Origin of the sequence: Paractinoplanes abujensis (genome assembly GCF_014204895.1) — a bacterium.
Lineage (GTDB): Bacteria > Actinomycetota > Actinomycetes > Mycobacteriales > Micromonosporaceae > Actinoplanes > Actinoplanes abujensis.
Genome location: NZ_JACHMF010000001.1, coordinates 1719031 through 1946590, shown reverse-complemented (window position 1 = coordinate 1946590; position 227560 = coordinate 1719031). Strand labels below are relative to the sequence as shown.

Sequence of the window (227560 nt, the reverse complement as noted above, 5' to 3'; positions counted from 1 at the left end):
GATCGACGAATCCCCCGCCGCCGCGGACATCGACCGCGACGTGCTCGACCGGGTGGCCGGCGAGGCCATCCGGTGGGAGACGGCCAAGGTCAGCGGACTGTCGGCGGCGGCCGGGGTGCCCGGGCTGCTGTTTCTGCCGGCTACGGTGCCGGCCGACATGGCGCAGTATGTCGGGCACATGCTGCGGATCGCCCAGAAGCTCGCCTATTTGTACAGCTGGCCCGATCTGCTGGCCGACGACGGCGAGGAACTCGACGACGCCACCAAGGGCGTGCTGACCCTTTTCGTCGGTGTCATGTTCGGGACGCAGTCGGCGAACGCCGCGATCGGTAAGGTCGCGACCGAGGTCTCCAAGACCGTGGCCAAGAAGCTGCCGCAGAAGGCGCTCACCAAGGGTGTCGTCTATCCGGTGGTGAAGAAGGTCGCCGCCCATGTCGGCGTGAAGATGACCAAGCAGACCTTCGCCAAGACCGTCTCCAAGGCCGTCCCGCTCGTCGGCGCGGTCGTGTCGGGCGGGTTCACCCTGGCCACGTTCCTGCCGATGGCCAACCGGCTCCGCAGGCACCTGGCCGGCCTCGACCTGACCAAGCCGAAGCTCCCGTTCGACGCCGCCGAAGTGATCGAGGGCGACATCGTCTGACGACTCGCCGCCTCCACGCCCGCGCCCGCTGAGCCTCACTGGCCCGGCGTGATCAGCTCGACCTCGGCCGCTTCCAGGGCGTCGCGCAGGGCGGGCGGGGGCACCGCGTCGGTCACCAGGTAGTCGGCCGCCGACAGCTCGGAGACCTGGGCGAACAGGCGGCGGCCGAACTTGGACGAGTCGGCCAGGATGGCGACCCGGTCGGCGCGCGAGATCATTTCCTGCATCATGGCCGCCTCGGCCAGGTTGCTCGTCGTGTAGCCGGCGTCGGCCGCGATCGCGCCCACGCCGATCAGGGCCAGGTCGCAGCGGATGTCGAGCTCGGCCCCGCCGTTGGCCCGGAAGCTGACCGGGCCGATCGTGGCCAGGGTGAGCGCGCGGACGGCCCCGCCGAAGACGTAGATGTCGCGGATCGCGCTCGCGGGCAGCGCGGCCGGCACCAGCAGGTTGTTGGTGGCCACGGTGAGCTCGCGATGCTGACTGAGACCGCGGGCCAGCGCGAGCGTCGTCGTGCCACCGTTGATCATGATGGTCGAGCCGTCGTCGACCAGGGCCGCGGCCAGCTGGGCGATCTGTTCCTTCTCGCCCTCCTGAATGCTCAGGCGCTGGTCGACGGCGCGGTCGGTGCGCTGCAGGGTGGACCGGCTGACCGCTCCCCCGTACGTGCGCACGAGCACCCCGTCCGCGCTGAGCTGGTCGAGATCGCGCCGCACGGTGTCGATGGAGACGCCGAACCGTTCGGCCAGCGCGCTGACTGTGACCTGTCCGGCCTCCGCCACGTACGCCGCCAGCTGCGCCTTGCGCCCGGCCGGCAGGTGGCGTTGCCGCTCGTCCTTATCGACGCTCACCGCTCCCCCTCGGTTTTGTGCGGCAGTATGCCACAACCTCGCGTTAACAACGCGCACCGCCGCGAAGAGCAGCGAAGAGCCGCAGAGTCACGCAACCAGGTGGCACATATTGCACCACCAGGCAAACTCCGAGCAAGAGGCAGGGCTGCTCCTCATCAAACCTTGCCGCATCCTGCAAGACTTCGCAGGATTCTGCTGTTCTTGCCCTTGTTAACTGCCGTAACACGTTGCTAACGTGGCGCTCACCTCGCAGAGAACAGAAGGACCTCTCTATAGAAGGAGCTCCACATGGCCATTCGGAAGGCGTCTCGGACGCGGCTGATAGGCGCCCTCACGGCCGCCACGGTCGCGCTCGCACTGGGTGCCTGCGGTGGTGGTGACTCGGACGACGTCGCGTCGGACGGGACGGTAACCCTCGAGTTCGCCCAGTGGTGGGCCCCGGAACTTCCCGACGGGTCGTTCGACAAGATCATCAACGAGTTCCAGACGGCCAACCCGACCATCAAGGTCAAGCTGCTCAGCGGCCCCTACGCGTCGACCAAGCAGCAGCTGGTGACCGGCGCGGCCTCCAAGACGCTGCCCGACGTGGTCGGCCTCGACGGCGCCTGGGTCAACGACTTCGCCAAGCAGGGCGCGATCGCCGACCTGACCGAACTGATGGGCGACGCCGGCTACGACGCGAGCCAGCTGGCCAGCCAGATCCAGCTCGAGGGCAAGACCTACATGATCCCCGTGGTCAACTTCGTCTACCCGCTCTTCGTCAACCAGGACCTGCTGACCAAGGCCGGCGTGACCAAGGTGCCCAGCACGCGCACCGAGTTCGCCGACGCGGCCAAGAAGATCACCGCGACCGGCGGCAACGTCAAGGGCTGGGCCCTCCCGCTCGACACCGCCGTGCCCAACGGCATCCAGAACGACGTCATGTCGTGGCTGTGGGCCTCCGGCGGCAGCATGCTGGCCGACGGCAAGCCCGCGCTGACCACCCCGCAGGTCAAGAGCGTGGTCGAGTACGTCAAGAGCCTCAACGACGCCGGCGTGATCGCCGAGGGCTCGCTGACCATGAAGGAACAGGACAAGGTCGAGAAGTTCACGACCGGCCAGGTCGGCATGATGATCGACTCGCTGGCGCACATCAACCTGGTCAAGGAGAACGCGCCGGACCTCAAGTTCGCCATCGCGCCGGTGCCGGCCGAGGACGGTTTCACCGGCAAGCGCGGCATCCCGTACGCGTCCTGGGGCATCGGCGTCGCCAACTCCTCCAAGCACAAGGCCGAGGCGTTCAAGCTCGTGCAGTTCCTGATGGACGCCAAGGCCAACGCCGAGCTGGCCACGCTGGCCAACGGCTTCCCCGGCAACAAGACCGCCAAGCCCGATTTCAGCAAGAGCGACCCGATGTTCGAGGAGGCCTTCAAGATCTATCAGGAGGGCTTCCCGGCCAACGAGTTCGTCGGCCTGCCCAAGTCGGAGGACCTGATGCGCAGCTTCGACGAGCAGCTCCAGCTCGTGCTGACCGGTAAGAGCAGCGTCGACGACGCGCTCAGCAAGTCGCAGGACTCCTGGTCCTCGGTTATCGAATAGCCCGCCCGGGCGCCGCGTCCCACCGGCGCGGCGCCCGACCAAGGAGACAGCGATGACTTCCCTGACCGTGGAAAAGCCGCCGCCGGCCGAGCCCGAGGCGCCCACGCGCACCAAGAACACCCTGGCCAAGCGGCTCGTCCCGTGGGGCTACCTGTCCCCGACCGTCGTGCTGATCGTGCTGCTGATGGTGGTTCCCATCGTCATGGTGATCAGCTATTCGTTCCGGGACAACGTGATCGTCCAGGAGAACTCGGTCTTCGCCGGGTTCGCCAACTACACCGAGGTGCTCACCGACCCGGACTTCCTGGCCGCGCTGAAGAACACGTTCATCTTCATCACGGTCAGCATGGTGGCCCACCTGCTCCTCGGCCTGGGCTTCGCGATGATGCTCAACTCCGGCATGCTCGGCGGCGTCACCAAGGCGATCTTCCGGGTCGTCTACGTGCTGCCCTGGCTGTTCACGATCGCGGTCATCGCCGTCATCTGGCGCCTGCTGCTCGACCCCTCCGGCGTCGTCAACTACGTGCTGCAGACCCTCGGCGTCATCTCCGACGGGGTGAACTGGCTGGGCGACCCCGGCTCGGCGCTCTGGGTCGTGACGTTCGTGAACATCTGGTCGGGCTACCCGTTCTTCATGATCAGCCTGCTGGCGGGCCTGCAGGGCATCCCCGGCGAGCTGTACGAGGCGGCGTCGGTCGACGGGGCCAACCCGTGGCAGAAGTTCTGGAACGTGACGATCCCCCAGCTGCGCCCGGTGATCATCAGCATGGCCGTGCTCGACCTGATCTGGACGTCCCAGCAGTTCGCACTGATCTGGATGATGACCGGCGGCGGCCCGCTGAACTCGACCGAGATGCTCAGCACCTTCACCTACAAGCTGGCGTTCAGCGAGTACGAGTTCGCCACCGCCTCCGCCAGCGCCGTGATCGTGCTGCTGCTGACGATGATCCTGGCCTTCTTCTACGTCCGTCAGCAAAGGGAGCGGTGATGACAGCCACCACGCTCAAGGGCGGCCGCCGCACCCTGGCCAAGGCCGGCCTGATCGCCGGGCTCACGCTCGGCGGCCTGTTCGCCGGCCTGCCGGTGCTGTGGATGCTCTCCACCTCGTTCAAGCCCAACGGCGAGGTGTTCGCCAACCCGCCCAAGCTGATCTCGGAGAACTTCTCGTTCGACGCCTACACCGCGATCCTCGGCAACGGCGCCCAGCTGCGGTTCTTCCTCAACAGCTACATCGTGGCGATCGCGGTCACGATCCTGACCCTGCTCGTGGCGGTGCTGGCCTCGTACGCGTTCAGCCGCTTCACGTTCCCGTTCTCCAAGACCATCAACGCGGTGATCGTCAGCGTGCAGGCGGTGCCGCCGATCACGCTGGTCATTCCGTACTTCGGGCTCGTCGTCGCGCTCGGCCTCTACAACACCTATCCGGGCCTGATCCTCACCCACATGGTGTTCACGCTGCCCTACGCGATCATCATGATGACCGCCTACTTCAACACGTTGCCGAAAGAGCTGGACGAATCCGTCAAGGTCGACGGCGGCAACAGCTGGACCGCGCTGTGGCGCATCCTCGTGCCGATCTCGGTGCCCGGTCTGATCGCGGTCGGCGTCTACACGTTCATGATCTCGTGGAACGAATACCTGTTCGCGCTCGCCCTCACGCGCACCGACGACATGCGGACGGTCCCGATCGGCATCCAGCTGCTGATGGGCCAGCACTCGTACGAGTGGAACCAGATGATGGCCATGAGCATCCTCGGCTCCGTCCCCGTTCTCGTCCTCTTCCTCATCTTCCAGCGGCGGTTCATCGGGGGCCTCACCTCCGGCGCCGTCAAGGCCTGACCCACCCCCCTCTTTAGGAGACACAAGCAATGCTGACGACCGGCAAGGCGATCCTCGACGTCGCTAACGAGCACAGCTTCGCCGTGCCCGCCTTCAACATCAGCGACTGGGCGATGTTCAAGGGCATCGTGGAGATCAGCGAGGAGACGAACGCCCCGCTCATCGTGGCCATCCACCCCGACGAGGTGGCGCACATCGGCCGCGACATGGTGGCCGGCATCATCGAGCGCGCGCACCGCTCGAGCGTGCCGATCGCGATCCACTGGGACCACGGCGCCACGTACCAGCAGGCGCTGCAGGCGATCCAGTTCGGCTTCACGTCGGTGATGATCGACGCGTCGATGAAGCCGTTCGACGAGAACCTCGCGATCACCAAGAAGGTCACCGAGTCCGCGCACATCCTCGGCGTCTCGGTCGAGGGCGAGCTGGGCACGATCGGCGGCAACGACACCTACGCCGAGGGCGGCTCGGACACCATCATCTACACCGACCCCGACGACGCGGTCACCTACGTCGAGCAGACCGGCGTGGACAGCCTGGCCATCGCGATCGGCACGTTCCACGGCATGTACCCGGCCGACATGTTGCCCGAACTCAAGCTCGACCTGCTCAAGGAGATCAAGGGCCGGGTCGGCATCCCGCTGGTCCTGCACGGCGGCTCGGGCAACCCGGACGACGAGATCCGGGAGGCCGCGCGGATCGGCATCAACAAGATCAACATCTCGACGGACATCAAGGTCGCCTATCACAACAAGATGCGCGAGGTGCTCGGCAACGACCCCAAGACCCGCGAGCCCAACGCCATCCAGCCCGCCTGCGTCGCGGCCATGAACGAGGTCGCCGCGCAGAAGATCGAGCTGTTCGGCGCCGCCGGCAAGGCCTCGCTGTACTGACATGAGCGACGCGTCCCGTGTACTCCTGGGCCTCGGCGGCTGCGTGGACTACGAGATCGAGCTCACCGCCGTCGTCCTGGAAGAGCTGATTACCTCGTACGGCATCCGCAGCGCGGAGCTCACGAAGCCGCCGGCCGTCGTGGGCAGCGAACGGGACCTGGTCGTGTCGATCCTGGGTTACGTGGCCCGGGGCGGGGGCGGCGAGCACTTCGTCGCCTCGGCCCCGGCCCTGTCCACCTTCGCCGGCCGTTTCTCCCCCCGCACGACCCTGGGCGGCACGTCGGTGCGGGCCGGGCTGCTGCTGGACCGGCTCGGCATCGCCTCCACCCTGCACCTGGTCACCGTCAACGACGACTTCCGGCGCCTGCTGCCGACCGGCGGCGACTGGTTCACCTCGGGCACCGAGGACACGTTCTACCCGCACCTGATCGTCCAGTTCAGCCAGGGCCTGCACGTCGCGGCGGGCGACATCGCGATCACGTCGCCGTTCCCGAACCGGCTGATCTACGTCAACGACCCGGCCAACGACACCATGCTGCTCGACGACGAGCTCGGCCCGCGGCTGGCCAAGGCCGAGGTCTTCCTGATCTCCGGGTTCAACGCCATGCGCGACGCCGCGCTGCTCGACGAGCGGCTGCGCGTTCTCCGTACGCACATGGAACAGCTCCCGCCCTCGGCCGTGACGTACTTCGAGGACGCGGCGTACCACGAGCCGGCGTTCAGCGCGCGGGTCCGGGCGGCGCTGCTCGACCGGATCGACGTCTACGGGCTCAACGAGGACGAACTGCAGTCCTACCTGGGCCGTACGGTCGACCTGCTCGACCCGGCCGACGTGGCCGCGGCCGTCACCGAGCTGTTCACGCTGATCCCGGCCCCGGCCGTCGTGCTGCACACCAAATACTGGGCGGCCGTGTTCGGCGCGCGGGCCGGCGACTACGCCGAGGCGGTCGACGCCGGCATCGTCACGGCCGCGACCCGCTACGTGCACGGCGACGCCATGACCGTCGAGGACGTCGAGGCGACACGGCGACGTCCCCGGCGCCCGGCCGCCTTCGCCGACGCGCTCGAGCAGCAGTTCGACGGCCCGGCGCGGGTCGTCGGAGGATTCGTGCTCGACGTGGACAACCCGACCACCGTCGGTCTCGGCGACACTTTTGTCGGCGGCTTTCTCTCTGCGATCGCTGGAGCTCACCGATGACCGTAATGTCCCTGCCCGCGAACCAGCCGGAGACGTTCTACCGGGGCGCCGGCCGGATCGCCGCGTTCCGCACCGGGCCCGCGCTCGACGACCGTCCCGAGGACTGGGTGGGCTCGACGACCGACCGTTTCGGCCTCGGGCCTTCCGGCCAGTCCGCGCTGCCCGGCGGCGGGCTGCTGGCCGACGCGATCGCGGCCGACCCCCGCTTCTGGCTCGGTCCCGGCCGGGCCGACACGGGGGTGCTGGTCAAACTGCTCGACGCGGGCCAGCGCCTGCCCCTGCACGTGCACCCCGACCGCCGCTACGCGACTCAGCACCTTGCGTCCCCGTACGGGAAGACGGAGGCCTGGGTGATCGTCGAGGCGCGCCCGGACGCGTTCGTCCACCTCGGTTTCGCCCGCGACGTCGAGGCCGGCGAGCTGGCGGCGTGGGTCGGTGAGCAGAAGATCGACGACATGCTGGCCGCCACCAACCGCGTGCCGGTGGCCGCCGGGGACGCCATCCTGTGCCCGGCCGGGCTGCCCCACGCCATCGGCGACGGCATCCTGCTGGTCGAGGTGCAGGAACCGACCGACTTCTCGGTGCTGCTGGAATACGAGGGCTTCGGCCTGGCCGACGGCCACCTCGGGCTCGGCTACGACCTGGCCCTGCAGTGCGTCGACCGCAGCGCCTGGTCCCCGGCCCGCATCGAGGAACTGCGGGGCTCCGACCGGCTGCTGCCGGCGGCGGCCGACGAGTTCTTCTCGGCCACCCGGCGCCACGGCGGCGACCGGCTGCCGCAGGGCTTCAGCATCCTGGTCACCGTGGCCGGGTCGGGCGCGGTCGCGGGCGAACACGACCAGGTGCCCACCCGCCGCGGCGACACGCTGCTGGTCCCGTACGCGGCCGGGCCGCTCTACCTCGAGGGCGACCTCGAGATAATTCGCCTGTCCGCCTAGATCGTGTTGCCCTCCTGTCGTAAGTTGCGTGAGGTTCCGGTATAACAAGGAGCCTTTACCGACGGGGGTTCGACGATGACGAGTGCGCCGGTGCCCGGCGACGGCGCACTGATCGAGTGCGAAAGCCTCGTCCGCATCTATCAGACCGGCCCGATCGAGGTCCAGGCGTTGCAGGGCCTCGACCTGGTCGTCGAGCGCGGCGAGATGGTGGCCGTCGTGGGCGCGTCCGGCTCCGGCAAGTCGACCCTGCTGTCGATCCTGGCCGGCACCGACGCGCCGACCGCGGGCCGGGCCCGGGTCGGCCGGTGGGACCTGCTGGCCATGTCGCGGGCCGACCGGGTGCGCTACCGCCGCCACACCGTCGGCTTCGTGCGGCAGCAGACGGCCAGCAACCTGATCCCCTACCTGACCGCCCAGCAGATGGTCGACCTGCCGATGACCGTGGCCGGCGTGCCCGCCCGGGAACGTCGCGAACGCAGCGGCGAACTGCTCGACGCGCTGGGCGTCGGCGGCTTGGCCCAGCGGCGGCCGGGCCAGCTCTCCGGCGGCCAGCAGATGCGGGTCGCCATCGCGGTCGCCCTGGCCAACCGGCCGCACGTGCTGCTGGCCGACGAGCCGACCGGTGAGCTCGACACCGCCACCTCGGCCGAGGTCTTCGCCGGGCTGCGCGACGTCAACCGCGACCTCGGCGTCACCGTCGTGGTGGTCACGCACGACCCCGCGGTGAGCGGCCAGGTCGAGCGTACGGTGGCCATCCGCGACGGGCGCACCAGCAGCGAGGTGCTGCGCCGCACGACCACCGCCGACGACGGCGGCACCCACGTCATCGCCGAGGAGTACGCCGTGATGGACCGGGCCGGGCGCATCCAGGTGCCCCGCGACTACCGCGAAGCGCTCGCGCTGACCCGCCGGGTCCGGCTGGCCCTGGAACCCGACCACATCACGATCCGGCCCGACGCATGAGCGAGGCCCTGCTCACGGTGGCCGGGGTCAACCGCACGTTCGGGGCCGGCCCGGCCGCCGTGCACGCCCTGCGCGACGTGTCGTTCACCGTCGAGCCGGGCACGATGGTGGCCCTGGTCGGGCGGTCCGGGTCGGGCAAGACCACCCTGCTCAACGTGATCGGCGGGCTCGATCGGCCGGACAGCGGCACGGTCGTCGTCGACGGGCTCGACCTGGGCGGCCTCGACGAGGACGGCCTCTCCCAGCTGCGGCGCGAACGGGTCTCGTACATCTTCCAGACCTTCGGCCTCATCCCGGTGCTCTCGGCGGCCGAGAACGTCGGCGTGCCGCTGCGGCTGGCCCGGGCCGACCCGGCCGAACGCGAGAAGCGGGTGGCCCTCCTGCTCGACCTGGTCGGGCTGGCCGGGCACGCCCAGCAACGGCCGGGCGAACTCTCCGGCGGCCAGCAGCAGCGGGTGGCCATCGCGCGGGCCCTGGCCGCCTCGCCCCGGCTGCTCGTGGCCGACGAACCCACCGGCCAGCTCGACGCCGAGACCGGCCTGTCGGTGATGGCCCTGCTGCGAGGCGTGGTCGAGTCCGAAGGCGTGACAGCAGTGGTGGCCACGCACGACCCGGTGATGATGGCGCTGGCCGACCGGGTCATCCACATCGCCGACGGGCACGTGACCCCGTAGTGCTGAGCCTCGTCGCACGCCGGGCCCGGGCTCAGTGGCCGCTGCTGCTGTCGCTGCTGGCCACCCTCGTGGTCGGCACGACCCTGCTCGGCACGAGCACCCTGGTCATCACTCGTACCTCCGAACGGTCGGTGGAGGTCTCGGCGGCCCGCGCCGACCCCGACGACGTCGCCGTCACCGCGTACGTGGTCGGTGTCTCGGCGACCAACGCCCGGTCGGTCGCGGCCGACACCCGGACCGTGCTGACCACCTCCGTCGAGCCGTTCCGGGCGACCACCCTGACCCGCGCGTCGTCGGTGATGCGCGAGCTGCCCCTGGGCGGGGTGGACGGTGGCGGCTACCTGGCCGCGATCGAGGACCTGCCCGCGCGGGCCACGCTGGTGACCGGACGCTGGCCGCGGGCCGGGGCGGCGGTCCCGGAGGCGGCTGTGCTGCAGAGCACCGCTCGCCTGCTGGGGCTCAAAGCGGGCGACCGGGTCCAGCTCGGCACCGAGTTCGGCCGGTCACCCAACGGGCCGACCGCCGTGCGGGTGGTCGGGGTCGTCCGCCCGTTGCAGGACGCGGGCTGGGAACGAGACCCGCTCGGCGGCACCGGATTCGACGCCGATCCGCCCGAGAGCACGTCGGCCCGTCCGGTCAACGCGTACGGGCCGTTCCTGGTCGACCTGGACGAGCTGCTGGCCGGCGGGTCGGCGCTGGGCCGGCTCGAGGTGTCGGCCCGTCCCGACCTGTCCGACCCCACCCGCCGCGACCTCGACCGGGTCACCACGGCGTTGCTGCAGGCCGACCGGCGGCTCAGCGGCACGCTGGGCGACCGCATCGAGATCGAACGGGTCGCCTCCCCCCTGCCCCAGGTCCTGATCGACGCCCGCAACCAGCGGCAGCTCACCTCGGGCTCGGTCCTCGCCCTGGCCCTGATCGGGCTGCTGCTCACGGCGATCGCGCTCGCCCTGGCCGGCCGTCTGACGACCGCCCTGCGGAGCGGGGAGACGGACCTGCTCGGCGCCCTGGGCACCAGCCGCCGCCAGCTCGTCGCGGTCGCCTCCGTGGAGGCGGGCGGCATCGCCGCGGTCGCCTTCGGACTGGCGGTGCCCGCCTCGGCGCTGCTGTTCGCCGGCTTGACCCACCTGCCCCCGCTGTCCGGGGCCGGGCTGGCCGCACCCGTCACCGTGACCGGCACCCAGGTGCTCGTGGTGGCCTGCGCGGCCGCGACCCTGGCCACGCTGCACATCCTGCTGGCCGCGGCTCGCCCCGCGAACGGCCCCCGGGACCGCCGCGAACTGATCGCCCGCTCCGGCCTCGACCTGCTGCTGCTGGCCCTGGCCGTGGTCGGGTGGTGGCAGCTGCGGGCCCAGCCGGCCGGGGCGGGCTACCGCGCGGACACCGTCCGGGTGCTGGCCCCCGCCCTGATTCTGGCGGCCGGGGCCGCGCTCGCCCTGCGCCTGCTCCCGCCGCTGCTGCGGGTGGCCGAACGCTATGCCGGCCGGTCCCGCGGGCTCACCTGGTCGCTGGCCGCCTCCGGGGCCGCGCGCCGCTCCCAGGCGATGGCCGCCGGGCTGCTGATCTGCCTCGGGTGTGCCGCCGCCACGTTCGGGACGGCGTTCGGCTCGACCTGGCACGCCTCGCAGCGCGACCAGGCCGACCTGTCCGTCGGCGCCGACTTCGCCCTGACCCTCGACGGCGCGCCCGCGACCGGGCAGAGCGCAGTCGTCGGGGCAGCCACCGGCGGCCCGGTCAGTCCCGTGGCCCGGCAGAACATCGTGGTCGGCCAGTGGCTGGGCGGACCCGACACCAGGCCGCAGATGGTCGCGGTCGACACCCGTACGGGCGGGGACCTGCTGCGTGGGCGCGGCGACTGGGCCGAGACGATCCGGCCGTTGCGGCCCACCGCGCCGGTCGCCGGGCCGGACCTGCCCCGCAACACCACGGTGACGGTGACCGGGACGGCCACCGGGGGCCGGCCGGTTCTGGTCACACCCCAGCTGCTGCTGCAGGACGAAAGCGGGCTCCGGACGAGCTGCGCCGGTGACCCGGCCGTCCTCGACGGCCGCCCGCACACGGTCACCGGCTGCGCGCCGGTCGACGGTCTGCGTCTGATCGGGGTCGCGCTGCCGATCAGCGGCCCGGCCGGGACGCAGCAGGTGAGCGCGATCGACGCCACGCTGAGCCTGCCCGCCGACGGGCCGGCCGGCCGGCCCTGGACGGTCCGGTCCGCCTCACCGCAATCGAGCCAGCTGACCGCCGAGAACGTCACGTTCGACGGCCGCCGGCTGCGCCTGACCGCCACGGTGAGCTTCGCCGACCCCACCCCGTCGAGCCGGGTGCCGGTGGCCACCTCCTTCGGCGACCCCGGCCCGATGCCGGTCGTGGTCTCGGCCGAACTGGCCGCCAAGGTGGGCGCGACCCGCGGGTCCGAACTGACGTTCGCGGTCGACCAGACCGCGGTGCCCGCCGTCGTCAGCGCCGTCGTGCCACAGGTGCCGTCGGCGCCCGGCGCCCCGGCCGTGCTGGCCGACCTCGACTGGCTGACCCGGATCCTGGCCGTGAAAGGCAACGTGAACTCCCCCGTGACCGCGTGGTGGGCCGCCGACCCGGCCGCCTCGGCCGCGGCCACGCTCGCCGACAAGCGGCTGGGCACCGTCGTCACCCGCGACTCGGAGGCCGAACGGCTGATCGGCAGCCCGCTGCGGGCCTCCTACCCGGCCTTCCTGCGGGTGCTGGTCGCCGCCGCGGTCCTGCTGCTGCTGGGCGGGGTGCTGCTGCACGTCGTCACCGACATGCAGGCCCGCGCGGTCGAGGTGGCCCGCCTGCGAGGACTCGGCGTGTCCCGCCGCGGCATCCGCACCGCCCTGATCGGCGAACAGGCCCTGGTGGTGCTGCCCCTGCTCGCGGCCGGAACCGGCGTCGGCGCGTTCACCTCCGCCCTGGTCGCCCCGCTGCTGATCCGCTCCGAGACGGGCGCGGCGGCGGTCCCGCCCGCGACCGCGTACTGGCCCTGGGGCGCCGAGGTGCTGCTGCTGGGGGCGCTGATCGCCGTCTGCGGGCTGACCGTCGGCGCCGCCGTCCTCGTCCAGGCCCGCCGGGCCGACGCCGCCCACCTGCGAGTCGCCTCATGAGCCGTCTGATCCGGCGCTTCCTGCTGACGCTGCACTGGCCGAGCGTGCACGGGCGGGCCCGGGCCGACGCCGGGCCGCTGGCGCTGGTCGCCCTGGTCGTGGCCGTGGTCGTGCTGCTCGCCGGGGCCACGCCGCCGCTGATCCGCTCCACCTCCGACGACGCCACCCGCGACGCGGTCCGCCGGGCCGCCGACGACGCCGCCGTACGGATCGCAGCCGAATGGCCCGACGACTACGGCCCGACCGGGGGCCGGTTACGGGCCCCGGGACTGGCCGCCGACATCGCCGACCTCAGCGAACGGGCGCAGGACGAGCTCGACGAAAGCCTGCGCTCCGCGCTGCGGCCGCCGGTCACGTCCGTCTCGAGCATCTCGCTGGCGATCACCGACGGCAGCGTCCAGCGACGGCTGCGACTCGAATACCTGCGCAGCGCCACCGGCGAGCCCCCGGTCACCTGGATTGCCGGGCGTGCGCCGGGCGCCTCGACCACCGACGAGACCATCGAGATCCCGCTCAACGGCGACCCCTGGCCGGTCCAGGTCGGGTTGTCCGAGACCGATGCGACCGCGCTGAACGTCAAGCCCGGCGACCGCATCCCGGTTCAGGACGAACAACGCAACCCCTACGACGTCCGGGTGACCGGCATCTTCCGGCCCACCGACGCCGCCGATCCCGTGTGGGGCCCGGCCCCCTGGCTGCTGCGCCCGGCGGCCAACCGGGACGGTTTCGGCAGCACCCGGTTCGGCGCCCTGCTCACGGCCGGCTCCGTGCCCGACGCCCGGCTCGCGTTCCGCCCCGACCAATTGAGCCGCGTGGTCCGCTTCGACGTGGACCCGGCCACCCTGACCTGGGAGTCCGCCCAGGCCTTGGCCGCGTCGGTGGCCGAGCTCAAAGGCAGCTCGGCCGTCTCGGCGGAACGCGACTCGTCGCTGAAATGGTCGACTCAGCTCGACAGCGTGCTGAGCGACCTGCGCGACCAGATCGCCACCGCCACCGCTCAGGCGTCGGTGCTGCTGCTCGGGGTGCTGGCCGCGGCCCTGCTGGTGATCGCGCTGACCGCCGACCTGCTGACCCGCCGACGCACCGCTGCCCTGACCACGGCCCGCCACCGGGGCGCGGGGCTGCCCACCCTCGCCACCGAGCTGACCGTCGAGTCGCTCGCCGTCACCGTCCCGGCTGCTCTGCTCGGACTCGTCCTGGCCGTCGTGCTGACCGGCAGCGCCGGGCTGACCTGGGTCGTGCCGTTCACGCTGATCGCCGCGGCCGCCGCCCCCGCCTTCGGCACCCTGGCCGCCGCCCGGGCCACCCGCGACCGCCGGGCGCCGGCCAACCGCAGCGCCCGGCGCTGGATCCGCCGCACCGCGATGATCCGTCGCATCGCTGCGGACGCCACCGTGGTCGCCCTCGCGGCCGCCGCGCTCGTCGCGCTGCACCAGCGCGGCATCGGCTCCGTGATCGACCTGCCCGCAGCCGCGCCCACGCTGTGCGCCCTGGCCGTGACCCTGCTGCTCGTGCGGCTGCTGCCGCGCGCCACCGGCCTGGTGCTGCGGCTCACCCTGCGCTCGCGCCGCCCCCTGGCCCTGTTCGGCGCGGCCCGGGCCGCCGCCACCTCGTCCCGCGTCCTGCCCGCGCTGACGCTGACCACCGCTCTCGCCCTCGGCTCGTTGGCCCTGACCCTGTACGCCACCACCGACCGCGGCCTGGCCCAGGGTGCCTGGCAGAGCACCGGCGCCGACGCCCGCCTCAGCCTGAGCGCCGACTCCGCGAACGCGGCCGACGACATCGCGGCCCGGATCGCCACCGCCCCCGGTGTCCGCCACGCGGTCGCGGCTCAGATCAACGACAACGCCAACTTCATCGCCGACAACACGACCGTGCCGGCCCGACTGGTCATCGTGGACACCGCCGCCTTCCGGCAGCTGCTGGCCGACACCCCGCTGCCCGGGCTGCCGCCGCTGGGCCCCGGCGCGACCGCCGGCACAGTGCCGGCCCTGGTCCGTACGGCCGACGGCAGCCTCACGCCCGGCGTCCGGTTCAGCCTGCCCGTGGTCACGAACAGCGCGATCGCCCTGACCGCGGTCGGCACCGCGCCCGCCCTGGGCGCCGGCGACGACGTGGTCGTGGTCGACGCCGGCGCGCCCGGCCTGGACTACGAACCCAACACCGTCTGGGCCACGGGCCCCGGTGCGGCCGAAGCGCTGCGCCAGGCCGCGACCGGCGGACGGGTGGTCCTGCGTACCGACCTGCTGCAGGAGCGCCGCACGGCCCCGCTCACCGCCGGCCTGGCCCACCTGTGCCTGCTGGCGTCGGGCATCCTGCTCGTCCTGGGCCTGCTCGGGTTCGCGCTGGCCGCCGCGGCGAGCGCCCCGCTGCGCTGGGAAACCCTGGCCCGGCTGCGCACCCTGGGGCTACGTCCCCGCGACACACGCCTGGTCGCCGTGGGCGAACTGCTGCCGCCGGTGGTGGTTGCGGCCCTCGTCGCCCCGGCGCTGGGGGCTCTGCTGGGATGGCTGACCCTCGGCCCCCTGGCGTTGCGCCGGTTGACCGCCCAGGCCACCGACCCGTCCCCGGTCACACCGTGGTGGCCGATCGTCGCCGTCACCGTCGTCGCGCTGCTCGTGACCCTGCTGGCGATCGTCACGGTCGAGGCGTCCACCCGGCGCCGGCGCCGGCTGAGCGACGTGCTGCGGGTCGGCGGATGACCACCGGCCGGTCCCGGCTTCCGGCTCGGGTCACCGCACCACCGCCCACCGGCGCGGGCTGACCCAGGGCGGGCGGGCCCGAGGCTCCGCTCGGCTGGAAGCGGCTCGGGCAACTCGCCACCGGCCCGGCCGGTGGCGTCGCACGCCCGGCCGGGCCGCGGTCCGTGCGGCCATGACAGCCGTCTCGCTGCACTCCGTGGTCGTCAGCGCCGGGCCGGCCGCCCTGATCCTGATCGCAGCAACGCGAGGAACCCCGGGCACGGCGCCACCGGAGGGGCTGCGCCCGCCATGACCGGCGTCGCCCGTCCGGGCCTTCGAGCATGAAACCCGGGGTCCGGTTCAGACGGCGTCGACAGTGAACAAGGCCGCCTGCTGCGGGGTCAGCAGGCCGGGCGGCAGGCCGGCCTCGATCAGCAGCCGGCCCGGCAGGGTGGCCTCCCCGGCGGCCAGCCACGGGGGCGGCGCGTCCTGCAGCGTGCGCGGCGGGCCGCCCAGCACGAGCGGGCGCACGACATAACGCCGACCCGGGTCGAGGCCCGGGAACCGTACGGGGGAAGGGACGGCGGAATGCGGAGCGCGCACCGACACCAGGGCGAACAGGGCCGTGCGCTGGTCCGGCGAAACGACACCGTGGACGAAGCGGGTGGGGTCGTCGCCGTCGGAGCGGACGACCGTGCCGCTGTGGAGCAGGGAGCGACGGTGCTTGTACTCCTTGACCCAGGCGGCGATCTGCGCCCGCTCGTCGGGCTCGGCCGTGGTCAGGTCCCACTCGATGCCGGCGTGGCCGAAGAGCGACGTGGCCAGGCGGAAGCCGAGCGCGCCGGCGCGGCCGGTGATGTGGGCCGTGGGCGCGCCCACGTGTGAGCCGAGCAGTTCGGGTGGCATCAGCACGCTCGTCCAGCGCTGGATCTGCTGGCGTTCCAGCGCGTCGTTGGTGTCGGAGGTCCAGAAGCGGTCGACGTGGTCGAGGATGCCCAGGTCGATGCGGGCCCCACCGGAGGCGCAGCTTTCGATCTCGACCGCCGGGAAACGCCGCCGCAGTTCGGCCAGCAGGCGATACAGCGCGGTCGTCTGCCGGTGGGCCGAACCCTCCTGCAGCAGGTCGCGGTTGTGGTCCCATTTCACGAAGGCGATCTCGTACGTGGTGAGCAGCGCGCTGATGCTCGTCAGCAGATGGTCGTAGGCGGCCGGCACGGCCAGGTCGAGCACGAGCTGATGCCGCCAGGTCGCCGCGCCGGGTTCGCCGAGGATCCAGTCGGGGTGGGCCCGGGCCAGCTCGGAGTCGGGCGAGACCATTTCGGGTTCGAGCCACAGGCCGAACTCCATGCCGCGTTCGTGCACGGCTTCGATCAGCGGGCCGAGGCCGTCGGGCCAGCGGTCGGGGTCGACGGTCCAGTCGCCGAGGGCGCGTTTGTCGTCGGTGCGGCCCCGGAACCAGCCGTCGTCGAGCACGAACCGTTCCACACCCACCGCCGCGGCCGCGTCGGCCAGGGCGGTCAGGCGGTCCAGCGAGTGGTCGAAGTAGACGGCCTCCCAGGTGTTGAGCACGACCGGGCGGGGTTTGAGCGGTGCGCGGCGGGAGCGGATCCAGTCGTGCAGCCGGCGCGACAGCCCGTCGATGCCCGCGGCCGAGTACACGGCTACGGTCCACGGCGTCGTGTAGTCGTCGCCGGGGGCCAGCCGCACCTCGCCCGGGGCCAGCAGTTCGCCCGCGCCGAGCACTGTCGCGCCGAGGGTCTGCCGTTCGGCCCAGAGCTGCTTGTCGCCGCTCCACGCCAGGTGCACGGCCCAGACCTCGCCCGAGCCGAACGTGAAGCCGGGAGTGCCCAGCATCATCAGGTACGGGTCGTCGTGCCCGGGCCGGCCGTGCCGGGTCTCGCGGGTCCAGGCCCCGTGCCGCAGCGGGGCGCGTTGCGGCTGCCGTTCGTAGGCCCACAGCCCCGCGAAGTCGAGCACCTCGGCCGCCCGCTCGGGCACGGGCAGCAGCACGCCGAGCGAACCCAGGTCGAAGTCGTCCGCGCCGGTGTTGGCCAGGGTGTGCCGCAGCCGCAGCACTCCCTGCGGGCTCAGCTCGACCTCGGTCGTGACGGTCAGCGCGCCGGCCGCCGAGATCAGCACGGCCGAGCCCGGCGCCGGCTGCGCGGCCTCCGTCAACTCCCAGCGGGGGCGGCCGGGTGCGCCGGAGAAGGCGGGCCGCCCGCTCCACCCGTCGCCCAAGGTGGGCAGCAAGGACAGCCGTGGTGGCGTGTCGAGCGAGCTCGGGGGGACGGCGGGCACGGCCGCCTCGGCGTACGCGGAAAGGTCGTCCGCGGTGAGGTCGCCGAGGGCGGCGCCCCAGTGCAGGACGGCCGGCAGCCGCGGGCCGCGGGCGTCCAGCACGAGGCTGGTGCCCGCGGCCTGCAGGTGGATCAACAACGCGTCTTACTCCTTGACGGGAATGGCCTGCGACTTGAGCGTGTCGATGGTCGACGTCTGGGCCTTGCTCAGTGCCTCCTCCAGGGTGCCCTGGCCCGACACCGCGGCCTTGAAGCCGTCCGAGGCGCTGGTGTAGGTCGAGGTCATCGTGGGTCCCCAGGTGAAGTCGGGCGTCACCTGGGTGGCGGCCTCGGCGAAGGTCTCGTAGATCTTCTGGCCACCATAGAACTCGACCGGGTTGGCCAGGTACGAATACTTGGTTCCGGCGGTGGTGGCCGGGTAGAGCTGGGCCTCCTTGTTCAGCAGGCCGAGCGCCTCCTCGCTGGTGTTCAGCCACAGGGCGAACTGCGCGGCCTCGTACGGGTGCTTGGAGTTCTTGAAGATCGCGGTGGCCGAGCCGCCCCAGTTGCCCGCGACGTTCTCGCCGGCGCTCCACTGCGGCATCGGCGCGACCCGCCACTTGCCCGCCGTCTTCGGCGCGCCGCTCATGATCGAGTTGGCCCCCCACACCGCGGAGACCCAGGTCCAGGCCGAGCTGGAGTTGTAGGCGTTGTCCCACTCGGTGGTCCACGGCGGGACGGTCGAGACCAGCTTCTTGCTGATCAGGTCCTGCCAGTAGCCGGCCACCTTCTTGGTCTTGTCGTCGGTCAGGTCGACGGTCCACTGCTGGCCGTCGTTGGCGAACCAGCGGCCCCCGGCCTGCCAGGCGAAGCCCGCGAACTGGTTGATGTCGCTCTGCGAGAAGTTGGTGATGTAGCCGCCGGCCGCCTTCACCTTGGCGGCCGCCGCGGCGTACTCCTCCCAGGTCTTCGGGATGGCGATGTTGTTCTTCTCGAACAGGTCGGCCCGGTAGAACAGCGCCATCGGGCCGGAGTCCTGCGGGATGCCCCAGGCCGTCTTCTCGTCGCCGAAGCTGACCTGGTTCCACGTCCACGGGATGAACTGGTCCTTGGCCTTGGCCACGATGTCGCAGGAGGCGACGTCGAACAGGCCGTCCTGCACCCGGAAGCTGGGCAGCGCGTCGTATTCGATGTGCCCGAGGTCGGGGGTGTTGCCCGCCTTGAGCTGGTTGAAGAAGTTCTGGTAGGTGCCGCCGTTGCCGTTGGGGCCGGTCTGCACCTTGACCTGGATGTTCGGGTTCTTGTCGTTCCAGACCTTGACCACGTTCTCGATCCCGGGGATCCAGGTCGTGTAGGTCAGCGAAACCGGCCCGGACGAGGGGGCGCAGGAGGCGGCCGGCGCGCCGTCGGAGCTGGAGTCGTCGCCGGACCCGCAGGCGGACAGGGTCAGCGCGGATATCGCTATCGCGCTGAGAAGGGCTTTGCGCATCTTGTGTGTCCTTTACTTGACGGCGCCGGCACCCAGACCGTTGCGCCAGAACCGTTGGAGAAGCAGGAACGCGATCACGAGGGGCGTGATCGAGAGCAGGGCACCGATGATCACCAGTCCGCGCAGTTCGGGGATCTGGTTGACCTGGGTGTTCCAGGTGTAGAGGCCGAGGGTGACCGGGAACAGCCGCTCGTCGCTGAGCATGATCAGCGGGAGCAGGAAGTTGTTCCAGACGGCGACGAAGTGGAACAGGAAGATGGTGACCAGGGCCGGGAACATGAGCCGGGTGGCGACCTTGAAGAACGTCCGGATCTCGCCCGAGCCGTCGATGCGAGCCGCCTCCAGCAGTTCGTCGGGCACGCCGGCGGTGGCGTAGATCCGGGCCAGGTAGACGCCGAACGGGTTGACCAGGCTGGGCAGGAAGACAGCCCAGAAGGTGTTGGTCGCGTCGACCTTGCTGAACATGAGGAACAGCGGGAGGGCGAGCGCGGTGGCCGGCACGAGCACGCCGCTGAGCACGACGTTGAAGAGCAGCTCGCGGCCGCGGAAGCGGTACTTGGCCAGCGCGTAACCGCACATCGCGGCGAGCACGGTGCCGAGCAGGGCGGCCCCGCCGGTGTAGAGGATGCTGTTGAGCATCCAGCGGAGGAAGACCCCGTCCCGGTACGCGAAAAGGTCACCGATGTTGGCGAACAGCTCGAAGTCGGCGAACCACAGCGGGTTCGTGCTGGTGAACTGGTCGGAGTTCTTGCTGGCCCCGACGAACAGCCACCAGATCGGCGTCAGGAAGTACAGCGTGCAGACGGCCATCACGAGCGTGGGCAGCGCGCGCTGCTTGATCAGAACCGGCGCGTTCATGCGTCACCCCTGCGCTGTGTGATCCGGAGGAAGACGAAGGAGAGGACGAACGTCGTCAGCGCCAGCACGACCGAGAAGGCCGCGGCGAGGTTGAAGTTGGGGATCGAGGACGTGGAGTACACGGTGAGGTTCGGCGTGTACGTGCTCGACACCGCCGACGAGAAGCTGCGGAACACCTGCGGCTCGGCCAGCAGCTGCAGCGTGCCGATGATGGAGAAGACAGTGGTCAGCACGATCGCCGGCATCACCAGCGGGATCTTGATCGACCAGGCGATCCGCCACGCCCCGGCCCCGTCGAGCCGCGCCGCCTCGTACACCTCGGCCGGGACGGCCAGCAGGGCCGAATAGATGATCAGCATGTTGTAGCCGACGTAGACCCAGGTCACGACGTTGGCCATGGCCCACAGCACGAGGTCGGCCGAGAGGAAGTCGATCGCGCTGGTCACCGGCTTGAGCGGCGACAGGTTGGGCGAGTAGAGGAAGCCCCACATGATCGCGGCGATGACGCCCGGCACGGCGTACGGTACGAAGAAGGCCAGCCGGAAGAAGCGGCGCCCCTTGACCAGGCCCGAGTCGAGCAGCAGGGCCAGCAGCAGGGCCAGCCCGAGCATCACCGGCACCTGCACGACCCCGAAGGCCAGCACCCGCCCGATCGACGTCCAGAACGCGCCGTCGGAGAAGACCCGCTCGTACTGGGTGAAGCCGCCGAAGACCTCGCGGGCCGGCCCGAAGGTGCCGGTGCGCTCGACGGTGTAGAGCGACTGCACGATCGCGTAGCCGATCGGCAGCAGATAGAACAGGACGAACAGAATGCCGAACGGAACCACGAAGAACGGAACGGCCCGCCCGTGCCGCACGGCCCGGCCCGGCTTCGCCCCGGATGGCGGGGCCGGCTTGGCCGGAGCCGCGGTGAGTATCTGTGTCATGGTCATGCCTCCCTGACAACCCGGACCGCGCCCGCCGGCACGAGCACTGACGCGGTGACGGATTGACCGGTCACCAGCTCGGTGCCGGTGATCGGGTGCTCGATGTCCTTGCCGCCGTGGTTGACGACGAAGACGTAGTCGCGCCCGTCGCCGCGGCGGCGGACGATCTCGATGTCGCTGGTGCCGCCGGTGCGGTCGCCGACCGCCTGCCGGAGCACGTTCTGCAGGCCGGCCGGCTCGAGCACGGTGGCGACGTACCAGGCGAGCCCGGCCCCGTACTGGTTGCGCGTCACGGCCGGCTTGCCGTCCGCGTACGCCTCGACCACCTCGGCGGTCGTGGTGCGCAGCCGCTCGGTCCAGACCGTGGCCTGCCCACCGCTCGCCAGCGCGACCGACTGTCCCGGCAGCAGCGGGGCGAACTCCTCGCTGACCACGCCCAGCAGGTCGCGGAAGGCGCCGGGGTAGCCGCCGAGGCGTACGCGGTCGTCGGGGTCGACGATGCCGCTGTAGAACGTGATCACCGCCCGGCCGCCGCCCTCGACGTAGCCGGCGATCGCTGCCGCCGACGCGTCCGAGACCATGTGCAGGCAGGGCACGACCACCGCCCGGTAGCGCGTCAGATCGCTGCCGGGGGCGACGATGTCGACGGTCACGCCCAGCTCGCGCAGCGCCCGGTAGGCCGCGTGCACCTGCTCGAGGTAGCGCACGTCCTGCGACGGCCGGGCCTCGGTGTCGGTGGCCCACCACGACTCCCAGCTGAAGACGAGCGCCGTGTCCGCCTGCACCGTGGTGCCCGCGACCTCGCCCAGCGAGTCGAGCACGGCCGACAGGTCGAGCACCTCGCGCCAGGTCGCGGAGTCGACCCCGGCATGCGGCAGCATCGCCGAGTGGAACTTCTCGGCGCCCTGGGCCGAGGCCCGCCACTGGAAGAAGCAGATCGTGTCGGCCCCACGAGCCACGTGGGTCAGCGTGTTGCGCAGCAGCTGCCCGGGCTCCTTGGCCAGGTTGTACGGCTGCCAGTTGACCGCGCCGGTGGCCGACTCCATCAGCATCCACGGCTTGCCGCCGGCCAGCCCGCGGGTCAGGTCGGCCGCGAACGCCAGTTCGGCCACGGGGTCGGGCAGGCGGTGGTCGAGGTAGTGGTCGTTGGCCACGACGTCCATGTCCGCGGCCCACGACCAGTAGTCCTGGTTGCGGATGTGCGCGGTGACCATGAAGTTCGTCGTGATCGGCGCGGCGGAGAAGCGGCGCAGCACCGCGGCCTCGGCCCGGTAGTGGTCGAGCAGCGCGTCCGAGGAGAACCGCTGGAAGTCGACCAGGTGGGCCGGGTTGCGCACCGACAGGGCCAGGCGGGGCGGCTGGATCTCGTCGAAGCTGTCGTAGCGCTGACTCCAGAACGCCGTCCCCCAGGCCTTGTTCAGCGCCTCGGTGGTGCCGTACCGGGCGGCCAGCCAGACCCGGAACGCCTCCGCGCTGGCCTCGCAGTAGCAGAGCGCGTTGTGGCAGCCGAGCTCGTTGGAGACGTGCCACAGGGCCAGCGCCGGGTGCCGGCCGTACCGCTGCGCGACCTGCTCGACCAGGCGCAGCGCGTGCTCGCGGAAGATCGGCGAGCTGGGGCAGAACGCCTGGCGGCCGCCCGGGTAGCGGGTGGTGCCGTCGGCGGTCACCGGCAGCACCGACGGGTGCCGGCTGGTCAGCCAGGGCGGGGGCGACGCGGTGCCGGTGCCGAGGTTGAGCCGGATGCCGTTGTCGTGGAGCAGGCCGACGATCTCGTCGAGCGCGGCGAAGTCGTACTCGCCGGGCCGCGGCTCGACGGCCGACCAGCCGAAGACGTTGACGGCGACGAGGTCCACGCCGGCCTCGCGCATGAGGGCCATGTCCTCACGCCAGACAGCAGGCGGCCACTGTTCGTAGTTGTAGTCGCAGCCCAGTTGCAGCATCGCTTACCTCTCGTGTGTGCACGTGCACACATTTCGCCGCGCGAACCCGCCGATGACGAATGTGTGAACGGGCACACACTAGGCACGGCCTGGTCAGCGGGTCAATAGGGAACTTCGATCACGGCCCGTACGATGTGTGCCGTGACCGGGCCCAGGAAAGCGCGCCGCGCCACCGTGCATGATGTGGCCGCGGCGGCCGGCGTGTCCCGGGGCACGGTCAACCGCGTCCTCAACGGGGGCTACGTCTCCAGCGACGCCCGGACGGCCATCGAGGCGGCCATCGCCCAGGTCGGTTACGTGCCCAACCGGGCCGCCAGCCAGCTCGCCCGCCAGCGCTCCCAGGCCGTCGGCTTCCTCGCCCTCGAGCCGCATTCGCTGCTGCTGGAAGACCCGAACATCGGCGCCATCATGCTGGGCGCCAACGCGGTGCTGTCGCTGGCCGACCACCAGATGGTCAGCCTCGTCATCGACTCCGACCGCGACATGCAGCGGGTCGGGCGCTACCTCAGCGGCGGCTTCGTCGACGGCGCGATCATCGTCTCGGCCCGCTCGCACGACCCGATCACCCGGCTCATCGCCGAGATCCGGCTGCCCGCGACGTTCGTCGGCCACCCGCCCGATCTCGACCGCAGCATCCCGTTCGTCGGTATCGACAACACCGGCTCCGCCCGCGCCGTCACCCAGCGCCTGCTCGACACCGGCCGCAAACGGATCGGCATGATCGCGGCCGCGCTCGACCGGGATTCCGGCGCCGACCGGCTCACCGGCTTCAAACAGGCCATGGGCGACCGATTCGACCCCCAGCTGGTGGCCGACGTGCCGCTGTACGACTACACGTACGGGGTCAAGGGCATGCGCGCGCTGCTCGATCGGGAACCGTTGCTGGACGGCGTGTTCGCCGCGTCCGACGCGGTGGCCGCGGGCGCGCTCGAGGCGCTGCGCGAGGCCGGCCGGCGCGTCCCCGAGGACGTCGGCCTGGTCGGTTTTGACGACAGTTCGTGGGCGCAGCGCACCCAGCCCGCCCTGTCGACGGTGCACCAGCCGGCCCGCGAAATAGGGCGTCACGCCGCGGAATCGGTGCTGCGTCAGATCGCCGGGCACCCGGTGGAGCCGAGCGTGCTGCTCGACTCCCCCGTGGTCTGGCGCCAGTCGGCCTAAACGGTGGGCAATTTCGTCAGGGCCGCCTCGACCGCCTCGGACGACAACGAGTGGTCCGTCATCTCACCCGACAAGAATTTCCCGTACGCGGGCAGGTCGAGATGCCCGTGCCCGCAGAGCGCAGTGAGAATGACCTTCTCCTCCCCCGTCTCCTTGCAGCGCAACGCCTCCTCGATGCAGGCGGCGAGCGCGTGCGTCGGCTCCGGGGCCGGGATGATGCCTTCCGAACGGGCGAACGCGACCCCCGCCTCGAAACATTCACGCTGCGTCTTGGCGACCGCCTCCACCAGACCCAATTCGTAGACGTGCGAAATGAGCGGGGCCATGCCGTGATAACGCAGGCCACCCGCGTGAATGGGGTCCGGGATGAAGTCGTGGCCGAGCGTGTGCATCTTCATCAGCGGTGTCATGCCCGCCGTGTCCCCGAAGTCGTAGGCGTAAACGCCTTTCGTCAGTGACGGGCAGGAGGCGGGCTCGACGGCCCGGATGACCGGCGCCATCCGCCCGGCCATTTTCTCGCGCAGGAACGGGAAGGCGAGCCCGGCGAAATTGGAGCCGCCGCCGGTGCAGCCGACGATCACGTCCGGCACCGCCCCGACCTTGGCCAGCTGCAGCAAGGCCTCCTCACCGATCACGGTCTGGTGCAGCAGAACGTGGTTGAGCACGCTGCCCAGCGCGTAATTGGTGTCCGGATGCTGCGCCGCGACCTCGACGGCCTCACTGATCGCGATGCCCAGCGAGCCGGGCGAATCCGGGTCGTCGGCCAGCACCTTGCGCCCGGCCTCGGTCAGCTCCGACGGCGACGGGTGAATGGTGCCACCGAAGGTCTCGATCATCATTTTCCGGTACGGTTTCTGGTCGTACGAGGCCCGCACCTGCCAGATCTCGCACTCGATGCCGAATTGCGCGGCCGCGAACGCGAGAGCCGTTCCCCACTGCCCGGCGCCGGTCTCCGTGGTCAGCCGCCGAATGCCCGCCGACGCGTTGTAATAGGCCTGCGGCACCGCGGTGTTGGGCTTGTGCGACCCGGCCGGCGAGACACCCTCGTACTTGTAATAGATTTTGGCCGGGGTGCCGAGCGCCTTCTCCAGGCGGTGCGCGCGAAACAGCGGCGACGGGCGCCACAGGCGATAGACCTCAAGCACCTCGGAGGGAATGGTCACGAACCGCTCGGTCGTCACCTCCTGCTCGATCAGCGCCATCGGGAAGAGCGGCGCGAGATCGTCCGGCCCGACCGGCTCGTGCGTGCCCGGGTGCAGCACGGGCGGCGGCGGGCTGGGCAGATCCGGCACGATGTTGTACCAGCTGCGCGGCATTTCCTCTTCGGACAGCAGGATCTTGGTCGCGGCGTCATCGCTCATGGTCCCGATCCTGACCCATCCGCTCCGCGTTGTCGCCGGTCAACGCGCGTTTAATCCCCGCTACGCTGATCGGGTGACCACGGGAGTGAAGCGCCGGGACGCGAACCGCACGCGCCAGCTGTTGCTCGACGCCGCCGGCAACCGTTTCGCCAGTGACGGCTACGCGGCCACGACCGTGCGCGACATCGCCGACGACGCCGGGGTCAACGTCGCCCTGATCAGCCGCTACTTCACCTCGAAAGAGGGCCTGTTCGAGGCCTGCCTGACCAGCGCCGTCGAACAGATGCGGCACACCGCCGGCGGGGCCCGCCTGGACGAGGTCGCCGGGCGCATCGTCGAGCAGCTCACCGGCATCGGCTCCGACACGTTCCCGCGTCACCTCGTGCTCCTGCTGCGCTCCTCCGGCGACGCCCGCGCCGACGAGATCCGCGTCGGCATGCTGCGCACCTTCGCCGAACGCCTGGCCACCCTGGCCGGCTGGGAGGAGGGCGACGACGAGCTGCTGCTGCGGGCCCAGGTGACGATCGCCGCCTCCCTCGGCATCGCGTTGCTGCGCGCCAACACCAGACTCGAGCCGCTCGCCTCGGCCGGCCCGGACGCCCTGCTCAGCCCGATCACCGACCTGATCAACGGCATCCTCGGGACACCCGCACCGTGATCCGCCCTCTCGTGGTCGCGCCCATGGCGGGCGGCCCCTCCACCCCGGCCCTGGTCAACGCGGCGACCGAGGCGGGCGCGACCGGCTTCTTGGCCGCCGGTTACAAGACGCCGCACCAGGTCGAGGAGGAGCTGCGCGCCGTCCACGGGGCGTACGGGCTCAACATCTTCGTGCCCGGCCCGCCACCGCCCTCGATCGACGCGCTCACCGAGTACCGCGCCCTGTTGCAGCCCGAGGCCGACCGCTACGGCATCGACCTGCCACCGTTGCGGCTCGCCGACGACGATCACTTCGCGGCCAAGGTTGAGCTGGCCGTCGCCTACCGCGTTCCGTTCGTCAGCTTCACTTTCGGCGTGCCGCCCCGCGCCGCCGTGGCCGCGCTCCGGACCGGCGGTTCCCAGGTGCTGATCACCGTCACGTCACCGGCGGAGGCGGCCGCCGCGCTCGCCGTCGAGCCGGACGCGCTGATCGTCCAGGGCGGCTCGGCGGGCGGTCACTCCGCCACCTCCGACCCCGCGTCCTTCCGGGGCGACACCCCCACCGCTTCCCTGGTGCGCCGCCTCAGAGCCGACAAACCACTCGTCGCCGCCGGTGGGGTAGCGGACGTCGAGGACGTCGAACAGTTGCTCCGAGCGGGCGCGACGGCAGTCCAGTGCGGCACCGCCTTCCTCCTCGCCGACGAGGCCGGCACCCGCCCCGCCCAGCGCTCCTTCATGCTTTCCGAGCGAGCCCCGGACACCGTCGTGACCAGAGCTTTCACCGGCCAACCGGCCCGAGCCCTGCGTAACCGCTTCACCGACCTCTACTCGTCGGCCGCCCCCATCGGCTACCCAGCGGTGCACCACCTGACCGCCCCGCTGCGGGCCGCCGCCGCCCGGCACAACGACGCCGACGGCCTCAACCTGTGGGCCGGCACCGGTTTCCGCTCCGCCCGCCCCGCCCCGGCGGCCGACCTGATCGCCCGGCTGACACCCGAAAATGTCGCACCCCGCTGATAGACACACCGCCATGGAGATACGCGAGGCGGCACGACGATGGGCGCAGACGTGGCGGACAGGGTGGCCGGCTCAGGACGTCGAGGCCATAGCCCGCCTCCATGCGCCCGACGGCGACTACTACGCCTCGATGTTCCGCCCCTACGCCGGGCGGCACGGCCTGCGGGACTATCTCACCGAGTGCTTCGGCGTGGAGAGCCGACCGGCCGAGGTCTGGTTCGACGAGCCACGTGTCGACGGTGACACGGCGGCCGTGGAGTATTGGGCGGTCACCTATCCCCACGGCGAGCCGCTCACTGTCTCGGGGTGCACTGTCCTCCGGTTCGACGACGCCGGCCTGGTCACCGAGGCCCGCGATTATTCGCACGTCAGGGAAGGCCGATTCAGTAGACGTACGGCCAAGCCGACGACGACCAGCCCAGCAGGTTGATGCCCAGGCGGGCCGCGTCCGAGTCGGTGTAGTAGTGGTAGACCAGCACGTCGGCGTCGGTGTCGCCGAGGACGGCCGGGTGGCCCGGGCCGTGGATGCTGTCGTGACCGGCCAGGATCTCCGTGCCGCCACCGGCCGTCATGGCCACCCCGGCCTGATCCACGTACGGGCCCGTGATGGTCTTCGACCGGCCCACCATGATCCGGTAGGTGCTGGTGGCGCCACGGCAGCAGAAGTCGAACGCGACGAACAGGTAGTAGTAGCCGCCGTGGGCGTAGATGAACGGCGCCTCGACCGACTTGCTGTTGACGAACCGCTCGGCCAGGTTGATCAGGCTGCTGTCGGCGCGCTTGCCGGTGCCCGGGTTCAGCTTGATCAGCTTGATGCCGCTCCAGAACGACCCGAGGCTCAGCCACCACTCGCCGGACGCGGTGACCGTCAGGTTCGGGTCGATGGCGTTCCAGTTGCTCGACGCCGTGCTCTCGATGACCAGGCCCTGGTTGGTCCACGAGCCGGCCGCGCCGGTGGTGCTGGTGGCCAGGAAGATCGCCGACTTGCTGGAGCCGAACGACGAGGCCGAGTAGTACATGACGTAGCGGCCGTTGCGGTACGAGATGTCGGGCGCCCACAGGTTGGCGTCGCCGTTGGTGTACGGGTCGGCCCACGACGTGCCGTTCGGGAAGGCCCGCCCGGCGTCGGCGAACGCGGTCCGGTCGTTCGACGTCTTGAGCGTGATCCCGGCACCGGTCGTGGCCATCAGGTAGCCACCGGTGGGGCGTTTCACGATCGCCGGGTCGTGGGCCCCGGTCGAGCCGGTGACGGTGCCCGGGTTGGGATAGGTGGCGGCGTTCGCCGCGGACATGCCGTGAACGGCGGCGGTGGCGGCCAGCAGCACGGTCGCCCCGGCGAGGAGGAATTTACGCATACCTTTCAGTGGGCCGCGGTGCGGCAGAAGTTGCCCGGCTGATGAAATCTCCGGCATGAACAACGGTGCGGTGTCGGCCGGCCCGGTGCTCGCGGTGGTCCTGGCCGGGCTCGTGGTGGTGGCGGTCACGGTGGCCTGGGCCGGTGGGCTGGGGCTGCGGCGCGACCTGGTGACGGCGTCGCTGCGGGCGGTCGTGCAACTGGCCGCGGTGTCGCTGATCATCACCGCCGTGCTGCGGTCGTGGTGGACGACCGCCGCCTTCATCACGGTCATGCTGGCGGTGGCGGTGTTCACCTCGGCCCGGCGGATCACGACGGTGCGGCTGGGCTGGACGGCGGCGCTGCCGATCGCGGCGGGCGCGGTGCCGCTGGGCGTGGCGGTGGTCGCGGCGGGAACGACACCGCTGGCCCCGGTGGCCGTGCTGCCGCTGGCCGGGATCCTGATCGGCGGGGCCATGACGGCGACGTCCCTGTCGGGGCGGCGGGCGCTCGACGAGCTGCGCGACCGGCACGGCGAGTACGAGGCGGCGCTGGCCCTGGGCTTCCTGCCCCGCGAGGCGGCGCTCGAGGTGTGCCGGCCGACCGCGGCCACGGCGCTGATGCCGGCGCTCGACCAGACCCGTACGGTCGGATTGGTGACGCTGCCGGGGGCGTTCGTCGGGGTGCTGCTGGGCGGCGGCTCCGCTCTGCAGGCCGGGGCCACCCAGCTGCTGGTGCTGATCGCGCTGCTCGCGGTGGAGGCGGTGGCCGTCGCGGTCACGGTCGAGCTGGTCGCCGCCGGCGTGCTGCGGCGCGCCGCTTCCTGGACGTACGGGCCGGCTTCTTGAGCACGGGGTGGCGAAAAGACGGAAACAGGTTCACGATGTGCGGCAACTACTTTCCCCCTGACCCCGTGGGCCGCCTCGATCCCCCGTAGAGGCGGCCCACGGTGGCTTAACGGACTGCTCGCCGCCCCGTAGGTTGATCACGTGAACCTCGAAACCGCCGCCGACGCCGCCGCGCGGGCCTGGCTGGACGCCCTCCGGATGCTGGCCGGCACCCAGCCCGACGGCTACTTCCACGAGACGGCCGCCGGCACCGCCGAATACATGACCGGCGCGCCCTTCGCGACCCTCAACGGCATCACCGCGTTTTCCCGTACGCCGTCGGCCGCCGAGATCTCCGAATGCTCCGACTCGGCCCGGCTGCACCAGGTGCCCTGGACGATCCAGGTGCGCGGTGACGCCGTGGACCCCGAGATCGTGGCCGTCGCGGGCGATCACGGGCTGGCCAAGCGCGAGGCCCGGCCGCTGCTGGTGCGTCCGCTGACTCCGGCCGACGCCGCCGACGTCCCGGCCGCCCGCCGCGTCACCGCCGCCGACAGCCTGCCCTACCGGCGCACGATGGCCGCCGGTTTCGAGGCCCCGGAGCCACTGTTCGCGGTCTTCGCCGACCCGGCCGTCTTCGCCCTGCCGGCCGCGCGCGCCTATCTCGTCGAGGTCGACGGTGTGCCGGTGGCCAGCGCGTTCGGCATCGTCACGGGCGGCCTGGCGGGGGTCTCCAACATCGCGGTACCGCCGCCGTTCCGCCGCAAGGGCTACGGCCGGCTGGCCACCGCGGCCGTGCTGCGCGAGGCCCAGCTGTCCGGCGCCCGGACCGCCTACCTGCACTCGACGCCGGCGGGGATGCCGCTCTATCTCGACATGGGGTTCACGCTGGCCGAGAACTGGTCGGTCTTCGCGGCCAACGACTAGCTGTCCTCGACGGCTGGCGCCTGCTCGGCGCGCGTTGTGGTTGAGGGACGCCGTTGCGCGGGGGTCGACCCGTTACTTGACCAGCGTCAGGCCGGGGCGGCGGGAATCGGGACGGCCGGGGTCGTCACCGGAGCGGCCGCCGGGCGACGCCCCACCCCGGCGGCGGACCAGGCGCACCACGAGAACCCCGAGCAGCACGGCCACGCCGTCCCGCAGCAGCACGTAGCCGGCCTCGGAGAACCCGAGCTCCGTGTCGACGACCTTGTGCAGCACCGCCCCCGACAGCGCCGCCAGCGCCGCGGCCGCGGCCAGCCGGGTCAGGGTCGGGCCGGGCCGGCGGAATCGGTCACCGTGCCCGAGCCAGTAGCCGGGCAGCCACCGGTCGAACAACCACGCGAACAGCACCGCCGGCACCACCTGGGGCACTGCGTGCACGAACGAGGACAGCAGGCCGCCGTCGTGGCCCGGGGCCAGCACGGCCAGCACGGAGAGCGCGATGACGTCGAGGTTGCGGTGGCCGTGGCGTCCCTGCGCGACCAGCCACAGGGCGGCCACCACGGCGGCGGGCCAGACCACGCGTACACCCGCACCGGAGGACGCTGTGGCCAGCCCGGCCACGGTGGCCAGCAGGTAGAGCGCGCCGAAGCCGGCGGTGCGCAGCGCGTATCGGGACAGGCTCATGACGGCACCTCCGGCAGGGGCCTGTCTGATCGGCGCCCGCACGGCCGGCTTGAGCAATCGGCCGCGCCCGCCCGATCAGTCCCGGACGCCCGAACCGCTGTTGACCGGCTCCCGCAGCGGCATCGCGGGCTTGGCCCGGGCCGCGGTCTCGCACTCCTGGCCGACGATGGCGAGGAAGCGGCGCTCCTTGCGGGTGCCCTTGGACGACCACGCGCTGCCGACCCGGCGCCACCAGGAGCGGGCCTCGGGGTTGGCGAACAGGTCCTCGAGGTTGAACCGCAGGGCCTTTTCGTCGAGTTTGCCGATGTGCCAGAGCGTGTTCCAGTGGGCCATCCACAGGCTCATGCCGATGGCGGTCTTGCGCTCGTCGGAGGGCGGCCGGTCGGTGGCGTTGTAGTCGAGCTCCGGATGGTCGAGCATCAGCTTGATCAGCTCGAAGTGGCGCTCGCGGACGTCGACGGCCTGAGCGGTGCGTGCCTGCTGCCACTGCACGACGAGGGCGATCGCGACGGCGAGCAGTGCGGCAATCGACACGACTGTTGGTAGATCGGTCATCATCACTCTCTGTTCCTTGTGCGCCGCTCCGGCCTGGGTCAGGGGGCCGCGTGCGGGAGGGCGCTGACGATCAGGGCGCGTGGTTTCCCGGTAGCTCTCACGTGGACGAATGCGTCGACAACGCAGTCTTCCACCGGCAGTACGTGAGCAGTTGCGATGTATTCCGTACCGGACAGCGTCGTGTTCCAGTCGCTCGCTCGGAGTATTGTCATGGCCGCTGGGATGTGCATGCGCAGGTCACGATGCTTAGGCCTCCGTGCGTAGGACCGATTGTCCATGCGGAAACGATTGCCCATCGGGCCGGGGAACGTACCTTCTGTCGCCGTGACCGCCGATAACGGCGAACACGAAGAACGCCACAATACGGACCGAAGCCGGGCATAAAGGGTGGCTCAACCGCCCGCTCCGAAGCCCCGCCGAGCCCGGCCGTCGTCGTGCCCGCGGTCACCCGGCCGAGCCGCTGCCTCCCTGGCCGGGCCACTCCTGCCGCCGGCTGCCGACCAGTAACACAAAGATCGAAAACCACGCTCCGGACACAGCAGCCCGGACGAAGCCAAGTCCGATTGCCGACAGCGGCGCGGCGGCCACGATGAGCGCGCTCACCGCCACCGGGGTGCGCAGCAATGCGCGCCCCCGGACCGCATCGTGCCGGAAGCCGCCCGAACATTCGCATGTGTACGAGAGTTCCGGGTTTGGCAAGGGCTCCGGACCGGAATGTGCGGCCTGGACCGATCTCCGCACATGGATGTAACAAGGACGTAACGGAGGCTTGACCGAGCCTGACCGCACCAAGCATGTTTGCGTTCACCAATGACTCGTGGGACCTCTCCGCAAAGGACGAACAGCATGCAGACACGTCCTGCGCCGCCCAGTTCCCGCGGCCGCGACCACCGCTCCCCCGTTGTCGGCGTGGTCGCGCAGAACACCACGCTCTACGGTCCGGCCAGCATGGTGCAGGCCATCGGCGACGCCAGCCTCGACGCCGACCTGCCGGTCACGATCGGCCACGTCTCCGGTGACGACGCGGCCGGGGCCTCGCGCCGGCTCGTGCGCCGGCTGACCGGCCAGGGCGTCGCCGGGCTGATCGTGATCGCGCCGGTCGACGCGGCCGCCGACATGCTCCAGGCCGTGCCGGCGGGCCTGCCCGTGGTGACGGTGGACGGCCCACCCGGCTGTCCCGCCCCCGACGTCTCGGTCGACCAGCACGCGGGCGGGGTGCTGGCCACGCGTCACCTGCTGGCCAACGGCCACCGTACGGTCTGGCACGTCGCCGGCCCCGAGCAGTGGCACGGCAGCCGTGCGCGCGAGGCGGGCTGGCGGGCGGCCCTGGCCGAGGCCGGAGTGTCCGCCCCGCCCACCGTGCGCGCCGACTGGTCGGCCGCCTCGGGTTACCGCTGCGGCCGACTGCTGGCCGAGAACCCGGCGTGCACTGCCGTGTTCGCCGCCAACGACGACATCGCGCTCGGTGTGATGCGGGCGATGACCGAGCGCGGCCGCCGCATCCCGGAGGACGTGAGCGTGGTCGGCTTCGACGACGTGCCCGAGGCCGGTTACACGTTCCCCGGCCTCACCACCGTGCGTCAGGAGTTCGCCGACGTAGGGCGGGAGGCGCTGCGCCTGCTCCTCGACCAGCTCGGCTCGGGGCGGCACACCACCGAGTCCGTACGGCTGAAACCGGTCCTCATGCCCCGCGGGACGGTGACGTCCAGGACCACCGCTCCGCGCGATCGACACTGATCACCCCCGTCCGTCAGTTCCCGGCATGGGACCCTTTCTCTTTCCGGTGCTCGCCTTCGTGCTCTGGGAGTTCCCGAGCATGGTGGTCATGTCCGTGCACAAGTTCATCTGCGCCCGCACCGGCGGCAGCTTCGAGGAGCAGTTCGCCGGCGTCTGGCCCTACCGCCTGATCGGCATGTTCACGTTCTGGCCGTTCCTCTTCGTCACCGGCGCCCTCGCCGCCGCGGTGAGCGCCCAGGTGGCCACCGCCGTGATCGCCCTGGAGGCGGTAGCGGTCATCACCCTGCTCATCTGGGCCCGCACCAGCGACAGTGGAGCGTGAGGCCGTCATGCCCACCGACCGGGAACGACGCGAGCAGTTCGCCGCCTGGAACCGCGAGGGGCGCCCCTCCCCCTTCGACAACGTCGGCTGCGGAGGCTGCCTCTGGATTCTGGCCGCCCTGTTCGCCTTCGGCATGCTCATCATCGTCTGCAGCAGCGGCGGCCTCGCCGGCCGCTAGCAGCTCGCCGCCGGCGGCCGATCGGCGGGCGGGAGGACGTCCCGGCCAGGATGGTGCAGCGCAGCGGGCGGAAGAACGTCCGGGTGTCCTCGACCAGCAACTCCGGGACCTCGATGGCCGCGAAGTGGCCGCCGGTGTCGAATTCGGACCGATGCGGGCCGATCACGGCGAGGAACTCCACGACCGACCCGGGCCACCCGGGCAGCAGCACCAGGGGCAAGGCGCCCGGCGCCCCGACCGCAGGAGGCCTTCAGGCCACTTCCCGACCTGAAGGCCCCCGGCTCTCAGAAACCGCGTGCGAGGCGGTAGTACGCCTGGTTCCAGCGCACCTCCTTGGCGAACTCGCGGATGCGCGTGCCGGCGTCGATGACGAGCAGTTCGGTGGCCAGCATCTCGGCCAGGTCGTTCAGTTCCTCCGTGCCCACCGCCGACGACAGGACGGTGTGGTGCGGGCCGCCCGCGGTCAGCCAGGCCTCGGTGGACGTGGAGAAGTCGGGGGCGGGCTTCCACACGGCCCGCGCCACCGGCAGAGCCGGCAGCGGCGACGACGGGGGCACGACCTCGATCTCGTTGGCGACCAGGCGGAACCGTTCGCCCATGTCGGTCAGGCCGACCACCACGGCCGGGCCCGGGGCGGCGTCGAAGACCATCCGTACGGGGTCCTCGCGGCCGCCGATGCCCAGCGGGTGGATCTCCAGGCGGGGCGTGCCGGCGGCGATCGACGGGCACACCTCGAGCATGTGCGCGCCCAGGATGCGCTCGTCGCCCGGGGTCAGGTCGTACGTGTAGTCCTCCATGAACGACGTGCCGCCGGGGGTCATCGCCTTGAGGGTGTGCAGCAGCACCGACGTCTTCCAGTCGCCCTCGCCGCCGAAGCCGTAGCCGTCGGCCATCAGGCGCTGCACCGCGAGCCCGGGCAGTTGCCGCAGCCCGCCCAGGTCCTCGAAGTTGGTGGTGAACGCCTTGAAGCCGCCCGCCTCGAGGAAGGCGCGCAGGCCGAGTTCGATGCGCGCCGCGTACCGCAGCGAGTCGTGCCGTTCGTCCCGCAGCACGTCGGCGATCTCGTACAGGTCGGAGTACTCCCCGACCAGCTTGTCGATCTCGGCGTCGCCGATCTGGTCGACCACCGCCACCAGGTCATTGACCCCGTACGTGTTGACGGACACCCCGAAGCGGAGCTGGGCCTCGACCTTGTCGCCCTCGGTGACCGCGACGTCGCGCATGTTGTCACCGAAGCGGGCCAGCCGCAGCGACCGCATGGCCGCGTAGCCGCGTGCGGCCCGCACCCAGGTGTTGATGCGCGCCGTGACCCGCGGGTCGGTGACGTGCCCGGCCACGGTCTTGCGGGCGACGCCGAGCCGGGCCTCGATGTAACCGAACTCGCGGTCGCCGTGGGCGGCCTGGTTCAGGTTCATGAAGTCCATGTCGATCGTGGCCCAGGGCAGGTCGACGTTGGCCTGGGTGTGCAGGTGCAGCAGGGGGGTGCGCAGCGCGTCGAGCCCGGTGATCCACATCTTGGCCGGCGAGAACGTGTGCATCCAGGCGATGACACCGATGACGCGGTCGTCGTCGTTGGCCTGCCGCACCGTCGTCAGGATGTCGGCCGACGACGTGAGCACCGGCTTCCAGACGAGCTTGACGTCGCTGAGCGCCTGCTGCAATTTGCCCGAGATATCACGCGACTGGGCGGCAACCTGATCAAGGGTTTCGGGTCCGTACAGCCCCTGACTACCGGTCAGGAACCAGACCTCGTGCTCGCTCATTGCTGTCCCTCCATCAGGGGTTGGCCGTAGACGTTCTGGTACCGGTCGAACAAGCGGTCCACGGCGGTTGCGGGCAGCCGGTCCACGGGACCGAGCTGTCGGGCCAGGTGCAGGGTGCGCGCCACGTCCTCGCACATGACCGCGGCCTTGACGGCGGCCTTGGCCGTCGGGCCGATCGTGAAGGGGCCGTGCTGGCGCATCAGCACCGCCGGTGAGCGGGACCCCCGCAGCGTCTCGACGATGCCACGGCCGATGTCGTCCGAGCCGATCAGCGCGAACGGCCCGATCGGGATGTCCCCGCCGAACTCGTCGGCCATCGCGGTGATCGAGCACGGGATCGGCTCGCCCCGCGCGGCCCAGGCGGTGGCGTACGGGCTGTGGGTGTGCACGACACCGTTGACCTCGGGCATGTGCCGGTAGACGTACGCGTGCGAGGCGGTGTCGCTGGACGGGCTGTGCTCGCCCTCGACCAGGTTGCCGTCGAGGTCGCAGACCACCATCGACTTGGGTGTCAGCGCGTCGTACTCGACCCCCGACGGCTTGATGACCAGCAGTTCTTCCCCCGGTACGCGGGCCGAGACGTTGCCGGCCGTCCAGGTGACCAGCCCCCACCGGGTCAGGTGACGGTGCAGGTCGCAGACCTCGGCGCGAATGTCGTCGATGCTCACAGGGCCTCGTTCCGGATGGCGCGCAGCCGGTGCAGGGATTCCGACGTACGTCCGAAGTAGTCGTGCAGTTCGGAGTATTCGGCGTAGAGCTGGTCGTAGACGTCGGCGTCGGCGTCGCGCGGCTGGAAGACAGCGCGCTCGACCTTGCCCATCGCCTCGGCGGCGGTCGCCACGTCCGGGTAGGCCCCGGCCGCCACCGCCGCGTGGATGGCCGAACCCAGCGCGGGCGCCTGTTCCGACGAGGCCACGCTGAACGGCCGCCGCAGCACGTCGGCGTAGATCTGCATCACGAGCGGGTTGCGTTTGAGGCCACCGGCCGCGATCAGTTCGGTCACCGCCACGCCTGACGCCTCGAACGTTTCAACGATCTTCCGGGTCCCGTACGCGGTCGCCTCGACCAGGGCCTTGTAGATCTCGTACGGCCGGGTCGCCAGCGTGAGGCCCGCGATCACGCCGGACAGGTGGTGGTCGACCAGGATCGAGCGGTTGCCGCTCTGCCAGTCCAGCGCGACCAGTCCGTGCGCCCCGGTCGGCTGCTCCGCGGCCAGGCGGGACAGCTCGTCGTGACTCTGCCCGACGCTCTCGGCGTACCACCCGAAGATGTCGCCGACCCCGCTCTGCCCGGCCTCGTAACCGTAGAGCCCGGCCAGGATGCCGCCGTCGACCACGCCGCAGATGCCCGGCACCGCTTTGAGCTCGGCGGCGTTCATGACGTGGCACGTCGAGGTGCCCATGACCAGCAGCATCTGCCCGGGCTGAACCGCACGCGCGGCCGGCGAGGTCACGTGGGCGTCCACGTTGCCGACCGCCACCGCGATGCCTTCGGGCAGGCCCGTCCAGGAGGCCGCCTCCGCGGTCAGGCCGCCGGCCCGCTCCCCCAGCGCCGAGATCGGGTGGGCCAGCCGGGTGTCCGCGAAGTCGGCGAACTCCGGGTTGAGCTCGGCCAGGTAGTCCTTGCTCGGATACTGGCCGTCCTGGTGGATCCCTTTGTAGCCCGCCGTGCAGGCGTTGCGAGTCTCGCGGCCGCCGAGCTGCCAGATGATCCAGTCGGCCGCCTCGATCCAGCGCTCGGTCCGCGCGTAGACCTCCGGGTCCTCCTCGAGCAGCTGCAACGCCTTGGCGAACTGCCACTCCGACGAGATCTTGCCGCCGTACCGGTCGATCCACGGCTCGCCCCGGCGGTGAGCCAGCTCAGTGATCCGGTCCGCCTGCGGTTGCGCCGCATGGTGCTTCCAAAGTTTCACGTACGCGTGCGGTCTGTGCTCGAACTCCGCCGTCTTGCACAGCGGCGTTCCGTCGCTCAGCACGGGCAGCACGGTGCACGCCGTGAAGTCGGTGCCGATCCCGATGACCTCCGACGGGTCGACGCCGGCGGCCGCAACTGCCTCGGGCACCGCCGTACGCAGCACGTCCAGGTAGTCCTGCGGATCCTGCAGGGCCCAGTCGGGCTTGAGTCGCTCGCCGGTGGCGGGCAGGGTCCGCTCGATCACGCCGTGCCGGTATTCGTGCACGGCCGCGCCGACCTCTTCGCCGTCGCTGACCCGGACGACCACGGCCCGGCCGGACAGCGTTCCGTAGTCGACCCCGATGACGTACTGGGGCATCATTTCGCCTTTCTCGTGACGAGCCGCTGCAGGACGATGAAGGCGAACAGCAGGATGCCGACCACGATCCGGGTCCACCACGAGTTCAGGTCGCCCTGGAACGTGATGATCGTCTGGATCAGGCCGAGCACCAGCACGCCGAGCACCGTGCCCAGCACGTATCCGGAGCCACCGGTCAGCAGCACACCGCCGATGACCACCGCCGCGATCGCGTCGAGTTCGAGCCCCTGCCCGTGCAGGCTGTAGCCGGACGAGGTGTAGAAGCTGTAGAGCACGCCGCCCAGCGAGGCGCAGAACCCGCTGAAGGTGTACACGGCGATCCTCGTACGGCCGACGGGAAGTCCCATCAGCAGCGCGGAGTCGGCGTTGCCACCGATGGCGTAGATGTTGCGGCCGAACCGGGTCCAGGCCAGCACGAGCGCCGCGATCACCACGACGATCACGGCGATCACCACGTTGAGCGAGATGAAGACGCCGTCGTCGAACCGGAACCGCTTCTGGGCCATCTGCGTCCAGAAGTCGTTGGTGATCGGGATCGAGTTGCGGTTGATCAGCAGGGACAGGCCGCGGGCCAGGAACATCCCGGCCAGCGTGGCGATGAACGGCTCCACCTTGAAGAAGTGGATGACGCAGCCCATGCCCAGGCCCATCACCGTGCCGATGAGCAGCGCCACCGGCAGCACCACGGCCGCGGACCAGCCGGCCTCGAGCAGCGTCGCGGCGACCGTCGTGGTCAGCGCGATCACCGCGCCCACCGAGAGGTCGATGCCGCCGGTCAGGATCACGTACGTCATGCCGACCGCGACCACCAGCAGGAACGCGTTGTCGACGAAGACGTTGAGGAGGACCTGGGTGTCGCCGAAGCCGTCGTAGTTGTACACGCCGACCGAGTACATGACGATCAGGAGCACAAGCGTGGCCAGGACGGGAATGTGTTTGGTGTTGGCCTTGTAGACCCGCTTGGCCCCGAGCAGCGGCCGGTTGCGCTGCGGCGCCGGCGGGGTGGAGACGTCGATCATGCCGGGACCGTCCTTTTCGCCGAGAACCGCCCGAACACCTTGGCCCGGAACGTCGCCGACTGGGCCAGGCAGAGGATGATCACGACGATCGCCTTGAACAGCAGCGTCGTCTCGACCGGGACGCCCACGCTGACCGCGGTGATGTCGAGCGTGGTGATGATGACCGCGCCGAGCACGCTGCCCGCGATCGAGAACCGTCCGCCGGTCAGCGCCGTGCCGCCGAGGACGACGGCCAGGATCGCGTTGAGCTCGATCAGGTTGCCCGCCGCGTTGCTGTCCGCGCTTGACACGTCCGAGCTGTAGATCAGCCCGGCCACACCGGCGAACGCGGCCGCGAAGACGTACACCATGATGGTGATGCGCCGGGCCCGGATGCCGGCCAGACGGCTCGCGGTGGGGCTGCCCCCGACCGACTCCAGGAGCAGACCCAATGCCGTACGGCGGGTCAGGGCCACGGTGAGCGCGACCGCGGCCGCGGCGATCAGGAAGCTGACCGGCACCGCCAGGAAGTAGCCGGCCCCGATCACCCGGTACGGCTCCGAGCGCACGTTGAGGATCTGCCCGTCGGTGATCAGCTGGGCCACGCCGCGCCCGGCGACCATGAGGATCAGCGTCGCGATGATCGGCTGGATCCCCAGCACGGCGACCAGGAAACCGTTCCACAGCCCGAAGACCAGGCACAGCGCGATCGCCAGCCCGACCACCAGCAGCACCGGGCCCACCGCGTCGGGGTTGCTCAGGTCGCCGATCAGCAGGCAGGCCAGGGCGCCCGAGATCGCCATCACCGAGCCCACCGACAGGTCGATGCCGCCGGTCGAGATGACCAGCGTCATCCCCAGCGCCACCAGCACCAGCGGGGCACTGCGGCGCAGGATGTCGATCAGCGAGCCGTAGAGGTGGCCGTCCTGCAGGGTGATCGTGAAGAAGTTGTTGGAGAAGACCAGGTTGCTGGCCAGCAGCACCACCAGGACGGCGATGGGCCAGAACAGCCGGTGTCTGAGCAGGTTCGTCATGGTGTGGCTCCGCTGGTTCCCGACGCGACCGCTCCGCTCGCGATCGTCTGCATGATCCGGTCCGCGTCGACGTCGTCCGTGTTCGCCAGTTCCTCGACCAGGCGCCGGTCGCGCAACACCTCGATCTTGTGACTGAGCCGGAGCACCTCCTCCAGCTCGGCGCTGACGAACAGCACGGCCATGCCGCCGTCGGCCAGCTGGGCCACCAGCCGCTGGATCTCGGCCTTGGCCCCCACGTCGATGCCGCGGGTGGGCTCGTCGATGATCAGCAGCCGGGGCTCGGTGATCAGCCACCGGGCCAGCAGCACCTTCTGCTGGTTGCCGCCGCTGAGGTTGCGCACCTGGCGCTCGGGGTCGGCCGGGCGGATCTGCAACGCCTTGATGTACTTGTCGACCAGCTCGTCCTGACGGCGGCGCGGGATCGGCCGGGTCCAGCCGCGGGCCGCCTGCAGGGCCAGGATGATGTTCTCCCGTACGGTCAGTTCGCCGATGATGCCCTCGGTGCGCCGGTTCTCGCTGGAGAACGCGATGCCCTTGGTCATGGCGTCACGCGGGCTGTTGAACTTCACGGGCACGCCGTCCACATCGAGCTCGCCGCTGTCGGGGCGGTCGGCGCCGAACAGCAGCCGGGCCAGCTCCGTGCGGCCCGAACCCAGCAGCCCGGCCAGCCCGACGACCTCACCCGCGTGGATCGTCAGGTCGAAAGGCGCGATCGAGCCCGTACGGCCCAGGCCCTTCGCTTCGAGGATCTTCTGCTCGTGGCGGGGCGCCTCCCGGGCCTCCTCCTCGATCTGCTCGAGCGCCTCCAGCTCCTTGCCGATCATCTTGCTGACCAGCTGCATCTGGGGCAGCTCGGCCGTGCGGTACTCACCGATCAGGCGGCCGTTGCGCAGCACCGTCATGCGGTCCGCGATCTCGTAGACCTGATCGAGGAAGTGGCTGACGAAGAGGATGGCGACGTTCTCGTCGCGCAGGCGGCGCATGATCGCGAAAAGCTGCTCGACCTCGCCCGCGTCCAGGCTGGAGGTCGGCTCGTCCAGGATGAGGATCTTCGATCTGGTGTCGACCGCCCGCGCGATCGCCACCATCTGCTGGATCGCCAGGGAGAAGCTGTCGAGCTGGGCGGACACGTCGAGATCGAGGTCGAGCCGGCCCAGCAGTGCGGTTGCCCGCTTGCGCATCTCGGACCAGTGGATGCGGCCGAACGTGCGGGGCTCGCGGCCGATGAAGATGTTCTCCGCCACCGACAGGTTGGGGCAGAGGTTGACCTCCTGGTAGACCGTGCTGATGCCGGCCTGCTGGGCCTGGAGCGGGCCGGTGAACCGGACCTGCTCGCCGGCCAGCTCGATCTCCCCCCCGTCGATGTCGTAGACGCCGGTCAGGACCTTGATCAGCGTGGACTTGCCGGCGCCGTTCTCGCCCATGAGGGCATGGATCTCGCCCGGTAACAGCCGGAAGTCGACGCCGTTCAACGCGACGACGCCGGGGAAGACCTTTCTGATGCCGGTCATCTGCAGGACCATGTGTGCTCCGTTCGATGGTGGGCCGCCGCGTCGCGACGGCCCACCGGGCGGGACTCAGTACTTGCGGTCGGCCAGAACTTCCTTGGCCTGCTCGGGCGTGAAGGTGGTCTCCTCGGTGAGCACCCGCTGCGGGATGGTCTCGCCGTTGTTGACCTTCTTGACCAGGTCCATCAGCTGTGGGCCGAGCAGCGGGCTGCACTCGACGATGAAGTTGATCTTGCCTTCGGACAGGGCGGTCATGCCGTCCTTGACCGCGTCGACCGTGATGATCTTGATGTCGGTGCCGGGCTTCTTGCCGGCCGCCTCGATCGCCTCGATCGCACCCAGACCCATGTCGTCGTTGTGCGCGTAGAGCACATCGATCTTGGGCTGCGACTTGAGGAAGGTCTCCATCACGGCCTTGCCGTCGGTCCGCGTGAACTGGCCGGTCTGCGAGGCCACGATCTTGAACTTGGGGTCGGCCTTGATGACTTCGGCGAAGCCCGACTTGCGGTCGTTGGCCGGCGCGGCGCCCGGCGAGCCCTGCAGCTCGACGATGTTCACCGGGTCGGACTTGCCGTTGTACTCCTTGACCAGCCAGTCGCCGGCCTTCTTGCCCTCCTCGACGAAGTCGGAGCCGATGAAGGACTTGTAGAGCGAGGTGTCCGGGTCGTCGATCGCGCGGTCGGTCAGGATCACCGGGATGCCGGCGTCCTTGGCCTCCTTGAGCACGGTGCTCCAGCCCGACTCGACCACCGGCGAGAAGGCGATGACGTCGACCCGCTGCGTGATGAAGTTGCGGATCGCCTTGATCTGGTTCTCCTGCTTGCCCTGCGCGTCGGAGAACTTCAGGTCGATGCCGGCACTCGCGGCCGACTCCTGGATCGACTTGGTGTTCGCCGTGCGCCAGCCGCTCTCCGCGCCGACCTGCGAGAAGCCGAGGGTGATCTTGTCGTTCCCGCCGCCGCCACTGTTGCCCGAGCCGGCGTCGTCGCCACCGCCGCAACCGGCCACGGCGGACGCGAGCAGCAGCCCGCCGGCCACCGCGATCGAAAGTCTTCTGAGCACTGGATCCTCCACGTCTTCGTGTTAACGTTCACAGGCGCGTAAGCCGGCGCATCGGGGGGTGTCGAGCAGCCGGATCGCGGGTGTCTCATGGGGCTCGTCGTTGCGGCGAGTCGCTGTGACCTCACTCTCAGGACCCGCGTTCCGGAAGTGTTACCGTTCTCAACATCCGAGTCAAGGCCTCGCTGCCGGTTTGTTACCGACTGATTGCCGTTTCCCACAACGCGCAGGAAGACCTGGCCGGGATTGATGGACAAGGCCCGCCGGAACCGTAAACTGTGCGCGCTCACATCGGAGGTCGTCTTTGCCATCGAGAAAGCCCGCCGCCGACGGAGTCGACCGGCCCCGTCTCACCGTCATGCGCGACGTCGCGAAGCTGGCCGGAGTCTCCCACCAGACCGTGTCCCGGGTGCTCAACGACCACCCCAACGTACGGGCGGAAACCCGGGCCCGCGTCCTCGACGCGATGCGCTCGCTCAACTACCGCCGCAACCTGGCCGCCCGCACCCTGGTCACCCGGCAGTCCGACACGCTGGGCATCATCGGTTTCGAGACCACCCTGTTCGGGCCCGCATCCATGCTGCACGGCATCGAGAGCGCGGCCCGCGACGCCGGCTACATGGTCAGCATCGCCTCGGTCCGCGACCTGGAACGCCGCCAAGTGCTCGACGCGGTCGACCGGCTCACCCAGCACTCGGTCGACGGGGTCATCGCGATCGCGCCCAAACAGTCCGTGACCCACGCCCTGGCCCAGGCCCCGCCGTCGCTGCAGTGCGTGGCCGTGGGCGGCGCCGGCGAGTCCGATGCCGCGCCCACCGTGTCGATCGACAACGCGCTGGGCGCCCGCCTCGCCACCCAGCACCTGCTCGACCTGGGCCACGCCACCGTCCACCACGCGGCCGGCCCACCCGACTGGCCCGAATCAGCCGAACGCATCGAAGGCTGGCGCCGCACCCTCTACGCCGCCGGCGCCGTCGTCCCTGCGGTCGGACACGGCTGGTGGGACGCCGAATCAGGTTACGAACAGGGCCACGCCTTGGCCCGCGACCCCGCGGTGACGGCGATCTTCTGCGCCAACGACCGGATCGCCCTGGGCGTGCTGCGCGCACTGCACGAGGCCGGCAAACGCGTGCCCGCCGACGTCAGCGTGGTCGGCTTCGACGACATGCCCGACTCGGGCTTCTTCGTCCCCCCGCTGACCACAGTCCACCAGGACTTCGGCGAACTGGGCCGGCGCAGCCTGGCCCTGCTGCTGGAACACATGACCCACTCCCCCGCAGCCGAGACCTCACCGCCCGACCACGTGCGCGTCGCTCCACAGTTGGTGGTCCGGGCCAGCAGCGGTCCCCGGCCCGGCCGGTAGACCACCCGAAAGCCTGATCGCTTCCGCGTCCGCGACGGCTAGCTTTCATGACATGCCGGTCAGCATCACGTCCTCCGACGACGCCAGCCTCGACAGCCTCGCCCGGTGGCTGGAGGAGGACAGCTACGACATCGTGTGGCGGTCCTCCGGCACGAGGTCCGGGGCGCAGGGCGCCCTCGACATCGTCGATGTCGTCCTCAGCAACTCGACGGCCATCGCCTCGCTGCTCGTCTCGTTCGCCGCCTGGCGCGGCGCCAAGCACCACGAGCAGGAACCCCGGTTCACGTTCCGCCGCGGCGACGTGGAGCTGAGCATCGACAACCCGACCGACGAGGAGATCAAGCGGGTGATCGCGGCGCTGTCCGGCGAGGAGTCGTGAACCTGCCCGACCCGGCACGTTCCCGGGCCGTCCTGATCGGAGCCGCACACTATCGGGCCCTGGAGGACCTGCCCGCGGTGGCGGCCAACCTGACCCGGCTGGCCGCGCTGCTGCGCGATCCCGAGGTGTGGGGACTTCCCGAGGCCAACGTGGCGGTGGTGGCCGAGCCGGACTCGCCCGCCGCGGCCCTGGACGAGATCCGGCGGGCCGCCGCCGGGGCCGACGACACGCTGCTGGTGTACTACGCCGGGCACGGGTTGCTCGACGGAAACGACGACCTGCTGCTGGCCCTGCCGGAGACCGACGTCAGACGGCCGTACACGGCCATCCGCTTCGACGACCTGCGCGTGCAGGTGCGCGGTGCCCACCGGCACTCGGCGAAGGTCATCATCCTCGACTGCTGCTACAGCGCCCGGGCCATCGCCGGCGGCATGGGCCCGGCCGGGACGGACGCCGACGATCTGAAACGACACGCGGCGGTCGACGGCACGTACCTGATGGCCGCGGCCGCCGAGACCAAGGTCGCGGTGGCGCCACCCGGGGAGACCTACACTGCCTTCACCGGTGAACTGATCACCGTGCTGGAGAACGGCATCGAGGGCTCCCCCGACCTGATCAGCGTCGACCAGATCTTCTGGCAGATCCGCGGGGAGCTCGAGGCCAAGGGCCGGCCCCGGCCGGAACAGGGCACTCGCAACGAGGGCGCCACCATCGTGCTCAGCCGCAACCGCGCTCGGCGGCGCCGCGGGCCGGCGGCCGTTCCCGCGCCGGTGGCACCCGTCGGCCTCCCGGCGTCGAACGCCGCGCTGATCGCCGAGGTGCGGCGGCGGCGGAGTGACACCCGCGGCGGCCCTCCCATCGGGGCGCCACAGCGCGGCGACTCCGCGGACGATTTGCTGCGCATGGCCGGAGCGTTCAAGCCCGACCAGGAGGTGGCCGGGCTCGTGGTGCGGCTGGACGACGGCGAGGCGGCGACGGTGCTGGACGGCGCCGCATCCCGCCCGCTGCCCGAGATCCAGGGCATCCTCGACCTGCTGCTGACCATCGAAGCCGACACCAAGGTCGACCTTCTGCTCCGGCGCGTCGCGGCCGGTTCCCCGCAACGCACGGTCGAGCTCGCGGCGGCGCTGGCCGAGACGGACGCGGTCCGCAGCGCCGCGCTGCTGAACTACGCGGTCGCGGTGGCCGCCGGCGGCCGCCCGCACTGGGTGATCGACCTGGTGGCGGGCCTGTCCCGGCGCGGGATGAAGGACGCCGCGGACACCGTCGTGGCCGAGGCGGTGGCACGCCTGCGGGGCGCCGACGCGGCCGAGGTCGCCGACGCGCTGCGCGAGGCGGGCCGCGAGGCAGAGTCGGCCCGGCTCTACGCGGCCGCCCTGCCCGAGATCGCCCGCCGGACCCCGCAGCAGGTCGCCCTCGTCGCCGCCGACTTGATGGACCACCGTTTCACCGACGCCGCGCTGGAGCTGGTGGACCGAGCCGCCCGGGAGAGCAGCACGGCCGCCGCCCGCGCTCAGCTGCTGGGGGCACTGATCGGCGGTCCTGCTCTCGCCACGCTGAGATGGAGTCTGGTTGCGACGCTCGGCGGCAGCCTGGATCGGGCGAGTCTGCTCGAGCTGGCCGATCTGCTCGGCGAACACGGCAGCGACCCGGTCGAGATCTACATCGCGGCCGCCGTCCCCGCGCCGATCACCGCGTTTCTCGACCTGCTGGAGGACATCCTCGACAAGGGCCGGCTGCGCGACGCGTTCCGGCTCGTCGACTGGGCCGCCACCGCCCGCCCGGGCGAGGACCTGGCGGACGTCGCGCTGTGGTTCCCCGCGCCCTACCGGGCGGGTCTGCTGCGGCGGCTGCTGGCCGGCGCGGCGACCGTCCCACCGGCCACGATGGTCACCTTCTATTTGGGGGTACGGGTGACCGACCACGATCTGGCCGAGGCCATCGAGCGTGAATGGGCCGGCCGCTCCCCCGCCGAGCTGCTGGGTCTGGCCGCCGAGCTGGCCCGGCACGGCGAGATCCGCCGGGCCGGGCTGCTGCTACGGGATTCGTTCGACGCCGGCGCGTTCGCCGAGCTGGCCGGAGTGGACGGAGCCACCCTCATCACCGGGTTGCAGGGCGAGCCGGCCCTGGACGGCCTGGTCACCACCCTCGCCGTGCACCAGCTCAAAGCGGGCGGCTCGGCCGACTGGGCCTTGGCCGACCTACCACCGGAGGTGATCGACGGCGTGGCCGGTGCCGTCGACAACCAGGTACTCGCGACGTATCTGATCGCCCGCCCGGCATCGGAGATCGTCACCGTACTGGAGGCCGTGGCCAGGACGGGCAGCACCGCCAAGCTGTCGCGGCTCCTGGGCCGGCTCGCCGGCGGCGGCGTCGACCTCGTGGCCGCGCTCCTGATCGAGATGCACCGCGCCGGCCGGCCCGACCTGCGCCTCGAGTTCGTCGACCGGTTCCGGTCGGTGGCCTCGAAGGCTGACGCCGCCGCGGTTGCCTCCCGCATCCGCCTTGCGGACGTAGAGGACAGCAGCTCAAGCCTCCTGCTCGGCTCGCTGTGGCTGCCTGCGCGGGAGTCGGCCGACCCGGTCGCCATGGCGGTCGCCGACTTCCTGCACGGCGTGAGGCTCCGCGGCGAGGCGTGGCGCTATCCGATCGACGCCGCGGTGCTGCGCGCCGTCGCCGAGGAGGGCCTGCTGGCGCCGGACGAGACCTGCCTGCTGGTCTGGCAGTGGGCGATTCTGCCCCGCCGTGAGCGCATCGTGTTCACCACGACCGAGGCCCGGCCCTGGCGGGGCTCCGCTGTTGCCTACCGGGACATCCGCAACGCGTCGGTGGACCGGGGTGACCTGCGGGTGCTCTCGTCATGGGGACCCGTGACGTGGACCTTGAACTCGGCGTTCCTGGCTCCTGAACTACGCGATGTGCTGCTCGCGCTCCGTGACGTGGTCCGCAAGACCGGCGTCTGACACCCGCTCCTCCAGACTTGCATCGGACCCGCCTCCGGGTGTTATCGTTCACATCGCTTCGGCAATGAAGCTCGTCGATTCACCTGCCTGGAGGTCCGGTGCCCGCGCTCAGCCGCCGCCTGCTGCAGGCCACCGGAGTCACGGCCGCAGCCTCCGCAACCGGGGCCGCCGGGGCCACCCCCACGGCCGGCGGCCGGCGTCCGGGAGCTACCGAGTCCCGAGTTCCGCAGTCACTGCCAGGGCCCTTCCTGACCGCGTGGGCGCAGGCCCGGGCCGTGCCCGGCGACACCGTCCGCCGGGACGAGGCCACCGACATGGTCGCCGAGCTCACCACAGGCCAAGCCGCCAACGGGCCGCCGAACCTCAGGCCGGTGAACGTGACCGGCGCAATGGTAAGCGACATCCCGGACATGTCGACCGCAGACGCGGTCGCCCTGCAGTGGGGCGGCACCGGGACGGCCGACCATTCGTGGGCCGCGCTGGACGCCTTCGAAGGCTATTTCCAACCGCGCAAGACCAACAGCGGAAAGGTGCTCGGCGCGGCAAAGGTGAGCCGCGTTCGAATCGCGCAGGGCGACGACAACGGAACGGCCGGCCACTGGTGGCGACTGCCATGCGGCAACAACGGCTCTTCCGGACCCGATGCGGCAACGGCGGCGGCGTGAGCGGCGACCGGCGCACAGGTCCTGCCCTGGGACGACAACGGCACGAACGATCATCCCCGGCGTTTCTGTAGGGCGGCGGGCGTTCCCCCGGGCGCCCGTCACCCGCGGTGTTCCGGCGATCCCCCTGTCGCCGGAGGATTGCCGGAACACCGCGCTTTTCTCAATGGGAACGCTCCCGCGGGGATTGCTCACCGGAAAGGCGCTGTGATTTCGGCGGCGCGACCCACCCGCACCTCAACAGACAAGGATGTGAAGAGATATCCTGCCCGCAACCAGTGGATGCGGGGTACGGGTGAGCGTGAAACGCGGACGGCCGCCGGGCATGATGGACGTCGCCCGGCTGGCGGGGGTGTCGCATCAGACCGTGTCGCGGGTGCTCAACGAGCACAAGAACGTCAGCGAGCAGACCCGCCTGAAGGTCAGGGCGGCCATCGCCGAGCTGGGCTACCGGCCCAACCGGACGGCTCGGGCTCTGGTCACCGGCACGTCCAAGGTGATCGGTGTCGTCGCGCCCAACACCGCGCTGTACGGTCCGTCGTCGATGCTGACGGCGTTCGAGCAGGCCGCGCAGGAGAGCGGGTTCGCGGTAAACGTCGGCAGTGTACGCAGCCTCAACGAGCGCTCGATCGCCGACGCCGTCGAACGCCACCTCGACCAGCGCGTGGCCGGCCTGGTGGTGATCGCCCCCGTGGCCAGTGCCGGCCCGGCCCTGGCCCGCCTGCCCGAGGACGTCCCGCTGGTCACCATCGACGGCGACCCGCAGCGCGCAAGCACCCTGGTCACCGTGGACCAGGTGGCCGGCGCCCGGGCCGCCACCGAGCACCTGCTGGCCGCGGGTCATTCCACGGTCTGGCACATTTCGGGCCCGGCCGATTGGTACGACGCCGCGGGCCGCGTGCAGGGCTGGGGGGAGGCCTTGACGGCGGCCGGGGCCGAACAGCCGCCGCTGCTCACCGGGGACTGGAGCGCCGAGTCGGGTTATCGCAACGGCAAGCTGCTGGCCCGCCTGCCCGAGGTGACGGCGGTCTTCACCGCGAACGATCACATCGCCCTGGGCCTGCTGCGTGCCTTGAGCGAACACGGCCGCCGCGTGCCGGAGGAGATCAGCATCGTCGGCTTCGACGACGTACCCCAGTCGGCCTATTACACGCCGCCGCTGACCACGGTCCGCCCCGATTTCGACGCGGTGGCCACGGCCAGCGTCGAGCTGCTGCTGGAGCAGATCGAATCGGGCACCCCGGATGCCAGCACCCGTCGCACGATCGCTCCCACCCTGGTTTCCCGCGACAGCGTCGCCCCACCCGCCACGAACTGACCGCCCCGGCGCCCGCACCGTGTGCGGTCGTGCCCGATGTTCTGCTCACCAATTTCCGCGATTGCCTGGCTTTCCGCCGCCCGTCTCTGTTAGCGTTAACAGGTCTCACTACGGGTATTCCTAGGCCTGTGGCGCTGACATCGGAAGAGAGGACCCGGTCGGGGCCATCAAGGGGAGGATGGCCCCACTGGGTGCACCTTGGGCACGTTCTCGTGCATGTTCACTCCCCTGATGCCGACAGACCGGCCGCCTGGGCCGGCAACCCGGCCTGCGTCCGATTCGCGCACCCCAACTTCTCGAACACATGCGACACGTACCCCTTGACGGTCGTCTCCGAGAGCCCCAGCCGCCGCGCGACTTCCGCGTTGGTCAGCCCGTCCCCGATCGCGGCCAGCACGTCCCGTCCCCGCTCCGTCAGCCCGTCCCCGATCGCGGCCAGCACGTCCCGTTCCCGCTCCGTCAGCCCGGACAGCCGGGCCCGGGCCGCCGCCCGCTCCTCGTGCACGGTCCCGAGACCGCCACCAGCCCGTCCTTGGCCACCGGGGACAACACCGTATGGCCCTGCGCCGCCACCCGGATCAGGTCGAGCAACTCCGCCGGCGGCGTCGACTTCACCAGACAGCCCGCCGCACCCGCCTGCAGCGCCCGGATCACCACGAGTCCGTCGAGGTTCCCATGGCCGACGCGCGGGGCCACGCCGACACGTGGGGCACGGTCCCGCGCACCTACATCCGTCACACGCGCGACCGCATCATCCCGCTCGCCCTGCAGGACCGCATGATCGCCGAGGCCGACCGGGCCACCCCGCACACCACGTTCGAGGTCCGCTCGGTGGCGACGTCCCACGCGCCCGACCAGCACGGCTGGGCCGCGACTGTCGACATCGTCGACGAACCGGCCCGGCGCCGGTGAGCGGCTCGGGCCGCAACGGCTCGACCGGCAGGCGCAGGCGGGGGCGCTGACCGGCGTTGCGTGGCGGCCACGGCGTTGGCCAGCACGACGAAGGCGATGCCGGTCCACTGCTCCACACCGAGCACCTGGCCCAGCAGGAGCAGCCCGGCCACCGCGGCCAGCACGGGGTGGATGCTCATGAACAGGCCGAAGAAGTGCGTGGGCACGTGACGCAGGATGAGCAGGTCGGCGGCGTACGGGATGACTGAACTGAGCAGTCCCGCGCCCACGGCGAAGGCGACGGCGGCCCCGTCGAGCCGTCCGGTCCCGACCAGACCGCCGGCGACCGGCACGTAGAGAAGGGCGGACACGCTGGTGGCGGCCGCGGGGGCCTGCAGACCCGGCAGCCGCGCGCCGACCAGGCGGTTGAGCACGATGTAGGAGGCCCAGCAGCATGCGGCGAGCAGACCCAGACCGACGCCGAGGAAGTCGCTGGAGGGCCCGGGCTGGACCAGGACGTACACACCGGCGCCCGCGCCCACCGCGCAAAGCAGGTCGATTCGCGTACGCGAGCCGGCCAGCGCGACGGCGAGCGGGCCGAGGAACTCGAGCGTGACGGCCAGGCCCAGGCCGATGCGGTCGATCGCCGTGTAAAGGCTGAGGTTCATGGTGGCGAACACGAGCCCGAGCAGCAGGGTCGGCCACCACTGCCGCCACGTGAAGCGCCGCACGTCGGGCCGGGCGATCGGCAGCAGCACGGCCGCTGCGACGAACTGGCGCACCGCGACGACCCCGGCCGGCCCGATCGCGCCGAACGCATGCGCGCCGAGCGCGGCACCGGCCTGGTTGCTCGCCCCGCTCACGATCATCGCCATGATCCCCTTCATGGCCCCAGTCTCGGCACGCGCAACTGATGCGGGAAATGCATGACCTGTCCCAGCTATACGCTTGACGTATGGATCTGCAGCTCCGTCAGCTCCAGATGCTCGTCGCGGTGACCGACGCGGGCACGTTCACCGACGCGGCGACGGCCCTGGGCGTCTCCCAGGCGTCGGTGTCGCGCTCGATCGCCGCCCTCGAGACCGCTTTGGGCGTACGGCTTCTGCAGCGCACCACCCGCCACGTGGCGCTTACCGCGGCGGGGGCCCGGGTGCTGCCCGCCGCCCGCCGGGTGCTCGACGAGGTGGCCCACCTGCGCCGCACGATCACCGAGCCCACGGGGGAGCTGCGGGTCGGCTACAACTGGGCCGCCCTGGGCCGGCACACCCGCCGCCTGCAGAAGACGTGGGCCGCCGCCCACCCGTCCGTCCCGCTCGTGTTCGTGCAGTCCAGCACGGTCACCGCGGGTCTGAGCGAGGGCATCGCGGACGTGGCCGTGGTCCGCCGCTCGCTGGATGACGATCCGCGCTTCACGACAGCCCTGATCGGGGCCGAACGCCGGTTCGCCGCGATCGCCACCGACAACGCGCTCGCCCGGCGCCGTCAGGTGCGCATGGCCGACCTGCGGCGCTATCCCGTGGCCATCGACGCGCGCACCGGCACGACCACGCCCGCGTTGTGGCATCCGGGGCCGCCGCCCGCCACGATCCGCCACACCCACGGCGTGGACGAGTGGCTGACACTGATCGCCGCCGGTCAGGCAGTGGGCGTCACCTCTGAGGCGACAGCCCATCAGAACCCGCGGCCGGGTGTGGCCTACCGTGCCGTACGGGATGCTCCGCCGATCCCCGTCTGGCTGGTGTGGTGGTCCGACGCACCGCCGGCCGTCCTGCCCGAACTGCTCGCGCTGACCCGCGAGACCTACGCCCCACCCGGGAGGCTGCATGAGTAGCGTGACGATCCGCCCGATGCGCGCCGAGGACGCCGTGGCGGTGCTCGCGCTCTACCAGGCCGGGCTGGACGGTGGGAACGCCAGTTTCGAGACCACCGCGCCCGCGTGGGAGGCCTTCGACGCGGGCCGGCTGGCCGAGCACCGGTTCGTGGCGGCCGACGAACGGGACAACGTGCTGGGCTGGATCGCGATCACGCCGGTGTCGAGCCGTCCCGTGTACGCGGGAGTGGTCGAGCACTCGGTCTACGTCTCCCCCGCCGCGCAGGGCCGGGGCGTGGGGCGCGCGCTGCTGCAGGCGCTGATCGACTCGACCGAGAGGGCGGGCATCTGGACGATCCAGTCCGGCATCTTTCCCGAGAACACGCCCAGTCTCGCTCTGCATCGCGCTTGCGGATTCCGTACGGTCGGCGTCCGCTCACGCATGGGCCGGCACGGCGACCGCTGGCGCGACGTGGTGCTGCTGGAGCGCCGCAGCCCCGACCGGGACTCACCGATCGCCCGGTTCTGGGCCACCGCCGGTGCGCTGAGTGCCGGCGAGGTGGTCACCACTATGGACGGGCTGGCCGGTGACGACGCGGCCGGATTGTTCGAGCGCGCGTCGGCACGTGACTTCGCGGGCCGGGAGGCCGAGGCCGAGCCGCTCTACCGGGCCGCGCTGGCCGCCGGTCTCGACGACGAGCGTCGCCCGCAGGCCGTGATCCAGCTGGCCAGCACGCTACGCAACCTCGGCCGCGCCGGCGAGGCGGTCGCGCTGCTGACCGAGGCGGGTGACCTGGGGGCGTACGAGGATGAGCGCGTCGCCTTCCTCGCGCTGGCCCTGGTCGACGCGGGCGACGAGAAACGCGCAGCGGCCCTGGCCGTTCGCGCACTCGCCGCGCACGTTGCGCACTACGGTCGCGCACTCACCGCGTACGCGGATCAGAACGCCTCGTCGTAGAGTTCGCGCAGCCCCGGCGCGGAGGCCTCACCGCTGTAGCCGCAGACCAGGATGCCGCCCTCGCTCGCGGCGACCAGGTAGGTCAGCCCCTGCTCGAAACGGCCGCTGCCCAGCAGCGTCTCCGACGAGTAGCCCTCCTGCGCGACCCGCACCTCGTCGACCGGCCGGCCCAGGTAGACGTGGGTGACCGCGAGCGTGACGGCACCCCGGTTGATCCCGGTCACCGTGCCCGCGAACGCGAAGTCGGCGTACTCCTTGAGCTTGGCGGCGGACGGCTCGACGCACTTGGCGTTCGCCCCGGGCGGCGCGGCCAGGTCGGTCACGGTCGGCGCGGCGACCGGGCGGCCCGGCCCGCTCGGCTCGTCCGGCGCGCCTGTGCCCCGCGTGATCAAGAATCCTCCGACGGCGGCGATCAGGACGAGTGCGGCCGCGGCCATCGTGAGCAGGCGGGTGTCGAAACGCGGCCGGACAGTGGCGGTGGTCATGGTCTTCTCCAGGAGCTGCGCAATGTGTTCGGGCGCCGCCGGCGTCATCCGGGCGGCCGGGTCGGTGCGGCGCAGGCGCGAACGCAGATCGTCGTCGTCCGTCATGGCCGTCTCCCCTCGGTCAACTCCTCATGTCCGCCCGGGTGGCGCAGCTTTCGTATTTCGTCGCGCAGTTTCTGCTTGGCCCGGTGCAGCCGGATGCTCGCCGCGTTGCCGCTGATCCCGAGCACAGCCGCGATCTCCGCCGGCGCCAGGTCCTCCCACGCCCACAGCCGCAGCAGCTCCGCGTCCTCCGCCCGCAGCCGCGCCATCGCCTCGGCCAGCTCCGCGTCGTTCTGCCCGTCCGTCGCCGCCGCACTCGTGGGCGGATCGAGGCGCAGAATCCGGGCGAACAGCCGGTGCTGCCGACGCCGCGACCGTTCGGCATTGGCCAGGCAGAGCCGAGCGATCCCGTACGCCCAGGGCAACACCACCGCCGGCATCTCGTCCAGCCGCCGCCAGCACACGAGCAACGTCTCCTGGAGCACGTCATCGGCGGTGGCCGCATCGGTACGCCGAGCGAGATAGCGCCCCACGGCATCGATCACGGCGGGCGCCACGTGCTCGAACAGCCGCCGCCGCTCATCCGGTTCCACAGGTCCCACCCTCACCTATGTCCGGCTCGCCCACTCACCTTTCACCGCCGCGTCGCCCACATCCGCACGCTCAGCCGGTCCGGCCCAGGGTCACGGTGCGGGATCCGGGTGTGAAGTCGCTGAAGGACTGCGGCCAGGACTCACCGGGCCAGTAGTACGTCACCCGGCCCTCGACGGGCCGGTAGTGGGCTGTGTAGAGCGTTCTCGACCCCTGCTCGTCGACGGATCGGTACAGCGGCGGCTTCAGCATCGCCGCCACGTCCGTGCCCGCGGCACGGATGGCGCGCAGCCGCTCCTGGGTCCGCAGCGTCCGTTCCTGCTCCTCGGTCACCGGCAGATGCTGATGATTGGCGGCGCAGGCATCCGGCGCAGGTGTCGGTGACATGTCCGGGCCCACGAACACCGTCACCGCCTGGGCCGGATCGACCAGCGTGAGGTTCTGGGGGACGGCGATCGGAAGAGATCGCAGCCGGCCCACCGCCTCATCGACGGTGTCACACGTCTCCAGCAGGTAGCGCACCACGATCAGGATGGCGAAGCCGCGTCCGTGAACGGAACGTCCGCCCCAGGTCAGCGAGACCGCGAGACCGGCGTCGTTCATCCCGTCCAGCAAACCCCACAGCATGTCCTGCATCCCGAGCACGGGACGCAGGAAGCAGGAGGAGACGATGGTCCCCTCGCACTGATCGGGCCGTAGGTCGTAGTTGCGCAGCAGGGTGCCGTTGCGGCCGATCTGGGTGCACGCCGCGGAGAACGGCCGCAGCGCCGCGTGGGTCAGGAAGGCTTCCGCCCCGGGACGGTCGAGTTGGCCGGTCAGGCGGCCCAGAACCGGGACCAGCTCCGGCATGTGCGCCCGGAACAGCGCCCGGACACGCTCCGCGCCCCGCGCCGTCCGGCCCTCCTCGGTCAGCAGACCCTCCATCCCGGGCCACAGAACCCGGGCGTGGGCGGCCCATCGCCCGTCGCCGCCGTCGCCGACCTCGATCGCCTGGAAGGTCTTGTGCTCCTGCCGCACGGCTGCCACTCCCCCTGTGAAATCGGCCGAGGTGAACTCGCGCACCGAACGCGCCCATCGATAGAAGCACGCACCGGGCGGCGGTGGAGCGCTCAAGCCGGGTGGCGGTCACGCGGCCAGGGTGGCGTAGCGCCCGCCCACCTCGACCAGACCGGCGTGCGTGCCGTTCTCCAGGATGCGGCCGTGGTCGACGACCGCGATCTGGTCGGCGTTGCGGATGGTGGACAAGCGGTGCGCGATGGTGACCGTGGTGCGGCCGACGGCCAGATCGTCGAAGGCGCGCTGCACGGCCCGTTCGGTTTCGTTGTCGAGGGCGCTGGTCGCCTCGTCCAGCACGAGGATGCGCGGGTCGCGCAGCAGCGTGCGGGCGATCGCGATGCGCTGTTTCTCGCCACCGGAGAAGCGGTGGCCGCGGGAGCCGACCATCGTGTCGTAGCCGTCGGGCAGGGCGGCGATCACCTCGTGGATCTGCGCGGCCCGGGCGGCCGCTTCGAGCTCGGCGTCGGTGGCGCCGGGCTTGGCGTACCGCAGGTTCTCCCGCACGGTGGTGTGCAGCAGGTAGGTCTCCTGCGACACCACCCCGACGATCGACGACAGCGTCTCGAGCGACATGTCCCGCAGGTCGACACCGTCGATGGTGATGCGGCCCGCGGTGGGGTCGTACAGCCGCGCGATCAGGGCCGCGAGCGTGCTCTTGCCCGAGCCGGTCTCACCGACCAGGGCCAGCGACGTCCCGGCGGGCACATCGAGTGTCACACCGGCCACGGCGGCCGCGGCGCTCCCGTCGTACGAGAAACTGACGTCGTCGAAGCGCAGGTGGCCCAGCGGCGCCGGCACCGGGATCGGGCGAGCGGGCTCTTCGATGTCGATCGGCAGGTCCAGATACTCGAAGATGCGCGCGAAGAGCGCCAGTGACGTGGTGACCGTGACGCCCACATTGAGCAGCCCCATGAGCGGCCGGAACAGTCCGGACTGCAGGGCGGTGAACGCGACCAGCGTCCCGATGCTCATCGACCCGGACGTGATCGGCAGCCCGGCGGCGAGGTAGATGATCGCGGGGATGGCGGCGAACACGATGCTCATCGACGCCATCCGCCAGCGGCCGGCCAGTTCGGAGCGCAGTTCGAGGTCGATCAGCCGGTTCGACGATTCCGTGAACCGCGCGACCTGGGCCGGGCCGGTGCCCATCGTCTTGCTCAGCTGCACGCCCCCGATGGACAGGCCTTCCTCGATGATGACGTTGAGGTCGGCCAGTTCGCGCTGGCGCTGCGCGGTGATGGCCCGGCGCATGCTCGCGACCCGGCGGGTGAGCCAGATCGACGGCGGCAGCACGAGCAGCGACACCAGGGACAGCTGCCAGGAGAGGGCGGCCATGGCGACCGCGGTGGCGACGACGGTGGTGAGGTTCGAGGCGATCGAGGTGGCGGTGGAGGTGACCACCGACTCCATGCCGCCGATGTCGTTGGTGATGCGTGATTGCACCTCGCCGGTGCGGGTGCGGGTGAAGAACGCGATCGACTGGCGCTGCAGGTGCCGGAAGACGTCCGTCCGCAGGCGATGCATGACACGCTGGCCGACGGTGGTCGAGATCCAGGTCTGCACGACGCCGAGCGCGGAGGTGACGGCGGCCACGGCCACCATGCCGATCACGAGCTGGACCAGCAGGTCGACGTTCTTTTCGGGCAGCGCGGAGTCGATCACTTCGCGCAGCAGGAACGGGCTGGCCATGCCGACGATCGACGAGACCACGATGGTGAGGACCACGACGGCCAGGGGGCCGCGGTGGTCGGTGAACAGGGAGCCGATGCGGCGCAGGGAGACGTTCTTCGCCTGCGCGATCTCGGCGGCGGTGGGCTTCTTCTTGCCGCGACCGCGGCCTTCGGTGGGGTTTTCCAAGAGCGGACCTTCCGTACGGGAACGACTTTTACTGAGGTTACCTCAACATGAGGGAACAACAGAAGACGCTGGTACGGTATTCCCGTGCACGAGGTCGACGACGAAGGCCTGGCCGAGGCGTTCTTCTCGGTGTCCCGCCGGTTGCGCCACCGCACGCGGGAGGCCCTGCAACCGTGGGAGCTCTCCCCGTCGCTCGGGCGGGCGATCAGCGCGCTGACCCGGCACGGCGACATGCGGCCGGGCGCGCTGGCCGAGCACCTGCGGATCGCGCCCCGCACGGCCACCGAGGTCGCCGACGACCTGCAACGACTCGGCCTGGCCGAACGTCACCCCGACCCGGCCGACCGGCGCGCGGTGATCGTCACGCTCACCGAGGAGGGGCGGCGGGTCAGCCGGGAGATCAACGCGGCCCGGCGCGACGCGGGTGAGCGCTTCTTCGCCACCCTCTCCCCCGCCGACCGGGCCGAACTGAGCCGCTTGCTGCGCGAACTGCGCGAAGGCAACGACTAGCGACGCATCTGGGTGTAGCCGGTCAGGCAGGCGGCCGCCCCGGTGATCGAGAACATCGCCACGAGCAGCGCCATCGGCACCTCGACGCCGGCCACCCGGATCAGGACGGCCAGCACCAGCAGCACCGCCAGGCAGATCCCGAACGCGACGGTCGCGACATGGCCCAGCGCCGACGTCTCCGAGGTCTTCCGTACGCCACCGGCCGGCACACGCAGCGACTCGGCGAATTCGTCGGCCACCCGCACCAGCGAGTCCGCGTCCCGGATGTGCTGCTCGGCCGCGCTCAACCGGCGCAGCTCGGCGAGGGCGCGAACGTGACCGGGCTCCAGGCGCACCGCGCGCGAGTACGCCTCCCGGGCGCTCAGCGGGCGACCGGCCGCGAAGAGCGCCATCCCCCACGCCACCTGCACGTCCGCGTCGTAGTGGGCGATCTCGGCCGCGGCCTCCAGCACGAGCGACGCCTCCGCTGTGCGGCCCGCGGCCAGCAACGCGCGACCGTGCCGCTCGGCCAGGCGCGGGTTGCCCGGGTCCTCGTCGGAGGCGGCGGCCGCGGCGGTGACGGCGAGGTCGTGCCGGCCCAGCGCGGTGTACGCGGCACTCACCCAGAACAGCTCCTCGATGCCCCGGGGCTGCAGGTTCAACGCCGTACGGGCGGCTTCGAGCGCCTCCGCGTGCGCGCCCAGCGCCATCCGGGCGCGGGCCAGCAGCAGCCACGCCACGCCGTTGCCGGGTTCGGCGCCGACGACGGGGGCCAACAGGGTCGCGGCCTGGCCGGCGTGGCCGCTCGAAAGCAGGTCGCCGGCACGGTCGAGGAGGTTTTCGCTCTGCACGCAGGGGTGATCGGCGCCGCCGGGGGCGAACAGCGGTTCGCCGCGGGTGCGTTCGGGTTGCCGGAAATCCTCAACCGGGCCGGTGGCGATGCCGATCGAGAGCGGTTGCCAACGAGGAGCAACCCCCCACCCCGGAAGCAGAAGGGAAAGACCATGACGATCGGGTCGAGCCACTGGATGTCGCACATCAGCCTCGTCCACCTGCACACGGATGTGCAGCGACTGCGAACGGATTTCGTCTCCGGCGCCGATCAGCAGACCATCGCGGCCGACCGGGCCGCCGTGCAGGACAGCCGCCGCGTGGTCAACAACCACCGGGTCGCGCTCATCGACGTCACCGTCTGAGCGTCTGAGCGGCACCTCGCGTACCGAAGGATCGGCTCCGGCCGCCCGGACGATCAGGTCCGGCGGGGAGGAGTTCGGGTGCGGAGCTCCTGGTGGTGCTCCGTGATCGCACCGAGCATTCCGCTCAGGAAACGCCGTACGGTCTCCAGCTCGGCCGGGCTGAACTCGTCCATGACCGCTTGGCTGCGCCGGCCGAGCGGGCCGAAGAAGGCCACGGCGAGCTCCATGCCGGGCTCGCCGTAGCGCAGGTGCACGACACGCCGGTCGGCACTTTCCCGCGTACGGCGCAGGTGCCCCACCCGCTCGAGCCGGTCGATCACCGCCGTGGTCGCCCCCGAGGACAGGCCGAGCGTCTCGCCGAGCCGGCCCGGGGTGAGCGGATCGCCCCGCCGCTCCGCGTGCATCACCGCGATCAGGGCCTGCAGGTCGGTGAAGTGCAGACCCTCCTGATGGGCGAACGAATGGGCGACGTGTTGCGCCTCGATGCTGTAGAGCCGCAGCAGGTCCACCACATCCGCGCGCAGGTCGTCCCGTTCTTTCACAGCGCCAGTGTTGCAGACCGGAGCCGACTGGGTAAGAATCTCGATTGTCGAGATACTTAATCATGGAGGCATCATGCGGCGCGCCTGGCTCACGCTTGTCATAGCGGTCCTGATCGGCGGTGGTGTGCTGGCCTTCGCGGGACCGCTGGAGACGACCAACGACCCGACCGCCTCGCTGCCCGGCAACGCGGAGTCGACGCGCGTGGCCGAACTCGAACGGCAGCTGCCGTCGGGCCAGGTCAACCCGGCCCTGATCGTCTTCGCCAAGGACGACGGCAGCCCGCTCACGCCCGGCGAGCTGCAGAAGATCGAGACGTTCGGGCAGCCGATCCTGGCCCCCGGCAAGGACGCGGCGATCGTCGCCAAGCCGTACCCCGCCGGCTACTCGGCCGAGCAGATCGTCGACGCCGTCACACAACTGCGCGAGCAAGTACGCGCGGAAACCCCCACCGGCATCACCGCGCAGGTCACCGGGGGCGCCGGCTTCACTGCCGACCTGGCCGACAGCTTCTCCGGCGCCAACACCCGGCTGCTGATCGTCACCGTCGTGGTCGTGGCGTTGCTGCTGCTCGTCACGTACCGCAGCCCGCTGCTGTGGCTGGTGCCGCTCGCGGTCGTGGGGCTGGCCGACCGGCTCAGCGGCTCGGTCGTGGCCATCCTGTCGCGGCACACCGATCTGGCCATCGACGCGTCCACCAACGGCATCATCACGGTGCTCGTCTTCGGCGCCGGCACCAACTACGCCCTGCTGATCATTTCCCGCTACCGCGAAGAACTGCACAAGTACGAAGACCGGTTCGAGGCGATGCGGGTGGCGCTCAAGGGCGCCGGCCCGGCCGTGCTGGCCAGTTCGGGCACGGTGGTGCTCAGCCTGCTCACGTTGCTGCTGGCCAGCCTGGGCGGCAACCTGGCGCTGGGCGTGGCCGGAGCGGCAGGCATCGCCATCGCCGCCGTGTTCGCGTTGTTCGTGCTGCCGCCCGCACTGCTCGTTTGCGGCCGCGGGCTGTTCTGGCCGTTCGTGCCGCGCGTGGGCCAGGCCGGCGTCGAGGCGGGCAAGGGCGTCTGGGCGCGCATCGGACGCGCGGTCTCCCGCCGCCCGGTCGTGGTGACCGCGGCCGCCGTGGCCGTCCTGGCCGTACTGGGCAGCGGCCTGATCGGCACCAAGCTGGGCCTGTCGCAGGCCGACCAGTTCCGCGTCGAGGCCGAGGCGGTCGACGGCCTGGAGACGGTGAGCAAATACTTCCCGGCCGGCGCGACCGACCCGGCCACGGTGATGACCACGCCCGCGCGCGCCGAGGAGGTGCTCGCGATCGTCACCAAGACGCCGGGCGTCGCCAGCGCGCGCATCGGCGAGCAGGCCGGAGAGCTGGCCAGCATCAGCGCGGTGTTCACGGCCGCGCCCGACACACCCGAGGCCTACGACACCGTACGGGCGTTGCGCGACCGCGTGCACGGCGAGGACGCGCTGGTGGGTGGCAGTGTGGCGGCGAGCCTGGACGACCGCGACGCCGCCCGCCGGGACCTGACCGTCATCGTCCCGGCCGTCCTGATGGTGGTGCTGCTCGTTCTGATCGGTTTGTTGCGCGCCCTGGTCGCCCCGGTGTTGCTGCTGGTGACGGTCATCGCCAGTTTCGGGGCGGCGCTGGGCGCGGGCAGCTGGCTGTTCCGGCACGTCCTCGACTACCCGGCGCTGGACACCGGCGTACCGCTGCTGGCGTTCCTGTTCCTCGTGGCGCTCGGCGTCGACTACAACATCTTCCTGGTCACCCGGGCCCGCGAGGAGACGCTGGAGCGCGGCACCCGCGACGGGATGGTGCACGCCCTGGCCGTGACGGGCGGCGTCATCACCAGCGCGGGCATCCTGCTGGCGGCCGTGTTCGCGGTGCTCGGCGTGCTGCCGGTGATCACGCTGACCCAGATCGGCGTGATCGTCGGCATCGGCGTCCTGCTGGACACGCTCCTGGTCCGTACGGTGCTGGTGCCCGCGCTGGCCACGATGTGCGGCGACCGGTTCTGGTGGCCGTCCCGCCTTCAGCGCGCGGCGATCGGCACCCCCGCGAAGGGCACCGCCGACGTCGCCTGAACACCGTCCCCCGCGGGGTGCCGCCACACCCCGCGGCGGGCCAGCTCGGGCAGCACGCCCTCGCCGAACCAGTACGCCTCCTCCAGGTGCGGGTAGCCGGACAGGATGAACTCCTCGATGCCGAGCGCCGCGTACTCCTCGATCCGGTCGGCCACCTCCTGATGGCTGCCGACCAGGGCCGTGCCCGCGCCGCCGCGCACCAGGCCCACACCAGCCCACAGGTTGGGCGCGACGACCAGCCCGTCGCGGTTACCGCCGTGCAGGTCGAGCATGCGGCGCTGGCCCTCGGACTCGCTGCGGGCCAGCCCGGCCTGCACCGCGGCGATCGCCTCCTCGGAGACGCCGCGCAGCAACCGGTCGGCCTCGGCCCAGGCCTGCTCGGCGGTGTCGCGGGTGATCACGTGCAACCGGATGCCGAAGCGCATGTCCGGCCGCAGCGACCGGATCCAGTCGAGTTTCTGGGCGACCTGCGCGGGCGGCTCGCCCCAGGTCAGATAGACGTCGGCGTGGTCGGCGGCGACCGGGCCGGCCGCCTTGGAGGAGCCGCCGAAATAGATGGCCGGCGCCACGTCGGGCACCTTGCTCAACTGGGCACCTTCGACATGCAGATGCGCACCCTCGAACGTCACCGTCTCGCCGCGCAGAAGCGACCGGACGATGCCGAGAAATTCCCCCGTACGGGCATAGCGGTCGTCCTTGGGCAGGAAATCGCCGTACTGCCGCTGCTCGTGCGACTCGCCGCCGGTGACCACGTTGAGCAGCAGCCGGCCACCGGACAGGCGCTGGAACGTCGACGCCATCTGCGCGGCCAGCGTCGGGGAGGTCAGACCCGGACGGAAGGCAACAAGGAACTTGAGTCGCTCGGTGACCGAGGCGAGCATCGCCGTCGTCAGCCACGCGTCCTCGCACCAGGCGCCGGTCGGCGTCAGGGCGCCGACGAACCCGAGCTGCTCGGCCGCACGCACGATCTGGCTGAGGTAGGCGACGGTCGGCTGACGCACGCCGCCGGCCGACCCGACCGGCGTGCCGTGGCCGCCGCCCACGATGTCGCGGCTGTCGCCGTTGGTGGGCAGAAACCAGTGAAAGTCCATGCCCGCACCCTACCCAGTATTCCTATAAAGTCGATAGGCTCGCTCGCATGGATGAGCTTGCATACGACGAGCGGCGGCTGCACCAGTGGCGGTCCGGCCACGCTCGCGGTTTCTCCCGCCGTGACCTGCTGAAACTGACCGCCGCGGCCGGTGTGGCGGGCGCCCTCGTCGAGGCTGCCCCGGCCGCCGCGGCCGCCGCGCCCATCGTCAAGCCGCTGCCACCCGAGCTGTTCAAGCCGCTCGGCACCAACGCGGAGACGCTCTGGTCGTCGCTCAAGGACGTCGGCTACCACGTGCCGATCGACCGTTTCTTCGTCCGCAACCACACGAGCACCCCGATCATCGACAGCGCGTCGTGGCGGCTGACCGTGTTCGGCGCGGGCCTGCGCGGCGGCCCGGTCGAGTTCTCGTTGCGCGACCTCCGGCGCCTGCCGTCGGTGACCCGGTCGGTGACCGTCGAGTGCGCGGGCAACGGCCGCAGCTACTTCACCACCCAGCAAGGCCAAACCGTTTCCGGTACGGCGTGGGGCCTGGGCGGGATCGGTGTCGCCCGCTGGCGCGGCGTCAAGCTGTCGACCGTGCTGCGCCGGTCCGGGCTCTCCTCGCGGGCCGTCGACGTGCAGGCGGCCGGCCTCGACCCGAACTACGTGACCGGCGGCGTCGACCTGGGCCCCGTGCGGCGTCCCTTGCCCGTGCGCAAGGCCCTCGACGACGTGCTGCTCGCGTACGAGATGAACGGCTCGCCGCTGCCCGCCGACCACGGCCATCCCGTACGCCTGGTCGTGCCCTCGTGGATCGGCATCTCCTCGATCAAATGGGTCGGCAGCATCGAAGTCTCCGACGAGCCCCTGTTCTCACCGTGGAACACCCAGTTCTACCGGCTCTTCGGCCCCGAGTTCCCGGCCGGCGGGCAGCCGTTCGACCGCCAGTCGATCAAGAGCGCGTTCGAGCTCGACCCCGGCGCGACGTTCCCGGCCGGCCGCAACGCACGCCTGACCGGCCGCTCGTGGTCAGCCGCCGGCCGCATCAAACACGTCGAAGTCAGCACCGACGGCGGCACCCGGTGGCGGCGGGCCCGCCCGGTCGGCCCGTCGATCGACAACGCCTGGCAGCGCTGGGAGATCGACTGGCGCCCGGCCGCGGGTGCCCACGTACTGCAGGCCCGCGCCACCGATGTGCGCGGAAACGTGCAGCCGGACGTCGCGCGTTTCAACACGCTCGGCTACCTCTTCGACGCCGTGGTCGAAGTACCGGTGACCGCCACCTAGTTCTTCACGGGGACGGGCTGCCCTTGCTGCACCTCGAGGACGGCCCGTCCGCCCAGCGGTTCCGACAAGGTGACCGCGGCCGTGCGGAGGTAACCGATCGCCAGGCAGGCGTGCGTGGTGCCGGCCGCAACGCTGGGTGGCGGCCCGCTGTACGGACGTTCCTGAATGAGAACGGCGACGGCCCGCTCGGACTCGACGGCCTCGGCGGTGTAGTCCGCGCCGCAGGGCTCGCCGGCCCCCTCCCGCGAGCCGGTGAACTTCACCGTGAGCCGAAGGCCATCGGCACGAGCCGCCTCGGCCACGGCCCCGTTCGGGATGTCGTCCGGGTTCCCGTCCGGAGGATCCACCTGAACCGGGGTGCCACCGTCGACAGCCGCGCGCAACACGCGCATCTTCGTCTCCGCGAGCGTGTATTCCCACGCCGGCACGGTCGCCTCGCCGCGCGTCGTCATCACGCGCATCGTGCTCAACCGCGCACCCGTCACCGGATGCGGCGCGCACTCCGCACACCGGTTGTCGGCGGCCATCCGGCGCAGCCCCTCCGCCGCCGAGATCAGCGGCAACGCCAACCGCTCACCGCTCGCCCACACCGCCTCACCGCTCTGCCGCGGCGCCGCCGGCAGCTCGCCCGCCGCGGTGAACAGATGGGCCGACACAACCTGCTTGAGGTGCTCATTTCTGGTCTCCAGGGAGCCCACACTGCCGGATTCCGTCCGCCCGACCACGACGAAGCCGGCGTCGCCCATCGCCTTGTCATAGTTGGCCAGCACCACCCGGGCCCGCTCCCGCAGCCGCTGCAGGTTCTCCGCCGCGCTCGGCAGTGACGGCTCATCCAGCCCTTGCACCACTGCCGAAGGCGGGGCGCAACCCGCCGACATCAGTCCTGCCGCCGCCAACGCCACCAGCAACCGCCTCATGCCCACGCTCGTCCCCCCCGTCTCGCCGGTGCCCCCTTCGACGCGGGTGAACCCTCGCAAGTTCCCGCCGTCCCCCGCAACCCCGCCCGATCCACCCCGCCACCCCGCCACCCCGCCACCCCGCACGCTCGGACGTCGAACTCACGTCCTCGCACAACATGCATCCCCGGCACATCGCCCAGCGCCACCACCCCGCAGCGGCAAGCCCGCGCCACCACGAGCACCATCGCTCAATCCCGCGCAGCGACAGGGCGAGCACACAACCACGCGACCCAAGAGCGAACGAACGCAACAACGCGACTTGAGAGCGGGCGAACACGCAACAAACGAGCACCATCGCTCAACAAGCAAACGGCCGCGCGCAACGACAGAACGAGCACACAGGCGCGCGGCCCGAGACCGGGCGAGGACCAGGATTGCGCACTTGTTCCAGCAGCGGCGTCCCCGGACGACAACGAGCACTCACTACCGCGCGGGCCGGAATCCCTCGAATGCGCAACTACGAGCAAACACGAGCATCGCGACGGCCTTCCTCGGCGAGTGCGACCAGCTCAGCGCACGGGTGGGAACGAATGCTCACAACTGCGCGGGCCGGAGTGAGCGAACGAGCGACTGCGAGAAGGATCGGTCACTCCGCATCGGTCACTCCGCTCGCGGCCCCACCTCAGACCGGAGGTGAGCGAACGAGCGACTGCGAGCACTTCGGTCACTCCGCTGGGCGAGCCGGAGTGAGCGAACGAGCGACTGCGAGCACATCGGTCACGTCCCTGGGCGGGCCGGGAGTGAGCGAACGAGCGACTGCGAGCAGGATCGGTCACTCCGCTCACAGCCCCACCTCAGATGCGAGCGGGCCAGGAGAATGCGCGAACGCGCAACTGCGAGCACTATCGCTCACCCGTGTTGGCAGGCGGGGGCAGTGCGCGTATGTGAAGGCGTGCCGGTCGTCCGGGTTTTGGGCGTCACCACTCACGCACGTCGCGCGGGTGGGGTGAGCGTTTTGGGCGCGCCAGCGCCCTGCTCACCCCGCCCGCGTCCCGGCGGGAGCGACGGTCCGTCACCCACCACCCCGGCACGACATCTGCTTTTGAAAGGCAAGCGGCGAAGCGCTCAGCCGTTGACGCCGACGGGGACGTCGCCGCGCAGAGTGATGCGGTGCATGACGCGGCGTTCGGTGCCGTAGTCGCGGTTGGCGTAGTGGGCTGTGCTGCGGTTGTCCCAAATGGCGACGTCGCCGGGGGCCCAGCGGTGGCGGACGATGTGTTCGGGCTTGGTCAGGTGGGCGTAGAGCAGGTCGAGGATGGCGCGGCTCTCGAACTCGGACACGCCGACGATGTGGGACGTGAAGCCGGGGTTGACGAAGATGCCGCGACGGCCGGTTTCGGGGTGGACGCGGATCACCGGGTGTTCGATCGGGTCGAGCTTGGTCACGACTTCGCCGTCCCACTCGTTGCCCTGGCCGTTGCGGCGCTGGGCCAAGTAGTAGCCGAACTCACGGTTGCCGTCGTGCACCGCGGTCAACGTGGACACCAGTTCCTGCACGGCCGGCGACAGCGAGTCGTAGGCCAGTTGCGCGTCCGCCCAGTTGGTGTCGCCGCCCGTCGGGGGCAGGGTGACGGCGCGCAGGATCGAGCCCAGCGGGGGGCGGCGCATGAACGTGACGTCGGTGTGCCAGACGTCGGCGAAACCGTTGTCCGTGCTGTCCAGGGCGTACACCTCGGGATGCTCGGCGTCGACCCCCGCCACCACGGGATGCGAGGCGGTGAGCTCACCGATGCGGCGGCCCAGCGAGATCTGCCCGTCGTCGTCCAGCGTCTGCTCGCGGAAGAACAGGACCTTGCGTTCCACCAGGGCGGCCCGGATGTCGGCCACGTCGGCGTCGGAGACCTTGGTCAGGTCGATGCCGTGGACGATCGCCCCGAAGTGCGGCGACAGCTGGTCGAAGATCATGCGGTTACCTCCGTACGGGATCGGACCGCCGCGCCCACCTCGGCGCGCAGGGCGGCGAACTCGGGCAGGCCACGCAGTTCGTCGGGGGTGATCCCGGTGCGCGGCAGGTCGATCGGCAGGTCGAGGGCGATCCGCCCGGGCCGCGGCGTGAGCACCACGACCCGGCTGCCCAGGAAGACCGCCTCGTCGACGCTGTGGGTGACGAAGACGCAGGTGCGGGTGGCCGAGACGGTCCGCAGGTCCTCCTGCAACTTCTCCCGGGTGAGCGCGTCGAGCGCCGCGAACGGCTCGTCGAGCAGCAGCAACGGGTTGTCGACGGCCAGCGCCCGGGCGATCGCGACGCGCTGTTGCTGGCCGCCGCTGATCTGCCAGGTGCGCCGGCGCGCGACATCGTGCAGCCCGACCCGTTCGAGCAGCAAGTCCACGTCGGCCGCGGACGCTGATTGGCCGGCGTAGCGCAGGGCCAGCGCGACGTTGCCGCCCACGCTGCGCCACGGGAACAGGCGGGGCTGCTGGAAGACCAGGCCGGCGCCGCGCCCCGGCACCGGCGGTGCGCCCGCGGTGCGTACGGTCCCGAAGGTCGGCTCCTCGAAACCCGCGATCAGGCGCAGCAGCGTGCTTTTGCCACAGCCGGAGGCCCCCACGAGCACGAGGAACTCGCCGGACGGGACGGTCAGGTCGACCGGCCCGACCGCGGTGACGTCGCCGTAGCGGTGCTCGACGTCGGCCAGCTTGATCGCGTCAGCCGAGGACACCGGGCAGCCCTTCGACGTAGATGGCCTTCTGCACGTCGGCCAGGGCGGGCACGGCGTCGATCTTCTGCTGGCCCTTGAGGAACTCGGCCGCGCTGACCAGGTTGTCGGCCAGCTTGCCGACCTTGTCGGGCGTGCCCAGCCACTCGTCGGTGGCCAGGTCGGCCGGCTTGAGGAAGACCCCCTGGGACAGCTGCTCCTGCGCCTCGGCCGGGCTGAGGTTGAGCTCGGCGCCGATCGACTTGGCCGCGGCCGCCGGGTCGGTGGCGATCAGGTCGAGGGCCTGCGCCTCCACCTTGCGCCAGGCGTCGACGGCCTCCGGGTGGGCCTCGGCGAACTCGGTCGTCACCACGCCCAGGTCGAGCGTCGGCTTGCCCGCGGTGGCCAGTTCGCGGCTGGAGATGAGCACCTTGCCGGTCTTCTTGATCTCGGCCAGCGACGGCAGCCACGTGTACGCCGCGTCGATGTCCCCGCGCGTCCAAGCGGCCTGGATGTCCTGCGGCTCCAGGTCGACGATGGTGACTTCCTTCTCGGCCACGCCCGCCTTGTCGAGCGCGGCGAGCAGGCTGTAGTGGGCGGTCGAGGCGAACGGCGTGCCCACCTTCTTGCCCTTGAGCGAGGCCACATCGGTCACGCCGCTGCCGTTGCGGGCCACGAGCGCCTCGTTGTCGCCCGCCACGTCCAAGACGAAGGCCACCTTGTACGGGATGTTGAGCGGGGCGGACAGGCCCCGCGCGACCGGGCTGGACCCGATGGCCGCGATGTCGATGCTCCTGCCCACGAACGCGGTGTTGATGCTGGCCCCGGAGTCGAACTTCGTCCAGGTGATCTGGTAGTCGGGCAGCGCCTTCTCGAGCAGCCCCTGATTCTTGACGACGAGGTCGCCGCTGGGGAACGCCTGGTAGGCGAGCCGGATGGTTTTCTTCTCCGGGTCCGCGCCCCCGCTTGCGGCGCCGTTACCGCAGGCGGCCAGCGTGAACAGGGCCAGGCCGGCGATGATTTTCTTGTACACAGCGGTTCCCTATCTATGCACGGCCTCGCCACGGGATCAGCCTGTTTTCGGCCGTCCGCAGCAGGGCGTCGATGAGCAGGCCGGAAAGGCCGATGGCGAACAGTCCGAGCACGACGACGTCGGTCTGCGAATAGCGCTGGGCGTCGCGGACCATGCCACCGATTCCCGGTACGCCGTTGATGGTCTCGGCGGCGACGACCGAGCTGTACGCCATGCCGACGGCGAGCCGCACGCCGGTGAAGATCTCGGGCAGTGCGTTCGGCAAAGTCACATCCCGTACGACCTCCCACCGGCCCGCTCCGAGCGCGCGGGCGGCCTCGACCAGCCCGGTGGGGGCGCCCTGCACGGCGGCGGCGGTGGCCACGGCGACCGGGGGCAGCGCGGCGATCGAGAGCAGCCACAGCTTCGGGGTCTCGTCGATGCCGAACCAGATGATGAACAGGCTGAAATACGCGAGCGGAGGCAGAGCCCGTACGAAGGTGACGACCGGCTCCGTGACGACGCGCAGCCACGACACCACGCCCATCAGCACGCCCAGCACGAGGCCGCCGGCGACACCGATCACCGATCCGATCAGGATGCGGCGCAGCGAGATGCCGAGATGCTCGATCAGGAGGCTCCCGCTGTAACCCCGGACCCCGTCGTGCGTGGTCGAGGTCTGGATCAGTTGATGCCAGACGGCGCCCGGGGACGGGATGAACGTGGGGTTCTGCATCGTACGGGCGGTCAGCTCCCACAGTCCGTACAGGACGGCGAGGGCGAGCAGCCGCAGCAGGAACCGGCGGCGACGACCGCCCTTGGGCGCCAGCGGGGAACGCCGCGGGGCGGACGGGTCGGCCGACAGGACAGGCGGCGCGGACAAGGTGGTCACACGCCATTTCCTACCTTGCCTATCGGTTTAAGGCAAGCAGGTGTCCGGCTGCTGGACCGGCCCCTACCCCACGCGAAGGACGCTGACGGTGTCGTCGTCGCCGTTCGAGACGTACGCGAACCGGCCGTCGGGCGCGACCGCCATCGTGCGCGGGCTCTTGCCGACCGGGACAGTGGCCGTGACCCGTCCCGTGCGCGGGTCGACGACGGAGACCGAGTTGCTGCCCTCGTTGACGGCGTACGCGTGGCCGGAGTCGACGGCGAACGCCGCGGCCTGCGGCTTGTCGCCCACCCGGAAGGGGCCGCGGCGTTCCAGCGTCTCGGTGTCGATGAGGTCGACGGCGTCGGCTTGGAAGCAGGCGACCACCGCCGTCCGGCCGTCGGGCGAGACGGCCAGGCTGTGCGGCGCGGCGCTGACCGGGATCGACTTCAGCCGGCGGTCGGTGCGGGTGTCGATGGCCGACACCGTGCTCGACTCGTGGTCGGGTGTGAAGACGCGCCGGCCGTCCTGGTCGAACGAGACGGCGTGCGGGTTCTCGGGCACGAAGACGCGACCGGTGAGCTGCTCGTCGCGGTAGATCTCGACGTTACGGCCACCGTGGATGGGCACCCACAGACGGCCGTCGGGGGCCGCGGCCAGCGCGTACGGCTGGACGCCGGTCTTCAGGGTGCGCAAGACGGTCAGCTTCTGGGCGTCCACGACCGCCACGCCGCTGCCGCTGAGGTCGTCCTCGTACATCGACACGAAGACGCGCGTGCCGTCCTGTGAGACGGCGACGAAACGCGGGGTGTTGCGCAGGGTGACGCTCGTGACCCGGCCCGATCGGAGGTCGGCGACGGAGAGGATGCGGGAGTTCTGGTTGGCCACATAGACGGTCTTGCTGTCCGGCGAGACGGCCACGCCCTCGGGCTCGTCGCCGACTTCGATGGTGCCCACTACCGTCGGCTTGTCCACGCTGGGCCGGGTCTGCTCTTCCTTGTCACCCGGCTGCTCGTTGGTGCCGCCCGGCTGCTCGCTGGTGCCGCCCGGCTGCTCGTTGCCGGCGCCGGCTGGCCGTTCCTGTTGCTGGGCGGCCGGGGCCTGATCGTCCTGCAGCGTGACCGCGGCCGCCAGGCCCGTGCCCACGAGCAGAACCACCGCGGTCGCCCCGGCGATGATCAGGCCCTTCACCCGCCGGCGCGACCCCTGCCGCGGGTCGGTCGGCGGCAGGAAAACCGGCTCACGATTCACGAAGGTGACCGCGGGGCCGGCTTCGCTCGGCGAGTTCCCCCGTACGGCGGCAAGCTCCGGCGGCTCGAACCCGATCTGCGCCGCCGCGATGTGACCCGTGACCGGCAGGTCGGCCGCGCCCGCCGGGCCGTCCAACGAGACCATGCCGGCCAGCGGACCGTCGCCCGGCTGCCATTGCACCTGCAGGTGATCGCCGGCGATGCGGGCCCGCAGGCCGCCCCCGGTCACTTTGATCTCCGAGGCCAGCGCCACCGGCGCCCCCTCGATCCGGACGGCAGCGGACAGTCGCGGTGTGCCCGGCGCGACCGGCCCGAAGTCGATCCGCGGCGGCACCAGCGAGACCGACGTCTCAGCCAGCGCCGCGCCCGCAGCCGCGGACACCTCGAAGTCGTCGTCGGCCATCATGGCGACGAGCGCGGCCCGGGCCGCCACGGCGGTCTCCCGATCCTCGCTGCGGGCCCGGTCACGCAGGTCGCCGACCGCCGCCAGCCGCTCCGAACTCATCCGGTCACCGCCCTGTCTCGAAGGGGACGGCCGACCGTGTCAGTCGACCGGGTGGGGCCGCAGCTGAAGGACCGGGGCGACATGGCCCGGTGGCAGCGTGGGGTAGGCCGGCTCGGCGCCGAGCTCACGGCGCAGCCGCCGCGCCGTGCGCCGCCAGCGCAGATCGTCGTCGTCGGCCGGGCCCTCGATGAAGGCCTCGGCCGGCAGCGCGGCGAGCGCTGCCAGTAACCGCCCGTCATCCCACATGCCGTGGGGTACGGGCGGCGTGTCCACCGGGTTCAACACGATCACGCATCGATGCTCATCGCCCCTGCTCGGTCCTACGGCCCTGGCCCTGTTCACACGCCAGCCGGCGCGGGACGGTTCAGCGTTTTTGTCGCAGGGTCGGTCTAGGGTCGTCCTCGCATCCGTTGAAGGAGGATCCATGACCACCCTGAAGGACCGTCCCGGCACCGCCCTGCTGGTCGTCGACGTGCAGACCGGCGTCGTCGCGGCCGGCCACGACCGTGACGCCGTGCTGGCCAACATCGCCACGCTGGCCGACCGCGCCCATGCCGAGGACGTCCCGGTCATCTGGGTCCAGCAGACCGACGACAACCTGGTCCACGGCTCGGAGAGCTGGCAGTTGGAGCCGTCTCTACCGGTGGCTCCGGGCGACACGGTGCTCGAGAAACAGTGGGGCGACTGCTTCGAGGCCACCGAACTCGAGGCTCTGCTGGCCGCCCGGGGCGTAGGCCGCCTGGTCGTCACCGGCGCCCAGACCGACGCCTGCATCCGCTCCACCCTGCACGGCGCCTTCACCCGCGGCTACGACACGCTCCTGGTCAGCGACGCCCACACCACCGAAGACCTCACCTCCTACGGCGCTCCCCCGCCGGCCCAGGTGATCGCCCACACCAACCTGTACTGGAGCTACCAGTCCGCCCCTGGCCGCACCGCCGGCACAGCCCTCACGAAGGAGGTCACCTTCACCGCCTGACCGCGCAGGACGGCCTGCTCGCCCGACACGATCCGCCGGCCCGCCACGGTCCGCCGGCCCGCCACAGTCCGCCCGGCCACACGGTCTCCCCGGCTGACTGATGGCGGCGGCTGAGCGGTGCGCCCGTTCGCGCGGTCCGCCCGGCCGCACGGTCCGCCCGGCCACACGGTCCGCCCGGCTGACTGACGGCGGCGGCTGAGCGGTGCGCCCGTCTGCGCAGCGGAGGGCACCAAGTAGGGGCGGTGTCCTCGCCCGCCCCGCGGCAGGGCGACCCGGGCAGGCGATGTGCTCGGCCATCCAGCGGGAGGGCGGCCCAGGTGAGCGGCGCTGAAGACGTGTGCGAGGGCCGGGTGTCACAGCCGCGGAGCGGTGGTGGAGCCGAGCCTTTCGCTGGGCCACGTCTTGGCGCTGCGGGCCCAGGCGACGGTGCGCTCAGCGACGGCGACAGGGCAGCCCGGCTGGGCGGTGCACTCGGCCACGCCGCGGCGTACCAGCCATCTGACCGCCGCGCTCAGCCACACGGCAACCGGACAGCCCAGCTGGTCGCCGCGCTCAGCCACACGGCGACCGGACAGCCCAGCTGGGCCGTGCGCTCGGCCACGCGGCGGCGGGGCGGTGCGCTTGGCCGTGGGGCGCGCCGTGCGGCGTTCAGGGGCGGTGGTGTGGTGCGCGGCCGAACGGTGGGAGTGTGCGGCGTAGTTGGCCGGGCTGGCTGCATGGGCGGTGGCGTGATGTGCTCCGGCGAACGGGACAACCGGTGTTTCGTGATACTCCGGATGTGCGGGGTTCGTGAGGGCGGGCAGCACGGGTCGGGGTGGGGTCGAGACTGCGGGTGCCGGACCGGTACTGAGCGCGCCTGTGAGGTCGGCGACAGCCTCTCAGGTCGGGCGCGGCGCTTCCCGATGACCGGACGTGCGGCACGGACGGCTTTGGATCTGGTGGCTCGCGGCCGGCGTGGCCGCGACCGCCGGTCACTATGTGCTGCCGGCCAGCAGCACAACCGCGAATCTGGTGTACGACGTCATCGGCGCCATGACAGTGGTGGCGATCCTGGTCGGTCTGCGCCTGCGCCGCCCGGACCGGCCGGCGATGTGGCGGTGGTTCGCGGCCGGTCAGGTCACCTTCGTGCTCGGCGACATCACGTGGGAGATCTACGAGAACGTCCTGCACCTCTCGCCCTACCCGTCGCTGGCCGACGCCTTCTATCTGAGCTCGTACCCGATGTTCGTGGTGGGCCTGTTGCTGCTGGTGCGCCAGCGCAGCAGCTCGCTGGGCGACCTGATCGACTCCGCGATCGTGGCGACGAGCCTGGCGCTGGTCTTCTGGATCTTCGTGTTGCATCCGGTGGCCGCCGACTCGGGCCAGACGTTCGTCGAGCATGTCGTGACGATCGCCTACCCGGTGGCCGACGTGCTGCTGCTGGCCTTGCTGGCCCGGTTGTTCACCAGCGGCGGGGCGCGCACCCTGAGCGTCCACCTGCTCGTGCTGGGCACGACGCTGCAGCTCGCCGGGGACACCGCCTTCTCGGTCATCCCGCTCTATTCGGACGCGAGCACCCACCCCACCGACCCGATCTTCTTGCTCTCGTACGTGGTCTGGGGCGCCGCCGCGCTGCACCCGTCGATGGCCGCGCCGCCCGCTTCGGGCCGGGTGTCGGCCCGGGTCGGCCGGGGCCGTCTGCTGCTGTTCGGCTCCTGCTCGTTGCTCGCGCCGGCCCTGCTGGTCGTGCCGCACATCGGCACCGACCCGGTCGGGCGGCTCTCGGTCGCGATCGGGGCCACCGCGCTGATCCTGCTGGTGATCGCGCGGATGGCTGGTTTCGTGTTCGAGGTGCGCCGCCAGTCGGCCGAGCTGACCCGGGCCGCGATGAGCGACGCGCTCACCGGGCTGGCCAGCCGTCGCCGGTTCGAGGTCGAATTGGGCGACGCGCTCGACGCGGGCCGCCCGCAGATGTTGCTGCTCGGGTTGAACGGCTTCAAGAACGTCAACGACGAGCTGGGCCGCCCGATCGGCGACCGGGTGCTCGGGCTGCTGGCGGAGCGGGTGCGCGCGGTGGCGCCGGAGTCGTCGGTCGTCGCGCGGATCGGCGGGGACGAGTTCGCCGTGCTGCTGGCCGACGCCGACGCCGACGCGGCCCGCGCGCTTGCCGCGTCGCTGACGGTCACGCTGAGCGCTCCCGTGGTGGCCGGCGGGCACGAGCTGTACATCGGGGTGGCGATCGGCCTGGCCGGCGGGACGGGTGTTTCCGCGGTCGAGGTGATGCGGCAGGCCGAGTCGGCCATGTACGCGGCCAAGCAGACCGGTGAGCCCGTTCGGCGGTGGTCGCCGGCGTTGGACGAACGTGCGGGCGAGTTCGTGCGGCTGGGCGCGGAGATCCGGGCCGCGCTCGACAACGACCAGTTCCGGGTCGTCTACCAGCCCATCGTCGAGCTGCCGGCGGCGCGGGTGGCCGCGGTGGAGGCCCTCGTGCGGTGGGAGCACCCCGTACGGGGTCTGGTCAGCCCGGCCGCGTTCATCCCGGTCGCGGAGCGCAACGGCTTGATCGTCGAGCTGGGCGAGTGGATTCTGCGGACGGCCTGCCGGCAGCTCGCCGACTGGCGCGCGACGCTGGGCGAGCTGGCACCGGACCGGGTCAGTGTGAACGTGTCGGCCCGGCAGCTGGCCCGGCCGCATTTCGCCGCGACGGTGGCGGCCGCACTGGCCGACAGCGGGCTGCCCGCGTCCTGCCTGGCCGTCGAGGTGACCGAGACCGCGGTGTTCGAGGGCGGGCAGGCGGTCGTCGCGCTGCACGAGCTGCGCGCGCTCGGGGTGCGGATCGCGCTGGACGACTTCGGGACCGGGCATTCGTCGCTCGGCCTGTTGCAGACCGTGCCCGTGGACATCCTCAAGGTGGACAAGTCGTTCGTGGACAATGTCACGGCGGCGGGCCGTCACGCCGTCATCGCCGAGGCGTTGTACCAGGTCAGTTCAGGGTTGGGGCTGGCCGCGGTAGCCGAGGGGGTGGAGACCGCGGAGCAGGCCGAGGCTCTGTATAAGGTGGGCTACCGGCTCCTGCAGGGCTACCACTACGGGCGGCCGGTGGCAGATCCCGACTTCGCACTGCCGGCGGCGATGAGTGAGTTTCGCACTCACGTTTAGCCGCGTCCCGGCGGGGTATCGGGCCGCCGTCAGAAAATCCGCCGAGCGACCGGAGTGAGCATGTCGTTGGAGTACCGGCTCGAACGCCACGGCGACCGGATCACGGTCGCGCCCGAGGGCGACATCAGCCTCGAAACCGTCGACGTGCTGCGCAACGTGTTGCGGACCATCGTGGACAGCGGCGACGCCAAGCACATCGACGTCGACATGCGGGCGGTGTCCTTCCTCGATTCCAGCGGCATCGGGGTGCTGGTGGCCACGCGCAAGGCGGCCGCGGCCCGGGGCGCCACGTTCATGCTGCGCGAGCCCACGCCCATGGTGCGCATGGTGCTGCAGGTGGCTCACCTCGACGGCATCCTGCTCGAAGACACCTCCATGAGCTGAGCCTGTTACAGGCGCAGCAGCATCGTGTCGGAGTTGCCCTCGCGGCCGACCACCTCGAAACCGGCCCTCTCGTAGATGCGGCGGGCCGCGTTGCCGTCCTCGACGCTCAGGCTCAGGCCGGGCAGCGACCGCTGCCGGGCCCGGGCGATCAGCGCGTCGAGCAGCGCGGAGCCGATGCCCCGGCCGCGCGCCTCGGGCCGCACCCCGGCCGTGAGCTCGGGGATGCCGGGCGCCACGAAGCCGTAGCCCGCACGTCCGGCGGGCAGCGCGCGGGCCCAGACCGCGCCGACGTCGCGCCCGTCGACGGCCGCGATCAGGCCCAGGTCGCCGGTCTGCGGGAAACCGGCGAGATAGCGCTGGGCCATCTGGTCGGAGCGCACCCACGCGAGGGTGAAGCGCGGCCCCGACCAGTTGTACGCCTCCAGGGTGATCTCTTCGAGGAAGGGCAGGTCGCCGGCGCCGGCGTCGCGAATCAGCACCGGCCGACCCTATCTATGAGGTGGCCCAGTCCCCCAGCGACCAGTCCTGAACCTCGGGCATGTCCTCCAGGTGCTCCACCACGTATTGCTCGTGCCGGGCCAGCTGGGCCTGGCACCACTCCTTGAGCTCGGTCGCGCCCTGCGGCAGCCGGCGGGCGTTGTTGATGGCGTCCATCACCAGGTGGTAGCGCGAGGCCTTGTTGCGGACCGTCATGTCGAACGGGGTGGTCGTGGTGCCCTGCTCGATGAAGCCGCGCACCCGGAACCGGTCGGCGTCGGGCCGGCCGTGCACCAGCTGGTGGATCGCCCCCGGATAGCCGTGGAACGAGAACACCACGTCGACCGTGTCGGTGAACAGCTCGGTGAACAAGGTCTCGCTCATGCCGTGCGGGTGGTCCTTGGGCCGGACGAGCGTCATCAGGTCGACGACGTTGACGACCCGCACCCGCATGCCGGGCAGTTTCTCCTTGAGGATCTGCGCCGCCGCGACGGTCTCCATCGTCACCACGTCGCCCGCGCAGGCCAGGATGATGTCGGGGTCGGAGGCGCCGTCGTCGGTGCCGGCCCAGTTCCAGATGCCGGCGCCGCGGGCGCAGTGCTCGAGGGCCTCGTCCATGGTCAGCCACTGCAGCTGCGGCTGCTTGTCGATGACGATGAGGTTGATGTAGGACTTCGACCGGAAGCAGTGGTCGGCCACCGAGAGCAGGCAGTTCGCGTCCGGCGGCAGATAGACCCGGCTCACCGTGCCGCGCTGGGTCAGCACGTTCTGGATGAGGCCGGGGCCCTGGTGGCTGAAGCCGTTGTGGTCGTTGCGCCACGCCGTCGAGGTGAGCAGCACGTTGAGGCTGGGCACCTTGGCCCGCCACGGCAGGTGGTCGGCCTCCTCCAGCCATTTGCCGTGCTGGATCGTCTGGGAGGCGCTGACCATGGCGAACGCCTCGTACGTGGCGAACAGCCCGTGCCGGCCGGTCAGCGTGTAGCCCTCGAGCCAGCCGTGGCAGTTGTGCTCGCTCAGCACCTCCATGACCCGGCCCTCCGGCCCGAGCGCGTCGTCGCCGGGGTAGACCTTCTCCATGAAGGCGCGGTCGGACACCTCGAAGACCGCGCCGAGCCGATTGCTGTTGGTCTCGTCGGGCGAGAACAGCCGGAACCGGTCCGGGTTGTCGCGGTAGATGTCGCGCATGAACTCGCCCAGCTTGCGGGTCGACTCGGCCCGCAGGGTGGCCGGCGACTTCACCTCGATCGCGTAGTCGCGGAAGTCGGGCAGGTCGAGCTCGCGGGTCAGCACGCCGCCGTTGGCGTGCGGGTTGGCGCTCATCCGCAGCTCACCCGACGGGTTCTGCTCGCCCAGCAGGGCCACCGGCGCGCCGTCGGCGTCGAAGAGTTCCTCCGGCCGGTACGACTTGAGCCAGCGCTCCAGCAGCGCCAGGTGCTCGGGGTTGTCGCGCACGCCGGCCAGCGGCACCTGGTGCGCACGGTAGGTGCCGGTGACCTGCACACCGTCGACGTCGGCCGGGCCCGTCCAGCCCTTCGGGGTGCGCAGCACGATCAGTGGCCACGTCGGGCGTGTGCCGTCCCACTCGCCCGCGCGGGCCGACTCCTGGATCGTCCGGATGCGTCCCCACGCCTCGGCCAGGGCGGCCGCGAACCGGTGGTGCATGCCGGGCACGTCGTCGCCCTCGACCTCGATCACCTCGTAGCCGTGGCCGGAGAGCAGCTCGCGGACTTCGGCCGGGTCCTTGCGGCCGAGCACGGTGGGACCGGAGATCTTCGCGCCGTTGAGATGCAGGATCGGCAGGACAGCGCCGTCGTGCACCGGGTTGAGGAAGGAGACGCCCTTCCACGAGCCCTCCAGCGGCCCCGTCTCGGCCTCGCCGTCGCCGACCACCGCGATCGCCAGCAGGCCGGGGTTGTCGAGGACCGCGCCGAACGCGTGGACCAGCACGTAGCCCAGTTCGCCGCCCTCGTGGATCGAGCCGGGGGTGGTCACCGAGACGTGGCTGGGGATGCCGCCGGGGCTGGAGAACTGGCGGAACAGCTTGCGCAGGCCGGACTCGTCGCGCGTGACCTCGGGATAGACCTCGGTGTACGTGCCTTCGAGATAGCCGGCGGCGACCAGCGCGGGACCGCCGTGACCGGGACCGGTCAGATAGATGGTGTCCTGCCCGGTGTGGCGGATCAGCCGGGACACGTGGGCGTAGACGAAGGACAGGCCGGGGCTGGTGCCCCAGTGACCGAGCAACCGCGGCTTGATGTGCTCGGCCTTGAGCGCCTCGCGGAGCAACGGGTTCGCCTGCAGGTAGATCTGGCCGATGGTCAGATAGTTGGCGGCCCGCCACCAGGCATCGACCCGGTTGAGGTCGGCCTCGTCAAGCGTGGGAAGCAGATCGGAGACAGCCGTAGTCACTCGCTCGTCCCTTCAGACGTCCGGTTGCTGGCATCGAAGCTATGGCCTACCCCGGAACGGCCAATAGAGTCTTTGGTACCGGGTCGAAGTGACTTTTGCGTGTCACTGAACCGACAAGGCCGGTCCATCCGTTCCCCATGGCGTGCCAGAGACCACGGACGACCCGCCAGTCGTCGAGACCCGCCGCGCCCGCGTGAGGAAGCTGCTCCAGCGGCCGAAGATCCAGCTCGCGCTGACGATCACGGCGGCGGTCCTGCTCTTCGCGGCGCTGATCTTCCCGAACGTGCTGTCCCGCCTGACCCCGATCGGCTTCCTGCGGATCCCCGTCGAGGGCGCGGTGATCCTCGGTGTGCTGGCTGTCCTGCCCGGGCGCGCGCGCAAGATCTTCGCCGTCGTCGCCGGTTCGCTCGTCGGGTTGCTGGTCATCGAGAAGTGCCTCGACATGGGCTTCTTCGAGGAACTGAACCGCCCGTTCGACCCCGTGCTGGACTGGGTGCTGTTCGACGACGCGTTCAGCTTCGCAGCCGACTCGTACGGGCGGCCGGCCTCGATCGCCGCCGTCGTCGCGGTCCTCCTGCTGGTCCTGGCCATTCTCGCGCTGACCAGCTGGTCCGTGCTGCGCGTGGGCGATCTGGTGGCCCGCCACAAGAGGCGGTCGGCGATCACCGCGGGCGGCCTGGCCGTGGCCTGGGGGCTCACCTTCGCGCTGGGCGTCTCGATCACCGGGGCCGTGCCGGTGGCCGCGCGCAGCACCGCGACGTACGCGTGGGACCGCGCCCACCAGGCCCGCGCCGGGCTGCGTGACGGCGCCGAGTTCCGGCAGGAGGTGCAGCAGGACGCGTTCAAGACAGTCCCGCCGGCCCGGATGCTGACCGGGCTCGAGGGCAAAGATGTGATCTTCACGTTCGTCGAGAGCTACGGGCGCAGCGCCGTCGAGGGGGTCGCGCTCTCGCCGGTGACCCGCCCGGTGCTCGACGGCGGCGCGGCCGAGCTGAGCAAGGCCGGATTCGCCGCCCGCAGCGGCTGGCTGACCTCGCCCACCTTCGGCGGCGGCAGCTGGCTGGCCCACGCCACCTTCGAGTCCGGTCTGTGGATCAACAACGAGCAGCGTTACCGCAATCTCGTCTCCAGCGACCGGCTCACCCTGACCCGGGCGTTCAAGAACAAGACGTACCGCACGGTCAGCATCATGCCGGGCGCCACCCGGGCCTGGCCCGAGGGCAACTTCTACGGCTACGACCAGGTGTGGGACTCGCGCAACCTCGGCTACCAGGGCCCCAAGTTCAGCTGGTCGCCGATGCCCGACCAGTACACGCTGAAGCACTTCAACGACATCGAGTACAAGAAGACCGGCCGGGGCCCGCTGATGGTCGAGATGCCGCTGGTCTCCAGCCACACCCCGTGGGCGCCGATCCCCGACTACCTGCCCGACTGGAACCAGGTCGGCGACGGCTCGATCTACACGACGATGGAGGCCGCCGGGCAGAAGCCCAAGGCGCTGTGGGCCGAACCGAAGAAGGTACGCGCCGAGTACGGCAAGTCGATCGTCTACTCGCTGACCGCGCTGATCAACTGGATCAAGCTGTACGGCGACGACAACCTGGTGATGGTGTTCGCGGGCGACCACCAGCCGTCCCCCATCGCGGCCGGCGCCGGGGCCAGCCACGACGTGCCGGTCACGATCGTGGCCAAGGACCCCGGGGTGCTCGACCGGGTCACGAGCTGGGGCTGGGCCGAGGGCCTGCGCCCGAAGCCGGAGACCCCCGTGTGGCCGATGAGCGACTTCCGCGACAAGTTCTTCGCGGCGTTCGGCGAGCAGACTCCGGCGTCGTGAACATCTGCGGATTCGGTGGCGGGGTCTCCCGTACGGGAAGGATTTGTTGGTAGCGTCGCGCCATGCCGACGGATTCCGGAGTTGATCGCGCCCGCCTCGCCACCCTGGCCGCCCGCGAACGAGCCACCTTCGCCGAGCGGCGGCCCCGCTCGGCGGCCGCCCACCAGCGTGCCGATCACTTGTTCGGCCGCGTGCCGATGACCTGGATGAACAAGACGGCCGCGGGCTTCCCGATCACGTTCGAGACCGCCCGCGGCAACCGGATCACCGACGTCGACGGCCACGAGTATCTGGACTTCTGCCTGGGCGACACCGGCGCCATGGCCGGGCACTCCCCCGCGCCGGTCGTGCAGGCGGTCACCCGGCGCCTGAACGACCTCGGCGGCGCCACCACCATGCTGCCGACCGAGGACGCGGCGGCCGTCGGCGCCGAACTGGCCCGGCGTTTCGGCCTGCCGTACTGGAGCTTCGCCCTGACCGCCACGGACGCCAACCGGTGGGCCATCCGGCTGCTGCGCGCGGTCACCGGACGACCGAAGATCTTGGTCAACAGCTACTGCTACCACGGCTCGGTCGACGAGTCGCTGATCGTCGTGGGCCCCGACGGGCGGGGGCAGAGCCGCGAGGGCAACGTCGGCGCGCCCACCGACGTCACCGTGACCAGCCGGGTCGCCGAGTTCAACGACCTGGTGGGCCTGGAGCGCGAACTGGCCCACGGCGACGTCGCCGCCGTGCTGATGGAGCCGGCCCTGACCAACATCGGCATCGTGCTGCCCGAGCCGGGTTATCTGGCCGGTGTCCGCGAGCTGACCAGGGCGTACGGCACCTACCTGATCAATGACGAGACGCACACGTTCTCGGCCGGGCCGGGCGGCGCCACCGCGGCCTGGGGCCTCGAGCCCGACGTGCTCACCATCGGCAAGGCGATCGCGGGCGGCATCCCGATCGGGGCCTACGGGCTCAGTGAGGCCCTGGCCGCGACGCTGCTCGCCCGCACCGATCTCGACCTGGTCGACATGGGCGGCGTCGGCGGCACCCTGGCCGGCAACCCGGTGTCGACGGCGGCCGCCCGGGCCTGCCTGGAGCAGGTGCTCACCGAGCCGGCGTTCGAGCACATGATCGCCACGGCCACCGGGTTCGCCACCGGCCTCCGCAAGATCATTGCGACGTACGGGTTGCCGTGGTCGGTCAGTCAGCTCGGCGCGCGCGTGGAATACCGGTTCGCCGACCCCGCCCCGCGCACCGGCACCGAGTCGGCCGCCGCCGCGGACGCCGAGCTCGAGGATTTCCTGCACACCTACCTGGCCAACCGGGGCGTGCTGCTCACCCCGTTCCACAACATGGCGTTGATGGCGCCCCAGACGACCGCGGCCGACGTGGAACGCCACCACGCGGTGTTCGCCGACGCCCTGGCCGAGCTCACGGCCTGACGTCCCGGGTCCGTCCCGCAAGCAGGTGGCAGCCGGGGCCGGGTCCCGATTTCGTCCGGTGGCGACGAGAAGAGGTCACGAATACCCAGGGCACGCACCGTATTGGCTGCCGCCGATGCAACGTGGGCCGGGGCCGGGGTTTCGCGATACGGGCATAAAGACCGCATTCCCGACCGTAGCCTGACATCATGGGTCTGTTCGGAAGGCGGGTCGAAGCCGAGCCCGCGGTGCAGCGCACACCGCCGCGTGACGTCGAGGCGCTCGAAGAGCTGGTCAACAACCTCGAGGGCGTGACCGACGAGGCGAGCAGCTGGCGCATCTACGCCTCAACCAACCAGGAGTTCAACGACCTGGATTACGTAGCCATCTGGATCGTTGAGAACGGTCAGCCCCGGCTCGAGTACGAGGTCGGCCCGATGACCGGCGCGCTCGGCAGCACCGGCCAGGCCGCCCTCGTGCAGCAGGCGATCCGCGGCGGCCACGCGGTCTTCTCGAACGCGGCCGCCGCCGGGAGCGACCAGCGACTGGCCGCCGCCGTGCGGGCCGGAGCCAAGGGCGGCGTCGCCGTGCCCATCATGACCGCTCACCGGGTGAGCGCGGTGATGGAGTACTACACCTCGTACGAGATCGCGCCGGACGCCGCCCTGATCAGCAAGTGGGGCGCCATCGCCCGGGTGGCCGAGCAGGCCCGCGTGGCCGCCCTGACCCGGTTCTACACCCAGCAGGTGGCCGACGACCGGCTCGCCGTGACCAACGTGGTGGCCGCCCTCGGGCACACCAACGACTCCAACGTCGCGCTGCGGGCCGCGCTCGACGCCGTCCGCACCGCGTTCCACTGGGCGTACGGGTCGTACTGGCAGATCGACGACCACGAGAACGTGCTCAAGTTCGCCGTCGAGTCCGGCAACGCGGGCGACGAGTTCAAGAAGGTGACCCTGGCCGCGACCTTCGCCGAGGGCGTCGGCCTGTCCGGGCGGGCCTGGCGGGCCCGCGACCTGGTCTTCGTGCGCGACATCGGCCAGCTCACCGACTGCGTGCGGGCCCCCGCGGCCCAGCGCGCGGGCGTCCGCTCCGGTGTCTGCTTCCCCATCCTCAGCGGCGACCGCATCATCGGCACGATGGACTTCTTCACCACCGAGTACGTGGAGCTGTCGGAGTCACGGATGGACGCGCTGCGCAACGTGCAGCAGCTCGTGTCGCAGCGTCTCGACGTCGTGCGCGGCGCGGAGACCGCCGCCGGCAACGCCCGCGCGCTGCTCGACACCGTCGACCGTCTGCGCACCGCCACCGCCGACGCCAGCCGGGTCGCCGACGAGGCGGTCGGCCGGGCCAGCGACATGACCGGCGACGTGTCGGCGCTCAACGACGCGTCGGCCGCGATCGGCGACGTCATCCAGATCATCTCGTCGATCGCCGACCAGACCAACCTGCTCGCCCTCAACGCCACCATCGAGGCGGCCCGGGCCGGCGAGATCGGCAAGGGCTTCGCGGTCGTCGCGGGCGAGGTCAAGGAACTGGCCCGGGAGACCGCGGAGGCCACGAAGAAGGTCTCCGAGCAGATTGCCGCGCTGCAGTCGAGCGCCGAGTCGGTGGCGGGCGGGATCCGCAGCACCAGCGACACGATCGCGCAGCTCGACGCGGTACAGGCCCGGATCGGCGAAGTGCTCGAGGAGCAGGCCGAGATGGCCCACGCCTTCGAGCACTGAGGGCCCGGCCGCCGGTTTCAATAACGGAAGCGGGAGACCAGGGCCTGCAGCTGGCCGGCCGTGGTGGCCAGGTCGTCGGCCGCGTGCCGGGTCTCCCCGACCGAGGCCGTCGTGCGCTGGGTGGCCTCCGAGACGCCGCCGATCGTGGCCGCGATGTCGCCCGCGCCGGCCGCCGCCTCCGACAGCGTCCGGTTCATCTCCTGCGTGGTGGCCGTCTGCTCCTCCACCGCCGAGGCGATGGTCATCTGGATGCCGTTGATCCGCTCGATGATGGCCGAGATCTCGCCGATCGCCGTCACCGCGTTGCCGGTGTCGCCCTGGATCGTCTGCACCCGCCGCGAGATGTCCTCGGTGGCCTTGGCCGTCTCCTGAGCCAGGTCCTTGACCTCGCCCGCCACGACCGCGAAGCCCTTGCCCGACTCGCCGGCCCGCGCGGCCTCGATCGTCGCGTTCAGCGCGAGCAGGTTGGTCTGCTCGGCGATCGCGGTGATCGTCTTGACCACCGAGGCGATCTCGCTCGACGACTCGCCCAGCCGCGCCACGATGGCGTTGGTGGCCGAGGCGACCTCGACGGCCTGCACCGCCACCTCGGAGGCCTCGGTCGTGGAGACGCTGATGTCGCGGATCGCCGAACCCATCTCCTGCGAGCCCGACGAGACCACCTGCAGGTTGTTGGAGACCGCGTCGGCCGCGGCGGCGACCGTGCCGGCCTGCGCCGACGCCGCCGAGGCGGCCGCGTCGACGGCGCCCGAGACCGCGGTGAGCTGCCCCGACGCCGCGTGCAGGGTGTTGGCGTTGCCGGCCAGCGTCACGACGTCCTGCCGCAACCGGACGACCGCCTGGTCGAGGGCGCCGGCCATCCGGCCCACCTCGTCCTGGGCCGTGACCCCCGACGTACGGGTGAGGTCGCCCTCGGCCAGCCCCTCGGCGACCCGGCCGACCTCGCGCACCGAGCGGCGCACCCCGCCCGCGACCCGGAACCCGAGCAGCAGGCTGGTCAGCACGCCCACGGCCAGCAGGCCGGACACGACCCAGGTGGCCTCGACGGTGTCCCGCTCGGACCGGGTGATCGACTCCTCACCCAGAGCCCGGGCCCGGTCGAGCAGCGCGTTCTGGTCGGCGTTGAGGGCTCCGTACAGCTTCTCGTACGTCTCGACGGCCTGCGCCAGCTGGGCCGGGGTCGCCTTGGTGAGGTCGGTGCCGATGAAATCGAGGTAGGCCTGCCAGTCCGTCCGGGCCTTGGCGGCGGCCGAGCTGCCCGTCGCGTCACCGGCGAACGCCGCATCGAGCTCGTCGAGCGCGGTGTTGACGGCGGCCTTGTTGGCCTCCATGTTCTTGCGGATGCCGTCGGCCAGTGTCGGGTACAGGCGCAGGCTCGAGTTGTTGCCGCTGAACGCCTCGATGTTCTTGGCGAACTGCCCGGCCGCCGACTCCAGCACGATCGTCTTGCGCTGCGCGGCCGCCGTGTCGCTGTTCTGGCCGCGCAGCGTCGCGATGGCGACACCACCCACGACCAGCCCGCTGACGGTGCCCAGCAGAACCGCCGATCCGATTTTGGTGCGCAGCGAGCGGTTGTCGAACGCTCCGAGAAGTCCCATACCGGTGTCTCCCTGTCCCGAGGTGCGCAGACGCAGATCGGCACCGGCGGCTCCGAGGTGAGAGGTCGCGGCACGGTTCCGACAAATACTCCTGAGGCCACGCTAAACGGACGAGCGGCGTGCCGAGTCCACGTTCTCGACATCGGGAACGCCTGGGACAGGTGAGACGGGGACGAAGCGTCCTAGGAGGCTAGGGTCTAGCCGGGCGGAATTCGCCCAGCGGGCCCCGCATCCGCTCGGCGTGGACCGTCAGCAGTGGCCGGGAGCCCATCCCGAGGGCCTTCATCCGGGCGGCCATCGGGTGCTGCCCCAGGCCCACACGGAAGGCGCCCCGGCCCAGGCGCACGCGGGACAGCCGCATCGGCACGGTGCCCCGCAGCAACGTGCCGGCCTGGGCCCCGTGCTCCAGATAGGACCAGGCGGGCAACGAGGCGCGCAAGTCGAAGGGCACACGGAACCGGCCGTGGCGGAACGACGCGCGCATCACCTCGTCGGCGCGGTCCCGCACGACCACGTCGGTCTCCATCTTGGAGAATCGCAGATCGGCGTCCATCAGCCACTTGGGCAGGGCCCAGAAGTCCTGCCCGGCCTCGCGGGTGAACACGCCGGTCACCGGCAGGTCGACGAAGTGCAGGCCGGGCGGGCCGGCGGGACCGCGCACGAGCAGGCCGACACCGACCTCGTCGTACGACTTGAGCGCCCACTCGTCGTAGTGCACGCACATGAGCACGCCGATCGCCCGGCCGAACACCGTGAACGGGCGCAACGGCGTGCCCTCGAGGACCGAACGGGCCGGGGCGGGCGGAGCGGTGAACACGGCCGAGGTCATGCGGGCCGACGTGATCTCCACCGGCAGGGTGACCGTCTCGCCCTGCAGGGTCCACACACCGTCACCCGTACGCTCCGCCATGGACCGACCCTACCGGCACAGGGTGGCCGGGCCGAGCGCGACGTGGTAGGGCTTCGATATGTCGACGACGACAATGGGCGTGCTGCGCGAGACCGCCGGCCGCGAGCGCCGGGTGGCGATGACCCCGGACGGTGTGACCCGGCTACGGCGTACGGGGGTGCGGGTTCTGGTCGAGACCGGGGCGGGCCGCCACGCCTGGTTCGACGACGCCGACTACGCCGCGGCCGGCGCCGACATCGGGGCCCGGCCGCAGGTGTACGACGAGAGCGACGTGCTGCTGGTGGTGCGCCCACCCGAGGACGTGACCGCGCTGCCCGCGGGCCGGGTGCTGATCGGGCTGCTCGACCCCCTCGGCGATCCCGCCCTGGCCGGGGCGCTGGCCGCGCAGGGCGTCACGGCGATCAGCCTCGACCTGCTGCCCCGCACGCTCAGCCGGGCCCAGCCGATGGACGCGCTGACCTCACAGGCCAATGTGGCCGGTTACAAAGCGGCGCTGCTGGCCGCGGAGGCGTATGGGGGCTTCTTCCCGATGCTGGTCACGGCGGCCGGCACCGCGCGGCCGGCCCAGGTGCTCGTGCTCGGGGCGGGGGTGGCCGGGCTGCAGGCCATCGCCACCGCGCGGCGGCTCGGGGCGCTGGTGACGGGTTACGACGTACGGGTGCAGGCGCAGGCCGATATCGCCTCGACCGGGGCTGCGGTCCTGTCGCTGGAGGTGTCGCAGAACGGGAAGGACGGCTATGCGCAGGCCATGGACGAGGACGTGGCGGCGGTCCAGCTGCGTGCGCTGACCCAGGCCGTACCCCGGTTCGACGTGGTGATCACGACGGCCAGGGTTCCGGGCGGGCGCTCGCCTTTGCTGGTGTCGGAGGACGCGTTACGGGGCATGCGGGCCGGGTCGGTAGTGCTCGACCTGGGTGGCGGCAACGTGGCCGGTTCCGCTCCCGACACCCGTACGGTCACCGAGCACGGCGTCACGGTGATCGGCGCACCCAACCTGGCGGCCACGGTGCCGGTCGCGGCGTCCACGGCGTACGCGAGAAACATCGTCGCCCTCGTAAGCAGTTTGCTGCCCGAAGGGCGTCTACCCAGTGAGAGCAACGACGAGGTTTTCGCGGCAGTCCTGATCTGCCGCGACGGCGTCGTCGTGCACCCCCGCCTCAAGGAACTGGAGATCCGATGAGCCCACTGCTGCTGGCCGACCTCACGGTGTTCACGCTCGGCCTGCTCGTCGGTTTCGAGGTGATCAGCAAGGTGCCGGCCACTCTGCACACCCCGCTGATGTCCGGGGCCAACGCGATCCACGGCGTGGTGCTGGTCGGCGTCATGGTGCTGGCCGCCACGATCTCCACCCCGGTGGGTTACGCGCTGCTGGCCGTGGCCGCGTTCTTCGCCGCGATGAACGTGGCCGGGGGTTACGTGGTGACCGACCGGATGCTCGCCATGTTCCGGAGCCGGTCGTGAGCGCCTTCGACACGGTCGTCCACCTGATCTATCTGGCCTGCGCCACGGCCTTCGTGATCGGGCTGCACCTGATGAACGCGCCCTCGACGGCCCGGCGCGGCAACCAGGTCTCGGCGGCCGGCATGGGCGTGGCCGTCCTGGTCACCCTGGCCGTGCTGATCGAGGGCCGGCAGATCAACGCGTACGCGGCCTGGGCGCTGGGCCTGGGCACGGCCGGTGGCGCGGCGGCGGGGCTGGTGGCCGCGCGGGTGGTCCGCATGACAGCCATGCCGCAGCTGGTCAGCCTGTTCAACGCGGTCGGTGGGGGCGCGGCGGCCCTGATCGCGCTGGGCGAGCGCCCGGCCTCGACGCAGGCCGAGGTCACCGGCGTGCTCGACGTGCTGATCGGCGCGCTCACGTTCAGCGGGTCGCTGATCGCCTCGGGCAAGCTGGCCGGGCGGGTGCCGGGCCGCCCGGTCGTGGTGCCGTACGGGCGGTTCGCGTGGATCGGCCTCGGGCTGGTCGCGGCCGTCCTGGCGGTGCTGGTGGTCGGGTTCGGCGGCGGTCAGGCGGCGCTGCTCGGGGCGGCCGTGGTGGCCCTGATCGCGGGCGTGCTGCTGACGCTGCCGATCGGCGGGGCCGACATGCCGGTGGTCATCTCGCTGCTCAACGCCTGCACGGGCACGGCGGTGGCGATGGCCGGGTTCGTGCTCGGGAGCACCCCGCTGATCATCGCGGGGGCGCTGGTCGGGGCGGCCGGGGCGATCCTGACCAAGCTGATGGCCGACGCGATGAACCGGCCGATCAGCGCGATCATGGCGGGCGGCTACGGCACCGGCGACGCCGTCGCGGTCGAGGCGGGCTCTCCGGCGGCGGCCGTCCGCGAGATCACGGCGGACGACGCGGCGATCCAGCTGGCGTACGCGGGCCGGGTCGTCATCGTGCCCGGTTACGGGCTGGCCGCCGCGCAGGCCCAGCACGAGGTGGTGGCGCTGGCCGAGGCGCTGACCGCGCACGGGGTGGAGGTGTCGTACGCGATCCACCCGGTCGCCGGCCGCATGCCCGGGCACATGAACGTGCTGCTGGCCGAGGCCAACGCCCCCTACGAGCAGCTGCAGGACCTGGAGGAGAGCAATCCCGCCTTCCCCCGCACGGACGTGGCGCTGGTGATCGGGGCCAACGACGTGACCAACCCGGCGGCGCGGCGGGCCGGCAACCCGGTGTCGGGCATGCCGATCCTCGACGTCGACCTGGCCCGCAGCGTCATCGTGATCAAGCGGTCGCTCGGCCACGGGTACGCGGGGATCGACAACGAGCTCTACTCCGACCCGCGCACGGCGATGCTCTTCGCGGACGCCAAGAAGGGGCTCAACGCCCTGTTGACGGGGGTGTCGGCGTACGCGAAATAGGCTCTCGTCTTGACTAAGCAAGATCCACTTGGGACTCTCGGTGGCGGATCGCTCACCCTCCGCCGCTCCCGGGAGTGTTGCCGTGCAGAGTCCGCAGATGTCCGCGCTGCTCGACGACCCGGCCGCGCTGCACGAGTGGTGGCAGCGCGTCACCGCCAACGGCACGCCCCTGGTCGAGCCATGGCGCGACGACTCGCAACTGGTGACGTTCCTGTGGCGGGGCTCGGCCCGCAGCACGCGCGTGTGGTGGGGGCTCGACGTGCCGCTGGAAAGGATGCGCGGCAACGATCTGTGGTATGCGACCCGGGTGCTGCCGTCCGACCTGAGCACGGCCTACTGCCTGGTGCACGACGGCGTCGAAACCCTGCCGCGCGACGCCTCCGGCCGGGGCCCGGCCCACCTCGACGCGCACAACCCCGCGCGCCTGCGCTTCCCGGCCGACCCGGGCGACCCCGGCGACCACGACGTCTGGGTGTCCGCGCTGACCCTGCCGGACGCCCCGCCCGAGCCGTGGCTGGCCCCGCGCCCGGGTGTGTCCCCGGGCGAGTTGACCAGGGCTCCGTTCGGCCGCGAGGTGGTCGTCTACCAACCGGCCGGCACGCCGGCGGCCGGGCTGCCGGTGCTGGTCGTGTTTGACGGCTGGGTTGCCCGCGAGGTGCAGCACGTGCCGGCCGTCCTGGACAACCTGATCGCCGCGGGCGAGATCCCGCCGCTGGTCGCGTTGTTCGTCAGCAGCCACGCCGCCGACCGTGACGACGAGTTGTCCCCGGCCGGGGCGATGCCCGGCTTCGTGACCGGCGAACTGCTCCCGTGGGCCCGCACGACCCTCGAGGCCGGGCTCGACGCGCGGGCCAACATGATCACCGGCGCCTCCCGGGGCGGCCTGACCGCGGCGCACATCGCGCTGACCGCCCCCGGCAACTTCGGCGCGGTCATCTCGCAATCGGGCAGCTTCTGGTGGCCCGGCGAGGCGCCCGGGCAGCTGATCCGCGAGGTGGCCCGGCGGCCGCTCGCCGACGTACGGTTCTACCTGGACGTGGGGATCTTCGAGACGTTCCCGGCGCCCGGCGGGGCGCCGTCGCAGATCGACATGAACCGGGCCATGCGCGATGCGCTGCGCAAGCGGGGCTACTCGGTGACCTATGCCGAATACTCGGGCGGCCACGACTACGTGAACTGGCGGCGCACGTTCGCCGACGGCCTGATCGCGGTGGCGGGGGTGCGCGCATGACGCCGGGCGGCCCACGGCACGGGCAGGACAACCGACACGCCCGGGCCGGGGTGCGGCGGGGGCCCGACGACGGCCGAGACGCCCGGGCGGGGGTGCGCGCATGACGGCCGTCGAGACGCTGGGTGAGCTGTGGGCCGTCTGGGCCTCGTACGGGAAAGGCTGACCGCCGAGCAGTGGGAGGCCCCGACCCGGCTGGAACCGTGGACCGTGCGGGAGCTCTACGCGCACGCCTGCCAGTGGCCGCGCTGGCTGGGTTACGTCGCCACGCAGACCTGCGACACCCCGCCGACCCACCATGGCACGGCCGCGTTGCTGACGACCTTCAACGCGCCCGGCGGCATCGCCACCCGTAACCGTGAGCAGGTGGCGGCCAAGGCCGTCGAGGTCGCCGCGGAACGCACGACCGAGCAGATGACGGCCGCGTTCGCCGAGGCCGGGCCGCGCTCGCTGGACGCCGCGGGCAAACTCGGCCAGACCGTCGTCGACTACCTCGGCACCGGGCGGATGCGGATCGGCGAGGTGCTGGGCATCGGCATCGTGGAGGCCACCGTGCACCTGCTCGACCTGCAACGTGCCCTCGGCGAGCCGCCGTCGGTGCCCGCCGCAGGGCTGGCCCGCACCTCGGCGGTCCTGACCGAGATGGCGGGCCCGATCGGCCTGGTGGAGGCGCTGACCGGGCGGGCGTCAGTGCTCACGTGACCGACACCGGCGCCGGCACGGCCACCCCGGCGAAGACCAGCGCGAGGGCGGGCAACCCCATGGCGTCAGTTCGCCCCACTACAGTTCCGGAGGTGGAGATCCTTTCCGGTGGCGGCATCAACGAGGTCGTAAAGATCGGCGATTCCGTACGCCGCCCGGCCGGTCCGTGGTCGGCGAACGTGCACGCGTTGCTGCGTCACCTGCGGGCGGCCGGCTTCACGAACGCGCCCGAAGTGCGGTCCACCGCGGACGGCTACGAGTTCCTGTCCTACCTGCCCGGCGACGTCTCCAACTATCCGCTCACCCCGGCGGCCGAGTCCGTGACCGCCCTGACATCGGCGGCGAAGCTGCTGCGGGCCTACCACGACGCGACCGTCCCCTTCGCCCGCACGGCGCCGCGCGACGGCTGGCAGGTGCCCGCGAGGGACCCGGTCGAGGTCATCTGCCACGGTGATTACGCGCCGCACAACTGCGCGCTCGACGGCACCACGGTGACCGGCGTGTTCGACTTCGACTTCGCGCATCCCGGTCCGCGGCTGTGGGACATCGCGTACGCGGCCTACCGCTGGGTTCCCCTGACCACGGTCGAGTCGGACCTCCCCGCCACCGTGCAGGCCGAGCGGCTGCGTACGTTCTGCGACACGTACGGCCTGGACGCCGAGTCACGCTCCCGCCTGATCGACACGGTTGCCGCCCGCCTGCACGCGCTGGTCGACGTGATGCAGACCCGGGCCGCCGCCGGTGACAAGGCCTTCGCGAGTCACCTGGCCGACGGACACCACACGATCTACCTGACCGACGCCGACTACGTGCTTGCCGTGCATCGAAAGAGTTAGGCGGATCGGCGGCCCGACAGCGGTGGGACGGCCGATACCCCGAAGTTGCGCCACCTCCGTAGCGTGAGGTTGCGCCGCGATTACGCGGCGTTCCGAGACGAGGGAGCGCACAGTGCCGAAGCTGGGGTGGTCGCGCTCGCTCTCCGTGGCCCTGATCGTCTTCGTGGCCTGGGCGATGACCGGCCAGGCGTCGGCCCTCATGGTGCCCCGAGCCGCGACCGGCGGCTCCCCCGTGCTGCCGGTCGCCCGGGTCGAGGCCGACCACGGCCTGCTCGACCGCGGGCTGACCTGTACGGGCACGCTGATCGCGCCGACGTGGGTGGTGACCGCGCAGCACTGCACCAACATCGGCCGCCGGCCCGGGCGCCCCTACCGGCCGCAGGACGTCAAGGTCCACTTCGATGAGCCCGTACGGGTGGTGGCCGTGCACCAGATGCCCGGCTACGACCCGGCGTCAATGGTCAACGACGTCGCCCTGCTGCAGCTGGCCGCGCCCGTGACCGCGGTGACGCCGGCCCGGATCGCGACCGGTCCGCTGCCCTCACCCACCGGGGCGCAGGTCTACGGCTTCGGCGCCTCCGCCACCGGCCTGCACACCGCCGACGTGCGGGTCACCTCGCGGGCCGCCGTCAACGACGGGCCGTGCCTGTTCCCGGCCGGGCCGCTCACCTTCGTCCAGTCCGTGCACGGCGGATCGACCCCGGGCGACAGCGGCGGCCCGATGCTGCACTGGCAGCAGGACCGGCCGCTGCTGCAGACGATCACGGCGGGCGCGGCCGACCGCACCACCTGCGGCACCCCGCGGCTGGAGGCCCACCCGGAGTCGTGGGTCGGCATCTACAACCGGGTCGACCGGGCCAGTTCGGCCGGTTCGTTCCTGGCCCTGCACGTCCCCGGCCTCTGACCTCCCCTGACGGATTAAGCCCAACGGCCTCCCCAACGCGAGGGGGCCGACCCGGCAGGTCAGCCGATTCCCCGTGCCAAGAGCAGTTCGTAATTTGTAGTCGGCGCATCGAGCTTGCTGAAGGACCGGGCCGGCGACCTTGGGGAACCTGGTCGCGGCCGGTCCCGTGACCGCCGCCGGCAAACGCTTCGTCCAGGCGCGCCGGTGGGGTCACAGGCCGGGGTGGGCGGGTCGCGGGGCGGCGGCCCGCCCACCCGGCGGCCACAATGCAGTGATGGACTACCTGACCGCGCTCGGTTCCCTGTTCGCCGCCGAGGGACGCCACGACCCGTATCCGGCCTACGACGTGATCAGGGCCCAGGCGCCCGTCTTGCGCGCCCCCGACGAACGCTGGTACGTCACCACGCACGCCCTGGTCAACCGGTTGCTGCGCGACACCACCATGCGGCTGGCCGACGCGGGCGACTACGACCAGTTCTGGCCCGACTGGCGGCAGAACCGCGGGGTCGCCTCGGTGGTGCTGTCCATGTTGCAGACCAACCCGCCCGACCACACCCGCGTACGCCGGGCCGCCGCGACCACCTTCACACCCCGCCGGATCGCCGCCATGCGCGACGTGATCGCCGCCCAGGCCGAGGAACTGATCACGGCGATGCCCGCCGAGGCCGACTTCATGACGGCGTTCGCCTATCCCCTGCCCGTCGGCGTGATCTGCGCACTGCTCGGCGTGCCCGAAACCGACCGTCCCTGGTTCCGGCAACGCGCCCACGACCTGACGATCGTGCTCGAACCGATCAGCACGGCCGACGAGATGCACCTGGCCGACGTGGCCGGGCGCGAACTCGAGGACTACTTCACCGGCCTGATCGCCGACCGTCAGAAGCACCCGCAGGAGGACCTGACCACCGCGTTGGTCGAGGCCGGCGCCCTGTCCGGCGAAGAGTTGCTGGCCAACCTGGTGCTGCTGCTCGTGGCCGGCTTCGAGACCACGGCCAACCTGCTCGGCACCGGCCTGCACCTGCTGCTCTCCCAGCCGGCCCAGGCCGGCCGGTTGCGCGCCGACCCGTCACTGGCCCCCGATGTCGTCGAGGAGATCCTGCGGTACGACTCCCCCGTGCAGCTCACCACCCGGTTCGCCACCGAGCCGTTCGAGGTGGACGGCATCGCGGTGCCGGCCGGCGCCGCGCTGACCATGCTGCTCGGCTCGGCCAACCGCGACCCGGCCCGCTACGACGACCCGCACCGCTTCGACCCCGACCGCCCGAACATCCAGCCGGTGTCGTTCGGCGGCGGCGCCCACTACTGCCTGGGCGCCCCGCTCGCCCGCATGGAGGCCCAGGTGGCGCTGCCGCTGCTGCTGAACCGGTTGCCGGGCCTGGCCCTCAACGGCGACGCCGTACGCCGGGACCGGCTTGTGCTGCGCGGCTACTCCGAGGTGCCGATCACCACGGGAATCGCTTCGTAGCCCCGCAGCACGAAGGTGGGCCGGTTGACGGGCTCGGCGGCCAGTTCGAGTCGTAACGGCAACAATGCCCTGAGGCCGGCCTGCAACTCGATGCGCGCGAGGGGTGCGCCCAGACAGAAGTGCAGGCCCGCGCCGAACCCGAGGTGCGGGTTGGGGTCACGGCTCACGTCGAAGGTGTCGGGCTCCGCGAACACCGCCGGGTCCCGGTTGGCCGCCCCGAGCAACGCCGCGATCCGGTGGCCGGCCGGGACCCGTACGCCCGCGATCTCCACGTCGGCCGCCGCCGTCCGCACGAACATGTGCAGCGGGGAGTCGTACCGGATCATCTCCTCGGCCGCCGTGGGGATCAGGCTCGGATCCTCGCGCAGCCGGCTCAGCTGCGCCGGATGCCGCAGCAGCGCGACCATGCCCCCGCCGAGCGCGTTCACCGAGGCCTCATGGCCGGCGTTGAGCAACAGAATCGCCGACGCTACCAGCTCGTCGGGAGCCAATTCCCGTACGGCGACCAGGTGACTGATCAGATCGTCGCGCGGCTCCTCAGCGCGACGAGCGGCCAGATCCCGCAAATAGGCGGCGAACTCCCGGCACGCGTCGAGAGCGGCTCGCTCGGTCTCCGGCGTACGGGAAACCTCATACATCCGCACGATCGCCGCCGACCAGGGACGCAGCCGGGGCCGGTCCGCTTGCGGCACCCCGAGCAACTCGGCGATGACCGTGACCGCCAAGGGTCCGGCCACATCGGCCAGCAGGTCGAACCGCGGCCCCGCCTCTCGCACCAGCTTCCCCGCGGCGGCGGCGATCGGTTCCCGCAGCCGCTCGACATGCCCCCGCGCGAAGGCCTTGGCCACGAGCGATCGCAGCCGGGTGTGCACGGGTGGCTCGTTCTCCATCATCTGATTGCGGTGCAACAGATTGAACGGCTCGTACACCTCGGCCGGCTCCCGGTCCTGCCAGAACCGCCCCAGCCGCCGATCCCGCAACACCGCATCGGCCGCGGCGTGACCGGCCGCCAGGAACTGCCCGGTCGGCTCGTGCCACGTGACCGCCCCCTGCTCCCGCAGAGCGGCCAGCCCGGGATAGGGGTCCTGAATGAACGCGGGGTCGGTGAAGTCGATCGCCACGTACGGCACGTTATAGCCTTGCCGCGGTGACCCTCCTGCGCAGCGTCGAGAACCCCGGCTACCAGGTCGCGAACGGCGTGGTCCTGCTGCTCGACCCGGGAGCGCGCGACGAGCCCCGGATCCGGGGCAGCTTCGCGTGCTCGGGCGCGGGCTGGGCCGCGGTGGAATCGACCGCCGGCCATGTCCGCGTCCGGCTGGAGAGCCACGGCACCGAACCTCCCACGACCGCCGGGGACCGGCTCGACGACATGACCTTGCCCTTCGTCAGCGTCACCGGCCGGGTTCAATTGGCCTGACCTGACGGCGCTGCTGGCCGTACCGGAACCTGCCGGCACCCATGCGCTGACCGTCGCCGCGCGGACCGCTCAGGTCTTCGCACGGCCACGACGCGCGATGAACTCAGACGGTCGTCGAGTCAGCCCCGCGCCGCCCTATCACCCTGCCGGGCGCGGCCCCGGCGAGCAGTCCGGTTCCACCGGGCGACCGGCTCCGCCGCGGCTCACCGGTCAAGGTCACCGTCGTCTCCCAGAAGGGCCGCCGGGCGCCGCTCCACCGCCGCGGCGGCAGTCCACGCCGATCGTGCTGCCGGACGACGCACCGATGTAAAGCGCCTGGGAAACCGCCCGCGGAACCGTCCGCCGCACGGCTGCGGCCGCTCTGCACATCCACCCCGACGGCACCGTGGCTGTCCTGGGCACCCAGGTCACGCCCACCGTGCTCCGCAGCCCCGACGGCCGCCACCTGGCCATCACCGAGAAGCAACTCGGCCCGGACCCCCACCTGCGATTGCGGCTCGTGGACCTGGTGGACGCCACCGAGCACACCATGCCGTGGCCCCCGACGACCTCACCGTACGGGCCGGCGGCCTGCACAACCGGACGGTCTACTTCACCGCAGGTGGCCGCCCCGGCCTGACGATGCGCTGGACCCCGGACACGCCACCCCAGCCGTTGCAAGCCCCGGCCTGGGCCGTGGACCCGCACACCGGTGCGACCCTCACCGGAAACCCACCGGCGCCGTTACAGCTGACCCTCCCCGACGGCACGACAAGGCCGACCACTGCCGAACCGCATTTCACCTTTTCGCCGGGAGGTGTGCTGTTCGCCCTTCACTCCGGGCCGCCGACCATACACCTTGCCGACGCCACCCCGCAGGTCATCAACCTGCCGGCATCAGCGCAGGAGAGCACGATCGACAACTACGCGGTCTGGGAAACCAAACAACACGTGCTGCTTCCGCTGACCGGCACACCCGCGGCGTTGCGAGTGGACACGGAGACGGGCGAGTGCGAGGTTGCCACCATGCCGGCCGGCATCCTCACCCATCCGCTGATGACGGACGACCAACCTGCCTAGGCTCCGTGCGGCGCCATCGCGGACGCCGCGACTTCGTCGAGAGCACGCCGTCGGTTCCGCACGGGCCGCGTTGTCCCGCCGCCTTCACCCGTGACGTCGTCACGCCTTCGAGCCAAGCCACCGGGTCAGCGCTTCGCCCTTCTGGACCACCGCTGCCCGTCCACTCACCACATCGACGCACTCATCTGCCGATGAGAGTGCAATTCTTCTGTGACAGGAGTGCCAAGCGATACAGAATTCTAGTTGAGGGCGCACAGCGGCTTCAGGGATCTGAAAATCATCGGCAATACCGAGGCCGCGACGGCCACGATTGAGGGTGATGTGCGATCAGATTCGGAGGCAGTTCTGTGACTGGTGCTATTTTGCATGACTGGAGTGATCTTGACCGTGCCGCTATCTGGGGCTCGCTCCTCACTGGAAACGGAGCAAGTCGAAATATTTGGTCGAAGTTCAAATATGAGTCGCTCTACGAGAAGTCGGAGCCGAGCCTCAGTGCCGCCGCAAAAACTATCTTTTCACGGATTAATACAACAAACTTCGAACTTGCTTTAAAGGTAACTCACTACGCTGCCTTGGTCGATGAGGCGCTCGGCCGCGACGCCACCGGGACGAAATCCTTGCATGAGGAAGTTCGCCAAGCGCTATTCGATGCAGTGCGGGCCCAGCATGTCCCGCATGCAACGCTGGGGTTCGGCCTGCTGGAAGATATTGCGCTCATTCTCGCCAGGTACCGGTATGTCTATACCACGAATTATGACTTGATCCCATACTGGGCAGCCATGGCATCTGAAGAGTCGAAGCTACGGCTGAAGGACATGTTCTGGGCTGCGCCGCATCATGTTTTTGATCGGTCAGATTCAGGGGCCTTTGGAAGCGCGACCATCATCCATTACTTACACGGCGGCATTCACCTGTGGATGAACCCGTCCAGTGGCCAGTGCGGAAAGTGGGTGCTTGATGGGGACTCGCTATTGAATGCCAGCCATTTCGTAGGTCATCCTGACCGGGTTCCACTACTGATCTCTGAGGCTGATTCAAAGCAGAAGGCATCTGCGGTTGGAGAATCTGACTATCTTCGATTCTGCTTCGAAAGACTGTTGAATGACCGGGGCAACCTAGTTGTTTTCGGCGCAAGCCTTTCTGAGATCGATGAGCATGTCCTGAGGGCGATAGCGATTGGCCCGCCCCGTCATGTCGCAATAGGTATGAGGAAGGATTCTGCGACCGAGTCAGAGCAGGCGCGGCTCCGCGAAAAACTTGACCGTCACGGAGTACACTTCTTCGATGCGAGTACCCATCCGCTCGGATCAAGTGGCCTAAATAAGGGATAATACGGTGTGCGTACTGTCATGCCGCGGACAATGTGCGCTTGGCCCACGCCGTGCTGTGACGGCTGGCCGTCCTTCCTGTACCGCGCATCGATGACGCCGCCGGCTGTTCCAGGGGCTATGACTGGATGGTGTTGGGACATCTGCGTCGAGTTGACCGGAGGGCCGCTGCACCGCGCTATCTCGTCCTCACTCACTGGGTGTCACCATCGGAAGCGGGTGAATCTACTAGCGCGTAGGCTGACCCGAGACTTTCGGTCTTGAGAGGAGTCGGGCAACGTGCAGGATCAAAAGCCGATCGTTTTGGAGGACTACCGCGATATCTCCAAGCTCGACTTGAATAGCTTCCCGTGCGCTGGCCAATTTTCGGTGCGCTGGGCTGACGACATGGTGGAACTCACGGATGAACGGCTTTCCCTGCGAGTTAGGTTTCCGTGGTGGAGTCGTCAGGACGTGGAGCAGGCGATCCAGAGTCCGTCAGGTCCTCCGGTGGGTGAAGTCGACGAGCCGTTCGATGATGAGGAACAGGGCTGGCGAATCCTGGTCTGGCAGCATGCCGGAATGGTCGGAATCATGGTGGGCGCCGATAACACCTTCACTACTTGGTTCCGCGTGCCGCTCGAGAGGTATTTGGCCGGATGGATGGCTCTAGCCGTATCGGGTTAAGCAATCGAGTCGAGGGCAGTTCATTGATGGCAGCGCTTCGACGGGCGGGATCCGACAGCGCCTACACGCGCGGCCTGGCGCACTGATCTGCCGCCGACAAAGCGCGCAGATGGTGCGGGCGCCGGCGTTGCTCGGAGACAACCTATCGAACGTGAACGCCGCCCGGCTCCTTCAAGCGGATGGAGCGCGGCCAGGCACCACGACGCCCAACGACGGGCCTCGCGACCGGATACGTTGTATCCGCCGCCGACCGTTGCGGTGCGAGCTTAGGTGAGCCGCCGGACGCTACAACAGCTCGGTCTCCCACGCCGCGAAGGGAGGATCTACCAGGTATTGGTCGTCGCAGAACCGGCGTATCCACTGAGCGGCTCGATACTCAGCGTCGCCGTAGTTGGTCACCTGGCCTGCCTCGTTGACGTCCAAGACGTTGGCGAAGACGGCTAATACCATCTCTAGCCCCGAACCATAGTTCATAACAGCAGGGCGGTAGTCGAAGCCGTCGAGCAGTTCCAAGTCGAGAGTGCCCTCGGCCAGGTAGAAGCCGAATAAGCGAAACGCTGAGCGAACGTCCTCGGGGAGTCGTGCCATAGGATGATCCTCCCTTGGGGTGCGAGCTTAGAGACGGCATCCGTGAAGCGAGAACGCTCGGAGTTGTCGGCGGCTTGCCGACCGTGATCCGGTGGGTGTTACCCCAACTGCCGGAGGAACTCTTCCATTGCTGTTCCGACGTCGCCGAGGGCGTCGGTGTAGGCGCGTAGCGGTCCGGGTGGACGCAGGCCGTGGTCCCCGTCGGGGATGGTGAGGACGGCCTTCTTCGTCGCGGTGGCGACATCGGGAAGCCAAGTGCGATCGCGGGTGCCTCCGACGAGCAGGGCGGGCGCCGGGTTCCGGGTGATCGCCTCGGCGATGGCCTCGACGTGGAGAAGCGGCGTGAGCCAGATCGCGGGGAGTTCCCGCTCGGCCGCGAGCACCGCGGCGTACGTGCCGAGTGACTTCGCGATGATCACAGGTTGCGCGGCGGTCGATCTGTGCAGGGCCGCCAGGACGTGTGCTCTGACGAATGGTTCCGGCCCGACGTCCAGGAGGCTGTCGGGAACGGTCCAATGTATCGTCTCCGTGGGTATTTCGCGGTCGCGGAGCGCCTCGTCGGCGAGGTCGAGCAGTGGGGCCTGCGGGCCGTAGCCGCGGCCCGGGACGATGATTCCGCCGATCATCCGACGACACTAGCGGTCGGAAGCACCTCACTGTCATGCCGGCGGTGTGGCCCGTGGGCCGGGCCCCGCAAACCGGCCCGGCCCGCAGGACGGTCAGCCCTTGGCGGCCAGCAGCGAGTCGAAGACGGCGCCGCGGTCGAAGGTCAGGGCCTTTTTCAGGGCCCGCGCGGCCATCTCCTGCCGTTCGGTCTCCGTCATGTCGAGGACGGCGTGGTCCAGGGCGTCGGCCAGGGCGTTGATGTCCCCCGGCTCGACGATGACCGCTGTGTCGCCCACGGCCTCGCCCGTGCCGCCCGTCAGGGTGGTGATGACCGGGCCGCCGCCGGCCAGCATTTTCTCGGCCAGGGCGATGCCGAAGGTTTCCACGAAGTCGGGCTCGGGTTTCGTCGGCAGGGCGTAGGCGGCGCACCCGCGCATCAGGAGGGGCTTCTCCTCGTCGTCCACGTCGGTCAGGAAGATGATCCGGTCGTCTTCTTTGGCCATGGCCTGCACGTGTTCCAGGGCGGGGCCGGTGCCGGCGACCACCAGCTTCACCTTGTCGCGGCTGCGCATCTGGCCGTACGCGATGATCAGGTCGTAGATGCCTTTGGCCCGGGCCACCCGGGACAGGAACAGGATGTAGCCGTCGCGTTCCAGGCCGCGGCGGGCCAGGGCGGCGTCGACGGCGGCCGGGTCCAGGTCCAGGTAGGCCGAGGAGTCGATGGGTGGGTAGCTGACCGTCACGCGTGAGCGGCACTGGGCGGCGAACGTTGTGCCGCAGGCGGCGTCCACCTCCAGGGCCGAGGCGATGATCTCGTCCTTCGTGTATTCGGAGACCGCCACGACCTCGTCGTTGGCCAGGAACGTCGTGAACAGGACGGTCGCCGCGCCGAAGCGGCCTTCGCGGAGGCACTGGCGGATGACGTTGGTGACGTCGGAGCCGACCGCTTTGGCGATGGTGTGCACGTCGGGGCTGAGGCCGGCCGCGCGGGCCGCCTGCACGGCGTCGATGACGACCGTCTGGTGCGGCACCAGGTACATCGACAGGCAGACGGTGGGGATCGGCTCGGCCAGCAGTTCGACCAGGCGCCCGGTGAGGCCGGCCAGGTGCCGTCCGTCGGGCACGCGGTAGTCGCCGACGGCCTCGGGGCGTTCGACGGTGATTCCTTCGCTGTACGGCAGCAGCCGGTCCAGTGGTTTGAGCGGCAGACCGGCGGCCTGCAGCACCGGGATGGGCCAGGTGAGCAGGCGGACGTCCGTGAAGCCCCGGGTGAGCGCGACCTCGGCGAGGTTGCGGGCCTCGCCGGAGTGGCCGCAGATCACCGGGTCCGCGCGGACCACGATGACGAGACGACGGTCGGGCTTGTTCAACGCTCGGCCTCCTGAGGGGGCGGGTCGGACAGGGATGGCGGGCGGTTCCCGCTCCCCCAGCTCGACGGCTCGGGCCCCAGCCGCAGATGCAACCGGCCACCGCGGTGCACGTCGGCGGCACTCAGGTGCGTGGCGTGCAGGGGCTTGCCGTTCAGGGTGGCGCTCTGGACGAACAGGGGCGGCGGTTCGCGGTCGATGCCGTCGACGCCGATCGGGGTTTCGCGGTGGCCGCTGGTCTCGATGACGAACTCGCCGTCGGGCATCTCCAGGGTGGCGCGCTCGAAGGCGGGCGTGTTGACCAGGAACAGGTGCTGCCCGGCCACCGGGAACAGGCCGAGTGAGGCCCAGACGTACCAGGAGGACAACCCGCCCGAGTCGTCGTTGCCGGGCAGCCCGCCCGGGCCGGTGCCGAACTGCCAGGTCAGCGCCGAGTGCACCACTTGCGCCGTACGGTCGGGGCGGCCCGCGTAGTGGTAGGCCCAGGGCGCTTCCATGTCGGGTTCGTTGTTCAGGCCCTCGAACCGTTTGAGCGCGTACCCGGCCTGCATCTCGGCCGTGGGCGGGCGCCGGCCGGGCTGTTTGACGGGCTCGGCGCCGTAGCCGAAGAACCGGTCGAGTTTGCCGATGAACGCGGTGTCGCCGCCGGCCAGGTCGATCCGGCCGCGCATGTCGTGCAGCAGCCGGAACGAGTAGTTCCACTTGCCGCCCTCGTAGTACTCGGAGTCGCGCAGCAGCCCCGTGACCGGGTCGAACGCGTTGATCCAGCCGCGGCTGCGTTCCTCCAGGTCGGCGGCGAGCCGGCGGTCGCCCAGGGCGCGGGCGACCCGGGCCGTGCAGTGATACCCGTACGCGAGGTCGAGCGTGTGGGTGATCGGATGCACGACGCCGTGCTCGTAGAAGTCCTCGCCGTACATGCGGCGCAGGTCGTCGACCATGTGGACCAGCGCCCAGGCCCAGTCGATGGGGGCTCGCCCGAGCGCGTGCGCGTCGGCCAGGGCGGTGTGGGCCAGTGCGCTCGCCTGCCGGAAGAACCGGTCGGCGCCGCGGGCCATCCGGTAGCCGATCGGGAAGTTGCCCTCCTCCTCGCACACCCGGATCAGCGATTCGAGCAGGTCGGCGGCGCGGTCGGGGGCGATCGCGGCCAGCAGCGGGACCTGCGTCTTGTAGATGTCCCACATGGTGCAGACGTCGAAGGCGTACGGGCCGGAGTTGGGCCAGAACGGGCTTTCGTCGTCGGCGAAACACGGCTTGATCAGCGCGTGGTACAGCGAGGTGCCGAGCACCGTGCGCCGGGCCGTGGTGCCTCCCTCGACTCGCACCTTGTCGAAGTGCTCGCGCCATTTGGCCCGGGTTTTCGCCCGTACGGTCGTGAAGGCGGAACTTTCCCCGCCACATTCACGCCGCAGGTTCTCCCCGGCCTGCTCGGTCCCGCGCAGCGAGAAGCCCATCCGGACCTCGATCGTCTGGCCCGCGCGGGCCGAACCGCGGAACAGCATGCCGAACGGGCGCAGGTTGGTGTGCCGGATGCTGTCGAAGTCGAGCCGGGTGCCGCCGTCGATCAGCCGCCGGTCGTACCACAGCATCTGCCGCCAGCCGGGACTGTCGACCTCGACGTAGACCGAGAGCGGCACGCCCTCCATGACGATCGTGCCCTGGGCCCGGCCGTGGCCCATGCTTTCGATCTGCGCGCGCAGCGGCACCGTGCGGCCGAGTTCGGTGGCCAGGCCGCCGCAGGACAGGTCGAGCACCACGCGGGCGCTGCTCGACGCGGGGAACGTGTAGCGGTGCACGGCCACCTTGTCGCCCACCGTGATCTCGCTGCGGATGCCGGTGTCGAGCGTGGCCGCGTAGTAGCCGGCCTCGGCGGTCTCGTCGTGCAGGGCCCACGACTGCCCGAGGTCGTCGAGCGGCTGCACCATCGGCGTCACGCGGACGTAGTTGTAGTACTTGCGGATCGCGCCGGTGCCGGACTGCTGGAAGTGGGTGAACCCGGACGCCTGGATCCGGTCGAACATCGCTTCGGGCACACCCTCGGTGTTCTTGGTGTAGAGCCCGTAGCCGGTCGGGTAGGCCCCCGAGTAGGCGCAGGCCGAGACCATGCCGAAGGGCGCCGTGGCTCCGGGGTGGGTGTTGCCCACCTGTGGTTTCGGGAACCACCACGTGGCGGCGAGTCCGCGGGCGGGAGGCAGGTCCGTGGCCGCGGTGCCGATGAAGGGGTCAACGTTGTCGAGAATGGCGGGACTCTATCCAGCCGCGAGCGGCCTGAGGTTTCGTCAAGGTGAACTCCCTAAGTCAGAAGTGGATCTTGCGCAACAGGGGCTGCCTCTAGATCGAGTCTGTCGTACATCTGCGGCGCTGGTACCCGTTCGGGCAGCGTCGGGATGTCGCACCGGGATGCGAAAATCCACGGCGTGGAGTGGACCTACGGCCTCGGCATCGACCTCGGCACGACCCAGACCGCGGCGGCGGTGCACGACGACGCCGGCGCGACCGGGATCGTGCGCCTCGGCGGGCGCCGGGCCGAGATCCCGTCGCTGGTCTTCGTCAGACAGGACGGCGCGCTGCTGATCGGCGAGGCAGCCGAGCGGCGCGGGCTGACCGAGCCGTCCCGCCTGGCCCGCGAGTTCAAGCGGCGGATGGGCGACCCGGTGCCGATCCTGGCCGGGGGCACCCCGTTCTCGGCCCACGCGCTGACCGGCAAGCTGCTGCGGCACGTGCTCGACGAGGTCACCCGGCTGCGCGGGGCCGCCCCGTCCGCGATCACGCTGACCCACCCGGCGAACTGGGGGCCGTACAAGCGGGAGCAGTTCGCGCAGGCCGTGCGGCTGGCCGACGCCGAGCATGTGACGTTCCGGACGGAACCGGAGGCGGCCGCCCTGCAGCACGCGACCGCCCGGCGCATCGCGTCCGGCGAAACCGTGATGGTGTACGACCTGGGCGGCGGCACCTTCGACGTGGCGTTGCTGCGCCGTGACGGCGACGGGTTCACGCTGGTCGGCGAGCCCGAGGGCATCGAGCAGCTGGGCGGGGCCGACTTCGACGAGGCCGTGTTCGCGCACGTCGTGGGGGCGCTGGGCGATGCCGCGCTCGACCTCGACGCGGACGATCCGGAGGTGGTGGCCGCGCTGTCCCGGCTGCGGCGCGACTGCGTCGAGGCCAAGGAGGCGTTGTCCTTCGACACCGAGACCGAGATCGGGGTGGCGCTGCCGGGGCTGCACACCCGGGTGCGGCTCAACCGGTCCGAACTGGAGTCGATGATCTCGCCCGCGCTCGAGGACACGCTGTCGGCCACGCGCCGGGCGATGCGCTCGGCCGGGCTCGACGCCACCCAGGTCAGCGCCATCCTGCTGGCCGGCGGGTCGTCCCGGATCCCGGTTGTGGCCCAGCTGCTGGGCGAGGAGTTCGGGCGTCCGGTGATCGCCGACCCGCACCCCGAGCACAGCATCGCCCTGGGCGCCGCGGTCGCGACCGGCCCCGTGTCGTTCCCGCCGGCCATCGGGCAACCCCCTTCCCCGTACGGGCAACCACCGGCGGAGGTCGGCGCCGAGCCCGCGACCACGCCGCTCACGCCCCACCCCACGCGGGTGATGCCGGCACAGCCGTTCTCTCCGCCACCCCAGCGATCGGGTGACGGTGTTCCGGTGTTCCAGCGGGGCGCGGCCGCGGTGCCGAGCGGGGATCCGGAGCCGTTGCCGGCGACGACGCCGTTCCCGGCGAGTCAGGAGCCGCTCGCGCCCACGGCGGCCTTCGCGGCGAGTCCCGGCGCCGCCGGGCCCGCATCTCCCGCCGGCCAGCCGCCTCCGAGGTACACGCCCGACCCCGCCGCAGGTCACCAGCCGCTCACGCGCACGACGCCGTTCCCAGCGACCCCGGGGCAGCCCACGCCGGCCGTCGCGGCCGCGCCCGTGCCGCCGCCGTCCACCCCCGTCCCGGCCCCGGCGGGCGGGCCGGCGGAGCGGGGTGTTCCGCCTGTGCGGGGCGGCCCCGAATCGTACGGGAAGGGAAGGCCGGCCACCCGCCGCCTCGCGCTCGCGGCCGGGCTGGCCGTGGTGCTGATCGTGGGTGGCGTGGCGGGTGCCGTGGCGTGGAACAAGCGCGACAAGACGGACGGTGAGACGGCCGCCCCGCCGCCGAGCACGCCGGTGACCTCGACGACGCCGAAGCCGCCCTACCCGACCGACGCGTCGATTCTCGTACGGGCAGACACCGGCGCCGGCGACAGCGCGAACCGGGTGTCGAAGGTCGTGTCGTTCAAGCCGGGGATCGGCACCGAGCGCACCGAGTTCCCGAACACGCTGCCGGGTGATGTGCTGCCGCGCTGGTCGCACAACCGGGAACTGATCGCGATGACGCACACCAACGCCGACAACACCAACGACATCGTGATCATGAACAAGGAGGGCACCAGCCGGCACACGCTGGTCGAGGACGTGGCGAACAGCCGGGCCACGTGGTCGGGTGACGACAAGCTGGTCGCGTACATGAAGAAGGTCGACGGCTTCAACCAGATCTTCCGGATCTCGATCGACGGCGGCGAGCCCGAGCAGCTGACGTTCTCCAAGGAGGCCAAGGACGACCCGTTCTACACGGTCGACAGCGAGGCGATCGTCTACTGGGTGTTCCGGGCCGGTCAGAAGCTGATCTACGTGCTCAACGCGAAGAAGCTCGAGGAGCCGGGTCGCCGCATCACGCAGCCCGCGCTGGGCCCGGCCGTCGACCCGGCGCTCGCCCCCGACGACAGCTACATCCTGTTCACGCTGGAGGGTGCGGACGGCGACTCGGACATCTGGATCGTCGACAAGCTGACGAAGAAGCCGCCGCGCCGCCTGACCACCAGCCCTGAGCGCGAGATGGACCCGACGTGGTCACCCGACGGCAAGTGGTTCGCCTTCACCCGGGGCGACTACGACAAGCCGCAGATCGTGATCATGAAGCCGGACGGGACCGGCGAGACCGTGCTGACCGCGCCCGGCCGGCGCGAGGGTCACCCCTGCTGGTTCTGAGCCGCCAGGATGCCTTCGGCCGTACGGGTCACGGCGCGCGCCGCCGTGCGCAGGTCGCGGTTGGAGAGCGGGTGCTCGGCCAGGCGCTGCCACGTGGCCTGAGCGGCCCGGGCGGCCGCGCCCACATCGCCGTCCGGGGGCAGGCCGAGTCGCTCGCGGGCACCACCGCCGGAGCCGCCGAGCAGCCGGTCCATCTCGGCCCGGCGGTCGTCGGCCAGCGCGAGGCGGCCCGAACGCAGCTGGTGGAGAAGGCGCAGCTCGACGAACTCGTGGGCGCCGGCCCGGATCTCCTCGGCCCCGGCGGCCAGGGGTGAGCCGGGTGGCAGCCGCTCGTCGAGGGTGGCCAGGGCGCTGCGGGCCTTGAGCACCTCGGCCCGGCCCTCCAGGTGGGCGCTGAGCACCTCGCGGAGCCGGGTGATGCCGCTGTGCTCGGTCAGGGCCGCGGCCAGTCCGGCGGCGTCGGTGACCACGCCCTCGCGGATCAGCCGGGTGCTCAGCCGCACCCCGAACAGGCCGACCCGGGTGAGCAGCCGCCGCCGTTGTTCGCCCGCGGCCGCGAACCGGTCGGCGGTCAGCAGCAGCTCCACGATGTCGTCCATGGGCATCGCCGCGACCTGGGCCAGCAGCCGGAACTCGCCTTCGCGCAGGGTGGCCCCGGCCGCTCCCAGCAGGCCCGCCACCGGCACGACGACCGGGCACAGCCGCCGCAGCCGCTCGTCGGTCGTGTACCGGTCGGCCACGCGTGCGGCGGCGGTCATCGCGTCGAGGCGGCAGCCGCCGATCTCGTCGGCCCGGCTCAGCACGCCGACCGCGTTGACCGAGGTGCCACCCTCGCCGCCGCCGTGGAAGGCCTCCAGGAAGCGCACGTCGCCGCCGTGCAGGTGGCGCAGCAGATAGATCACCGCATCGGCTTGGCCGTCGTCGTTGACGAACGTGTGCGTGCGGGCCGACACGTCAGCCGAGAGGGATTCGATGCCGGGCGTGTCGATCAGTGTGTGGCGGCGCAGGCGGGTGCTGGGCACCCGCACCTCGAGGCGTTCGACCTGGTCGGCGGGGCGGCCCAGGTCGATGCGGACCGCGCCGTCGCGCCGGGTGAACGGCCGGGTCTCGGCCGTGCCGTCGCGCAGGTACGACGTGACCGCGTACGCCGGGCCGTCGGCGTACCAGGTGACGATCCGCGTGCACTCGCCCGCGTCGGTCGGCGCCAGTTCCTCGCCGATCAGCGCGTTGAGCAGTGTGGACTTGCCCGCCTTGAGCTTGCCCGCGATGGCCACCCGCAGGGGTTCGTCGAGCCGCCGCCGGGCCTGGATGAGCCGCTGGTCGGCGGTGGCCGCGACGGCCCGGTCGAGCAGCGCGCGGGTGCGCGCGAGCAGGTTCACGACGCCAGCCGGTCGAGGCGGCGGCGCTGCTCGGCCAGGGCGGCCGCGTGGCTGCGGCGCTGCTGCTCGCCGAGGGCGGCGACCTGGCGGACGGCGGCCTCGGCGGCCTGGGCCGAGCGGGCCAGCTCGCGAGCGCGGGCGGCGAACTCGTCGCGCAGCAGGCGCTGGGTGCGGCGTACGGACTCGCGGCTGTCCCGGCCCACGTGGAAGCCGACCTCGTCGACGTAGCGCCGCAGCTCCTGCCCGGCCTGCAACCGCCGCTGCTGCACCTGACGCTCCTTCTCGGCCTTGACCAGGCGGCGCCCCAGCGTGACCCCGGCCAGCAGGCCCAGCGGGGCGGCCCAGGCCACGCTGAACAGCGCGCCCACCGCACCGAGCAGATAGAACCCGCCGTACGCGACCCGGGCCGCGGTGAACGCCCCCAGGAACTGCGCCATGCCCGACTTGCCGAAGCTCAGCTCGATCGGCCGGGCCTTGCCGGCGCCCATCGGCAGCGCGGGCAGGGTGGCGCTGAGGTCGTGCGCCTCCATCCCGAACCGCTCGGCCACCTCGCCCGCGACCTGCTCGGCCCGGGTGACCAGCAGCATCAGGTTGTCGGCGGCGGCCCGGGCGGCCTCGCGGGCGGCCCAGGCCTGCAGGTCCTGCCACGTCTCGCGCGGGTCGGACGCGGCCAGCAGCTCCTCGCCGTTGCGGATCAGCAGGCGCATCCGCTCGCGCAGGTCGTGGTCGACGTCGGCCGCCAGGTCCTGGATGCCGTCCTGCAGCACGACCTGCCACGTGCCGTGCTGCAGGGCCGCGCTGCGCCGCGAGCGTTCGGCGTAGCCCGCGGTGACCTGCGGGTCGAGGGCCGCGGCGGCCTCCGCGTCGAGGCGTTCGCGCAGCTGGGCGGTCACGAAGGCGAGTTCGTCGCGGGCGGCGGCCAGCCGGTCGGCGGCGGCCTTGTCGATGACTTGCGTACGTAACAGGTCGACCAGCCGCGGGAAACCCGACTCGGCGTTGAGCGCGGTGTCGTCGCGGGCCTGGGCGCGCATCCGCAGGAACGACGACACCGGCACGACGGGCAGGTCGAGGCCGAAGCGCCGCAGGTGGGCCTGGTCGAGCTCGGCGATGCGCCGCCACTCGACGTGCAGGTCGGTCTTGGTCAGCACGAGGAACGTCCGCGGGCAGCGCTCGACCGTACGGCGCAGGAACTCCACCTCGGGCGCGGTGAGCTCCTGGGCCGCGTCGGTGACGAACAGGGCGGCGCCGGCCATGGTCAGGGTGGCCAGGGTGAGGTTGCCCTGCGCGGAGTCGAGACCGCCGACGCCGGGGGTGTCGACCACGGCCAGCCCGGCCCCGAGCAGGCGGCGGTCGATCCTGATCTCGACGGCCCGGGCCTCCTGGCCGCTGTCACCGGTGATGTGCTGGGCGACCTCACCGAACTCGATCGGCGTCTCGTTCTCGGCGATCAGGGCCGCGCTCGGCGGGCGGCCGAAGCGCAGGATCGTCGGCAGCGCGGTCACGACGTCGGCGTCGACCGGGCACAGGTCGGTGCGCAGCAGCGCGTTGACCAGGGTGCTCTTGCCCTGCTTGAACTCGCCGACCACGGCCACGGCGACGGCCTCGGTGGAAATGAGCCGTGCGGCCGCGCGCTCGAGCCGCTCCGCGAGATCGGCCCGGCCCGCGCCGGCGGCGATCCGGCCGGCCTCGGACAGCCGGGCCAGCACGTCGGCGGCCGTCGTGGTCAACCGTGTTCCTCCTCCGCGCGCGCAACGCCCGACCATAGCGCCCCACACCCTGCCGGCTGCGGACGGATTTCCGACACTCCCCATGGCGCCTTTCATGTGCGATGTTGTGCGCGCTTCGCACGCGTCGCCCCGGGACGGCACCTCCCTCTCCGGCGCGTGCGAAGCCTTCCCCCGTACGTCCTCGCGCCCCGCCCGAGTCTTCCCCGGCAAGTTACTCGGCGGTAGGCTTCGCAGGGTGACGCACGAGGTGTTCAACCAGGCGCCGCCGCTGGTCGACCACGACGTCGCGGCCGATCCGGCCCTGCTGGCGGCCGTGGAACGCGAAGGTGCACCGTGGGCGGCCGGCGACCTGCACCGGCTGGGCAAGCTGGCGGGCACGGCCGAGCCGCAGCGCTGGGCCGACGAGGCCAACCGGCACGAGCCCCGGCTGCTCACCCACGACCGCTACGGGCATCGCGTCGACGAGGTCGACTTCCACCCCTCGTGGCACCGGCTGATGGAGGTCGCCGTCAGCGAGGGCCTGGCCGGAGCGGCGTGGGCCGGCACCCGGCCCGGCGCGCACGTGGCCCGGGCCGCCGGCTTCTACGTGTGGTCGCAGGTGGAGGCGGGCCACGCGTGCCCGGTCTCGATGACCTACGCCGTGATCCCGGCCCTGCGTCACGCGCCCGGCCTGTCCGCGCTCTACGAGCCGTTGCTGGCGTCCCGCTCGTACGATCCGGGCCTGCGCACGCCGTCGGCCAAGTCCGGGCTGCTGGCCGGCATGGGCATGACCGAGAAACAGGGCGGCTCGGACGTACGGGCCAACACGACCGTGGCCACCCCGGCCGCCGACGGCACCTATCGGCTGCGCGGGCACAAATGGTTCACCAGCGCGCCCATGTGCGACCTGTTCCTGGTGCTGGCGCAGGCCCCTGGCGGCCTCACCTGTTTCCTGGTGCCCCGCGTGCTGCCCGACGGCACCCGCAACCCGTTCCGCATCCAGCGCCTCAAGGACAAGCTGGGCAACCGCAGCAACGCCAGCAGCGAACCCGAATTCGACGACACGGTGGCCTGGCTCGTGGGCGGCGAGGGCCACGGCGTGCGCACGATTATCGAGATGGTCGCGATGACCCGGCTCGACTGCGTGATCGGTTCGGCCTCGGGCATGCGGGCCGCGCTGACCCAGGCCGTTCACCACACCCGGCACCGGCGGGCCTTCGGCGGGCCGCTGATCGGCAAGCCGGCCATGCGCAACGTGCTGGCCGACCTGGCGCTGGAGTCCGAGGCGGCCACCGCGCTGGCGATGCGGCTGGCCGGGGCGGTCGACCGGGACGAGCAGGCGTTCAAGCGGCTGGCCATCGCCGTGGGCAAGTTCTGGGTCTGCAAGCGGCAGCCGGCAGTGGTCGGCGAGGCCCTGGAGTGCCTGGGCGGCAACGGGTACGTGGAGGAGTCCGGGTTGCCGCGGCTCTATCGGGACGCCCCGCTCAACTCGATCTGGGAAGGGTCGGGGAACGTCCAGGCGCTTGACGTGCTCCGGACGATGCAGCGCTCCCCCTCCAGCCTCGCCGCCTTCATGAGCGAATTGTCGGAGTCGACGGGTGCCGATCGGCACTTCGACGCCGCGGTGGCCCGCTTCTCCGCCGCTGTATCCGACGAATCGGATGCGCGCCGGACGGTGGAAGCCATGGCGTTGCTGCTCCAAGCGTCCCTGCTCGTCCGGTTCGCCCCGCCCGCCGTGGCCGACGCCTTCTGCGCGAGCCGGCTGGGCGGCGACTGGGGACACACGTTCGGCACGCTGGGCCGCGGGGCGGACACCGCGGCGATCGTGGAAAGGGCCGCGCCCGCGTAGCAACGGCTGTACGCCGGTACTGTGCCCGGGTGGCGCTGGGTTCGGATTTTCGCCGGTTGTGGGTGGCGTACGGGGTCAGTGAGATCGGTACGGGGATCGGGTTCGGGGCCTTGCCGCTGGTCGCGGTGCTCGTGCTGGACGTGCCGGAGTTTCAGGTCTCGTTGCTGGCGGCGCTGAGCGGGGTGGCGGCGGCCGTGCTGGCGTTGCCGTTGGGGCCGTGGATCGAGCATCGGCGGAAACGGCCGGTGATGATCGGGGCTGACCTGGTGCGGTTCGTGGTCGTGGTCAGTGTGCCGGTGGCCATGCTGGCCGGCGTGGTGTCGTACGGGCAGCTCTGTGTCGTGGCGGTGGTGCAGTCGGCCGGGACGATCGCGTTCTCGGCGGCCAGTGGGGCGCATCTGAAAGCGCTGGTCGGCGTGGCGGATCGGGCCACCGCGAACGGGCGGTTCGAGGCGACGTTCTGGACGGCGTACAGCGCCGGGCCGGCCGTCGGGGGTGCGCTGACCTCGTGGTTCGGTGTCGCGTGGACGATCACCGCCGATGCCGTGAGCTTCCTGCTCTCCGCTGTGGGCGTCCGTAGCTTGCGGACTCCTGAGCCTTCCCCACCCGTACGGGAAACGGCTCGTCCCGACATCACGGCTGGGTGGCGGCACATCGCCGGGCATCGCGGGCTGCGGGCGTTGTTCGTGAATTCGCAGGTGTTCGGGGGCTCGATGATGGCCGCCTCTCCCCTGCTGACCGTGCTGATGCTGCGCGACCTGGGTTTCGCCCCGTGGCAGTACGGCATCGCGTGGGGCGTCCCCTGCCTCGGGGGCGTCCTGGGTGCGCTGCTGGCCGGCCGGTTGACGTCCCGGTACGGGCAACGCAGCGTGCTGCTGGTCTCGGGGGTGGGGCGCGCGGTGTGGCTGTGGGCGCTCGCGTTCATGCCGGCGGGGGTGGCGGGGCTGGTCCTGATCACCACGGTCGAGTTCCTGGCCCTGTTCGGCTCGGGCGTGTTCAACCCGGCGTTCGCCACGTACCGGATGACCGAGACGGCCGACGGTTTCCTGTCCCGGGTGATCGCGTGCTGGCAGATCACTTCCCGGACGGTCCAGCCGGTCTGCATCGCGCTCGGCGGCCTGCTGGCCGCGGTGACCAGCCTGCGGACCGCTCTGCTGGTGTGCGGCCTCGGCGTGGCGCCCAGTTCGGTGCTGCTGCCCTGGCGCACCAGTGCCGAGGTGCCGGCCCGGTAGCGGCTTCGGGCGGGCGCGCCTACTTGGCCGGGCCGAGCAGGTCGCGGATGCTGGCCAGCAACTCGTCAGTGGTGATCGGGGCGGCATGTCCCCCCGTACGGGCGTCCTGCATGGCCTTGGACAACTGCACGCGCCGCAGCACCTCCTTGATGTCGGCGCCGGTCATGCCGTGGCTGGCCGTGGCCAGGGTCATCACGTCGAGGTCGTCGGCGAACATCTGGAAACCGGGCGCCTCGTGCGCCGCGATCAGGCCACGGATCATCTTGCGGAAGATCTCGGCCCGCGACGCGTCGTCCGGCTTGGGCACGCTGATCTTGACGTCGAAGCGGCCGGAGCGGATCAGTGAGTCGTCCACGCGGTGCGGGAAGTTGGTCGTGGCCACCACGATCACGTTCGGGTTGGCCTCGATCAGGTCGTTCATCTCCTGCTTGAAGATGCCCGCCACGGCGTTGATGGCCTGGCTGGCCGCGTCACCGCCGGCCCCGGCGTAGCTGATGATCGAGTCGAACTCGTCGAACAGCATCAGGGTCGGCACACGATAGCGGCGGGCGTCGCGGAAGATCTGCTTGATGTTGCGCTCGGAGCCGCCGAGCCACTTGTCGAGGATCTCCGGCGTGCGGATCTCGCGGAAGTCGGCGCCGATCTCGTTGGCCAGCGCCCGCGACAACATCGTCTTGCCGGTGCCGGGCGGCCCGTACATGAGCAGGCCCTGCGGCCGCCGCGCACCCCAGCGGGCCATCGCCTCCGGGTGGCGGAACGACACGGCGATCTGGCGCAGCTCGGACACCACCTCGACGAGCCCGCCGACCATGTCGAGCGTGACCTCCTGCGTCGTGACCGGCGCCGTGGCCAGCGTCTCGCGGCTCACCACGAACCGCCGGCCGGTCAGCGCGTCCGGACCGGTCAGCTCGAGCACCGCCTGCAGCGTGAGCCCCACGAAAGCCTGCAGGTGGGCCGGGGTGACGTCGTCGCGCGGCACCTCGGCGTGCAGCCGCACCACCGTGCCCGTCTCGTCGTAGGAGATCTGGGCCTGCAGCCCCACCACGGCGTCGGCCAGCGTGCCCGGCTCCTTGCCGGCCACCGGCTGCGCCTGACGGTCAAGACCGAGTTTCTTGTACGCCGCGGCGGCCGCGGCACCCACGCCGTCGACGATCCGGGTGGCGATCGGGTCGCCCGCCTCGATGCGCTTGGCCAGCAGCAGGCCGACGGGGTCGTTGCCGAGCACCAGCTTGCGGATGCGCTCCTTGGACAGCGGCTCCTCGGCGGTGCTGATCGCGGCCGCGAACGTGTGCACCGGCCCGGCCGGGCGGTCGGCACTGGCCACGGTCAGGTCGACCCGCTGCACAGGCGCGGGCCAGCCGGCCCGGCGCAGCAGCTCGACCGGGTTGACCCGGGCCGCGGCGAGCACGGTGGCCGCGTCGACGAGCTCGACGGTGGCGCCCGCGTAATCGAAGGACTCACCGCGTGGCCGCGTGTCGGACATTGCTACCTCCCGGAGGGTGTCGGCCTACCAAGAGTGACACGGGTCCACACCAGTTGCCGTTCGGTGCGTCCCTGACGAACCCCGGAGCCGCGGCCGATCGGTGCTGGCATGTCAGCAGAGCCGATCGAAGACATGTGCCTGAACGCGCTTGTTGCCACGGGCGAGCAGTGGTGGCGCGACGCGGTGATCTACCAGGTCTACCTGCGCTCGTTCGCCGACGGCAACGGCGACGGCATCGGCGACTTCGCCGGGCTGCGCGCGCGCCTGCCGTACCTGGCCTCGCTCGGGGTGGACGCCGTCTGGGTGACCCCGCACTACGTCTCGGGCGGGGCCGACGGCGGCTACGACGTGATCGACTACACGGCGGTCGACCCCGCGTACGGGACCGTCGAGGACGTGCGGGCGCTCGTGGCGGACGCCCACGACCTGGGGCTGCGGGTGCTGCTCGACATCGTGCCCAACCACACCAGCGACCAGCACGAATGGTTCCAGCGCGCGCTGGCCGACCCGACCTCGCCGGAGGCCGCGCGCTACCACTTCATGCCGCCGTCGGAGTCGCCGCCCAACAACTGGCAGTCCATGTTCGGTGGGCCGGCCTGGTCCCGTACGCCGGACGGGCGCTGGTACCTGCACCTGTTCACGCCGCAGCAGCCCGACCTGAACTGGGACAACCCGGCCGTGGCGGACGACTTCGACCGTACGTTGCGGTTCTGGTTCGACCTCGGTGTCGACGGGTTCCGGGTCGACGTCGCGTACGGGCTGTTCAAAGACCCCGCGTATCGCGACAATACGGGCGACTACTCGCCGACGCTGTTCGGGCACGGGCCCGAACAGGTCATGACCACCAACCAGGCCCGGGTGCACCGGATCTGGCGGCGCTGGCGGGCCATCTGCGACTCCTACCCGTCGGAGAAGATGCTGGTGGGCGAAGTGTCGCTGGCCGACCTCACACAGGTGGGGCTGTACGCCCGGCCCGACGAGATGCACCATGCCTTCCAGTTCCGGCTGCTCAAGAGCGACTGGGACGCGGCGGCGTTCGCCTCGACGATCACGGAGGCGCTGGACGCGTTCGCGGCCGTCGGCGCCCCCGCGCCCTGGGTGCTCGGCAACCACGACAAGGCGCGGCAGGTCACCCGCTACGGCAGCGAACGCCGGGCCCGCGCGGCGGCGCTGCTGATGCTGGCCCTGCCCGGGTCGGCCTACCTCTACGCCGGGGAGGAACTCGGGCTGCCCGAGGGCACCGTGCCCGACCCGGCCCGGCGCGACCCGATCTTCCACCGCTCCGGGGGCCGGCGCCTCGGCCGCGACGGCTGCCGGATCCCCATGCCGTGGGAGTCGTCGGCGCCCGCCGTCGGCTTCTCGGCCTCCACCCAGCTGTGGCTGCCCCAGCCCGCCGACTGGGCCGACTACGCGGTCGACCGTCAGGACGGCGACCCGACGTCCACGCTCACCATGTACCAGCAGGCCATCCTGCTGCGCGACCTCCACCAGGCGCTCGGCTCCGGCCTGGCCTCGGTGACCCTGGACGGCGACGTCATCCGCGTCGACTTGATCGCCCGGGACGGCGACCCCGACCCGATCACGGTCTGGACCAACATGGGTTCGTCACCGGTCTCGGTGCCCGCGCACCGGCTGCTGCTGGCCTCCTCACCCGACGCCGGCGGACCGGCCGGCGGCCGCCTGACGCTGGACCCCGACACCACCGTCTGGACCCGCGTCTGACCAGCGCGCCCTTTCGAGGCGCACTTCGATTGGCCCGCCGTCACCCCTCGCCGGGTGCGCCCCGCCCCCCGCGGCGCGCCCGGACGATCGGTGCCGGCGCACACGCGGCCGGCTCGCCCGCCCCCGGCGAGCCGGCCGCGTGACCGCTTCCGGCCGCAGTCAGTCGCGGCCCTGCCACGTGCTGATACAGGCTTCGTTGCCCTCCGGGTCGGCCAGCACCCAGAACGACGGCGCCCGCGCATCCGACACCACCCGGCCGCCCGCTTTCAAAGCCGCCGCGACCCGCAACGGCGCCTCGTCGTGGGCCACCGAGATGTCGACATGCACCCGATTACGACCCGCCCTCGGCGTCTCCATTTGCTGGAACCAGACCGCCGGCCCCTGCCCCGCCGGGTCGGCCAGCGGCTCCGCCGGCCCGCCCTCCGCGTAGCCCAGCACCGCCGACCAGAACGGCCGCACCGCCCCGATGTCCGACGCGTCGATCGCGATCTCGAGCAGCTGCAGGTCACCCGGCTCGGTCCGCAGCCCCGACGCCGCGATCCGCCGCGCCAGCCCGACGTCGGTCGCGGTGACCGTCGCCAGCCGCCGGGTCTGCAAGGTCAGCACCACCCGATCGACCCGCACATCGATCGCGAGGTGCTCGTCGGCCTCCTCTCCACAGGCCGCGACGGCCTGCAGGGCCACCGACGCCCCCTGGAACAGCGAGCCGACCGGCACCGCGGCCCGCAACGTGCCGAGGATGTATCGCCACCCGAGCCCGCCCACCGCGTCGGAGGCTGCCTGCCGGGTCACCCGTTCGTTCATGCGGGCATCCTGCCACTTCTGTCCCCCTCTCCGAACGTTGTCCACATTCCAGGGTTGTCCACAGGGCACCCCGCAAAGATCGCTCCGAGTTGGGAGGATGGGTGTTGGGTGGAGGTCCCCCTGGTAGGGCGGGCCATGGGCGGGGCGGGCCATGGGCGGGGAGGGCCATGGGCGGGGAGGGCCATGGGCGGGGAGCCGTACGGGGACGGGCCAGCAGGAGAGCACGTCGAGGTTCTCGGCGCGGCCGGCCGTTGAGTCCGGGGGCGGGCTGCGCTAAGCCCAACTCTCCTGGCACGCTGCTGAGCGATCCGGTGCTGACAGCAGGATCGGTGAATCTCCGCCCGGCCGCCAGGCTGCTCCGGCCCCGGCCGCCGGGTGGACGGCGTCTCCTCGGCCGGCAGCCGCTAGATGCCGGTGTGGCACGTCGACGCGCCGGGGACGGTGCGCACATGCCGGTGACCGCTGGTCGGATAGGCGGGCGGCGACGGCGGGAGCAGGTCGTACAGGGGAAAGCCGCATTTCAGAGCCACCCGGCAGGATGCCTGGTTGCCCTCGGCGTGAATCAGGTCCAGGCGCCTGAGCACGACGATGTCCTGCGCATGAAGTGCCCACCGGGAAACGATCTCGAGGGCCCGCGTGGCTATGCCCTGACCACGTGCGCGAGCCGCGGTCCAGTAACCGACCTCCGCCGTTTCGTCTGCTCCTGCCTTCACCACCACGTGCCCGGAAGGCTGACAATCATCCGCCCCGGTTGTCACGATCGCGAAGCTGAATCGTGTCGCGTCGGCCCAGCCCGCGGCCTGCAGGCGTAGCCACTCCCGGGCCTCCGTTTCGTCCGCCGGCGAGGTGGACAGCCACTGCCGCAGCTCTGGGTCTCGATGGGCGGCCAGCAACGCCGGCAGGTCGTCCGAGCGCCACGGCCGGAGCAGCAACTCACCGGCGGGCCCGGTTCCCGGCGCGGACAAGACGATTGTCACCGTGCCGCCCGCTCACGAGGGAGTCCGAGCGAAAAGCTCACGGCAGCGGCGACGGGGCCGGCTGCGGGTTTTCCGGTGCCCACGAGGGCAATGATCGCACCTCCGGGGAAGACCAGGGATCCCACCGATGTCTTCTCGGCATCCTCACTATCGACGATGGACGGCATGAGTCGTCGTGCCCTGATCGCTTCCCTGGTCACCCTGGTCACCGGTCTCGCCTTGGCGGCCAGTCCGCCGGGTCACGCCGCCACGCCGAAGCAGCCGCGGATCTCCTGGACGGTGTGCGACGACGACCCGGCCGTGCGGTGCGGCAAGCTGCGATTACCGGTCGACTGGGACAACCCGCACGGCGCCACGTTCGAGCTGGCCGTGGCGCGCCGCGCGGCTCGCACCAAGTCGGACCGGACGCTCGTGTTCGGCCCGGGCGGCCCGGGCGATTCCGGCGTGGAACGCATCCTGGCCGGCGACCGGTTCAGCCCGGAGATTCTCGACGAGTTCAACACGGTCAGTTTCGACCCGCGCGGGGTGGGGCGCAGCGGCGGCGCCCAGTGCGACCTGTCGCTCGACAACGGGCTGCTCACCAGCCAGGCCGACTTCGACGCCGTCACCGCCTCCAACCGGGCCAAGTGGGCGGCGTGCCGCGCTGTCAGCCCGGTCTGGGATCACGCCGGCACGGCCGGAGCCGTCCGTGATCTCGACGCCTTGCGGGCGGCTCTCGGGCTGCGGCAGTTGACTTTCCACGGCAGTTCGTACGGCACGTTGCTGGGCCAGCAGTACGCCGAGCGTTACCCGGGCCGGGTGCGGGCGGTCGTGTTGGAGAGCGTCTTCGATCACAGCCTCGACGTGCGCGAGTTCGTCCGTACGCAGGCGCTGGCCGCGCAGGACGCGTTCGACGAGTTCGTCGCGTGGTGCGCTGCCGAGACGGCGTGCGTTCTGCACGGGCAGGACGTCCGCGCGATCTGGAACACCGTTCTGGACGCCCGCAAGAACCGGTTCGAGCTGGCCATGCTCCCGATCGCCCGGCTCGCCGCGCCGGACCGCGCGCGGCTGGCCCGGGACATCGCGGCCCTGCGCGACGGCGCCGACCCGACGGTGGAGTTGCCGCCGCTGGTGTCGTCGGTCTTCTGCGCCGACTGGCCCGCGGCTGTGCCCGATTTCGGAGCGTACGAGGAACTGGTGCGCACCGCCCGTGCGGCCGCACCCGACGTCCGGTACGGCGGTGGGCTGCTCGCGGTCCGCGCCTGTCTGGGCTGGCCGCAGCCGGTGGCCAACCCGCCGCACCGGCTCGATGTGCACACTCGCACGCCGCTGTTGCTGCTCAATTCGCGCCATGACGTCCGCACCGGTCATGTGTGGGCCACCCACGTGGCGGCGCAGCTGGGCCGGCACGGGCGCCTGGTCACGTACGAGGGTTCGGGTCACGGGGCGTACGGGAACACGCCGTGCACGACCGCCGTCGTCGACCGTTACCTGCTCGATCTGGTGGTGCCACCGCGCGGGGCGAGCTGCCCCGCGGCTTGACGGGCTCGCGCTCCCGAAGTGGCCGGGCGGCGGCGGCTGGGTATCGTCGAAGCATGTCGATGGGTCGGGTGGCCGTCGCGCTCGAGGGGGTCCTGGTGGCCGCGGTCGTGCTGGCCGCGGCCGTGATCCCCGCCCTGCGAGGGCCTGATCTGGGGCCTTACTCGATCAGCATGGACCAGGCGGGCCCGGTCGCGGCCGCTCCCCCGGCCTCGGCGGGCGCCTCCACGGGGTCGTACACGTGGAATTGCGGCCGCAACGAGCGCGGCCACCGCAACACCGCCAACATCGTCGTCACCCCGAAGCGGCCGGGCCCGCCGCATCACCTGCACGACTACATCGGCAACCTCGGGGTGCAGGCCGACTCGACCGTCGACAGCCTGCTCGGCCAACCCACGACCTGTACGAACGGTGACGCGTCGAGCTATTACTGGCCGGTGCTGCGCCTGGTCGAGCCGGGGCAGGACGGGCACGGCGGGCCGGTGCAGGTGCCGGTGTCGCTGACCATGACCTATCGCGGCAACCCGCGCGGGCCGGTGCTGGCGATGCCGCGGCTGCTGCGGGTGCAGGTCGGCGACGCTTACGCGCACACCAACGGCGGTAAACTTGCGCGGGCCTGGTGGACTTGTTCCGACACACCCGACCGGATGACGATGGACTATCCCGCGTGTGAGGACGGAGCCCAGGTGGTGCGGATCTTCGACTTCCCCAGTTGCTGGGACGGTCGCCAGCTGGACAGTCCCGGCCACCGTCAGCAGGTCGTCTTCCCGGCCGAGGGCGGCGGCTGCCCGGTCGGCACGTTCGCGGTCCCGCAGCTGCGGATCACGATGACGTACGCGGTGCCCCCGGGCACGCGGTATCAGATCGACGCGTTCGACGGGCAGGACAACAGCCCCCGCACCGATCACGGCTTCCTGGTCAACCTGATGCCCGACGCCGTGATGAAGCGCGTCGTGAACTGCTTGAACAAGGGCGAGCAGTGCGACGAGACGACCACCCGGCGGGCGGCGTCGTGACCACCCCCGAGACCGGCGACCACGTCGACCTCGCGGGCTATCTGGTCGGCGAGCTCACCCCCGGGCAACGCGCGGAGGCCGACCGGCATCTGGCCGGGTGCGCCGAGTGCCGGGCCGAGGTGGAGTCGCTGGGCGAGTGGACGTCACGGTTGCGGGCCGTGCCGGCCGAGATGCTGCTCGAGGGCCCGCCCGACGGTGGCGACCTGTTGCTCCAGCGCACTCTGCGCGAGGTGCGCAAGCAGTCTTCGGGTGAGCGCAACCGGCGTACGGTGCTGGTCTCGGCGGCGGCCGCGGTGCTCGTGGCCGTGGCGATCGGGGGCGGGGTCCTGGCGGGCCGGTCCACCGCCCCCGAGGCGCCGGTCGCGCAGGCCCCGCCGCCCTTGGCCACGTCGCCGACGTCGGTGCCCGGCACCCGTACGGGGACCGCTGTCGACGCGACGACGGGCGCGCGGATCACCGTGGCCGTGGCCCCGGCGGCGGGCTGGGTGCGGGTCAACGCGGCGGTGGCCGGCATCCCCGCGGGCGAGAAGTGCGTGCTCGAGGTCGTGGCCCGCGACGGGTTCGCGGTGCAGGCGGGCAGCTGGGTGGTCTCCGAGGCGGGCGAGGCCGGTGGCACCACGCTCAACGGCAGCGCGCTGATCGACCCGGCCCAGGTCGCCTCCGTACGGGTGGTCAACACCGCCGGCAAGCAGTTCGCCAGCGTCGACGTCTGAGCGGTGCAACCGAAAGGCAACCGGGGCGGGTCCCGGCCGCACCCGTCGGCGGGAAACCTTGGCGGGTGGCCAAAGCGCAATCCGTCGTGCTGAGCAGGCACGTCGCCGGCTGGCAGCTCCTGCTCGCCGCCGGTGTCGTCGCCATCGGGACGTACTACCTGTTTCTCGAGCTCGGCCCGGGCTGGGCCGGCACCCAGGTCGCCCTCTACGCCTGCGCCAACACCACCCTGCTGGTGGCGTGCCTGGTCGCGGCCCGGCGGCATCGCGCGTTGTCCGGGATGGCCCTGCTGCTGGCCGCCTCCGCCGCTGTCAGCGTGAGTGCCGACGTCGTGTTCTACTTCCTCGCGCTGGTGCAGGGCGAGGTGCAGTATCCGAGCATCGCCGACGCGGGGTATCTGGCCGCCTATCCGCTCATGGCTTCGGCCTTCCTGACGGTGGTGCGCAAGCGGACGCCCGGCTGGAACTTCGCCAGCGCCATCGACGCCACGATCGTGGCCGTCGGCTCCGGCTACCTGGTGTTCGAGCTGGTCGTGGTGCCGATGATCGCGACCGGGGCGGTCGACGTGACGACCTTCGTCTCGGTGGCCTACCCGGTGGGCGACCTCATGCTGATCAGCGTCGGCGCGCGGCTCATGCTGGGCGCCGGGCCGCGGTCGGCTCCGCTGCGGATGGTCGGCGGCTACCTCGCGCTGGTGCTCTACGCCGACACGATGTACAGCGTGCAGACGCTGGAGGGCAGCTATCAGGCCGGCAATTACCTCGACGCGATCTGGATGTCCGCGGCGTTCCTGATGGCGGCGGGGATGCTGCACCCGGCGGCGCCGCAACTGGTGTCGCGGTCCTCGGCCGTCACCCCGGACGCCACGCCGGGCCGGCTCGTCGTGCTCGCGGTGGCCGCGGTCGTCGCCCCGACCACCATGACCGTGCAGCATCTGCGCGGCGAGGCCCCGCACATCCTGGCCGCCGGGCTGGTCTGCAACGGGCTGTTCCTGCTGGTGCTGGCGCGGATGGCGGGGCTGGTGCGGGCGCAGCGGCACGCGGCGATCACCGACGGCCTGACCGGGCTGCGCAGCCGCCGCTTCCTCGAGCAGTCGTTGCACGCCGAGGCGGCCCGGGCCACCCGGTCCGGCGGGGAGGTCGCCATGCTGCTGCTCGACCTCGACCACTTCAAGAGCGTCAACGACACGTACGGGCACGGCGGCGGCGACCGGGTGCTGGTCGAGCTGTCCCGGCGGCTGTCGGCGGTGATCCGCCCGGGTGACCTGGCCGCTCGCTACGGCGGTGAGGAGTTCGCCGTGCTGCTGCCCGGGGCCGATCCGCAGGCCGCGGCCGAGATCGCCGAGCGGATCCGCCGGGTGGTGGCGGCCGCGCCCTTCTCCGTCGACGAGGGCCGCGAGCACCGGGTCACGGTCTCGATCGGGATCGCCGGTCTGCCGTCGGCCGCGGCCGGCGTCGACGAGCTCGTGCTGGCCGCCGACCGCGCCCTCTACGAGGCCAAGAACTCGGGCCGGGACCGGGTCTGCGCCGCTCCGCTCGCGGAACCCGCGTTCGCTGCGCGGTAAGTTTCCGGAAACGTCGATCGGGCAGGGTGCGGACCATGGACCTTCGCAACGGGCTGCGGCCGCTGGGGAGCACCCCGGCCGAATTCGAGCAGGATCTGCTGAGCAACCTGTACTACCGCCGGGGCACGACCGTCGAGTCGGCCAGCGCGCAGGACGCGTACGAGACCCTCGCCCTGACCGTGCGCGACCGGCTGGCCGCGCGCCGGGCCCGCACGGCCGCGGCGCATTACGAGAGCAACCCGCGCTGGGTCTACTACCTGTCGGCGGAATACCTGCTCGGCCCCCAGCTGGAGCAGAACCTGCTTTACAGCGGCACCACCGACCTGGCCCCGGCCGCGCTGGAGGCGCTCGGCTTCTCGGCCGAGGAGGTGGCCGCGCTCGACGTGGAGCCGGGCCTGGGCAACGGTGGCCTGGGCCGGCTGGCCGCCTGCCTGCTCGACTCGCTGGCCACCCTGGACATTCCCGCGGTCGGCTACGGCATCCGCTACGACCTGGGCATCTTCAAGCAGCAGTTCGAGAACGGGGAGCAGGTGGAGCGGCCCGACGACTGGGCCTTCCAGGGCGACCCGTGGGAGTTCCCGGCCCCTGACGACTGGCAGACGGTCGGCTTCTACGGCTTCGTCGGCCCCGAGGGCTGGGTGCCCGGCGAGATCGTGCACGGCGAGCCGAGTCACCTGCTGGTGCCGGGCTACGGCACCGAGACGGTCAACATCGTGCGGCTGTGGCGGGCCCGGGCCGCGCCGGCCTCGTTCGACCTGCGGCGTTTCTCGGCCGGGCAGTACGCCGAGGCCGTGCAGGAGGCGGTCAAGGCCGAGAACATCAGCAAAGTGCTCTACCCCGACGACAGCACCGACATGGGCCGCGAGCTCCGGCTCAAGCAGCAGTATTTCCTGGTCTCGTGCTCGCTGCGCGACATCGTGCGGCGGTTCCGGCTCCGCAACGCCGACTGGGCCGACTTCCCGGCCAAGACGGTCATCCAGCTCAACGACACGCACCCCACGCTGGCCATCCCCGAGCTGATCCGGCTGCTGGTCGACGAGGAGAAGCTGGAGTGGGAGCAGGCCTGGTCGATCGTGCGGCAGACGTTCGCCTACACGTGCCACACGCTGCTGCCCGAGGCTCTCGAGACGTGGCCGGTGGAGATGCTGGGCCGGCTGCTCCCCCGCCACCTCGAGATCATCTACACGATCAACGAGGCGCTGCTGGCCGAGGTCCGTGCACGTTTTCCCGGCGACCTCGACCGCGTACGGCGGATGTCGCTCATCCAGGAGGAGCCGCAGCGCCGGGTCCGGATGGCCAACCTGGCCGTGACCGGAACGTTCAAGGTCAACGGGGTCGCCGAGTTGCACTCGCAGCTGCTCACCTCGACCACGTTCGCCGACTTCGCCGCGCTCTGGCCCGACCGCTTCACCAACGTCACCAACGGTGTCTCGCCGCGGCGTTTCGTCCGGCTGGCCAATCCGGGCCTCTCGGCGCTCATCTCGGAGGGCCTCGGATCCGACGACTGGTTGCGGGATCTTTCCCTGCTGTCGAACCTGGCCCCCCTGGCCGGCGACGCCTCGTTCCGGTCCCGCTGGCGCGCCGAGAAGCGGCACGCCAAGGCCGATCTCGGGCTGGGTGACCCGGGCGCCGTGCTCGACGTGATGATCAAGCGGTTCCACGAGTACAAGCGGCAGCAGCTCAAGCTCCTGCACGTGATCACGCTGTACCAGCGGCTGCGCAACGACCCGGCCCGCTTCGGGGTGCCGCGCACGGTGCTGTTCGGCGGCAAGGCAGCCCCGGCCTATGACGCGGCCAAGTCGATCATCCGGCTGATCAACGCGGTGTCGGCCACCGTCGCGGCCGACCCGCGGACGTCCGGCCTGTTGCGCGTGGTCTTCCCGGCCAACTACAACGTGACGCTGGCCGAGAGGATCATCCCGGCCGCCGACCTCAGCGAGCAGATCTCCATGGCCGGCAAGGAGGCTTCCGGTACGGGCAACATGAAGCTGGCGCTCAACGGCGCGGTCACCATCGGCACCCTCGACGGCGCCAACGTGGAGATCAGGGACCGGGTCGGCGCGGACAACTTCTTCCTGTTCGGCCTGGACACCCCGGCCGCCGCGGCGTTGCGGGCGTCGGACTACCGGCCCCGTACGCACTACGACTCCGACGAGGAGCTGCGGGCCGCCCTTGACGCGATCCTGTCCGGCGAGTTCGGCGGCGTGGGGCAGGACGTGGCGCACTCGCTGCTCGACCGCGACGAATACCTGACGCTGGCCGACTACCGGTCGTACGTCGACAAGCAGGACGAGGTCGCCGCGGCCTGGCAGAACCAGGAACAGTGGACGCGCATGTCGATCCTGAACACGGCGGGCAGCGGGTTCTTCTCGGCCGACCGCACGGTGGCCGACTACCTCGCGCGGATCTGGCGGGCGGAACCCGTACGCCCCTGACCGGCGCGGGGCTTGGCAAGCGCGTTCCGTGCGCGTTTGATGGCGGTGGGATGCACAAACATCGGCCGAGCCTCGGAACCCTGCTGCACCACGTGCATGTGAGCGGGCCGCTCTCGCGCGCCGTGCTGGCCGAGCGGATGGGGGTCAACCGGAGCACGATCCTGGCCCTGACGGCCGACCTGATCGCGGCCGGGCTGGTCAGCGAGGAACATCCGGCCGGGACCACCGGTGCGGGCCGGCCCTCGCTGGTGGTGCGGCCCGCCCCGCACGTGTTCGTGCTGGCCTTCGACGTCGCGGTGGACCGGCTCACCGTGGCGCGGGTCGGGCTGGGCGGCCCGGTGCTCGACCGGCGCTCGGCCCCGCGCACACGCACCGGGGTGGACCTCGGCCCGGTCGTCCGGAAACTGGCCTCGCTGGGCCGGGAACTGCTCGACGCGGCGCCGCCGGGGTCGGTCTGCGTGGGGCTGGGCGCCTCCTACTGCGGCATGATCCGGCCCGGCGACGGCATGGTGCGCTACGGACCCGAGATGGGCTGGGTCGACCAGGCCTTCGGCACCGAGCTGGCCGCGGCCCTCGACATCGGCCGCCCGGTGACCGTCGGCAACGAGGCCCACCTGGGGGCGCTGGCCGAGTTCGAGCGGGGCGCCGGGGTGGGCGTGCCCGACCTGATCTATCTGCACGGCGACGTCGGCGTGGGCGGCGGCATCCTGGTCGGCGGCAAGCTGCTGGGCGGTGACGGCGGCTACGGCTGCGAGGTCGGGCACATGCTGGTCAACCCGTCCGGCGGCCGGCCGTGCCTGTGCGGTTCACGAGGCTGCTTGGAGGCCGAGACCGGCGAGTACGCCCTGCTGGCGGCGGCCGGGCGGGCCCCCGGGCCGATCGGGGCCGAGGCGGTCCGCGCGGTCACCCGCGACGCCCGGGCCGGTGACCCCGCGGCGGCCGCGGCCGTGGCCGAGATCGGCGACTGGCTGGGCATCGGCGTGGCCAACCTGATCAACCTGTTCAACCCGGGCGTGGTCATCTTCGGCGGCATGCTGCGCGACGTCTACACGGCCGCGGCGCCCCAGGTCGAGGCGCGCATCGCCCACCACGCCATGCCGGTCTCACGCGAACGGGCCCGCCTCACGGTCTCTGCCCTGGCCGAGGACGCCACCCTGATCGGCGCGGCCGAACTCGGCTTCGCCGCCCTGCTCAACGACCCGATCGGGGAGCGGGCGGGGCGCTCCGTCACCGGTACAGTCCGGGCATGAGGCTTTTCCGGGCCGCGCCCGGCGCCGCCGAGGAACGGGTGTGGGAGGCCGTGCTGGCCACGGGTGAGGCCGTCGCGCCGGCCGGCCGCCCGTCACTCTCCGCGGCCCGGCTACGCTCCCTGCTCACCGAGTCCCGGGTGGACGGCAGGCCCGGGCCCCGCTGGGTCCGGCTGACCGGCTTCCGGATCGACGGCCCGCTCGACCTCGACTCGTCCGAGGCGCTCCGGCCGCTCACCCTCACGGACTGCGCGGTCGGCCCGATCAGCCTCGTCGACGGCAAGGCCCGGTCGCTGCGCCTCGACCGGTGCGACGTGGCCGCGATCGACCTGTCCACGGCCCGTATCGAGGGTTCCCTGCACGTTCTGAACTCCACCGTCGACGGCCGGCTGACGCTGCGGCAGGCGACGGTGTCGGGCACCGTCAACCTCGGCGGCACCACGATCATGGGCGCCGACGGGGTCGCCCTGGTCGGCGACCGCCTCACCGTGGGCCACTCGTTCTTCCTGCGCGGCGGGTTCGTGGCGAGGCAAGCCGTGCGGCTCCTCGGCGCCCGCGTGGGTGGGCAGCTCGCCTGCGACGGCGCCCAGTTCCGGGGCGCCGACGTCGTGCTCGACCTCGACGCGGCAGCCATCGGCGGCAACCTGTCCCTGCAGCGTGGCCGGCGCCACGGCGCGCAGGCGGGGCCGTTCGAGGCGGCCGGGGAGGTCTGCCTGACCGGCGCGAAGGTCGACGGCTCCGTGCTGTGCGACGGGCTGCTGAGCAACCCGGACCAGGTCGCCCTGCGCGGGGACAACCTCGCGGTCCGGGGCAACCTGGTGCTGGCGGCCGGGCTCGAGGTCACCGGCACGGTGCGCATCGCCGGGGCCGAGATCACCCGCAACCTCGAATGCCGGGCCGCCGCCCTGCAAGACCTCAACCTCACCCGTACGGTGGTCAAGGGCTCGCTGGTGTTCGCGCCCGCGGCGATCACGGGCACGGCCGAGCTGACCGGCGTCACGGCGGCCCGGTTGCTGGACGACATCGAGCGCTGGCCGGCCGACCGCGAGCTGACGGGCCTGCGGTACGACACGATCGGCGCGCACCGGGGCCCCGAACCGAGCGTCGGCCACCGCGTCGCCTGGCTCCCGGCGCGCTATCAGCCTCAGCCGTACGAGCAATTGGCCGCCTTCTACCGTGGGCAGGGCCGCGACGAGGACGCCCGCCGGGTCGCCATCGCCCGGCAACGCCACCGCCGCCGCGAGCAACCGTGGTGGCGCCGCCCGCCGGGCTACGTGCTCGACGCGACCGTCGGCTACGGTCACCGCCCGGGTCTGGCCCTGGTCTGGCTGGCCGCGCTGCTGATCCTGGGCAGCCTGCTGTTCACCGCGTTCCACCACGGCGGCGCCGTCCTGGCCAAGGGCGGGGCCGGCCCCACGCCGGCCTTCAACCCGCCCCTGTTCACTCTGGACCTGCTGCTGCCCGTGGTGAACTTGCGCCAGCGCGACAACTGGGTCGTCGTCGGCACGGCCGCGCAGTACGTGTCGGCGGTCTACGTCGTCCTCGGCTGGATCATCGCCACGGCCGTGGTGGCCGCGCTGTCCGGTCTGCTCAAGAAGAACTGACCGGCCTCACACGGCCCTGGCGGCCGCGATGACCCGGCGCACGTCACCGGCCGCCGCCGCGGGGGTCAGCCGCCCCAGCTCGTCGCCGGTGGAGACATCGATCAGCAGCAGCTCCTCGTCGCGCCCGCCCAGCACCCCGGCCAGCCGCGCCGCCGCGTCGTCGTCATCGACCGGCACGGTGAGCAGCACGAGCGCGTCCCCGCCGGGCACGGTGAACGGCGCGTCGAGGTAGACCGTCTTGCCCTCCCAGTCGTCGACGTCGGCCTCCAGCCCGGCCTCCTCGGCCAGCTGCTCCTCCAGCGTGTCGGCCGTGCCCTCGGGCACCACCACGCCGATGATCTGCGCCATCACTGCCTCCCCGCGGCGAGCTCGCCGACCTCGGCCCCGCACCGGTCGCACAGCAGCCAGCCGCTCCAGTCCCGCTCCACCATCAGCTGCCCCCAGGCGCCGCCGCCGTTGTGCTCGAGCAGCCACTGCGCGGCCGCGGGTTCGGTGTAACGGAAGAACGAGGACGGGAAGTAGCCGCCGCCACCCCGGTCGATGGTGGCCGAACAGCCGTCGCAGACCGCCGACGACCGGCCCGTCAGATACCAGAAACCGGCATTGCCGGTGTCGACGACGGGTCTGCGGTAGAGCGGATGCACGAGGAGGTCGACCTTGAGGTCGTTCTCCAGCGTCACCTCGCCCCAGCGCAGCTCGGGCCCGAGGGTGGCCGGCTGCCGTCGCCCGTACATCAGCACCTTGGCCGCCGGGATCAACTGCGTGGCCACGTCCTGCCAGCTCTCCGGGTCGGCCACGATGTGGATCCGGGCCGTCTCCCGGATCGTCTGCACCGGCGCGTACGCCCACGTCCAGGACATCCGCCCGCCGTTGGGAAGGTCGACCCCCCAGCCCCACACGTCGTGCCAGCCCTCGGGCACGGCCTCGGTGCGGCCGTACGGCTCGGCGAAGAGCGGCACCGGCAGCACGTCGGAGAGCAGGCGGGCCGACCGGCCGGGATCCAGAACGAGACCGGGGTCGGCGGCGAACAGCGCGGCCAGACGCACACGGGCGTCCTGCACGGCGGCGAGGTGAGCCGCCAGGGAGCTGTCGTCGCCGAACTTGCTCGCGGCCAGGTCGCACAACCGGGCCGACTGTTCGAGATCGACCTCCAGCTCGCGCGTCGCCGTCCGGCCGAACAGCCGCGCGCACGCCTGGTTCACCGCCTCCCACGCCTCGGCCGTGCTGGTGGCGGCGCGCAACTCGCCGTTCGCGTGCAGATCCTCCATGATCGGGCCCAGCCGGTGCAGCGCCGAGCCGGAGTTGCCGCCGTCGACGAACGTCTGCTCCTGACCCCAGCGGCGGATCATCAAGGCGCCGTACAGCAGGGCCGAGACGGCCGGCGCCTGCACCGCCACGACCTCCTCGCCGGGGGTGCTGCGACCCTGGTCGGGTGCGACCAGGCCGAGGTAGGCAGCCATCATCCCGGCCCACAGGTATTGATTGCGCAGGTGGTCGGCGTCGGGCATGTCCCCCTGCAGTTGCAGCACCGTGTCCAGGCCGAACTCGTTCTGCACGAAGTTGGCCTGAGCGAAATAGCCCAGCGCCTCCAACTGGGCGTGGCCGCCCAGGGAGAGCCGGCCTCCGTCGGCCAGGCGCTCGCCGAGCATGTCGCGGCGCAGCAGCATCTCGCGGTCGCGGATGTCCTTGGCCGCCCGGGTGAGGAATTCGGTCGTGCCCACCCCGGCGGCCCGGCGCTTGGCGGCACTGCCGTATGCGCTGATCGGCACGAGCAGGTGGCCCTGGTGCCGGCCAGCGGCGACGATCTCGGGCAGGTTCAGCAGCACCGAGGTGAACCGCCGGGAGATCGACTGACCGAAATTGGTCAGCAGGACGTCGACGAAGTGCCGCTGCTCATGCCAGACCGTGCTGAGCAGGTTGGCCGCCCGGATTCGCACGGGCTCGGCCGGGATCGCGCCGACCAGCTGCTTGGCGTGGGCGTGCCGGCCCAGCAGCGCCTCGTGGACCACCTCGCCGAGCAACGACGGGCCGTCACCCCGATGCGGGACGCCGCGGTAGTAAATGGACAGGCTCGCCGGGTCGAACTGCAGAACGGGCTCCATGAACCCTCCTCACCGGCTCCGGGGCGGGTGTCCTCACCCGACCGTAGCGGCGCTTGACCGGCTCGGCTGTCCACTGTCAGGCTGATTTCGTGACCGATACCTGCCCGGTCTGCGGCGAACCGGCCGGCGTGCTGACCGGTCTCGGTCCGCGCGTGAGCCTCAACGAGGCGGACGTGGCCGGGTTGATCACACTCTTCGACGACGACGCCCTCGTCCCCCGCTGCGACGCGAACTCCTGCCGGCTGCCCGTGCAACCCATGATCACGATGGCGGTGGCCGGACCGCCCGCGGGCGCGTGGATGGTGCCGGGGAGCGTGATGGCCGGCGAGTGGGAAGCCTTCCTGGCCGGCGTCCGAGCTGATGCCCCCGGGCTCGCGGTGCGGACGGTGCCGTCCGTCGGGGACCTTCGCGTGCTGGTCACCCGCCTGCTGGGCCCGCGAGTGGCGCTGCTCCGGAAGGCCCTGGCAGCCGGGGACCGCAGGGCCTTCGTCGCCGAGAACGTCGCCGAGCTGACCCCGGCCGTGTTCGCCGCCGGGGCGTTCGCGCTGACCGGGCCGGGCTTCGGCCTCGACCTGCCCGCCCGCACCCGCGACCGCCCGACCGCGGAGCTGCTCGGTGACCTGCAGGCCGGCGTGTGGTGGCTGATCGCCCTGTTCTGGTTGCGGGCGTCCGGTGACCTGCGCCTGGACGACCTGCTGCACCGGTTCGCGGACGACACCGTGGTGCTGCCGGGCGCGCTCGATGCCTTGAACGCGCACATCGGGGAGCCCGGCGACGAAACACGCTGGGTCGTCCCGTACAGCCTGGAGGCTCTGCGCGCGACCGTCTGCCTGGCCGCGGGGCAACCCAACCCGGAACGGCAGCGGTGGTCCGATCTGTACTTCGGGTTCGAGCTGGCCCGGCGAGGCGGCGGCTGGGACCCCGGTTCGTCGCTGCACCATCAGGGCGTCTCCGATGAGCGGGCCGCGGCCACGATCGGCCTGCACGCCGCGTGGATCACCGTCGGCGAGCGGATCCGCGCCCTGCAGGACGAGGGCAGTCCGGAACTGACTGTCACCGTGCAGCGGCTGGACGAGATCTGCGGGCAGGCCGGACATCCGAAACTGGTCGCGGCGCTGCTCGGCGAGAACTGACGTTCTTTTCACCATGCCCACTACTTTCCAAGTTGGAAAGGGCGTCGTAGCCTGACGGCATGACGGGGGACGACGACGTGAGCCCGGCCTGGGCGGCCGTGGCGCTGGCAGAGATCGATCAGTCCAGGGCGGCGGTGCGCGAACACTCCGCGTGGGTGGGCCGGGCCCTGATCGCGTACGGGATGGCGTCGGTGGTCTTCTTCCCGGTGAGCGGCCTGGTGCACGGGTTCTGGTCGGTGGTGGTCGGCGTGTGCTGGGGCGTGTTCCTGGTCAGCGTTCTGTGCTACGCGGCGCCGCGGCGGGTGATGGTCCGCGGGTTCCGGGCGCTCTACCTGCGGGCGACCGCGGCCTGGACGGCGTTGTGGCTGGCCGGCTCGGCGATCGGGCATCTGCTGTTCGCCGACCGGGTGGCCTTCTGGGTGCCGGCCGGCGTGGTCGTGGCGCTGCCGATGTTCGCGGCCGCGGCGAGGACGCGATGACCGAGCACCCGCGGCACCAGCTCGACGCGGTGATCCACTCGCCGATCCGGCTGTCCATCGTGGCCTGCCTGGCCGCGGCCGACAAGGCCGAGTTCGCCTTCGTGCGCGACACCGTCGAGGTCAGCGACTCCGTGCTCTCGCGGCAGGTCACCCTGCTGACCGAGGCCGGCTACGTGAAGGCCCGCAAGGGCTACGTGGGCAAGCGGCCGCGCACGTGGCTGTCGCTGACCGCGGCCGGGCGCGACGCGTACGGGAAGCATCTGGCCGCCCTGACCGCGATCGCGCGGCTGCCGGTGCGGGACGAGGCCGATGTCTGAGCGCCCGCCCGGCCGGTACGGGTTCGACGCGCCCCGCCTGATCGCCGTCCCCGTCCTGCTGATGATCGCGGGGCTCGTGCAGGCGGTGTTCAGCCGCAGCCCGTGGCCGCTGATCGGCGTGGCGCTGATCGGGGCGTGCTGCGGGCTCGGGTTCTACGCCTCGCGACGGGGCAAGTTCGTCGTCTGGGCCCGGCTGTTCGACGGGCTCGGCCTGCGCGGCGACGAGGAGGTGCTCGACCTCGGCTGCGGCCGCGGCGCCCTGCTCATCTCGGCCGCGCTGCGAGTGCCGAAGGGCCGGGCGGTCGGCGTCGACCTGTGGCGCACGGGCGACCAGTCGGGCAACGGGCCCGAGGCCACGCTGCGCAACGCCGCCGCGGCCGGGGTGTCCGAGGTGGTGTCGGTCGAGACGGCGGACATCACCGCGCTGCCCTTTCCCGACGAGTCCTTCGACCTGGTCGTCTCCAACATCGTGGTGCACAACCTGATGGCGCCGGGCGACCGCGACCGGGCGGTGGCCGAGGCCGTGCGGGTGCTGCGCCCCGGCGGGCGGCTGCTGCTGGCCGACCTCGGCCACACCCGCCAGTACGAGTCGCGGCTGCGCGGGCTGGGTCTGCCGGCCGTCTCGCGGCGCAGCCTCGGCTGGCGGCAGTGGTGGTCCGGCCCGTGGCTGCCGACCCACCTCGTGAGCGCCCGCAAGCCGTGAGCTCAGGCCACCCGGATCTCGGCGGCCGGCCAGCCCGCTTTCTCCAGGATCTCGCGGACCGACTGCTCGACCGGGGCCGGGTGGGTGCTGACCTGGAAATGCCTGATCCGCTCGTGGTCGGAGCGGGAATGGTAGAGGTCGACGTAGTTGCGCAGCCGCTCCCGCCAGGCCTCGGTGGGCTCCCGCTCGGTGACCCGGGCCCGGAGCACCGGAACCGGGGCCGTCGTCTCACAGATGATCAGCTGTGCGCCCGGCACGGCCTCGCGAAGCGACTCGACCTCGTCCTCGTCGGCGAACACCAGCGGGATGATGATCTTCATGTCGGGCGCGACGGCCAGATAGTTGGGCCAGACGGCACGCAAGTTGTCACGGGGGAACTGCCGCCCCGCATACGGATAAACGATGCTGAAGTCGTCGAGGTCGATGACGCCGTGCGCCACGTCCTGCGCCGCCAGCGTCTCGGACAGGGCCCGCGCCAGGGTGCTCTTGCCCGAGCCGGGCGAGCCGTGCAACACCAGAACCTCCACCACGCCGCCATTGAACACGTGCCCCGGCCGACGCGACACCCATTTACCGGGATCTGTGGTTGGCTGGCCGGCATGGCTGAACTCGGACCCGTTGCCTGGCCGCCTGATCCGATTCGGACGGAGCGGCTGCTGCTGCGCGGCGCGGCGGCCCGCGATCGGCCCGCTTTCGTCGAGCTGTTGACGTCGCCCGAGGTGAACACCTATCTCGGCGGGCCGCGAGCCCGCGCGGAGGTCGAACGTGACCTGCCCGCCGTACCTGAGCAGTGGCCGGGCAGCTTCGTGGTCGAGCGCGACGGCGCGATGATCGGCCAGGTCCTGCTGCGGCGCCACGACCGGCACCGCCCGGCCGCCGTGGGCAAAATCGACCTCGGCTACCTCTTCCTGCCGCGAGCCTGGGGCCACGGTTACGCCACCGAGGCCTGCGCAGCCGTGCTGGACTGGGTCGATCACGCGCTGGGCGAGCCGGTTGTGCTGGCCACCCAGACGGCCAACGTGGCCTCGATGCGCCTGGCCGGCAAGCTGGGCTTCGCCGAGGTCGAACGCTTCCGGGCCTGGGACGCCGACCAGTGGCTGGGCTTGCGGCCGCCGTCAGGCCTGGCAGGCGATGTCTGAGGAGCGCTGCTGGAGGCGGGCGGCGTGGTCGGGCCAGCCCTCGGCGGCGGCGAAGTCGGCCGCGGCGGCCAGGTCGGCGGCGGCCTCCGGGGCGGTCACGAGGTGGTCGAGCAGGCGGGTCAGGGCGGCCCGGCGGTCGGCCCGGCGGTCCTCGTCGGCCGAGCGGCTCGCAGCGTAGACGCGCACCAGCTCGTGCACCGTCCAGCGGCCCGGTCCGGCCTCCTCGGCCAGGTGGTGCAGGGCGAGTTCGCGTAGTTCGTCGCGGGCGCACGAGCCGGCCAGGGCCTCCGCCGCGTCGGCGTCGAAGCTGCGGCCGGGGTGGTGGGCCAGCAGCCGCAGCAGCTGGCGGGCGGGCGGGGAGACGTTGCGGTACGAGATGTCGAGCGCCGCCTGGACGCCGGGGTCGAGGCGGCCGGTGCGGCGGCGCTCGGCCAGCCAGTCGGCGTGGTCGGTGAGCGTCCAGCCGGGCCGGGCGCGCATGTGGCCGGCCACCAGCGAGAGCGCCAGCGGCAGGTAACCGCACGTCTCGGCGATGCGGTCGACGGCCGCGGGGTCGGGGCCGGCCGGGATCTCGGGCACCGCGGCGAGCAGATACGCGTGGGCCTGGGCCGGGGTGAACACACCGACCGGCACGTGCCGTGCTCCGGTCAGGCCGTCGAGGCGGCGCCGGCTGGTGATCAGGGTGACGCTGCCGGGCACGTCGGGCAGCAGCGGGCGCACCTGGGCCTCGTCGGCTGCGTCGTCGAGCAGGATCAGGGTGCGCGCGCCGGTCAGCCGCAGCCGGAACGCGGTGACCCGGGCGGGCAGGCCGTGCGGCACGTGCTGGCCGGCCAGGCCGAGCAGCCGCAGGAACCCGTCGAGGACGGCGCCCGGCTCGACGGGCGGCTGGTCGGGGTGGCAGCCGCGCAGGTTGACCACGAGCACCCGGTCGAACGGGCCGCCCGCGGCCAGCTCGTGGGCCAGGTGCACGGCGAGCCGGGTCTTGCCCGCCCCGGCCATGCCCGAGAGCACAGTGACCCCGGCCGGCTCGACCGCGGCCCGGCCGATGAAGCCGGGCTGGTCGGCCGGCAGCGCGTTCAGCACCCGCACCTGGGCGTCGGGGCGGGTCTCGCCGCTGACCACGCGCAGGGCCTGCCGCCACTGGGTGGTGTAGCCGACGTCGTCGTGCAGCGCCTCGACGACTGCTACGACCAGGTCGGGGTCGAGCCGGCGGCGGCCCGCGCGGAAACAGTCGACCACCGTGGTCTTGCCGACCTGCTCCCCCGCCGGGCGCACGGCGTTGACCCGGGCCGCGATCGTCTCGTACGACGGGTTGCCGGCCCAGGTCTTGAGCATGCGCAGGCAGCCCGCGACCTCGTCCAGGGTCTGGGCCTGGCCGGGGTCGGGCAGCACAGCGAACTGCGACACGGCGGCTCCCGCGGGGGTCGGGACGTCGGACGTTCGACCTTAGTCGGTCCGTACCGGACGTTGTGTCGGTGGATCGACAGCGACCGCACCCTGGGATGTTGCGGGCCGTTCCAGCCGAACGGACCGGGGCGTTTCCCCTGAACGTACGGGGGGCGAATCAGACATCCGGATTCGTTCGGATTCCGCGTACGGCGGCCGGATGTGCCGCAAAGTAGGTGGTGCCGGACGGATCCGATAACGGGGGGTCGTTCCCGCACGGGGGCGTGAGCGACACGGACTCCGGACGGCGAGTACCGGGCGTGGCTGCCTTCGAGGCCCACGCCCGGTTCTCTGTTTCGAGGCCTCTCAGGCCGCCGCGCCGCGCAGGACGCCGTCGACCAGCTTCTCCACGAAGCCCTCGTCGGGCACCCGCGGCTGCCACTGGAACAGCCCGTGCATCATCGACGGGCCGGTCAGCATGAGCAGGGTGAGCTCGATGTCGAGGTCGTCGCGCAGCTCGCCCGTCTCGATGCCGCGGCGCAGCACCGAGCGCATCAGGTCACGCCGGGGCTCGACCACACCCTTGTACATCTCCAGGATCGAGTCGTCGCGCAGCAGCTCGGGCAGCAGGCAGGCGGTCACCTTGCTGTAGCCGCGGGAGTGACCGCTGCGGTTCGCCTTGATCAACGTCACCAGGTCGTCGCGGACGGACTCGCCGGCCAGTGCCGGGAGCGGACCCTTCATCGCCGCGACGGCGTCGATGATCAGGGCCTCCTTGTTGGCCCAGCGGCGATAGATCGTGGCCTTGCCGACCCCGGCCCGGGCGGCGACCGCCTCGATCGAGATGGCGGCCACGGTCTGGCCCTCGCTGAGCAAGTCGAGCACGGCGCGCAGAATCGCCTCGTCGGCCTGGGCGTTGCGGGGCCGGCCAGGAGCCTTGCGCTCCTGGCCGGTCAACGAGGCTGTGGTCATGGCGTTCATTGTTACCGACGCGTCACGCTTCGACCAGCTCGATGCCCTGCTCCTCGGCCAGGCCCTCGTTCGAGGTCGGCTTCGGGGCATCGGCCGGACGCTTGCCGGGCAGCCAGAGGAAGGCCACCACCGCGCCGAGCACGGCGAACACCGCCGACCCGATCGACGCGTAGTGCATGGCGTCGAGGAAGGCCGAGTTGGCCGCCGGGATCAGCTGCGGAACGGCCGCACCGGCCTGCTCGGCCACCCCGTACGCCCCGGAGATCGACTCGCGGGCCGCGTCGGCCGCCGGGCCGGGCAGGCCGTCGGTCACGGTGCCCAGGTTGTTGCGGTAGACCGAGCTGAGCACCGCGCCCAGCACGGCCACCCCGAGCGCGCCGCCGAGCTGGCGGATCGTGTTGCTGACGGCCGAGCCGACGCCGGCCTTCTCGCGGGGCAGCGCTGACATGATCGACTCGGTGGCCGGCGGCATCACGTTGGCCATGCCGACACCCATGACGAAGAACGCGGCGCCGACGATCCAGATCGGGGTGTCCTGCCCGATGAAGATCCAGATCGACAGGCCGCCCGCGACCAGCAGCAGGCCGACCGTGCTGACCACCTTGGGCCCGAAGCGCTTGACCATCGCGGCGCTGCGCGGGGCGAAGACCATCTGGGCCACCGCGAACGGCACGAACAGCGCACCCGACGCGAGCGGGCCGTAGTCACGGACCAGTTGCAGGTAGAACGCACCGAAGAACATCGCGCCCATGGCGGCGAAGAAGACCAGGCCGATGACGCCGGTGGAGGCCGAGAACGTGCGGTTGCGGAACAGCCGGACGTCGAGCGACGGGAACTCGGTGCGCAGCTCCCACCAGACGAACGCGGCCAGGACGACCACGGCGCCGGCCAGCGTGCCCCACGACTTGGGGTCGCCGAACCCGGCCTCGCCGCCCTCGATCACGCCGTAGGTGAGCAGGGTGAGGCCGACGATGGAGAGCAGGACGCCCGGGATGTCGATCCGGTTGGGGCGCGGGTCGCGCGACTCGGGCACCAGGAAGCTGACGAGGAACACTCCGGCCAGCGCGATCGGCACGTTGATCAGGAAGACCGAGCCCCACCAGAAGTGCTCGAGCAGCAGGCCGCCGACGATCGGGCCGATGGCCACGCCGAGCCCGACGGCACCGGCCCAGATGCCGATGGCGCGCGGGCGCTCCTGCGGCGTGAAGACGTTCGCGATGATCGACAGGGTGGCCGGCATGACGGCGGCGGCGCCCAGGCCCATCAACGCGCGGGCCGCGATCAGCTGATTGGCCGTGTCGGCGTACGTGGAGATCAGCGAGGCCAGCGCGAAGATCGCGAGACCGGTGACCAGTGTGATCCGGCGGCCGAGGCGGTCGGCCAGGATGCCCGCGGTGAAGAGCAGACCGGCGAAGACCAGGGTGTACGAGTTGATCGCCCATTCGAGTTCGCTCTGCGTGGCCCCGAGACCGTGCTCGGGGTCGGCGATCGTGCGCAGGGCGACGTTGAGGATCGTGTTGTCGAGCACGACCACCAGCAGGCTGATGACCAGCACGCCGAGGATGACCCAGCGGCGGGGGTGACCGGCCGGCGCGGTCGTTGGACTGGATGACATCTGGCGTATCCCCCATATTAAGAAACGGAACCGTTCCGTATCCGTAGACAGACGCTAGACCGCTGAAATGTGAAACGGAACGTCTCCGTATTGGAATGTGGCGACGGTCACGTCACGCCGCAACCAGGCTGCTCCCGACCGGCAACGCGAGGTGCACCGCCGGCAACCGAAGTTGAGCGCATGGTGACTGGGACGAACGGGCTGTCGCGCTGGCTGCCGACCGGTGGCGGGCTGCGCGACGAGGACTGGGCCGGGCGGCATCTGCTGCTCACCCGTCTGCTGGCCGCGAGCATGGCCGCCGTCGTGGTCTTCGGCGCCCTCCAGGATGCGCTGGGCGGTGGTGTGGCCACCTGGCTGATCCTGCTGGTCCTGCCCTGTCTCGTGGCGGCGGCCCGGCTGCGCGGGCGCCGGCTGCCCTCGATCTTCGTGGCGTTCGGCTTCGTCTCGGCCTGCGCCTCCTTCGTGGCGATGTGCCACGGCAAGACCGAGGCCCACTTCACCTTCTTCATCGTCGTCGGCGCGCTCGCCCTCTACCGGGACTGGGCGCCGTTCGGCATCTTCCTCGTCGCGACGACGGCCCACCACGGGTTTTTCGGTCTGATCGACCCCTCCCTCACCTACGGGCACGAGGCCGGGCACACCCACCCGCTGCTCTGGGCCGTGCTGCACGGCGCCGCCGTCCTGTTCGCGGCCGCCTTCCAGGTCATCGCGTGGCGCCTGTCCGAGGCCGAGGAGAAGCGCGCCCAGGAGAACCTGGACGAGAGCCAGGCCCAGCTCACCGTGGCCTTCGACGAGACCCCGGTCCCGATGGCCATGCTGGCCCCGGACGGCCGCGTCCTGCGCACCAACTCGGCCTATCGGTCCTGGCTGGACCTGCCCGACGAGCTGCCGGCCGGCTTCCACATCGCCGACCTGCCCATCGAGCCGGTCGACCCGGACGAGGCCCGGGTGATGGATCTGCTCGTGGAGGAGAAGGGCTCCTCGATCCACGTACGCGACTACCGCCGCACGACCACCGGCGAGATCATCTGGGTCGAGATCCACGGCACCAGCGTGTACGACAGGAAGGGCGAGCTGCGCCTGATCTTCGTGCACTGCCTGGACGTCACCGAGGCCCGCCGGCACCAGGAGGAGCTGCAGAACCAGGTGCGCCACGACGCGCTCACCGGCCTGCTGTCCCGGTCGGCCTTCGAGCACGACCTGGCCGCGCTGCTGGCCTCCGACGAGCCGGTCAGCATCCTCTACCTCGACGTGGACCGCTTCAAGTCGATCAACGACGGCTCCGGCCACGCCGCCGGTGACGACCTGCTGCGCGGCCTGGCCGTGCGGCTGCGCGACGCGGTGCCGGCCGGCTCGCTCGTGGCCCGCCTCGGCGGCGACGAGTTCGTGGTCGCGCTGGCCGCCGCACCCACCATCGGCGCCCAGGTCGGCTACGGCGTGCTGGCCGCGTTCTCGGAGCCGCTGCTGCTGGGCGACGGCCACCTGCAGGTCTCGCTGAGCGTGGGCCTGGCCACCGGCCGGGGCGCCGGCCAGGCCGACGACACCGTGCTGGCCGCGGACACCGCGATGTACGCGGCCAAGCGGGCCGGCGGCAACCGGCTGCACATCTTCAGCGACGACCTGCGCGTTCAGGTGCGCGAGCGCCTGGACGCCGAGGCCCGCCTGCGCGAGGCCCTGGCCGGCGACCTGGTCGAGACCCTGCCCATCTGGTTCCAGCCGATCGTCTCGGCCGAGACCGGGGGGATCACCGGCGCCGAGGCGCTGGTGCGCATGCGCACGCCCTCGGGCCGGATCCTGGGCCCGGGCCACTTCATCGCGGCCGCCGAGGAGACCGGCCTGATCGTGCCGCTCGGCGAGCACGTGCTGCGCCGGGCCGTCCGGCAGCTGCTCGAGTGGGGCGACCGGCTCGGCTACATGTCGGTCAACGTCAGCCCGCGGCAACTCGCCGAGGCCGACTTCGTGCCGATGCTGGCCAACCTGCTCGCGGCGCACCCGCACCTGGACCCGTCGCGGCTGGTCATCGAGATCACCGAGACCGCGCTGCTGGGCTTCTCGGTCGACGTCCGCGAACGCCTCGAAATGATCAAAGCCTTGGGCGTACGGATCGCGCTCGACGACTTCGGCACCGGGTACAGCTCGCTGACCTGGCTGCAGTCGGTGCCCGCGGACGTGGTCAAGCTCGACCGCTCGTTCGTGGCCGGGCTGTCGGGCGACCCGCGCAAGGCCTCGATCATTGAGGCCGTGCTCTGGCTGGCCCGCTCGCTGGGCATGTCGGTGGTGGCCGAGGGCGTCGAGGACCCGGCCGACTGGCAGGCCCTGCGCGGCCTGGACTGCCCGTCCTGCCAGGGCTACCTGTTCGGCAAGCCGGTGCCGGCGGCCGAATTCGGCCAGGTGCTGCGGCGGGCCGTCGAGCAGGCCGCTTAGCGTTCGAGGATGGCCACGACGCCCTGGCCGCCGGCGGCGCAGATGGAGATCAGGCCCCGGCCCGACCCCTTCTCGTGCAGCAGCTTGGCCAGGGTGGCCACGATCCGGCCGCCGGTGGCCGCGAACGGGTGACCGGCGGCCAGCGACGAGCCGTTGACGTTGAGCTTGGCCCGGTCGATCGAGCCGAGCGGGGCCTCCAGCCCGAGCTTCTCCTTGCAGAACTCGGGCGACTCCCAGGCGGCCAGCGTGCTCAGCACCTGCGACGCGAACGCCTCGTGGATCTCGTAGTAGTCGAAGTCCTGCAGGCTGAGCCCGTTGCGGGCCAGCAGGCGCGGCACCGCGTACGCCGGAGCCATCAGCAGGCCCTCGTCGCCGTGCACGTAGTCGACGGCGGCGGTCTCGCTGTCGACCAGGAACGCCTGCGGGGCCAGCCCGTTGACGTCGGCCCACTCCTCCGACGACAGCAGCACGGTGGACGCGCCGTCGGTCAGCGGCGACGAGTTGCCCGCCGTCATCGTGGCGTCGGTGCTGCCGAACACCGGCTTGAGCCGGGCCAGCTTGTCCAGGCTGGTGTCGGCGCGCAGGTTCTGATCGCGGGTCAGCCCCAGGTACGGCGTCAGCAGGTCGTCGAAGAAGCCCCGGTCGTACGCGGCGGCCAGGCGCTGGTGCGAGGCCAGGGCGAGCTCGTCCTGGGCGTCGCGGGTGACGTTCCAGCGCAGTGCGGTTATCGCGGCGTGCTCCCCCATCGACAAACCCGTACGCGGTTCGGCGTTGCGCGGGATGTCCGGCTTGAAGGCGAGCAGCGGGTTGAGCCGGGCCGCCGCCTTGAGCCGCTCGGGCAGCGTGCGGGCCCGGTTGAGGGTGAGCAGGGCGCGGCGCATGTCGTCGTTGAGTTGCAGCGGGGCGTCCGAGGTGGTGTCGACGCCGCCGGCCACGCCCACGTCGATCTGGCCCAGTGCGATTTTGTTGCCGACCAGGATCGCCGTCTCCAGCCCGGTGCCGCAGGCCTGCTGCACGTCGTACGCCGGGGTGCGCGGGTCGAGCCGCGAACCGAGCACGGTCTCGCGGGTCAGGTTGAAGTCGCGCGAGTGCTTGAGCACCGCGCCCGCCACCACCTCGCCGAGCCTGCGGCCGGCCAGCCCGTACCGCGCGACCAGGCCGTCGAGCGCGGCGGTGAGCATGTCCTGGTTGGAGGCCTGGGCGTACCGGCCGTTGGAGCGGGCGAACGGGATGCGGTTTCCACCCAGCACTGCGACGCGGCGCACGACAGCCTCCACGAGGTCGACTCATTACCGTTGAGTAGCTTAGCAACGGACGGGCCGACTAAGCTTCCGCGCATGGGCGACAGGTACGCGAGCTTCGCGAATTCCGGTCCCGGGCGCGGCCTGGTCAAGCGGCTGGGCCTGCCGGACCCGCCACGGCTGCGGCGTTACACCCCGGGTGACCCCCTCACCGAGGGGCCCGTGCTGATCGGCGCGGCCCCCGGCGGGCGCCTGGGCGACCAGGTGCGCAAGGTGCTCTCGGCCGCGGGCGTGGAGACGGTCGACGAGCCGCTGACCGACGGCAGGCACGGCGCGCTGATCTTCGACGCGACCGGCCTGAGCGGACCCGAAGAGCTTTCCCACCTGTACGAGTTCTTTCACCCCACGGCACGATCGGTGCACCGCTGCGGCCGGGTGATCGTGCTCGGCACCCCGCCCTCGTCGGCCGGCCCGCACGAGGCCACCGCCCAGCGCGCGCTCGAGGGGCTGACCCGCAGCATCGGCAAGGAGTTCGGGCGTGGCATCACGTCCCAGCTGGTCCATGTGGAGCCCGGCGGCGAGGGCGCGCTCGAGTCGACGCTGCGTTTCCTGCTGAGCGGCCGCTCCGCGTACGTGTCGGGTCAGGTCATCACGATCGGCGCCGGCAGCCCGCCCACCCCCGCCGACTGGCAGCAGCCCCTGGCCGGCCGGACCGCGCTGGTCACCGGGGCGGCCCGCGGCATCGGCGCCGCCATCGCCCGGGTGCTGGCCCGAGACGGCGCCGAGGTGATCGCGCTCGACGTGCCGCAGGCCGGGGACGCGCTGGCCGGGGTGGCCAACGACGTGCGCGGCCGGGCGTTGCAGCTCGACCTGACCGCGGCCGGCGCGGGCGAGCGGCTGGCGTCCTACCTGGGCGGCCCGCTCGACATCGTCGTGCACAACGCCGGCATCACCCGTGACCGCACGATCGCCAAGATGGACGCGGCGGGCTGGCAATCGGTGCTGGCGGTCAACCTGGTCGCGCCCGAGCGGTTGAACGAGGCGTTGCTGGCCCGGGAGCTGATCCGCGGCGGCGGCACGATCGTCGGGGTGGCCTCGATCGCGGGCATCGCGGGCAACCGCGGGCAGACCAACTACGCCACCAGCAAGGCGGGCGTGATCGGGCTGGTCGAGTCGAGCGCGCCCGCACTGCGGGAACGCGGCATCACGATCAACGCGGTCGCGCCGGGGTTCATCGAGACCGCGATGACGGCCAAGATGCCGGTGGCGCTGCGCGAGGCCGGGCGCCGGATGAACAGCATGGCCCAGGGTGGCCTGCCGGTCGACGTGGCCGAGACGATCGCCTGGTTCGCGTCCCCCGGGTCGGCCACGATCACCGGCAACGTCGTGCGGGTGTGCGGCCAGAGCCTGCTGGGGGCGTGAGGTCGTGCCGGGCACCACGCTTCGTGCGGTTCTGGGGCTCGTCCCCCGCTCCCGGCCCGGGTCGCTGCCCGAGGTCGAGCTGGCCGACCGGGGCGTCTCCGTCGACCGTGAGCACCTGGCCGCGTACGACCGGGTCTGCGGTTTCCGGCTGAGCGACCGGCTCCCGGCGACGTATCCGCACGTGCTGGCGTTCCCGCTGAGCATGCGGCTGCTCACCGACCCCGGCTTTCCGTTCCCGGCGATCGGGCTGGTCCACGTGGCCAACGCGATCACGCTGCACCGGCCGCTCACCGCCGGCCTGCGCTTCGACCTCACGGTGCAGGCCGTGAACCTGCGCCCGCACGATCGGGGCCGGCAGTTCGACGTCGTCGCGAGCGCGCGCGTGGACGGCGAGACCGTGTGGGAGAGCGTCTCGACCTACCTGTCCCGAAGCGGATCCCCGGACGGCGTGAGACGGGAGTGGGAGCCGCCCACCGCGACGGCCACCTGGCGTGTCCCGGCCCGTACGGGCGTCGACTACGCGGCCGTCTCGGGCGACCGCAACCCGATCCACACGTCCCGCCTGGGGGCGCGGCTGTTCGGCTTCCCGCGCACGATCGCGCACGGCATGTGGAGCCAGGCCCGCTGCCTGGCCGCGCTGGAGGGACGGCTGCCCGACGCGTACACCGTGGACGTCCGGTTCAAGCAGCCGATCCTGCTGCCCGCGACCGTCCACTTCGCCTGCCGCGACGGCGATTTCCAGCTCTTCGGCCGGCGGCCGTACCTTGCGGGGCACATCACGCCTGCGTAACGTTACCGGCCAGTTAACTTTGCGCGGAGGGTGTTCGCATGGAGTTCTGGCTCGACCTGAACGAGGAGCAGACCGAGCTCCGCGACTGGGTGCACGGCTTCGCCGAGGGCGTGATCCGGCCCGCCGCCGCCGAGTGGGACGAGCGCGAGGAGACACCCTGGCCGGTCCTCCAGGAGGCGGCCAAGATCGGCCTGTACGGGTTCGAGTTCCTGATCAACACGTGGTCCGACGCGACCGGCCTGTCGCTGCCGATCGCCAACGAGGAACTGTTCTGGGGCGACGGCGGCATCGGCATGGCATTGTCCGGCACGTCTCTGGCGGTGGCCGCGATCTACGGGTCGGGCACCCCCGAGCAGCTCGTCGAGTGGGTGCCGCAGTGCTTCGGCGACGAGGCCGAGCCCAAGGTCGGTGCGTTCTGCTCGACCGAGCCCGAGGCCGGCTCGGACGTCGGCGCGATGCGCACCCGGGCCGTCTACGACGAGGCCAAGGACGAGTGGGTCCTCAACGGGCAGAAGGCGTACGCCACCAACGGCGGCATCGCCGACGTGCACGTCGTCACGGCGTCGGTCGAGCCGGCGCTGGGCTCGCGCGGGCAGGCCGCCTTCGTCGTGCCGCCCGGCACGCCCGGGCTGGTGGGCACGAGGAAGCTCAAGAAGCTGGGACTGCGTGCCTCGCACACCGCCGACGTGTTCCTGGACGACGTCCGGGTGCCCGGCAGCTGCCTGCTCGGCGGCCGGGAGAAGCTGGACGAGCGCCTGGCCCGGGCCCGCGAGGGCAAGCGCGCTGCCGGGTCGGCCTCGATGCGCACGTTCGAGCTGTCCCGCCCGGCGGTCGGCGCGCAGGCGCTCGGCATCGCACGCGGCGCCTACGAATACGCGCTCGAATACGCGCAGAACCGCGTGCAGTTCGGCCGGCCCATCGTGGAGAACCAGGCGATCGCGTTCGCGCTGGCCGACATGCGGATGGAGATCGACGCGGCGCGGCTGCTGGTGTGGCGGGCGGCCTGGATGGGGCGTAACGACCGCCCGTTCGCGGCCGGCGAGGGCTCGATGTCGAAGCTCAAGGCGGGTGAGGTCGCCGTGGCCGTGACCGAGAAGGCCGTGCAGATCCTGGGCGGCGCGGGCTACCTGCGCGAGCACCCGGTCGAGCGGATGTTCCGGGACGCCAAGATCTACACGATTTTCGAGGGCACGTCGGAGATCCAGCGTCTCGTCATCTCGCGCGCCATCACCGGGAGGCAGATCCGCTGATGCTCTTTGTGGCGCGGACGATGGCGCGGCGCGGACTTCTCGCTCCCGGGCCGCCGCACCGCGTCGCGCGGCAGTTCGCGGCCCTGCACACGTGGAAGTTCGGGCTGGCCGGCGAGCTGCGGCAGGCCGCGGCGCGATCGCCGGCCCGGGTCGCGCTGATCGACGCGGACGGCCCCACCACGTACTCCGAACTGCTTGACCGCACGTCGCGACTGGCCGGGGCCCTGCCGGTGGCGCCCGGCGACCGCGTCGGGATTCTCGGGCGCAACTCGACGGCGATGGTGGAGGCGCTGATCGGCGTGGCCACGCTGGGAGCCGATCCGGTGCTGATGAACACCGGCCTGTCCCCCGGCCAGCTGGCGGCCGTCACCCGGCACCAACAGTTGCGTCTTCTCCTGCACGATCCCGAGTTCGACCCGCCACCCGGCGTACCGTCCGCCCATCTCCAGCACATCGGATACGGAGAGCCGCTGAGCAGGCCGCCGGGAAAGCCCGGACGCACGATCATTCTGACCTCGGGGACGACCGGGGTGCCGAAGGGCGCGCAACGGCCGACGCCCGGCGGCTTCCGCCCGCTGTGCTCCATCATCGACCGCATTCCGCTGACCGCGGGAATCCGCATGTTCATCGCGGCGCCGCTGTTCCACGCGTGGGGCTTCGCCGGCCTGCAGATGGCGCTGGCCCTGCGCGCCACGGCCGTGCTGCGCCCGCGGTTCGAGCCCGCGGACGCGCTCGAGACGCTCGCCACCCACGAGTGCGCGGCCATGATCGCGGTCCCGGTGATGCTGCAACGGATCATGGAGGAGCCCGCGCGCGAGGTGCCGCTGCGGATCGCCGCGGTCAGCGGATCGGCGCTTCCGGGCGGCCTGGCCACCCGGTTCATGGACCGCTACGGCGAGGTGGTCTACAACCTGTACGGCTCGACCGAGGCGTCCTGGGCCTCGATCGCCACCCCGGCCGACCTGCGGGCCGCGCCCAGCACAGCCGGTCGCCCGCCGCACGGCACGATCGTCGAGGCGCTCGACGAGCACGGCCGGCCGGTGCCGCGGGGCACGCCGGGGCGGCTGTTCGTGGGCAACGAGATGCTCTTCGAGGGCTACACCGGCGGCGGCCCGCGCGAACTGCACAGGGGGCTGCTGGCCACCGGCGACCTCGGCCACGTGGACGAGGCGGGCCGGGTGTTCGTCGACGGCCGCCAGGACGACATGATCGTCTCCGGCGGCGAGAACGTGTTCCCCTCCGAGGTCGAGGACGTGCTGGCCGCCCGGCCCGAGGTGCGCGAGGTGGCCGTGATCGGGGTGCCCGACGACCAGTACGGGCAGCGCCTGGCGGCCTATGTCGTGCTGCACGACGGGGCCGGGCTGACCGCCGAGGCCGTCCGCGACCACGTGCGCAACGAGCTGGCCCGGTTCTCGGTGCCCCGCGACGTCGTGTTCCTGCCCGAACTGCCCCGCAACGCCACCGGCAAGATCCTCAAGCGGCTGCTACCGGACCAGCAGGCCTGACGCGCCCCCGGTCTGGTGCAGCCGGCTCAGGGCGTACGTCATGGTCATGGGTGGCGGCGGAGGTCGCTCGCCCGCGCCGGCCAGCATGCGCGTCGCATGGTGGGTGGCCAGCGGCAACCCCGGATAGCGACCGGCCGCGAGCCGGTCCACGGAGCCGCGCTCACGCCCGAACGAGACCAGCGAGCGCCACTGGGCGAGCGGGGCCACTCTGTCGCCCACGAAGCCGGGCGGGCCGGGCAGCACGGTGACGCTGTCGAACGCGGGACTGCCGCCCAGCCACCATTCGGCCGCCTCGACCGCGCCGCTCGACGCCGACTCGCACCAGTACGGGACCAGGCCCGCGGCCCGCGCCTGCCACGGGTCGAGCAGTCGCCCGCACTCCACGACGCAGCTGTCGCGGCCCTGGTGACGCCACTTGCGCAGCAGGTCGGCGACACCCGCGCTGAGCATCTCGGGCCGCGCGTAGAGCACCCGGTGCGCGGCGCGGCCGATCCGGCCGAGCTCGACACCGAGGACGGGCTCGCCGGAACGCTCGGCGTAGCGGGGCGGGGTGGCCGGATCCGGCGCCACCCACGACAACGCGCCCAGCTCGTCCAGCATGTGCCGGAACTCCCAGTTATCGGCGCAGTAATCCGCGGGTCGCACGCCGCTGACGGGGCTGCCGATCTGGAAGGCGTACCGGCGCGACACCGAGACGACCGGCCACGCCCGCAGATCGCGCAGCAGCAAGGTGCAGCCGCCGGGCGCGATCCGGGTGCGCAAGAACTTCTCGTACGCCGCGGGCAGCATGTGCCAGCGCAGATGCAGCCGAACGGTGGTGCCGCAGAGCGGGCCGTCGGACATCGGGTCGTGCACCTGCCGCACGGTGATCGACGGGTTCCGGTCGTTGATGGCCGCGGCCAGACCGGCCCCCCAGGCCAGCGCGCCCGGCCAGTTGCCGGCCGAACCACCGGGCCAGGTCACCGTGACCGGGATGCTGGTCGGCAGCCAGGCCGCCCCGAGCGCGACGGCCAGGTGGGCGGCGGCCCCGTGCGGCGAACCGAGCAGTACCGAGGGGTAGGTGGAGGCCCGGTAGTGCCCGACGATCCACTCCGCGATCGCCTCCACGTCGAGCCCGGCGGCGGCCTCGTGAGGAACCGCTTCCGCGTACGCCTCCCGCGCGAGCTCCTGCCGGCGGCGCTCGGCGGGCAGCCGGCCGTGACGGCCCAGCAGCGGCACCCGGCGGGCCCAGTCACCGGGCGCGCCGGAGACACCGGCGAGCAGGGTACGGCTGAGACTCTCGGCGCAGAACACGCTTCCGGCGGGCAGGTCCCCACGCGTCCCGGGCCGGGTCTCGTACGTCGTCACCAGCGCAGCTCCCTCGGATAGGCCGCGCCCGCCTACCCGAAGAGGCCGGAATCAAACAAGTTGCGTCACCGTGGGGCGGGTGTCTCGCGGCCCGCCTCGGCGTGGAAACGGACAACCTTGTGGGTGCCGTCACAGAACGGCTTGGTGGCCGACTTGCCGCACCGGCACAGCGCGATGGTGCCGCGGCCGGGGTCGATCGGCTCGCCGTCGGGGGTCTGCAGCTCGAAGTCGCCGCGCACGATGAGCGGACCGTCGGGATAGGGAACGATCGTCGAGGACATGACCGCGCGAATGCCCGGTGAGCTGCGGTCGAAACAGATCGTTTACCGAGCGGGCGGTGGGGAAATCGCGCTGCCATGCACCTTCCAGCGGCCCGCGGCCGGGTCTCCGCCGCGCTCATCGACGTGCTGGGCGGCCGGGCCGCCAAGCTTCCGGCGTTCGCCCGCTTCGACGGCGACGAAGATCTGCACCTGACCCTGTTCGTCTGCTACGAGCTGGCCTACCGCGGCTGGGACGGCGTCGACGACCGCTGGGAGTGGGACCCGGGCATGCTGCGCCTGCGCGCGGCCGCCGAGCAGCGGTTCCTGCACGACCTGTGCGAGTGGGTGGGGCCGCCCGAGACGGGCGTGGACCCGGCGTCGGTGCCGGCCCGGCTGGCCGAGATCGTCGAGGCCGACGACGGTCCGGCGCTGTCGAAATACCTGCGCGGGCGGGCCACCCACGAGCAGTTCCAGGAGTTCGTGACCCACCGCTCGATCTACCACCTGCGCGAAGCCGACCCGCACACGTTCGCCATTCCCCGGCTGGGCGGGCGGGCCAAGGCGGCCCTCGTCGAGATCCAGGCCGACGAGTACGGCGGTGGCAGCGAGCCGCGGATGCACCAGGAACTGTTCAAGCAGACCATGCGGTGGTTCGACCTCGACCTGACGTACGGGGCCTACGTCGACACGGTGGGGGCGCGGACACTGGCCGTCAACAACGTGATGTCGTTGTTCGGGCTGCACCGGGCCCGCCGCGGCGCGATCCTCGGGCACCTGGCCGCCTACGAGATGACCTCGTCGCTGCCCAACCGGGCGTACGGGAACGGCTTGCGCCGGCTCGGCGGTGACGCCGACGCGACCGCGTTCTACGACGAGCACGTGGAGGCGGACGCGGTGCACGAGCAGATCGCCGCGCACGACATGTGCGGGTCGTTCGCGACTGCCGAACCCGCCCTCGCGGGCGACGTGCTCTTCGGGGCCCGGTGCGCGCTGGCCGTGGACGCGTGGTGGGCCACCGGCGTGCTGGACGCGTTCGAGCAGGGCCGGTCCTCGCTGCGTGGTTCGACGATTGCGGCCGGGCTGGCGGGGTAGTCACTCGCGATGCAAGCCAGTGTCACGTTCGTCGGCAACGCCACCACCCTGCTCCGGCTGGGCCATTTCACGCTGCTCACCGACCCCGCTTTCGGGCCGGCGGGCAGCCGCGTGTACCTGGGCTACGGGGCGTGGACCAAACGCGTACGGGATCCCGCCCTGGACGTGCTGAGCGGGGTGAAGGTCGACGCCGTCGTGCTGTCGCACCTGCACGGCGACCACTTCGACAGCGCGGCCCGCCGGTGGGTGGAGCCGGCCCTGCCGATCCTCACGACCCCGCAGGCCGCCCGCAAACTGCGCCGCAAACGGTACCTGGCCCCGCGCGGCCTGCCGCCCTGGGAATGTCACGAATGGACGCGCGACCGCCAGCGCCTGCGGGTGACGGCGGTGCCCGGCCGGCACGGTCCGGGCGTGGTCAGCAGCCTGCTGCCCGACGTGATGGGGTCGGTCGTCGACCTCGAAGTGGACGGCCGCCCGGCCACCCGCCTCTACATCACCGGCGACACCCTGCTCGACGACATGCTGGCGGAGATCCCGCGCCGGTTCGGTGAGATCGACGCCATGCTCATCCACCTCGGCGGCACCCGGCTGGCCGGGCTGCTGCTGACCATGGACGGCCGGCAGGGCACCGACCTGGCCCACCTGATCCGGCCGGCCCTGACGATCCCGATCCACTACGACGACTACAAGGTCATGAAGTCCCCGCTGTCCGACTTCACGACCCGAGCCGAGCGGCAGGGCCTGACCGGCATCACCCCGATCGAACGCGGCGGCACCATCGACCTGCCCCTGCGCCCCGGTGTGACCGGCATCAGCCACCCCCACAACCCGACCGGCTGACCGGCGGCAGCGCCGCAACAAGCGCATCGAGCGTCGCCGGGTCGTATCGGCCGGCGCGGGGCGCGGGCCGTCCGGCGGGCAGACCGTCCGGCGGCAGGCTCCACCGCACTCGGCCCGGGGACACGCGCTCCCACGCCTGATACCACTCGCGCAGAGGCTCGGCCAAGCGGGCGTGCAGCTCGAAGTTGCGACGACGCCGGGTCCGGTCGGCGTCCCGCCGGGCCCGCAGTTCACCCGCCGGCGGCAGCGACACCAGCACCAGGTCGGCGAAGCCGAGGCGGCCGCTCGCGATCGCGGCCCGGTTCGCCACGAGCTCGCGTTCCCAGGCCGCCGGGTCCGCCTCGCCGATCCGGAGCAGGGACCACGTGTAGTGCAACTTCATCGGATCGTCGTCACAGACGGCCAGGCCCGAGGCGCGCTCGCGCTCGGTCGCGGCCTGCCATCGCCGGCAGTTCACCTCGCACCAGTACGCCGCCTGGTCGTCCGCGCCGGCCGCTTCGTCGACGACCGCCGCGTCTTCGGGTACCAGATGGTCGGCATGGTGACGCCGGCACCACGTGGTCTTCCCGGCGGCACTCGGACCGGTCACCACGACGATCACGATGACCAGTGTGCCCGCGTCACCGTTTCGCGCTGCTCGGCCAGACCCGGGTCACGACGCCAGGACACTGCCGGCCACCCAGCGTTCGAACTCGCTGACCGGTGATCGGCGTACTCGTCGCGGGCTCATCGCGCGGCTTCCTGTGGTTCGAGTGCGCCCGCGAGCGCGACGATGAAGGTGCCGAGTCCCAGGCTGAGCCGCTGCACCTCGAGCGGTTCCCACTCGGCGAGGGCGTGGCCGAGCAGGGTGCCGAACCAGGCGCGGGCCGCGGCGAGCAGGTCACGCCCGGCCGGGGTCAGCGCCAGCGCCGAGGCCCGCCGGTCGGAGCTGTCGGTGCGGCGTTCGACCAGGCCCTGCCCGACCGCGGCGGCGACCGCCCGGCTGACCGTGGACGGGTCGAGCCCGGAGCGCCCGGCCAGATCCTTGGCGTGGCAGCAACGGTCGTCGCCCGTGCCGATCTCGTCGATCAGCTTGAGGATGCTGACCGTGCCGATCGGCACGTCGGGCCGCTCTCGCAGCCACTGCTGCCGCGCCTTGCGGACGACCTGGGACAGCTCCAGGAGCTGGGCCGCCAGAACGTCTTCCATCGATGCCTGCCCTTATCCGGCGGTTGGGTGGCTCAAGCATCCATGAAATCTTCTCAGTGAGCAACTTTGCCCGGTGGGCACTTTGCCCCTGGTGCGATCATGCCCGGATGACCACCACCGCCGATTGGTACGTCGACTTCGCCGACCGTCAGGCCCGGGGCAGCTCCCCCACCTACGAGCGCCTCACCCGCGAGATCGCCCGCGACGACGAACTGCTCGCCCTGCTCGACACGGTGCCCGAGCCCAAACGCCAGCCCAACCTGCTGCTCGCCGTCGTGCGCCTGCTGGGCGGCCCGGTCGAGAACCACCCGGCGTTCCGCTCGTACGTCGTCACGCGCTGGGCGGCTGTCGCAACCGAACTGCGCCGCCGGGCCACCCAGACCAACGAGATCGGCCGCTCCGCGCTGCTGCTGCCCGTGCTGGCCGAGCTTCCGCAGCCCCTGGCCCTGCTCGAAGTGGGCGCGTCGGCCGGTCTCAACCTCTACCTGGACCGCTACTCGTACGACTACGACGGCGTCCGGCTCGGCACCTCGGGCCCGGTGCTCCCGTGCCACCTCACCGGCCGTACGCCGCCCACCGCGCTGCCGACGGTCACCTGGCGGGCCGGCCTGGATCTCAACCCGCTCGACATCACCGATGCGGACGACCGGGCGTGGCTGGAGGCCCTGATCTGGCCCGAGCACGACCACCGCCGCGACCGGCTGCGGGCCGCCGCCGAGATCGCCGCGGCCGACCCACCCCGGCTGGTCCGCGGCGACCTCGTCGACGACCTGCCCGCCCTGGCCGCCGAGGCCCCCGCCGACGCCACGCTGGTCGTCTTTCACACGTCGGTGCTCTATCAGGTGCCGGCCGACCGCCGCGCGGCGTTCATCGCGCTGACCGTGACCCTGCCCGGCCACTGGCTGGCCGCCGAGGACCCGGAGGTCACCGGTCACCCCGGCCGCCCCGCCGACGGCCTGCACAAGAACGTGCTGAGCCTGGACGGCCGCCCCTTGGCCTGGACCGAGGGACACGGCCGCAGCATGTCCTGGTTCTAGGTGCTAGAGGGCTGCGCCGGCCCGGGTCAGCACGACGTTGAGCACCCGGGCCGCCGTCTCCCGGTCGGGAGCGGGCAGGTCGCCCCACAGCGAGTCGGTGATGCGGCTTGTGGCGGCCCGCACCGACCGCCACACCTCGAGGCCGCGATCGGTCGGCGCCACCGTGAGGCCGGCGGTGGTGACGACAAGGCCGGCCGCGGCCAGGGCGACGAGATGCTCGCGGGCCACCGGCTCGGCCACCCGCAAGGCCTCGGCGACGCGGACGGCCAGCGCGGCCGGCGAGAGCGTCCCCTCGGCCAGCACGGTCAGGGTCAGGGTGACCCATTGCGGCTCGGTCAGGCCGGTGCCGGCCAGTTCGCGGTCGAGCAGGGCGTTGAGGGCCTTCTCGGTGCGGCCGATGAGCTGCGGCCCGAACGGGATCGTGGTCATGTCTCTCCTCATCATTAGTGGCACTAACGCTAAATAGTTAGTCCGACTAACGCAAGTGGTAGGGTGCCGAGGTGGAGAACATCGGGGCCGAGCGCCTGCGCACGCTGCGCACCCGGCTGCTGTCGATGGCCGCGGTGCGCTCGGACCGCCGGGTCAACGAGGAACTGGCCCGGGCCGGTGCCCGCAAATGGCACTACGCGGTCCTGGCCGCGCTCGACGAGTCCGGCCCGGCCAGCCAGGCCCAGCTCAGCGACCGCACCGGCATCTACCGCAGCGACCTGGTCGCCGTCATCACCGAGCTCACCGAGCGCGAGCAGGTCTCCCGCGCCCCAGACCCGGCCGACCGCCGCCGCAACCTGATCGAGCTCACTCCGACCGGCCGCCACCAGCTGCACCACCTCGACACGATCCTGGCCGCAGTCGACGACGAGGTGTTCGCCCCGCTCAGCCCGGAGCAGCGGGAACAGCTGTCCCGGTTGCTGACGCTCATGCTGGACCCACCAGCGTCTTGAGGCTCCCTTCCGGGCGCGGCAAGCCGTACCGTGACGACGTGAACAACTCGATGCCGGCCCCGTCCGCGCCGGCGATCCCGTGACTGCGCAGCTCGAGCGGATGATCGCCGCTCAGTCCGGGGCGATCGCGCAGCTGGCCGCGTCGGAGGCGGCCGTGGAGGCGCGAGCACGGCTGGCCGGGGCGCGGCGGGTCTGGCTGATCGGCACGGGCACGAGCCTGCACGCGGCGGAACTGGGGGCCGCGGAACTGACCCGCAAGGGCATCGACGCCCGGTGGATCGCAGCCAACGCGTTCGACCGGGAGTTGCTGCGCGACGGTGACGCGGCCGTCGTGATCACTCACACCGGTCACACCGCGTACGCGCGGCGCAGTCGTGCCCTGCTCCTGGAGGCCGGCGTCCCCCTGGTGTCGATCACCGGACCCGAGGTGGACTGGCCGGAGGCCGTACGGACGCCGGTGGCCGAGGTCTCGGAGACCTACACGGTCAGTTACACAACCGCGCTCGTCGTGCTGGCCGGGCTGGCCGGGGCCACGACGGCGTCGATCCGGGCGGTCGCCGCGGCCTTGGAGCCGGAGGACGACGACGTTCCGATGCCGGCCCGGGCGATGGCGATCGTCGGGCCCGGGTCGTGGTCGGTGACGGCCCGGGAGGGGGCGCTGAAGATCCGCGAGGGGGCGCGGATCCTGTGCGAGGGCTTCGATCCCGATCGGTTGCTGCACGGCGGCGCCGTTCCCTACACGCCGGCTGACACCCTGCTCGTCCTGCAACCGGACGAGCTCACCAGCGGTCTCCGGCACGCCGCCCGGCTCGAACGGATGGCGGTGACCACGTGGACCAGCACGGTCGAGACCGGGTCGCCGCTGCTGGACCAGATCCCGATGACCGTACGGCTGCAGCGGCTGGCCCTGCGCTTCGCCCGGCTGCGCGGCCAGGACGCCGACGTCGCCATCACGGGTGCGTGGGCCGATTCGGAGTTGTGGCCGGACTAACCGGGCGATCACCTCGGTCCGTTCGTGGTCACGCCCCAGGTCGAACGCGGCCCGGCGTCGGACTCCCCCACCGTACGGATGTGCTCGAAAGCCGCTCGGGTCGGGGCGAACGTGCCTTCCAGCGCGGCCACGACTTCGCGGCCAAGGAGCCGTTGCACGCCATGCATCGGTAGGCGGCGGCGTCGCCGTCGTCGCCCTCGGCCGCTGTGATCTGCCCGCCGCGATGCCGCTCCGCCTGCTGATCAACCTGCCCTTCCGAATCCCGGCCACATTGATGGCCATCAACACTGGACACGGATAGTAAAACTAACTAATAATCGTCCTCCCCCGATATCCCCAGTGGAGGACGTCAATGCGCCGCTCCCGCAAACTGTTCCTGTCCGCCGCCACCGCGGTCGTTGCCGCGGGCCTGGCCCTCTACGGCGTCAGCCCGGCCGGCGCCGCCGCCACCACCGCCACGTTCGCCAAGGTCTCCGACTGGGGATCGGGCTGGCAGGGCGAATTCACGATCACGAACGGCGCCGGCGCCGCCCTGACCGGTTGGAAACTCGAGTTCACGATGCCGCCCGGCACGAGCGTCGGCTCGTACTGGGACGCGCTGCTCACCACGAGCGGGCAGCGTTACACGTTCACCAACCGCGAGTACAACGGCCGCATCGCGGGCGGCCAGTCGGTGAAGTTCGGCTTCGTCGGCACAGGCTCGGGCGCCCCGGCGGGGTGTCTGCTCAACGGCGTGGCGTGTACTGGAACGGTGACCCCGCCGACCACACCCCCCACCACCACAGCGCCCCCGGCCGGCACGACCCCGGCCGCCAAGAACGGCCTGCTCAGGGTGTGCGGCCGGCAGCTCTGCAACGCGCAGGGCAAGGCCGTCCAGCTGCGCGGCATGAGCACCCACGGCCTGCAGTGGTACGCGAACTGCGTCAACGACGCCTCGTTGAACGTGCTGGCCGGCGAGTGGAACGCCGACGTCCTGCGGATCTCGATGTACATCCAGGAGGGCGGCTACGAGACCGATCCGGCCGGCTACACCGCCAAGGTCAACGACCTGATCGAGAAGGCCACCGCCCGCGGCCTGTACGCGATCGTCGACTGGCACATGCTCTCGCCGGGCGACCCCAACTACAACCTGGCCCGGGCCCGGACGTTCTTCACCGCCGTGGCCGCGCGGCACAAGGACAAGACCAACATCCTGTACGAGATCGCCAACGAGCCCAGCGACGTCCCCTGGTCGGCCATCAAGTCGTACGCGGACCAGATCATCCCGGTCATCCGCGCGCAGGACCCGGACGGCGTGGTGCTGGTCGGTACCGAGGACTGGTCGTCGCTGGGCGCCTCGGGCGACGGTCAGGGCGTGGCCCGCATCCAGGCCGCCCCGGTCAACGCCGCGAACATCATGTACACGTTCCACTTCTACGCGGCCTCGCACGACGACTACTACCTGAACACGTTCCGGGACGCGATCGCCAAGCTGCCGATGTTCGTGACCGAGTTCGGCACCCAGCAGGCGTCCGGCGACGGCGGCAACAACTTCGCCATGGCCCAGCGCTACCTCGACCTCATGCAGCAGCACAAGGTCAGCTGGGTCAACTGGAACTACTCCGACGACATGCGCACCGGCGCCGTCTTCACCCCGGGCACCTGCAACGCAGGCGCCTACTCGGGCACGGCCCGGCTGAAGGAGGCCGGGGTCTGGATCCGCGACCGGATCCGCACCCCCGACGACTTCTGAACGGACCCGGATGACGGCAGACTGATCGTTCATGCGCCACTACTCGGTTCACCTCGACCACGGAACTGTCGCCGTCTACGGGCATTGGGGAAGGCCGCTGCTGGTCTTCCCCACCGAGAAGGGTGACGCCTGGGAGTGGGCCCGGAACGGGATGGTGGCCGAGGTCGACAGCCTGATCGAGGCCGGCCGGGTGAAGCTGTACTGCGTCGACTCGTTCGACGCGGGCACCTGGTCGGCCCACCACCTGCCGCTGGAGGAACGGGCGCGCAACCACGAGGCGTACGAGTCCTGGATCCTCGACCGGGTCGTGCCGCACATCCGCGAGGACAGCGGCCACGAGGCCGAGATCGCGACGGCCGGCTGCTCGCTCGGCGCCTACCACGCGCTCAACGTCGCGTTCCGCCGCGCCGACCTCTTCCCGCTGGCGCTGTGCTTCTCGGGCAACTACGACCCCGGCACGTGGAACGCGTGGGGCGAACGGGGCAACGCCGTCTACTTCAACAACCCCACCGACTACGTGGCGCACCTGCACGGCGACCACCTCGACTGGCTGCGCGCACAGTTGTCGATCCTGCTGGTCTGCGGCCAGGGCCGCTGGGAGGACACCACCGGCGCGCTGGCCTCCACCCCGCACCTGGCCCGGCTGCTGCGCGACAAGGGTATCCCGCACGAACTCGACATGTGGGGCGTGGACACGCCGCACGACTGGCCCTCCTGGCGGGCCCAGCTGATCAAGCACCTTCCTCGCTTCTGCTGAAACTCAGCGCTGCTCAGGAATCGCCGGATCCGGCCGACAAGGCTGGCATGCGGATCGGGGCGGCACCTCGGGTGATCTCGGGAGCCGCGATCGTTCTCACCGTGCTCTTCGCGGGCACGCACATGCTCACGGGCGAGCCGCTGTGGATGTCCGCCGTGACGCTCAACGGCGTCTACCTGAGCGCGACCGGCCTCGTGGTCGCGCGCGCGATCCTCGTGCGGTCGCACCGCGTCGCCTGGGCGCTGATCGGGGCCGGGTTGTGCTGCTACTCGGCCGGCACGGCGTACACGTGGGCGGTGCAGTGGCGGGGCGGCCAACTGCCCTACCCGTCGCCGGCCGATCTGGCCTGGCTGAGCTTCTACCCCCTCGCGTACTGCGGGATCCTCGGGTTCTTCGGCCGCCGGTGGCCGTCGCGACGGCTCGTGCTGGACGGGGCGATCGCCGGGCTGGGCGGCGCCGCGCTGTTCTCGGTCGTGGTGGTCGACGTCCTGCTCGGCAGCTCCAGCGGGCAGGGACTGGCCCAAGTCGTGACGCTGAGTTACCCGCTCGGCGATTCGTTGCTGCTGGGCACCCTGGTCTGCCAGGTGACGGCGGGGCAGGCGGCCGCACGGCGCAATCCGGCGCTGATCGCCGGCATCGCCCTGTTCGTGCTGGCCGACACCGGCTACGTGGTGCTCTCGGCCCAGGGCCTTTACACCTCCGGCGGGCCCGTCAACGTGCTCTACCTGGCCGGGCTCACGCTGATCGGCATGGCCGCGTGGAACGGGGCCGGCACCTCGGCCCCCGTACGAGCCGCGGCGCCTCGGATGGCCGTGCCGATCTCGTTCGCGGTCGGCGCGCTGGTGCTGCTGACCGTGGCCACCCGCGTCCGGCTGTCGGCGGTCACCGTGGCCCTGGCCGGGATGACGCTCGTGCTGGTCGTGGCGCGTGTCTTCGTGGCGTTGCGCGAGCTCGAGTCGGTCGGCCGGGAACGGCACAGCGAGGCCCGCCGGGACCCGCTGACCGGGCTGGCCAACCGCCGGGCGGTGCACGAATACATCGATCAACTGCTTGCCCGTACGGCGCGCCGCCCGATCGCCGTGCTCCTGCTCGACCTCGACAAGTTCAAGGAGGTCAACGACTCGTACGGGCATCCCGCGGGCGACCAGTTGCTGCAGCTCGCCTCGGCCCGGCTCCAGCAGGTGACCCGGCACACCGACCTGCTGGGCCGGCTCGGCGGCGACGAGTTCGTGCTGGTCATGTCGAGCGAGACCCTGACCCCGGACGAGGCCACCCGGCTGGCCGGCCGGATCCGGGCCGAGCTGCTCAAGCCGTTCCTGATCGACGGCGTGCAGATCACCATCGACGTCAGCATCGGCATCGCGCACGAGGTCGGGGAGGACGCGGACTCGCTGTTCCAGCACGCCGACATCGCCATGTACAACGCCAAGCGGGCCGGCGGCGGGCACGTCGTCTATCAGCGCAACGACGACCAGGAGTCGCGGCTGCGCCTCGAACTGACCACCGCGCTCCGCCGCGACGTCACCACCGCGGCGATGATCCTGCACTACCAGCCCAAGCTCGACCTGCGCACGGGGACGGTCAGGGGTTTCGAGGCGCTGGTGCGCTGGCAGCACGCCGAGCGGGGGCTGCTCATGCCCGACGTCTTCCTGCCCGTGGCCGAGCAGAACGGCCTGATGTCGGCGCTCACCCACAACGTGCTGACGCAGGCGATCCGCGAGTGCGCCCGCTGGCACGCCGAGGGCCGCCGGGTCTCCGTCGCGGTCAACGCGTCAGCCACCGACCTGCGGTTCGAGTGCTTCCCGCAGCAGATCCTGGACCTGCTGGACGAGCACGGGCTGCCGGCCAAGGCGCTCACCATCGAGATCACCGAGACGATGATGCTGAGCGACTGGGCCACCACCGACCGGGTGCTCGACCGGCTCACCTCGATGGGCGTCCGGGTGTCGATCGACGACTACGGCACCCACCACTCGACCCTGTCGTACCTGCGGCGGCTGCACACCGCGGCCGAGCTCAAGCTGGATCGGTCGTTCATCGCCGACATGCTGACCGCGCCCCGGTCGGCGGCCATCGTGCGCTCGACCATCGACCTCGCGCACAACCTGGGCATCACGGTGGTGGCCGAGGGCGTGGAGGACGCGCAGACCCTGCACACGCTGCGCGAGTGGGGCTGCGACCAGGCGCAGGGCTACCACATCGGCCGCCCTGCGCCCGCAGCCGCGCTCCGGCCTCAGTTCGCGCAGCCCTGAAACCGGCGCGGGCCGCGCCCGGGCCGCGCCCTCAGTTCGCGAAGTCGTGGGTCAGCCAGACCCGGCCGTCGGCGCCGCGGGTGACGGCCAGCCCGATCCGGGTGAAGCCCGGGTTGAGCAGGTTCTTGCGGTGGCCGTCGTTGGGTGGCGTCTCGGCCAGCATCAGGTCGGTCAGCCCGTTCGCGGCGGCCAGGATCGAGGCCGCGTTGTTCGAGGCGTTGCCCTGCCCGACGTTCTCCCCGGCCGACCTCCAGTTGACGCCGGCCGCGGTGAAGCGCTCGCCCAGTCCGGCCTCGCCCGGGCACTGGTGCGAGAGGCCGCAGCCGCCGGCCATGAGCGCGGTGTGCGCCACGGCCGCCCGGGTCAGGCCGGCGTCCAGCACGTACGGGGTCAGGTTGCTCGCGCTGCGGGCGGCGTTGATGTGGGCCAGCGCCTGCTCGATCACGGAGTCACCGGCCGGTGGGGTCGTCGGGGCCACGGTCGCCGGCGGGGCGGTCGTCGGCGGCACCGCGGTCGTGGGGACCACGGTCGGCGTCGGCGTCGGCTTCGGCGCGGTGGTGGTGGGCGGCGCCGTCGTCGGGGTGCGGGTCGGCCGGGTGCGGCGCGCCTGCTGTTCGTAGCCGTCGGCCAGCCGGGTCGCCCGGCCCAGAGCCGCCGCCGGGTCCACCGAACGGGTGGGGGCCGCCTGGGGCCGGTGGGGGCTGCTCTTGGTGGTCTGGGCCGAGGCGATCCCGGCGGCACCCGCCCCGAGCACACCGAGGGCAACGGTGGCCAGAACAAGCGAGCGGGTACGGACAGGCCTGCGGTGACGCGTACGCAAGGGTGGGGTCCTCATCGATCGAAATCAGCGCGCCGGTGGGAACGCCGCGAGGAACTCTGCTCTTCCCTGCCCCGGACCGCACCTTTTCTGAGGAAAACTTAAAGATCGATGCCCTCGCCAACAGCGCCCCGAATGCCCGGTTCGCGGATAGTCTGACCACGTGCACTTGATCGTCGAGGTGGGCAGCCAGCTCGATCCGGAGGTGGCGTGGCCCGAAGGGGCCGCGCTGACCATGTTCGCCGGTGAGCCCGTGCAGCTGATGCTCTTCCTGAGCAGGCCGCACGAACTGGAGGTGCAGGCCGTCACGGCCGCGCCGACACAGTTCGCGTGGGTCGACAGTGAGCACGCGGGCGTGCTGCTCTATCGGCTGGGCCCGGTGCTGTCGTGGTCCGAGGCCACCTACACCCCGCATCTGTTCGAGCCGGACGAGGGCCTGCCCAGCGTCGACGACGACGCGGTGGTGCAGATCGTGCTGGTCGACCGGGACACCAACATCGTCAAGGCGCTGCACCGGGTGCGCTGGCCGGAGGAGTTCGCGGCGGCCGTGCGGGCGTCGGTGACGCGCATGCGGGACACGCCGTACAGCCCGCTGGCGTACGAGCACGCCTTGGCGGCACTGCACCGGCGCTACCCGTCGCCCGAGGACATGGTGGTCGACCGGGCCGACGCCCACTGCATCGCCCAGCCGGTCAACGGCGGCCCGGGCTGACCAGGCCGTTCTCGTAGCCGAAGACCACCGCGTGCACCCGGTCGCGCAGCTTGAGCTTGTGCAGGATCCGGCTCACGTGGGTCTTGATGGTCTGCTCGGCGATGAACAGCTCCTTGGCGATCTCGGCGTTGGACATGCCCATCGCCACGTGCCGCAGCACCTCGCGTTCCCGGTCGGTCAGCGCGTTGAGCGCGGTCGAGGGGGCGGTGGGCTGGGTGTCCACGAAGTTCTCGATCAGGCGGCGGGTGATCCGCGGGGACAGCAGGGCCTCACTGTCGGCCACGACCCGTACGGCGCGCATCAGCTCCTCGGGTTCGCTGTCCTTGAGCAGGAACCCGCTGGCGCCCGACCGCAACGCCTCGTAGACGTAGTCGTCGATGTCGAACGTGGTCAGCATCAGCACCTTGGGGGTGGCGCCGCCCGCGCCGAGGATCTCGCGGGTCGCGGCCAGCCCGTCCAGCTCGGGCATGCGCACGTCCATCAGCACCACGTCGGGCCGCAGGCTACGGGTGCGCTCGACCGCCACCCGCCCGTTCTCGGCCTCGCCGACCACCGACAGGTCGGGCTGCGAGTCGAGGATCGCGTGGATCCCCGCGCGGATCATCGGCTGGTCGTCGACGACGAGAACCCGGATCATGACGTGCCTTCCTCGAGGGGGAACTGGGCGACCACCAGGTAGCCGCCTTCGGGACGCGCGCCGGTCGTCACCGAGCCGCCGGCCAGCCGGGCCCGCTCCCGCATGCCGACCAGGCCGTGGCCGGGCGCGTGACCGTCCTCGATCGGCCGCGGCACCTGGGTGGGCAGGTCGTTCTCGACCACGACCTTGAGCGTGCCGTCGCCGACCGTCACGGTCACCCGGGCCGGCGCTCCCGGGGCGTGCCGCACGACATTGCTCAGGGACTCCTGCACGATCCGGTACGCAGCCAGTCCCACCGTATCGGGCAGGTCCACCGATCTCAGGTCGCCCGCCACGTCGAGCTCGACCGGGACGCCCCCGCGCCGGGCCGAGCCGGCCAGCGCTTCGAGGTGTTCCAGGTCGGGCATCGGGCGCAGTTCCCGTTCGGCGTCCTCGTCGCGCAGCAGGGCCAGCAGCTGCCGCATCTCGCGCAGCGCACCACGGGTGCCCGCGGCGATCCGGCCGAACTCCTCGCGCGACTCCTGATCCAGGTTCTCGATCCGGTACGCCGCCGAGGTGGCCTGCATGTGGATGACCGACATGCTGTGCGCGACCACGTCGTGCAGCTCGCGGGCGATCCGGTTGCGCTCCTCGACGAGAGCCCGCTGAGCCTGCTCGAGCTCGACGTCGCGCTGCGCCTCGGCCAGCTGGCGGCGCGCGGCCTCGCGCTGGCTCCACGCGATCATGCCGAAGACCACCAGCACCGACGTGGTGGCGTACAGGGTCAAGGAGGCATCGCCGTCCTCGAGCTCGCGGCCGCGGGGGTCGGCCAGCGTCAGCGCGATGCAGCTCAGCGCACTGGCCCACCAGGCCAGCACGGCGTCGCGCCAGGGCCGGGTCACGCCGATCACGGCGATGTGCGCGATCAGCAGCAGCATCACCGGCAGCGGCAGCGGCCACAGCCCGGTGCCGGGCGGCTGCACCCAGGCGAACAAACCGACGCCGGCCAGCTGCAGCGTGAGGGCGGGCCAGGTCTGGCGCAGGGCGAGCGGCAGGGCCACGCACTGGGCGGTGGCCGCGGCGTACGAGACCAGCAACGGCACGTCGTAGATCGACGTCATCAGCAGCGACGTGACGACCAGCAGGAAACCGGCGACGGCGCCCACGACGAGCACCCACACCCGCCGCACCGGTTCCGCCCGCGTCACGTCCACACCGCGACCGTACCTATGTGATCTTGCCAGTGGCGTCCCGCCCGCGAGCCATCCCACCCCCTACCACGGAGCTACAGCGAACCGCTCCGCGGACGGACGCCACGTGAGGGACCTGCCCCGGATCGTTCTCGGCAACGGAGAACCACCTGACGGAAGGCAGCACACCATGCGCATCCTCATCGGCGCCGACACCTACGCGCCCCACGTCAACGGGGCGTCGTACTTCGCCCAGCGCCTGGCCGTGGCCCTCAGCGCCCGGCACGAGGTGCACGTCGCCGCGCCGTCGACGCGGTCGCGCAGCTTCACCGGCATGACCCGCGAGGGCATCGTCGAGCACCGGGTCCGGTCGCTGGCGGTGCCCGGCCACCCCGGCTTCCGGTTCTGCCCGCCGGTCGGGTTGCGGGCCGCGGCCCGGCGCATCCTCGACGAGGTCAAGCCGGACGTGGTGCACGTGCAGAGCCACTTCCCGCTGTGCCGGGCGCTGATCGACGCCGCCGGCGAGCGGGGGGTCCTGGTCATCGCGACCAACCACTTCATGCCCGAGAACCTGACGCACTACCTGCCGATCGGCCGCGGCGGCCGGACCGCGGTGCACGAGTGGGCGTGGCGCGACGCGGCCCGCGTGTTCACCCGGGCCGACGTCGTCACCGCCCCCACCCCGTACGCGGCCGCTTTGGCCACGGTGGCCGGCGTGCCCGGCCCGGTGCTCCCGCTGTCCAACGGCATCGACCTGAACCGGTTCCGCGAGCAGGCCACGGCGGGCGAGTTCCGGCTGCGCTACGGCGTCCCGGACAAACCCACCGTCACGTACGTGGGACGCCTCGACGCCGAGAAGAACCTCGACGTCGTGATCCGCGCCTTCGCCGCCGTGCGCCGCGGCCTCGACGCGCACCTGCTGATCGTCGGGGCGGGCGCCGAACGGCGTGCGCTCACCCTGCTGGCCGCCGAGCGTGGCGTCAGCGAGCACGTGACGTTCACCGGCTTCGTCGCCGATGCGGACCTTCCGTCCGCGTACGCGGCCACGACGGTCTTCGTCAACGCGGGCACCGCCGAGCTGCAGAGCCTGGTCACCCTGGAGGCCATGGCCAGCGGCCGCCCGGTGGTGGGGGCCGACGCCGCGGCCCTGCCGCACCTGGTGCTGAACGACGAGACCGGCTACCTGTTCCCGCCCGGCGACGACGACGCGCTGGCCGATCGGCTGGTCCGGCTGCTGGGCGACCCCGGGCTGGCTGCACGTCTGGGACGCCGGGCCCGGGCCGTGGCCGAACAGCACGACGAGGTGCGCACGGTGGCGGCGTTCGAGCAGCTGTACGCGATCCGTCCGGCGCCCGCCGGGGAAATGGTCGCGGTGTGAGCGGCGGGCTCGGCGTCGCACGGCCGGCCCTGGCGGTGTCCGCCGTCGCCGGGGCCGGCCTGCTGGTCATCGGCGACGTGGACCCGTTGCACGAGATGGTCAGCAATGCGATCCGCACCGGACCGGGGGCGTTCCTGCTCACGGTGGCGACGTGCGGGCTGGCCACGGCCGGGCTCGGGTTGCTGGCGGGCACCCGGCGGGCCCTGCCCCGTACTTGGGTGCTGACCGCGCTGTTGTCGGTGTGGAGCGTGGCGCTGGTGCTGGTGGCGTTCTTCCCGACGAACCTGCCCGGCACCGAACCCGATGTCCCGGCCGTCGTGCACCGCTACAGCGCCGCCGTCATGGCGATCCTGCCCCCGGTGGTCGCGCTGCTGCTGGCCCGGCTGGCCCCGACGCCCCGGGCCCGGCGCCTGCGCACCGCGGGGCTGGCCACGGTGGCGGCCGGCCTCGCGTTCGGGGCCTCGCACCTCACGGGGCTGTTGCCGTACGGGGGGCTCTTCGAGCGGATCCTGCTCGCGCTGATCCTGGTGGTGGTGGGGCTGTCGATCGGGGTGGTGGCCGAGGCCTCGTCGCACTCCGGCGGCTCCGCGCTCGCCACTGCCGGCGGCTCAGCGCTCGCCCCGCGCGGCGGCTCAGCGCTCGCGGACGCGGGTGGTGATCGCCTCGCCCAGCTCGGCCGTGGTGCCCTTGCCATGCAGGTCGGGGGTGAGCGGGGCCTCGGCCGGGCCCAGCGCCAGCACGTCCTCGACGGCTCCCAGCAGATGCGCGGCCGCCTCGGGGTGGCCCAGGTGGTCGAGCATCATCGAGCCGCACCAGATCTGGCCGACCGGGTTGGCGATGCCCCGGCCCGCGATGTCGGGGGCGGAACCGTGCACCGGCTCGAACAGGCTGGGATGGGCGCGATCAGGGTTGATGTTGGCGCTCGGGGCGATGCCGAGCGTGCCGGTGCAGGCCGGGCCCAGATCGGACAGGATGTCGCCGAACAGGTTGCTGGCCACCACGACGTCGAACCGCTCCGGGTGCAGCACGAACTGCGCGGCCAGGGCGTCGATGTGGAACTTGTCCACCCGTACGGCGGGGAACTGCTCCTTCATCGCGGCCACGCGCTCGTCCCAGTACGGCATGGAGATCGAGATGCCGTTGCTCTTGGTGGCCGAGGTCAGATGCTGCTCGGGGCGGCGGGCGGCCTGCTCGAAGGCGAACCGCAGCACCCGGTCGACGCCGACGCGGGTCATCACCGTCTCATGCAGCACGGTCTCCCGGTCGGTGCCCTCGAAGATGCGGCCGCCGATGCTTGAGTACTCGCCCTCGGTGTTCTCGCGCACGACGACGAAGTCGATGTCGCCCGGCTCGCGACCCGCGAGAGGGCTGCGGACACCGGGCATGAGCCGGCACGGGCGCAGGTTGACGTACTGGTCGAAGGTGCGGCGGATCTGCAACAGGCTGCCCCACAGCGAGATGTGGTCGGGCACCACCTCGGGCCAGCCGACGGCGCCGAAGTAGATGGCGTCGTACCGGCGCAGGGTCTCCTCCCAGTCGGGCGGCAGCATCGTGCCGTGGCGCTGCCAGTGCGCGGCGCTGGCGAAGTCGAAGACGTCGAACTCGAGCGTGAGGCCGAACCGGTCGGCGGTCGCGCGGAGGGCGTCGACCCCGGCCGGCACGACCTCGAGGCCGATGCCGTCACCGGGAACGACGGCGATGCGATGTGCGGTCACTCCGCCTCCCTGCTTGCTCACGGCGTGTCCCCGCCTGCCCTCGGCGTCTCTCTGAGCGCGGCGAGCCCGCCCTGCGCGTCTTCGAGCGCGAGACGTTCGGCGGTCGCGGAGTCACCGGCGCGCAGGGCGCGGACCAGGGCGCGGTGGCTGGTGTACCTCTCCAGGCCGAACGTGTCGTCCTCGGCCACCTTGCGCAGCACGAGCTCGCGGCGGTGGGGGCGGCTGAAGACGCGGCTCTGTTCGAGCATGCGCACGAGCACCGGGTTGTGCGCGCAGGCGTTCACGGTGTCGTTGAACTCCTGCATGGTGTCAAGCAGATCGGCCAGGTGCCGGTCGGCCGGCTGGCCCTGCCGGCGCCGCTCCTTGGCCAGGATCAGCAGGTCGTCGGCGCGGTCCAGGACGGTGTCGAGCGCGTCGAGCTGAGCCGCGGTGGCGTGCCGGGCGGCGAACCGGGCGACCAGGCCGCGCAGGCCGACCTCGACCTCGGCCAAGTCGTCGATGGCGGCGTCGCGGATCGCGGCGACCAGCACCGTACGGGGGCCGATGCGCTCGATCAGCCCGTCCAGCTCGAGTCGGCGCAGAGCCTCACGGACCGGGGTGGGGCTGATCGCGAGGCGCTCGGCCATGCCGCGCTCGGTGACCTTCTGCCCCGGGGCGAGCTCGCCGCTGGCGATGGCGGTGCGGACATGACGGTACGCCTGATCGGCGAGCGTCTCGGTTTCTTCGCTCGGCATGTCGGCACTGTAACGCATGCTGTTTGGAAACGCCGATGCCACTGTTGACTCTTTTGCTATAGCAAAATAGCGTGACGGCGGACACAGGGAGGCGACATGACCGAAACACCACTGCACCCCTCCTACCGCAAAATCACCTTCTTCATCGCCCTGACGCTGTTCGCGCAGGAGTCGACCTGGAACTTCTACGACAACCAGGTGCCCGTCCTGCTGCGCGAACACGTCGCCAGCGCGGCCCTGGTCGGCGCGCTGATGGGCATGGACAACCTGCTCGGGATCTTCATCCAGCCCTGGATCGGCAACCGGTCCGACAACACCCGCACCCGCTGGGGCCGCCGCATCCCGTACCTCGCCGTGGGCATGCCGGTGGCGGCAGTGCTGTTCGTGTTCCTGCCCTGGACCACGTCGGCCGCCGTGCTGATCGCCGTGATGGTCGGCTACGCGCTGGTCGCCAACACCATGCGCCCCCTGGCGGAGTCGCTGGTCCCCGACTTCATCCCGCCCGCGCGCCGCAGCCGGGCCAATGCCATCGTCAAGATCGCGGCCGCGCTGACCATCATCGTCGCCTCCCTGATCAGCCTGCTCCTGGTGGACGACCACCCCCACGCGGCGTTCGCCGTCCCGTCAGTGATCCTGCTGCTCGTCACGGCCGTCGTCGTGGGGAAGGTGCGCGACAACGAATCCCCCGGCTACCGCGACGCCGCCGAAGCCCCCCGCGTCCCGTTCCGCTCGGTCGTCACCGACCTCCTGACCGACCCCGACCGCCGCCGCCTGCTCCTGCTGCTCACCGTCATGCTCTTCGGCGGCGCCTGGTTCGCCTCGCGGTCCCTGATCACCCCGTACGGCATGGAAGCTCTGGGTTTGACCCGCGGCGAGGCAGGCGGCCTGACCCTGCCCAGCGGCATCGCCTACGTGGCGGCCGCCTACCCCGCCGCCTTACTGGCCGAACGCTACGGCCGCCTCAAGACGATGGCCCTGGGTATGGCGGTCTTCGCCGCCGCCATGGCCGCCGGCGCCGTGGTGCAGACCGCCACCGCCACCGTCATCGTCTTCTGCGTAGCCGCCGTGGGCGCCGCCGGCTTCCTGATCAACGCCGCCGTGGCCCTGTGGAACCTGGCCCCCTCCAGCCAGGTACTCGGCACGTACACCGGCCTGTACGCCGTCACGTGGTACCTGGGCGGTTTCGGCGGGCCGGCCCTCGTCGGCGGCCTGGTCGACCTGACCGGCTGGAAGCTCATGCTGCTGCACATCGCCGTCCTGGCCGCCCTGGCCATCCTCGTGGTGGCCCGGCTGGGCCGCCTCCAGCGCCGGGCCACCACCCCGATCCTCAAATGACCGCCCTCCGCCACCCCATGCGCTGCACCCGCCGATCCGCCCCGGGATCCGCAGCCGGCCCCTCGTTCCCGCGACCCGCTTGCGCGGCCTCGGCCGCTCTCCGGCGTGGTCGGTCAGGGGCCAGCCGGGCCGGTGGGCGCGGGGCCGGCCTGATGGCCTCGTCCGGGCGGAGCCGAACGAACACCTGCACGCAACATGCGCAGTCCCTGCGCACGAATGAGCAGGTGTCACGCGGGCTTGAGTGAGCACTGGCCCACGCAGCACCGGGCGCAGTCATCCGGCGCCTTGATGCTTCCGACTGAACGAAGGGGTCCGATGCCGACCATTCTGATCACGACCGACTACTTGTCGCCGGGGGACGAGGTGGATGTCTACCTGACCGGGCTGGGCTTCACCACGCGCCACTCCCCCTTGCGCGGCTCGCGCAGCGCGGGCGAGCTCGTGGCTTTGCTGGACGGGGTCGAGGGGGCACTGATCGCAAACGAGCCGTTGAGCGCTCAGGTGCTCGAGCGTGCGCGTTCGTTGCGCGCGGTCGTGCGTACGGGCGTGGGTTATGACTCGGTGGACGTCGCGGCCGCCGGCAAGCTGGGCATCAGCGTGAGCAATCTGCCCGGCATCAACGCCAACGCGGTGGCCGAGTACACGATCGCGCTCCTGCTCGCGCAGGCGCGGGACCTGGTGGGCATGGCCGCGGGCGTCGCCGCCGGGGGCTGGCCGCGGCGCGACGGGTTCGAGCTGCGCGGCAAGACCCTGGGCATCATCGGGCGGGGCGCGGTGGCGCAACGGGTGCGCCCGCTGGCCGAGGCGTTCGGGATGACCGTCGTGGACGGCGACCTGGACACGGTGCTGCGCGAATCCGACTTCGTGTCCGTGCACACGGCGCTCAATGAACGAACACGCCACCTGATCGATGCTGCCGCCTTGGCCACGATGAAACCGTCGGCCCACCTGATCAACACCGCGCGCGGCCCCATCGTCGACTCGGCGGCGCTGGTGGCGGCCGTCCGGTCGGGGCAGATCGCGGGGGCCGCCCTGGACGTCGTGGACGTCGAGCCGCTGCCCGCGGACAGCCCGTTGCGCGGCGTGGACGGCATCACGGTCTATTCGCACATGGCCGGCCAGACCGCCGAGGCGCGCCGCGACGCCGGTCTGCTCGGCGCGCGCGAACTGGTGGCTGCGCTGGCCGGGAAGCCGCTTCACCGCATCAACGAACACGTCGAGGAGAACGCATGAAGGCGGATGTCGTTGTGGTCGGGGCCGGGCTGGCCGGCCTCGTGGCCACCGCGGAGCTGGCCGCGGCCGGGCGGTCGGTGATCCTGGTCGAGCAGGAACCCGCGCAGAGTCTCGGCGGGCAGGCGTTCTGGTCGTTCGGGGGGCTGTTCCTGGTCGGGTCGCCCGAGCAGCGGCGGATGGGCATCCGGGATTCGCCCGAGTTGGCCTGGCAGGACTGGCAGGACAACGCCGGGTTCGACCGGGCCGAGGACGAGTGGCCGCGGCGGTGGGCGAAGGCTTACGTGGACTGGGCGGCCGGCGGGAAACGGGCCTGGCTGCGGGAGAAGGGCATCAAGCTCTTCCCGATCGTGGGCTGGGCCGAGCGGGCCGGCAACTCGGTGCCGCGGTTCCACATCACGTGGGGGACGGGGCCGGGGGTGCTCGAGCCGTTCATCGCGGCCGCGGTCTCGTCGGGGCGCGTCCGGATCCTGTTCCGGCATCGGGTGGACGCCCTGGTCAAGACCGGTGGCACGGTCACCGGTGCGGCCGGGCGGGTGCTGGCCCCGAGCGACGTGGCCCGGGGTGAGGCGAGTTCCCGCGAGGAGACCGGGGACTTCACCATCGAGGCGCAGGCGGTGGTGGTGACCTCGGGCGGCATCGGGGGCAACCATGACCTCGTACGGGAGAACTGGCCCGCGAGTCTCGGCACGCCCCCGGCCCACCTGATCAGCGGCGTGCCCGCACACGTGGACGGCCGGATGCTGGGGATCGCCACGGCGGCCGGCGGCTCGGTGATCAACCCGGACCGGATGTGGCATTACGTCGAGGGCATCCAGAACTGGGACCCGATCTGGGATCGGCACGGCATCCGGATCCTGCCGGGGCCGTCGTCGCTGTGGCTGGACGCGCTGGGCCGCCGGCTGCCGGCGCCGCTCTACCCGGGTTTCGACACGCTGGGCGCGCTCGCGCATCTGCGGACCACCGGGCACGACCACAGCTGGTTCGTACTGACCCAGCGGATCATCGAGAAGGAGTTCGCGCTGTCCGGCTCGGAGCAGAACCCCGACCTGACCGGCCGCAGCGTGCGCCGGGTGCTGGGCCGGGTCCGCGGCGGGGCGCCCGCGCCGGTGGAGGCGTTCAAGCACAACGGGGCCGACTTCGTGGTCGCGGGCGACCTGGACGAGTTGGTCGAGGGCATGAACGCGCTGACCCCGGCGCCGCTGCTGGACCCGGTGGCGATCCGCCGCACGGTCGAGGGCCGCGACCGCGAACTGGACAACGCCTTCGGCAAGGATCTGCAGCTGGCCGCGATCCGCGGGCTCCGGGCCTATCGCGGCGACCGGCTGATGCGTACGGCCGCACCCCATCGCCTGCTCGACCCGGCCGCGGGCCCGTTGATCGCCGTCCGGCTGCACGTGCTGACCCGCAAATCGCTGGGCGGCCTGCACACCGACCTGGACGGGCGGGTGCTGGACGCCGCCGGGGCGCCGGTCCCGGGCCTGTACGCCGCGGGTGAGGCGGCAGGGTTCGGGGGCGGCGGCATGCACGGCTACCGCGCGCTGGAAGGCACGTTCCTGGGCGGTTGCCTGTTCTCCGGCCGCCAGGCCGCGCGCGGCGTCAACGCTCAGCTCTGAGGAATCGAGGACAACCATGAACGAGGTACGCATTCTCGCGCCGGTCGGCATGCTGGGCGCCGGTTTCCCGGCCGCGACAGTCGCCCGCGGCATCGAACTGGGCGCCGACGTCATCGCCGTCGACGGCGGGTCGACCGACTCCGGGCCGTACTACCTGGGCTCGGGCACGGCCAAGACCGCGGCGGCGGCCGTGGCGGCCGATCTGCGGTTGTTGCTGCGGGCGGCCGCCGAGGCCCGGATCCCGCTGATCGTGGGCTCGTGCGGCACCAGCGGCACCGATTCCGGCGTCGACTGGGTGGCCGGGATCGTCCGCGAGATCCGGGCCGCGGAGGGGTTGAACCTGCGCGTCGCGACCGTTTACAGCGAACAACAACCGGCAGTTCTGCGCCAGCAAATCGGCCGTATCCGTCCGTTGCCGCCCGCCGGTGAGCTCGACCCGCCGGTGCTGGACAGCTGCACCCACATCGTCGGCATGATGGGCCACGAGCCGATCGTGGCCGCGCTCGAGGCGGGGGCCGACGTGGTGCTGGCCGGCCGGGCCACGGACACCGCGATCGCCGCCGCCTATCCGATGATGAAGGGTCTGCCGGCCGGCCCGATCTGGCACGCCGCGAAGATCGTCGAGTGCGGCGGGCAGTGCACGACGAACCCGCGGGCGGGCGGGGTGCTGGCGACGATCGACCACGACGGTTTCACGATCGAACCGCTCGACCCGGACAACGCCTGCACACCCACGTCCGTTGCCGCGCACATGCTGTACGAGACGGTCAACCCGTTCACGATGCGCGAGCCCGCGGGCACGATCGTGGTGTCCGACGCGACCTACCGGGCGCTCGACCACCGGCGCGTACGGGTGGAGGGTTCCCGCTTCGAGCCCGCCGAGCAGCACACGATCAAGCTCGAGGGTGCGCGGATCACCGGGTACGAGACGATGTCGTTCACCGCGATCCGCGACCCGCACATCCTGGGCCAGATCGACACCTGGGCCGCGCTGATGCGCAAGATGATCGGCGAGTGGGTCGGCCGCACGCTGGGCCTGGGCGACGGCGACTACGAGTTCGACCTGCGCCTGTACGGCCACAACGCGATCCTCGACGAGATCGAGCCCGACCGGGGCCCGCCCCGCGAGGTGGGCGTGATGCTGCTCGTGCACGCGGCCGACCAGCGGACGGCCACCGCGGTGGCCAAGGTGGCCAACCCGCTGCTGCTGCACCTGCCCACGCCCGACATGGACTACTTGCCCAGCCTGGCCTTCGCCACGTCACCGGCCGAGACCGAGCGCGGCCCCGTCTACGAGTTCGCGCTCCACCACGTCGTCGAGGTCGACTCCCCCACCAGCCTGTTCCGTGTCACCCTGCCGGAGGCCGAGGATGCCTGATCCCCGTACGATCGCCGACCTCGCCCTCGAGGTCCGCTCCAAGAACGCCGGCCCGTTCTGGGTGACCATGGAGTTGTTCATGCGCGACGCCGACGGCTACGCCGTGGTGGCCGACCCCGGCTACCTGGACGCGGCGGTGATCGCGCGCCTGTACGGCGTACCGGCCGGCACGATCCAGATCTTCCGCATCCCGTCGCTGAACGTCGTCAAGATCTCGTTCCCCCGTCCGGTCCCCCAGGGCAGCCTGCGCGACCGTGACATCCACGCGGGCCAGCACCACGTGCCGCTGGCCCTGTACCCGCTGGCACCACAAAGTGTTTCCCCCGGTTCGTAGCGGGAAGCCAATACGTGTTGGTTCCACAGCGAGACAGCGAGACAGCGAGAGGGAGGCACGTCATGGGCTTCATGGACAAGGCCAAGGACTTCGCCGACAAGCACGACGAGCAGGTCGACCAGGGTATCGAGAAGGCGGGCGACCAGGTCGACCAGCGCACCGGTGACAAGTACACGTCACAGGTCGACCGGGCCCAGGACGAGGCGCAGAAGCGCACGGGCGCGGGCGACAGCCAGCAGTGACCCGGGGCTGATCTCACTCCGATCGGTAGCCGGCGGCCTGGATGCGGAACAGCTCCGCGTACCGGCCGCCGGCCGCCATCAGGTCGGCGTGGCTGCCCCGCTCGACCAGTTCACCCTCGTGCAGCACGAAGATCTGGTCGGCGTGGATGACGTTGGCCAGCCGGTGCGTGATCAGGATCGTGGTGTGCCGGCCGTGGCGGCCGCGGATCGCCTGGAACAGGGCGTCCTCGGCGCGGGGGTCGAGCGCCGACGACGGCTCGTCCATGATGAGCAGGTCGGCGTCGCGGTAGAAGCCACGCGCGGCGGTGATCCGCTGCCACTGGCCGCCGGAGAGGTCGTGGCCTTCCTTGAACGTACGGTCGAGCAGTGTGCGGTAGCCGTGGGGCAGCGACAGGATCGTCTCGTGCGCGGCCGCCTTGCGCGCGGCGGTCTCGATACGGGCCTGTTCGACGTCGGTGTCCAGGTCGCCCATCGCGATGTTGGTGGCCGCGGTGTAGGGCCACTTGTGATGTTCCTGCAGGACGACCGCGATCCGCCCGCGCAGCCCGTCGCGGTCCCACTCGGGCAGCGGCCGGCCGTTCCACTCGATCGCGCCTTCGCTCGGCGACCGCAGCGCGGCGATCATCGCGGCCAGCGTCGACTTGCCTGAGCCGTTCTCGCCGACGAACGCGACCGTCTGCCCGGCCTCGATGCTGATCGTGACGTCGTCGACGGCCGGCGAGTCCCGGTCCGGGTAGCGCAGGCTGACACCGGTGATGTCCAGGCGGCGCAGCGGCGGCGGGGCGGGCTGCCCGTCGGGCTCGTCGTCCGGGATGTACTGCCGGGCCCGTTCGAGGAAGCCCACGTACTCCTTGAAGAACTGCCCGTCGGTGAACATGTGGTCGAGCTGCATGGTGACCGTCGTGAGCGAACGCTGGGCCGCCTGCACCGCCACGACGCAGGTGACCGCGGCCGACAGCGGGATGTGCCCGCCCGCGAGCAGCACCCCGAGCAGCACCCACACCCCGCCCAGCCCGATCCCGCTGATCACCGCGCCCACGCTCATCGTCGTCGTGACCCGCCGGGCCAGCGTCAGTTCGGTGGCGGTCTGCGCGTCCATGACCATGTCGTACTGTCCGAGGAGGAAACGCCGGAGCCCGTACGTCCTGAGCTCCGGCGCTGATTCCCGTTCGGCCATCTGCCGCTGGAGCACGAACAACCGCCGGCGGCGCACGGACCCGGCCAGGAAGTTCGCGTACCGCAGGTGACCCGCGCGCAGGGCCGCGTAGCCGTTGGGCAAGGTGGCGACGAGCAGTGCGAGCAGCAGCAACGGGTTGATCACGACGACAGCCACGGCCACCGCGATCAGGCCCACGGCCCCGGCCAGCAGGTTGGTGGTGTCCGACACCAGCCCGTTGGCGGCGTCGCTGCCCCGCGTGGCCCGTTCCATGTCGTCCGCGAAGGCGTCGGCGTCGAAGGCGTCCAGCCGTACGGCGGTGGTCGTCTCGAACAACCGGCGCTCGGCTTCCTGGTTGACGCGTGGTGTCAGCCCGTTCTGGGCGTAGCCGGTGGCGATGCCCAGCCCGCCGCGTACGGCAGTGACCGCCGCCAGCACGGCCAGCGCGGGCAGCGCGGCCTCGACCCGCTCCGGTGTGGGCCCGGCCCCGAACAGCTCGACCAGCACCCGCTGGGTCGAGAGCAGCCCGAACGTGGCCATCGCCCCGGCCGCGACGGTGGCCAGCCCGACCAGCGACGTGCGCACCTTGTCGGCCCGCCACGCGACGGCCACCGCCTGCCGCACGAACTGGGGCAGCTCCGCGAAGACACCGAATACGCCTGTCTCCGCGCGGCGTCGATACCCGTGCTCCCACCAGGCATTGCGTAGTTCCGGAAGGACCGTCTCCTCCGTGACGCTCACGGGCACCTCACTCCAAGTAGTCAGCGAGTTACCCTCCACACTCGCCGCTGGGCGGCGTTCTGTCGCCTACCCGAAGGAGTTAGGCACATCGATACGGACACGGTGTGCGACTTACCGGAGCGTGGCGATCGTCACGTGAGCTCGCAAAGAACCGGCAACACGGACGGGGCAAAATCCCGGACGCGAGATAACCTTCCCGAGATGTAAGACGCTGTTCGATCCCTTTGAAGGTCCCCCATGCACCGCGACACGACCCGATCCTCGGCGCGCGCCCACCAGGCCGCCGTGGAAATGCTCACTTCTTCACGCCGCCGCTCCCACTTGCGCAGCCGTCCCCGCCAGCGCTCCGCCGCCACCGGGCTGGGCTGCACCGAGCAGCAGATCTTCATGGTCGCCGGCCTCGACGGGCGCCACTCGACCGGTTCGGTGCCGGCCGACCTGGCCCTCGTACGCCGCCTGGCCAGCGACGAGTACGAAACGTTCGCCGACATCACGGGCCGCGCGTTCGACGTCGCCCCTGCCGCCGTGGCCGCTCTCTACACCGCCGAGGTCCTCGCCAACCCCCGGATCGGGGCCTACGTGGCCGAGACCCACAACGGCACGGCCGTCGCAGCCGGCGTCGGCCTGCTCACCGACGGACATCTCGGCATCGCCAACGTCGCGACGATCCCGGCGTTCCGGCGGCAGGGGTACGCGCGCGTGCTCACCGAGACGATCCTGCGGCGCGGCGCGCTGGCCGGCGCGCACACGGCGTATCTGCACGCCGCCCACGAGACGGTGCCGTTCTTCGAGCGGCTCGGCTTCACCACCCGCGCCGACTGGTCCCTGCTCCAGGCGTCCTGACGCCCACCGGCTGCGGACCCGGCGGCATCAGCCGTCGATGGTGGCGACCGGCACGCCTTCGGTGACCGCCCATTGCAGGGCCTCCCGGACCTTGTCGACCGGCAGCGGCCGGTGCCGGGTCACCGTCAGCGCCACGTGCACCGCGGCCGAGAGAAAGGCGTTGCGCTGCGAGGCCTCGGCGAAGTCCGCGCCGATCCGATAAGCGAACGCGACCGCCTCGTCGTAGGTGAGGGCCGGCAGATACAGCAGGAACTCGCCCTGCCCGACCCGGCTCGCCCGGTCGGCCGGCCGCAGCCTCGAGACCAGCAGGTTGATCACCGTTTCGTCATGCCGCGCGGCCGTGCGCCCGACCGTGCCGGCGGTGCCGGTGGGATTGCCGATCCGCACCGCCAGCAGTGCCACCGCCAGCACCCCCGGCGCGGTCACGCCGGACCCGCCGGACCATCGTTGCGTCTCCTGCGGGGAGGTCAGCGGATCGTCGCCGGCTCCCGGCCGGGCGGTCCGCGCCTGCAGTCGCCGGGCGTTGAGCCGATCGTTGTCGCGGGCCGACTGCGCGAGCAGCGCCCGCAACAGGGCGTCCGTGCGGGCCTCGCCGGGCGTGGCCGGCAGCTCCCGGACGCGCGCTACCACGGCATCGAGCGCGCTGACCGCGCCGGCCGGCAGCCGGTCCGCCAATTGGGTCCGCAGACGCAGCACCTCGTGCAAAGCCGCATCGCGCCGGTGGTCGACCCGGCCGCTGAACAGACGGCCACTTTCGATGGTGCCGGCCGTACCGTCGATCTGCTCCTGGTCGTGCGCGACCAGGAGGGCCCCGAAGCGCGGCGTCAGGACGACGACCGTCCACTCCCGCGCGAGTTCCTCCTTGTCGTCGAGCAGCACCGGATGGGCCCGCGCCGGCAGCTCCGGCGGCTGGTCGGCGACCACGCCCACCACCGTGACCGCGGCCAGCCCGGCGATGCGTTCATAGACCGCGCGTTCCCGGTCGAAATAGGGCATCCGCTGGAACAGCGCGATCACGACCAGCGGGCCGTCCTCGGCGGCAGCCAGCGCCGCCTGCTCGATGGCGTGCGACGCCACGACGAGCGTTCTCTTGGTGTACAGGCGGTCAACCGCGACATCGGGCACCGCCGCAGCGTACGCATGTCATCGATGGCACGCATGCCGGCCGCGGCGGCACGGTCAGACGGCGATCGGCAGCGTCGTCGCGATCGGCCAGGCCACCAGGATCGAGCCGGTCAGGGCGACCAGCCACTGCGGCGCGCCGCCGCACCGCAGCGCCGCCGACAGCCCGGCCTGGATCACCATCAGCACGGCCAGCAGCGGCACCACCAGCACCAGGAAGCCGGAGGCCAGCCCGGCCACGGAGCCCGCGGTCAGGGCGCACACCGCTACCACGGCCACGAGCAGGTCGCCCCGCAAGCGGCCCGACAGCAGGCCGGTGGCGTAGGCCAGCAGGGCGAAACCGAGCCACACGACGAGCAGCAGCCACCAGCGGGGGCCGACCGGGACGGCCTGGGTGAAGCCGAGCTGCAGCGGCACGGCGATCGCAGCCGCGGCGTACGGGATCACCAGCAGTGCCACGAGCAGCGGGCGCGACCCACCGCCCGGGGAGCGGACGCGGCGCAGGCAGGCCAGGATCGCGACGCCCATCAGCGCGGCGAAGCCGCCCGCGTAGCCGCCGAGTTCCAGGCGGTTCGTCGGGAGCAGCGGCGCGACGAACACCGCCGGTATCGCAGCGGCCACGACGACTACGGCGGCGCGGCCCGGAGCGGCGGCGGGGTGGGGCGGCAACCGGCTCGGCCGGCCCAGCAGCAGCCGGACGACGGCGGGGAACCCGGCCAGCAGGCCCAGCATCAGCAGGCCGGCCGAGGCCAGCCGGCGCAGCGGGGACGGTGGCTCGGTCGCGGCGGCGGCACGCCCGAACGCGGCGTCGATCCAGTCCGCGGTCAGCCGGTGCGCCCGGGCCGCGTACAGGATCGAGATGTGCTCGGTGGCGGCGACGCTGGCGGACCGCCGGTCACTGCCCGCGCCCCGCATGGCCTGCGTGACGCTCCGGTGGAAGCCGGGGAACTCGAGCTGCCCCACCAGCAGGAGCAGGCGGGCCGGCCGGGCCGGCGTCACCTGGCCGGCGCCGGGCAGGGAAAGGGCCACGGTGGCGGTGATCTCGGGGTGGGCGACGGCGTAGGCCGTCACCGCGGTCGCGCCCATCGAATGCCCCACCAGCGCGATCCGCGACGCGTCGACACCCGGCAGCGACCGCAGGTAGGTCACCGCCACGTCCAGGTCGTGCTGCAGGTCGACCGGTTCGCGGGTGCTCGCGCCGTGACCGTCGAAGTCGGGCAGGACCACGGTGTAGCCGCGCGCGACCAGGGTGTCGCCGAACTGCCGCATCAACCGGGCCGAGCCTGCGAACCCGTGCGCCACCACCACACCGGGCCCGGACGGGGAACCGCCGGGCCGCATCACCTCGAGCGGCACCCCGTCGACCACCACGTGCTCGGCGTCCGGGAAACGGCTCAGCAGCAGGCCGCCGACGGTCACAGCGATCAGCGCGAGCAGGGACGGCAACCACCGCCGGGCGAATCTCACGCCCCGGACCGTATCGTCACCGCCGTCGATCGACCGGGATCTGCGCGAGGTCTTCACAACCGGCCCGCCGGATAATCACCGGCGCCGCCGCGGGCTGTCGGCTAACCTTGCCGCCATGTTCACCGGCATCGCCTCGATGAGGTTGCGTTCCGGCCGCTGACGGCGGCTGGAGCTCACTTTCTGTCCACAGCTTCTGCACCGCCGTCCTGGCGTTCCTGTCCGGGCGGTGCCGATCAGCGCTGCCCGGCTCACCAGACGAGCCGAGAGCAGACCCGTGACCATTCTCGAGAACACCCATTCCCACGTACGGGCTGAGGCCGTGCGCGTCGTGCGGGGCGACCGCGTCGTCCTCGACGGCGTCGACGTCACCGTGTCGGCCCGCTCCCGCCTGGCCGTGGTCGGCCGCAACGGCAGCGGCAAGACGACCCTGCTGCGGGTGCTGGCCGGGCTGGCCCCACCCGATGAGGGCCGCGTGCACCGCGCGGGCACGATCGGCGTGGCCGAGCAGGCCCTGCCCGCCGAAGCCGGCGAGACCGTCGGCACCCTCGTCGACCAGGCCCTCCAGCCCTCGCTGCACGCCCTGGCCGGCCTCGACGCGGCACTGGCGACGATCGAAGAAGACCCCGGCTCGTACGAGAAGGCACTCGACACGGCCACCCGGCTGGACGCGTGGGACGCGCAGCGGCGCGTCGACGTGGCCCTGGAAGCGCTCGACGCGTGCACCGACCGGGCCCGGCGGCTGGACACGCTGTCGGTGGGCCAGCGTTACCGCGTACGGCTGGCCTGTGTGCTCGGCGCGCACCACGACCTGCTGCTGCTGGACGAGCCGACCAACCACCTCGACGCGGCCGGGCTCACGTTCCTGACCGAGCGGCTGCGGCACCACCCCGGCGGCGTCCTGGTCGTCACGCACGACCGGGCGCTGCTGCGCGACGTGGCCGCCGAGTTCCTCGACCTCGACCCCACCCCCGACGGCCGGCCCCGCCTGTACGCGGGTGGCTATGCCCGCTGGCAGCAGGCCAAACGGCGGGAACGGCAGCAGTGGCAGCAGGAGTACGACAACCAGGTGGCCGAACATCAGCGGCTGACCGGCGCGGCCGAGGAAGCCCGCGGGCGGTTGAGCACGAGCTGGCGCCCCGACAAGGGCACCGGCCGGCACAAGCGGCAAAGCCGGGCGCCCGGCATCGTGCAGGCCGTCAAACGCCGCCAGGAGGCCTTGGCAGCGCACCGGATCACGGTGCCGAAGCCGCCGCGCCCGCTGCGGTGGCCCGACAGCGACACCCGTCCCGGTGTGCCGCTGCTGGACGCGCAGGACATCACCGTCACCGGCCGCCTGCCGACCCCGTACGGGCTGCGTCTGACCGGCGGCGACCGCCTGCTGGTGACCGGCCCCAACGGCGCCGGCAAATCCACGTTCCTGGCCGTCCTGGCGGGCACGCTGACACCGGCGACGGGCTCGGTGCGGCGACTCTCCGGGGCGACGGTCGGCTACCTGGCCCAGGAGGTCTTCACGGCGGCCGCCCGCATGTCCCCCGGCCAGCACCGGCGCCACCACCTGGAGGAGGTCCTCGACGGCCGGCCCGACGTGCTCCTGCTCGACGAACCGACCAACCACTTGTCGGCCGGCCTGGTCGACGACCTGACCGCGTCCCTGGCCACCACCCCGGCCGCCGTCGTGATCGCCACCCACGACCGCCAGATGCTGGCGGACCTGTCAGCCTGGCCCCGGCTGGTCCTCGACGGAGGCCGCCGCGCCTGAGCCCACCTCGGCCGTCGAGGTGTGACGTTTCTGGCACGACGCAACGGGGGGTTACCGGTCGGCACGTCATGTCGTTCGGAGGGATGGCATGACGATGCGAACGTACGGGTGGATGGCGGCGGCGCTCCTGGGCGGGTTACTGGCCGGGTGCGGCACCACCGCGGCCACCCCGGCGCCGGCGCCGCCGCCGGTCACCGGCGGGCCCGCCCTCGTGGTCAGCAGCCCGCCGGTCAAGCCGCGCCCCACGAAGATCACGTTTCCGCGGCGTGGGAGCGGGCGGTGGGTCACCGCGGCCGCCTCCGCGGAGATCGTGGGCACGCGGGGGCGGCTGATGCGTTACCGCGTGGTAGTGGAACGCGAGATCAGGGGCGTGTCGGTGGCCGGGTTCGCGGCGGCGGCCGGGGCGACCCTGGCCGACCCGCGCGGGTGGACCGGCGGCGGCGACTGGCGGTTCCGGCGGGTCGGGCCGGGCGACAGATACGACTTCACCCTCTACCTCGCCACCCCGGGGACGCGCGGCGAGTTGTGCGCGGATGCGTCGGACGGGTACACGTCGTGCCGTAACGGGGCCAAGGTCGTGCTCAACGTGGCGCGCTGGGCCGGTGGGGTGCCGGGTTACCGGAACAATCTGCGCGGTTACCGGCAATACATGGTCAACCATGAGGTGGGGCACCGGCTCGGCCACGGCCACGAACTGTGCCCCGGCAAGGGCGAGAGGGGCCCCGTCATGCTGCAGCAGACCTTGGGCCTGCACGGGTGCACGCAGAACCCGTGGCCCTACCCGGACGGCGAACTCTACCGAGGACCGTCCGGGCAGTACTGACTCATCTACGGCTCAGATGCCGAGGTTGTTGAAGAAGTAGAGCCAGATCTCCGAACGCGTGGGGAACGACGGGATCGCGTGGCGCAGGCGGCTGATCGGCACCTCGCCGACGATGGCGATGGTCGCGGCCTGCAGGAAGTCGGCCACCTGGGTGCCGGTGACCGTGACGCCGACCAGCACGCCGCGGTCCTCGTCGACCAGGAAACGGGTGGTCCCGACCACGCCGCCGGAGTAGGAGCCGCCCGCGTTGCCGTCGGTGGGCACGTCGATCACGCGGACGTTCAGCCCGGCCGCCCGCGCGCTGGCGGTGGTGTGCCCGACCGCGGCGACCTGCGGCGACGTGAAGATGACGCGGGGCGCGCCGGGACCGTCGGCCAGGTGGTCGATCACCATGGGCTTGCCGAGGATCTCGCCGGACGCGATGGCCGCCTGGTATTTGGCCATGTGCGTGAACGGGGCCCGCCCGTTGAGGTCGCCGATCACGTACAGCCAGTCCTGCCCGGGCACCCGCATGTGCTGGTCGACCTCGACGTAGCCGTCCGCCTTGACGCCGACGGCGTCCAGACCGAGGTCAACCGATTGCGGCGTACGGCCGGTGGCGACCAGGATCTCGTCGGCGGTCACGGTGCTGCCGTCGGTCAGGGTCACCGTCACGCCGTCCGCGTCGCGCCGCACGGCCTGGGGCCGCTGCCCCACCCGTACGTCGACGCCCTGCTCGGTCAGCCGCGCGGCCACCTGCTCGCCGGCGAAGTCCTCCTCGCGGGTCAGCACCCCACGCCCGGCGATCAGCGTGACGCGCGCGCCCAGCGACACGTACGCCTGGGCCATCTCGGAGCCGACCACACCCGCGCCGATGACGACCAGCGACGCCGGGATGTCCTTGGCCGTGGTCGCCTCCCGGTTGGTCCACGGGTCGGCCGCGGCCAGGCCCTCCACGTCGGGCAGGGCGGCCCGGGTGCCACCGGCCAGCACGACCGCCCGGCGGGCCTGGAGGACCTCGTCGCCCACCGTGACCTGCTTCTCCCCCGTCAGCCGGCCCCAGCCGCGCACCAGCGTGATGCCGCGCTCGAGCAGCCACGGCACCTGGCCGCTGTCGTCCTCGTTGTTGATCAGCTCGTCGCGCCGGCGCAGCACCGCCGCCACGTCGAGCGAACCGGTCACGGCCTCGGCCACGCCGGGCACGTGCCGCGCCTCCTCCAGCAGCTCACCGGGGCGCAGGAGGGCCTTGGACGGGATGCACGCATAGAACGAGCACTCCCCGCCGACATGGTCACCTTCCACGACCGCCACGCTGAGGCCCGCCTCGGCCAGCCGCCCCGCCGCGACCTCGCCACCGGGCCCGGCGCCCACCACCACCACGTCGAAACTCTGCATGTCCCCCATGATTGCCCATCACCCGCCGCCGGTGGGCCGGCGTATCTCGATTGTGCCGGGCGGCACCGGCTGGCACGCTTTCCGCCGTGACCGCGCCCTACCGGTGGGACCTCGTGACGCCCGACCAGCTCGGGTCGCTGCTGGGCGGCACCCGGCGGCCGGCCCTGTTCTTCCTCGACCAGCTCGTGGAGTGCGCCGGCACGGTGCTGGCCCGTTCCGGCGGCGGTGACCTGGTGTTCGTCGGGCGTTCCCTCGACTCGATGTTCGACCTGCTCGGCGGGGCACTCGACGGCGGGCTGCACCGGTTGCCGCTGTCGTTCCGGCGGGGCCGGCGCCGGCTCACCCACGCCGAGACGGCCGCGGCCCGCGAGCTGCTGGCGGCGGCCGGGGTCACCCCGCGCAGGCTGGCGCGCCGCGACCGGCCGATCACGTTCGTCGACGTGGTGCACGAGGGTTCGACGTTCACCCAGCTGTACGAGCTGCTGCGCGACTGGGTCGACGAGGAGCGCGAGCCGTGGCCGGTGATCCGGCGCAAGCTGCGCTTCGTCGGGGTCACCGCGGAGCGCAAACCCAGCCCGAACGCGTACCGGTGGCAGCAGGACGTGACGTGGCCCCGCGAGCTGCCGTCGCGGTCGGTGCTCAACGTGTCGCTGAGCCGCACGGTCTGGCACTACTTCGGCGACGTGCAGGTGAAGCTGACCCGTACGTTCCGTCCCGAGCAGTGGCTGTCCGAGCCCGACGGGCCCCGCCACGACGAAGAGACCCGGCAGGCGCTGGCCGAGGCGGTGGCGCTGGTGGCGTACGGGCGCAACAAGCAGGGACGGCAGGCGTTGGCCCGCGCCCGCAACGCCGCCCGCCCGTGAGGCCGCCCGCGCCCGTGCTGCGCGCGTTCGGTGTGGCGGGCGGCCCGGTGACGCCGCTCGAAGGCGGGCAGGGCACGTCGTGGCGGGCGGGCGACCTGGTGCTCAAGCCCGAACCGCCGCCCGGTGACTGGCTGCGCGACGTGGTCCCAGCCGGCTTCCGGCTGGCCCGGTCGTGCGGCGCGCACGGCGGGTGGTCGGCGACCCGCTGGCTGGAAGGCGCCGAGACGTCCGATTTCGTGGCCGTGATCGAGGCCGGGCGCGCGTTCCACCGGGCCGTCGCGCACCTGCCCCGGCAGCCGTCGTGGGCGGCCCGCACCGACCGCTGGGCGGTCGCCGACCGGATCGCGTGGGGCGAGCGGCCGCCGCGCTGGCTGCCCGCCTTCGCCCCGATCGCCGCCCGCCTGACGGCCGCGCTGGAACCGCTCGGAGCGTCTCAGATCGTCCACTGTGACCTGACCCGCAACGTGCTCGTGGCCGACGGGCTGCCCCCGGCGATCATCGACGTCTCGCCCTACTGGCGGCCACCCTCGTACGCGGAAGGGGTTGTCGTCGCCGACGCCCTGGCCTGGCACGACGCGCCCGGCACGCTGCTGCGCGACGCCGGCGTGAGCGTGCCCGCGGTCGCCCGCGCACTGCTCTTCCGCATGGCCACCGACACGGTGGACGACTGGGCCTGGCGCTACGAGCACGCGTGCCGGCAGCTCACCCTCTGACCGTGTGCGAGCGTTCCATCAACTCGCTCATGGCCTGCTGAAAGTCCCGCCGGCGCCGGGCCGGCCAGCCCTCGGTGAGCCGGTCGAACACCCGCTCCTGCCACTCGTGGGCGTGCGCGAGCATCTCGTGCCCGGCCGCGGTGACCGTGACCGGCCGCCGCCGCCCGTCCCCACCACCGTCGGCGGCCGGGCCCAGATGACCGGCTTCGATCGCACTCCTGATCAGGCGGGAGGCGCCGCTCTGGTCGATCCCGATCTCGTCGGCGACGGCGTTGACGGTGGCCGCCCGGCCCCGCTGCCGCAGAGCGAGCACGGCCTCGGTGACCAGAACCAGCCGCCCCTGCTCGGCCTGCCCGGCCTGCCCGCCCCGTCCCTGCCCCTGCGCCTGCCCCAGGGGCCCCTGCGCCTGCCCCAGCGGCTCCGGCGGCTCGCCCCGGCTCTGCTCCGACGGGCCGCCCCGGCTCTGCTCCGACGGGCCGGCCCGGTTTTGCTCCGGCGGGCCGGTCCGGCGGGACCAGTGCCGCACGAACGCGAACAGGACCTGCCCCGGCCCGGTCACGCGGCGGCCTGATCGAGGGCGGTCCGCAGGTCGGGACAGCGCAGCGCCGCGGCCACCTTGCCGTCGCGCACCCGGAAGACGGTCGCCACGCGGGCCGGGCCGGTGCTGCCCGGCCAGGTCGCGTCCTGCTCGACGACCAGCACGCCGGCGCCGATCGGATGCCACGCGCGGGGTTCGAGGCGGATGCCGGAGCGCTCGACCCACCCGGCGAACTGGGCCGGAGTGAGCTCGGCAGCACCCTGCGGGCCCTGGACGACGACCGGGTCGGTGACCGCTTGCGCCGCCCGGGCGAGGTCACCGGAGTTCACACTCGCATGCCATTCATCGATCGCTGCCTGCGCCTCCATGGCACAACTATATGCGATTCGCATACATCCTGGACCGGCACCAACGGCACCACACACGTCTGCGCAGCGGGGTAGTCGGGTGCGGGCGGCCGCCGCCCTGTCTAGCGGGCGGGCTCGCGCAGGAACAGACGCAGGGCGGCTTCCCGGCAGCGCGGGGAACGGCGCGTGGCGAGCCGGGACCCGTGGCGGCGGCGCAGCGGGGCCGGGCAGACGCGGAGGCGCGGCGCCGCCGGGCGGAGACGGCGGTGACCGGCGGCGCCCGGCGCGGTGCGCGCCGGCCAGGCGTGGTCGTTCCCGTGCGGCATGCGGCACCTGTCGTCGGGCGGCGGAAGGCAGAGCGCCATTTGATCGCCAAACGCGCCGCCCGCGACGCCCGATCCCAGTGGCTGGACGCGAGTACCGTCCGGGGCATGACTGTGTTGGACATCCGGAAGGTCGGCGACCCGGTGCTGCGCCGCGTGGCCGAGCCGGTGACCGTTTTTGATGCCGAGTTGCACAAACTGGTCGGCGACCTGAGCCAGACCCTGGAGCAGTCGCGCGGCGCCGGGCTGGCCGCCCCGCAGATCGGGGTGAGCCTGCGCCTGTTCGCGATCAATCCCGACCTGCCGGGCAACGACACCCGCCTCGATCACCTGATCAACCCGGGTCTGGAGTTCCCCGACGACGACGATCAGTACGGCCCGGAGGGCTGCCTGTCGATCCCGGGCATCTACCTGGACACCAAGCGGCGGATGAACGTGGTCGCCCGCGGCCTGACCAAGCACGGCGACCCGGTCCAGATCGTCGGGGCCGGGCTGCTCGCGCGGTGCATCCAGCACGAGACCGACCACCTCGACGGCGTGCTGTTCATCGACCGGCAGGACGAGGCGGGTCAGGAACGCCTCCTGGCCACCTTGAGCGAGGCCGCGTGGGCCGACGCCACCTTCAAGACCAGCCCGCACTGAACCGTTGGGAAACCACTTGCCTGTCAGGAAAGTGAGCGGCATACTTTCCTGACAGGCAAGTGCAGGCCCGAGGGGGAAGTACATGGAGATTCCACCGATCGACGCGGAACTGGCCCTGGCCGAAGTCCGGGCCCGCCGCGCCCAAGTGGTCGACGCCAACCTGGTCCCCGGCTGGTTCTGGCCCTCCATCGGCGCGCTGATGCTGTTGTTCGTGGCCGCCGTCGAAACCGGCCGCCCGTGGCTCGTCGCCACCGGCTCGGTCGCCTACTCGCTCGGCCTGGCCGGCCTGATCGTCGCGCTGCTGCGCCGCTCCCGCGTGCAGGTCCGCAACACCCTGATCGGCGCGCACGGTGCGGCCGCCATCGCCGTCTTCACGCTGGCCCTGGTCGGCCTCGGGATCGGGCTGGGCCTGTCGCTGGACGCCCTGGGCGTGCCCGCCCCCGCCACCCTGGCCTGCGTTCCCGTCGCGGCCGGGCTGGCCTTCGGCGGTCCGGCCCTGATGGCCTACCTGCGCCGGGTCATGCTCGGCCGCCCCCTGGCCGGGCCGCCCGGCCGCCCCCTGGCCGGGCCGCGATGAGCGTCGAGCCGCGCTTCGACGACCTCATCCACGCACCCACCCGGCTGTCCATCGTCAGCCTGCTGACCGCCACCGAGTGGGCCGAGTTCAAGTTTCTGCGCGACCAGGTCGGGCTCACCGACTCGGCCCTGTCGAAACAGCTCACGACGCTCGAAGAGGCCGGCTACGTCGACATCCGCAAGGCTTTCATCGGCAAACGAGCCCGCACCTCCGTCCGGCTCAGCCCGCACGGGCAGCAGGCCTTCGCCGGCCACATCGCCGCCCTGCAGCAGATCGTGGCCCGCTCCGGCCTCGCCGTCATCCCCGAGTCAGCGCAACCCTGAAGCCATCTCGAAGAGGTGACCGAGCACGGCGTCCCCCGACGTCCGCAGGCCGTCGTGCTCGTGCTCGTTGGTGACCCACGTGCGCACGTTGCCCACGGCGGCCGCGGTCTCCAGCGACAGCCCGGCGTCGACATACATGTCGTCGGCGTAGACCGCCGCCACCACCGGCACCTCATTGGACGCCAGCCGCTGCCGGTCGTAGAGCGCCGGCCAGTCGCCGGTGTCGGCCAGGATGCCGGCCGCCCCGGCGAACGGCCGCAACGCGGCGATCTGCTCGAACATCCAGGGGAACATCATCTCGCCGGTGAACAGCAGAGGATCGGCGTCGGCGGCGAACTCGGGCCGCTCCGCCAGTGCCCGGGCGGCGGCCCAGCCGGTGGCCCCGCCCTGGCCGCAACAGTATTCCTGCAACGCGAAAAGCGGCTTGTCCACGAACCCGGTGTGTGCCATCACCTCGTACAGGAAAGTGGCGGAAAGCTGGTCGCCGTGCCAGGCCTCGTCGAGCAGCCAATGCACGTACGAGTAGCCGTAACTCATGCCGAAGCTCTCACCGAGCGTGCGGAAGCGCTCGGGCGTCAGCCGGTCCCCGTCGGGCAGCCGGACGTCGGCCGACGCAAGGTGATCGGCTATGCGCCGCACGGCCGCGCGATCCTGCGGGAAGTCGCGGCAGAACTCGGCGTTCTTGGCGGCCACCCGGGGATATGTCCGCGCGTAGACCTCGTCGGCCGTCGCGGTCAGCCCGGGCAGCCCGCCGGTGACGTAACACGTGCGCAAGCCCTGCGGCGCGAACGACAAATAGCTCATCGTCACGAAGCCGCCGTAGCTCTGGCCGAGCGTGTCCCACCGGGCGCCGCCGGCCACCCGCTCCCGCAGGACCTCGGCGTCGCCCACAATGCTGTCGGCGCGGAACAACTTCACATAGTCGGCCAGCTCCTCGGCCGAACGCCCGCCGACCGTGTTCGCATTGAGCGGCGTGCTGCGGCCCGTGCCGCGCTGGTCGAGCAGTAACACCCGATGAGTGCGCACGGCCCGGCCGATCCAGCTCTCGGCCCGCAACGGCCGCGGCGACTTGCCTCCCGGCCCACCCTGCAGGAACAACAACCAGGGCAAATCCTCCCCGGCCCGATCGGCTGCGACGACCTCGCGCGCGAACACCTCGATCGTCTCACCGCCCGGATCCCGATGGTCGAGCGGCACGGTGACGGTGTGGTCGGCGAAACGAACCCCCGGGTGAGCAATCATGCCGTCAGACTAGAGCCGCCGTCTGACATATAGCACCGCGTCGATGCGTCCCCCGTTGGGACCGGGCAGGATGCCCAGCTGCTTGCCCTCGATCTCGAACCCGGCCGCCTGCAACGTCTTCTGCGACGCCAGATTGTCGACCGCCGAGCCGGCCACCACCCGCTGCAACCGGGCCTCGTTGAACGCCCACTTCGTGACCAGCTGAACCGCCCGCCGCGCGTAGCCCCGCCCCCGGAACGCCGGCAACACGCCGTAACCGAGCATGCCCTCCCGCAGGTGCGGCTGGAAGTAGTACAGCGCGATCTGCCCCGCGAACCGGCCGCTGCGCGCGTCCAGAATGCTCATGGCGGCCATCTCCCCGGCCAGCCAACGACTTTCCGCGTACGCGAAATGGCGCTCGACCTCCTCCCGCGGCGGGGCGGCCGGCGGCACCGACGTCGCCACCACCTCGGGCAGGCTGCGCAACTCGATCCAGCCCGCCAGGTCGTCCGGGTGCAACGGCCGGACCCGGATCACGCCGTCGGTCAGCTCCCCGCCCGGCAGGTCGGGCAGCACCCGCGGCGCCGGACCCTCCGGGTCGTCCTCGAGCCGCGCCCACACGACCATGTCCTCACGGTCCGGCCCCGCGCCACGCGCGATACCCTCCCGGCGATAACCGAGCGCGATCACATCACGCTGGGCAGCGGCGTCGTCGAGGCGCAGGCGGATCTCGGAACGATACGGCGATGTCACCAGGCCACGTTATAGCGGCCCGGCACGGCCGCCGCCGTCAGGTGTTCGCGCCACGGGCAGCCACCCGCCAGCGGTCGACCTCGGCCCCGCCCCGCACGACGACCAGCTCGTCGGCCAGGTTCACCACGGTGCAGACATGATTCGGAGCCACCCGCAGCACGTCGCCGCGGGCCGGGGGCTCGTCGGGGAACTCGACAGTGGCGTGATGCTCGGAGAGGGCGACGATCCGCGCCTCCGGGTGCTCCGGCAGGCGCCCGAACCCGGTGGCCCAGGCCAGCCGATCGGCCCCGAGCACCTTGGACCCGGCATCCACGATCACCCGATTCCCCGTACGGCTGACAACCGTCGCCACCACCGTGAGCGCCACGTCGTCCCAGCCGCAGGTGCCCAGCTCGACCTGCTGGGCGTCCCCGAAGACGTAGACGCCCGGCCGGATCTCGGTCAACGGCCCGGTCTCGGCAAGCGCCGCCGTCGGGGTCGAGCCACCACTGCGCACCTCGGCCCCCGCGCCGGCCGCGGACAGGGCCGCGGCCTCGTCCAGGGCGGCCTGCTGCTGCAGCCCCGGCCCGTACCCGTGCCCCGGGAACGTGAAGATTCCCCGTACGCGATGCCCCGCCCGCTCGGCCGCCTCAGCCACCCGCGCGGCGTCGCCCGGCTGCACCCCGCTGCGATGATGCCCACTGTCCAGCTCGACCAGCACGTCGAGCGGACCCACAGCCCGGGCCAACGCCTCGGCGCTCTCCACGGAGTCCACGCCGACGCGCAGGGCGACACGCTCGGCCAGTTTCCGCAGCCGCCCGGCCCGCCCCGGCGACGGCCAGATCGGGTACGCGAGGAACAGATCGTCGAAGCCACCACCCGCGAAGACTTCCGCCTCACGAACAGTGGCCACAGTCAACCCGGCGGCGCCGTAGTCGACCTGCCGCCGAGCGATCTCCAGACACTTGTGCGTCTTGGCATGCGGTCGCAACGCAAGCCCCCGCCCACGCGCGGCGGCCGCCATCGCCGCCACGTTCCGATCGAGCACATCAACATCCACAGCCACGTACGGCGTCTCCAGCACGACACCACTCCCCTCAGCGCAACCTTCATGATCGCGCACGTGGCGCCCGCCACGGCCGGCCCTCCCGCACCGAACAACGCGCTGACCGTGCGTCCGACGCCGCGACCTGCACAACCCCTCCGCCGGTGCTCACCATCGGTCGCACCCGGCCCACCCACGCTCCGTCACGTCGGCCACAGCATCCTAGGAGGCTGGGTTACTTGTGGGTCCGAAGCGGCCGGCCGCAGAGCTGTCTTAGGTACGGCGCGGCGGAACCAGGGGAACGCGGCGCTCGGTCGGGGCAGCGCGGTGGGTCAGCACGACGCGGGGCAGGCCGGGGCAGCGGCGGTTAGGAGACGGCTTCCGCGCCAAGCGATTCCCGACTGTGCGGACCGCTTGGCACAGGGCTTGGACATTTGACTCCGCTCAGCGGCCAACCCCTAGAACGTCCTAGGAGGCTGGTTGCTCCTTCGGGACGGGCGACAACTGAGGCTGTCCGACGGGCTGATCAAGTCGTGCTGAACAGGCAAGTTACGCGGACGGCGGGCCAAGTCGCGCAAGCCGGGCCCGCAGGCGGTGAGCGGGTCGAGTTATGCAAGCCGGGCCCGCAGGCGGTGAGCGGGTCAAGTTACGCAAGCCAGGCCGACAGGCGGTGAGCGGGTCAAGTTACGCAAGCCGGGCCAGTACGCGGTGAGCGGGCCACGGCGTGAGCTCGGCCAGGGACGCAGCAGGCACGAGCAGCCGCACAAGGCGATACCAACCGCGAAGGGCGAAGGGAGGGCGCAAGGCGCGGACGAAGCGAGCCAACGCGAGGTGTCACGAGTCGTGTTCATGACGGTGCTTTGCGTGACTGGCCGCTACCGTACGCGGCAACCGTTCAACCCGGCTCGGGAGGCACGATGAGTGTTGCCGATGCGAAGCAGGCGCTCCGCGCCCTCCTGGAGGACCGGCTGATCACCAGTGAGCAGGACGGTTTTGCCGCCGCCCGACAGGTGTGGAACCCGGCCGTCACCACCCGACCCGCCATGATCGCGCGGTGTGCCGACACGCGTGACGTCGGCGGAGTGGTTCGCATCGCCGGCGATCACGGGCTTCCGCTCTCCGTGCGGGCCGGTGGTCACGACTGGGCCGGCCGGGCCCTGCGCAAGGGCGGCATTGTCCTCGATCTGACGCCCATGCGCGCGGTCACCATCGACGGCGCTACGAAGACGGCCTCCGTGCAGGGCGGCGCGATCGCCGACGATCTGATCGGGGCGGCCACGCCGTACGGGATGGTCGCGGCGACCGGCGTGGTGGGCGGTGTCGGGCTTGCGGGTTTGACACTGGCGGGCGGGTACGGAGCGCTGATCGGCCGGTGCGGGCTGGCCGCGGACAACCTGCTCGGCGCGGAGGTCGTGCTGGCCGACGGCACGACGGTGGTGGCCGGCCCGGAGGGCGACGCCGATCTGTGGTGGGCTTTGCGCGGGGGCGGCGGCAACTTCGGTGTGGTGACCGCGCTGCGATTCCGGCTGCACGAGGTGCCGAGCCTGCTCGCCGGCATCTTGATGTTCCCGGCGTCCGAGGGGCGAGCCGTGCTCAACGGTTACGCCGAGATCGTGGCCGAGGCCCGCGACGACCTGACCGTGATGACCGGTTTCCTGCCCGGACCGCAGGGGCCGCTGGCTTTTCTCTGTCCCTTCTGGAGCAGTTCCGATCTGGCCGCCGGCGATCGGGTGATCACCCGGCTGCGCACCCTCGGTCACGCGGTCGTCGACCAGGTCCGGCCGATGCCGTACGGGGGTGCGTTGCGCATGTTCGACGCCAGCATGACCCCGGGCGCCCATTATCTGCTGCGCAGCCGTTCCCTGGCCGCCGTGGAGCCCGGCGCGGCCGATGTCCTGGTCGCGGCCGCGCGCGAGATGGGCCCGTACTCGACCCTGATCGTCAACCACTTCCACGGCGCCGCGTCCCGGGTCGACCCGTCCGCCACCGCTTTCGCCCAGCGTCGCCCGCACCATCCCGTCGAGGTGATCGCGTCGTGGTTGCCGGAGGACTCCCCCGACCGGCACCGCGCGTGGGCCGACGGTGTCGAGACAGCCCTGACCCCTCTCGCTCTTCCGGGCGGCTACCCCAACCTGCTCGGCCCGCACGAGGACGCGCGAGCCCGGGACTCGTTCGGCCCCAACCTCGAACGCCTGCTGGCCCTCAAGCGACGCTACGACCCGGACCTGCTCTTCTCCGCGATCCCGGCCTTGACGGACACGAACGCGGACAACGCGATCCCGTCCCGGACGGACACCAGCGTGGACAAGTAGCGGTGATCCGGCACACTGTGGCCCATGGGTCTGGGCCGCCGCGATGTGGGAGCCCTGCTCGGCGTCGCGGTGATCGTCGGCGGCACGGTCGCGTCCATCCTGCGGATCCATGCGGCCGACGACCAGGCCGGCACCGCGGGCGTCGTCCAGGGTGAACTCGCACCGGTCGCGATCGCGCTGGTTCTGCTGCCCCTGCTGGTGGGCTGGTGGTGGAGGGGACGGGGCGGCCATTTCACGCCCGCGTTCCTGTTCGAGCGGCGTTACCGGGCCTACGTCGCGGCCGTCACCCGCGAGGTCGACCTGCGGGGCCTGGTCAGTCCGCCCGAGGTCCCCGTACGGATGGACGAGGTCTACGTCGATGTCAGCGTGGCCCGCCGGCCGGTCCGTGAGGTGGCTTCCGGTCTCGTGCCCACGACGTCGGAAAGCCCGGACCGGCAGTCCATCTGGGATTTCGTGGCGCGACCGGAACCCGCTGTGCTGGCGCTGGTCGGTGGGCCCGGCACCGGCAAGAGCACGCTCCTGCGGCACCTGGCTCGCGCCCTGCCCGACCGTGACCGCGTACCGGTGCTGCTGGAACTTCGCCGGCACGCGGCCGACATCGTCGCCGACCCCCGAGCCCCGCTGTGGCAGATCTGGCGGCTCGGCCTGGGTGACCTGGCCGCGCGCGAACCGAAGGACTGGCTGCGCGGCAAGCTGGAGCGCGGCCGGTGTGTCGTGCTGCTCGACGGGCTCGACGAGGTGCCCTCCCCCGCCGACGACGACCGGGTGCGCGACTGGATCGCCGATCAGATCGGCAACTACCCCGGCAACGACTTCGTCGTCACGTCCCGCCCGCACGACTACGCGTCCGCACCGATCCGGTCGGCCACCACGCTGGAGGTGCGGGGCCTGACCGACGAGCAGATCCGCGCCTTCGTCGAGAACCTGCACCGTGCCCTGCCGCCGCCGCACGGCGACACGGAGGATCTGATCACCCGGTTGCACACCCGGCCCGAGCTGGCCGAGTTCGCCACCAATCCGCTGCTGCTGACGATGATCGTGCTCACCCACCGGGCCGGTGGCACTCTTCCCGACAACCGGGCCGATCTGTACGCCGAGGTCTGCGCGGGCGTCCTGCAACGCCGTGCCCTGTCAGAACGCTGGGGTTCCGGCCTGGACCCGGCCGCCAAGGAGCGCGCACTGGCCGCCCTGGCCTACGCCATGACCGAGGCCGGCGTGCACGAACAACCGTCGTACGACATGCCCGATCAGGCCCGCGCCCTGCTGACCGACGCGGGCGCCAACGGCCTGCTGATCGAGACCCGCCGCCACACGTACGCCTTCGCGCACCGCAGCATCCAGGAGTACTTGACGGCCCGGCACATCGCGGACAACGGTCTGGAGGCCGAGCTGGCCGCCCGGGTCGCTGACGACTGGTGGCGGGAAACCCTGCTCCTGTACGCCGCCGGCACCGATCCGGACCCGATCGTGCGCGCCTGCCTCGACCAGGGTGGCGGAGCGGCGCTGAGCCTGGCCCTGGAGTGCGCCACCGGGGAGGCCGAGCTGGCCGAGCGGGTGGACCAGGCGGTGGCGGACCTGCTGGCGCGGGACGCCGGCTCAACCGACCGCCGGTTGCTCATCCAGTCCTTGGCTCATCGCGAACTGGGCCCGCTGGTGCCCGCCGGGGCCGACCGGCGGGTCGGTCGCCGTCCCGTCTCGCAGCGCATCTACCAGCTGTTCCTCGACGACACCGGGCATCCACGGCCGGACCGCCGGTGGGACAGGCCCGATCCCGGCCGCCCGGCCGAGGGATTGTGGCCGGGCGATGCGGCCGCATTCGTGAACTGGCTCAACGCGCTGGGTGGCGTCATCCGCTACGCGGGCGCCACCCCCGACGACTTGAGCGCGCTCCAGAACGCCGGAGCTCCGTCGAACACGGTCGGTGGCCCGGATTGGAGTGTCGCCACCGACGACACCGCCACGGCGCACGACTTGCTGCGCCGGCTCACCCGTCTGCACGCCATGGGCATCTGTGACGCGCTGGCGGCGCTGCCTGCCGATCAAGGCAACCTGGCCCGGATGTACGGCATCTGCCTGCGCCGCGCGCTGGACACCTACGATCTCGTCGCCGACGGCCTGCGGAAGGACACCCCGATCCACACCCTCGGCTTGGTCAAGCACTTCGGGAACGAGGTGCAGCAGGAGCAGGTCAAGCGGTTGAGTGCGCAGGTGGCCGGGCTACCCACCGCGTGCCGATCGGCCCTCGGTGCGTCAGCCGGACGGCTGGACGCGGTGCGCGCACATCCGTACGTGTGGGGTCACCTCAGGCTGGCCCGGCCCCGCCCGCCGATCGGGGTTCTCGACCAGACGCACACGTATACGTGGGGGTTTCTTGACGACCCCGCTCCCGAGCTGTTCCAGGGCGGATTTCACCGGTTCGTCAGCGTGCAGGTCGGTGACGCCGTGGCCGCAGTCGTCGCGCCCGAACCGGCGGGGGAACCGCCGGGATCGGAGTCGTCGCGGTTTCCGCCACCCCAGCCGGAGAACGCGGCCGCGTTGGTGGCGGCCCTGATCCGCGCCGGTCTGCCCGAGGCCGGCCACCCGGCCGTGGTCGATCTGGCGGGTTGGCCGGACGCCTGCGACGAGCTCCGCTCTTTCCTGAAGAGCAGGGGCGCGCCGGCCCAGGCGGTACTGGCCGATCTGTTGCAGGAGGCGATGACCCCGGCCCTGTCGCGCGAGCGTGCGCCCACGGCGGAGGAGACGAGCCGGGCGTTCTGGTGCGCCGTGGTCATCGCCGCCGGGACAGAGGGACAGCGACCGCACCACATCGCAGAGCTGGCCCGTACGGCGGCTCGGGGAATGGTTCTGCTGTATCACCGGTCGAACGGCACCAAGCCCGGCGACCGCCTTTTCCTGACGGCCACCTAGGGCGGGTCGTGTCGCTGCGCCGCGGCCGCGGGTTTTCCGATCACAGCAGCCACGGGTCCATGCCGCCACCGCTCGGCGGGTCGGCGATGACGGGTGGCGGGGTTCGCCGGCGGCGCACCGGGCGCGCCGCACGATCAAGAACCTTCCCCCGTACGCCGGGAAGCCCGAAACCGAACCGCGTGAGCTCCCGCGCCCGCGGGCCGGTGGGGATGTCGCGCGGCAGGGTGGCCACCGCGACCAGCCACGTCGGCAGGTCGAGCAGCCGCAGTATCGCGGCCAGCCGCTCCGACTCGTTGACCAGTTCCGGGTCGAGCCGGTCGCCGAGCAGCCCGGCCAGGTCATCGGCACGGTCGGGACGCCCGGCCACCTGGGCGAACGCGGCCGCGTGGGGCACGCCGAGCGGGTCGTCCAGCACGTCGTCCTCGGCGCCGGGCTCGCGTGACGGGTCACTCACGTAGCGGCCCAGCTCCTCGCCGTCCGACCACGCCACCAGGGCCAGCTGCCGGTCGCGCAGGACCCGGACGACCAGCACGGTGCCCGCCAGTTCGGCGCCGACCTCCACGATGCCGCGCCGGCCCGCGGCGACCGTGCCGCCCGCGGCGATGACCGGCAGCCACCCGCTCTCCGGCGCGCCGGCCCAGCCGGTGAACCGCAGCCGGCGCAGCACGGCGGTGACCGGCTCGGCGTCCCCGGCGCGAACGAGGGCGACCGCGTACGTGTCACCGGCCGGGCCGTCGTTTCCGGGCGTGGGGGCGTACGGGAAAACCATGGTCTTGAGGCTATGCCGCGGGAGCGACGTCCTCGAACCGGCGGCCCATCTCGACGAACAGCGCGGCGTTGAGCTTGAACGCGAGCTGGGACTCGGCTACCAGCGCGTCGAGCCCGGCCGGCCCGAGCACGGCGGGCAGCGAGTCGAGACGTTCCCGGTAGGCGGCTTTGTACGCCTTGCTGTCCGGAATGTCGAGGAAGGAGTAGAACGCGACACCGCCCGGACCGAGACCGTACGTGCGGGCGACGGACCGGCCGACCATCAGACCGCCGCTGAGGTCGCCCAGGTAGCGCACGTAGTGGTGGGCGATGAAGTGGGCCGCCGAGTCGTGGCACTGCTCGCGCAGCCGGGCCACGTACCGCCGGGTCGCCTCGAGCGGGCGCACGTCGGCCGAGCCGAGGAACTGCACGTCGGCCTCGAGCGACGGCACCCGGTCGAGCAGCGGGTCGGCGAACCCGGCGGCCACCTCGTCGGTGCGCATCCGAGCCGCCGCCGCCTCCAGCTCACGGTAGATGTGCAGGTATTGGGCGGTCAGGACGGCGTACCCCGCGTACGGGACCTCGCCCGCCATCAGCCTCGAGATGAAGCTGCGGGTCTCGGCCTCGCGATGCTCAGCCATGGTGGCGCGGCGGATCCGGGCGGCGAACTCGGTCATGAGACACGACCTTTCGGGTACGGCGTCGGTGCACACCGGCACGCGGCGTTAGGTCAGCCTTACCTAAAGCGGACTCCAACGCAAGATCGCTTCCGTCGCGCCGGCGTGAACAGCGCCCCAGCCATCCGGGCCGCCACCACCCCCAAGATCACCGTGCCCCCCTGGCCCACCCTCCTCGGGGGCCACCGTCCACTGCCCATTATCGTCCCCTTGGCCGATCTTGGGACGGCCCCTGTGGACAACGCCGGACTGTGGACGACCGCGCAGTGATCAGCGAAATGTGCTACCGACGAAGCCGTCAGTCGTCGTCGCCACCGTGCCGCCCACCACGGTCGTCGTCGCCGTGCCGGCCCTTGTCGTCGCCACCGTGCCGCCCGCTGCGGTCGTCGTCCCCGCCGCGCCCCCGGTCGTCCCCACCGCGGTCGTCGCCGCCGCGGACCCGGTCGTCGTGGCCGCGGTCGTCCCCGCCGCGGCCGCGGTCGTCGCGGCCCCGGTCGTCGTCGCGGACCCGGTCGTCGCGGTCGATGTCGTGGTCGGTGACCGCGCCCGTCCTGCGGTCGATGTCGAGGTCGTGTTCGACCCCCTTGTAGACGACCTCGATCTCCCACACGGCCCGCCCGTGCTCGGTCTCGGCCTCCACCTTGGTCACCCGGCCCCCGCCGACGACCGACAGCGCCTTCGACCTGGCCTGGGTGATCGAGACGGCGTGGGCGGCGTGGCCGGCCGCGTCGCCCAGGCCTGTCGTCGCCGACGGGCTGCCGCTGCCGCGCGGAGCCGGGGTGACCGAGCCGGGCTCGACCGTCTCGAACGGCAACGGCGAAGACGACTCGAACGGCAACGGCGAAGACGACTCGGAGGGCGACGGCGACACCGAGGACGACGAGGACGAGGGCGACGGCGACGGGCCGGCGTCGTCCCCACCCGCGGCCAGGGCCGTCCCGGTGACCCCGAGAACGGCGGCCGCCCCGACGGCGGCGGCGACAGCGTATGAGCGCTTCATGATGGTTCCTCCCGGTTGTTGTAGCTGACAGGGAGAAGGTTGCCGCGAACATGGATAGCGCCGCGCTGCATGATCCCTAAGGCCGGGTTAAGAGCATCGTGACCACGGATCCGCCCTCGTCACCGTGGATCTCGAACTGTCCCCGGGCGGCCCGGCGGGCGATGTCGAGCCCCAGCCCGGTCGAGTCCCCGCCGCTGACTCCCCGCCGCGCCACCCCGGCCGGCATGCCGGGCCCCCGGTCCGCGATCGTGAGCTCGACCCCCGCCGGTACGGCCGACAGCCGTACGGAGAAAGGGGTCTCGTCAGGCGTGTGGGCGAAGACGTTGCCCAGCAGCGCGTCGACCGCCGCCGCCAGCTCGTCGGCCGAGACCGCCACCGGCTGCGGCCCGGCCACCAGGTCGACTGTCATCTCGCGCCCGGTGTCCTCGGCCAGCACGGCCCAGAACGCCGCCCGGTCGGCCACCACCTCGGCCGCGTCGCAGCGGGCGGGCTCGGCCGACTCCGGGTCGGTGCGGCGCCGGGCCTGCTGGATCAGCCCGCTCACCGCGCGTTCGAGGGCGTCCGCGGCCGCGCTGAGGCGGGCGCTCTCCTCGGGGTCACGCAGCCCTTCGGCCTCCAGCCGCAGCGCGGTCAGCGGGGTGCGCAGCCGGTGCGACAGGTCGGCCACCTGTTCCCGTTCGGCCCGCAGCAGCTCCTGGATCCGCCCGGCCAGGTGGTTCAGGGCGCCGGCCACCTCGCGCACCTCGGCCGGGCCCTCGGGCGCGGCGCGGGCGGTCAGTTCGGCGTTGGCCAGCCGGTGCGACACGTCCGACAGGTCGGTGATCGGGCGGGTGATCGTCCGGGCCAGCCGGTCCGCGACCAGCATGCCGAGCGCCACGAGCAGCGCGCCCAGCCCGAACAGCACGATCCAGGAGCGGGTGACGCCGGTGCTGCCTTCGGCTGCCGAGACCACCGTACGGATGACCGCCGTGCCGTCGCGGCCCTGCACCGACACCACGATCTCGCGCGCGCCGCCGTCGGACACGGTGAGGCTGCGGCTGCCCCGCCGGGCCAGTTCGACGGCCGGGGTGGCGGCCTGCTGGGTGCCGAGCACGGTGCCGTTGCTCAGGTAGACGGTGATCGGGCGGCGCGACGTGGCGGCCAGCTGCTCCACGGTCAGGCGCAGCTCGTCAGGGCCGGCCCGCCCGACGTCGGTGATGATGCTCTGCACGTCGGCGGTCGCGCGCACGGTCGCCCGGTCCTGCGCGACCTGGCGTACGAGGAAGGCCAGCGGCACCAGGAACGCGATCATCATGAGGCTCGTCGTGGCCAGCACGAGCAGGCGGAGCTGACCCCTCACGGCTGGGCGCCCAGTCGAACCCCGACTCCCCGTACGGTGTGCAGGTAGCGCGGCGCGGTGGCGCTCTCACCGAGTTTGCGGCGCAGCCACGACAGGTGCACGTCGACCGTCTTGTCGGCCCCGCCGTACGGGATCTGCCAGACCTCGGTCAGCAGTTCACGCTTGGTCACCACCTGCCCGGCCCGCGTGGCCAGGTGGTGCAGCAGGTCGAACTCGCGCGGCGTGAGCTCGACGGATTCACCGGCCAGCCGCACCGTACGGGCGGAGGGGTCGATCACCAGCTCACCCACGGTGATCGCCGGGTCGGCTGACGGGGTGGCGCCGCGGCGCAGCACGGCGCGGATCCGCGACTCCATCTGCGCCGCGGTGAACGGCTTGACCACGTAGTCGTCAGCGCCCGCGTCGAGCACCCGGACGATCTCGGTCTCGTCGTCGCGGGCGGTGGCCACGATCACCGGCACCTGGCTGACCGCGCGCAGCATCCGCAGCACCTCGCGCCCGTCCAGGTCGGGCAGCCCGAGGTCGAGCACGACCAGGTCGGGCCGGTCGGTGAGCGCGGACTGCACGCCCTCCATGGCGGTCGCGACGGAGGCGACGGCGTGGCCGCGCTCCTTGAGGGCACGCATCAGGGGCGTGCGGATGGTCGCGTCATCCTCGATCAGCAGCAGCCGGGCCATTGCCCCGAGGGTAGTCGGCCCGGCCGCCGTGACCTGCGCCCTTAACCCTCTCTTAGCACGGTCACGAGACAGTGTTAGCCCTCGGTCGGGCATAGTTGCTGTCCATGGCTCCTCGTTCCCTCGTGGCCGGCGCCGGCTGGGTGGCCGCCGCTCTGGTCGCCACCGTCGCCGGGCTGGGCGGTATCCGCCTGGTCGGCGACAGCCTGACCGGCTCGAACGGCGGCGTGCTGAGCCAGGAGGACGTGTCGCGCGCGCTGGCCGCCGCGACCCCGGCCCCGGCGACCGCCTCCCCGGCCTCCCCCACCCCGGCGCCGGCGCCTTCTTCACGGCCCCCGGCCCTGACGAGTTTCCGCAGCGCGGGTGGCGTGGCCCTCGCGGGCTGCCGGGGCAACCTGGCGTACCTGGAGCGCTGGTCGCCCGACCCGGGCTACGAGGTGCGCGACGTCGACGAGGGCCCGGACGACGAGGCCGATGTCCGTTTCGAGAACTCCGAACGTCACGTCGACCTGAGGATCACCTGCTCGGGCGGGGTGCCCAGCGCCCGCGAGCACGCCAACCACGGCGGCGACGACTGATCACGTGCCCGGGGGCGGCGCGCACCGGCTGAGAGCCTGCTCGAGCTCGGCGGCGGGGAACGGCGTCAGCTTGCTCGTGTGCTCGACCTCGCGGGCGAAGCCGTGCATCAGCAGCGCGACCTCGGTGTATCGCTCGACGATGCCGGCGGCCGGTTCCGGCAGTGCCAGGCGGCCGGTCCGGGCCCGCAGGTGAGCCAGGCTGTCCCACCAGGGCACGTCGAGCAGGTTGCTGATCAGCCAGGTGGTCAGGTGCATGGCCGTGTAGGCGCGGTCGTAGACGACGCGCCGGTTCAGGAAGGCGGACTCGTCAGCGGTGTGGCTGAACCCCGTGTGCGTGGCCAGGCCGAAATCGGCGAAGTAGACACGGTGCCCATCGGTGAGCAGGTTGCGGAAGTGCGCGTCGAAGTGGACGAAGCCCTGCGAGCGCAGGAACTCCGTGCCGCGGCGCACCTCGTCGTCGACCATCGCGTACGCGGGCCGGCGCTGGAGCCAGGTGTCCACCGTGTACGGGATGTGTTCGAGGAAGAGCACGATCGAGGCGGAAGCGCTGCCGATCGCCTGGAGCCGAGCCCGTACGGCGTCGTTGCCGTCCCAGTGCCGCACCCACTTCTCCAGATCACCGGGCCCGGACGGTGTTTGGGGCAGCACCCGCCAGTGATGGAGCAGCGGGAAACCGTCGTACTGCCCGTCCAGCACCCATCCGGTCGTCATGGTGTGCGCCGCGACCTCGCGCCACACGCCGAAACCGGCCGAGCCGATACCGTACTGGTAGAAGGCGGGCAGCCCGAAGAGGTTGGCCGTGGAACCGGGATGCGCACGCTCGAGGTCGGTCAGCGGCACCCGTTTGACGAACACCGGCACCTCGCCGACGTGGATCGTCGTCGTGCTGCCGCCGATGCCCGCGGCCGGGGCCGAGCCCGCCCCCAGCAGCGCTACGACCTGGGCGTCGTCGAGGCCGGCCAGCCGCTCCGAAACCGTCGCGTGCCGCTGTGAACGCTCCGCCGTCATGGCGATCGACTATAAGACTTCGACAATTGTCTATTGATTGCTCACTCGGCGGACGGCGACAGCCGAAACCCTGACGGCATCGTTGTCTCTTCGGGAGGGTCACATGGATCGTCGCACTCTGCTGCGTGCCACCGTCGCCGGGGCCGGTGGACTCGCGCTGCCGTTCACCGCCTGGCCGGCGGCGTACGCGGCGCCCGCGCAGAACGCCACCGGGCCGTACGGGCCCTTGCAGGCGGCCGACGCCAACGGCATCCGGCTGCCCGCCGGGTTCACCAGCCAGGTGGTGGCACGCTCACGGCAGACGGTGCCGGGGACCTCCTACGTGTGGCACGACGCCCCCGACGGCGGCGCGGTCATCCCCAACGGCAGCGGCTGGGTCTACGTCTCCAACTCGGAGGTGTCCTCGTCGGCCGGGGGCGGGGCGTCGCGGCTCGTCTTCAACGCGGCCGGGCAGGTCACCGGGGCGTCGCGGATTCTCGGCGGCACCAACCAGAACTGCGCGGGCGGCAAGACGCCGTGGAACACCTGGCTGTCGTGCGAAGAGGTCAGCCTGGGCCGGGTCTGGGAGACGTACCCGCTGGGCGGCGCGGCAGTGGTGCGCCCGGCGATGGGCCGGTTCAAGCACGAGGCGGCCGCGGCCGACCCCGTACGGCAGGTCGTCTATCTGACCGAGGACGAGACCGACGGCAAGTTCTACCGCTACATCCCGGCCTCGTGGGGCAACCTGGCCACCGGCACGCTGCAGGTGTTCCGGGCCGGCACCGCCACCTCGGGCTCGTTCACCTGGGCCGACGTGCCCGACCCGGACGGCTCGCCGACCGCGACCCGCTACCAGGTCTCCGGGGCCAAATCGTTCAACGGCGGCGAGGGCTGCCACTACGCCGACAACAAGGTCTGGTTCACGACCAAGGGTGACAACCGGGTCTGGCAGGTCAACCTCGCGACCGGCACGTACGAGCTGGCCTACGACGACAATCTGGTCACTTCGGGCACGGCTCCGCTGACCGGGGTCGACAACGTCACCGGTTCGCCGTCGGGTGACCTCTACGTGGCCGAGGACGGCGGCACCATGGACATCTGCCTGATCACGCCGTCGTCCGCCACCGTGTCGGTCTTTCTGCGGATCAGCGGGCAGAGCGCATCGGAGATCACCGGCCCGGCCTTCACCCCGGCCGGCGACCGGCTCTACTTCTCGTCACAGCGCGGCACCTCCGGAGCGTCCTCCGGCGGCATCACGTACTGCGTGACGGGACCGTTTCGCTAGGATTTTCGAGCGTCCAGTACGGCTGCTACCGCCGCGACGGTGACGACCGCGCAGGTCAGCAGCACGCCGCGCACCCCCCAGGCGACCATGGCCACCGAGAGGAAGCCCCAGACGACCCCGGCGGCCACGAGCACGGTGATCAGCACCGGCCGGGGCCAGCGGGGCCAGGGCGCCCGGCTCAGCGTGGGGTAGTCCGTGGTCAGGCGGGCGACGATGTCGTCGAACTCCCTGCGCTTGTCCTCGGTGCTCATCCCGATCGACCTCCTAGTCGAGCAGTGCTCCCGAAGGCACTGTACGTCGGAGAACTGTCCCCCGGATCGAAAGATCTTCACGAAAGTTCCCCGGCGGCACTGATGTCTTCCCCTCCGGGAACATTTTGAACCGGCCGCGCCACCGCTTCTACCACCTGGCGAAGACCCGGGCCTGACCACCCGAACCGTCCAGATACGGGATCAGGCCGACGGTCAGCGTGGCCCCGTGGCGCGGGATCCGGTCGAGGCCGGCGAGGTTCTCCACCCCGTACCGGTCGGCGCCGGTCAGGGCCAGATGCGTCTCGAAGCCCGCCGAGATGCCGGGATCGATGCTCAGTGTGTCCACCCCGAGGCTGCGGATCCCGCGCTTGGTCAGCAGCCACTCGCAGGCGTCCACACTGAACCCCGGGAAATGCAGCTTGCCCGCGCTGTCGGTGCCCCGGTAGGCGGCCGCGTCGCCCGCCTTGGCCGCCCAGCCGCTGAACATCAGCACGGCGGCGTTCCGGGGGATCCGGTCGTGTTTGCGCTCGTACGCCACCAGGTCCGCCACGGTCACCGTGGTGTCCGGCTCCCGGGCCGCCCGCCGGGCGATGTCGATGACCACGGCTGGGGTGATGAGCTCGGAGAGGCTGAGTTCCTCCGACGTACGGCCTCCGGCGGTGAAGTGCGCGGGCGCGTCCACGTGAGTGCCGAAATGCTCGAGAATCGTCCATTCCTGCATGTAGTACCCGTCCTTCTCCACTGTCGTGGCCGTGCGACGGGACGGCTCCTCGCCCGGCTCGAAGGCCGGGAACGACGGGGTCACCACGTGGGTGAGGTCCTGCAGGCCGGAGCGTCCGGGTGCCGCCTGGGCGGGTGCGGGCGTGGCGACCGCGGCCGCCGTGGCGGCGGCGCCGAAGATCAGTGAACGGCGGGTGACTTTGTCGACACACATGGTCGCAACGTATCGGCTTCCAGGAACTTGTCATACCCCTCCGCCAGGATGTCCCCCGAGCCCGGCGGAGGGACCGACCTGCCCGGGGACACATCCACGGCTACGTCACCAGCCACCCCGAGCGCTATCGCCTGATGACCCGGCCGGCCGGCGACGGTGCCCGACGACGACCCGATCGCTGACTCAACCCCAGGCCCAGCCGGACGGCGCCCCCGACCCGACGTCAAACCCGCTCGACATACCGACTGCGGGCGCGGGGCTGCGGCCTTCAGGGCCGGGACTGCCGCCGGTGTGGCAGCCGGCTCCGGGCGCAGGCGGCGGTCACTGGGCGCGGGCTGCCGTCAGTGTGGCCGTCGGCTCCCCGGCGCGGGGCGGCGGTCAGTGGGGCAGCAGCAGGTCGAGCAGTTTCGCGCAGTCCTCGTCGGTGGCTGGGACGCCGTGTGTCTGGTCCCAGAGCACGACGCCGTAGAACGCCAGATGCGCGATCGTCGGCGCTCGGGGCACGTCGGCGCGTTCGAGCACCCGCCGGAACGGTGCGATGGCGCGCGCGGCGGACGACGTCATGAGCTCGGACAGTTCGCCCGCTCCCCCGGCCCGGACCGCTTCGATCATCGCGCGCCCCTCGGGCCGGGCCGCGTTGTCGCGGAGGGCGAGCAGCAGGGCGAGCAGGTCACCGCGCAGCGAGCCGGTGCCGGGGTCGGTGTCGTACTGCGCGAGCAGTGGCTCGACGACCGCGGCGAGCAGCGCGGCTTTCGTCGGCCAGCGGCGGTAGATGGTCGTGCGGTTGACCCCGGCCGCTTTGGCCACGCCGTCGATCGTCAGCCCGCCGAACCCCGATCGCGCGAGTTCGGACAGGGTCGCCGCGCGCACGCTTTCGACCACTTGCGCGCTGCGCGGTCCCTGCTGCACGCCACGCGTACGTCGTACGGGCTGGTCCATGCCCTCATTCTGCAATGGCAACAGACCGTTGCCTTTCGCGGGCGGCGCGCCTAGCGTCGGACCATGGACGTCGACTTCGTGGTCGTGGGTTCGGGGACGGGCATGATGGCGGCGCTGGCGGCCGCCGAGGCCGGCCTGTCCGTGCTGATCGTCGAGAAATCGCACTATTTCGGCGGTTCCACCGCGCTTTCCGGCGGTGGTTTCTGGGTGCCGGGCAACGCGTTGCTGCGCGAGGCCGGGGTGGCCGACTCCAGCGAGCGCGCCCGCGAATATCTGCGTCACGTGACGGCCGGCGAGACCCCCGAGGAGCGCTGGCAGACGCACCTCGCGCACGGCCCGGCCGCCGTGGACCTGCTGCGGCGCCGCACTCCGCTGCGCTTCCAGTGGATGACCGGCTACGCCGACTACTTCCCCGAGCTGCCCGGCGGCTCGGCGACCGGCCGCGCGATGGAGCCCCAACCTTTCGACGTACGGCGGCTGGGCGCCGACCGCGCCCGCTTGCGCCCGGCCGCGCTGGCCGCGCCCTTCCCGATGCCGGTCACCGGGCGCACGTACAAGTGGCTGAACCTCGTGGCCCGCCACCCGCGCGGCATCGTCACCGCGGCCCGGCTGCTCGGCCTGGGGGTGGGCGGCCTGGCGATCCGGCGCGAATACGTGGCCGGTGGCAGCGCGCTGGCGGCGGGCCTGTTCGCCGGGGTGCGCGCCGCGAAGATCCCCGTCTGGTTCGAATCCCCGCTCAAGGACCTGGTGATCGAGGACGGCCGGGTCTGCGGCGTGGTGGTGACCAGAAACGGCCAGGACGAGACCGTACGGGCGGCGCGTGGGGTGCTCCTGTCGGCGGGCGGTTTCGACCGCAACCGGGCGCTGCGCCACGAGCACCAGTCGCCGCAGCTCGACACGGACTGGTGCCTGGGCAACCCCGAGAACACCGGTGACGTGCTGCCGATCGCCCGGGCCGCCGGGGCCGACCTGGCCTTCATGAACGAGGCGTGGTGGTTCCCGGCCGTGCCGGTGCCCGGCCCCATGCCCGGCCCGCTGCTGGCCGAGCGGTCCCTGCCCGGCCAGATCATCGTGGACCAGCAGGGACGGCGCTTCATGAACGAGGCCGTCAACTACATGAGCGCGGGCCAGATCATGATCCAGCAGCAGCTGCCGGTGTGGATGATCTTCGACCAGCGCTACCGCAACCGGTACGTCTTCGCCGGCAGCGTCTTCCCACGGCAGCCGCTGCCCCGGGCCTGGTACGACAGCGGGCTCGCGGCCCAGGCCCCGACGCTCGACGACCTGGCCGCGCAACTGGGGCTGACCGAGCTGCCGGCCACCGTCGAACGCTTCAACGCGCAGGCCGCCGCGGGTCGCGACGACGACTTCCACCGCGGCGACAGCGCCTACGACCGGTATTACGGCGACCCCACGATCGGGCCCAACCCGTGCCTGGGCCCGATCGACCGGGGCCCGTTCTACGCCGTGCAGGTGGTGCCGGGCGACCTCGGCACGTGCGGCGGGATCCGGGCCGACGGTTTCGCCCGGGCGTTGCGCCCCGACGGCAGCGTGATCGAGGGCCTGTACGCCACGGGCAACGCGGCCGGCAACGCCTTCGGCCGGGTGTATCCGGGGCCGGGCGCCACCATCGGCCAGGGGTTGAGCTTCGGCTACACGGCGGCCCGGCACGCCGCCGGGAAGCTGACCGCCTGAACCCGGCCGCAGCGGGCGGCCCGCCGCCGGGAAGCTGGCCGCCTCGACCCGGCCGCAGCGGGCGGCCCGCCGGGCGGGATCGCGCCGCCGCAGGCCGGCCGGGCGTCAGGCGGCCCGGCGGGCCAGCACGAGCCAGCAGCGCGGGGTGCCGTCGCCGCGGCGGCCCATTGTCTCCAGGGCCTCGATCTCGACGGCGAAGCCGGCCGCGGTCAGGTCCTTGCGGAGCGCGGGCAGGGGCGTCGTGCGGTAGTACATGACGAACGGCGGACGCCACACGGCGTTGCGCACGCGCATCACTCCGTCGAAACCGAGCAGCACCCAGTGTGCGATTGACGTCATCGGCGGCGGCTCACCGATCGCGAAGGCGAACAACCCGCCCGGTTTGAGCGCCCGGTGCACACCCTCGAACAGGGCCGGTCGTTCCTCGGGCAGGAAATGGCCGAGCGCGCCGAAGCTGACGGCCAGGTCGAAGCTCGGCTCGAACGGCAACGCGCGCACATCGGCACGGACGAGCGTGGCGCCCGGATGCTGGTTCCCGGCCTCAGCGAGCATGCCCGCGCTGAAGTCGACACCGGTGATCGGTCCCTGACACACCGCCCGCAGCACCGTCAGCCCCGCGCCGGTGCCGCAGCAGACGTCGAGGCCCGCGTCGAACGGCCCCCGCTCGGCCAGCGCCTCGGCGGTCGCCTCGATGATGCCGTCCGGCGTCCGGAAGGGGGTGTGGTCGAACTTGGGCGCGAGCAGGTCGTAGCCGCGTTCGACCGACGACAGCGCCTGCACGGTCAGTTCGCGCAATGACGGACCTCGGGGCGAGAACACCGTACGAGCTTAGCCGCGGAGGTGGGGGGAACACCTCCGCGGCCGAACGCGGGCGCACACGGGCGCACGCTCAGAAACGAACCTCGCCCTGGTTGAGCACTCGCGGATGGAAGTAGCCGGCCTGGATCTCGGCGTTCGAGTTGTTGCCGCGCAGCTGCTCGGACCACACCATGAAGTACGCCCACCGCGGCTGCGACGTCAGCAACCTGGCGTCGGGCACCTTGCCCAGCTCGGCGAGCGCGATCGGCTTGCCGGCCGCGATCGTCTGGATCTGCTGGTAGTCCGCCGCCGACGGGTACGCCTTGTACCAGGCGTCGAGCGACACCACGTCGGCGTAGCCGCTGCCCGGGTAGTACTGCGACCAGCCGCCGGCCGGGTTGTCCTGCACGTTCCAGACCCAGATCAGGTTGTCCAGGCCCTGGCTGTCGAAGTAGTCCTTCATCTGCTGGAAGATCTTCGCGCCGCCGTTGGCGCCGGGGCGGCCGCCCCACCAGTTCCACGTCTCGTTCATCTCGTGGAACGGCCGCCACAGCACCGGCACCCCGGCGTCCTTGAGCTGGCGCAGGTAGGGCACCACTTCGGCCATCCGGCTGCGCCACGTCTGACTGAGCGCGGTGCCACCGGTGACGACCTGCTGGAACTGGCTGTCCGAGATGCGCGTCTTGACGCCGCCCTCGAACTCACACGTCCGCCCGACGGTGGGCGAACACGCATGCCAGGTGAGCGCGACGAGGGATCCGTTGCGCCATTCCGTCTTGGCCTGATCGATCACGCGCTGCCGGTTGTTCACGTCGTCGGAGCGGAACATCATGTCGCCGCCCCACAGCCCCGGCCATTGCCCGGTGACGTCGTGCACCTGCTGCGTGTACGCACCCGGAGCGGCGGCCGGTTCCTTGTTGTGCTGCCCGGACACGATCGAGGTCCCGCTGATCGACCGCAGATAGTTGATAACCGTCGACTTCGGGGTGGCCGCGAACGCCGAAGCGCTCGTCGCCTGATGGACCATGCCCGCACCGAGCAGCGCCGTGACGGCGCCGACGGCCATGACCGGTCGGTACTTCCTCATGGAGGGGATTCCTTTCCGTTGGGGGACGGACTTTCACTCACCGCGGGACCGGTGCGGGTCCGCGGAATCGATGGCCGGAGCTGCACGCGCGTGCTGTTCGCGCAGCACCGTGGACAAGTCGGTCAGGACCCAGGGCGCCTCGACCAGGGCCGGGTCGAGCGCGGCCGGGCCCCGTACGTGGAAGACGGTCGACTCGCCGGGAAGCAGCGTCACGAACCCGCGGTCGACGGTTGCCCGCGCATGCATCCGATCGGCCTGAAGCAGCACGTCCCGAGCGAGCCCGTCCGCCCGTACGGTCACATCCAGCCCGCCCTCGACGGCCACCACGCTCACGCCCAACCCGGGATCGGCCAGGTCGAAGTCGGAGAAGAACCACAGATCCCGTACGCCTCCCGCCTCCGCGACGAGGACAACCGAGGGGTTCCCGCCCGGCGAGCCCGGCACGCTCCGCCCGTCCGGGAACGCACCCCGCGACTCCACGGCGACCGGACCGGCCGGGACAGGGAGGAGCAGGTTCGAGCGCGGAGGGACCTCGAACGGCACTTCGAGCACGTCGTGCGCAGCACCCGAACGGTCCGGACGCGCAATGTGCGCAACGTCCGTCCAAGGTTGCGCATCGTCGTTCATGAGCGCGACGACCAACTCGCCGTCACGCGGCTGGATCGTCACCGTGCGCGGCGCGTACAGGGAAGCCAGCTCGAAGTAGAGCGGTTTGAGGCGTCCCGCGCCGTCGATGGCGGCCCACGAGATGACCGGCCACAGGTCGTTGAGCTGCCACAGGATGGTGCCCGCGGTGTGCGGCCAATGGGAGCGCCAGTGCGCGATTCCCGTGCGGACCGCACGCACCTGGTTGAGCTGGGTCAGGTAGTGCCAGGCCTCGGTGCTGCTCGGCGCCGGGAAGTGCGCGTCCAGGCCGCGCGCGAGTTTGCCGTTGCCGTCGATCGCCTTCTGGTGGTGCAGCACGCCGGGCGAGTCGGGGCGCATCGGCTCGTCGGTGACCGCTTCGCGCAGCGTGCGCCAGGCCGGGGGCGCCTGCCAGCCGAACTCGGCCACGAAACGCGGCGCCGAGTCGCGGTAGTGCAGGTAGTCCTCGCGGTTCCACACATCCCAGGAGTGGAACGTGCCGTGGTCCACGTCGTTCGGTTCGTGCTCCCACGAGCCCGACCACGGGCTGCCGGCCATGTACGGCCGTGTCGGGTCGGCCTCGGCCACGATGTCGGGCAGCGTCTTCAGGTAGTAGGTCTCGCCCCAGCTCAGGTCGCCGCCGGGCCGGGAGTCCCAGTTGTCGGCCCCGTGCAGCCACAGGTTCTCGTTGTTGCCGTTCCACGCGACCAGGCTGGGGTGCGGCGCCAGGCGGACCACGTTCTCGCGCGCCTCGGCCACGACCTCGGAGTGCAGCGGCTCCTCCTCCGGATAGCAGGCACACGCGAACAGGAAGTCCTGCCACACCAGCAGCCCGAGTTCGTCGCACACCTCGTAGAAGTCGCGGCTCTCGTAGAGGCCGCCGCCCCAGACGCGCACCATGTTGACGCCCGCCGCGGCCGCCTGGCCCAGCCGCAGGGCGTAGCGCTCCCGGGTCATCCGGGCCGGGAAGATGTCGTCGGGGATCCAGTTGACGCCCTTGACGAGTACGGCTTCACCGTTGACGTGGAACACGAACTGCCCACCGGTCTGATCGATGTGGACGCTGCGGAAGCCCGTCCGCCGCTCCCACCGGTCCAGTTCGGCCTCGCCGTCGAGCAGCACGACGGTCAGGTCGTACAGCTGCGGCCGGCCGTAGCCGCGCGGGTGCCACGGCTGCACGTCATCGACGTCGAAAGTGAGCGTTTCCGCGTACGGGCCGTCGAACAGCACCCGGTCGTCGAGCAGAACGCGCATGCGCAAAGTGCGCGATGATGCGCGCTCGACGCCCACGGTCAGGTCGAGCCGGCCGCGGCTGGATCCGTACGTCAGCAAGGGTTTGACCTCGCTCAGGCGGGCGACACTCCAGCCCTCGAGCCGCACGCCGCGCCAGATGCCCGCGGTGACCAGCGTGGGACCCCAGTCCCAGCCGAAACTGCACGCCATCTTGCGCACGAAGTTGAACGGTTCCGGGTAGGCGTTCGGCCGCTCGCCCAGCTGTGCGCGCAAACGCTCAGCCTCCGCGTACGCGGACGTGAACCGAACACGCAGCGGGCTCGCCGACGCGCCGACCAGTTCGGTCACGTCGAACCGGTAGCTGCGGTGCATGTTGCGCGCCGACCCGAGCACCACACCGTCGAGCTCGATGTCGGCCACCGTGTCGAGCCCGTCGAAAACGAGGTCGATCCGTTCCGGGCGCGGCCCGTCCCAGGCGACGTCCCGCGCGTAGACCCAGTTTGCGCGGCCGACCCAGTCCACCGCCTTCTCGTTCTCGCCCAGGAACGGGTCGACAATGGTGCCGGCGGTCAGCAGGTCGGTGTGCACACAACCGGGCACCGTCGCCGGGAGCGAACCGGGCGGGCCGCTCAGGGTCCACGGGCCGGACAGATCCGTCGTACGCATCGCACTCATTTCGTGGCCCCCGCGGTGACGCCGTTGTAGATGAAGCGCTGCAGCAACAGGAAGATGACAACCGTCGGGAGGATGACGATCATCGTGCAGGCGGCGATGGTCTCCCATTGCGCGCCGTACGGGCCCTTGAAGCGGAACAGCGCGGTCGAGATGACATTGAGCTCCGGGGAGCGCATGTACAGAAACGGTATGTAGAACTCGTTGTAGATGGCGATTCCCTTGATGATCACCACCGTCGCGATCGCCGGCCGCATCAGCGGCAGAATGACTTTGCGATAGACGGTGAACCGGTTCGCACCGTCGATGACCGCCGCCTCGTCCAGGCTTCTCGGAATCGACGACATGAATTGGAGGAAGATGTAGACGGAGACGATGTCGGTGCCCAGGAACAGCACGATCGCGGCCCCCGAGGTGTTGACCAGGCCCATCGACTTCACGATCTGGTAGGTGGCCACCTGGGTGGTCACCCCGGGCACGAGCGCGGCCACCAGGAACAACCCCAGGACCAGCCGCTTGAGGGCGAAGGTGAACCGGCTGATCGCGTACGCGGCCAGGGTCCCCACGAAAACGGTGCCGGTCAGGGAGATCGCGAGGATGACGGTGGTGTTCCAGAATCCCCGGAGCATGTGCCCCTTCGACCAGGCGGTGGCGAAGTTGTCGACATTGAACCAGTCCCGCGGCGGTGTCAGTGGGCCCGTCGTGCCGTATTCGGCGTGCGTTTTGAACGCCGCGAACAGGACGACGACAAGCGGCCCGAGCACGATCACCGAGGCGCCGACCAGGGAGACGTACTTGAGGAATCGGGTCATGACAGGCTCACTTCGTCGTCGGGAACGAGCCGGCGCTGGATCCAGGTGATGAGCAGAACCAGCAGGAGCAGGACGACGGCCATCGACGACGCCAGCCCGATCTGCCGGAACTGGAACGCCGTCTCGTAGGCCTGGATGACGAACGTGCGGGTGCCGTTCGCGCCGCCGGTCATGATGAACGGGATCTCGAAAACGGCCAGGCTGCCCGAGATGGCCAGGATGAAGCTCAGGCTGATGATGCGGCGGATGCCCGGCGCGATGATGTAGCGGAACTGGTGCCAGCGGTTCGCGCCGTCCAGGTCGGCCGCCTCGTAGATCTCGCCCGGAATGGACTGGATGGCGCCCAGGAACAGCACGAAACTGAGCCCGGTGAACCGCCACACGGACGTGCCGGCGAGCGCGATGTTCGCGACGTCCGGGTCGCCCAGCCACAAACGCGCGTGCTCCCCGAGCCCGGCCAGCCGCAGCACGCTGTCGAGGGTGCCGCCGGGCTGGAACAGGTACAGGAAGACGAATCCGACGGCGACCCCGTTGAGCAGATACGGGAAGAACAGAATGCCCTTGAACAGATTGCGGAACCGGGTGCTGAAGGACAGGATCACCGCGAAGTACAGGGCGATGGCGATCTGCGCGAACGACGCGACGAAGTAGTACAAGCTGATCAGGAACACGCGCCAGTACCGCTCGTCGGTGAACACCCGCACGTAGTTGTCCCAGCCCACCGGGTCCATGGCCGGGCTCAGCCCGTCCCACTTGTGGAAGCTGTACCAGACCATGTTGCCCACCGGCACGTAGGTGAACGTGATGAGCAGGATGAGCGCGGGCGCCAGGTAGAACCAGTGGACGGGAATCTTCTTCCTGGGGGGTCGTTTCGTCGCGACCTCGGGCCGCGGTGGCGAGAGCAGCGCCGTCATCGCATGACCCGCGAGTGTGCGTCACCCCAGCGCTTGTTCAGGTCGGCGAAGTACGAGTCCTTGGTGCCCTTGGCCGCGCCGCGCGCGATGTCGACCAGCTTCTGGCGGTAGATATGGCCGGCCAGGTCGATCTCGGACTCCTTGATGATCTCGTCCTCCTTGCCCGCGTTGGTGGTCGCGGCGGGCAGTTCGACCAGCTCGACGCCGGTGTCCTGGAAAGCCTGCAGCCCGGCCGGCAGCGGCTGCCCGACGGCGGGCGGGATCGCCTCCTGGTCGCCGGCGAAGCCCGACTCGTTGACGAACCAGTCCAGCCAGGCCCGCGCGGTCGCCTTGTTGCCGGAACTGCGCGAGACGGCGGCCTTGTAGTCGCCCTCGATGCGCGCGTGGAACGTGCCGCCGGTCTGATACGGGAACGGCCAGAACGCGATGTCGTCCGGGTCGGCGCCGGCCGCCGTGGCGGCCGCCTTCATCTGCGGCACGGCCCACGAGCCGAGCAGCATGGTCGCGACCTTGCCGGTGGCGATCATCGGCTTGGAGCCCTCCCAGTTCGTCGTGAGCGGGTCCTTCTCGATGAGCCCGTTGTGCACGATGTCGAACAGGAGGCCGTCGGTGATGTACTCGATCTTGCCGGGCTGCCACGGCGCCGGGTCGGCCGGGAACTTGTCGTTGATCGCGGGGTCGGCCAGGATCGCGCGCTGGCTGTTGAAGAAGCCGAGCGGCCAGCCGTCCTTGTAGTTGGTGTAGAACGGCACCGCACCCGTCGACTGCTTGATCTTCGTCAGGCCGGCCAGGAAAGCTTCGGGCGTCGAAGGCGGCGCGGTGATGCCGGCCTGTTGCCAGATCCGCTTGTTGACCACGAATCCGTTGGCGACGCCGCCGATCGACAGCCCGTAGACCTGCCCGTCGAAGGCCTTCTCGTCGACGAACCGGTACTTCGCCTTGAGCTCCTCGGTGCTGCCCAGCGGCTCGAAGAACTGTCCCAGCTGGTCGACCGCGACCGTGTTGGGGATCAGCAGCACGTCGCCGTAGTCGCCCGAGCTGAGCTGGGCCGTGACGTCGCCCTCGTAGTTCGTGACGGCCTCGAACCTGACCTTCGTGCCCGGATACTTCGCCTCGAATTCCTTCGCGTACGCCGGGAGCGCCGTCTCGGCCAGGTCGGTGCGGTTGGTCAGCACCGTGATCTCGCCCGTGACCTCGCCGCCCGCGCCGCCGTCGTCGTCGCTGCCGCCCGCGCCGCCGGTGCAGCCGGCCGCCAGGGCCAGCGTGGTCGCCAGCCCGAGGCCCAGCCAATGCCTTCTGGTGGTCATGCCGGTGTCCGTTCGCTCAGAAATGTCATCGAGAAGAGCGGATGCGCGCCGCCCTGGTGAGCGCCCAGCATGAGGCTGCCGTTGCGGCCATGTCAACCTTAGATTAATAATTTAAGTGTTGCCGGGGCGTGCGGGGAGTGTGGTGAGCTGCACCAACAGTCAGCTCGTGCTGGCTCGGGCCACGAGGTGGGCCGCCGGGGCCTCGTACACCTCGGGGGGCCGGCCCGCCATGGCGTCGAGCAGGGCTCCCCCGGCCAGCTCGCCGATCCGGCCCACGTCGTGGCTCATCGCGGACAGCGGCGGCGTCGCCAGCTGGCACAGGGCCGAGTCGTCCCACGCGACCACCGACACGTCACCGGGCACGTCGACCGCGCGTTCGCGCAGCTCGTCGAGCACAGCCAGCGCCATCAGGTCGTTGTCGCACATGATGGCGGTCGGATTCTGCGCGAGCAGGTGCACGGCGGCCGCGCGGCCCGACTCGTACGAGTAATCACCCTCGGCCCGCAGCAGCGCCACACCCCGTACGGCGGCCTCGGTCTCCGCCCCCATCTGGCGCAGCTGCGTATGCGCGAACGTGAGCGGCCCGCTGATGTGCCCGATCACCTCGTGACCACGATCGGCCAGGAAACGCACGGCCTCCTGCGCGAAACCGGCGTCGTCGGTCCACACCGTGGCCAGCCCGGGCGCGGTCGACGGCGCCCCGAGCACCACCGCCGGCAGCTCGAGCCGCCCGACCAGGGCCACCCGGGCGTCGTCGGGCGCGAGATCGACCAGCACGACGCCGTCGACGAGCCGCTGCGCGGCCCACCGCTCGTACACGGCGCTCTCCGCCTCACGGTCGGTGACCACCTGGACCAGCACCGACACCCCGGCCGGGGTCAGCACGCGCTCGAGACCCTCGAGGAACTCGTGGTAATACGGCTCCTCACCCAGCACCCGCGACGCGCGCGCGAGAACCAGGCCGACCCGCCGCTGAGGCTGTGTCACCCAGGTACGGTAACGCGTGGCCAGCCGCACGAGACAAGGACCGTACGCCCATGGCACGTCGTGAAGCGCCCGCGGCCGGGCCGGGCAGCCGCGCCCTGGTCGTGGACGTCGTGCGGTCGGCCGGGGCGATCAGCCGGGTCGAGCTGGCCGAGCTCACCGGTCTCACCCAGCCGTCCATCTCCGGCATCGTGCGCGACCTCATCGCCGACGGCGTCATCCACGAGACCGGCTCCGCCGATTCCGTCCGCGGGGCGCCGCGCAAGCTGCTCGCGATCAACCCGGCCAACCGGTTCGGCATCGGCTTCCACGTCGGACCGGAATCGGTGACCTGCGTGGCGGTCGACCTCACCGGCGGGGTGGTCGGCCGCGAAGTGGTGCCGCTGGTCGACGACTTCGGCCGGCGCTTCGACGACTTCGTGGCCGGGCTCGACCTGCCCCGCGACCGCATCGAGGGCCTGGCCATCGTCGCGCCCGCGGGCCGGGTCCCCGCCTCGCGGGGCGTCGAACTGGCGGCCGCCCTGGGCCTGCCGGTGCTGGTCGAGAACGACTCGGCGGCGGCCGCGCTGGGCGAGTTCTGGAGCCGCCGGGTGTCACGCGACCAGGCGTTCGGCAGCGTCTACCTCTCCACCGGCATCGGCGCCGGCCTGGTCTTCTCGGGCGCGCTGTTCCGCGGGGCCAGCTTCGACGCCGGGGAGCTGGGACACCTTTCCATCGCCTACGACGGCAGGCCGTGCCCGTGCGGCAACCGCGGCTGCGTCGAGCGGTACGCCTCCACGGCCGCCACGGTCGCCGCCGCGCGCGACCACGCGGGCCTGTCCGCTCGCCTGCGACTCGACGGTTCGATCCCGACCGCGTACGACGCCGTCGCCCGGGCCGCCGTCAGCGGTGACGCCGAGGCGTTCGCGCTGGTGGACGAGGCCGCGAAGTACCTGGCGGTCGCGGTGACGTCGACGGTCAACCTGCTCGACCTCGGCCGCCTGGTGCTCACCGGGCCCGGCATGGCCGTGGCGGGCTCGATCTACGCGCGCCGGCTGCGCAGCCACCTGGCCGCGACCGCCCATGCCCGCCACCGGCACGAGGTCGTGGTGGAGCTGTCGGCCCAGCCCCGCGACGCGGCCGCGATCGGCGCGGCGGCTCTGGTCGTTCAGGCGTCGATCGCCCCCGGGCACACCCGCTCACCGTCGTAGCGCCGCGCCCGGCCCACCGTGAGGCCCCGCAACCGGGACTACCGGCGCAGCTCGTAGTCGAGCAGCAAGCCGCCCGAAGTCGTCGAGCGGGAACGCAGCAGATGCAGCTTCGTGGGCGGCTTGTCGTCCTCGAACAGTTTGCGGCCCCGACCGGCGACGACCGGGAAGACGACCAGGCTGATCCGGTCGATCAGGCCCGCCGCCAGCAGCGCGCGGGACAGGCCGAGGCTGCCGTGCACGCCGATGTCGCCGCCCGGCTGGGATTTGAGGTCACGGACGGCATCGAGCGACGACACCACGGTCGTCTTCGCCCACTCCTCGGACAACGGCGACGACGTGAACACGTACTTGGGAACGCTGTTGATGAAATCGGCGAACGGCTGCATGTCCGAGGCCGGCCAGTAGGACGCCCACTCGTCGTACTGGGCCCGGCCGAGCAGCACCGCGTCCTGCGTGCCGATCACCTCGGCCAGGTTGGTGTGCATCTGCTCGTCGAAATCGAAGACGAAAGTGTCGGGGTTCTCGGCGACGCCGTCGAGGGACATCAGGGTGTAGAGCACAACGTTTCGCATGCGGGTAGGACCAGCGGAGTGGCCGGAACTAATCGGCGAGGTCCACGATTTCGCGTCCCAACGGCCAGAAAGCGACCGGGACCAGCTTGAAGTTGGCGATGCCGAACGGGATGCCGATGATGGTCACGCACTGCGCGACGCCGGCCACGATGTGCGTGAGGGCGAGCCACCAGCCGGCCACGACGACCCAGATGATGTTGGCCAGGCCCGAGCCCACGCCGATGCCGGGGCGGCTGACCACCGTACGGCCGAAGGGCCACAACGAATACACGGCGAGCCGCAGCGAGGCGATCCCGAACGGGATGGTCACGATCAGCGCGAAACAGATGAGGGCGGCCAGACCGTAACCGATCGCCAGCACGAAGCCGCTGCCGAAGATGAACCAGAGGACGTTCAGTATCAGTCGCACAGATCAAGCATGCCTGGCCTGATCAACCGTCCCCGTTGGTCTTGCGGTTCGCGTCGTCGGCCGTCTCCGCGATCGCCGTGGCGGTGGCCAGCGCGGCCGCGTCCTGATCGGGCGGCACCGCCGCGTCGCCCGCGTCGGCCGGCTGGTCGTCGGGCTCACCGTCGGACGGCCCGACCGCGGAGGCCAGCAGCGCCGAATTGGGAATGTTGAGCGGCCCCTCGGACGTGTCGAGCACCGTGTAGAGCAGACCGGCCGAGACGATCGTGCCGTAGTGCGGCCCGCCGATCGCGCCGGACAGGACGCGCACCTGCTGACCGGGAATGTACGGCCGGGCGAAGAGCAGCACGAGCCCCGCGAACAGGTTGCTCAGCACGGGTTGCGCGGCCAGGCCCAGGATGACGCCGGTGACCGCGCCGCCGACGAGCAGATGCTGCAGCCCGACACCGAGCAGGTCGCAGACCGAGAACACGGCGATCAGGTAGCCGCCGAGCAGCACGAGCAGGCGCAGCGGCGTGGCGGCCGAGTCACCCGCGCGCAGCCGCATGATGCGATGCACCTCGCGCGCGGCCGTGCGACTGGCCATGATGCCGGCCACCGCGACCACCACCGCGCACCCGTACGCGATGAGCCGAGCCCGCAACTCGGTCGACTTGATGTCGCCGACCTGACTCCCGACGATCAGCGCGGCCAGCGCGATCAGCCCGTACGCCACCGTCTTGCGGAAGTCGGGTCGAACATGCTGTTCCAGCAGCGGCACTCCGAACATGGTGACGCGATCCTATCGGGGTCGCTGCAAGATCAGAGACCACCCTCCAAACGTCCGACGTTTGCCCGGAAGTTTCGGCAAACCTTTCCCGTACGAGGGTCCACTCGCCCGTCGCACCGCGGAAGCGCGATGCTACTGAGCAGTTAGTAGGCTCCCGAACACACCACGCATTTACCGCAAGTTTCCGGAACTTGTTGACTTTGCCGGTCAGGCATCACAGGATGGAACGCATCGACGGACCTCAAAATCCGCCGATCCGGGCCCCCGGAAGGCCCGGCCTGCCGGTGTCGTCCCCGCCGGGCCCCGGCCGGCAGTCCCGCGCTGCGACGGCGCCGCCGTGCGGTGGCCTCCACCCTTGGCCACCGAATCCGCCACGCCGGCGTCGTCGCTCGCTCCCGCCCCCCTCACGGGCGCACCGCAAACCGGGTAAACCACGCTCATATGCCGGCGCCCGGCTTTTCCTGCCGAGGCTCACCACGACCCCGGACAGACCGCACCGGCGCCCTGCACGAGACCTCCGACTCGCGGCTCAAGGCAGCCCCGAGGCCGACCGACGCGCGAAGCAGCCCTCGAGCACCAGGAAGCCCCACCGAAGTCTCGCGGCCGGCCGACGCTCCAAGGCAGTCCACCAAGCGCGGAGGGGCCGACCTGCGACATCCGGGCCGCCGTCCCGCACCCCCGGGCATGCCCGGCCTCAGTCTGCCCGGCCCGCGCCCACCCGCCCGCGCCACCCCGGCCCGTGTGTGCCCGGCCTCCGCCTGCCCGGCCCACGCCAGCCCGGCCTCCGTCTACCGGCCCGTGCCAGCCCGGCCTCCGCCTGCCCGGCCCGCGCCAGCCCGGCCTCCGCCTGCTCGGCCCGCGCCAGCCCGGCCTCCGCCTGCCCGGCCTCCGCCTGCCCGGCCCGCGCCAGCCCGGCCTCCGCCTGCCCGGCCCGCGCCAGCCCAGCCTTCGCCTGCCCGGCTTGGCCACTCCCCGGCCTGGGATCGCGGCCGATCCTGCGACCGCAACCAAGACCGATCGCGGGAGCCTGCGCGGCCGCAAGCAAGGCGCCAGCACGCTGCCGCCCGGCGCGACCGCGCTCATCGCAGGCCCCGCGGCGGGACGCCACCGGGTGAGGCGGCAGCCGAGGCGGCTCTGGCGCAGCGCGGGAGAGCGCGCCGGCAGCGGTCGTACTGCGGGCCGGCGCAAACCGAGCGGACGCTCGACGCCCGCCGCCGCGGAATAGCGCACTGCAACAAACCTGCACATGGATGTTATTGACCGTCATATATAGGCGGTGCAATTCTTCAGTTCGGTCAACCCGTCCTGGACGACTGCAAATATGCGGCCCAATTGTTGCAGGATCCGCAGTCCATTTTGCGTCAGGAGTTGTTTTCATGTCACCCTCCCCGAAGATCCGCCGCGGATTGTTCGCGGCCGGACTGACCGGTCTGGTCACGGCCGGCCTGGTCGTCTCCGTGGCCAGTGCCGAGGCGGCCACAGTGTTCACCGCCGATTTCGAGTCGGGTTCGAGCGGCTGGTCGAAGTCGGGCGGCACCTGGTCGCTCGTCGCCGACGGGTCGCAGGCCCTGGCGCAGTCCGACACCGGCAGTGAACGCGCCCGCCAGTTCGCCGGCGACACCGGCTGGACGAACTATTCGGTGCAGGCCCGGGTGAAGGCGACCGCGTTCGGTTCCACTGCCGGCGTGGTCGCGCTGACCGCCCGCGCCGCGGGGGCGACCAGGATGTACCGGCTGTCGCTGACCGGGTCGAACCGGGTGCAGCTGGAGGCGATGAGCGGCAGCACGATCAAGGTGCTCGGCAGCCTGAGCCAGCCGATCTCGACCAGCACCTGGTACACGCTGCGGCTCACCGTCAACGGCAGCACGATCAGCGGCGCGGTCAACGGCACGAGTGTCGGCTCGGCCTCCGACACGACGATCGCGGCGGGCCGGATCGGGCTGCTCACCGAGTCCGCGGCCGGCCGCTTCGACGACGTCGTGGTCGACGACGGGGGTGGCACGACCCCGACGACCCCACCCGCCACAACTCCGACGACCCCACCCGCCACGACCCCACCCGCGACCACGCCACCGGCGACCACCCCGCCGGCCACCACCGCCCCGCCGGCCAGTGGCACGCTCTACGTCGCCCCGAACGGCAGCGCCTCCGCCGACGGCACCCAGGCCAACCCGACCACCCTGGCCGGAGCGATCACCCGAATCGCGGCGGGCGGCACCATCTATCTGCGTGGCGGGACGTATTCCTTCGCGCAGACGGTCACGATTCCGGCCGGGAACAACGGCACTTCGAGCGCCCGTAAGAGGCTCACCGCGTACGCGGGGGAAGTGCCGATCTTGAATTTCGCCGCACAATCCGAGGACCCCGCCAATCGCGGGCTCGCCGTGAACGGGAATTACTGGCACCTGTACGGCATCGTGGTCGAACGGGCCGGTGACAACGGCATCTTCGTGGGCGGCAGCAACAACATTCTCGAGCGCACGGTCACCCGTTTCAACCGGGACAGCGGCTTGCAGATCTCGCGCATCGCCTCCGACACGCCGCAGAGCCAGTGGCCGGCGAACAACCTCGTGCTGAGCGCCGAGTCGCACGACAACGCCGATTCCGACGGTGAGGACGCGGACGGTTTCGCGGCCAAGCTGACGGTCGGCAGCGGCAACACGTTCCGGTACGCGGTGTCGCACAACAACATCGACGACGGCTGGGACCTGTACACGAAGACCGACACCGGGCCGATCGGGCCGGTCACGATCGAGGATTCGCTCGCCTACAGCAACGGCACGCTCTCGAACGGCGGCCAGGCCGGCAACGGCGACCGCAACGGCTACAAGCTGGGCGGCGAGGACATCGGCGTGAACCACACGATCCGGCGCAACATCGCCTACAAGAACGGCAAGCACGGGTTCACGTACAACCGGAACCTGGGCACCATGAGCGTCTCGAACAATGTCAGCATCGACAACACCGAGCGCAACTTCTCGTTCGACGGCGGCTCGTCGGTGTTCCGCGGCAACACGTCGTGCCGGTTCGCGAGCGGCTCGAACGACAAGATCGTGGGCAACAGCGACAGCTCCAACCAGTTCTGGAACGGCACGAACGGTTCCCGCTGCACCCCGCTGTCCGGCGCGCTGGCCTGGTCCTTCGCCTCGAACGGCAGCCTGATCGTGACCCTGGGCGGACGCGTGGTCACGCCGTGATCGCACCCGTCTCGACCACGACCCGAGGCACCTCGGGATCGTGTCGAGGCAGCCGCCGGCCGGGACCGTCACCTCGAGGTCCCGGCCGGCGGCGCGCTGGGCGCCCCCGTTGCCGGGCGTGGCTACCGTTCGGGCATGAGGCGAACGGACGAGCAGGTTCGCTCAGCTGCGCGCACCTATCTGACGATCGGCTTGATCCTCTATGGATACCTGTCCTACCAGGGCTACCGGGCCCTCGGCGACAACGCCGCCGTCCTGCTGATCGCACCGCTCGCGGGGGCTACCGCCGGCGCCGTCATCGGCCGGCGCCGCGGCGGCCGGAGTCACGCCCTGCTGCACGGCTCGATCTGGCTGCTGGTCACGACCGCACTGGTGTGGGCCCTGGCCGCCACCGCGTTCATGGTCGTCCTCTCCCGGTGGACGCCCTCGCTCTAGCGCTGGTGTTCTCCGCCCGGCGCCTCGACACGCGGGCGACGAGCTCGGGGAGGACTCTCAGATCGTTTGCGATTGCCGGCGGGCGGCCCTGGTTGCGGGGCCCTCAGCGTCGCCGACCAGCTGTGACAGCAGGCTGAGTCCCTCGGCGGACGGGGAGCCGGCGGGCGCGGTGTAGGTGATCAGCCGCTGGCCGATGGTGTCGGCGGTGCTCAGGGCCTGCTCGGTCACGGTGAGCCGGCCGACCAGCGGGTGCCGCAGCTCGTGGATCGACGAGGCGCAGGCGGTGACCCGGTGATCGGCCCACATCGCGGCGAACTCGGGACCGCCCACGGCCAGGGCGCCGACCAGCTCGGCCAGGGCCGGGTCGTCGGGGAACCGGCCGGCGAACAGACGCAGGCAGCCCACGTCGGCGCGGGCCTTGGCGTCCCAGTCGGCGAACAGCTCCCGCGCCTCGGGATCGAGGAAGACCAGCTTGGCGATGTTGGGCCGGCCGGCCGGGGTGGCCGGGGCGTCGGCGGGCAGGTGACCGGCGATCAGGGCGTGGCCGAGCGGGTTCCAGGCCAGCACGTCCTTGCGGGCACCGATGATCATCGCGGGGACCGGGCCGATCGCGTGCATCAGCTCCAGCAGGCCCGGCTCCGGCTTCTCGACGGCGGGGCGGCGGATGCGGCGCGGGCCGGTGCCGTCGGTGGCCAGGCTGTGCAGGTGCAGGCGCTCGGTGTCGTCCAGGCCGAGCGCGGCGGCCAGCGCGTCGAGCACCTGCGGGGAGGCGTGGCGGGACTGCCCCTGCTCCAGCCGCGTGTAGTACGACGAGCTCACCCCGGCCAGCATCGCCAGTTCCTCGCGGCGCAGACCCTCGACGCGCCGCCGGTCGGAATACCGCCTCAGACCGGCCTGAGCGGGGGTGACACGGGCCCGGTGGGCCTGCAGGAACTCGCCGAGGGTCCCGGCGATCTTGGGGCTCGTCATGCCGCCAGTATGCGCCGGTCCGCGCCGGGTTACCTGACCCTGCCAGGGGTAGGAAAGGCCGGGTCTGGGCGAGCCCGGTCAGCCGCCGCAGGGTGGACGCATGTCACATTTCTCCATCGGCGGCGACCTGACCGTCGGCCGTCTCGGTTACGGCGTCATGCAGCTCACCGGCCCCGGCTTCTTCGGGTACCCGGCCGACCAGGACAACGCCGTCGCCGTGCTGCGCCGGGCGGTCGAGCTCGGCGTCACCCTGATCGACACCGCCGACGCGTACGGGCCGTTCGTCACCGACGAGCTGATCCGGCGCGCCCTGCATCCGTACGCGGAAAACGTGGTTATCGCCACCAAGGTGGGCGTGACCCGGCCCGCGCCAGGCGCATGGGTGCCGGTCGGCCGCCCTTCCTATCTGCGCCAGCAGACCGAGTTGAGCCTGCGCACGCTCGGCCTGGACCGGATCGACCTGCTGCAGCTGCACCGGGTCGACCCCCACGTGCCGATCGAGGACCAGGTGGGCACGCTGGCCGACCTGCGCCGCGAGGGCAAGGTGCGGCACATCGGGCTGTCCGAGGTCACCGTCGACCAGATCAAGGCGGCCCAGGCCGTCACGCCGATCGCCTCGGTGCAGAACCTCTACAACCTCACCGACCGCACCGCCTCCGACGTCGTCGACTACGCGGAGCAGGAGAAGATCGCGTTCCTGCCGTGGTACCCCCTCGCCGGTACGGGCATGGCCGACCCTGCCTTCGCCGCGACCGCCGCCCGGCACGGGGTGACGCTCAACCAGCTCGCGTTGGCCTGGCTGCTGCGCCGCTCCCCGGTGATGCTGCCCATCCCGGGCACGTCGTCGATCGCCCACCTCGAGGAGAACCTGGCCGCGGGTGCGCTGGAGCTGACCGACGAAGAGTTCAGCCGGCTCTGATCGTCTCGGCGTCCCGCACCCGGGACGTCGGGGACGTGCGCGGGACGGTTACGGTGAACACCGCGCCGTGCGGCTGGTTGGGTTCGTACGAGACGTCGAGCCCACCGGCCTGCGCCAGCTGACGCACCAGATAGAGGCCCAGGCCCGTGCCGGCCGTCTTGGTGGCCACCCCCGAACCGGCCCGGGCGAACCGGTCGAACAGGTGCGGCACGAACTCCGGCGGCACCCCCTCACCGTGGTCGGCCACCCTGATCGCGACCAGCTCGCCCGCATTGGCCACAGTCACGACAATCGGCGGCCGGCCGTACTTGGTGGCGTTGGTCATCACGTTGCCCAGGATGAGCTGGAGCTGGGCCGGGTCGGCCAGGCCGATGGTCTCGTCGGGGGCGATCACCGAGATCGCGGTGCCCGAGCTGATGTGATGGGCGGAGACAGCTTCCCGTACGGCGTGGGACACGTCCAGCCGTACCGGCCGGGCCATCATCGCCCCCGCGTCGAACTGGGCCAGCATGAGGATGTCGGTGACCAGGTCGTTGGCCCGATGCCCGGCCGCCGCCATCCGCTGCACATAGTTGATCTTTGTGTGTTCGGGCAGGCCCGCCCACTCCTCCACCACCAGACCGCCCAGCCCGACGATCTTGGCCAGCGGCTGGCGGACGTCGTGGCTGAGCATGGCCATCACATCGGCCAGATGCGTGTTCGCGTCCTGCAGTTCCTCGGCCCGGTGGGCCAGCTCGGCCTGGGCCCGGGTCCGCTCGCGCTCCAGGGTGTTGCGCTCGGTGACGTCGATGATCTGAATGGCGAAGTAGAGCGGGCGTTCCTCCCCGTCGCGAATCACCGCGGCCGTGATCGACGCCTCGACCACCTCGCCGCCCGCCCGCACATAGCGTTTGTCAAGCTCGAAGCCGTCGGTGCGGCCGGCCAGACAGTCACTGACCGGGCCGTCGGTCAGCCCGGCGTCATCGGGATGGGTGTAGTCGACGAGCCTCTGGTCCAGCAGTTCGTCCTCGGCCAGCCCGAAGATCTCACTGCCGGCCGGATTGAGGCGCAGGCACCTCCCCTGCGCGTCGGTGAGGACCATGCCGATGCGCGACGTCTCGAACACCTTGCGGAAACGGCGTTCACTCAGCAGCAGTTCACGGCGGTTGCCGCGGGCCCGGCCGACCGCCGCCACCACGGCCAGCCCGACCAGCGCGGCGCCGCCCAGCGCGGCCAGGCCGGCGTTCTCGGTGTCACGCAGCTGGCCGTACAGCTCGTCCTCGGTGACAGTCGCGGACAACCGCCACGGGGTGTCCTTGACGGCGACCGCGGAGTAACGCCACCATTCGCCACCATCCTCATAGCGGCCGTCCCGGTCCTGGGCCAAGGCCCCGGCCAGCGCGGCGTTCTCCCCGGCCAGCGTGGGTGTGGCGGTGGTGAACGCCTCCGTGCCGGCCACGATGTTGCCGCTCGGGTCGACCAGCTGCACCCGGGCCCCGGTCAGCGACAGCGCGCTGGTGAAATACGAGGCGAGCGGGCTGGCCCGGATCGGCACGGCCCCCGAGAACACCCGCCGCCCCCGCGCGGTGTCGAACGGCACGGCGAACGCGACGACCGGGATCTGCTCGGCCGCCGAGTCGACAACACCGGAAACCGCCGACCGGCCCTGCAGCGCCTCCCGCAGGTGCGCGTACCGGACCGCGACGTCGGTGCCGACAAGATCGGGATCGGACGGGTGGACGTGCAACACCCGGCCCTGCTCGTCGAGCAGCAGCGCCGCCGGATACCCGAAACCGGCCACCGCCCGCTCGAAATCCCGCCCCCGCACCACCGGATCGGCCAGCGACGCCTCGGCCTGGATCTTCTCCCGCATCAGAGACTCGGTGGCGACCCCGGTCATGAAGTCGCTCAACGTGCCGACCCCACGCTCGAACCGCCGCGCCACCGCCTCCCGGCTGTTGTTCTGCTGCCACAACAACACCCCGGCACCCACGACGACCAGCAGCAGCCACACCCCGAGGGGCACCACCGCTGAACGCCACCACTCCCGCAGGCCGCGCATACCCCCTCATCGGCATCTTCCGGCGCTCGCTGAGCCCCGGCCCACCGTTGCGCCCTGACCACCCGACGCCGGCTCCGGGTCCGTCGTCATCGCTCAGGCGGGCGCGCCCCGCCCTGCCCGCACCGCCCGCTCTGCTCTCACCGCCCGCCCTGCCCGCACCGCCCTGCTCTCACGCCCGCCGCGCCGACGCTGCCCGCTCTGCCCTGCTCTCACGCCGGCCCCGCCCGCGCTGCCCGCCCTGCCCTGCTCTCACGCCCGCCCCGCCCGCGCTGCCCGCCCTGCCCGCGCTGCCCGCGCTGCCCGCCCTGCCCGCCCTGCCCGCCCTGCCCGCCCTGCCCGCCCTGCCCGCCCTGCCCGCCCTGCCCGCCCTGCCCGCACCGCCCGCCCGCCGGGCGGTGCGTGCCCCGCTAACCGCCCGCACCGCCGGCGCTGCCCGCCCCGCCGACACCGGTCTCACCCCCCGCCCTGCCGCCCGGCCCTTGTCGTCGTCCTCCGGTTCGCTCTCCACCGCCGGCTCCCGCTCCTCTGCCGGACATCTCCGCCGGCCCGGCTGACCCTCGCGCCGCGCCGCCTCGGAGTGACAAGGACGGTTAACATCCGTCTATGGCGCGCATCGCTGACGTTGCGCGGGCCGCGGGCGTCTCCGCGAGCACCGTGTCCTATGTGCTGTCCGGGCGCCGAGCGATTTCCGCCGAGACCCGCGCACGGGTCCTCCAGGCCGTGCGCGACTTGGGCTACACCCCGAACGCCGCGGCCGGCGCCCTCGCCGGGGGCCGCACCCGCACGATCGGCCTGGTCGCGCCGCGCTGCGAGGACCTGACGGCCGCGATCATCCAGCAGTTCATCCACACGATCATGGACGTGGCCCGCGCCCGCGACCACGACGTGCTGCTGCTCGACCCCCGCGAGGGCGGCGCCGGCCTGCACCGGGTGATCGATTCCCGTCTGGTCGACGGCGTGATCCTGATGGACACCGACGAAACCGACCGGCGCGCCCAGATCCTCGAACAGGCGGGCGTCCCGGCGGTGGTGCTGGGCACGCCCCAGGGCACCTCGCTGCCCTGCGTCGACCTCGATTTCGCCGCCGCGGCCCGCCTGGCCGTACGCCACCTGGCCACCCGAGCCGCCGACGGCATCGCCCTGATGTCACCGCCCGAACTGGTCGGCCCGCCCGGCAAGGGCTACGCCCGCCACGCCGCCCACGGTTTCGCCGCCGCCGCGGGTCCGTCGCGCGTCGTCCGCGTCTGCGAGCCCACCTGGACCGGCGTCGAGACCTGGCTGGCCGCCGTCTCGCACCGGCTCGGCACGCTGACCGGCGTGGTCGTCCAGCACGAGGCCGCCCTCCCGCCCCTGCTGGGCCTGCTGCGCCGCCACCACCGCACCGACGTCACCGTGGTGCCGATCTGCCCGTCGGCGATAGCCCGCCAGCTCGAATCCCCCCTCGACCACGTAGTCATCCCGGTCGACGCCATGGCCCGAACCGCCGCCGAAACCCTGCTGGCCCAGCTCACCCACACCGGCCGGGCCACCTCCCACGTCTTCGAGCCCCACCTGATCCGAGCCGCCTGACCACCATCCCCTTCCAAGCCGCACGCGCTCGCCCCCTGCGCGCCCACCACCGGGCCCGCACACCCGCTCGCCCTCACCCGCCCACGATCGGACACGCACACCGCTCCGGCGTGCCCGCCACCCAGCAAGCCGGCCGCCAACGTGCACACCGCTCCCGCATGCCCGCCGGCTGACACGCTGGCCGCTGCCCGCGCGTACGCCACCCGACGCCGTCGCCGCCTCATGCGCACTTGTCGCTGTCGTGGCAGCTGAACGAGGGCGGCGTCACGCCGGCGACCCTGTGCGGGCCGCCGGCGTGGTCTCCCGCTAGCCCGCTGCCCCAGCCGGAGCGGGCTGCCAGACGTACGACTGCGGGGCTACCGCGGCCGACGAACGGAAGTTGGCCTCGACCGAGGCCAGCTCGCGCGCGTTCGGATACGAGTTCGTGCACGAGACCGGCGCGCTGCTGCCCGACATCAGGTCGGCGCACAGACCCGTACGCCGGTCGGGCAGCCCGAGGATGTGCCCGAGCTCGTGCGCCGCGATGCGCGGCGGGTAGTAGCCCTGGTCGACCGCCTGCCGGCCCATCCACACGCGCCCGTTGCCGAGTGAGGTGGTCTGCGCACGCGGCCAGCCGTTGTCGGCGTAGATCCGGATGTTGGGTGTGCGCCCGGCCGTCACCGGCTCGAGCCGCACGTTCGTCGCGCGGCTGTTCCAGATCTGCGCACCCTGGTTGACCACGGAGATGAATTCCTGCGCCTGTCTGGCGTCGTAATACAGCACGCGTGGCGCGGCCTGAGCCGGGGTTGCGCCGGCGACCTGAACGCCGGCCAGCGCGACAACCGCGATGGCCGCGGCCGCCAACCGTCGAAGAAGCATCGATGCCCTCCTGCGGGGGTTCGGGGGGATTACCTGGCCCCGACCCTAGCCATCGAGCGATGATCGTCGATGTTTTTCGGACATACCGAATACGTCCTAACCCTGTGCGATCTGAGTCGTGGTGATCCCTCCGTCGACGTAGAGAGTGGTGCCGTGAATCATGCGCGCCTCGTCGGAGACCAGGAACGCAACCGCGTAGGCGATGTCGCGCGGCTGCACCGGAACCTTGGCCGGGGTCTGCGCGGCCATCGACTCGGTGACCTCACGGGCGTGGGCGTTGCCCGGTGTCGCCGTCACTCCGGGGGCAACCGCGTTGACCCTGACTCCCCGGGGCCCGAACTCGGCCGCCCACGAGCGCGTCAACTGCTCGTCGGCGGCCTTGGTGGCCGTATACATCGCGCCGAAGGCATTGCCCACGGACGCCATCCACGAACCGATAGTCACGATGGCACCCTCACCACGGGCCGCCATCGCCGGCGCGAGCTCGCCGACCAGAACGTGCGGGGCGCGCACGTTGACGGCGAGCATCGCGTCGAGGTCGGTGTCGGGCAGGGCCGCGGTGCCGGTGACCGGATAGATGCCGGCGTTGTTGACCAGAACGTCGACCCGGCCGCCGAGCGCCTCGGTGGCCTCGGCCGCGAACGAACGCAGCGCCGCATAGGAGCCGGCCAGATCGGCGGGCACGAAGTCGGCCCGGCCGCCACCCGACCGGATCTCGGCGACGATCGCCTCACCCCGGCTTTTGTCCCGCCCGGCCACGACGACGTGGAAGCCCCGGCCCGCCAGCTCACGGGCGATCGCCTCCCCGATTCCGCTGGTAGCACCGGTCACGATTGCTGTCGCATCAGTCATGGGCACATTTGTACGACCGGGGCGGGCGCCGAACCAGGTTATGGCATGACCACCCTGGCGCCGCCGCGGCGCGCTATATCTGACGCATGCCTGCCAACCGCGTCGCCCTCGCCGAGTTCCTGCGCTCCCGCCGTGATCGGCTCAAACCCGCCCAGGCGGGGGTGCAGCCGTTCCCGGGCCCACGCCGGGTGCCCGGCCTGCGCCGGGAGGAGCTGGCCATGCTGGCCGGCCTGAGCGTCGACTATTACACCCGCATCGAGCAGGGCCGCCAGGCGAACATCTCGGCCGAGGTGCTCGCCGCGCTCTCCCGTGCGCTCCAGCTCGACGACATCGAACGCGCCCACCTCCGTGACCTGGCCGCCCCCGCCCGCAGCAGCGACGACGGTTCGCCCCCGCAGCGCGCCGATCCGGGGCTGTTGCGGGTGATGAGGGCGCTCGGCCACCTGCCGGTGCTGCTGCTGGGCCGGCGAAGCGCGGTTCTGGCCCGCACGCCCCTGCTCGAAGCCGTGCTGGGCCATGACTTCGAGATCGGCGACTCGTTCCTGCACTACCTGTTCCACGACCCGCTGGCCCGGTTACGCATCGTCAACTGGGAGGTCTTCGCCCGTGCCGCGGTGGCGGGCATGCGGCGCGAGGCGGGCACCCATCCGCACGACCGCCGGCTGCACGCCGAGATCACCGCCCTGCGCCGCAGCAACCCGAAGGTGGATCGCTGGTGGCAGGACCAGCAGGTCGGCGACTACACCTCGGCGGCCAAACAGATCGTCCACCCCGAGCTGGGCCGGCTGCACTTCGACATCGAGCACATCATCGCCCCGCACGACCCCGACCAGCACCTGATCGTCTACACGACCCCACCCGACTCCCCCACCGCCCTCCTCCTGCCCATGCTGACCGCACCGGAATTCACCGGCTCCGGACTGCCCGCATGACCGGTTGAGACCTTCGGCGCCCCACTCCCCCCGCCGACGGGGGTGGCCGGCCAGGCCCGCACTCACGGCCGCACGCAGGCCTGCCCCCACGGCCGCACGCAGGCCTGCCCCCACGGCCGCACGCAGGCTTGCCCTCAAGGCCGCACGCCGGCTTGCCCTCGAGGGCGCACGCGAGGCGCCCTCACTGCCGCACGCGAGGCGCCCTCACTGCCGCACCAAAGGCCACTGTTCGCCCGGCTGATGAGGTGCATGCGGCTTGAACAGCGCCGCGTCGGGCTGCTCGTCGACGATGCGGACCCGGGGTTGAAGTTCGAAGCCGTCGCCTGTGCGCAGGGCGAGGCCGCACAGCGAGGGAGAACCGGTGACAGACCGCGCATCGGGAGGGGGTCGCGACGGGCAACGCGGCAATCTCGGCCACGTGGTGGGGGAGCGAGGACAGGCCGCCCCGCGACGTCGGCCGCGCGGGGAACGGGGCGCGACGGGCTCAGCCGCGCGGTGGCAGGGAGCCGTTGAGTTGGGAGATGCGGCCCTGGTCGTCGAAGGCGACATTGATCGTGGCGCCGCCGGGGTGGTGGGCGACGCCGCCGGAGAAGGGCCAGCCCTGTTGTTCGAAGAAGGCCGTCACGCCCGTGCGGTGGTCG

Annotated in this window: 208 protein-coding genes and 2 pseudogenes (2 of these 210 running past the window's edge); 109 read left to right on the top strand and 101 right to left on the bottom strand. The window is 71.6% G+C overall.

The features are described 5' to 3' along the window. On the top strand, positions 1–640 hold the 3' portion of the coding sequence (locus BKA14_RS08365; protein WP_184950332.1) for a hypothetical protein. Its footprint begins 152 nt before the window's first position; only the last 640 of its 792 coding nucleotides appear in the window; its start codon lies beyond the left edge, outside the window; the stop codon is at positions 638–640. 35 nt (positions 641–675) lie between these two features. On the opposite strand, the gene BKA14_RS08360 is transcribed toward BKA14_RS08365, so the two are convergent. After that, positions 676–1488 (bottom strand): DeoR/GlpR family DNA-binding transcription regulator, encoded by an 813-nt coding sequence (locus tag BKA14_RS08360; protein WP_184950331.1) that lies wholly within the window; start codon positions 1486–1488, stop codon positions 676–678. 288 nt (positions 1489–1776) lie between these two features. Between BKA14_RS08360 and BKA14_RS08355 the strand changes: the two genes are divergently transcribed. From BKA14_RS08355 to BKA14_RS08310, 10 genes are all read left to right on the top strand, one after another. Beyond that, complete coding sequence (locus BKA14_RS08355) at positions 1777–3066, top strand: ABC transporter substrate-binding protein (RefSeq protein WP_184950330.1); 1290 nt, start codon at positions 1777–1779, stop codon at positions 3064–3066. 52 nt (positions 3067–3118) lie between these two features. Beyond that, on the top strand, positions 3119–4054 hold the full coding sequence (locus tag BKA14_RS08350; RefSeq protein WP_184950329.1) for a carbohydrate ABC transporter permease: 936 nt from the start codon (positions 3119–3121) through the stop codon (positions 4052–4054). Next, positions 4054–4905 carry a carbohydrate ABC transporter permease gene (locus BKA14_RS08345; RefSeq protein ID WP_184950328.1) on the top strand — a complete coding sequence of 284 codons (852 nt, stop codon included), beginning with the start codon at positions 4054–4056 and terminating at the stop codon, positions 4903–4905. The genes BKA14_RS08350 and BKA14_RS08345 overlap by 1 nt, the downstream gene beginning before the upstream one ends. 29 nt (positions 4906–4934) lie before the next feature. Next, on the top strand, positions 4935–5798 hold the full coding sequence (locus BKA14_RS08340; RefSeq protein WP_184950327.1) for a ketose-bisphosphate aldolase: 864 nt from the start codon (positions 4935–4937) through the stop codon (positions 5796–5798). 1 nt (position 5799) lies between these two features. Beyond that, positions 5800–6996 (top strand): ADP-dependent glucokinase/phosphofructokinase, encoded by a 1197-nt coding sequence (locus BKA14_RS08335; RefSeq protein WP_184950326.1) that lies wholly within the window; start codon positions 5800–5802, stop codon positions 6994–6996. Beyond that, positions 6993–7934, top strand: a complete 942-nt coding sequence (locus BKA14_RS08330; RefSeq protein ID WP_184950325.1) for a class I mannose-6-phosphate isomerase — start codon at positions 6993–6995, stop codon at positions 7932–7934. Before BKA14_RS08335 ends, BKA14_RS08330 begins: the two co-directional genes overlap by 4 nt. 75 nt (positions 7935–8009) lie before the next feature. Further along, entirely contained in the window at positions 8010–8897 is an 888-nt protein-coding gene (locus BKA14_RS08325; RefSeq protein ID WP_184950324.1) for an ABC transporter ATP-binding protein, read from the top strand. Continuing rightward, positions 8894–9571, top strand: a complete 678-nt coding sequence (locus BKA14_RS08320) for an ABC transporter ATP-binding protein (RefSeq protein WP_184950323.1) — start codon at positions 8894–8896, stop codon at positions 9569–9571. Before BKA14_RS08325 ends, BKA14_RS08320 begins: the two co-directional genes overlap by 4 nt. Continuing rightward, positions 9571–12687 (top strand): FtsX-like permease family protein, encoded by a 3117-nt coding sequence (locus tag BKA14_RS08315; protein ID WP_184950322.1) that lies wholly within the window; start codon positions 9571–9573, stop codon positions 12685–12687. The genes BKA14_RS08320 and BKA14_RS08315 overlap by 1 nt, the downstream gene beginning before the upstream one ends. After that, complete coding sequence (locus BKA14_RS08310) at positions 12684–15389, top strand: FtsX-like permease family protein (protein WP_184950321.1); 2706 nt, start codon at positions 12684–12686, stop codon at positions 15387–15389. The genes BKA14_RS08315 and BKA14_RS08310 overlap by 4 nt, the downstream gene beginning before the upstream one ends. 339 nt (positions 15390–15728) lie before the next feature. Here BKA14_RS08310 and BKA14_RS08305 read toward each other — a convergent pair whose 3' ends face one another. The 5 genes from BKA14_RS08305 to BKA14_RS08285 are packed head-to-tail and all read right to left on the bottom strand — an operon-like array spanning position 15729 to position 22857. Beyond that, on the bottom strand, positions 15729–17804 hold the full coding sequence (locus tag BKA14_RS08305) for an alpha-galactosidase (RefSeq protein WP_184950320.1): 2076 nt from the start codon (positions 17802–17804) through the stop codon (positions 15729–15731). 6 nt (positions 17805–17810) lie between these two features. After that, complete coding sequence (locus tag BKA14_RS08300) at positions 17811–19133, bottom strand: ABC transporter substrate-binding protein (RefSeq protein WP_184950319.1); 1323 nt, start codon at positions 19131–19133, stop codon at positions 17811–17813. Between the two features lie 12 nt (positions 19134–19145). After that, positions 19146–19991 (bottom strand): carbohydrate ABC transporter permease, encoded by an 846-nt coding sequence (locus tag BKA14_RS08295; RefSeq protein ID WP_184950318.1) that lies wholly within the window; start codon positions 19989–19991, stop codon positions 19146–19148. Further along, on the bottom strand, positions 19988–20917 hold the full coding sequence (locus BKA14_RS08290; protein WP_203721924.1) for a carbohydrate ABC transporter permease: 930 nt from the start codon (positions 20915–20917) through the stop codon (positions 19988–19990). The genes BKA14_RS08295 and BKA14_RS08290 overlap by 4 nt, the downstream gene beginning before the upstream one ends. 2 nt (positions 20918–20919) lie before the next feature. Further along, complete coding sequence (locus BKA14_RS08285; RefSeq protein ID WP_184950316.1) at positions 20920–22857, bottom strand: beta-galactosidase; 1938 nt, start codon at positions 22855–22857, stop codon at positions 20920–20922. 141 nt (positions 22858–22998) lie between these two features. Here BKA14_RS08285 and BKA14_RS08280 point away from each other — a divergent pair, with 141 nt between their 5' ends. Beyond that, the gene (locus BKA14_RS08280) at positions 22999–24015 is read left to right on the top strand and encodes a LacI family DNA-binding transcriptional regulator (RefSeq protein ID WP_239092395.1); all 1017 of its coding nucleotides are present in this window, start codon (positions 22999–23001) and stop codon (positions 24013–24015) included. On the opposite strand, the gene BKA14_RS08275 is transcribed toward BKA14_RS08280, so the two are convergent. After that, positions 24012–25376, bottom strand: a complete 1365-nt coding sequence (locus tag BKA14_RS08275; RefSeq protein WP_184950314.1) for a TrpB-like pyridoxal phosphate-dependent enzyme — start codon at positions 25374–25376, stop codon at positions 24012–24014. The two genes, BKA14_RS08280 and BKA14_RS08275, sit on opposite strands and share 4 nt — an antisense overlap. A 73-nt stretch (positions 25377–25449) precedes the next feature. Between BKA14_RS08275 and BKA14_RS08270 the strand changes: the two genes are divergently transcribed. The 3 genes from BKA14_RS08270 to BKA14_RS08260 are packed head-to-tail and all read left to right on the top strand — an operon-like array spanning position 25450 to position 27459. Next, positions 25450–26034, top strand: coding sequence for a TetR/AcrR family transcriptional regulator (locus BKA14_RS08270; protein ID WP_239092396.1), 585 nt, complete (start codon positions 25450–25452; stop codon positions 26032–26034). Then, positions 26031–27029 carry a nitronate monooxygenase gene (locus BKA14_RS08265; RefSeq protein WP_239092397.1) on the top strand — a complete coding sequence of 333 codons (999 nt, stop codon included), beginning with the start codon at positions 26031–26033 and terminating at the stop codon, positions 27027–27029. The genes BKA14_RS08270 and BKA14_RS08265 overlap by 4 nt, the downstream gene beginning before the upstream one ends. 13 nt (positions 27030–27042) lie before the next feature. Beyond that, complete coding sequence (locus tag BKA14_RS08260; protein WP_184950313.1) at positions 27043–27459, top strand: nuclear transport factor 2 family protein; 417 nt, start codon at positions 27043–27045, stop codon at positions 27457–27459. Here BKA14_RS08260 and BKA14_RS08255 read toward each other — a convergent pair. Continuing rightward, a complete protein-coding gene (locus tag BKA14_RS08255) occupies positions 27413–28384 on the bottom strand; it encodes an arabinan endo-1,5-alpha-L-arabinosidase (RefSeq protein WP_184950312.1) in 972 nt (323 codons plus the stop codon). The two genes, BKA14_RS08260 and BKA14_RS08255, sit on opposite strands and share 47 nt — an antisense overlap. Positions 28385–28439: 55 nt before the next feature. Here BKA14_RS08255 and BKA14_RS08250 point away from each other — a divergent pair, with 55 nt between their 5' ends. Together BKA14_RS08250 and BKA14_RS44965 are read left to right on the top strand one after the other, a co-directional pair. Beyond that, positions 28440–29210, top strand: coding sequence for an ABC transporter permease (locus BKA14_RS08250; protein ID WP_184950311.1), 771 nt, complete (start codon positions 28440–28442; stop codon positions 29208–29210). A gap of 141 nt (positions 29211–29351) precedes the next feature. Continuing rightward, complete coding sequence (locus BKA14_RS44965) at positions 29352–30116, top strand: GNAT family N-acetyltransferase (protein WP_184950310.1); 765 nt, start codon at positions 29352–29354, stop codon at positions 30114–30116. Positions 30117–30188: 72 nt separating this feature from the next. Here the strand turns inward: BKA14_RS44965 and BKA14_RS08240 are convergent, their stop codons facing one another. Together BKA14_RS08240 and BKA14_RS08235 are read right to left on the bottom strand one after the other, a co-directional pair. After that, positions 30189–30797, bottom strand: coding sequence for a hypothetical protein (locus tag BKA14_RS08240; RefSeq protein WP_184950309.1), 609 nt, complete (start codon positions 30795–30797; stop codon positions 30189–30191). A gap of 75 nt (positions 30798–30872) precedes the next feature. After that, positions 30873–31352 (bottom strand): DUF6082 family protein, encoded by a 480-nt coding sequence (locus tag BKA14_RS08235; RefSeq protein ID WP_184950308.1) that lies wholly within the window; start codon positions 31350–31352, stop codon positions 30873–30875. 846 nt (positions 31353–32198) lie between these two features. Between BKA14_RS08235 and BKA14_RS08230 the strand changes: the two genes are divergently transcribed. Genes BKA14_RS08230 through BKA14_RS08220 form a run of 3 tightly spaced genes read left to right on the top strand, consistent with a single transcriptional unit; the run spans position 32199 to position 33589 of the window. After that, positions 32199–33089 carry a substrate-binding domain-containing protein gene (locus BKA14_RS08230; RefSeq protein ID WP_239092398.1) on the top strand — a complete coding sequence of 297 codons (891 nt, stop codon included), beginning with the start codon at positions 32199–32201 and terminating at the stop codon, positions 33087–33089. A gap of 25 nt (positions 33090–33114) precedes the next feature. Then, a complete protein-coding gene (locus tag BKA14_RS08225) occupies positions 33115–33411 on the top strand; it encodes a hypothetical protein (protein WP_184950306.1) in 297 nt (98 codons plus the stop codon). Continuing rightward, complete coding sequence (locus BKA14_RS08220; protein ID WP_184950305.1) at positions 33401–33589, top strand: hypothetical protein; 189 nt, start codon at positions 33401–33403, stop codon at positions 33587–33589. Before BKA14_RS08225 ends, BKA14_RS08220 begins: the two co-directional genes overlap by 11 nt. Before the next feature lie 284 nt (positions 33590–33873). On the opposite strand, the gene araA is transcribed toward BKA14_RS08220, so the two are convergent. From araA to BKA14_RS08185, 7 genes are read right to left on the bottom strand one after another with little or no spacing between them, the layout of a single operon-like run. Then, positions 33874–35352: an L-arabinose isomerase gene (araA, locus tag BKA14_RS08215; RefSeq protein ID WP_184950304.1), complete on the bottom strand. Its 1479-nt coding sequence runs from the start codon at positions 35350–35352 to the stop codon at positions 33874–33876. After that, on the bottom strand, positions 35349–36020 hold the full coding sequence (locus BKA14_RS08210; RefSeq protein ID WP_203721926.1) for an L-ribulose-5-phosphate 4-epimerase: 672 nt from the start codon (positions 36018–36020) through the stop codon (positions 35349–35351). Before BKA14_RS08210 ends, araA begins: the two co-directional genes overlap by 4 nt. Then, complete coding sequence (araB, locus tag BKA14_RS08205; protein ID WP_184950303.1) at positions 36017–37627, bottom strand: ribulokinase; 1611 nt, start codon at positions 37625–37627, stop codon at positions 36017–36019. Before araB ends, BKA14_RS08210 begins: the two co-directional genes overlap by 4 nt. Then, positions 37624–38643 carry a galactofuranose ABC transporter, permease protein YjfF gene (gene yjfF / locus BKA14_RS08200; protein ID WP_184950302.1) on the bottom strand — a complete coding sequence of 340 codons (1020 nt, stop codon included), beginning with the start codon at positions 38641–38643 and terminating at the stop codon, positions 37624–37626. The genes araB and yjfF overlap by 4 nt, the downstream gene beginning before the upstream one ends. Next, positions 38640–39656 (bottom strand): ABC transporter permease, encoded by a 1017-nt coding sequence (locus BKA14_RS08195; RefSeq protein ID WP_184950301.1) that lies wholly within the window; start codon positions 39654–39656, stop codon positions 38640–38642. The genes yjfF and BKA14_RS08195 overlap by 4 nt, the downstream gene beginning before the upstream one ends. Next, complete coding sequence (locus tag BKA14_RS08190; protein WP_203721927.1) at positions 39653–41179, bottom strand: sugar ABC transporter ATP-binding protein; 1527 nt, start codon at positions 41177–41179, stop codon at positions 39653–39655. The genes BKA14_RS08195 and BKA14_RS08190 overlap by 4 nt, the downstream gene beginning before the upstream one ends. A 54-nt stretch (positions 41180–41233) precedes the next feature. Beyond that, positions 41234–42238 carry an ABC transporter substrate-binding protein gene (locus BKA14_RS08185; protein WP_239092399.1) on the bottom strand — a complete coding sequence of 335 codons (1005 nt, stop codon included), beginning with the start codon at positions 42236–42238 and terminating at the stop codon, positions 41234–41236. Positions 42239–42581: 343 nt separating this feature from the next. Between BKA14_RS08185 and BKA14_RS08180 the strand changes: the two genes are divergently transcribed. From BKA14_RS08180 to BKA14_RS08160, 5 genes are all read left to right on the top strand, one after another. After that, positions 42582–43586 (top strand): LacI family DNA-binding transcriptional regulator, encoded by a 1005-nt coding sequence (locus BKA14_RS08180; RefSeq protein ID WP_184950300.1) that lies wholly within the window; start codon positions 42582–42584, stop codon positions 43584–43586. A 52-nt stretch (positions 43587–43638) separates the two neighbouring features. Then, positions 43639–43965, top strand: coding sequence for an effector-associated constant component EACC1 (locus BKA14_RS08175; RefSeq protein ID WP_184950299.1), 327 nt, complete (start codon positions 43639–43641; stop codon positions 43963–43965). Beyond that, positions 43962–46928 carry a caspase, EACC1-associated type gene (locus tag BKA14_RS08170; RefSeq protein WP_184950298.1) on the top strand — a complete coding sequence of 989 codons (2967 nt, stop codon included), beginning with the start codon at positions 43962–43964 and terminating at the stop codon, positions 46926–46928. Before BKA14_RS08175 ends, BKA14_RS08170 begins: the two co-directional genes overlap by 4 nt. Positions 46929–47203: 275 nt before the next feature. Continuing rightward, positions 47204–47593, top strand: coding sequence for a ricin-type beta-trefoil lectin domain protein (locus BKA14_RS08165; RefSeq protein ID WP_184950297.1), 390 nt, complete (start codon positions 47204–47206; stop codon positions 47591–47593). 322 nt (positions 47594–47915) lie between these two features. Beyond that, positions 47916–48908, top strand: a complete 993-nt coding sequence (locus BKA14_RS08160; RefSeq protein ID WP_184956637.1) for a LacI family DNA-binding transcriptional regulator — start codon at positions 47916–47918, stop codon at positions 48906–48908. 220 nt (positions 48909–49128) lie between these two features. Here the strand turns inward: BKA14_RS08160 and BKA14_RS44960 are convergent, their stop codons facing one another. From BKA14_RS44960 to BKA14_RS08145, 3 genes are read right to left on the bottom strand one after another with little or no spacing between them, the layout of a single operon-like run. Then, positions 49129–49413 carry a response regulator transcription factor gene (locus BKA14_RS44960; RefSeq protein WP_184957296.1) on the bottom strand — a complete coding sequence of 95 codons (285 nt, stop codon included), beginning with the start codon at positions 49411–49413 and terminating at the stop codon, positions 49129–49131. Next, entirely contained in the window at positions 49368–49604 is a 237-nt protein-coding gene (locus tag BKA14_RS44955) for a response regulator (protein ID WP_184957295.1), read from the bottom strand. The genes BKA14_RS44960 and BKA14_RS44955 overlap by 46 nt, the downstream gene beginning before the upstream one ends. Before the next feature lie 38 nt (positions 49605–49642). Beyond that, positions 49643–50674 (bottom strand): EamA family transporter, encoded by a 1032-nt coding sequence (locus BKA14_RS08145; RefSeq protein WP_260416440.1) that lies wholly within the window; start codon positions 50672–50674, stop codon positions 49643–49645. Positions 50675–50754: 80 nt separating this feature from the next. On the opposite strand from BKA14_RS08145, the gene BKA14_RS08140 reads away from it, so the two are divergent. The 3 genes and pseudogenes from BKA14_RS08140 to BKA14_RS43125 all read left to right on the top strand — a co-directional run bounded on the left by BKA14_RS08140 (position 50755) and on the right by BKA14_RS43125 (position 52567). Beyond that, positions 50755–51630: a LysR family transcriptional regulator gene (locus BKA14_RS08140; protein ID WP_184950296.1), complete on the top strand. Its 876-nt coding sequence runs from the start codon at positions 50755–50757 to the stop codon at positions 51628–51630. After that, positions 51623–52108: pseudogene (locus tag BKA14_RS43130) on the top strand (GNAT family N-acetyltransferase); the annotation flags it as partial. The gene BKA14_RS08140 and the pseudogene BKA14_RS43130, both read left to right, overlap by 8 nt. Before the next feature lie 72 nt (positions 52109–52180). Next, complete coding sequence (locus BKA14_RS43125) at positions 52181–52567, top strand: tetratricopeptide repeat protein (RefSeq protein WP_203721969.1); 387 nt, start codon at positions 52181–52183, stop codon at positions 52565–52567. Here the strand turns inward: BKA14_RS43125 and BKA14_RS08130 are convergent. The 4 genes from BKA14_RS08130 to BKA14_RS08115 all read right to left on the bottom strand — a co-directional run bounded on the left by BKA14_RS08130 (position 52549) and on the right by BKA14_RS08115 (position 56598). Then, positions 52549–53157, bottom strand: coding sequence for a hypothetical protein (locus BKA14_RS08130; protein WP_184950294.1), 609 nt, complete (start codon positions 53155–53157; stop codon positions 52549–52551). The genes BKA14_RS43125 and BKA14_RS08130 overlap by 19 nt on opposite strands. Next, entirely contained in the window at positions 53154–53687 is a 534-nt protein-coding gene (locus BKA14_RS08125) for an RNA polymerase sigma factor (RefSeq protein ID WP_184950293.1), read from the bottom strand. The genes BKA14_RS08130 and BKA14_RS08125 overlap by 4 nt, the downstream gene beginning before the upstream one ends. Positions 53688–53757: 70 nt before the next feature. Next, positions 53758–54702, bottom strand: coding sequence for a C45 family autoproteolytic acyltransferase/hydrolase (locus BKA14_RS08120; RefSeq protein WP_184950292.1), 945 nt, complete (start codon positions 54700–54702; stop codon positions 53758–53760). Between the two features lie 108 nt (positions 54703–54810). After that, positions 54811–56598, bottom strand: a complete 1788-nt coding sequence (locus BKA14_RS08115; RefSeq protein ID WP_184950291.1) for an ABC transporter ATP-binding protein — start codon at positions 56596–56598, stop codon at positions 54811–54813. Positions 56599–56682: 84 nt separating this feature from the next. Between BKA14_RS08115 and BKA14_RS08110 the strand changes: the two genes are divergently transcribed. Then, entirely contained in the window at positions 56683–57108 is a 426-nt protein-coding gene (locus BKA14_RS08110; RefSeq protein WP_184950290.1) for a MarR family winged helix-turn-helix transcriptional regulator, read from the top strand. On the opposite strand, the gene BKA14_RS08105 is transcribed toward BKA14_RS08110, so the two are convergent. Next, a complete protein-coding gene (locus tag BKA14_RS08105) occupies positions 57105–57938 on the bottom strand; it encodes a tetratricopeptide repeat protein (RefSeq protein ID WP_184950289.1) in 834 nt (277 codons plus the stop codon). The two genes, BKA14_RS08110 and BKA14_RS08105, sit on opposite strands and share 4 nt — an antisense overlap. 153 nt (positions 57939–58091) lie before the next feature. On the opposite strand from BKA14_RS08105, the gene BKA14_RS08100 reads away from it, so the two are divergent. Then, positions 58092–58283 (top strand): hypothetical protein, encoded by a 192-nt coding sequence (locus BKA14_RS08100; protein ID WP_184950288.1) that lies wholly within the window; start codon positions 58092–58094, stop codon positions 58281–58283. Positions 58284–58336: 53 nt separating this feature from the next. Here the strand turns inward: BKA14_RS08100 and BKA14_RS08095 are convergent, their stop codons facing one another. After that, positions 58337–58825: a MarR family winged helix-turn-helix transcriptional regulator gene (locus BKA14_RS08095; RefSeq protein ID WP_184950287.1), complete on the bottom strand. Its 489-nt coding sequence runs from the start codon at positions 58823–58825 to the stop codon at positions 58337–58339. A 73-nt stretch (positions 58826–58898) separates the two neighbouring features. Here BKA14_RS08095 and BKA14_RS08090 point away from each other — a divergent pair, with 73 nt between their 5' ends. Then, positions 58899–60908: an MMPL family transporter gene (locus tag BKA14_RS08090; protein ID WP_184950286.1), complete on the top strand. Its 2010-nt coding sequence runs from the start codon at positions 58899–58901 to the stop codon at positions 60906–60908. Here the strand turns inward: BKA14_RS08090 and BKA14_RS08085 are convergent. Then, on the bottom strand, positions 60857–61999 hold the full coding sequence (locus tag BKA14_RS08085; RefSeq protein ID WP_184950285.1) for an LLM class flavin-dependent oxidoreductase: 1143 nt from the start codon (positions 61997–61999) through the stop codon (positions 60857–60859). The two genes, BKA14_RS08090 and BKA14_RS08085, sit on opposite strands and share 52 nt — an antisense overlap. A gap of 47 nt (positions 62000–62046) precedes the next feature. Here BKA14_RS08085 and BKA14_RS08080 point away from each other — a divergent pair, with 47 nt between their 5' ends. Further along, positions 62047–63267: a sulfite oxidase gene (locus BKA14_RS08080; RefSeq protein ID WP_184950284.1), complete on the top strand. Its 1221-nt coding sequence runs from the start codon at positions 62047–62049 to the stop codon at positions 63265–63267. Here the strand turns inward: BKA14_RS08080 and BKA14_RS08075 are convergent. From BKA14_RS08075 to BKA14_RS08045, 7 genes are all read right to left on the bottom strand, one after another. Next, positions 63264–64169 carry a hypothetical protein gene (locus BKA14_RS08075; RefSeq protein WP_184950283.1) on the bottom strand — a complete coding sequence of 302 codons (906 nt, stop codon included), beginning with the start codon at positions 64167–64169 and terminating at the stop codon, positions 63264–63266. The two genes, BKA14_RS08080 and BKA14_RS08075, sit on opposite strands and share 4 nt — an antisense overlap. Positions 64170–65291: 1122 nt before the next feature. Then, complete coding sequence (locus BKA14_RS08070; RefSeq protein ID WP_184950282.1) at positions 65292–66131, bottom strand: TauD/TfdA dioxygenase family protein; 840 nt, start codon at positions 66129–66131, stop codon at positions 65292–65294. Beyond that, on the bottom strand, positions 66128–66886 hold the full coding sequence (locus BKA14_RS08065) for an ABC transporter ATP-binding protein (RefSeq protein ID WP_184950281.1): 759 nt from the start codon (positions 66884–66886) through the stop codon (positions 66128–66130). The genes BKA14_RS08070 and BKA14_RS08065 overlap by 4 nt, the downstream gene beginning before the upstream one ends. Beyond that, on the bottom strand, positions 66873–67895 hold the full coding sequence (locus BKA14_RS08060) for a taurine ABC transporter substrate-binding protein (RefSeq protein WP_184950280.1): 1023 nt from the start codon (positions 67893–67895) through the stop codon (positions 66873–66875). Before BKA14_RS08060 ends, BKA14_RS08065 begins: the two co-directional genes overlap by 14 nt. 13 nt (positions 67896–67908) lie before the next feature. Further along, on the bottom strand, positions 67909–68766 hold the full coding sequence (locus BKA14_RS08055; protein ID WP_184950279.1) for an ABC transporter permease: 858 nt from the start codon (positions 68764–68766) through the stop codon (positions 67909–67911). Between the two features lie 63 nt (positions 68767–68829). Next, on the bottom strand, positions 68830–70500 hold the full coding sequence (locus BKA14_RS08050; protein WP_184950278.1) for a beta-propeller fold lactonase family protein: 1671 nt from the start codon (positions 70498–70500) through the stop codon (positions 68830–68832). A 39-nt stretch (positions 70501–70539) separates the two neighbouring features. Continuing rightward, on the bottom strand, positions 70540–70791 hold the full coding sequence (locus tag BKA14_RS08045) for a hypothetical protein (protein ID WP_184950277.1): 252 nt from the start codon (positions 70789–70791) through the stop codon (positions 70540–70542). Between the two features lie 133 nt (positions 70792–70924). Between BKA14_RS08045 and BKA14_RS08040 the strand changes: the two genes are divergently transcribed. After that, positions 70925–71479 (top strand): isochorismatase family protein, encoded by a 555-nt coding sequence (locus tag BKA14_RS08040; protein ID WP_184950276.1) that lies wholly within the window; start codon positions 70925–70927, stop codon positions 71477–71479. Between the two features lie 353 nt (positions 71480–71832). Here BKA14_RS08040 and BKA14_RS08035 read toward each other — a convergent pair whose 3' ends face one another. Further along, on the bottom strand, positions 71833–72039 hold the full coding sequence (locus tag BKA14_RS08035) for a hypothetical protein (protein WP_184950275.1): 207 nt from the start codon (positions 72037–72039) through the stop codon (positions 71833–71835). 352 nt (positions 72040–72391) lie between these two features. On the opposite strand from BKA14_RS08035, the gene BKA14_RS08030 reads away from it, so the two are divergent. Next, positions 72392–74617 (top strand): putative bifunctional diguanylate cyclase/phosphodiesterase, encoded by a 2226-nt coding sequence (locus BKA14_RS08030; RefSeq protein ID WP_184950274.1) that lies wholly within the window; start codon positions 72392–72394, stop codon positions 74615–74617. Between the two features lie 60 nt (positions 74618–74677). Continuing rightward, the gene (locus BKA14_RS08025) at positions 74678–75001 is read left to right on the top strand and encodes an STAS domain-containing protein (RefSeq protein ID WP_184950273.1); all 324 of its coding nucleotides are present in this window, start codon (positions 74678–74680) and stop codon (positions 74999–75001) included. A 5-nt stretch (positions 75002–75006) separates the two neighbouring features. Here BKA14_RS08025 and BKA14_RS08020 read toward each other — a convergent pair whose 3' ends face one another. Both BKA14_RS08020 and BKA14_RS08015 read right to left on the bottom strand, forming a co-directional pair. Next, positions 75007–75480 (bottom strand): GNAT family N-acetyltransferase, encoded by a 474-nt coding sequence (locus BKA14_RS08020; protein ID WP_184950272.1) that lies wholly within the window; start codon positions 75478–75480, stop codon positions 75007–75009. A 13-nt stretch (positions 75481–75493) separates the two neighbouring features. Next, on the bottom strand, positions 75494–77887 hold the full coding sequence (locus BKA14_RS08015) for a phosphoketolase family protein (protein ID WP_184950271.1): 2394 nt from the start codon (positions 77885–77887) through the stop codon (positions 75494–75496). A 142-nt stretch (positions 77888–78029) separates the two neighbouring features. Between BKA14_RS08015 and BKA14_RS08010 the strand changes: the two genes are divergently transcribed. The 3 genes from BKA14_RS08010 (at position 78030) to BKA14_RS08000 (ending at position 82857) form a co-directional block, all read left to right on the top strand. Continuing rightward, the gene (locus tag BKA14_RS08010; protein ID WP_311776104.1) at positions 78030–79721 is read left to right on the top strand and encodes a sulfatase-like hydrolase/transferase; all 1692 of its coding nucleotides are present in this window, start codon (positions 78030–78032) and stop codon (positions 79719–79721) included. Between the two features lie 62 nt (positions 79722–79783). Continuing rightward, entirely contained in the window at positions 79784–81151 is a 1368-nt protein-coding gene (locus BKA14_RS08005) for a transaminase (protein ID WP_184950270.1), read from the top strand. Between the two features lie 188 nt (positions 81152–81339). Further along, on the top strand, positions 81340–82857 hold the full coding sequence (locus tag BKA14_RS08000; RefSeq protein WP_184950269.1) for a methyl-accepting chemotaxis protein: 1518 nt from the start codon (positions 81340–81342) through the stop codon (positions 82855–82857). Between the two features lie 17 nt (positions 82858–82874). On the opposite strand, the gene BKA14_RS07995 is transcribed toward BKA14_RS08000, so the two are convergent. Next, entirely contained in the window at positions 82875–84455 is a 1581-nt protein-coding gene (locus BKA14_RS07995; RefSeq protein WP_184950268.1) for a methyl-accepting chemotaxis protein, read from the bottom strand. A gap of 190 nt (positions 84456–84645) precedes the next feature. After that, entirely contained in the window at positions 84646–85365 is a 720-nt protein-coding gene (locus tag BKA14_RS07990; protein ID WP_184950267.1) for an acetoacetate decarboxylase family protein, read from the bottom strand. A gap of 58 nt (positions 85366–85423) precedes the next feature. Here BKA14_RS07990 and BKA14_RS07985 point away from each other — a divergent pair, with 58 nt between their 5' ends. The 8 genes from BKA14_RS07985 to BKA14_RS07950 all read left to right on the top strand — a co-directional run bounded on the left by BKA14_RS07985 (position 85424) and on the right by BKA14_RS07950 (position 93349). Continuing rightward, positions 85424–86545: a Rossmann-fold NAD(P)-binding domain-containing protein gene (locus BKA14_RS07985; RefSeq protein ID WP_184950266.1), complete on the top strand. Its 1122-nt coding sequence runs from the start codon at positions 85424–85426 to the stop codon at positions 86543–86545. After that, positions 86542–86826 (top strand): proton-translocating transhydrogenase family protein, encoded by a 285-nt coding sequence (locus BKA14_RS07980; RefSeq protein WP_184950265.1) that lies wholly within the window; start codon positions 86542–86544, stop codon positions 86824–86826. The genes BKA14_RS07985 and BKA14_RS07980 overlap by 4 nt, the downstream gene beginning before the upstream one ends. After that, entirely contained in the window at positions 86823–88214 is a 1392-nt protein-coding gene (locus BKA14_RS07975; RefSeq protein WP_184950264.1) for an NAD(P)(+) transhydrogenase (Re/Si-specific) subunit beta, read from the top strand. Before BKA14_RS07980 ends, BKA14_RS07975 begins: the two co-directional genes overlap by 4 nt. Before the next feature lie 82 nt (positions 88215–88296). Further along, positions 88297–89445, top strand: coding sequence for an alpha/beta hydrolase-fold protein (locus BKA14_RS07970; RefSeq protein WP_311776103.1), 1149 nt, complete (start codon positions 88297–88299; stop codon positions 89443–89445). A gap of 129 nt (positions 89446–89574) precedes the next feature. Next, a complete protein-coding gene (locus BKA14_RS07965) occupies positions 89575–90144 on the top strand; it encodes a maleylpyruvate isomerase N-terminal domain-containing protein (RefSeq protein WP_184950263.1) in 570 nt (189 codons plus the stop codon). Between the two features lie 92 nt (positions 90145–90236). Further along, positions 90237–90980: an aminoglycoside phosphotransferase family protein gene (locus tag BKA14_RS07960; protein ID WP_221477234.1), complete on the top strand. Its 744-nt coding sequence runs from the start codon at positions 90237–90239 to the stop codon at positions 90978–90980. A 112-nt stretch (positions 90981–91092) separates the two neighbouring features. Next, positions 91093–91884 (top strand): S1 family peptidase, encoded by a 792-nt coding sequence (locus tag BKA14_RS07955; RefSeq protein ID WP_184950262.1) that lies wholly within the window; start codon positions 91093–91095, stop codon positions 91882–91884. Positions 91885–92158: 274 nt separating this feature from the next. Beyond that, on the top strand, positions 92159–93349 hold the full coding sequence (locus BKA14_RS07950) for a cytochrome P450 (protein ID WP_184950261.1): 1191 nt from the start codon (positions 92159–92161) through the stop codon (positions 93347–93349). Here the strand turns inward: BKA14_RS07950 and BKA14_RS07945 are convergent. After that, a complete protein-coding gene (locus tag BKA14_RS07945) occupies positions 93310–94470 on the bottom strand; it encodes a cytochrome P450 (RefSeq protein ID WP_184950260.1) in 1161 nt (386 codons plus the stop codon). The two genes, BKA14_RS07950 and BKA14_RS07945, sit on opposite strands and share 40 nt — an antisense overlap. Before the next feature lie 26 nt (positions 94471–94496). Here BKA14_RS07945 and BKA14_RS07940 point away from each other — a divergent pair, with 26 nt between their 5' ends. From BKA14_RS07940 to BKA14_RS07920, 5 genes are all read left to right on the top strand, one after another. After that, entirely contained in the window at positions 94497–94766 is a 270-nt protein-coding gene (locus tag BKA14_RS07940; protein WP_184950259.1) for a hypothetical protein, read from the top strand. A 385-nt stretch (positions 94767–95151) separates the two neighbouring features. After that, entirely contained in the window at positions 95152–95385 is a 234-nt protein-coding gene (locus tag BKA14_RS07935; protein ID WP_184950258.1) for a hypothetical protein, read from the top strand. A gap of 2 nt (positions 95386–95387) precedes the next feature. Then, the gene (locus BKA14_RS07930; RefSeq protein ID WP_184950257.1) at positions 95388–95825 is read left to right on the top strand and encodes a hypothetical protein; all 438 of its coding nucleotides are present in this window, start codon (positions 95388–95390) and stop codon (positions 95823–95825) included. Positions 95826–96172: 347 nt separating this feature from the next. Then, a complete protein-coding gene (locus tag BKA14_RS07925) occupies positions 96173–97156 on the top strand; it encodes a DUF4917 family protein (RefSeq protein WP_184950256.1) in 984 nt (327 codons plus the stop codon). Between the two features lie 276 nt (positions 97157–97432). Continuing rightward, entirely contained in the window at positions 97433–97819 is a 387-nt protein-coding gene (locus BKA14_RS07920) for a hypothetical protein (RefSeq protein ID WP_184950255.1), read from the top strand. Between the two features lie 285 nt (positions 97820–98104). Here the strand turns inward: BKA14_RS07920 and BKA14_RS07915 are convergent, their stop codons facing one another. From BKA14_RS07915 to BKA14_RS07900, 4 genes are all read right to left on the bottom strand, one after another. Further along, entirely contained in the window at positions 98105–98407 is a 303-nt protein-coding gene (locus BKA14_RS07915) for a DUF7677 family protein (RefSeq protein WP_184950254.1), read from the bottom strand. Positions 98408–98505: 98 nt separating this feature from the next. Next, positions 98506–99033 (bottom strand): alpha/beta hydrolase, encoded by a 528-nt coding sequence (locus tag BKA14_RS07910; protein ID WP_184950253.1) that lies wholly within the window; start codon positions 99031–99033, stop codon positions 98506–98508. 93 nt (positions 99034–99126) lie between these two features. After that, complete coding sequence (locus tag BKA14_RS07905; protein WP_184950252.1) at positions 99127–100383, bottom strand: glycosyltransferase; 1257 nt, start codon at positions 100381–100383, stop codon at positions 99127–99129. Next, positions 100380–102593, bottom strand: coding sequence for a GH92 family glycosyl hydrolase (locus BKA14_RS07900; RefSeq protein ID WP_275412369.1), 2214 nt, complete (start codon positions 102591–102593; stop codon positions 100380–100382). The genes BKA14_RS07905 and BKA14_RS07900 overlap by 4 nt, the downstream gene beginning before the upstream one ends. Positions 102594–102794: 201 nt before the next feature. Here BKA14_RS07900 and BKA14_RS07895 point away from each other — a divergent pair, with 201 nt between their 5' ends. Then, entirely contained in the window at positions 102795–105386 is a 2592-nt protein-coding gene (locus BKA14_RS07895) for an Hsp70 family protein (RefSeq protein WP_184950251.1), read from the top strand. Here the strand turns inward: BKA14_RS07895 and BKA14_RS07890 are convergent. Together BKA14_RS07890 and BKA14_RS07885 are read right to left on the bottom strand one after the other, a co-directional pair. Beyond that, complete coding sequence (locus BKA14_RS07890) at positions 105368–106765, bottom strand: dynamin family protein (RefSeq protein ID WP_184950250.1); 1398 nt, start codon at positions 106763–106765, stop codon at positions 105368–105370. The two genes, BKA14_RS07895 and BKA14_RS07890, sit on opposite strands and share 19 nt — an antisense overlap. After that, entirely contained in the window at positions 106762–108492 is a 1731-nt protein-coding gene (locus BKA14_RS07885; RefSeq protein ID WP_184950249.1) for a dynamin family protein, read from the bottom strand. Before BKA14_RS07885 ends, BKA14_RS07890 begins: the two co-directional genes overlap by 4 nt. Positions 108493–108727: 235 nt before the next feature. Here BKA14_RS07885 and BKA14_RS07880 point away from each other — a divergent pair, with 235 nt between their 5' ends. Together BKA14_RS07880 and BKA14_RS07875 are read left to right on the top strand one after the other, a co-directional pair. Next, positions 108728–110320, top strand: coding sequence for an acyl-CoA dehydrogenase family protein (locus tag BKA14_RS07880; RefSeq protein WP_239092401.1), 1593 nt, complete (start codon positions 108728–108730; stop codon positions 110318–110320). 29 nt (positions 110321–110349) lie between these two features. Next, entirely contained in the window at positions 110350–111552 is a 1203-nt protein-coding gene (locus tag BKA14_RS07875) for an MFS transporter (RefSeq protein WP_184950247.1), read from the top strand. A gap of 19 nt (positions 111553–111571) precedes the next feature. Here BKA14_RS07875 and BKA14_RS07870 read toward each other — a convergent pair whose 3' ends face one another. Further along, positions 111572–113035: an ATP-binding protein gene (locus BKA14_RS07870; protein ID WP_184950246.1), complete on the bottom strand. Its 1464-nt coding sequence runs from the start codon at positions 113033–113035 to the stop codon at positions 111572–111574. A gap of 108 nt (positions 113036–113143) precedes the next feature. Here BKA14_RS07870 and BKA14_RS07865 point away from each other — a divergent pair, with 108 nt between their 5' ends. Beyond that, on the top strand, positions 113144–114757 hold the full coding sequence (locus BKA14_RS07865) for a glycoside hydrolase family 13 protein (protein ID WP_239092402.1): 1614 nt from the start codon (positions 113144–113146) through the stop codon (positions 114755–114757). Between the two features lie 159 nt (positions 114758–114916). On the opposite strand, the gene BKA14_RS07860 is transcribed toward BKA14_RS07865, so the two are convergent. Both BKA14_RS07860 and BKA14_RS07855 read right to left on the bottom strand, forming a co-directional pair. After that, a complete protein-coding gene (locus tag BKA14_RS07860) occupies positions 114917–115561 on the bottom strand; it encodes a 4a-hydroxytetrahydrobiopterin dehydratase family protein (RefSeq protein WP_184950245.1) in 645 nt (214 codons plus the stop codon). Positions 115562–115965: 404 nt separating this feature from the next. Then, a complete protein-coding gene (locus tag BKA14_RS07855) occupies positions 115966–116526 on the bottom strand; it encodes a GNAT family N-acetyltransferase (protein WP_203721940.1) in 561 nt (186 codons plus the stop codon). Between the two features lie 177 nt (positions 116527–116703). Here BKA14_RS07855 and BKA14_RS07850 point away from each other — a divergent pair, with 177 nt between their 5' ends. The 7 genes from BKA14_RS07850 to BKA14_RS07820 all read left to right on the top strand — a co-directional run bounded on the left by BKA14_RS07850 (position 116704) and on the right by BKA14_RS07820 (position 126633). Then, positions 116704–118059, top strand: a complete 1356-nt coding sequence (locus tag BKA14_RS07850; protein ID WP_184950243.1) for an alpha/beta hydrolase — start codon at positions 116704–116706, stop codon at positions 118057–118059. 53 nt (positions 118060–118112) lie between these two features. Further along, on the top strand, positions 118113–119072 hold the full coding sequence (locus tag BKA14_RS07845) for a DUF1996 domain-containing protein (RefSeq protein WP_184950242.1): 960 nt from the start codon (positions 118113–118115) through the stop codon (positions 119070–119072). Continuing rightward, positions 119036–119785, top strand: coding sequence for an anti-sigma factor family protein (locus BKA14_RS07840; protein ID WP_239092403.1), 750 nt, complete (start codon positions 119036–119038; stop codon positions 119783–119785). Before BKA14_RS07845 ends, BKA14_RS07840 begins: the two co-directional genes overlap by 37 nt. 65 nt (positions 119786–119850) lie before the next feature. Next, the gene (locus BKA14_RS44950) at positions 119851–121347 is read left to right on the top strand and encodes a GGDEF domain-containing protein (RefSeq protein WP_184950241.1); all 1497 of its coding nucleotides are present in this window, start codon (positions 119851–119853) and stop codon (positions 121345–121347) included. Positions 121348–121382: 35 nt separating this feature from the next. Further along, positions 121383–123782: a glycogen/starch/alpha-glucan phosphorylase gene (locus tag BKA14_RS07830; RefSeq protein WP_184950240.1), complete on the top strand. Its 2400-nt coding sequence runs from the start codon at positions 121383–121385 to the stop codon at positions 123780–123782. Between the two features lie 50 nt (positions 123783–123832). Continuing rightward, positions 123833–125032, top strand: a complete 1200-nt coding sequence (locus tag BKA14_RS07825; RefSeq protein WP_184950239.1) for an ROK family transcriptional regulator — start codon at positions 123833–123835, stop codon at positions 125030–125032. Beyond that, on the top strand, positions 125029–126633 hold the full coding sequence (locus BKA14_RS07820; RefSeq protein ID WP_184950238.1) for a hypothetical protein: 1605 nt from the start codon (positions 125029–125031) through the stop codon (positions 126631–126633). The genes BKA14_RS07825 and BKA14_RS07820 overlap by 4 nt, the downstream gene beginning before the upstream one ends. Positions 126634–126639: 6 nt before the next feature. On the opposite strand, the gene BKA14_RS07815 is transcribed toward BKA14_RS07820, so the two are convergent. Together BKA14_RS07815 and BKA14_RS07810 are read right to left on the bottom strand one after the other, a co-directional pair. After that, entirely contained in the window at positions 126640–126981 is a 342-nt protein-coding gene (locus BKA14_RS07815) for a hypothetical protein (protein ID WP_184950237.1), read from the bottom strand. After that, on the bottom strand, positions 126981–128735 hold the full coding sequence (locus BKA14_RS07810) for a hypothetical protein (RefSeq protein WP_184950236.1): 1755 nt from the start codon (positions 128733–128735) through the stop codon (positions 126981–126983). Before BKA14_RS07810 ends, BKA14_RS07815 begins: the two co-directional genes overlap by 1 nt. A gap of 89 nt (positions 128736–128824) precedes the next feature. Between BKA14_RS07810 and BKA14_RS07805 the strand changes: the two genes are divergently transcribed. From BKA14_RS07805 to BKA14_RS07790, 4 genes are read left to right on the top strand one after another with little or no spacing between them, the layout of a single operon-like run. Next, positions 128825–129868: a hypothetical protein gene (locus BKA14_RS07805; RefSeq protein ID WP_184950235.1), complete on the top strand. Its 1044-nt coding sequence runs from the start codon at positions 128825–128827 to the stop codon at positions 129866–129868. Between the two features lie 59 nt (positions 129869–129927). Further along, entirely contained in the window at positions 129928–130347 is a 420-nt protein-coding gene (locus tag BKA14_RS07800) for a hypothetical protein (protein WP_184950234.1), read from the top strand. Beyond that, the gene (locus tag BKA14_RS07795; RefSeq protein ID WP_184950233.1) at positions 130344–130664 is read left to right on the top strand and encodes a winged helix-turn-helix domain-containing protein; all 321 of its coding nucleotides are present in this window, start codon (positions 130344–130346) and stop codon (positions 130662–130664) included. Before BKA14_RS07800 ends, BKA14_RS07795 begins: the two co-directional genes overlap by 4 nt. Beyond that, positions 130657–131367, top strand: coding sequence for a class I SAM-dependent methyltransferase (locus tag BKA14_RS07790; protein ID WP_184950232.1), 711 nt, complete (start codon positions 130657–130659; stop codon positions 131365–131367). Before BKA14_RS07795 ends, BKA14_RS07790 begins: the two co-directional genes overlap by 8 nt. A 2-nt stretch (positions 131368–131369) precedes the next feature. Here BKA14_RS07790 and BKA14_RS07785 read toward each other — a convergent pair whose 3' ends face one another. Further along, the gene (locus BKA14_RS07785; RefSeq protein WP_184950231.1) at positions 131370–131897 is read right to left on the bottom strand and encodes an ATP-binding protein; all 528 of its coding nucleotides are present in this window, start codon (positions 131895–131897) and stop codon (positions 131370–131372) included. Between the two features lie 69 nt (positions 131898–131966). On the opposite strand from BKA14_RS07785, the gene BKA14_RS07780 reads away from it, so the two are divergent. Continuing rightward, positions 131967–132506, top strand: a complete 540-nt coding sequence (locus BKA14_RS07780) for a GNAT family N-acetyltransferase (RefSeq protein WP_184950230.1) — start codon at positions 131967–131969, stop codon at positions 132504–132506. Here the strand turns inward: BKA14_RS07780 and BKA14_RS44945 are convergent. From BKA14_RS44945 to BKA14_RS07765, 3 genes are all read right to left on the bottom strand, one after another. Continuing rightward, the gene (locus BKA14_RS44945) at positions 132483–133913 is read right to left on the bottom strand and encodes an NB-ARC domain-containing protein (RefSeq protein ID WP_203721947.1); all 1431 of its coding nucleotides are present in this window, start codon (positions 133911–133913) and stop codon (positions 132483–132485) included. The genes BKA14_RS07780 and BKA14_RS44945 overlap by 24 nt on opposite strands. 345 nt (positions 133914–134258) lie before the next feature. Then, entirely contained in the window at positions 134259–134864 is a 606-nt protein-coding gene (locus tag BKA14_RS07770) for a TetR/AcrR family transcriptional regulator (RefSeq protein ID WP_308441141.1), read from the bottom strand. Positions 134865–134886: 22 nt separating this feature from the next. Continuing rightward, positions 134887–136479, bottom strand: a complete 1593-nt coding sequence (locus tag BKA14_RS07765) for an MFS transporter (RefSeq protein ID WP_184950228.1) — start codon at positions 136477–136479, stop codon at positions 134887–134889. 180 nt (positions 136480–136659) lie between these two features. Between BKA14_RS07765 and BKA14_RS07760 the strand changes: the two genes are divergently transcribed. Further along, positions 136660–138903, top strand: a complete 2244-nt coding sequence (locus BKA14_RS07760; protein ID WP_184950227.1) for a putative bifunctional diguanylate cyclase/phosphodiesterase — start codon at positions 136660–136662, stop codon at positions 138901–138903. Here BKA14_RS07760 and BKA14_RS07755 read toward each other — a convergent pair. Next, a complete protein-coding gene (locus BKA14_RS07755; RefSeq protein WP_239092404.1) occupies positions 138900–140168 on the bottom strand; it encodes an acetyl-CoA C-acetyltransferase in 1269 nt (422 codons plus the stop codon). The genes BKA14_RS07760 and BKA14_RS07755 overlap by 4 nt on opposite strands. A gap of 72 nt (positions 140169–140240) precedes the next feature. Here BKA14_RS07755 and BKA14_RS07750 point away from each other — a divergent pair, with 72 nt between their 5' ends. The 4 genes from BKA14_RS07750 to BKA14_RS07735 are packed head-to-tail and all read left to right on the top strand — an operon-like array spanning position 140241 to position 145111. Next, complete coding sequence (locus BKA14_RS07750; RefSeq protein WP_184950225.1) at positions 140241–141566, top strand: 3-oxoacyl-ACP reductase; 1326 nt, start codon at positions 140241–140243, stop codon at positions 141564–141566. A gap of 4 nt (positions 141567–141570) precedes the next feature. Beyond that, the gene (locus BKA14_RS07745) at positions 141571–142356 is read left to right on the top strand and encodes a MaoC/PaaZ C-terminal domain-containing protein (protein ID WP_239092405.1); all 786 of its coding nucleotides are present in this window, start codon (positions 141571–141573) and stop codon (positions 142354–142356) included. 38 nt (positions 142357–142394) lie between these two features. Further along, positions 142395–143606 carry an acyl-CoA dehydrogenase family protein gene (locus tag BKA14_RS07740; RefSeq protein WP_184950223.1) on the top strand — a complete coding sequence of 404 codons (1212 nt, stop codon included), beginning with the start codon at positions 142395–142397 and terminating at the stop codon, positions 143604–143606. Then, complete coding sequence (locus tag BKA14_RS07735) at positions 143606–145111, top strand: AMP-binding protein (RefSeq protein ID WP_184950222.1); 1506 nt, start codon at positions 143606–143608, stop codon at positions 145109–145111. Before BKA14_RS07740 ends, BKA14_RS07735 begins: the two co-directional genes overlap by 1 nt. On the opposite strand, the gene BKA14_RS07730 is transcribed toward BKA14_RS07735, so the two are convergent. Both BKA14_RS07730 and BKA14_RS07725 read right to left on the bottom strand, forming a co-directional pair. Continuing rightward, the gene (locus BKA14_RS07730; protein WP_184950221.1) at positions 145091–146458 is read right to left on the bottom strand and encodes a hypothetical protein; all 1368 of its coding nucleotides are present in this window, start codon (positions 146456–146458) and stop codon (positions 145091–145093) included. The genes BKA14_RS07735 and BKA14_RS07730 overlap by 21 nt on opposite strands. A 65-nt stretch (positions 146459–146523) precedes the next feature. Beyond that, the gene (locus BKA14_RS07725; RefSeq protein WP_184950220.1) at positions 146524–146739 is read right to left on the bottom strand and encodes a CDGSH iron-sulfur domain-containing protein; all 216 of its coding nucleotides are present in this window, start codon (positions 146737–146739) and stop codon (positions 146524–146526) included. A gap of 75 nt (positions 146740–146814) precedes the next feature. Between BKA14_RS07725 and BKA14_RS07720 the strand changes: the two genes are divergently transcribed. Next, positions 146815–147810 (top strand): iron-containing redox enzyme family protein, encoded by a 996-nt coding sequence (locus BKA14_RS07720; RefSeq protein ID WP_184950219.1) that lies wholly within the window; start codon positions 146815–146817, stop codon positions 147808–147810. Between the two features lie 9 nt (positions 147811–147819). Then, positions 147820–148650, top strand: coding sequence for an MBL fold metallo-hydrolase (locus BKA14_RS07715; protein WP_184950218.1), 831 nt, complete (start codon positions 147820–147822; stop codon positions 148648–148650). Here the strand turns inward: BKA14_RS07715 and BKA14_RS07710 are convergent. Both BKA14_RS07710 and BKA14_RS07705 read right to left on the bottom strand, forming a co-directional pair. Next, positions 148622–149251 (bottom strand): hypothetical protein, encoded by a 630-nt coding sequence (locus BKA14_RS07710; RefSeq protein WP_184950217.1) that lies wholly within the window; start codon positions 149249–149251, stop codon positions 148622–148624. The two genes, BKA14_RS07715 and BKA14_RS07710, sit on opposite strands and share 29 nt — an antisense overlap. A 125-nt stretch (positions 149252–149376) precedes the next feature. Then, positions 149377–149838: a MarR family winged helix-turn-helix transcriptional regulator gene (locus tag BKA14_RS07705; protein WP_184950216.1), complete on the bottom strand. Its 462-nt coding sequence runs from the start codon at positions 149836–149838 to the stop codon at positions 149377–149379. A 107-nt stretch (positions 149839–149945) separates the two neighbouring features. Here BKA14_RS07705 and BKA14_RS07700 point away from each other — a divergent pair, with 107 nt between their 5' ends. Then, complete coding sequence (locus BKA14_RS07700; protein WP_184950215.1) at positions 149946–150875, top strand: DUF2332 domain-containing protein; 930 nt, start codon at positions 149946–149948, stop codon at positions 150873–150875. A gap of 3 nt (positions 150876–150878) precedes the next feature. Here the strand turns inward: BKA14_RS07700 and BKA14_RS07695 are convergent, their stop codons facing one another. Next, positions 150879–151304: a MarR family winged helix-turn-helix transcriptional regulator gene (locus tag BKA14_RS07695; RefSeq protein WP_184950214.1), complete on the bottom strand. Its 426-nt coding sequence runs from the start codon at positions 151302–151304 to the stop codon at positions 150879–150881. Between the two features lie 71 nt (positions 151305–151375). Here BKA14_RS07695 and BKA14_RS07690 point away from each other — a divergent pair, with 71 nt between their 5' ends. Continuing rightward, positions 151376–151816: a MarR family winged helix-turn-helix transcriptional regulator gene (locus BKA14_RS07690; protein WP_239092406.1), complete on the top strand. Its 441-nt coding sequence runs from the start codon at positions 151376–151378 to the stop codon at positions 151814–151816. Between the two features lie 79 nt (positions 151817–151895). Continuing rightward, positions 151896–152807, top strand: a complete 912-nt coding sequence (locus BKA14_RS07685; protein WP_184950213.1) for an SIS domain-containing protein — start codon at positions 151896–151898, stop codon at positions 152805–152807. 8 nt (positions 152808–152815) lie between these two features. On the opposite strand, the gene BKA14_RS07680 is transcribed toward BKA14_RS07685, so the two are convergent. Next, complete coding sequence (locus BKA14_RS07680; RefSeq protein ID WP_184950212.1) at positions 152816–152965, bottom strand: hypothetical protein; 150 nt, start codon at positions 152963–152965, stop codon at positions 152816–152818. A 194-nt stretch (positions 152966–153159) separates the two neighbouring features. Here BKA14_RS07680 and BKA14_RS07675 point away from each other — a divergent pair, with 194 nt between their 5' ends. From BKA14_RS07675 to BKA14_RS07665, 3 genes are read left to right on the top strand one after another with little or no spacing between them, the layout of a single operon-like run. Further along, complete coding sequence (locus BKA14_RS07675) at positions 153160–154539, top strand: cellulase family glycosylhydrolase (RefSeq protein WP_184950211.1); 1380 nt, start codon at positions 153160–153162, stop codon at positions 154537–154539. A 31-nt stretch (positions 154540–154570) separates the two neighbouring features. Then, the gene (locus BKA14_RS07670; RefSeq protein ID WP_184950210.1) at positions 154571–155296 is read left to right on the top strand and encodes an esterase family protein; all 726 of its coding nucleotides are present in this window, start codon (positions 154571–154573) and stop codon (positions 155294–155296) included. A gap of 47 nt (positions 155297–155343) precedes the next feature. Then, positions 155344–157548 (top strand): putative bifunctional diguanylate cyclase/phosphodiesterase, encoded by a 2205-nt coding sequence (locus BKA14_RS07665; RefSeq protein WP_184950209.1) that lies wholly within the window; start codon positions 155344–155346, stop codon positions 157546–157548. A gap of 31 nt (positions 157549–157579) precedes the next feature. Here BKA14_RS07665 and BKA14_RS07660 read toward each other — a convergent pair whose 3' ends face one another. Continuing rightward, complete coding sequence (locus BKA14_RS07660) at positions 157580–158383, bottom strand: CAP domain-containing protein (RefSeq protein ID WP_203721948.1); 804 nt, start codon at positions 158381–158383, stop codon at positions 157580–157582. 145 nt (positions 158384–158528) lie between these two features. On the opposite strand from BKA14_RS07660, the gene BKA14_RS07655 reads away from it, so the two are divergent. Further along, positions 158529–159077 carry a hypothetical protein gene (locus BKA14_RS07655; RefSeq protein ID WP_239092407.1) on the top strand — a complete coding sequence of 183 codons (549 nt, stop codon included), beginning with the start codon at positions 158529–158531 and terminating at the stop codon, positions 159075–159077. Here the strand turns inward: BKA14_RS07655 and BKA14_RS07650 are convergent. Beyond that, on the bottom strand, positions 159058–159714 hold the full coding sequence (locus BKA14_RS07650; protein WP_184950208.1) for a response regulator: 657 nt from the start codon (positions 159712–159714) through the stop codon (positions 159058–159060). The genes BKA14_RS07655 and BKA14_RS07650 overlap by 20 nt on opposite strands. Next, positions 159711–160907 carry a sensor histidine kinase gene (locus BKA14_RS44940; protein WP_184950207.1) on the bottom strand — a complete coding sequence of 399 codons (1197 nt, stop codon included), beginning with the start codon at positions 160905–160907 and terminating at the stop codon, positions 159711–159713. Before BKA14_RS44940 ends, BKA14_RS07650 begins: the two co-directional genes overlap by 4 nt. A 166-nt stretch (positions 160908–161073) precedes the next feature. On the opposite strand from BKA14_RS44940, the gene BKA14_RS07640 reads away from it, so the two are divergent. Both BKA14_RS07640 and BKA14_RS45505 read left to right on the top strand, forming a co-directional pair. Then, complete coding sequence (locus BKA14_RS07640; protein WP_184950206.1) at positions 161074–162261, top strand: glycosyltransferase; 1188 nt, start codon at positions 161074–161076, stop codon at positions 162259–162261. Further along, a pseudogene (locus BKA14_RS45505) lies at positions 162258–162740 on the top strand (DUF998 domain-containing protein); the annotation flags it as partial. The gene BKA14_RS07640 and the pseudogene BKA14_RS45505, both read left to right, overlap by 4 nt. 153 nt (positions 162741–162893) lie before the next feature. On the opposite strand, the gene BKA14_RS07630 reads toward BKA14_RS45505, so the two are convergent. Together BKA14_RS07630 and BKA14_RS07625 are read right to left on the bottom strand one after the other, a co-directional pair. Continuing rightward, positions 162894–163976 (bottom strand): tartrate dehydrogenase, encoded by a 1083-nt coding sequence (locus BKA14_RS07630; RefSeq protein WP_184950205.1) that lies wholly within the window; start codon positions 163974–163976, stop codon positions 162894–162896. A 17-nt stretch (positions 163977–163993) separates the two neighbouring features. After that, the gene (locus tag BKA14_RS07625; protein ID WP_184950204.1) at positions 163994–164710 is read right to left on the bottom strand and encodes a GntR family transcriptional regulator; all 717 of its coding nucleotides are present in this window, start codon (positions 164708–164710) and stop codon (positions 163994–163996) included. A 96-nt stretch (positions 164711–164806) separates the two neighbouring features. On the opposite strand from BKA14_RS07625, the gene BKA14_RS07620 reads away from it, so the two are divergent. From BKA14_RS07620 to BKA14_RS07595, 6 genes are all read left to right on the top strand, one after another. Next, positions 164807–166045 carry an MFS transporter gene (locus BKA14_RS07620; RefSeq protein ID WP_184950203.1) on the top strand — a complete coding sequence of 413 codons (1239 nt, stop codon included), beginning with the start codon at positions 164807–164809 and terminating at the stop codon, positions 166043–166045. Between the two features lie 315 nt (positions 166046–166360). Further along, positions 166361–167278 (top strand): NAD(P)-dependent oxidoreductase, encoded by a 918-nt coding sequence (locus tag BKA14_RS07615; protein WP_184950202.1) that lies wholly within the window; start codon positions 166361–166363, stop codon positions 167276–167278. Next, a complete protein-coding gene (locus tag BKA14_RS07610; RefSeq protein ID WP_184950201.1) occupies positions 167275–168891 on the top strand; it encodes an FAD-binding dehydrogenase in 1617 nt (538 codons plus the stop codon). Before BKA14_RS07615 ends, BKA14_RS07610 begins: the two co-directional genes overlap by 4 nt. A gap of 16 nt (positions 168892–168907) precedes the next feature. Then, on the top strand, positions 168908–170269 hold the full coding sequence (locus BKA14_RS07605; protein ID WP_184950200.1) for an acyclic terpene utilization AtuA family protein: 1362 nt from the start codon (positions 168908–168910) through the stop codon (positions 170267–170269). Beyond that, positions 170262–170603: a DUF4387 domain-containing protein gene (locus BKA14_RS07600; protein ID WP_184950199.1), complete on the top strand. Its 342-nt coding sequence runs from the start codon at positions 170262–170264 to the stop codon at positions 170601–170603. The genes BKA14_RS07605 and BKA14_RS07600 overlap by 8 nt, the downstream gene beginning before the upstream one ends. A gap of 62 nt (positions 170604–170665) precedes the next feature. Then, positions 170666–170845 carry an antitoxin gene (locus tag BKA14_RS07595; RefSeq protein WP_184950198.1) on the top strand — a complete coding sequence of 60 codons (180 nt, stop codon included), beginning with the start codon at positions 170666–170668 and terminating at the stop codon, positions 170843–170845. 13 nt (positions 170846–170858) lie between these two features. On the opposite strand, the gene BKA14_RS07590 is transcribed toward BKA14_RS07595, so the two are convergent. After that, the gene (locus BKA14_RS07590; RefSeq protein ID WP_239092409.1) at positions 170859–172742 is read right to left on the bottom strand and encodes an ABC transporter ATP-binding protein; all 1884 of its coding nucleotides are present in this window, start codon (positions 172740–172742) and stop codon (positions 170859–170861) included. Positions 172743–172979: 237 nt separating this feature from the next. Between BKA14_RS07590 and BKA14_RS07585 the strand changes: the two genes are divergently transcribed. Continuing rightward, a complete protein-coding gene (locus BKA14_RS07585) occupies positions 172980–173585 on the top strand; it encodes a GNAT family N-acetyltransferase (protein ID WP_184950196.1) in 606 nt (201 codons plus the stop codon). A 27-nt stretch (positions 173586–173612) separates the two neighbouring features. Here BKA14_RS07585 and BKA14_RS07580 read toward each other — a convergent pair whose 3' ends face one another. Further along, complete coding sequence (locus tag BKA14_RS07580; RefSeq protein WP_239092410.1) at positions 173613–174710, bottom strand: DICT sensory domain-containing protein; 1098 nt, start codon at positions 174708–174710, stop codon at positions 173613–173615. Positions 174711–174764: 54 nt separating this feature from the next. Then, a complete protein-coding gene (locus BKA14_RS07575; protein WP_184950195.1) occupies positions 174765–176174 on the bottom strand; it encodes an alpha/beta hydrolase in 1410 nt (469 codons plus the stop codon). A 274-nt stretch (positions 176175–176448) separates the two neighbouring features. On the opposite strand from BKA14_RS07575, the gene BKA14_RS07570 reads away from it, so the two are divergent. Next, positions 176449–177933: an ATP-binding cassette domain-containing protein gene (locus BKA14_RS07570; RefSeq protein ID WP_184950194.1), complete on the top strand. Its 1485-nt coding sequence runs from the start codon at positions 176449–176451 to the stop codon at positions 177931–177933. Positions 177934–178021: 88 nt separating this feature from the next. Further along, positions 178022–178756 carry a DUF3152 domain-containing protein gene (locus tag BKA14_RS07565; RefSeq protein ID WP_239092411.1) on the top strand — a complete coding sequence of 245 codons (735 nt, stop codon included), beginning with the start codon at positions 178022–178024 and terminating at the stop codon, positions 178754–178756. A gap of 12 nt (positions 178757–178768) precedes the next feature. Here BKA14_RS07565 and BKA14_RS07560 read toward each other — a convergent pair whose 3' ends face one another. After that, positions 178769–180130: a dihydrolipoyl dehydrogenase family protein gene (locus BKA14_RS07560; protein WP_184950193.1), complete on the bottom strand. Its 1362-nt coding sequence runs from the start codon at positions 180128–180130 to the stop codon at positions 178769–178771. Between the two features lie 86 nt (positions 180131–180216). Between BKA14_RS07560 and BKA14_RS07555 the strand changes: the two genes are divergently transcribed. Beyond that, the gene (locus BKA14_RS07555) at positions 180217–180993 is read left to right on the top strand and encodes a hypothetical protein (protein ID WP_184950192.1); all 777 of its coding nucleotides are present in this window, start codon (positions 180217–180219) and stop codon (positions 180991–180993) included. Then, a complete protein-coding gene (locus tag BKA14_RS07550) occupies positions 180990–181706 on the top strand; it encodes a hypothetical protein (protein ID WP_184950191.1) in 717 nt (238 codons plus the stop codon). Before BKA14_RS07555 ends, BKA14_RS07550 begins: the two co-directional genes overlap by 4 nt. Here the strand turns inward: BKA14_RS07550 and BKA14_RS07545 are convergent. From BKA14_RS07545 to BKA14_RS07535, 3 genes are all read right to left on the bottom strand, one after another. Beyond that, on the bottom strand, positions 181696–182265 hold the full coding sequence (locus BKA14_RS07545) for a winged helix DNA-binding protein (protein WP_184950190.1): 570 nt from the start codon (positions 182263–182265) through the stop codon (positions 181696–181698). The genes BKA14_RS07550 and BKA14_RS07545 overlap by 11 nt on opposite strands. After that, positions 182262–182612, bottom strand: a complete 351-nt coding sequence (locus BKA14_RS07540) for a nuclear transport factor 2 family protein (protein WP_184950189.1) — start codon at positions 182610–182612, stop codon at positions 182262–182264. The genes BKA14_RS07545 and BKA14_RS07540 overlap by 4 nt, the downstream gene beginning before the upstream one ends. 101 nt (positions 182613–182713) lie before the next feature. Then, positions 182714–182917 (bottom strand): hypothetical protein, encoded by a 204-nt coding sequence (locus BKA14_RS07535; protein ID WP_184950188.1) that lies wholly within the window; start codon positions 182915–182917, stop codon positions 182714–182716. A gap of 105 nt (positions 182918–183022) precedes the next feature. Here BKA14_RS07535 and def point away from each other — a divergent pair, with 105 nt between their 5' ends. From def to BKA14_RS07520, 3 genes are all read left to right on the top strand, one after another. Continuing rightward, on the top strand, positions 183023–183556 hold the full coding sequence (gene def, locus BKA14_RS07530) for a peptide deformylase (RefSeq protein WP_184950187.1): 534 nt from the start codon (positions 183023–183025) through the stop codon (positions 183554–183556). An 82-nt stretch (positions 183557–183638) separates the two neighbouring features. Next, entirely contained in the window at positions 183639–184133 is a 495-nt protein-coding gene (locus BKA14_RS07525; protein ID WP_184950186.1) for a hypothetical protein, read from the top strand. After that, the gene (locus BKA14_RS07520; RefSeq protein ID WP_184950185.1) at positions 184130–184456 is read left to right on the top strand and encodes a winged helix-turn-helix domain-containing protein; all 327 of its coding nucleotides are present in this window, start codon (positions 184130–184132) and stop codon (positions 184454–184456) included. The genes BKA14_RS07525 and BKA14_RS07520 overlap by 4 nt, the downstream gene beginning before the upstream one ends. Here BKA14_RS07520 and BKA14_RS07515 read toward each other — a convergent pair. The 3 genes from BKA14_RS07515 to BKA14_RS07505 are packed head-to-tail and all read right to left on the bottom strand — an operon-like array spanning position 184442 to position 187493. After that, positions 184442–185698 (bottom strand): alpha/beta fold hydrolase, encoded by a 1257-nt coding sequence (locus BKA14_RS07515; protein WP_184950184.1) that lies wholly within the window; start codon positions 185696–185698, stop codon positions 184442–184444. The two genes, BKA14_RS07520 and BKA14_RS07515, sit on opposite strands and share 15 nt — an antisense overlap. A gap of 9 nt (positions 185699–185707) precedes the next feature. Next, positions 185708–186430 carry a GNAT family N-acetyltransferase gene (locus tag BKA14_RS07510; protein ID WP_184950183.1) on the bottom strand — a complete coding sequence of 241 codons (723 nt, stop codon included), beginning with the start codon at positions 186428–186430 and terminating at the stop codon, positions 185708–185710. A gap of 37 nt (positions 186431–186467) precedes the next feature. Then, on the bottom strand, positions 186468–187493 hold the full coding sequence (locus tag BKA14_RS07505; RefSeq protein ID WP_184950182.1) for an alanine racemase: 1026 nt from the start codon (positions 187491–187493) through the stop codon (positions 186468–186470). A gap of 878 nt (positions 187494–188371) precedes the next feature. Here BKA14_RS07505 and BKA14_RS07500 point away from each other — a divergent pair. Continuing rightward, entirely contained in the window at positions 188372–189766 is a 1395-nt protein-coding gene (locus BKA14_RS07500) for an FAD-binding oxidoreductase (RefSeq protein ID WP_184950181.1), read from the top strand. Positions 189767–189790: 24 nt separating this feature from the next. Further along, entirely contained in the window at positions 189791–192673 is a 2883-nt protein-coding gene (locus BKA14_RS07495; protein ID WP_184950180.1) for an NACHT domain-containing protein, read from the top strand. Between the two features lie 40 nt (positions 192674–192713). Here BKA14_RS07495 and BKA14_RS07490 read toward each other — a convergent pair whose 3' ends face one another. The 5 genes from BKA14_RS07490 to BKA14_RS07470 form a co-directional block, all read right to left on the bottom strand. Next, the gene (locus tag BKA14_RS07490) at positions 192714–193442 is read right to left on the bottom strand and encodes a hypothetical protein (protein WP_184950179.1); all 729 of its coding nucleotides are present in this window, start codon (positions 193440–193442) and stop codon (positions 192714–192716) included. Positions 193443–193452: 10 nt separating this feature from the next. Beyond that, positions 193453–194097 carry a biliverdin-producing heme oxygenase gene (locus BKA14_RS07485; RefSeq protein WP_184950178.1) on the bottom strand — a complete coding sequence of 215 codons (645 nt, stop codon included), beginning with the start codon at positions 194095–194097 and terminating at the stop codon, positions 193453–193455. Positions 194098–194395: 298 nt separating this feature from the next. Next, a complete protein-coding gene (locus BKA14_RS07480; RefSeq protein WP_184950177.1) occupies positions 194396–195097 on the bottom strand; it encodes a PepSY domain-containing protein in 702 nt (233 codons plus the stop codon). Between the two features lie 76 nt (positions 195098–195173). Continuing rightward, entirely contained in the window at positions 195174–196436 is a 1263-nt protein-coding gene (locus BKA14_RS07475; protein WP_184950176.1) for a HAMP domain-containing sensor histidine kinase, read from the bottom strand. After that, on the bottom strand, positions 196433–197113 hold the full coding sequence (locus tag BKA14_RS07470) for a response regulator transcription factor (protein ID WP_184950175.1): 681 nt from the start codon (positions 197111–197113) through the stop codon (positions 196433–196435). The genes BKA14_RS07475 and BKA14_RS07470 overlap by 4 nt, the downstream gene beginning before the upstream one ends. A gap of 104 nt (positions 197114–197217) precedes the next feature. Between BKA14_RS07470 and BKA14_RS07465 the strand changes: the two genes are divergently transcribed. Then, complete coding sequence (locus BKA14_RS07465) at positions 197218–197688, top strand: septum formation initiator (RefSeq protein ID WP_184950174.1); 471 nt, start codon at positions 197218–197220, stop codon at positions 197686–197688. Here BKA14_RS07465 and BKA14_RS07460 read toward each other — a convergent pair whose 3' ends face one another. After that, positions 197689–198696 (bottom strand): protein kinase family protein, encoded by a 1008-nt coding sequence (locus BKA14_RS07460; RefSeq protein ID WP_184950173.1) that lies wholly within the window; start codon positions 198694–198696, stop codon positions 197689–197691. Between the two features lie 103 nt (positions 198697–198799). Between BKA14_RS07460 and BKA14_RS07455 the strand changes: the two genes are divergently transcribed. Further along, the gene (locus tag BKA14_RS07455; RefSeq protein ID WP_184950172.1) at positions 198800–199960 is read left to right on the top strand and encodes an alkaline phosphatase PhoX; all 1161 of its coding nucleotides are present in this window, start codon (positions 198800–198802) and stop codon (positions 199958–199960) included. Here BKA14_RS07455 and BKA14_RS07450 read toward each other — a convergent pair. The 3 genes from BKA14_RS07450 to BKA14_RS07440 form a co-directional block, all read right to left on the bottom strand. Beyond that, the gene (locus BKA14_RS07450) at positions 199957–200211 is read right to left on the bottom strand and encodes a hypothetical protein (protein ID WP_184950171.1); all 255 of its coding nucleotides are present in this window, start codon (positions 200209–200211) and stop codon (positions 199957–199959) included. The genes BKA14_RS07455 and BKA14_RS07450 overlap by 4 nt on opposite strands. A gap of 148 nt (positions 200212–200359) precedes the next feature. Further along, positions 200360–201145 carry a cyclase family protein gene (locus BKA14_RS07445; protein ID WP_184950170.1) on the bottom strand — a complete coding sequence of 262 codons (786 nt, stop codon included), beginning with the start codon at positions 201143–201145 and terminating at the stop codon, positions 200360–200362. A gap of 378 nt (positions 201146–201523) precedes the next feature. Next, positions 201524–202084 carry a TetR/AcrR family transcriptional regulator gene (locus BKA14_RS07440; protein WP_184950169.1) on the bottom strand — a complete coding sequence of 187 codons (561 nt, stop codon included), beginning with the start codon at positions 202082–202084 and terminating at the stop codon, positions 201524–201526. A 63-nt stretch (positions 202085–202147) separates the two neighbouring features. Between BKA14_RS07440 and BKA14_RS07435 the strand changes: the two genes are divergently transcribed. Next, positions 202148–203779, top strand: coding sequence for an FAD-dependent oxidoreductase (locus BKA14_RS07435; protein WP_184950168.1), 1632 nt, complete (start codon positions 202148–202150; stop codon positions 203777–203779). A gap of 105 nt (positions 203780–203884) precedes the next feature. Here the strand turns inward: BKA14_RS07435 and BKA14_RS07430 are convergent, their stop codons facing one another. The 7 genes from BKA14_RS07430 to BKA14_RS07400 form a co-directional block, all read right to left on the bottom strand. Continuing rightward, a complete protein-coding gene (locus BKA14_RS07430; RefSeq protein WP_184950167.1) occupies positions 203885–204598 on the bottom strand; it encodes a class I SAM-dependent DNA methyltransferase in 714 nt (237 codons plus the stop codon). A 70-nt stretch (positions 204599–204668) separates the two neighbouring features. Continuing rightward, positions 204669–205664, bottom strand: a complete 996-nt coding sequence (locus tag BKA14_RS07425) for a glycosyl hydrolase (RefSeq protein WP_184950166.1) — start codon at positions 205662–205664, stop codon at positions 204669–204671. Positions 205665–205697: 33 nt separating this feature from the next. Next, a complete protein-coding gene (locus tag BKA14_RS07420; protein WP_239092412.1) occupies positions 205698–208187 on the bottom strand; it encodes a glycoside hydrolase family 2 protein in 2490 nt (829 codons plus the stop codon). Positions 208188–208192: 5 nt separating this feature from the next. Continuing rightward, entirely contained in the window at positions 208193–209005 is an 813-nt protein-coding gene (locus tag BKA14_RS07415; protein WP_184950164.1) for a carbohydrate ABC transporter permease, read from the bottom strand. After that, a complete protein-coding gene (locus BKA14_RS07410) occupies positions 209002–209919 on the bottom strand; it encodes a carbohydrate ABC transporter permease (RefSeq protein WP_184950163.1) in 918 nt (305 codons plus the stop codon). The genes BKA14_RS07415 and BKA14_RS07410 overlap by 4 nt, the downstream gene beginning before the upstream one ends. After that, positions 209916–211226 (bottom strand): ABC transporter substrate-binding protein, encoded by a 1311-nt coding sequence (locus tag BKA14_RS07405; RefSeq protein ID WP_184950162.1) that lies wholly within the window; start codon positions 211224–211226, stop codon positions 209916–209918. The genes BKA14_RS07410 and BKA14_RS07405 overlap by 4 nt, the downstream gene beginning before the upstream one ends. 159 nt (positions 211227–211385) lie before the next feature. Next, entirely contained in the window at positions 211386–212213 is an 828-nt protein-coding gene (locus BKA14_RS07400; protein ID WP_184950161.1) for a LacI family DNA-binding transcriptional regulator, read from the bottom strand. A gap of 50 nt (positions 212214–212263) precedes the next feature. On the opposite strand from BKA14_RS07400, the gene BKA14_RS07395 reads away from it, so the two are divergent. Further along, a complete protein-coding gene (locus BKA14_RS07395; RefSeq protein WP_184950160.1) occupies positions 212264–213400 on the top strand; it encodes an ROK family transcriptional regulator in 1137 nt (378 codons plus the stop codon). Positions 213401–213438: 38 nt separating this feature from the next. On the opposite strand, the gene BKA14_RS07390 is transcribed toward BKA14_RS07395, so the two are convergent. Genes BKA14_RS07390 through BKA14_RS07380 form a run of 3 tightly spaced genes read right to left on the bottom strand, consistent with a single transcriptional unit; the run spans position 213439 to position 215147 of the window. Then, positions 213439–213972, bottom strand: a complete 534-nt coding sequence (locus tag BKA14_RS07390; RefSeq protein WP_184950159.1) for a dihydrofolate reductase family protein — start codon at positions 213970–213972, stop codon at positions 213439–213441. A 28-nt stretch (positions 213973–214000) separates the two neighbouring features. Next, positions 214001–214381, bottom strand: coding sequence for a YccF domain-containing protein (locus tag BKA14_RS07385; protein WP_184950158.1), 381 nt, complete (start codon positions 214379–214381; stop codon positions 214001–214003). Between the two features lie 22 nt (positions 214382–214403). Next, positions 214404–215147, bottom strand: a complete 744-nt coding sequence (locus tag BKA14_RS07380) for a mechanosensitive ion channel family protein (protein ID WP_184950157.1) — start codon at positions 215145–215147, stop codon at positions 214404–214406. 1376 nt (positions 215148–216523) lie between these two features. On the opposite strand from BKA14_RS07380, the gene BKA14_RS07375 reads away from it, so the two are divergent. Next, positions 216524–218344 (top strand): right-handed parallel beta-helix repeat-containing protein, encoded by a 1821-nt coding sequence (locus BKA14_RS07375; protein WP_184950156.1) that lies wholly within the window; start codon positions 216524–216526, stop codon positions 218342–218344. 135 nt (positions 218345–218479) lie between these two features. Next, on the top strand, positions 218480–218779 hold the full coding sequence (locus BKA14_RS07370; RefSeq protein WP_184950155.1) for a hypothetical protein: 300 nt from the start codon (positions 218480–218482) through the stop codon (positions 218777–218779). 57 nt (positions 218780–218836) lie between these two features. On the opposite strand, the gene BKA14_RS07365 is transcribed toward BKA14_RS07370, so the two are convergent. Further along, positions 218837–219748, bottom strand: a complete 912-nt coding sequence (locus tag BKA14_RS07365) for a helix-turn-helix domain-containing protein (RefSeq protein ID WP_184950154.1) — start codon at positions 219746–219748, stop codon at positions 218837–218839. Positions 219749–219848: 100 nt separating this feature from the next. On the opposite strand from BKA14_RS07365, the gene BKA14_RS07360 reads away from it, so the two are divergent. Continuing rightward, positions 219849–220667, top strand: coding sequence for an aldo/keto reductase (locus BKA14_RS07360; RefSeq protein WP_184950153.1), 819 nt, complete (start codon positions 219849–219851; stop codon positions 220665–220667). Here the strand turns inward: BKA14_RS07360 and BKA14_RS07355 are convergent. Continuing rightward, complete coding sequence (locus BKA14_RS07355; protein ID WP_184950152.1) at positions 220654–222708, bottom strand: sensor histidine kinase; 2055 nt, start codon at positions 222706–222708, stop codon at positions 220654–220656. The two genes, BKA14_RS07360 and BKA14_RS07355, sit on opposite strands and share 14 nt — an antisense overlap. A gap of 47 nt (positions 222709–222755) precedes the next feature. Between BKA14_RS07355 and BKA14_RS07350 the strand changes: the two genes are divergently transcribed. Continuing rightward, positions 222756–223262, top strand: coding sequence for a hypothetical protein (locus BKA14_RS07350; RefSeq protein ID WP_184950151.1), 507 nt, complete (start codon positions 222756–222758; stop codon positions 223260–223262). Positions 223263–223311: 49 nt separating this feature from the next. Then, on the top strand, positions 223312–224277 hold the full coding sequence (locus BKA14_RS07345) for a LacI family DNA-binding transcriptional regulator (protein WP_184950150.1): 966 nt from the start codon (positions 223312–223314) through the stop codon (positions 224275–224277). A gap of 306 nt (positions 224278–224583) precedes the next feature. On the opposite strand, the gene BKA14_RS07340 is transcribed toward BKA14_RS07345, so the two are convergent. Further along, positions 224584–225135 (bottom strand): snapalysin family zinc-dependent metalloprotease, encoded by a 552-nt coding sequence (locus BKA14_RS07340; protein WP_184950149.1) that lies wholly within the window; start codon positions 225133–225135, stop codon positions 224584–224586. 96 nt (positions 225136–225231) lie between these two features. Next, positions 225232–225987: an SDR family NAD(P)-dependent oxidoreductase gene (locus BKA14_RS07335; RefSeq protein WP_184950148.1), complete on the bottom strand. Its 756-nt coding sequence runs from the start codon at positions 225985–225987 to the stop codon at positions 225232–225234. A gap of 86 nt (positions 225988–226073) precedes the next feature. On the opposite strand from BKA14_RS07335, the gene BKA14_RS07330 reads away from it, so the two are divergent. Continuing rightward, on the top strand, positions 226074–226919 hold the full coding sequence (locus BKA14_RS07330; RefSeq protein ID WP_184950147.1) for a helix-turn-helix domain-containing protein: 846 nt from the start codon (positions 226074–226076) through the stop codon (positions 226917–226919). 484 nt (positions 226920–227403) lie between these two features. Here BKA14_RS07330 and BKA14_RS07325 read toward each other — a convergent pair whose 3' ends face one another. Continuing rightward, positions 227404–227560 carry the 3' end of a DUF6882 domain-containing protein gene (locus BKA14_RS07325; RefSeq protein WP_184950146.1) on the bottom strand. Its footprint extends 491 nt past the window's final position, so the window shows 157 of its 648 coding nt (coding positions 492–648); its start codon lies off the right edge, out of view — the gene reads right to left on this strand; the stop codon is at positions 227404–227406.

What these genes read in the sequence shown, in the direction of transcription:
- BKA14_RS08190 (WP_203721927.1), bottom strand. Translation starts at nt 41,179, where the DNA reads ATGGTCCTGCAGATGACCGGCATCAGAAAGGTCTTCCCCGGCGTCGTC.
- BKA14_RS07375 (WP_184950156.1), top strand. Translation starts at nt 216,524, where the DNA reads ATGTCACCCTCCCCGAAGATCCGCCGCGGATTGTTCGCGGCCGGACTG.
- BKA14_RS07395 (WP_184950160.1), top strand. Translation starts at nt 212,264, where the DNA reads ATGGCACGTCGTGAAGCGCCCGCGGCCGGGCCGGGCAGCCGCGCCCTG.
- BKA14_RS07735 (WP_184950222.1), top strand. Translation starts at nt 143,606, where the DNA reads ATGCTCTTTGTGGCGCGGACGATGGCGCGGCGCGGACTTCTCGCTCCC.
- BKA14_RS43125 (WP_203721969.1), top strand. Translation starts at nt 52,181, where the DNA reads ATGGACGGGCTGGCCGGTGACGACGCGGCCGGATTGTTCGAGCGCGCG.
- BKA14_RS07585 (WP_184950196.1), top strand. Translation starts at nt 172,980, where the DNA reads ATGCACCGCGACACGACCCGATCCTCGGCGCGCGCCCACCAGGCCGCC.
- BKA14_RS07390 (WP_184950159.1), bottom strand. Translation starts at nt 213,972, where the DNA reads ATGCGAAACGTTGTGCTCTACACCCTGATGTCCCTCGACGGCGTCGCC.
- BKA14_RS07565 (WP_239092411.1), top strand. Translation starts at nt 178,022, where the DNA reads ATGACGATGCGAACGTACGGGTGGATGGCGGCGGCGCTCCTGGGCGGG.
- araA (WP_184950304.1), bottom strand. Translation starts at nt 35,352, where the DNA reads ATGAGCGAGCACGAGGTCTGGTTCCTGACCGGTAGTCAGGGGCTGTAC.
- yjfF (WP_184950302.1), bottom strand. Translation starts at nt 38,643, where the DNA reads ATGATCGACGTCTCCACCCCGCCGGCGCCGCAGCGCAACCGGCCGCTG.
- BKA14_RS08085 (WP_184950285.1), bottom strand. Translation starts at nt 61,999, where the DNA reads ATGGACTTTCACTGGTTTCTGCCCACCAACGGCGACAGCCGCGACATC.
- BKA14_RS07780 (WP_184950230.1), top strand. Translation starts at nt 131,967, where the DNA reads ATGGCTGAACTCGGACCCGTTGCCTGGCCGCCTGATCCGATTCGGACG.
- BKA14_RS07610 (WP_184950201.1), top strand. Translation starts at nt 167,275, where the DNA reads ATGAAGGCGGATGTCGTTGTGGTCGGGGCCGGGCTGGCCGGCCTCGTG.
- BKA14_RS07750 (WP_184950225.1), top strand. Translation starts at nt 140,241, where the DNA reads ATGGGCGACAGGTACGCGAGCTTCGCGAATTCCGGTCCCGGGCGCGGC.
- BKA14_RS07660 (WP_203721948.1), bottom strand. Translation starts at nt 158,383, where the DNA reads ATGAGGACCCCACCCTTGCGTACGCGTCACCGCAGGCCTGTCCGTACC.
- BKA14_RS07765 (WP_184950228.1), bottom strand. Translation starts at nt 136,479, where the DNA reads ATGTCATCCAGTCCAACGACCGCGCCGGCCGGTCACCCCCGCCGCTGG.
- BKA14_RS08090 (WP_184950286.1), top strand. Translation starts at nt 58,899, where the DNA reads ATGCGGCGCGCCTGGCTCACGCTTGTCATAGCGGTCCTGATCGGCGGT.
- BKA14_RS07915 (WP_184950254.1), bottom strand. Translation starts at nt 98,407, where the DNA reads ATGGCACGACTCCCCGAGGACGTTCGCTCAGCGTTTCGCTTATTCGGC.
- BKA14_RS07810 (WP_184950236.1), bottom strand. Translation starts at nt 128,735, where the DNA reads ATGGAGCCCGTTCTGCAGTTCGACCCGGCGAGCCTGTCCATTTACTAC.
- BKA14_RS07340 (WP_184950149.1), bottom strand. Translation starts at nt 225,135, where the DNA reads ATGCTTCTTCGACGGTTGGCGGCCGCGGCCATCGCGGTTGTCGCGCTG.
- BKA14_RS07345 (WP_184950150.1), top strand. Translation starts at nt 223,312, where the DNA reads ATGGCGCGCATCGCTGACGTTGCGCGGGCCGCGGGCGTCTCCGCGAGC.
- BKA14_RS07605 (WP_184950200.1), top strand. Translation starts at nt 168,908, where the DNA reads ATGAACGAGGTACGCATTCTCGCGCCGGTCGGCATGCTGGGCGCCGGT.
- BKA14_RS07990 (WP_184950267.1), bottom strand. Translation starts at nt 85,365, where the DNA reads ATGGCGGAGCGTACGGGTGACGGTGTGTGGACCCTGCAGGGCGAGACG.
- BKA14_RS08140 (WP_184950296.1), top strand. Translation starts at nt 50,755, where the DNA reads ATGGATCTGCAGCTCCGTCAGCTCCAGATGCTCGTCGCGGTGACCGAC.
- BKA14_RS07715 (WP_184950218.1), top strand. Translation starts at nt 147,820, where the DNA reads ATGCAAGCCAGTGTCACGTTCGTCGGCAACGCCACCACCCTGCTCCGG.
- BKA14_RS07520 (WP_184950185.1), top strand. Translation starts at nt 184,130, where the DNA reads ATGAGCGTCGAGCCGCGCTTCGACGACCTCATCCACGCACCCACCCGG.
- BKA14_RS08180 (WP_184950300.1), top strand. Translation starts at nt 42,582, where the DNA reads ATGCGCGACGTCGCGAAGCTGGCCGGAGTCTCCCACCAGACCGTGTCC.
- BKA14_RS07440 (WP_184950169.1), bottom strand. Translation starts at nt 202,084, where the DNA reads ATGGACCAGCCCGTACGACGTACGCGTGGCGTGCAGCAGGGACCGCGC.
- BKA14_RS07330 (WP_184950147.1), top strand. Translation starts at nt 226,074, where the DNA reads ATGCCTGCCAACCGCGTCGCCCTCGCCGAGTTCCTGCGCTCCCGCCGT.
- BKA14_RS07620 (WP_184950203.1), top strand. Translation starts at nt 164,807, where the DNA reads ATGACCGAAACACCACTGCACCCCTCCTACCGCAAAATCACCTTCTTC.
- BKA14_RS07640 (WP_184950206.1), top strand. Translation starts at nt 161,074, where the DNA reads ATGCGCATCCTCATCGGCGCCGACACCTACGCGCCCCACGTCAACGGG.
- BKA14_RS07865 (WP_239092402.1), top strand. Translation starts at nt 113,144, where the DNA reads ATGTCAGCAGAGCCGATCGAAGACATGTGCCTGAACGCGCTTGTTGCC.
- BKA14_RS08230 (WP_239092398.1), top strand. Translation starts at nt 32,199, where the DNA reads ATGCAGACACGTCCTGCGCCGCCCAGTTCCCGCGGCCGCGACCACCGC.
- BKA14_RS07525 (WP_184950186.1), top strand. Translation starts at nt 183,639, where the DNA reads ATGGAGATTCCACCGATCGACGCGGAACTGGCCCTGGCCGAAGTCCGG.
- BKA14_RS07825 (WP_184950239.1), top strand. Translation starts at nt 123,833, where the DNA reads ATGCACAAACATCGGCCGAGCCTCGGAACCCTGCTGCACCACGTGCAT.
- BKA14_RS08355 (WP_184950330.1), top strand. Translation starts at nt 1,777, where the DNA reads ATGGCCATTCGGAAGGCGTCTCGGACGCGGCTGATAGGCGCCCTCACG.
- BKA14_RS07490 (WP_184950179.1), bottom strand. Translation starts at nt 193,442, where the DNA reads ATGGTTTTCCCGTACGCCCCCACGCCCGGAAACGACGGCCCGGCCGGT.
- BKA14_RS08345 (WP_184950328.1), top strand. Translation starts at nt 4,054, where the DNA reads ATGACAGCCACCACGCTCAAGGGCGGCCGCCGCACCCTGGCCAAGGCC.
- BKA14_RS07420 (WP_239092412.1), bottom strand. Translation starts at nt 208,187, where the DNA reads ATGCGTACGACGGATCTGTCCGGCCCGTGGACCCTGAGCGGCCCGCCC.
- BKA14_RS08005 (WP_184950270.1), top strand. Translation starts at nt 79,784, where the DNA reads ATGCCGACGGATTCCGGAGTTGATCGCGCCCGCCTCGCCACCCTGGCC.
- BKA14_RS08255 (WP_184950312.1), bottom strand. Translation starts at nt 28,384, where the DNA reads ATGCGTAAATTCCTCCTCGCCGGGGCGACCGTGCTGCTGGCCGCCACC.
- BKA14_RS08340 (WP_184950327.1), top strand. Translation starts at nt 4,935, where the DNA reads ATGCTGACGACCGGCAAGGCGATCCTCGACGTCGCTAACGAGCACAGC.
- BKA14_RS07760 (WP_184950227.1), top strand. Translation starts at nt 136,660, where the DNA reads ATGGTGACTGGGACGAACGGGCTGTCGCGCTGGCTGCCGACCGGTGGC.
- BKA14_RS07535 (WP_184950188.1), bottom strand. Translation starts at nt 182,917, where the DNA reads ATGCCGCACGGGAACGACCACGCCTGGCCGGCGCGCACCGCGCCGGGC.
- BKA14_RS08295 (WP_184950318.1), bottom strand. Translation starts at nt 19,991, where the DNA reads ATGAACGCGCCGGTTCTGATCAAGCAGCGCGCGCTGCCCACGCTCGTG.
- BKA14_RS07995 (WP_184950268.1), bottom strand. Translation starts at nt 84,455, where the DNA reads ATGGGACTTCTCGGAGCGTTCGACAACCGCTCGCTGCGCACCAAAATC.
- BKA14_RS08290 (WP_203721924.1), bottom strand. Translation starts at nt 20,917, where the DNA reads ATGACACAGATACTCACCGCGGCTCCGGCCAAGCCGGCCCCGCCATCC.
- BKA14_RS08240 (WP_184950309.1), bottom strand. Translation starts at nt 30,797, where the DNA reads ATGAGCCTGTCCCGATACGCGCTGCGCACCGCCGGCTTCGGCGCGCTC.
- BKA14_RS07455 (WP_184950172.1), top strand. Translation starts at nt 198,800, where the DNA reads ATGGATCGTCGCACTCTGCTGCGTGCCACCGTCGCCGGGGCCGGTGGA.
- BKA14_RS08160 (WP_184956637.1), top strand. Translation starts at nt 47,916, where the DNA reads ATGATGGACGTCGCCCGGCTGGCGGGGGTGTCGCATCAGACCGTGTCG.
- BKA14_RS07500 (WP_184950181.1), top strand. Translation starts at nt 188,372, where the DNA reads ATGAGTGTTGCCGATGCGAAGCAGGCGCTCCGCGCCCTCCTGGAGGAC.
- BKA14_RS08350 (WP_184950329.1), top strand. Translation starts at nt 3,119, where the DNA reads ATGACTTCCCTGACCGTGGAAAAGCCGCCGCCGGCCGAGCCCGAGGCG.
- BKA14_RS08025 (WP_184950273.1), top strand. Translation starts at nt 74,678, where the DNA reads ATGTCGTTGGAGTACCGGCTCGAACGCCACGGCGACCGGATCACGGTC.
- BKA14_RS08070 (WP_184950282.1), bottom strand. Translation starts at nt 66,131, where the DNA reads ATGATCTTCGACCAGCTGTCGCCGCACTTCGGGGCGATCGTCCACGGC.
- BKA14_RS08320 (WP_184950323.1), top strand. Translation starts at nt 8,894, where the DNA reads ATGAGCGAGGCCCTGCTCACGGTGGCCGGGGTCAACCGCACGTTCGGG.
- BKA14_RS07445 (WP_184950170.1), bottom strand. Translation starts at nt 201,145, where the DNA reads ATGTGTGTCGACAAAGTCACCCGCCGTTCACTGATCTTCGGCGCCGCC.
- BKA14_RS07930 (WP_184950257.1), top strand. Translation starts at nt 95,388, where the DNA reads ATGCGCTGGACCCCGGACACGCCACCCCAGCCGTTGCAAGCCCCGGCC.
- BKA14_RS07675 (WP_184950211.1), top strand. Translation starts at nt 153,160, where the DNA reads ATGCGCCGCTCCCGCAAACTGTTCCTGTCCGCCGCCACCGCGGTCGTT.
- BKA14_RS07820 (WP_184950238.1), top strand. Translation starts at nt 125,029, where the DNA reads ATGAGGCTTTTCCGGGCCGCGCCCGGCGCCGCCGAGGAACGGGTGTGG.
- BKA14_RS07335 (WP_184950148.1), bottom strand. Translation starts at nt 225,987, where the DNA reads ATGACTGATGCGACAGCAATCGTGACCGGTGCTACCAGCGGAATCGGG.
- BKA14_RS08275 (WP_184950314.1), bottom strand. Translation starts at nt 25,376, where the DNA reads ATGAGCGATGACGCCGCGACCAAGATCCTGCTGTCCGAAGAGGAAATG.
- BKA14_RS07405 (WP_184950162.1), bottom strand. Translation starts at nt 211,226, where the DNA reads ATGACCACCAGAAGGCATTGGCTGGGCCTCGGGCTGGCGACCACGCTG.
- BKA14_RS07695 (WP_184950214.1), bottom strand. Translation starts at nt 151,304, where the DNA reads ATGACCACGATCCCGTTCGGGCCGCAGCTCATCGGCCGCACCGAGAAG.
- BKA14_RS08000 (WP_184950269.1), top strand. Translation starts at nt 81,340, where the DNA reads ATGGGTCTGTTCGGAAGGCGGGTCGAAGCCGAGCCCGCGGTGCAGCGC.
- BKA14_RS07860 (WP_184950245.1), bottom strand. Translation starts at nt 115,561, where the DNA reads ATGAACGAACGGGTGACCCGGCAGGCAGCCTCCGACGCGGTGGGCGGG.
- BKA14_RS08175 (WP_184950299.1), top strand. Translation starts at nt 43,639, where the DNA reads ATGCCGGTCAGCATCACGTCCTCCGACGACGCCAGCCTCGACAGCCTC.
- BKA14_RS07705 (WP_184950216.1), bottom strand. Translation starts at nt 149,838, where the DNA reads ATGGAAGACGTTCTGGCGGCCCAGCTCCTGGAGCTGTCCCAGGTCGTC.
- BKA14_RS07830 (WP_184950240.1), top strand. Translation starts at nt 121,383, where the DNA reads ATGGACCTTCGCAACGGGCTGCGGCCGCTGGGGAGCACCCCGGCCGAA.
- BKA14_RS07365 (WP_184950154.1), bottom strand. Translation starts at nt 219,748, where the DNA reads ATGACGAGCCCCAAGATCGCCGGGACCCTCGGCGAGTTCCTGCAGGCC.
- BKA14_RS07615 (WP_184950202.1), top strand. Translation starts at nt 166,361, where the DNA reads ATGCCGACCATTCTGATCACGACCGACTACTTGTCGCCGGGGGACGAG.
- BKA14_RS07910 (WP_184950253.1), bottom strand. Translation starts at nt 99,033, where the DNA reads ATGATCGGCGGAATCATCGTCCCGGGCCGCGGCTACGGCCCGCAGGCC.
- BKA14_RS07815 (WP_184950237.1), bottom strand. Translation starts at nt 126,981, where the DNA reads ATGGCGCAGATCATCGGCGTGGTGGTGCCCGAGGGCACGGCCGACACG.
- BKA14_RS07850 (WP_184950243.1), top strand. Translation starts at nt 116,704, where the DNA reads ATGAGTCGTCGTGCCCTGATCGCTTCCCTGGTCACCCTGGTCACCGGT.
- BKA14_RS07470 (WP_184950175.1), bottom strand. Translation starts at nt 197,113, where the DNA reads ATGGCCCGGCTGCTGCTGATCGAGGATGACGCGACCATCCGCACGCCC.
- BKA14_RS07370 (WP_184950155.1), top strand. Translation starts at nt 218,480, where the DNA reads ATGAGGCGAACGGACGAGCAGGTTCGCTCAGCTGCGCGCACCTATCTG.
- BKA14_RS07725 (WP_184950220.1), bottom strand. Translation starts at nt 146,739, where the DNA reads ATGTCCTCGACGATCGTTCCCTATCCCGACGGTCCGCTCATCGTGCGC.
- BKA14_RS07485 (WP_184950178.1), bottom strand. Translation starts at nt 194,097, where the DNA reads ATGACCGAGTTCGCCGCCCGGATCCGCCGCGCCACCATGGCTGAGCAT.
- BKA14_RS08050 (WP_184950278.1), bottom strand. Translation starts at nt 70,500, where the DNA reads ATGAGTTCGGAGCGGCTGGCGGCGGTCGGCGACCTGCGTGACCGGGCC.
- BKA14_RS08310 (WP_184950321.1), top strand. Translation starts at nt 12,684, where the DNA reads ATGAGCCGTCTGATCCGGCGCTTCCTGCTGACGCTGCACTGGCCGAGC.
- BKA14_RS07435 (WP_184950168.1), top strand. Translation starts at nt 202,148, where the DNA reads ATGGACGTCGACTTCGTGGTCGTGGGTTCGGGGACGGGCATGATGGCG.
- BKA14_RS07360 (WP_184950153.1), top strand. Translation starts at nt 219,849, where the DNA reads ATGTCACATTTCTCCATCGGCGGCGACCTGACCGTCGGCCGTCTCGGT.
- BKA14_RS07415 (WP_184950164.1), bottom strand. Translation starts at nt 209,005, where the DNA reads ATGACCCGATTCCTCAAGTACGTCTCCCTGGTCGGCGCCTCGGTGATC.
- BKA14_RS07480 (WP_184950177.1), bottom strand. Translation starts at nt 195,097, where the DNA reads ATGAAGCGCTCATACGCTGTCGCCGCCGCCGTCGGGGCGGCCGCCGTT.
- BKA14_RS08195 (WP_184950301.1), bottom strand. Translation starts at nt 39,656, where the DNA reads ATGACGAACCTGCTCAGACACCGGCTGTTCTGGCCCATCGCCGTCCTG.
- BKA14_RS07460 (WP_184950173.1), bottom strand. Translation starts at nt 198,696, where the DNA reads ATGACGGCGGAGCGTTCACAGCGGCACGCGACGGTTTCGGAGCGGCTG.
- BKA14_RS08300 (WP_184950319.1), bottom strand. Translation starts at nt 19,133, where the DNA reads ATGCGCAAAGCCCTTCTCAGCGCGATAGCGATATCCGCGCTGACCCTG.
- BKA14_RS08260 (WP_184950313.1), top strand. Translation starts at nt 27,043, where the DNA reads ATGGAGATACGCGAGGCGGCACGACGATGGGCGCAGACGTGGCGGACA.
- BKA14_RS07600 (WP_184950199.1), top strand. Translation starts at nt 170,262, where the DNA reads ATGCCTGATCCCCGTACGATCGCCGACCTCGCCCTCGAGGTCCGCTCC.
- BKA14_RS08080 (WP_184950284.1), top strand. Translation starts at nt 62,047, where the DNA reads ATGGATGAGCTTGCATACGACGAGCGGCGGCTGCACCAGTGGCGGTCC.
- BKA14_RS07665 (WP_184950209.1), top strand. Translation starts at nt 155,344, where the DNA reads ATGCGGATCGGGGCGGCACCTCGGGTGATCTCGGGAGCCGCGATCGTT.
- BKA14_RS08040 (WP_184950276.1), top strand. Translation starts at nt 70,925, where the DNA reads ATGACCACCCTGAAGGACCGTCCCGGCACCGCCCTGCTGGTCGTCGAC.
- BKA14_RS07410 (WP_184950163.1), bottom strand. Translation starts at nt 209,919, where the DNA reads ATGACGGCGCTGCTCTCGCCACCGCGGCCCGAGGTCGCGACGAAACGA.
- BKA14_RS07495 (WP_184950180.1), top strand. Translation starts at nt 189,791, where the DNA reads ATGGGTCTGGGCCGCCGCGATGTGGGAGCCCTGCTCGGCGTCGCGGTG.
- BKA14_RS07950 (WP_184950261.1), top strand. Translation starts at nt 92,159, where the DNA reads ATGGACTACCTGACCGCGCTCGGTTCCCTGTTCGCCGCCGAGGGACGC.
- BKA14_RS07625 (WP_184950204.1), bottom strand. Translation starts at nt 164,710, where the DNA reads ATGCCGAGCGAAGAAACCGAGACGCTCGCCGATCAGGCGTACCGTCAT.
- BKA14_RS07790 (WP_184950232.1), top strand. Translation starts at nt 130,657, where the DNA reads ATGTCTGAGCGCCCGCCCGGCCGGTACGGGTTCGACGCGCCCCGCCTG.
- BKA14_RS08100 (WP_184950288.1), top strand. Translation starts at nt 58,092, where the DNA reads ATGACGATCGGGTCGAGCCACTGGATGTCGCACATCAGCCTCGTCCAC.
- BKA14_RS07980 (WP_184950265.1), top strand. Translation starts at nt 86,542, where the DNA reads ATGAGCCCACTGCTGCTGGCCGACCTCACGGTGTTCACGCTCGGCCTG.
- BKA14_RS07515 (WP_184950184.1), bottom strand. Translation starts at nt 185,698, where the DNA reads ATGATTGCTCACCCGGGGGTTCGTTTCGCCGACCACACCGTCACCGTG.
- BKA14_RS07740 (WP_184950223.1), top strand. Translation starts at nt 142,395, where the DNA reads ATGGAGTTCTGGCTCGACCTGAACGAGGAGCAGACCGAGCTCCGCGAC.
- araB (WP_184950303.1), bottom strand. Translation starts at nt 37,627, where the DNA reads ATGATGCCCCAGTACGTCATCGGGGTCGACTACGGAACGCTGTCCGGC.
- BKA14_RS08145 (WP_260416440.1), bottom strand. Translation starts at nt 50,674, where the DNA reads ATGGCGATGATCGTGAGCGGGGCGAGCAACCAGGCCGGTGCCGCGCTC.
- BKA14_RS08325 (WP_184950324.1), top strand. Translation starts at nt 8,010, where the DNA reads ATGACGAGTGCGCCGGTGCCCGGCGACGGCGCACTGATCGAGTGCGAA.
- BKA14_RS07700 (WP_184950215.1), top strand. Translation starts at nt 149,946, where the DNA reads ATGACCACCACCGCCGATTGGTACGTCGACTTCGCCGACCGTCAGGCC.
- BKA14_RS08225 (WP_184950306.1), top strand. Translation starts at nt 33,115, where the DNA reads ATGGGACCCTTTCTCTTTCCGGTGCTCGCCTTCGTGCTCTGGGAGTTC.
- BKA14_RS07985 (WP_184950266.1), top strand. Translation starts at nt 85,424, where the DNA reads ATGTCGACGACGACAATGGGCGTGCTGCGCGAGACCGCCGGCCGCGAG.
- BKA14_RS07380 (WP_184950157.1), bottom strand. Translation starts at nt 215,147, where the DNA reads ATGTTCGGAGTGCCGCTGCTGGAACAGCATGTTCGACCCGACTTCCGC.
- BKA14_RS08130 (WP_184950294.1), bottom strand. Translation starts at nt 53,157, where the DNA reads ATGACGGACGACGACGATCTGCGTTCGCGCCTGCGCCGCACCGACCCG.
- BKA14_RS08285 (WP_184950316.1), bottom strand. Translation starts at nt 22,857, where the DNA reads ATGCTGCAACTGGGCTGCGACTACAACTACGAACAGTGGCCGCCTGCT.
- BKA14_RS08250 (WP_184950311.1), top strand. Translation starts at nt 28,440, where the DNA reads ATGAACAACGGTGCGGTGTCGGCCGGCCCGGTGCTCGCGGTGGTCCTG.
- BKA14_RS07770 (WP_308441141.1), bottom strand. Translation starts at nt 134,864, where the DNA reads ATGACCACAGCCTCGTTGACCGGCCAGGAGCGCAAGGCTCCTGGCCGG.
- BKA14_RS07355 (WP_184950152.1), bottom strand. Translation starts at nt 222,708, where the DNA reads ATGCGCGGCCTGCGGGAGTGGTGGCGTTCAGCGGTGGTGCCCCTCGGG.
- BKA14_RS08335 (WP_184950326.1), top strand. Translation starts at nt 5,800, where the DNA reads ATGAGCGACGCGTCCCGTGTACTCCTGGGCCTCGGCGGCTGCGTGGAC.
- BKA14_RS07795 (WP_184950233.1), top strand. Translation starts at nt 130,344, where the DNA reads ATGACCGAGCACCCGCGGCACCAGCTCGACGCGGTGATCCACTCGCCG.
- BKA14_RS07800 (WP_184950234.1), top strand. Translation starts at nt 129,928, where the DNA reads ATGACGGGGGACGACGACGTGAGCCCGGCCTGGGCGGCCGTGGCGCTG.
- BKA14_RS07465 (WP_184950174.1), top strand. Translation starts at nt 197,218, where the DNA reads ATGGCTCCTCGTTCCCTCGTGGCCGGCGCCGGCTGGGTGGCCGCCGCT.
- BKA14_RS07670 (WP_184950210.1), top strand. Translation starts at nt 154,571, where the DNA reads ATGCGCCACTACTCGGTTCACCTCGACCACGGAACTGTCGCCGTCTAC.
- BKA14_RS08235 (WP_184950308.1), bottom strand. Translation starts at nt 31,352, where the DNA reads ATGACCGATCTACCAACAGTCGTGTCGATTGCCGCACTGCTCGCCGTC.
- BKA14_RS07595 (WP_184950198.1), top strand. Translation starts at nt 170,666, where the DNA reads ATGGGCTTCATGGACAAGGCCAAGGACTTCGCCGACAAGCACGACGAG.
- BKA14_RS07560 (WP_184950193.1), bottom strand. Translation starts at nt 180,130, where the DNA reads ATGCAGAGTTTCGACGTGGTGGTGGTGGGCGCCGGGCCCGGTGGCGAG.
- BKA14_RS07845 (WP_184950242.1), top strand. Translation starts at nt 118,113, where the DNA reads ATGTCGATGGGTCGGGTGGCCGTCGCGCTCGAGGGGGTCCTGGTGGCC.
- BKA14_RS07425 (WP_184950166.1), bottom strand. Translation starts at nt 205,664, where the DNA reads ATGAGGAAGTACCGACCGGTCATGGCCGTCGGCGCCGTCACGGCGCTG.
- BKA14_RS07450 (WP_184950171.1), bottom strand. Translation starts at nt 200,211, where the DNA reads ATGAGCACCGAGGACAAGCGCAGGGAGTTCGACGACATCGTCGCCCGC.
- BKA14_RS07720 (WP_184950219.1), top strand. Translation starts at nt 146,815, where the DNA reads ATGCACCTTCCAGCGGCCCGCGGCCGGGTCTCCGCCGCGCTCATCGAC.
- def (WP_184950187.1), top strand. Translation starts at nt 183,023, where the DNA reads ATGACTGTGTTGGACATCCGGAAGGTCGGCGACCCGGTGCTGCGCCGC.
- BKA14_RS07870 (WP_184950246.1), bottom strand. Translation starts at nt 113,035, where the DNA reads ATGTCCGACACGCGGCCACGCGGTGAGTCCTTCGATTACGCGGGCGCC.
- BKA14_RS08330 (WP_184950325.1), top strand. Translation starts at nt 6,993, where the DNA reads ATGACCGTAATGTCCCTGCCCGCGAACCAGCCGGAGACGTTCTACCGG.
- BKA14_RS07540 (WP_184950189.1), bottom strand. Translation starts at nt 182,612, where the DNA reads ATGGAGGCGCAGGCAGCGATCGATGAATGGCATGCGAGTGTGAACTCC.
- BKA14_RS07650 (WP_184950208.1), bottom strand. Translation starts at nt 159,714, where the DNA reads ATGATCCGGGTTCTCGTCGTCGACGACCAGCCGATGATCCGCGCGGGG.